General features: G+C 67.2%; 203 protein-coding genes, 2 tRNA genes, 1 pseudogene and 1 riboswitch (2 of these 207 running past the window's edge). Of the genes and pseudogenes, 96 read left to right on the top strand and 110 right to left on the bottom strand.

Annotated features, from left to right (window positions below; translation table 11 throughout):
* Window positions 1-1164 carry the 3' end of a response regulator gene (locus ABNQ40_RS22935; RefSeq protein WP_348982911.1) on the top strand. 2205 nt of this gene lie to the left of the window's left edge, so the window shows 1164 of its 3369 coding nt (coding positions 2206-3369); the start codon falls outside the window, past its left edge; the stop codon is at window positions 1162-1164.
* A gap of 73 nt (window positions 1165-1237) precedes the next feature.
* Window positions 1238-2206, top strand: a complete 969-nt coding sequence (locus ABNQ40_RS22930; protein WP_247880105.1) for a response regulator — start codon at window positions 1238-1240, stop codon at window positions 2204-2206.
* Here the strand turns inward: ABNQ40_RS22930 and ABNQ40_RS22925 are convergent.
* The 4 genes from ABNQ40_RS22925 to cobD form a co-directional block, all read right to left on the bottom strand.
* On the bottom strand, window positions 2169-3365 hold the full coding sequence (locus ABNQ40_RS22925) for a PP2C family protein-serine/threonine phosphatase (RefSeq protein ID WP_109052189.1): 1197 nt from the start codon (window positions 3363-3365) through the stop codon (window positions 2169-2171). The two genes, ABNQ40_RS22930 and ABNQ40_RS22925, sit on opposite strands and share 38 nt — an antisense overlap.
* A 3-nt stretch (window positions 3366-3368) precedes the next feature.
* The gene (locus tag ABNQ40_RS22920; RefSeq protein ID WP_391349014.1) at window positions 3369-3674 is read right to left on the bottom strand and encodes an STAS domain-containing protein; all 306 of its coding nucleotides are present in this window, start codon (window positions 3672-3674) and stop codon (window positions 3369-3371) included.
* 101 nt (window positions 3675-3775) lie between these two features.
* A complete protein-coding gene (locus ABNQ40_RS22915; RefSeq protein ID WP_247880107.1) occupies window positions 3776-5071 on the bottom strand; it encodes a sensor domain-containing diguanylate cyclase in 1296 nt (431 codons plus the stop codon).
* 295 nt (window positions 5072-5366) lie between these two features.
* Window positions 5367-6455: a threonine-phosphate decarboxylase CobD gene (cobD, locus tag ABNQ40_RS22910; RefSeq protein WP_109052192.1), complete on the bottom strand. Its 1089-nt coding sequence runs from the start codon at window positions 6453-6455 to the stop codon at window positions 5367-5369.
* Window positions 6456-6520: 65 nt separating this feature from the next.
* Here cobD and cbiB point away from each other — a divergent pair, with 65 nt between their 5' ends.
* The gene (cbiB, locus tag ABNQ40_RS22905) at window positions 6521-7483 is read left to right on the top strand and encodes an adenosylcobinamide-phosphate synthase CbiB (RefSeq protein WP_109052193.1); all 963 of its coding nucleotides are present in this window, start codon (window positions 6521-6523) and stop codon (window positions 7481-7483) included.
* A gap of 4 nt (window positions 7484-7487) precedes the next feature.
* Here cbiB and ABNQ40_RS22900 read toward each other — a convergent pair whose 3' ends face one another.
* Complete coding sequence (locus ABNQ40_RS22900) at window positions 7488-8069, bottom strand: hypothetical protein (protein WP_109052194.1); 582 nt, start codon at window positions 8067-8069, stop codon at window positions 7488-7490.
* A 199-nt stretch (window positions 8070-8268) separates the two neighbouring features.
* On the opposite strand from ABNQ40_RS22900, the gene ABNQ40_RS22895 reads away from it, so the two are divergent.
* The 3 genes from ABNQ40_RS22895 to ABNQ40_RS22885 all read left to right on the top strand — a co-directional run bounded on the left by ABNQ40_RS22895 (window position 8269) and on the right by ABNQ40_RS22885 (window position 14805).
* On the top strand, window positions 8269-10596 hold the full coding sequence (locus ABNQ40_RS22895) for an MHYT domain-containing protein (RefSeq protein ID WP_391349009.1): 2328 nt from the start codon (window positions 8269-8271) through the stop codon (window positions 10594-10596).
* A 166-nt stretch (window positions 10597-10762) separates the two neighbouring features.
* Complete coding sequence (locus ABNQ40_RS22890) at window positions 10763-13594, top strand: penicillin acylase family protein (RefSeq protein WP_391349007.1); 2832 nt, start codon at window positions 10763-10765, stop codon at window positions 13592-13594.
* Window positions 13591-14805 (top strand): threonine ammonia-lyase, encoded by a 1215-nt coding sequence (locus ABNQ40_RS22885; RefSeq protein ID WP_109052197.1) that lies wholly within the window; start codon window positions 13591-13593, stop codon window positions 14803-14805. The genes ABNQ40_RS22890 and ABNQ40_RS22885 overlap by 4 nt, the downstream gene beginning before the upstream one ends.
* 12 nt (window positions 14806-14817) lie before the next feature.
* Here ABNQ40_RS22885 and ABNQ40_RS22880 read toward each other — a convergent pair whose 3' ends face one another.
* The 8 genes from ABNQ40_RS22880 to ABNQ40_RS22845 all read right to left on the bottom strand — a co-directional run bounded on the left by ABNQ40_RS22880 (window position 14818) and on the right by ABNQ40_RS22845 (window position 21260).
* Window positions 14818-15585: an ABC transporter ATP-binding protein gene (locus ABNQ40_RS22880; RefSeq protein WP_109052198.1), complete on the bottom strand. Its 768-nt coding sequence runs from the start codon at window positions 15583-15585 to the stop codon at window positions 14818-14820.
* A complete protein-coding gene (locus tag ABNQ40_RS22875) occupies window positions 15573-16325 on the bottom strand; it encodes an ABC transporter permease (protein ID WP_109052199.1) in 753 nt (250 codons plus the stop codon). Before ABNQ40_RS22875 ends, ABNQ40_RS22880 begins: the two co-directional genes overlap by 13 nt.
* A gap of 30 nt (window positions 16326-16355) precedes the next feature.
* Window positions 16356-17396 (bottom strand): ABC transporter substrate-binding protein, encoded by a 1041-nt coding sequence (locus tag ABNQ40_RS22870; protein ID WP_391349003.1) that lies wholly within the window; start codon window positions 17394-17396, stop codon window positions 16356-16358.
* A gap of 183 nt (window positions 17397-17579) precedes the next feature.
* Window positions 17580-17708: a hypothetical protein gene (locus ABNQ40_RS22865; RefSeq protein ID WP_282187234.1), complete on the bottom strand. Its 129-nt coding sequence runs from the start codon at window positions 17706-17708 to the stop codon at window positions 17580-17582.
* A 171-nt stretch (window positions 17709-17879) separates the two neighbouring features.
* The gene (locus ABNQ40_RS22860; protein WP_109052201.1) at window positions 17880-18167 is read right to left on the bottom strand and encodes a DUF1330 domain-containing protein; all 288 of its coding nucleotides are present in this window, start codon (window positions 18165-18167) and stop codon (window positions 17880-17882) included.
* A 99-nt stretch (window positions 18168-18266) separates the two neighbouring features.
* On the bottom strand, window positions 18267-19661 hold the full coding sequence (locus ABNQ40_RS22855; protein ID WP_391349001.1) for an NAD(P)(+) transhydrogenase (Re/Si-specific) subunit beta: 1395 nt from the start codon (window positions 19659-19661) through the stop codon (window positions 18267-18269).
* 4 nt (window positions 19662-19665) lie between these two features.
* Entirely contained in the window at window positions 19666-20085 is a 420-nt protein-coding gene (locus ABNQ40_RS22850; protein WP_391348998.1) for an NAD(P) transhydrogenase subunit alpha, read from the bottom strand.
* A 26-nt stretch (window positions 20086-20111) separates the two neighbouring features.
* Entirely contained in the window at window positions 20112-21260 is a 1149-nt protein-coding gene (locus ABNQ40_RS22845; RefSeq protein WP_391348997.1) for a Re/Si-specific NAD(P)(+) transhydrogenase subunit alpha, read from the bottom strand.
* A 385-nt stretch (window positions 21261-21645) separates the two neighbouring features.
* Here ABNQ40_RS22845 and ABNQ40_RS22840 point away from each other — a divergent pair, with 385 nt between their 5' ends.
* On the top strand, window positions 21646-21894 hold the full coding sequence (locus ABNQ40_RS22840; RefSeq protein ID WP_012973951.1) for a DUF2312 domain-containing protein: 249 nt from the start codon (window positions 21646-21648) through the stop codon (window positions 21892-21894).
* 53 nt (window positions 21895-21947) lie between these two features.
* Here the strand turns inward: ABNQ40_RS22840 and ABNQ40_RS22835 are convergent, their stop codons facing one another.
* Together ABNQ40_RS22835 and phoU are read right to left on the bottom strand one after the other, a co-directional pair.
* Complete coding sequence (locus ABNQ40_RS22835; protein WP_109051705.1) at window positions 21948-24200, bottom strand: anthranilate synthase; 2253 nt, start codon at window positions 24198-24200, stop codon at window positions 21948-21950.
* 291 nt (window positions 24201-24491) lie between these two features.
* The gene (gene phoU, locus ABNQ40_RS22830) at window positions 24492-25211 is read right to left on the bottom strand and encodes a phosphate signaling complex protein PhoU (RefSeq protein WP_109491169.1); all 720 of its coding nucleotides are present in this window, start codon (window positions 25209-25211) and stop codon (window positions 24492-24494) included.
* Between the two features lie 188 nt (window positions 25212-25399).
* Here phoU and ABNQ40_RS22825 point away from each other — a divergent pair, with 188 nt between their 5' ends.
* Window positions 25400-26713, top strand: coding sequence for a pentapeptide repeat-containing protein (locus tag ABNQ40_RS22825; RefSeq protein ID WP_109051704.1), 1314 nt, complete (start codon window positions 25400-25402; stop codon window positions 26711-26713).
* Window positions 26714-26812: 99 nt separating this feature from the next.
* Here ABNQ40_RS22825 and ABNQ40_RS22820 read toward each other — a convergent pair whose 3' ends face one another.
* Window positions 26813-27346 (bottom strand): MarR family winged helix-turn-helix transcriptional regulator, encoded by a 534-nt coding sequence (locus ABNQ40_RS22820; RefSeq protein WP_109051703.1) that lies wholly within the window; start codon window positions 27344-27346, stop codon window positions 26813-26815.
* Window positions 27347-27880: 534 nt separating this feature from the next.
* Between ABNQ40_RS22820 and aguB the strand changes: the two genes are divergently transcribed.
* Window positions 27881-28789, top strand: a complete 909-nt coding sequence (gene aguB, locus ABNQ40_RS22815) for an N-carbamoylputrescine amidase (protein WP_109051702.1) — start codon at window positions 27881-27883, stop codon at window positions 28787-28789.
* 51 nt (window positions 28790-28840) lie between these two features.
* Here the strand turns inward: aguB and ABNQ40_RS22810 are convergent, their stop codons facing one another.
* Window positions 28841-29422, bottom strand: a complete 582-nt coding sequence (locus tag ABNQ40_RS22810) for a putative metalloprotease CJM1_0395 family protein (RefSeq protein ID WP_109051701.1) — start codon at window positions 29420-29422, stop codon at window positions 28841-28843.
* A 101-nt stretch (window positions 29423-29523) separates the two neighbouring features.
* Window positions 29524-30558, bottom strand: a complete 1035-nt coding sequence (locus ABNQ40_RS22805; RefSeq protein ID WP_109491168.1) for a histone deacetylase family protein — start codon at window positions 30556-30558, stop codon at window positions 29524-29526.
* Between the two features lie 318 nt (window positions 30559-30876).
* On the opposite strand from ABNQ40_RS22805, the gene ABNQ40_RS22800 reads away from it, so the two are divergent.
* The 3 genes from ABNQ40_RS22800 to ABNQ40_RS22790 all read left to right on the top strand — a co-directional run bounded on the left by ABNQ40_RS22800 (window position 30877) and on the right by ABNQ40_RS22790 (window position 35092).
* Window positions 30877-33699, top strand: a complete 2823-nt coding sequence (locus ABNQ40_RS22800; RefSeq protein ID WP_247880039.1) for an SLBB domain-containing protein — start codon at window positions 30877-30879, stop codon at window positions 33697-33699.
* On the top strand, window positions 33696-34490 hold the full coding sequence (locus ABNQ40_RS22795; protein ID WP_109051700.1) for a glycosyltransferase: 795 nt from the start codon (window positions 33696-33698) through the stop codon (window positions 34488-34490). Before ABNQ40_RS22800 ends, ABNQ40_RS22795 begins: the two co-directional genes overlap by 4 nt.
* 134 nt (window positions 34491-34624) lie before the next feature.
* The gene (locus tag ABNQ40_RS22790; RefSeq protein ID WP_109051699.1) at window positions 34625-35092 is read left to right on the top strand and encodes a helix-turn-helix domain-containing protein; all 468 of its coding nucleotides are present in this window, start codon (window positions 34625-34627) and stop codon (window positions 35090-35092) included.
* On the opposite strand, the gene ABNQ40_RS22785 is transcribed toward ABNQ40_RS22790, so the two are convergent.
* The 5 genes from ABNQ40_RS22785 to ABNQ40_RS22765 are packed head-to-tail and all read right to left on the bottom strand — an operon-like array spanning window position 35002 to window position 40109.
* Window positions 35002-36066, bottom strand: a complete 1065-nt coding sequence (locus ABNQ40_RS22785) for a glycosyltransferase family 2 protein (RefSeq protein WP_391348991.1) — start codon at window positions 36064-36066, stop codon at window positions 35002-35004. The genes ABNQ40_RS22790 and ABNQ40_RS22785 overlap by 91 nt on opposite strands.
* Entirely contained in the window at window positions 36063-37064 is a 1002-nt protein-coding gene (locus ABNQ40_RS22780) for a hypothetical protein (RefSeq protein WP_109051698.1), read from the bottom strand. The genes ABNQ40_RS22785 and ABNQ40_RS22780 overlap by 4 nt, the downstream gene beginning before the upstream one ends.
* The gene (locus ABNQ40_RS22775; RefSeq protein ID WP_391348989.1) at window positions 37057-38313 is read right to left on the bottom strand and encodes a glycosyltransferase family 4 protein; all 1257 of its coding nucleotides are present in this window, start codon (window positions 38311-38313) and stop codon (window positions 37057-37059) included. The genes ABNQ40_RS22780 and ABNQ40_RS22775 overlap by 8 nt, the downstream gene beginning before the upstream one ends.
* A gap of 43 nt (window positions 38314-38356) precedes the next feature.
* Window positions 38357-39574: a hypothetical protein gene (locus tag ABNQ40_RS22770; RefSeq protein ID WP_109051697.1), complete on the bottom strand. Its 1218-nt coding sequence runs from the start codon at window positions 39572-39574 to the stop codon at window positions 38357-38359.
* A gap of 31 nt (window positions 39575-39605) precedes the next feature.
* The gene (locus tag ABNQ40_RS22765) at window positions 39606-40109 is read right to left on the bottom strand and encodes a hypothetical protein (RefSeq protein WP_109051696.1); all 504 of its coding nucleotides are present in this window, start codon (window positions 40107-40109) and stop codon (window positions 39606-39608) included.
* Between the two features lie 380 nt (window positions 40110-40489).
* Between ABNQ40_RS22765 and hutG the strand changes: the two genes are divergently transcribed.
* Window positions 40490-41314 carry an N-formylglutamate deformylase gene (gene hutG / locus ABNQ40_RS22760; RefSeq protein ID WP_109051695.1) on the top strand — a complete coding sequence of 275 codons (825 nt, stop codon included), beginning with the start codon at window positions 40490-40492 and terminating at the stop codon, window positions 41312-41314.
* Window positions 41315-41422: 108 nt separating this feature from the next.
* Here the strand turns inward: hutG and ABNQ40_RS22755 are convergent, their stop codons facing one another.
* From ABNQ40_RS22755 to ABNQ40_RS22725, 7 genes are all read right to left on the bottom strand, one after another.
* Window positions 41423-42955, bottom strand: coding sequence for an ATP-binding protein (locus ABNQ40_RS22755; protein WP_247880034.1), 1533 nt, complete (start codon window positions 42953-42955; stop codon window positions 41423-41425).
* 633 nt (window positions 42956-43588) lie between these two features.
* On the bottom strand, window positions 43589-44077 hold the full coding sequence (locus tag ABNQ40_RS22750; protein WP_109051694.1) for a MarR family winged helix-turn-helix transcriptional regulator: 489 nt from the start codon (window positions 44075-44077) through the stop codon (window positions 43589-43591).
* A gap of 217 nt (window positions 44078-44294) precedes the next feature.
* Window positions 44295-45074, bottom strand: coding sequence for an SDR family oxidoreductase (locus tag ABNQ40_RS22745; protein WP_109051693.1), 780 nt, complete (start codon window positions 45072-45074; stop codon window positions 44295-44297).
* Between the two features lie 23 nt (window positions 45075-45097).
* Window positions 45098-45820, bottom strand: a complete 723-nt coding sequence (locus ABNQ40_RS22740) for a DnaA ATPase domain-containing protein (RefSeq protein WP_109051692.1) — start codon at window positions 45818-45820, stop codon at window positions 45098-45100.
* Between the two features lie 13 nt (window positions 45821-45833).
* Complete coding sequence (locus ABNQ40_RS22735; RefSeq protein ID WP_109051691.1) at window positions 45834-46901, bottom strand: AI-2E family transporter; 1068 nt, start codon at window positions 46899-46901, stop codon at window positions 45834-45836.
* The gene (locus ABNQ40_RS22730) at window positions 46898-47458 is read right to left on the bottom strand and encodes a CDP-alcohol phosphatidyltransferase family protein (protein WP_109051690.1); all 561 of its coding nucleotides are present in this window, start codon (window positions 47456-47458) and stop codon (window positions 46898-46900) included. Before ABNQ40_RS22730 ends, ABNQ40_RS22735 begins: the two co-directional genes overlap by 4 nt.
* The gene (locus ABNQ40_RS22725) at window positions 47455-48837 is read right to left on the bottom strand and encodes a DUF2066 domain-containing protein (protein ID WP_199235425.1); all 1383 of its coding nucleotides are present in this window, start codon (window positions 48835-48837) and stop codon (window positions 47455-47457) included. Before ABNQ40_RS22725 ends, ABNQ40_RS22730 begins: the two co-directional genes overlap by 4 nt.
* A gap of 97 nt (window positions 48838-48934) precedes the next feature.
* Between ABNQ40_RS22725 and purM the strand changes: the two genes are divergently transcribed.
* The 3 genes from purM (at window position 48935) to ABNQ40_RS22710 (ending at window position 50951) form a co-directional block, all read left to right on the top strand.
* Window positions 48935-49996: a phosphoribosylformylglycinamidine cyclo-ligase gene (gene purM / locus ABNQ40_RS22720; protein ID WP_109051688.1), complete on the top strand. Its 1062-nt coding sequence runs from the start codon at window positions 48935-48937 to the stop codon at window positions 49994-49996.
* 21 nt (window positions 49997-50017) lie between these two features.
* On the top strand, window positions 50018-50683 hold the full coding sequence (purN, locus tag ABNQ40_RS22715) for a phosphoribosylglycinamide formyltransferase (protein WP_109051687.1): 666 nt from the start codon (window positions 50018-50020) through the stop codon (window positions 50681-50683).
* 124 nt (window positions 50684-50807) lie between these two features.
* On the top strand, window positions 50808-50951 hold the full coding sequence (locus tag ABNQ40_RS22710) for an aa3-type cytochrome c oxidase subunit IV (RefSeq protein ID WP_109051686.1): 144 nt from the start codon (window positions 50808-50810) through the stop codon (window positions 50949-50951).
* A gap of 47 nt (window positions 50952-50998) precedes the next feature.
* On the opposite strand, the gene ABNQ40_RS22705 is transcribed toward ABNQ40_RS22710, so the two are convergent.
* The 6 genes from ABNQ40_RS22705 to ABNQ40_RS22680 all read right to left on the bottom strand — a co-directional run bounded on the left by ABNQ40_RS22705 (window position 50999) and on the right by ABNQ40_RS22680 (window position 57212).
* Window positions 50999-53647 carry a valine--tRNA ligase gene (locus tag ABNQ40_RS22705; protein ID WP_199235424.1) on the bottom strand — a complete coding sequence of 883 codons (2649 nt, stop codon included), beginning with the start codon at window positions 53645-53647 and terminating at the stop codon, window positions 50999-51001.
* Window positions 53648-53713: 66 nt separating this feature from the next.
* The gene (locus tag ABNQ40_RS22700) at window positions 53714-54406 is read right to left on the bottom strand and encodes a DUF2497 domain-containing protein (protein ID WP_391348983.1); all 693 of its coding nucleotides are present in this window, start codon (window positions 54404-54406) and stop codon (window positions 53714-53716) included.
* Between the two features lie 96 nt (window positions 54407-54502).
* Window positions 54503-55906, bottom strand: a complete 1404-nt coding sequence (locus ABNQ40_RS22695) for a TolC family outer membrane protein (protein WP_109047494.1) — start codon at window positions 55904-55906, stop codon at window positions 54503-54505.
* Between the two features lie 2 nt (window positions 55907-55908).
* Entirely contained in the window at window positions 55909-56235 is a 327-nt protein-coding gene (locus tag ABNQ40_RS22690; protein WP_109047493.1) for a rhodanese-like domain-containing protein, read from the bottom strand.
* 102 nt (window positions 56236-56337) lie between these two features.
* Window positions 56338-56994: a protein-L-isoaspartate O-methyltransferase gene (locus tag ABNQ40_RS22685; RefSeq protein ID WP_109047492.1), complete on the bottom strand. Its 657-nt coding sequence runs from the start codon at window positions 56992-56994 to the stop codon at window positions 56338-56340.
* Window positions 56991-57212, bottom strand: a complete 222-nt coding sequence (locus ABNQ40_RS22680; protein WP_146255390.1) for a hypothetical protein — start codon at window positions 57210-57212, stop codon at window positions 56991-56993. Before ABNQ40_RS22680 ends, ABNQ40_RS22685 begins: the two co-directional genes overlap by 4 nt.
* Window positions 57213-57299: 87 nt before the next feature.
* Here ABNQ40_RS22680 and ABNQ40_RS22675 point away from each other — a divergent pair.
* The 3 genes from ABNQ40_RS22675 (at window position 57300) to ABNQ40_RS22665 (ending at window position 58183) form a co-directional block, all read left to right on the top strand.
* Window positions 57300-57373: transfer RNA gene (locus ABNQ40_RS22675), tRNA-Cys, on the top strand.
* Between the two features lie 219 nt (window positions 57374-57592).
* Window positions 57593-57668 (top strand) — tRNA-Asn (locus tag ABNQ40_RS22670).
* A 263-nt stretch (window positions 57669-57931) separates the two neighbouring features.
* Window positions 57932-58183: a hypothetical protein gene (locus tag ABNQ40_RS22665; RefSeq protein WP_109048992.1), complete on the top strand. Its 252-nt coding sequence runs from the start codon at window positions 57932-57934 to the stop codon at window positions 58181-58183.
* Window positions 58184-58218: 35 nt separating this feature from the next.
* Here the strand turns inward: ABNQ40_RS22665 and ABNQ40_RS22660 are convergent, their stop codons facing one another.
* Both ABNQ40_RS22660 and ABNQ40_RS22655 read right to left on the bottom strand, forming a co-directional pair.
* A complete protein-coding gene (locus tag ABNQ40_RS22660) occupies window positions 58219-58461 on the bottom strand; it encodes a hypothetical protein (protein WP_109048993.1) in 243 nt (80 codons plus the stop codon).
* A gap of 69 nt (window positions 58462-58530) precedes the next feature.
* Window positions 58531-58710: a hypothetical protein gene (locus ABNQ40_RS22655; protein WP_098739756.1), complete on the bottom strand. Its 180-nt coding sequence runs from the start codon at window positions 58708-58710 to the stop codon at window positions 58531-58533.
* Window positions 58711-58937: 227 nt separating this feature from the next.
* Between ABNQ40_RS22655 and ABNQ40_RS22650 the strand changes: the two genes are divergently transcribed.
* From ABNQ40_RS22650 to ABNQ40_RS22615, 8 genes are all read left to right on the top strand, one after another.
* Window positions 58938-59966 carry a S1C family serine protease gene (locus tag ABNQ40_RS22650; RefSeq protein WP_109048994.1) on the top strand — a complete coding sequence of 343 codons (1029 nt, stop codon included), beginning with the start codon at window positions 58938-58940 and terminating at the stop codon, window positions 59964-59966.
* A 98-nt stretch (window positions 59967-60064) separates the two neighbouring features.
* Complete coding sequence (locus tag ABNQ40_RS22645) at window positions 60065-60676, top strand: NUDIX domain-containing protein (protein ID WP_109048995.1); 612 nt, start codon at window positions 60065-60067, stop codon at window positions 60674-60676.
* A gap of 152 nt (window positions 60677-60828) precedes the next feature.
* Window positions 60829-61830: a cysteine synthase A gene (locus ABNQ40_RS22640; protein WP_109048996.1), complete on the top strand. Its 1002-nt coding sequence runs from the start codon at window positions 60829-60831 to the stop codon at window positions 61828-61830.
* Window positions 61831-61847: 17 nt separating this feature from the next.
* Window positions 61848-62555: an alanyl-tRNA editing protein gene (locus tag ABNQ40_RS22635; protein WP_109048997.1), complete on the top strand. Its 708-nt coding sequence runs from the start codon at window positions 61848-61850 to the stop codon at window positions 62553-62555.
* 53 nt (window positions 62556-62608) lie between these two features.
* Entirely contained in the window at window positions 62609-63496 is an 888-nt protein-coding gene (locus ABNQ40_RS22630; protein ID WP_391348974.1) for a sulfurtransferase, read from the top strand.
* Entirely contained in the window at window positions 63493-63927 is a 435-nt protein-coding gene (locus tag ABNQ40_RS22625) for a GNAT family acetyltransferase (RefSeq protein WP_109047541.1), read from the top strand. Before ABNQ40_RS22630 ends, ABNQ40_RS22625 begins: the two co-directional genes overlap by 4 nt.
* Window positions 63903-64520, top strand: coding sequence for a GNAT family N-acetyltransferase (locus ABNQ40_RS22620; protein WP_109047540.1), 618 nt, complete (start codon window positions 63903-63905; stop codon window positions 64518-64520). Before ABNQ40_RS22625 ends, ABNQ40_RS22620 begins: the two co-directional genes overlap by 25 nt.
* 146 nt (window positions 64521-64666) lie before the next feature.
* Window positions 64667-64909, top strand: coding sequence for a hypothetical protein (locus ABNQ40_RS22615; protein WP_246307237.1), 243 nt, complete (start codon window positions 64667-64669; stop codon window positions 64907-64909).
* Window positions 64910-65229: 320 nt separating this feature from the next.
* Here the strand turns inward: ABNQ40_RS22615 and ABNQ40_RS22610 are convergent, their stop codons facing one another.
* The 5 genes from ABNQ40_RS22610 to ABNQ40_RS22590 form a co-directional block, all read right to left on the bottom strand.
* Window positions 65230-66315: a histidinol-phosphate transaminase gene (locus tag ABNQ40_RS22610; protein WP_109047538.1), complete on the bottom strand. Its 1086-nt coding sequence runs from the start codon at window positions 66313-66315 to the stop codon at window positions 65230-65232.
* Window positions 66316-66477: 162 nt separating this feature from the next.
* On the bottom strand, window positions 66478-67251 hold the full coding sequence (locus tag ABNQ40_RS22605) for an amino acid ABC transporter ATP-binding protein (protein ID WP_391349089.1): 774 nt from the start codon (window positions 67249-67251) through the stop codon (window positions 66478-66480).
* A 104-nt stretch (window positions 67252-67355) separates the two neighbouring features.
* Window positions 67356-68462 carry an amino acid ABC transporter permease gene (locus tag ABNQ40_RS22600; RefSeq protein WP_109047536.1) on the bottom strand — a complete coding sequence of 369 codons (1107 nt, stop codon included), beginning with the start codon at window positions 68460-68462 and terminating at the stop codon, window positions 67356-67358.
* 5 nt (window positions 68463-68467) lie between these two features.
* On the bottom strand, window positions 68468-69667 hold the full coding sequence (locus tag ABNQ40_RS22595; RefSeq protein WP_109047535.1) for an amino acid ABC transporter permease: 1200 nt from the start codon (window positions 69665-69667) through the stop codon (window positions 68468-68470).
* A gap of 215 nt (window positions 69668-69882) precedes the next feature.
* A complete protein-coding gene (locus ABNQ40_RS22590) occupies window positions 69883-70902 on the bottom strand; it encodes an amino acid ABC transporter substrate-binding protein (RefSeq protein ID WP_109047534.1) in 1020 nt (339 codons plus the stop codon).
* Window positions 70903-71305: 403 nt separating this feature from the next.
* Between ABNQ40_RS22590 and metC the strand changes: the two genes are divergently transcribed.
* From metC to ABNQ40_RS22570, 4 genes are all read left to right on the top strand, one after another.
* A complete protein-coding gene (gene metC / locus ABNQ40_RS22585) occupies window positions 71306-72484 on the top strand; it encodes a cystathionine beta-lyase (protein ID WP_109047533.1) in 1179 nt (392 codons plus the stop codon).
* A gap of 30 nt (window positions 72485-72514) precedes the next feature.
* Window positions 72515-72949, top strand: a complete 435-nt coding sequence (gene hisI / locus ABNQ40_RS22580) for a phosphoribosyl-AMP cyclohydrolase (RefSeq protein ID WP_109047532.1) — start codon at window positions 72515-72517, stop codon at window positions 72947-72949.
* Between the two features lie 574 nt (window positions 72950-73523).
* Entirely contained in the window at window positions 73524-74207 is a 684-nt protein-coding gene (locus ABNQ40_RS22575; protein ID WP_109047531.1) for a calcium-binding protein, read from the top strand.
* A 138-nt stretch (window positions 74208-74345) separates the two neighbouring features.
* Window positions 74346-74831, top strand: coding sequence for a PRC-barrel domain-containing protein (locus tag ABNQ40_RS22570; RefSeq protein ID WP_247879495.1), 486 nt, complete (start codon window positions 74346-74348; stop codon window positions 74829-74831).
* A gap of 103 nt (window positions 74832-74934) precedes the next feature.
* Here the strand turns inward: ABNQ40_RS22570 and ABNQ40_RS22565 are convergent, their stop codons facing one another.
* Window positions 74935-76446 carry a TRAP transporter large permease subunit gene (locus ABNQ40_RS22565; protein WP_109047530.1) on the bottom strand — a complete coding sequence of 504 codons (1512 nt, stop codon included), beginning with the start codon at window positions 76444-76446 and terminating at the stop codon, window positions 74935-74937.
* A 20-nt stretch (window positions 76447-76466) separates the two neighbouring features.
* The gene (locus ABNQ40_RS22560) at window positions 76467-77006 is read right to left on the bottom strand and encodes a TRAP transporter small permease subunit (protein WP_109047529.1); all 540 of its coding nucleotides are present in this window, start codon (window positions 77004-77006) and stop codon (window positions 76467-76469) included.
* A gap of 268 nt (window positions 77007-77274) precedes the next feature.
* Here ABNQ40_RS22560 and ABNQ40_RS22555 point away from each other — a divergent pair, with 268 nt between their 5' ends.
* On the top strand, window positions 77275-77406 hold the full coding sequence (locus tag ABNQ40_RS22555; RefSeq protein ID WP_282187148.1) for a hypothetical protein: 132 nt from the start codon (window positions 77275-77277) through the stop codon (window positions 77404-77406).
* A gap of 50 nt (window positions 77407-77456) precedes the next feature.
* Here ABNQ40_RS22555 and ABNQ40_RS22550 read toward each other — a convergent pair whose 3' ends face one another.
* The 4 genes from ABNQ40_RS22550 to ABNQ40_RS22535 form a co-directional block, all read right to left on the bottom strand.
* Window positions 77457-78206, bottom strand: coding sequence for an arginyltransferase (locus ABNQ40_RS22550; RefSeq protein ID WP_109047527.1), 750 nt, complete (start codon window positions 78204-78206; stop codon window positions 77457-77459).
* A gap of 70 nt (window positions 78207-78276) precedes the next feature.
* A complete protein-coding gene (locus ABNQ40_RS22545; protein WP_109047526.1) occupies window positions 78277-79254 on the bottom strand; it encodes an alpha-E domain-containing protein in 978 nt (325 codons plus the stop codon).
* Entirely contained in the window at window positions 79251-80714 is a 1464-nt protein-coding gene (locus ABNQ40_RS22540; protein ID WP_391348960.1) for a circularly permuted type 2 ATP-grasp protein, read from the bottom strand. Before ABNQ40_RS22540 ends, ABNQ40_RS22545 begins: the two co-directional genes overlap by 4 nt.
* A 207-nt stretch (window positions 80715-80921) precedes the next feature.
* Window positions 80922-82058 (bottom strand): flagellar motor protein MotB, encoded by a 1137-nt coding sequence (locus ABNQ40_RS22535; RefSeq protein WP_109047524.1) that lies wholly within the window; start codon window positions 82056-82058, stop codon window positions 80922-80924.
* A gap of 332 nt (window positions 82059-82390) precedes the next feature.
* Between ABNQ40_RS22535 and ABNQ40_RS22530 the strand changes: the two genes are divergently transcribed.
* Window positions 82391-82882, top strand: coding sequence for a flavin reductase family protein (locus ABNQ40_RS22530; protein ID WP_109047523.1), 492 nt, complete (start codon window positions 82391-82393; stop codon window positions 82880-82882).
* 24 nt (window positions 82883-82906) lie between these two features.
* Here the strand turns inward: ABNQ40_RS22530 and ABNQ40_RS22525 are convergent, their stop codons facing one another.
* Genes ABNQ40_RS22525 through ABNQ40_RS22515 form a run of 3 tightly spaced genes read right to left on the bottom strand, consistent with a single transcriptional unit; the run spans window position 82907 to window position 84217 of the window.
* A complete protein-coding gene (locus tag ABNQ40_RS22525; protein ID WP_109047522.1) occupies window positions 82907-83191 on the bottom strand; it encodes a DUF1488 domain-containing protein in 285 nt (94 codons plus the stop codon).
* Between the two features lie 21 nt (window positions 83192-83212).
* Window positions 83213-83869, bottom strand: coding sequence for a DUF6134 family protein (locus ABNQ40_RS22520; protein ID WP_109047521.1), 657 nt, complete (start codon window positions 83867-83869; stop codon window positions 83213-83215).
* 45 nt (window positions 83870-83914) lie between these two features.
* On the bottom strand, window positions 83915-84217 hold the full coding sequence (locus tag ABNQ40_RS22515; RefSeq protein ID WP_109047520.1) for an SCP2 sterol-binding domain-containing protein: 303 nt from the start codon (window positions 84215-84217) through the stop codon (window positions 83915-83917).
* 170 nt (window positions 84218-84387) lie between these two features.
* Between ABNQ40_RS22515 and ABNQ40_RS22510 the strand changes: the two genes are divergently transcribed.
* The 7 genes from ABNQ40_RS22510 to ABNQ40_RS22480 all read left to right on the top strand — a co-directional run bounded on the left by ABNQ40_RS22510 (window position 84388) and on the right by ABNQ40_RS22480 (window position 92097).
* Window positions 84388-86133 carry a long-chain fatty acid--CoA ligase gene (locus tag ABNQ40_RS22510; RefSeq protein WP_109047519.1) on the top strand — a complete coding sequence of 582 codons (1746 nt, stop codon included), beginning with the start codon at window positions 84388-84390 and terminating at the stop codon, window positions 86131-86133.
* A gap of 114 nt (window positions 86134-86247) precedes the next feature.
* Window positions 86248-86640 (top strand): MerR family DNA-binding transcriptional regulator, encoded by a 393-nt coding sequence (locus tag ABNQ40_RS22505; RefSeq protein WP_109047518.1) that lies wholly within the window; start codon window positions 86248-86250, stop codon window positions 86638-86640.
* 122 nt (window positions 86641-86762) lie between these two features.
* Complete coding sequence (locus ABNQ40_RS22500) at window positions 86763-87293, top strand: thioesterase family protein (protein WP_109047517.1); 531 nt, start codon at window positions 86763-86765, stop codon at window positions 87291-87293.
* Between the two features lie 40 nt (window positions 87294-87333).
* Window positions 87334-88083, top strand: coding sequence for an electron transfer flavoprotein subunit beta/FixA family protein (locus tag ABNQ40_RS22495; protein ID WP_391348956.1), 750 nt, complete (start codon window positions 87334-87336; stop codon window positions 88081-88083).
* 16 nt (window positions 88084-88099) lie between these two features.
* Window positions 88100-89035, top strand: a complete 936-nt coding sequence (locus ABNQ40_RS22490) for an electron transfer flavoprotein subunit alpha/FixB family protein (RefSeq protein ID WP_391348954.1) — start codon at window positions 88100-88102, stop codon at window positions 89033-89035.
* A 108-nt stretch (window positions 89036-89143) separates the two neighbouring features.
* Window positions 89144-90034 (top strand): VOC family protein, encoded by an 891-nt coding sequence (locus ABNQ40_RS22485; protein ID WP_109048281.1) that lies wholly within the window; start codon window positions 89144-89146, stop codon window positions 90032-90034.
* Window positions 90035-90141: 107 nt separating this feature from the next.
* The gene (locus ABNQ40_RS22480) at window positions 90142-92097 is read left to right on the top strand and encodes a PAS domain-containing protein (RefSeq protein WP_247879597.1); all 1956 of its coding nucleotides are present in this window, start codon (window positions 90142-90144) and stop codon (window positions 92095-92097) included.
* Window positions 92098-92120: 23 nt separating this feature from the next.
* On the opposite strand, the gene ABNQ40_RS22475 is transcribed toward ABNQ40_RS22480, so the two are convergent.
* Entirely contained in the window at window positions 92121-94568 is a 2448-nt protein-coding gene (locus tag ABNQ40_RS22475) for an ATP-binding protein (RefSeq protein WP_247879598.1), read from the bottom strand.
* Window positions 94569-94931: 363 nt separating this feature from the next.
* On the opposite strand from ABNQ40_RS22475, the gene murJ reads away from it, so the two are divergent.
* Window positions 94932-96506, top strand: coding sequence for a murein biosynthesis integral membrane protein MurJ (gene murJ / locus ABNQ40_RS22470; protein ID WP_109048283.1), 1575 nt, complete (start codon window positions 94932-94934; stop codon window positions 96504-96506).
* Window positions 96507-96568: 62 nt separating this feature from the next.
* On the opposite strand, the gene ABNQ40_RS22465 is transcribed toward murJ, so the two are convergent.
* Window positions 96569-97426, bottom strand: a complete 858-nt coding sequence (locus ABNQ40_RS22465) for a GyrI-like domain-containing protein (RefSeq protein WP_109048284.1) — start codon at window positions 97424-97426, stop codon at window positions 96569-96571.
* 173 nt (window positions 97427-97599) lie between these two features.
* Window positions 97600-97679: riboswitch (SAM riboswitch) on the top strand.
* Window positions 97680-97759: 80 nt separating this feature from the next.
* Between ABNQ40_RS22465 and metZ the strand changes: the two genes are divergently transcribed.
* Together metZ and ABNQ40_RS22455 are read left to right on the top strand one after the other, a co-directional pair.
* Window positions 97760-98968: an O-succinylhomoserine sulfhydrylase gene (metZ, locus tag ABNQ40_RS22460; protein WP_109048285.1), complete on the top strand. Its 1209-nt coding sequence runs from the start codon at window positions 97760-97762 to the stop codon at window positions 98966-98968.
* A gap of 85 nt (window positions 98969-99053) precedes the next feature.
* Window positions 99054-99569: a phasin family protein gene (locus ABNQ40_RS22455; protein WP_109048286.1), complete on the top strand. Its 516-nt coding sequence runs from the start codon at window positions 99054-99056 to the stop codon at window positions 99567-99569.
* A 4-nt stretch (window positions 99570-99573) separates the two neighbouring features.
* Here the strand turns inward: ABNQ40_RS22455 and ABNQ40_RS22450 are convergent, their stop codons facing one another.
* Window positions 99574-100554: a cation diffusion facilitator family transporter gene (locus ABNQ40_RS22450; RefSeq protein WP_247879599.1), complete on the bottom strand. Its 981-nt coding sequence runs from the start codon at window positions 100552-100554 to the stop codon at window positions 99574-99576.
* Between the two features lie 177 nt (window positions 100555-100731).
* On the opposite strand from ABNQ40_RS22450, the gene ABNQ40_RS22445 reads away from it, so the two are divergent.
* Together ABNQ40_RS22445 and ABNQ40_RS22440 are read left to right on the top strand one after the other, a co-directional pair.
* Entirely contained in the window at window positions 100732-101151 is a 420-nt protein-coding gene (locus ABNQ40_RS22445; RefSeq protein ID WP_098741061.1) for an OsmC family protein, read from the top strand.
* Window positions 101152-101313: 162 nt separating this feature from the next.
* Window positions 101314-103311 (top strand): YjbH domain-containing protein, encoded by a 1998-nt coding sequence (locus tag ABNQ40_RS22440; RefSeq protein ID WP_247879600.1) that lies wholly within the window; start codon window positions 101314-101316, stop codon window positions 103309-103311.
* 1 nt (window position 103312) lies between these two features.
* Here ABNQ40_RS22440 and ABNQ40_RS22435 read toward each other — a convergent pair whose 3' ends face one another.
* Window positions 103313-103732 (bottom strand): hypothetical protein, encoded by a 420-nt coding sequence (locus ABNQ40_RS22435; protein ID WP_109048288.1) that lies wholly within the window; start codon window positions 103730-103732, stop codon window positions 103313-103315.
* Between the two features lie 344 nt (window positions 103733-104076).
* Between ABNQ40_RS22435 and ABNQ40_RS22430 the strand changes: the two genes are divergently transcribed.
* Window positions 104077-104241, top strand: a complete 165-nt coding sequence (locus ABNQ40_RS22430) for a DUF1328 domain-containing protein (RefSeq protein ID WP_042689062.1) — start codon at window positions 104077-104079, stop codon at window positions 104239-104241.
* 318 nt (window positions 104242-104559) lie between these two features.
* Here ABNQ40_RS22430 and ABNQ40_RS22425 read toward each other — a convergent pair whose 3' ends face one another.
* A complete protein-coding gene (locus ABNQ40_RS22425; protein ID WP_247879601.1) occupies window positions 104560-105375 on the bottom strand; it encodes a sigma-70 family RNA polymerase sigma factor in 816 nt (271 codons plus the stop codon).
* Between the two features lie 666 nt (window positions 105376-106041).
* On the opposite strand from ABNQ40_RS22425, the gene ABNQ40_RS22420 reads away from it, so the two are divergent.
* The 4 genes from ABNQ40_RS22420 to ABNQ40_RS22405 all read left to right on the top strand — a co-directional run bounded on the left by ABNQ40_RS22420 (window position 106042) and on the right by ABNQ40_RS22405 (window position 108839).
* Window positions 106042-106968 carry a lytic transglycosylase domain-containing protein gene (locus ABNQ40_RS22420; RefSeq protein ID WP_246307235.1) on the top strand — a complete coding sequence of 309 codons (927 nt, stop codon included), beginning with the start codon at window positions 106042-106044 and terminating at the stop codon, window positions 106966-106968.
* Between the two features lie 201 nt (window positions 106969-107169).
* Entirely contained in the window at window positions 107170-107505 is a 336-nt protein-coding gene (locus ABNQ40_RS22415; RefSeq protein ID WP_109048289.1) for a hypothetical protein, read from the top strand.
* Window positions 107506-107634: 129 nt separating this feature from the next.
* Complete coding sequence (locus ABNQ40_RS22410) at window positions 107635-107946, top strand: hypothetical protein (protein WP_098739667.1); 312 nt, start codon at window positions 107635-107637, stop codon at window positions 107944-107946.
* Window positions 107947-108017: 71 nt separating this feature from the next.
* Window positions 108018-108839, top strand: coding sequence for a class I SAM-dependent methyltransferase (locus tag ABNQ40_RS22405; RefSeq protein ID WP_109490753.1), 822 nt, complete (start codon window positions 108018-108020; stop codon window positions 108837-108839).
* A 15-nt stretch (window positions 108840-108854) separates the two neighbouring features.
* On the opposite strand, the gene ABNQ40_RS22400 is transcribed toward ABNQ40_RS22405, so the two are convergent.
* Both ABNQ40_RS22400 and ABNQ40_RS22395 read right to left on the bottom strand, forming a co-directional pair.
* Window positions 108855-113183 (bottom strand): translocation/assembly module TamB domain-containing protein, encoded by a 4329-nt coding sequence (locus tag ABNQ40_RS22400; protein ID WP_247879603.1) that lies wholly within the window; start codon window positions 113181-113183, stop codon window positions 108855-108857.
* Between the two features lie 83 nt (window positions 113184-113266).
* Window positions 113267-115318, bottom strand: coding sequence for an autotransporter assembly complex family protein (locus tag ABNQ40_RS22395; protein ID WP_247879604.1), 2052 nt, complete (start codon window positions 115316-115318; stop codon window positions 113267-113269).
* 193 nt (window positions 115319-115511) lie between these two features.
* Between ABNQ40_RS22395 and typA the strand changes: the two genes are divergently transcribed.
* Together typA and ABNQ40_RS22385 are read left to right on the top strand one after the other, a co-directional pair.
* Window positions 115512-117338: a translational GTPase TypA gene (typA, locus tag ABNQ40_RS22390; protein ID WP_109048292.1), complete on the top strand. Its 1827-nt coding sequence runs from the start codon at window positions 115512-115514 to the stop codon at window positions 117336-117338.
* A 112-nt stretch (window positions 117339-117450) separates the two neighbouring features.
* Window positions 117451-119124, top strand: coding sequence for an iron ABC transporter permease (locus ABNQ40_RS22385; RefSeq protein ID WP_109048293.1), 1674 nt, complete (start codon window positions 117451-117453; stop codon window positions 119122-119124).
* 2 nt (window positions 119125-119126) lie between these two features.
* Here ABNQ40_RS22385 and ABNQ40_RS22380 read toward each other — a convergent pair whose 3' ends face one another.
* Complete coding sequence (locus tag ABNQ40_RS22380) at window positions 119127-121016, bottom strand: potassium/proton antiporter (RefSeq protein ID WP_109048294.1); 1890 nt, start codon at window positions 121014-121016, stop codon at window positions 119127-119129.
* A gap of 119 nt (window positions 121017-121135) precedes the next feature.
* The gene (locus ABNQ40_RS22375) at window positions 121136-121642 is read right to left on the bottom strand and encodes an RT0821/Lpp0805 family surface protein (RefSeq protein ID WP_109048295.1); all 507 of its coding nucleotides are present in this window, start codon (window positions 121640-121642) and stop codon (window positions 121136-121138) included.
* 161 nt (window positions 121643-121803) lie between these two features.
* Here ABNQ40_RS22375 and ABNQ40_RS22370 point away from each other — a divergent pair, with 161 nt between their 5' ends.
* Complete coding sequence (locus ABNQ40_RS22370) at window positions 121804-121986, top strand: hypothetical protein (RefSeq protein WP_085089555.1); 183 nt, start codon at window positions 121804-121806, stop codon at window positions 121984-121986.
* Window positions 121987-122107: 121 nt separating this feature from the next.
* Here the strand turns inward: ABNQ40_RS22370 and ABNQ40_RS22365 are convergent, their stop codons facing one another.
* Window positions 122108-123118: a patatin-like phospholipase family protein gene (locus ABNQ40_RS22365; RefSeq protein ID WP_109048296.1), complete on the bottom strand. Its 1011-nt coding sequence runs from the start codon at window positions 123116-123118 to the stop codon at window positions 122108-122110.
* Between the two features lie 178 nt (window positions 123119-123296).
* Between ABNQ40_RS22365 and ABNQ40_RS22360 the strand changes: the two genes are divergently transcribed.
* Complete coding sequence (locus ABNQ40_RS22360; RefSeq protein WP_391348938.1) at window positions 123297-125084, top strand: ABC transporter ATP-binding protein; 1788 nt, start codon at window positions 123297-123299, stop codon at window positions 125082-125084.
* Between the two features lie 20 nt (window positions 125085-125104).
* On the opposite strand, the gene ABNQ40_RS22355 is transcribed toward ABNQ40_RS22360, so the two are convergent.
* The 6 genes from ABNQ40_RS22355 to ABNQ40_RS22330 all read right to left on the bottom strand — a co-directional run bounded on the left by ABNQ40_RS22355 (window position 125105) and on the right by ABNQ40_RS22330 (window position 132096).
* Complete coding sequence (locus ABNQ40_RS22355; protein ID WP_109047919.1) at window positions 125105-126187, bottom strand: ABC transporter ATP-binding protein; 1083 nt, start codon at window positions 126185-126187, stop codon at window positions 125105-125107.
* Between the two features lies 1 nt (window position 126188).
* Window positions 126189-127211, bottom strand: a complete 1023-nt coding sequence (locus tag ABNQ40_RS22350) for a Fe(3+) ABC transporter substrate-binding protein (RefSeq protein WP_109047920.1) — start codon at window positions 127209-127211, stop codon at window positions 126189-126191.
* Window positions 127212-127685: 474 nt separating this feature from the next.
* Window positions 127686-129080 carry a ribosome biogenesis GTPase Der gene (gene der / locus ABNQ40_RS22345; protein ID WP_109047921.1) on the bottom strand — a complete coding sequence of 465 codons (1395 nt, stop codon included), beginning with the start codon at window positions 129078-129080 and terminating at the stop codon, window positions 127686-127688.
* 41 nt (window positions 129081-129121) lie between these two features.
* Entirely contained in the window at window positions 129122-130489 is a 1368-nt protein-coding gene (locus ABNQ40_RS22340) for a PQQ-binding-like beta-propeller repeat protein (RefSeq protein WP_109047922.1), read from the bottom strand.
* An 8-nt stretch (window positions 130490-130497) separates the two neighbouring features.
* Window positions 130498-131142, bottom strand: a complete 645-nt coding sequence (locus tag ABNQ40_RS22335) for a tetratricopeptide repeat protein (protein ID WP_109047923.1) — start codon at window positions 131140-131142, stop codon at window positions 130498-130500.
* A gap of 312 nt (window positions 131143-131454) precedes the next feature.
* Window positions 131455-132096, bottom strand: a complete 642-nt coding sequence (locus tag ABNQ40_RS22330; RefSeq protein WP_098739653.1) for a response regulator transcription factor — start codon at window positions 132094-132096, stop codon at window positions 131455-131457.
* Window positions 132097-133047: 951 nt separating this feature from the next.
* Between ABNQ40_RS22330 and ABNQ40_RS22325 the strand changes: the two genes are divergently transcribed.
* A complete protein-coding gene (locus ABNQ40_RS22325) occupies window positions 133048-133785 on the top strand; it encodes a LuxR C-terminal-related transcriptional regulator (protein WP_247879560.1) in 738 nt (245 codons plus the stop codon).
* 97 nt (window positions 133786-133882) lie between these two features.
* Here ABNQ40_RS22325 and ABNQ40_RS22320 read toward each other — a convergent pair whose 3' ends face one another.
* From ABNQ40_RS22320 to ABNQ40_RS22280, 9 genes are all read right to left on the bottom strand, one after another.
* Window positions 133883-135829 (bottom strand): methyl-accepting chemotaxis protein, encoded by a 1947-nt coding sequence (locus ABNQ40_RS22320; protein WP_391348928.1) that lies wholly within the window; start codon window positions 135827-135829, stop codon window positions 133883-133885.
* Between the two features lie 263 nt (window positions 135830-136092).
* Window positions 136093-136428 (bottom strand): tRNA-binding protein, encoded by a 336-nt coding sequence (locus ABNQ40_RS22315; protein ID WP_109491152.1) that lies wholly within the window; start codon window positions 136426-136428, stop codon window positions 136093-136095.
* A gap of 184 nt (window positions 136429-136612) precedes the next feature.
* Entirely contained in the window at window positions 136613-137047 is a 435-nt protein-coding gene (locus ABNQ40_RS22310) for a phasin family protein (RefSeq protein WP_098739651.1), read from the bottom strand.
* A gap of 173 nt (window positions 137048-137220) precedes the next feature.
* The gene (locus ABNQ40_RS22305) at window positions 137221-137907 is read right to left on the bottom strand and encodes a TetR family transcriptional regulator (protein ID WP_109051577.1); all 687 of its coding nucleotides are present in this window, start codon (window positions 137905-137907) and stop codon (window positions 137221-137223) included.
* 77 nt (window positions 137908-137984) lie between these two features.
* Window positions 137985-138467: a YbaK/EbsC family protein gene (locus ABNQ40_RS22300; protein WP_391348924.1), complete on the bottom strand. Its 483-nt coding sequence runs from the start codon at window positions 138465-138467 to the stop codon at window positions 137985-137987.
* A gap of 11 nt (window positions 138468-138478) precedes the next feature.
* A complete protein-coding gene (gene proC / locus ABNQ40_RS22295; RefSeq protein WP_109048370.1) occupies window positions 138479-139303 on the bottom strand; it encodes a pyrroline-5-carboxylate reductase in 825 nt (274 codons plus the stop codon).
* A 55-nt stretch (window positions 139304-139358) separates the two neighbouring features.
* A complete protein-coding gene (locus ABNQ40_RS22290; RefSeq protein ID WP_109048371.1) occupies window positions 139359-139862 on the bottom strand; it encodes a YbjN domain-containing protein in 504 nt (167 codons plus the stop codon).
* Between the two features lie 223 nt (window positions 139863-140085).
* Entirely contained in the window at window positions 140086-140460 is a 375-nt protein-coding gene (locus ABNQ40_RS22285; RefSeq protein WP_109048372.1) for an accessory factor UbiK family protein, read from the bottom strand.
* Between the two features lie 115 nt (window positions 140461-140575).
* Complete coding sequence (locus ABNQ40_RS22280; protein WP_109048373.1) at window positions 140576-143842, bottom strand: AsmA family protein; 3267 nt, start codon at window positions 143840-143842, stop codon at window positions 140576-140578.
* A gap of 276 nt (window positions 143843-144118) precedes the next feature.
* On the opposite strand from ABNQ40_RS22280, the gene ABNQ40_RS22275 reads away from it, so the two are divergent.
* The gene (locus ABNQ40_RS22275; protein WP_109048374.1) at window positions 144119-144301 is read left to right on the top strand and encodes a DUF4169 family protein; all 183 of its coding nucleotides are present in this window, start codon (window positions 144119-144121) and stop codon (window positions 144299-144301) included.
* A 177-nt stretch (window positions 144302-144478) separates the two neighbouring features.
* Window positions 144479-145291 (top strand): DUF2189 domain-containing protein, encoded by an 813-nt coding sequence (locus ABNQ40_RS22270; RefSeq protein ID WP_109048375.1) that lies wholly within the window; start codon window positions 144479-144481, stop codon window positions 145289-145291.
* Window positions 145292-145354: 63 nt separating this feature from the next.
* Here the strand turns inward: ABNQ40_RS22270 and ABNQ40_RS22265 are convergent, their stop codons facing one another.
* A complete protein-coding gene (locus ABNQ40_RS22265; protein WP_109048376.1) occupies window positions 145355-145552 on the bottom strand; it encodes a DUF1192 domain-containing protein in 198 nt (65 codons plus the stop codon).
* Window positions 145553-145672: 120 nt separating this feature from the next.
* On the opposite strand from ABNQ40_RS22265, the gene ABNQ40_RS22260 reads away from it, so the two are divergent.
* From ABNQ40_RS22260 to ABNQ40_RS22240, 5 genes are all read left to right on the top strand, one after another.
* The gene (locus ABNQ40_RS22260) at window positions 145673-146689 is read left to right on the top strand and encodes an NAD(P)H-quinone oxidoreductase (RefSeq protein WP_109048377.1); all 1017 of its coding nucleotides are present in this window, start codon (window positions 145673-145675) and stop codon (window positions 146687-146689) included.
* A 285-nt stretch (window positions 146690-146974) separates the two neighbouring features.
* Window positions 146975-147589, top strand: coding sequence for a DUF1013 domain-containing protein (locus tag ABNQ40_RS22255; protein WP_109490764.1), 615 nt, complete (start codon window positions 146975-146977; stop codon window positions 147587-147589).
* 64 nt (window positions 147590-147653) lie between these two features.
* Window positions 147654-148238 carry a UbiX family flavin prenyltransferase gene (locus ABNQ40_RS22250; protein WP_109048378.1) on the top strand — a complete coding sequence of 195 codons (585 nt, stop codon included), beginning with the start codon at window positions 147654-147656 and terminating at the stop codon, window positions 148236-148238.
* Between the two features lie 131 nt (window positions 148239-148369).
* Window positions 148370-149050, top strand: coding sequence for a carbonic anhydrase (locus ABNQ40_RS22245; RefSeq protein ID WP_109452532.1), 681 nt, complete (start codon window positions 148370-148372; stop codon window positions 149048-149050).
* A gap of 131 nt (window positions 149051-149181) precedes the next feature.
* Window positions 149182-149442 (top strand): hypothetical protein, encoded by a 261-nt coding sequence (locus ABNQ40_RS22240; protein WP_109048379.1) that lies wholly within the window; start codon window positions 149182-149184, stop codon window positions 149440-149442.
* On the opposite strand, the gene ABNQ40_RS22235 is transcribed toward ABNQ40_RS22240, so the two are convergent.
* Window positions 149418-151193: a tetratricopeptide repeat protein gene (locus ABNQ40_RS22235; RefSeq protein WP_109048380.1), complete on the bottom strand. Its 1776-nt coding sequence runs from the start codon at window positions 151191-151193 to the stop codon at window positions 149418-149420. The two genes, ABNQ40_RS22240 and ABNQ40_RS22235, sit on opposite strands and share 25 nt — an antisense overlap.
* Window positions 151194-151388: 195 nt before the next feature.
* On the opposite strand from ABNQ40_RS22235, the gene ABNQ40_RS22230 reads away from it, so the two are divergent.
* Window positions 151389-151835: a hypothetical protein gene (locus ABNQ40_RS22230; RefSeq protein WP_109490765.1), complete on the top strand. Its 447-nt coding sequence runs from the start codon at window positions 151389-151391 to the stop codon at window positions 151833-151835.
* Between the two features lies 1 nt (window position 151836).
* Here ABNQ40_RS22230 and ABNQ40_RS22225 read toward each other — a convergent pair whose 3' ends face one another.
* Window positions 151837-152295 (bottom strand): TIGR02444 family protein, encoded by a 459-nt coding sequence (locus ABNQ40_RS22225; RefSeq protein ID WP_109048381.1) that lies wholly within the window; start codon window positions 152293-152295, stop codon window positions 151837-151839.
* A gap of 20 nt (window positions 152296-152315) precedes the next feature.
* On the bottom strand, window positions 152316-153410 hold the full coding sequence (locus ABNQ40_RS22220) for an ATP-dependent 6-phosphofructokinase (protein ID WP_109048382.1): 1095 nt from the start codon (window positions 153408-153410) through the stop codon (window positions 152316-152318).
* 273 nt (window positions 153411-153683) lie between these two features.
* On the opposite strand from ABNQ40_RS22220, the gene ABNQ40_RS22215 reads away from it, so the two are divergent.
* Window positions 153684-153884 carry a YdcH family protein gene (locus ABNQ40_RS22215; RefSeq protein ID WP_012974357.1) on the top strand — a complete coding sequence of 67 codons (201 nt, stop codon included), beginning with the start codon at window positions 153684-153686 and terminating at the stop codon, window positions 153882-153884.
* Window positions 153885-153921: 37 nt separating this feature from the next.
* Here ABNQ40_RS22215 and ABNQ40_RS22210 read toward each other — a convergent pair whose 3' ends face one another.
* The gene (locus ABNQ40_RS22210; RefSeq protein ID WP_246307229.1) at window positions 153922-154386 is read right to left on the bottom strand and encodes a group III truncated hemoglobin; all 465 of its coding nucleotides are present in this window, start codon (window positions 154384-154386) and stop codon (window positions 153922-153924) included.
* Window positions 154387-154601: 215 nt separating this feature from the next.
* Between ABNQ40_RS22210 and purE the strand changes: the two genes are divergently transcribed.
* The 4 genes from purE to ABNQ40_RS22190 all read left to right on the top strand — a co-directional run bounded on the left by purE (window position 154602) and on the right by ABNQ40_RS22190 (window position 160113).
* Complete coding sequence (gene purE / locus ABNQ40_RS22205) at window positions 154602-155138, top strand: 5-(carboxyamino)imidazole ribonucleotide mutase (RefSeq protein WP_109048383.1); 537 nt, start codon at window positions 154602-154604, stop codon at window positions 155136-155138.
* 46 nt (window positions 155139-155184) lie between these two features.
* Entirely contained in the window at window positions 155185-156297 is a 1113-nt protein-coding gene (locus ABNQ40_RS22200) for a 5-(carboxyamino)imidazole ribonucleotide synthase (RefSeq protein ID WP_109048384.1), read from the top strand.
* A 554-nt stretch (window positions 156298-156851) separates the two neighbouring features.
* On the top strand, window positions 156852-158027 hold the full coding sequence (locus ABNQ40_RS22195) for an acyltransferase (protein WP_109048385.1): 1176 nt from the start codon (window positions 156852-156854) through the stop codon (window positions 158025-158027).
* Window positions 158028-158361: 334 nt separating this feature from the next.
* Entirely contained in the window at window positions 158362-160113 is a 1752-nt protein-coding gene (locus tag ABNQ40_RS22190; protein ID WP_247880163.1) for an EAL domain-containing protein, read from the top strand.
* 32 nt (window positions 160114-160145) lie between these two features.
* Here the strand turns inward: ABNQ40_RS22190 and ABNQ40_RS22185 are convergent, their stop codons facing one another.
* The 4 genes from ABNQ40_RS22185 to fumC all read right to left on the bottom strand — a co-directional run bounded on the left by ABNQ40_RS22185 (window position 160146) and on the right by fumC (window position 162999).
* On the bottom strand, window positions 160146-160361 hold the full coding sequence (locus tag ABNQ40_RS22185; protein ID WP_146255407.1) for a hypothetical protein: 216 nt from the start codon (window positions 160359-160361) through the stop codon (window positions 160146-160148).
* A 137-nt stretch (window positions 160362-160498) separates the two neighbouring features.
* Window positions 160499-161221 carry a DUF599 domain-containing protein gene (locus tag ABNQ40_RS22180; protein ID WP_098739631.1) on the bottom strand — a complete coding sequence of 241 codons (723 nt, stop codon included), beginning with the start codon at window positions 161219-161221 and terminating at the stop codon, window positions 160499-160501.
* A 91-nt stretch (window positions 161222-161312) separates the two neighbouring features.
* A complete protein-coding gene (locus ABNQ40_RS22175; RefSeq protein ID WP_098739630.1) occupies window positions 161313-161519 on the bottom strand; it encodes a ribbon-helix-helix domain-containing protein in 207 nt (68 codons plus the stop codon).
* An 88-nt stretch (window positions 161520-161607) separates the two neighbouring features.
* A complete protein-coding gene (fumC, locus tag ABNQ40_RS22170) occupies window positions 161608-162999 on the bottom strand; it encodes a class II fumarate hydratase (RefSeq protein ID WP_109048388.1) in 1392 nt (463 codons plus the stop codon).
* 283 nt (window positions 163000-163282) lie between these two features.
* On the opposite strand from fumC, the gene ABNQ40_RS22165 reads away from it, so the two are divergent.
* Together ABNQ40_RS22165 and ABNQ40_RS22160 are read left to right on the top strand one after the other, a co-directional pair.
* Window positions 163283-163531, top strand: a complete 249-nt coding sequence (locus ABNQ40_RS22165) for a hypothetical protein (RefSeq protein ID WP_098739628.1) — start codon at window positions 163283-163285, stop codon at window positions 163529-163531.
* A 364-nt stretch (window positions 163532-163895) separates the two neighbouring features.
* Window positions 163896-164111: a hypothetical protein gene (locus ABNQ40_RS22160; RefSeq protein ID WP_109048389.1), complete on the top strand. Its 216-nt coding sequence runs from the start codon at window positions 163896-163898 to the stop codon at window positions 164109-164111.
* A gap of 10 nt (window positions 164112-164121) precedes the next feature.
* Here the strand turns inward: ABNQ40_RS22160 and ABNQ40_RS22155 are convergent, their stop codons facing one another.
* Together ABNQ40_RS22155 and ABNQ40_RS22150 are read right to left on the bottom strand one after the other, a co-directional pair.
* On the bottom strand, window positions 164122-164619 hold the full coding sequence (locus ABNQ40_RS22155; RefSeq protein WP_109048390.1) for a GNAT family N-acetyltransferase: 498 nt from the start codon (window positions 164617-164619) through the stop codon (window positions 164122-164124).
* 108 nt (window positions 164620-164727) lie between these two features.
* Window positions 164728-165813 (bottom strand): glycosyltransferase, encoded by a 1086-nt coding sequence (locus ABNQ40_RS22150; RefSeq protein ID WP_109048391.1) that lies wholly within the window; start codon window positions 165811-165813, stop codon window positions 164728-164730.
* A 359-nt stretch (window positions 165814-166172) separates the two neighbouring features.
* Here ABNQ40_RS22150 and ABNQ40_RS22145 point away from each other — a divergent pair, with 359 nt between their 5' ends.
* On the top strand, window positions 166173-167447 hold the full coding sequence (locus ABNQ40_RS22145; RefSeq protein WP_109048392.1) for a lytic murein transglycosylase: 1275 nt from the start codon (window positions 166173-166175) through the stop codon (window positions 167445-167447).
* 28 nt (window positions 167448-167475) lie between these two features.
* Here the strand turns inward: ABNQ40_RS22145 and ABNQ40_RS22140 are convergent, their stop codons facing one another.
* Window positions 167476-168039, bottom strand: coding sequence for a hypothetical protein (locus ABNQ40_RS22140; protein WP_247879616.1), 564 nt, complete (start codon window positions 168037-168039; stop codon window positions 167476-167478).
* Between the two features lie 375 nt (window positions 168040-168414).
* Here ABNQ40_RS22140 and ABNQ40_RS22135 point away from each other — a divergent pair, with 375 nt between their 5' ends.
* The 4 genes from ABNQ40_RS22135 (at window position 168415) to ABNQ40_RS22120 (ending at window position 177804) form a co-directional block, all read left to right on the top strand.
* On the top strand, window positions 168415-169467 hold the full coding sequence (locus tag ABNQ40_RS22135; RefSeq protein ID WP_109048394.1) for a response regulator: 1053 nt from the start codon (window positions 168415-168417) through the stop codon (window positions 169465-169467).
* A 259-nt stretch (window positions 169468-169726) separates the two neighbouring features.
* Entirely contained in the window at window positions 169727-173230 is a 3504-nt protein-coding gene (locus tag ABNQ40_RS22130) for an indolepyruvate ferredoxin oxidoreductase family protein (RefSeq protein WP_109048395.1), read from the top strand.
* A 471-nt stretch (window positions 173231-173701) separates the two neighbouring features.
* Complete coding sequence (locus tag ABNQ40_RS22125; protein WP_109048396.1) at window positions 173702-175393, top strand: methyl-accepting chemotaxis protein; 1692 nt, start codon at window positions 173702-173704, stop codon at window positions 175391-175393.
* Between the two features lie 362 nt (window positions 175394-175755).
* The gene (locus ABNQ40_RS22120; RefSeq protein WP_109048397.1) at window positions 175756-177804 is read left to right on the top strand and encodes an ATP-binding protein; all 2049 of its coding nucleotides are present in this window, start codon (window positions 175756-175758) and stop codon (window positions 177802-177804) included.
* A gap of 48 nt (window positions 177805-177852) precedes the next feature.
* Here ABNQ40_RS22120 and ABNQ40_RS22115 read toward each other — a convergent pair whose 3' ends face one another.
* Both ABNQ40_RS22115 and ABNQ40_RS22110 read right to left on the bottom strand, forming a co-directional pair.
* Window positions 177853-179376 (bottom strand): sensor domain-containing diguanylate cyclase, encoded by a 1524-nt coding sequence (locus ABNQ40_RS22115; RefSeq protein WP_158285535.1) that lies wholly within the window; start codon window positions 179374-179376, stop codon window positions 177853-177855.
* A gap of 451 nt (window positions 179377-179827) precedes the next feature.
* Window positions 179828-181738, bottom strand: coding sequence for a PAS-domain containing protein (locus ABNQ40_RS22110; RefSeq protein ID WP_247879617.1), 1911 nt, complete (start codon window positions 181736-181738; stop codon window positions 179828-179830).
* 333 nt (window positions 181739-182071) lie between these two features.
* Between ABNQ40_RS22110 and ABNQ40_RS22105 the strand changes: the two genes are divergently transcribed.
* Window positions 182072-182536, top strand: a complete 465-nt coding sequence (locus ABNQ40_RS22105; RefSeq protein ID WP_247879618.1) for a hypothetical protein — start codon at window positions 182072-182074, stop codon at window positions 182534-182536.
* Between the two features lie 40 nt (window positions 182537-182576).
* A pseudogene (locus ABNQ40_RS22100) lies at window positions 182577-183295 on the top strand (IS5 family transposase); the annotation flags it as partial.
* A gap of 153 nt (window positions 183296-183448) precedes the next feature.
* Here the strand turns inward: ABNQ40_RS22100 and ABNQ40_RS22095 are convergent.
* The 8 genes from ABNQ40_RS22095 to ABNQ40_RS22060 form a co-directional block, all read right to left on the bottom strand.
* Entirely contained in the window at window positions 183449-186568 is a 3120-nt protein-coding gene (locus ABNQ40_RS22095) for an efflux RND transporter permease subunit (protein WP_109048505.1), read from the bottom strand.
* Entirely contained in the window at window positions 186565-187902 is a 1338-nt protein-coding gene (locus tag ABNQ40_RS22090; RefSeq protein ID WP_109048504.1) for an efflux RND transporter periplasmic adaptor subunit, read from the bottom strand. The genes ABNQ40_RS22095 and ABNQ40_RS22090 overlap by 4 nt, the downstream gene beginning before the upstream one ends.
* Before the next feature lie 42 nt (window positions 187903-187944).
* The gene (locus ABNQ40_RS22085; protein WP_098739613.1) at window positions 187945-188553 is read right to left on the bottom strand and encodes a TetR/AcrR family transcriptional regulator; all 609 of its coding nucleotides are present in this window, start codon (window positions 188551-188553) and stop codon (window positions 187945-187947) included.
* A 242-nt stretch (window positions 188554-188795) separates the two neighbouring features.
* On the bottom strand, window positions 188796-190277 hold the full coding sequence (locus ABNQ40_RS22080; protein WP_109048503.1) for a BON domain-containing protein: 1482 nt from the start codon (window positions 190275-190277) through the stop codon (window positions 188796-188798).
* Between the two features lie 266 nt (window positions 190278-190543).
* Complete coding sequence (locus tag ABNQ40_RS22075; protein WP_098739611.1) at window positions 190544-190945, bottom strand: response regulator; 402 nt, start codon at window positions 190943-190945, stop codon at window positions 190544-190546.
* Between the two features lie 71 nt (window positions 190946-191016).
* Complete coding sequence (locus tag ABNQ40_RS22070; RefSeq protein ID WP_109048502.1) at window positions 191017-191355, bottom strand: STAS domain-containing protein; 339 nt, start codon at window positions 191353-191355, stop codon at window positions 191017-191019.
* A 147-nt stretch (window positions 191356-191502) separates the two neighbouring features.
* Window positions 191503-192543, bottom strand: a complete 1041-nt coding sequence (locus ABNQ40_RS22065) for an ABC transporter substrate-binding protein (protein ID WP_247879630.1) — start codon at window positions 192541-192543, stop codon at window positions 191503-191505.
* A gap of 242 nt (window positions 192544-192785) precedes the next feature.
* Window positions 192786-193571 (bottom strand): tetratricopeptide repeat protein, encoded by a 786-nt coding sequence (locus tag ABNQ40_RS22060; RefSeq protein ID WP_247879629.1) that lies wholly within the window; start codon window positions 193569-193571, stop codon window positions 192786-192788.
* A 260-nt stretch (window positions 193572-193831) separates the two neighbouring features.
* Here ABNQ40_RS22060 and ABNQ40_RS22055 point away from each other — a divergent pair, with 260 nt between their 5' ends.
* Complete coding sequence (locus tag ABNQ40_RS22055) at window positions 193832-194263, top strand: ATP-binding protein (RefSeq protein ID WP_158285541.1); 432 nt, start codon at window positions 193832-193834, stop codon at window positions 194261-194263.
* Window positions 194264-194642: 379 nt separating this feature from the next.
* Entirely contained in the window at window positions 194643-194828 is a 186-nt protein-coding gene (locus ABNQ40_RS22050; protein WP_146255415.1) for a hypothetical protein, read from the top strand.
* A gap of 60 nt (window positions 194829-194888) precedes the next feature.
* Here the strand turns inward: ABNQ40_RS22050 and ABNQ40_RS22045 are convergent, their stop codons facing one another.
* Window positions 194889-195071, bottom strand: a complete 183-nt coding sequence (locus ABNQ40_RS22045; RefSeq protein ID WP_109048499.1) for a hypothetical protein — start codon at window positions 195069-195071, stop codon at window positions 194889-194891.
* 183 nt (window positions 195072-195254) lie between these two features.
* Between ABNQ40_RS22045 and ABNQ40_RS22040 the strand changes: the two genes are divergently transcribed.
* Window positions 195255-195662 (top strand): RcnB family protein, encoded by a 408-nt coding sequence (locus ABNQ40_RS22040; RefSeq protein WP_109490776.1) that lies wholly within the window; start codon window positions 195255-195257, stop codon window positions 195660-195662.
* Window positions 195663-195778: 116 nt separating this feature from the next.
* Here ABNQ40_RS22040 and ABNQ40_RS22035 read toward each other — a convergent pair whose 3' ends face one another.
* Both ABNQ40_RS22035 and ABNQ40_RS22030 read right to left on the bottom strand, forming a co-directional pair.
* Window positions 195779-197665: a response regulator gene (locus ABNQ40_RS22035; RefSeq protein ID WP_109048498.1), complete on the bottom strand. Its 1887-nt coding sequence runs from the start codon at window positions 197663-197665 to the stop codon at window positions 195779-195781.
* A gap of 8 nt (window positions 197666-197673) precedes the next feature.
* Entirely contained in the window at window positions 197674-200253 is a 2580-nt protein-coding gene (locus ABNQ40_RS22030; RefSeq protein ID WP_109048497.1) for a response regulator, read from the bottom strand.
* Between the two features lie 283 nt (window positions 200254-200536).
* On the opposite strand from ABNQ40_RS22030, the gene ABNQ40_RS22025 reads away from it, so the two are divergent.
* A complete protein-coding gene (locus tag ABNQ40_RS22025; RefSeq protein WP_199235255.1) occupies window positions 200537-200839 on the top strand; it encodes a cupin domain-containing protein in 303 nt (100 codons plus the stop codon).
* A gap of 9 nt (window positions 200840-200848) precedes the next feature.
* Here the strand turns inward: ABNQ40_RS22025 and ABNQ40_RS22020 are convergent, their stop codons facing one another.
* The 5 genes from ABNQ40_RS22020 to betB form a co-directional block, all read right to left on the bottom strand.
* Window positions 200849-201361: a hypothetical protein gene (locus tag ABNQ40_RS22020; RefSeq protein WP_109048496.1), complete on the bottom strand. Its 513-nt coding sequence runs from the start codon at window positions 201359-201361 to the stop codon at window positions 200849-200851.
* A gap of 156 nt (window positions 201362-201517) precedes the next feature.
* Window positions 201518-201940: a nucleoside-diphosphate kinase gene (gene ndk / locus ABNQ40_RS22015; protein ID WP_012974418.1), complete on the bottom strand. Its 423-nt coding sequence runs from the start codon at window positions 201938-201940 to the stop codon at window positions 201518-201520.
* Window positions 201941-202160: 220 nt separating this feature from the next.
* Window positions 202161-203153 (bottom strand): choline ABC transporter substrate-binding protein, encoded by a 993-nt coding sequence (locus ABNQ40_RS22010; protein ID WP_391348893.1) that lies wholly within the window; start codon window positions 203151-203153, stop codon window positions 202161-202163.
* Window positions 203154-203212: 59 nt separating this feature from the next.
* A complete protein-coding gene (gene betA, locus ABNQ40_RS22005; protein ID WP_109047822.1) occupies window positions 203213-204937 on the bottom strand; it encodes a choline dehydrogenase in 1725 nt (574 codons plus the stop codon).
* 96 nt (window positions 204938-205033) lie between these two features.
* The gene (betB, locus tag ABNQ40_RS22000) at window positions 205034-206503 is read right to left on the bottom strand and encodes a betaine-aldehyde dehydrogenase (protein WP_109047821.1); all 1470 of its coding nucleotides are present in this window, start codon (window positions 206501-206503) and stop codon (window positions 205034-205036) included.
* Window positions 206504-206783: 280 nt separating this feature from the next.
* Between betB and ABNQ40_RS21995 the strand changes: the two genes are divergently transcribed.
* The 12 genes from ABNQ40_RS21995 to ABNQ40_RS21940 all read left to right on the top strand — a co-directional run bounded on the left by ABNQ40_RS21995 (window position 206784) and on the right by ABNQ40_RS21940 (window position 218766).
* Window positions 206784-208679 (top strand): ABC-F family ATP-binding cassette domain-containing protein, encoded by a 1896-nt coding sequence (locus tag ABNQ40_RS21995; protein ID WP_109047820.1) that lies wholly within the window; start codon window positions 206784-206786, stop codon window positions 208677-208679.
* Window positions 208676-209410 (top strand): exopolysaccharide biosynthesis protein, encoded by a 735-nt coding sequence (locus ABNQ40_RS21990; protein ID WP_247879545.1) that lies wholly within the window; start codon window positions 208676-208678, stop codon window positions 209408-209410. The genes ABNQ40_RS21995 and ABNQ40_RS21990 overlap by 4 nt, the downstream gene beginning before the upstream one ends.
* A gap of 53 nt (window positions 209411-209463) precedes the next feature.
* A complete protein-coding gene (locus tag ABNQ40_RS21985; RefSeq protein ID WP_109047819.1) occupies window positions 209464-210051 on the top strand; it encodes a class I SAM-dependent methyltransferase in 588 nt (195 codons plus the stop codon).
* A gap of 41 nt (window positions 210052-210092) precedes the next feature.
* Window positions 210093-210485, top strand: coding sequence for a VOC family protein (locus ABNQ40_RS21980; protein WP_109047818.1), 393 nt, complete (start codon window positions 210093-210095; stop codon window positions 210483-210485).
* A gap of 70 nt (window positions 210486-210555) precedes the next feature.
* A complete protein-coding gene (locus tag ABNQ40_RS21975) occupies window positions 210556-211362 on the top strand; it encodes a YdcF family protein (protein ID WP_247879544.1) in 807 nt (268 codons plus the stop codon).
* 132 nt (window positions 211363-211494) lie between these two features.
* Entirely contained in the window at window positions 211495-212478 is a 984-nt protein-coding gene (locus ABNQ40_RS21970; RefSeq protein WP_109047816.1) for a septal ring lytic transglycosylase RlpA family protein, read from the top strand.
* Window positions 212479-212565: 87 nt separating this feature from the next.
* Window positions 212566-213756 (top strand): D-alanyl-D-alanine carboxypeptidase family protein, encoded by a 1191-nt coding sequence (locus ABNQ40_RS21965; RefSeq protein WP_109047815.1) that lies wholly within the window; start codon window positions 212566-212568, stop codon window positions 213754-213756.
* 11 nt (window positions 213757-213767) lie between these two features.
* Window positions 213768-214439 carry a dTMP kinase gene (gene tmk / locus ABNQ40_RS21960; protein WP_109490698.1) on the top strand — a complete coding sequence of 224 codons (672 nt, stop codon included), beginning with the start codon at window positions 213768-213770 and terminating at the stop codon, window positions 214437-214439.
* Entirely contained in the window at window positions 214436-215554 is a 1119-nt protein-coding gene (locus ABNQ40_RS21955) for a DNA polymerase III subunit delta' (RefSeq protein WP_109047814.1), read from the top strand. The genes tmk and ABNQ40_RS21955 overlap by 4 nt, the downstream gene beginning before the upstream one ends.
* Before the next feature lie 51 nt (window positions 215555-215605).
* Complete coding sequence (gene metG, locus ABNQ40_RS21950; protein WP_109047813.1) at window positions 215606-217156, top strand: methionine--tRNA ligase; 1551 nt, start codon at window positions 215606-215608, stop codon at window positions 217154-217156.
* 9 nt (window positions 217157-217165) lie between these two features.
* Complete coding sequence (locus tag ABNQ40_RS21945; RefSeq protein WP_109047812.1) at window positions 217166-217960, top strand: TatD family hydrolase; 795 nt, start codon at window positions 217166-217168, stop codon at window positions 217958-217960.
* Window positions 217957-218766, top strand: coding sequence for an MBL fold metallo-hydrolase (locus tag ABNQ40_RS21940; RefSeq protein ID WP_109047811.1), 810 nt, complete (start codon window positions 217957-217959; stop codon window positions 218764-218766). The genes ABNQ40_RS21945 and ABNQ40_RS21940 overlap by 4 nt, the downstream gene beginning before the upstream one ends.
* 46 nt (window positions 218767-218812) lie before the next feature.
* Here ABNQ40_RS21940 and ABNQ40_RS21935 read toward each other — a convergent pair whose 3' ends face one another.
* Window positions 218813-219910 carry a TRAP transporter substrate-binding protein gene (locus ABNQ40_RS21935; protein WP_109047810.1) on the bottom strand — a complete coding sequence of 366 codons (1098 nt, stop codon included), beginning with the start codon at window positions 219908-219910 and terminating at the stop codon, window positions 218813-218815.
* 617 nt (window positions 219911-220527) lie between these two features.
* Between ABNQ40_RS21935 and ABNQ40_RS21930 the strand changes: the two genes are divergently transcribed.
* The 3 genes from ABNQ40_RS21930 to ABNQ40_RS21920 are packed head-to-tail and all read left to right on the top strand — an operon-like array spanning window position 220528 to window position 223320.
* Window positions 220528-221700 (top strand): OpgC family protein, encoded by a 1173-nt coding sequence (locus tag ABNQ40_RS21930; RefSeq protein ID WP_109490697.1) that lies wholly within the window; start codon window positions 220528-220530, stop codon window positions 221698-221700.
* A 43-nt stretch (window positions 221701-221743) separates the two neighbouring features.
* Window positions 221744-222526: a hypothetical protein gene (locus tag ABNQ40_RS21925; RefSeq protein WP_109047809.1), complete on the top strand. Its 783-nt coding sequence runs from the start codon at window positions 221744-221746 to the stop codon at window positions 222524-222526.
* Window positions 222523-223320: an SGNH/GDSL hydrolase family protein gene (locus ABNQ40_RS21920; protein WP_247879543.1), complete on the top strand. Its 798-nt coding sequence runs from the start codon at window positions 222523-222525 to the stop codon at window positions 223318-223320. The genes ABNQ40_RS21925 and ABNQ40_RS21920 overlap by 4 nt, the downstream gene beginning before the upstream one ends.
* Before the next feature lie 44 nt (window positions 223321-223364).
* Here the strand turns inward: ABNQ40_RS21920 and ABNQ40_RS21915 are convergent, their stop codons facing one another.
* Together ABNQ40_RS21915 and ABNQ40_RS21910 are read right to left on the bottom strand one after the other, a co-directional pair.
* Window positions 223365-223748 (bottom strand): hypothetical protein, encoded by a 384-nt coding sequence (locus ABNQ40_RS21915; protein ID WP_109047808.1) that lies wholly within the window; start codon window positions 223746-223748, stop codon window positions 223365-223367.
* A 36-nt stretch (window positions 223749-223784) separates the two neighbouring features.
* On the bottom strand, window positions 223785-225413 hold the 3' portion of the coding sequence (locus tag ABNQ40_RS21910) for a GGDEF and EAL domain-containing protein (protein WP_109047807.1). The gene runs 912 nt beyond the window's last position; 1629 of the gene's 2541 nt are visible here — the last part of the coding sequence; its start codon lies off the right edge, out of view; the stop codon is at window positions 223785-223787.

Raw genomic sequence — 225413 nt, 5'->3', positions numbered from 1 at the left:
GATGCCGCGATCCTCGATCACCGCATGCCCGGCCTGACCGGACCGGAGGTGGCACGACGTATCCGCGCTATCCCGGAACTGGCCGGCATCCGGCTGGCGCTCGCCTCCTCGCAAAGGCTGGAGGGGCAGGAGCGGGAGCAGGCGCCGGTGGACACCCACCTGCCCAAGCCGATCCGTTTCAGCACCCTGTGCCAATGCCTCGCCCGCCTGCTGGAACGGCCTGCGCTGTCGCTGGCGGGCGCCCCAACTGCGTCCTGGCCCGATGCTGCGCCGGGGAGCGGCCCGGCCACTGGGAACGTCATTCCGCGTCAGGTCGACAGCCCGGCAGCGGTGCCGCCGACCGCCGCAAAAATCGATCCGGCCCCCAATGGCCAGCCGACGCCGCGCGTCCGCGTTCTGGTGGCGGAAGACAATCCCGTCAACCAGCAGCTGACGCTGGCCCTGCTGCGCCGGGCCGGAGTCAGAGCGGAAGCGGTGTCCAACGGCGAGGAGGCGGTAGAGGCGGTGACCGCCCGGCCCTACGACCTCGTCCTGATGGACGTCCAGATGCCGGTGATGGATGGGCTGGCGGCAACGCGGCGGATTCGCCGGCTGTCCGGAGCGGTGGCCCGGATTCCCGTCGTGGCGCTGACCGCCAATGCCATGCAGGGCGATGCCGCCATCTGTCTGGAGGCCGGCATGGACGACTATCTGTCCAAGCCGATCAATGCCCGCAAGCTGCTGGACACCATCGCCCGCTTCATCCCTCCGGCGGCGGACGACAAGAGCGACGACGCCGGCCAAGCCGCATCGCCACCGAAGGCGGACCCCGGACCCGCCACCGTCAATACCGAGAAGATCGAGGAACTGCGCGATGCGCTGGGCAAGGACGGCTTCGCCCTGCTTCTCGAAACCTTCTTCGGCGACAGCCCGCAGCATCTCGATCTGCTGCGCGCAGCCATTGCACGCGGCGACCGCACCGGAATCGAGCGGGAAGCCCACATCCTGAAGGGCTCGGCCGCAAATGTCGGCTTCGACCGGATGGCGGAGACCGCTCATCATCTGGTCGACGCTGCCCGCCGTGGCGACCTCGACGCCCTGACCGCCACCGCGGGCGAACGCGTCGCCGACGAACTGTCGGCGGCACGGAAAGCAGCTGTTGCGCTTGTGGGGACTGCCGATTGATGTCTACAACTGGCAATGCTGCGACGCAGTGCCGCCGGTGATTGTGCGATTGCGGCGGTTTCGGTAAAATGCCATGGAATTTCCCCAATCGCGCCCCGAACCGCTGGAGTACACGCCGACCATGGCCGATGCCGTCACCGCTCTGGTCGTCGATGACGAGGAAATGACCCGCGCCATCGTCGCCGGCTATCTGTCCCGCATCGGCTATCGAACGCTGGAGGCGGAGACGAAGGCGCAGGCCTGGGAGATCCTGTCGGCCAGCGGATCGACGATCCATGTCGTGCTGCTCGACCGCCGGCTGTCCGACGGCGACGGTTTGGAACTGTACGAGCGGATGAAGCGCGAGCCGCATCTGGCCGACATCCCCGTCATCGTCCAGACCATCTCCGACAGCAGTTCCGAAATCGCCGCGGCGATCCGTGCCGGCGTCTTTTATTACCTGATCAAGCCCTATGACGGCGCCCTGCTGCGCTCCGTCGTCCGTGCGGCGGAGGAGACGACCGGAAGGCTGAAGAGCCTGCAAGGCGACCTGCGGTCACGCTCCGACGCTATCGGCCTGCTGCGCGACGGGCGCTTCCGCTTCCGCACCCCGCAGGAGGCGCAGAATCTTGCCATCACCCTGTCGTCGGTCGCCGCCACCGCTCACAGCCTGACCTTCGGCCTGTCGGAGATACTGGTGAACGCGGTGGAACACGGCAACCTCGGCATCGGCTTCGAGGCAAAGGGGCGGCTGAAGGCCAGCGGCATGCTGGCGCGCGAGATCGAGGCGCGACTGGCCTCGGCCGAACATCACGAAAAATACGCCACCTTGCATGTCGAGCGCACCGACAGCCGCGTCATTTTCACCGTCACCGACATGGGGTCGGGCTTCGATTTCAACCGCTACCTGTCGGTCGATGCCTCGCAGTCGGATGCCACCCACGGCCGCGGCATCGCGCTGGCCCGCATGGTCGGTTTCGACCAGCTCACCTTTGTCGGCAACGGCAACCGCGTGGTCGGCATCGTCAATCTGGACCGGACCGCGGACGGACGCTCCGGCTGATCCACAGCACCGTCAGATCGTCGGCGAGCAGCCGGGGCACGGTCGCGAAATAGCGGTCGAGCATACGGCCCAGCGGCCGCTCCAGCCCATCGTCGCCGAGCCCCTGCACCAGATCGGTCACGCCGCCATAGCCGAACATTTCGCCGTCCCAGCGACGCGCCTCGTACAGCGCGTCGCTGAACAGCAGCAGGGGCGAGCCGGGCGGGAAATCCAGGCAGTGGTTGCGGTATCGCACCTCGCCCACCAAGCCCAAGGGCAAGCCGCAACTCGGCCCCACCTCCAGCCCGCCGTCCCTGTGGCGGACCAGCGGCTTCGGCGCGCCGGCGGTGGCGTAGACCAGCCGGTCGGCACTGACATCGACCACGGCATAGATCATCGCGGCGAACTGCGCCTCCGGCAAAAGCCCGACCAGCAGTCCGTTCAACGTGCGCAGCGTCTCGGCCGGATCGTCGGCCGGCAGGTCGGTGCGGGCCAGCAGCGCGTGCAGCCGGAAGGTGTTCAGCGCGGCCGCCACCCCGTGGCCGGTGAAGTCGCACAGGAACAGGGCGAAGCGCCGGCCATCGAGCGGACGCGCCCCCCACAGATCGCCGCCCAACTCCGAACTCGATTCGAAATGGCTGTCCATCGCGATGCTATAGCGCCCCTCCAACGACCGGCAGGCAGAGGCATCCGGCAGCAGTCCCAATTGCATCTGCCGCGCCAGCGCCATCCGCTGCATGGCGCCGTGATGGTAGCTGTGCAGGCTGCGGATAACCTCCTGAAGGGAGCGGTCGAGGCGGCGCCTCTCCAGATACACCGACAGGCGGGCGGACAGTTCCGCCAGGGTCAACGGACGCGCCAGCAGGTCGGTCACCCCTGCCCGCATCAGCTCCGCCCGGCGGGAGCCGCTGGCAAAGCGGCCAAGGACGAGGATGGGCACGTCGCGCAACTGCGCCATCTCCCGCAATCCCACCAGGAGATCCGGGCCGAAACCGGACAGCCCGGCATGTAGAAGAAGAAGCTGCGGAGGCTCGGCCGCGGCATCGGCAACGGCCTGCGCCAACCCGTCGCCATCCACCACCGTGAGGCGGCGAACCCCCAGCCGGCCCAGAACATCGCGCAGTGGCCCGGCGGCGGATGGGCGAGGATGGCCGATGACGACCGGCGGACCGCCGCTCACCGCTCAGAACTCGCAGGGAATGATGGTGTGGAACTCGGAAATCTCGATCAGGTCGCGGACCTGACCGCGCGGATGCTTCAGGCGGAAGGTGATGCCGGCCTGCCTGGCAGCGATGTTCGCCATCACCAGAAGCCCCAGCCCCGCGGAATCCATGTAATCGACGGCAGACAGGTTGAGGACGCAATCCGCGATGCCTGCCTTCTCCCACCCCGCGAGGATAGCCCGGAAATCGGTGTCGGCTTCGAAGGTGATCTGTCCGCGCATCTCCAGTTCGCGCAGGGTGCCGCTGTCATGCACCGTGTAGTCCATCGCCCCGTCCCACATCGCCAGCCATCAATCCGACGGCCCGGGCATCGGAGCGTCTCCGCGATCAAGGATAGCATAATGCAGAACAGGGACCAGCCTTGAGGCTACATTCCAGGCTCGAACACCGCTACAAGGTTGCGGCCGAGATGCTTGGCGCGATAAAGCGCGAGGTCGGCACGATGGATCGCCCGTTCCAGCGTGTCGGTCGCACCCTCCAGCCCGGCGATGCCGATGCTGACGGTCAGACGGAAGGTGCCGTCCGGCGCCTCGATGGGCATGCGGGCCAGATGGCGGCGCACCCGTTCAGCCACCACGCGGCTTTCATCGGCGGTCGCACCGGGCAGGACCACCACGAACTCCTCCCCACCCAGCCGGCCGAGGATGTCGTATTCCCGCAGGATGGCCTGGCAGCCGGCCGCCACCATGCGCAACGCATCGTCGCCGGTGGCATGGCCGAAGCTGTCGTTGATGCGCTTGAAATGGTCGACGTCGAGCACGAAGACCGACAGCGGCTCGTGGAAGCGATGGGCGCGGGCCAGCTGGGCGCGGGCCATGTCCATGAAGGAACGCCGGTTGAAAATGCCGGTCAACGGATCGCGCGACGCCATGTCGCGCAGCGCCTCTTCCATGCTGCGGCGCTCGGTGTAGTCGTAGATCCAGGCCAGATTGACCGCCGTGCCCTGGATCACCGCCTGATTCACCGTGAACAGGGTCCAGAAGGGCGACCCGTCGGCCCGCCTGAACTGAACCTCCATGTTGGTGACGCCGCCGCCGCCGCGCAGCCGCTCCAGCACACGCAGGCGCTGGTGGCTATCGAGGTAGTAATCTCGGGCGCGGCTGCCGATCAGCTTCTCACGCGGCAGGCCGATCAACTCCGCGAAGCGGGTGTTGACGAAAATGATACAGCCGTCGTCGCGGCGGGACACCGAAACGCCGATAGGGCTCTGTTCGAGGATGGCTTCAAGCCGCCCCTCGTTCGGATGCAGGTCATCCAAATCCCGGGTGACACCGGCAACGCCCACCTCGTCATGGAAAGCACCCTTGGCCGGGAAGCGGGTCGCACCCTTCGCCACAAGAACCGGCGCCTCGTACCGGACATTGCCGCCATAGTCCAGCAGCGTGCCGGCAGCCGGACTCCCGGCCTGCGATGCAGCCTCGTCCGCAAGCATGGCCTGCCGATAAACCGCATCGACGTCCATCACCGTCACCAGCCGCAGGCTTTCCGCCCCTCCTTCGGCCTTCGCACCGGACGGAAGCGAGGTCCAGGATGCCTCAGCCAACGTCACCCGGCAGACGGTGCCGTCGTTCCGCAGCGCCCGGTGCGCCCGCGCCGGATCGGCGGCCGGACCGCCGCCATCGCAGGTGTCCAGCCCGAACTCGCACAGGCTGCGTCCCGGCAAACCACCCGGTTCGCAGGCCAGCAGCGTATGGAGCGCCGGGTTCGCATGATGAATGATCCCAGAAGCCGCGACGACGCAAACCCCGACCGGAAGGCAGTCAAGGATCGACAACGCGGCATCGCGTCCGTCATGCGCATCACGGCCGGAGATCATTGCCATGCAACCCGGAACCGGCATGGCCGAGAGTGTCTCATTGACTTTTGATTCCCCGCAGCGCCGGTGGTTTCCGACAAGGTCGAACTGGAAGGGCCGGACTTCTAAGAACGGTTGAGTGTATAAAATTTTCGGCGATTGTTCAAGATGCGGACATTTTACAAGGTTGCATCGCCCAAACTTGTTTCCGGACAAGCTCGTCATCAAGACGCTGCCATGCCAAATCGTCTTCCGGCAGTCCGAACCGCAGCCAATCCGGCCGTTGCTCGAACCGGCGGACCAGGATTCCGGCTTCGCCCAAGGCACGATAGAGCGCTGGCGCCCGATCGTCCTCGACAAGACGGAACAGGTCCGTCCCGCCAACCACCCGCAATCCGGCTCCCGCCAGCAGCCTGTCCAACTCCGCCGCGGCACCGGTCAGGCGGTTGCGCGTGGCTGCGATCCAACCGCGGTCGCTGAGGGCCGTCGTGGCGATGCTCAGCCCCGGACCGGACACCGCCCAGGGTCCGATGGCCTCGCGCAATGCCGTCGCCAGATCGGCCGGGGCGAGCGCTATGCCCAGGCGCAGCCCCGCCAGCCCGAAGAACTTGCCGAAGGAGCGCAGGATGACCAGCCCCGGACGGCCGGCATGCTCAGCGGCACTGTCGTCCGGCCGCATATCGGCGAAGGCCTCGTCCACCACCAGCCAGCCGCCGCGCGCGGCCTGCGCCGCGGCAAGCTCCAGCAGCCGGGCGACAGGCCAGCGCCGGCCATCGGGGTTGTTGGGGTTGACGACGACCAGCACGTCGGCCTCCGCCACGTCCGCCGCCATCCGCACGTCGTGGCCGGCCAGCGCCCAGCAGCGGGCATGCTCGGCATAGGTCGGCCCCAGCACGGCCACGCTGCCCGGCGCACGCAGCCGCGGCAACAGCTGGATGAGCGCTTGCGACCCGGAGGCCGCGGCAACCAGCTCCGCCGATGGCACGCCATAGCAATCGGCCGCCGCCGCGCGCAGCGCCGCCTCCTCGCCCCGGCCGGGCAGCCGGGTCCAGGCGTCCTGCGGCACCGGCGGCAGCGGATAGGGCCAAGGGTTGATGCCGGTGGACAGATCGACCCACGGCAGCGGCGCACCGGGAAAGGCGGCGCGGGCACCGTCCAGGTCGCCGCCGTGCAAAGGGGCGCCGCCGGTCGCCTCACCCTGCCCCCGCGGGTCCGCCATATGCGGCTTGGTCGCCGGGCTGTCTTCGGCCATGATCGCGCTCCTCATTTCCCCGTCGCGCGGCCAGCGGGCCGCCCCAATCCTGGAACGTCCCTGCCGTGCCGCTGCATCCCTTCCTGCTCGCCACCGCGCTGATCATCGAGGCGGCGGTTGGCTATCCCGATCCACTCTACGCCCGCATCCGTCACCCGGTCGTATGGATCGGAGCGCTTATCGCCCAGTTGGACGGCGCACTCAACCGTGAGACCGACGGTTTCGACCGCCGCAAGGCGTTCGGCGTCCTGGCCGTGCTGGTGCTTCTGCTGACGGTGGGCGGAGTCGCGGTGGCGGTGGCCTGGGCCTGCCGGCTCCTGCCCTTCGGCTGGCTGGTCGAGGCGGCGCTGGCGTCCACCCTGCTGGCCCAGCGCAGCCTGCACGACCATGTGGCGGCGGTCGCCAAGGGCTTCCGCACCGCCGGGCTGGAGGGCGCGCGCAAGGCGGTATCGATGATCGTCGGCCGCAACCCGGCCACGCTGGACGAACCCGCCGTCGCCCGTGCCGCCATCGAGAGCCTTGCCGAGAATTTTTCCGACGGGGTGGTGGCGCCGGCCTTCTGGCTGCTGGTGGGTGGGTTGCCGGGTCTGGCGCTCTACAAGGCGATCAATACGGCGGACAGCATGATCGGCCACCGCACCCCGCGTCACGAAGCCTTCGGCTGGGCAGCGGCACGGCTGGACGATCTGGTCAACCTGCCGGGATCGCGCCTGACCGCCCTTCTGCTGGTGGGTGCCGCCTGGATGACGGGAGGGGCGGATGCGCGGCAGGCCTGGGCGTCGGTCAGGCAGGACGCCCACCGCCACTGTTCCCCCAATGCCGGCTGGCCGGAAGCGGCGATGGCCGGTGCGCTCGACCTGCGGCTGGGCGGGCCGCGGGTCTATGGCGACACCCGAATCGAGGATGTCTGGCTCGGCGCAGGACGCACCGCCGCCACGCCGGACGACATCGGCCGGGCACTGGCACTCTACCGCCGCGCCTGCGTGCTGCTGATCGCCGGGGCGCTGGTGCTGACCGTGCTGGGGTGACTGCTCACCCCCGCCCCGCCCGCCGCACCATCAAGGACAGGCGCCGGCCGACCCGGCGCGCGAACTGACGGACCGCGATCAGCAGCCTGCGTGCGGCGCGGACGGGAGCGGTTTCCTTCAGCCAAGCGAGCCAGGCCGTCACCCGCACATAACCCCAGGCGAACCAGCCGATGGTCAGCAGCTTCGGCTTGGCGATGTGAAACAGCCTCTCCACCAGGGTGATCTTGACCAGTTCCGCCCCGACGATCACAGCGGCACCGGCCATGGGGCGGCCTGTCGCGAACAGCCAGGCGCCGACCGGCTTCGCCGGCTCCAGCAGGGCCAAAGGCACCAGCACGAGGACCAGCGACGGATAAGGTCCAAGCCCCGCCACCCATTGCCCGAATCTCACGAACAGTGGCAGCCGCGCGATCCGGCGGGCGACCGGCCGCACCACCCAATAGGCCAGCGCGTCCAGCAGGAAATACGCGACCGCGAACAGTGTCGCGACCGGGCGTAGCAGGCGGGACAGCAGCCGGCGCGGCGGCGACGGCGGTTCGGGGGAGGCGGGGCGGTTCTGCGCCTCGGGAGGGGGAGTGCTGTTCATTGGAAATATTCCGCCGGAGGTCTTAGGTCCCTTCTACCACGAAGGCGAGCCTTTCGTTCGTGGGAAGGGGCTGGCACCTTCACCCAAATTGTTTCTCTAAACGCACAACCGAGTCCGCTCCCTCCCCGAACGATCCCACACAACAGCCAAATCCACCGTGCCCGGCCATTACGACCCCCTCCTCGTCGCATTATCCTATGTGATCGCCGTGTTCGGCGGTTATGTGGCGCTGGATCTCGCCCATCATTCCCGCGGCGGCACGGCGGACCAATCCCTCGCATCGGACCTTCGGAAAGCGACCGGAAGCGGCCCGAGCGACAAACGGCGGCTTGCCGGTGCGGCGCTGGCACTCGGGGCCGGAATTTGGTCGATGCATTTCATCGGCATGCTCGCCTACCGCAGCGACATGCCCATTGGCTATGATGCCGGGCTGACTGCATTGTCCTTCGTGCTGGCCGTGGGCGTTTCGGGAGCCGGTCTGTTTGCGGTAGCGCGCAACCGCCATACCAACTATTTTAAATTGCTGATCGCAGGAACCCTGACCGGGCTCGGCATTGTCAGCATGCATTATGTGGGAATGGCGGGCATGCGCATGGACATGGACCTGTCATATGACGTGGTTCTGGTCGCCGTTTCGGTGATCGTCGCCATCGTCGCCTCCACCGCGGCCTTGTGGCTGTCCTTCCGCACAAGCCGCCCCCTGCAACGCGCCGCAGGGGCCGTCCTGCTGGGGCTGGGGGTGGTGACGATGCACTACACCGGCATGGCTGCAGCCGGGATGGAGCCGATCACGGAACTGAGCGCCGCGGCCATCGGGGGCGCGGATGCCAGCCGCGCCGCCCTTCCCCACGCGGCGTCCCACTCCGGCCAGGGCATCGCGCTGTCCTCGTCCCTGCTGGCGATCATGACCGGGATGGGGACACTGCTTCTGCTGTCGCTGGCGATGCTGTCGTCGCTGCTCGTCCGCCGGCAGCAGGCGGAACGGTCGGCGGAGCAGGAGGCGCGCTACCGCGCCATCGTCGACACCGCGGTGGACCCCATCGTCCTGATCGACGACCAGGGCATCGTGGAGTCCTTCAACCACGCGGCGGAGAAGACCTTCGGCTACCGGGCCGAGGAGGTGATCGGGCGCAACATCCGCATGCTGATGCCGGAACCCTACCGCAGCGCCCATGACGGATATCTCGACCGTTACCGCCGGACGGGCGAGCGGCGGATCGTCGGGATCGGCCGCGAGGTGGACGGTCTGCGCAAGGACGGTTCCACCTTCCCGCTCGACCTGTCGGTGGGCGAATGGCATGTCGGCAAGCGCCGCATGTACACCGGCATCATGCGCGACATCACCGCCCGCAGGGCGTCGGAGGAAGCGATCCTGCGCGCCCGCGACGAGGCGGAGGCTGCGAAGGTCGAGGCCTTGCAGGCCCGCGACGATGCCCAGCGCGCCGACCGCGCCAAGACCAAGTTCCTGGCCGCCGCCAGCCACGACCTGCGCCAGCCGCTGCAATCGCTGTTCTTCTTCGCCCACGCCCTGTCGGACAAGCTGGAGGATCATCCGGCCGCTCCCCTGCTGGCCAGCATGACCGATTCGCTGAACGGGCTGCGGGTGATGCTGGACAGCCTGCTGGATGTCTCACGCCTGGATGCCGGGGTGGTGAAGCCCAGCGTCACCGATTTCGCGCTCGGCCCCCTGCTGGAGCGGCTGGCGGAGGAATACCGCGTCCGCGCCGCCGAGTCGGGGCTGACGCTGCGCCATGTTCCAACCTCCGCCTGGACCCGCAGCGATCCCGCCCTGCTGGAACGCATCCTGCGCAACCTGATCGAGAACGCCATCCGCTATACCGAACGCGGCGACATCCTGGTCGGCTGCCGGCACCGTGGCGGCGCGTTGCGGCTGGCGGTGCTGGACCAGGGCATCGGCATCCCCGCCGACAAGACCCAGGACATCTTCCAGGAGTTCACCCAGCTCGCCAATCCTGAGCGCGACCGCCGCAAGGGACTTGGGCTGGGGCTTGCCATCGTGCGGCGGCTGGCCGGGCTGCTGGAGCATGAGGTGACGGTGCAATCCGCACCGGGACGCGGCAGCGGCTTCTTCCTCGATATGCCGACAGCGGTTCCGCGCCCCATCCCGAAGCCGGTGCGCGTCCCCGCCGAATTGCCGGACGCCAAGGGGCTGATCGTGGTCGTCGACGACGACACCATCATCCTGCTGAGCATGCGGGCGATGCTGGAGGAATGGGGATACGAGGTGGTCGCCGCGGTCTCCGCCGACGAGGCCATCGCCTCGCTGCTGAATCTCGGCCGGCAGCCGGCGATGATCGTCGCCGACTATCGCCTGCGCGAAGGACGGACGGGGGTGGAGGCGATCCGCGACATCTACGGCGTCTGCGGCGTGCGCGTTCCCGCCGTGGTGCTGACCGGCGACACCGATCCCGCCCGCATCGCCGAGGTCCAGCGCAGCGGCCACCGGCTGATCCACAAGCCCGTCTCCGCCCCGATGCTGCGCGAGATCCTGACCACCGCCGCATAAGGCGGCAGATCTTCCACCCGAATCGGCGGCAGGGACGCGAAAAAGCGCCAGACTCCACCGAAGCAACCCTGGACGGGCCGGCGGCCGGAAGACTAGCATCCGCCGCCCGACCGAGCCTCCCGGCGGCCCCCGCCCGTCGCCGCCCCCTTCTCTTCCACGGACCGTGATGCTGCGCCGTTCCCTGATCCGCGCCGGCGAGACCTGCGCTTTCCAACTCCGCGCCGCCCTGGCGCGTGCGCTGTCCCGCCCGGCCCCGCCCGTTGCCCCGCCTGCCGCTCCGCCCTATGACGGCTATCAGCCGCCGCCCCACCAGACGCAGCAGCCGGTCCAGCATCCGAGTGCGCCGTATCCAGGCGCCCCTTACCCGCAAGCACCGCAACAGCCGGTCTATCCGCCCAACCCTTATCCACCAAATGCGTACCCACCCGGCGCTTATCCGCCGGGTACTTATCCCCCCGCGGCCCATCCCTTGGGTGCGCAGCCGCCCGGCCAGCCCTATCCCCAGCAGCAGCCGGCGCCGCCCTATGGCGTGCGGCCGCAACCGATGCCGCCCCAGCGCCCCCGGCGCCCGCGCCTGCGCCTGCCCCGGGGGCGCTGGGGCAAAGTCGCGGCCGTCGCTGGCGTGCTTGTGCTGCTGCCGCCGGCGGGGCTGCTCGGCACCTATGTGTGGATGCGGGCTCAACAGCCGCAGACCAGCGGCACGGTCGCCATTCCTGGCAACGGCGCTCCGGCCGAGGTCGTGCGGGACAAGCAGGGTGTGGTCCATATCTTCGCCGCGACCGAGCAAGATGCCTACCGGGCGCTGGGCTATGCCCACGCCCAGGACCGCCTGTGGCAGATGGAGACGATGCGCCGGGCCGGGGCCGGCCGGCTGGCCGAACTGATCGGCACCAAATACGGCGACTTCGCGCTCCGCACCGACCGGCTCATGCGCACGCTGGGCGTCCGCCGCGCGGCGGAGGCGATGGCCGCCACCCTGTCGCCCGAAGCCCGCACCGCTTTCGAAGCCTATGCCGAGGGCGTGAACGCCTATCTCGCCACCCGGTCGGAGGGGTTGCCGGTCGAATTCCAGCTTCTGCGTCACACCCCGGAGCCCTGGACCGTCGCCGACAGTCTGGTCTGGGCCAAGCTGATGGCGCTGCAACTGTCCGCCAATTACCGCGACGAGCTGTTCCGCTCCCGCGTGCTGGAACGGCTGTCACCGCAACAGGTCGACGACCTGTTCCCGTCCGACGTTCCGGGCACTCCCACAACGCTGGCCAGCGACCTGCGTGGCATGGATCTGCGGGAAACGGTGCGCCGCACCCTGGCAGCCTTGCCGCAGATGGGTTTCGACACCGCGTCGAACGAATGGGTCCTGACCGGCGCCCGCACCACGACCGGCAAGCCGATCCTCGCCAACGATCCGCATCTGGGGCTGGAAGCGCCGATCCTCTGGTATCTCGCCCGCATCGTCACGCCGGACTTCACCGTCACCGGCGCCACCGTGCCGGGCGTGCCGCTGACCATCCTGGGCCACAACGGCAAGGTCGCCTGGGGCTTCACCACCACCCACAGCGACACCCAGGACCTGTTCGTCGAAAAACCCGACCCGCAGGACCCTGCGCGCTACCTGACCCCCGACGGCAGCCAGCCCTTCGAAACGCGTGCCGAGACCATCGGCATCGCCGGCGAAGCGTCGCAGACGCTGACCGTCCGAACCACGCGGCATGGCCCCATCATCTCCGATCTGGACGCCCCGTCCATCGACGGCAAGGCGCCCGGTCCGGTGCTGGCGCTGTCCTTCCCCGGCCTTGCCGACGACGACACCAGCGCGGAGGCTCTCTATCGCCTGAATCATGCCGGATCGGCGGAGGGCGTGCGCGACGCGCTGCGCCTGCATGTCGCCCCGCAGCAGAACGTCGTCTATGCCGATGTGAGCGGAGAAGTCGGCTTCATCACCCCCGGCCGGGTGCCGATCCGCCGCAAGGGCGATGGCCGCGTGCCGGTTCCCGGATGGACCGGGGAGTATGACTGGACCGGCTTCCTGCCTTATTACGCCCTGCCGCAGTCGGTGAATCCGCCGACCGGGCAGTTCGTCAACGCCAACAACGCGGTGGTCGGGCGCGACTATCCCTATCGCCTCGCCACCGAATGGCCGGATCCCTCGCGCGCCAAGCGCATCGTCGAGATGCTGGGAAGCGGGCGCCATTCGGTCGAGGATGTGGCCCGCCAGCAGATGGACATCGTCTCCCTGCCCGCCCGCGACTTCCTGCCGGAATTGCTGAAATATCCAGTGCCGCCCGGCCTCGCCAGCGACGCGACAGCCCTGCTGCGCGGCTGGGACGGCCGGATCGACCGCAACCGGCCGGAACCGCTGATCTTCGACATGTGGCTGCGGGAACTGGTCCGCGCGGTCTTCGCCGACGAACTGGGCGCCGACTTCGCCTCCTACTGGGATCTGCGGCCGGAGGCGTTGCGCAATGTCCTGAACAATCGGCCGGAATGGTGCGACGACGTCACCACGCCGCAGAAGGAAAGCTGCGCCGACATGATCGGACGCTCTCTGGAAACGGCGGTCAAGGCGCTGGCCGAGCGTCATGGGTCCAGCATGAAGAGCTGGCGCTGGGGCGACGACCACACCGTCGCGCTGGTCCACCGCATGCTGAGCCGCGTGCCGCTGATCGGCGGCAAGGCCGACCTGTCGGTGGAGACCGACGACGATTTCTTCACCGTCAACCGCGGATCGACCACCATCCGTGACCCCGGCAACCCGTTCCGCCATGTCCAGGGCGCCGGGTTCCGCGCGGTCTACGATCTGGCCGACCTCGACAATTCCCGGTTCGTGATCGCCACCGGCCAGTCCGGCAACATCTGGTCCCGCCATTGGGGCGATCTCGTCACCCTGTGGCGCGACGGCGGTTCGTTGCGTATGGCCGGCGACCGTGGCACGCTGGTCTCGGCAGGGGCGGAGGTGCTGACACTCACACCACGCAACACCGGGACAAACACGAAATGACCATAACCTTGGAGGACGTGCGCGCCGCCGCGGCGCGCATCGCGGGGCACCTGTCCCGAACGCCCACGGTTCCGGCTCCCCGCCTGGGGGACATGGCGGATTGCCGGATGCACGTGAAGCTGGAGAACCAGCACGCCACCAGCTCCTTCAAGGAGCGCGGCGCGCTCAACAAGCTGCTGTCGCTGGGCGAGGCGGAGCGCCGCGCCGGCGTCATCGCCATGTCCGCCGGCAACCACGCCCAGGCGGTGGCCTGCCATGCCACGCGGCTGGGCATCCGCTCGACCATCGTCATGCCTGCCTTCACGCCATTCACAAAGGTGGAGCGGACCGAGAATCTGGGCGCCACCGTCGAACTGCATGGCGAGACGCTGAGCGAGGCCGCCGCCTTCGCCCATGAGCTGGCGGCGCGTGACGGGCTGACCTTCGTCCATCCCTATGACGACCCGCTGGTGGCCGCCGGCCAGGGCACCGCGGCGCTGGAACTGCTGGAGGATGTGCCGGACCTCGACGTGCTGGTGGTGCCCATCGGCGGCGGCGGGCTGATCTCCGGCATGGCGACAGCGGCCAAGGCGCTGCGGCCGGATCTGGAGATCGTCGGGGTTCAGTGCAGCCTCTACCCGGCGGTGCGTCAGGCGCTGGCCGGCCAGCCGATCACCTGCGGCGGTGCGACCGTGGCGGAAGGCATCGCGGTCAAGGCGCCCGGCGCCCTGACCCTGCCGATCATCCGCGCCCTGGTCGACGACGTGGTGGAGGTGGGAGAGGCCCGGCTGGAGGAAGCGGTCTACCGCCTCGCCACCGTGCAGAAGCTGGTCGCCGAGGGCGCCGGAGCGGCGGCGCTGGCCGCGGTTCTGGAGGATCCGCAGCGCTACCGCGGCCGCAAGGTCGGGATCGTGCTGTCGGGCGGCAACATCGACTCCCGCATCATGGCGCAGGTGCTGATGCGCGGGCTGGTCTATGAGGGCCGCATCGTCCGCCTGCGCATCGGCATCACCGACGCGCCCGGCGCGCTCGCCCGCGTCACCCGCCTGCTGGGCGAGGCTGGTGCCAACATCGTCGAGGTTCACCACCAGCGCCTGTTCCACAATGTGCCGGTCAAGATGGCGGAAGTGGACGTCGTGCTGGAAACCCGCAACCAGACCCATGTCGATGCGCTGATCGCCAGGATGAAGGACGCCGGCTATCCGACCAGCCTGATGATGGAGGTCGGGTAAGCCCCCACCCCGTCAGATGCTGTAATTGTCCGCGATCTCGGAGCGGAGCTGCTCCACCTGATCGCGGAACACCGCCCCGTCCCGGCCGGCGCTGTTGCGCACGTCGCGCACCACGCGGGCCGGGGTGCCGCCCAGCACGATGATGCGGTCGGCCAGATGCACCGCCTCTTCCAGATCATGGGTAACGAACAGAACGGTCTTGCCGGTCTCCTGATGGATGCGGCGCAGCTCGTCCTGCAAGTTGTGGCGGGTGATGGCGTCGAGCGCGCCGAACGGTTCGTCCATCAGCAGGATGTCCGGGTCGACCGCCATGGCGCGGGCGATGCCGATGCGCTGGCGTTGTCCGCCCGACAGCTCGTAGGGCCAGCGGCGGGCATAGCCGTCGAGCCGCACGAGCTTCAGCGCGGCTTCCGCCCGCTGGCGGCGCTCGTCGCGGCTGACCGGCAGGCCTTCCAGCCCGAATTCCACATTGCGGATCACCCGGCGCCAAGGCAGCAGGCGGGAGTCCTGGAACACCAGACCCACCGGGCGATGGCCGGGACGCTGGTCCTGATGGATGGTGACGCCGCCGCTGCGCGCGGTGTGCAGTCCGGCGACAACGCGCAGCAGGGTCGACTTGCCGACGCCGGACGGACCGACGATAGCCACGAAGCTGCCACGCTCGACCGACAGGTTGACATCGACCAGAACCGGCGGAGCGTCCTTGCCGTAGCCGATGGACACGTCCTCGAGGTCGATGACCGAGGCGGTTGCGGTCTTGGAAAGGGTCACCGCTGCCATGAGAGCACCCGCGACTGGACTTGCATGAACAGGAAATCCGATACGCCGTAGAGCAGCGCGATGGTGACCATGTAGAGCACGACGATGTGGGTCGCCAGCAGGCCCGACGCCTCCATCATCCGCATGCCGAGGCCGGAGATGCCGAAAAGTTCGGCCGCGACAACGGTCATCCAGCCCTGCCCCAGCCCGGCGCGCAGCCCCGACAGGATGCCCGGCAAGGCACCCGGCAGGATGATCTTGAACAGGCGCGGGATCAGCCCGCCCTGGCCGAAGGCGTAGCCAAGCTCGATCAGGTCCTTGTCCACCCCGCGTACCGCGGCATAGCTGGCGTAGTAATTGATCCAGAACACCGTCAACGCGATCAGGAAGGACGCCGCCCCCTCGCTGACGCCGAACCAGATGATGGCGAAGGGGATCCAGGCGATGGCCGGGATCGGGCGCAGCATGCGCACGACCCAGGCCTGGAAGGCGTCCCACTTGCCCCACAGCGCGGCGGCCGTACCGAACGACACGCCGAGGAAAGTGCCCAGCGACAGCCCGACCAGATAGTGCGACAGGCTGGCCAGCACCATCGCCTGCCAAGTGCCGCTGTTGAACTCGGTCAGGAAGGCGGCGGGCACCGCGCTCGGCGACGGCAGCAGCCGGGCCGGCACGACGCCGCTGCGCGCCACCGCTTCCCACGCCAGCAGGAAGACGATGACGCCCAGCGCCGACAGGGCGATCTTGTTGTAGGTCTTCATCGGCTTGTCGATGTCCCTGGCCCGGTCGGTTTACTTGACCGCGGCGTCGTAGAAGCTGAAGTCGAAGGCCTCGGCCACCGGAACCGTCTCGGAAGCCGAGCCGATCTCCTTGGTGTAGGCCATCATCTGCTCGACCGCCGGGACGACCTTGTGCGGATCGGCAACGAACTTCGACCCCGGCCCCTTGAAGGCGGCCTCCAGCGTCGCCGGCTCCATCAGGCCCTTGCCGAGATAGTTGTTCACGATCTTGGCGGAGCCGGCCGGGTCCTTGGCGATCAGATCGACCGCGCGGATGTGTGCCTTGACCAGCGCTTTGATGGCGTCGGGGTTCTTCTTCAGCACCTCGGCACGGGCGGAAACCACGGTGCCGGGCTGGTCCGGGAACATCTGGGCGCCGGTGGCGAGCAGCACGACGTTCGGGTCCATCTGCTGGGTGACGGTCACCGTCGGCTCGCGGATGGTGGCGGCGTCGAGCGCGCCGGCCAGCAGGGCCTGCTGAGTCTTCTCGATGCCCATCGGCACCAGCTCGACATCGGCCGGATCGACCTTCACCACCTTGAACAGCCAGTGCTTCAGCACGGTGTCGGGGACCGAGCCCGGCGGCTGGGTGCCGATCTTCGGCTTGCGGCCGTTGTCGGCAGCAAATTTCTTAAAGGATTCCGCGGTCGGGGTGGTGCCCACCGCCTTGGCGAAGGGACCGCGGGCGGCGACCACCATCTCCTCCACCGCCGAGTTGGCGATAACGGAGACATCGACGCCCTTGGTGCGGGCGACCAGCACGGGGGCGACGCCGGCATAGAGCAGGTCGATCTGGCCGGCAGCCATCGCCTGGATCGCGTGCGGGCCGGATTCGAAACGGGTCAGCTTCAGCGCGATCCCGGCCTCCTTGGCCCAGCCCTGCCCGTCGACGATGAACAGCGGCGATGCCGCCAGAATGGGAATGTAGCCGATTTCCAGCTTCACCGGGTCGGCGGCGTGCGCGGTGCCTGGCATGACGGCAGCGGTCGACGCGGCAGCCGACGCGAGGGCGACCAGGGCGGCAAGGGTGGAGCGACGGGTCAAGCGGAGCATCGGATCGTCCTCGGCTAAGGTTCCGACGCTATTTAGCACGGTTGCCCGAATGGGGAAGAGAGATTTCCACATAACAGGAAAAGGGAATTAGCAATTTAACACGTTAGAATCGTGTTATCCTTGGACCGAAGCCGCCTGGAACCGCGGAAAATGTGGGTTCGGCGCGGCGCTGGCGGTTCGGCTTCAGGTCTCGGTCAGCAGATAAAGCGAGACGCCGCAGAGCGAGACTCCCACCATCAGGATCGCCATGGCGATGCGCGTCCAGAGCGTGATGTGCGAATCGAGCGGGTCGGAGAGATCGTCGTCATCCATGGTCGGGTTTCCGTCACTGTGGGGGAGCCGGCGGCAAGCAGACCGCCGGCTTTCGGTGACGGTAAGCGTTAGCGGTGCCGTGTTGCGGCGATGTGTCCCGCGAACGGTTCTGTGTAACGCTTGGTAACCGTGCCCCCCGGTCGATCCAGGCTGGACGTTACAGGCTGGACGTTACAGGCCCTCCACCACGATCATCTTGAAATCGGCGGCGTCGCGCCGGGCCTCGCGGGCCTTGCGGTATTCCGGGCTGTCGTAAAAGGCCTTGGCGGCCGCAACGTCCGGGAATTCGAGGATGACGATGCGGTTGGGCTGCCAGCCGCCTTCCAGCACCGCCGTCTCGCCGCCACGGCTGAGAAAACGTCCGCCATTCCTGGCAATCGCGTCGGGGGTCAGCGACTTGTAGACCTCATAGGCGACCGGGTCGGTCACGCGCACGTCGGCGATGATGTAGGCGGTCATCGGTTCCACATCCTCATTTATGGTCTTTGAGCCCAAAAGAAACGGGCGCGGGAAGCCTCGCCTCCCGCGCCCGGTCCGGTCAACCGCTTGGTGAACCGATCAGGCTTCCATCGCCTTGACAACCTCTTCGGTGACCTTCTTGGCGTCGCCGAACAGCATCATCGTGTTGGGGCGGAAGAACAGCTCGTTCTCGACACCGGCATAGCCGGCGGCCATGCCGCGCTTGATGAAGAACACGGTCTTGGCCTTCTCCACATCCAGGATCGGCATGCCGTAGATGGGCGAGGTCGGATCGGTCTTGGCCGCCGGGTTGGTCACGTCATTGGCGCCGATGACAAAGGCGACATCCGCTGTGCCGAAGTCGCGGTTGATGTCCTCCAGCTCGAACACCTCGTCGTACGGCACGTTGGCCTCGGCCAGCAGCACGTTCATGTGACCGGGCATGCGGCCCGCCACCGGATGGATGGCGTACTTCACATCCACGCCCTCATGCTTCAGCACATCGGCCATCTCACGCAGGGCGTGCTGGGCCTGGGCCACCGCCATGCCGTAGCCGGGGACGATGATGACCGACTGGGCGTTCTTCATGATGTAGGCGGCATCCTCCGCCGAGCCGGCCTTGACCGAACCCTGCGGACCCTTGGCGGGACCGCCGGCCGCGGCACTCTCGCCGCCAAAGCCGCCGAGGATGACGTTGAAGATCGAGCGGTTCATGCCCTTGCACATGATGTAGGACAGGATCGCGCCCGAGGAGCCCACCAGCGCGCCGGTGATGATCAGCAGGTTGTTCTGCAGTGTGAAGCCGATGCCGCAGGCCGCCCAGCCCGAGTAGCTGTTCAGCATCGAGATAACCACCGGCATGTCGGCGCCGCCGATCGGCAGGATCAGCAGGAAGCCCAGCGCCAGCGCCACGACGACGATCAGCCACATCGCAGCGTCGGCGTTCGACTGCACCAGCCAGATGATCAAAATGACGGTCAGCACGCCGAGCGCCGCGTTCAGCGGATGCTGCATCGGGAAGACCAGCGGCTTGCCGGTGACCAGACCCTGGAGCTTGGCGAAGGCGACGATGGAGCCGGTGAAGGTGATCGCGCCGACCGCGGTGCCCAGCGCCATTTCGATCAGCGAGCCCTTGGCGATGGCGCCGCGGAGGCCGATGCCGTAGGCCTCCGGCGAATAGAAGGCGGCGAGCGCCACGAAGACGGCGGCCAGACCGACCAGCGAGTGGAAGGCGGCGACCAGCTGCGGCAGCGCCGTCATCTCGATCTTCTTGGCCACCACATAGCCGATGGCGCCGCCGATGGCGATGCCGAGCACGATCATCCAGTAGGACTGGACGATGGGCGAGGCCAGCGTGGTCAGGATGGCGATGGTCATGCCGACCATGCCGTAGATGTTGCCCTGGCGCGAGGTCTCCGGGCTGGAGAGCCCGCGCAGCGCCATGATGAAGCAGATGGAAGCAACGAGATAGAGAAGGGCCGACAAGGTTTCCATGGTCTTACTTGCCCTTCTTCTTGAACATGGAGAGCATGCGCTGGGTCACGAGGAAGCCGCCGAAGATATTGACGGATGCCAGGATGACGGCGAGGAAGCCGAGGACCTTGGAGAAGCCGAAACCGGCCGGGCCGGCGGCGACCAGCGCGCCGACGATGATGACCGACGACACGGCGTTGGTGACGGCCATCAGCGGCGAATGCAGGGCCGGGGTGACGCGCCAGACGACGTAATAGCCGACGAAGCAGGCCAGCACGAGCACCGTCAGGCCGGTGACGAAGAAGCTGCCATGACCGCCGGCGACCTCCGCGGCGGGCTGGGCCGCATGCGCGACCTGGGCGGCCAGCTGGTCGGCCTGCTGGCCGAGCGCCGCGAGGTTCGCCTTGAGCTCGGCAATACGGGCGGACAGTTGAGTCTGATCCATTGCGGTAAGTCTCCTCGGGCGCCCGGTCAGCCGGCGAAGGCGGGGTGAACGACGGCGCCGTCGCGGGTCAGCGCGATGGCCTTGACGATCTCGTCGTCCCAGTTGACGGCCACACCGGTGTCCTTGCCGTGCAGCGAGGTCAGCAGCGCCAGCAGGTTCTTGGCGTAGAGCAGCGAGGCGCTCTCGGCGATGCGGCTGGCGTAGTTGGCATGGCCGACGATCTTCACGCCGTTGGCCGTGGTCACCACCTCGCCCAGCTTGGCGCCCTCGACGTTGCCGCCCTGCTCCACCGCCAGATCGATGATCACCGAGCCCGGCTTCATCGACGCCACATGCTCCGCCGTCACCAGGATCGGCGCCTTGCGGCCGGGGATCAGTGCGGTGGTGATGACGAGGTCCTGCTTCTTGATGTGCTCGGCGACCAATGCTGCCTGCTGGCGCTTGTAGTCGTCGGACATCTCCTTGGCATAACCGCCGGCGGTTTCGGCCTGTTTGAACTCGTCGTTCTCGACGGCGACGAAGCTGCCGCCCAGCGACTGCACCTGCTCCTTCACCGCCGGGCGCACGTCGGTGGCCGAGACGATGGCGCCGAGGCGCTTGGCGGTGGCGATGGCCTGGAGGCCGGCGACGCCGACGCCCATGATGAAGGCACGGGCCGGCGGCACGGTGCCGGCGGCGGTCATCATCATCGGGAAGGCGCGGCCATACTCGCTGGCGGCATCGACGACGGCCTTGTAGCCGGCGAGGTTGGCCTGGGAGGACAACACGTCCATGACCTGGGCGCGGGTGATGCGCGGCATGAACTCCATGGCGAAGGCGTTCACGCCGGCATCGGCGTAGGCCTTCACATGGTCGCGGCTGTTGTAGGGATTGAGGATGGCGAACAGCAGCGTGCCCTTGGCCATCAGCGCCAGCTCGTCGACTTCCCCCTCGCCGGAGATCAGCGGACGCTGGACCTTCAGCACGATGTCGGCATCGGCCAGCGCCGAAGCCTGGTCGGCGGCGATGGCGGCCCCCGCCGCCTCATAGGCCGCGTCGGTGATGCTGGAGCCGAGGCCGGCCCCGCTCTCCACCACCACGTCCAGTCCCAACCCCTTCAGTTTCTTCACCGTTTCCGGTGAGGCGGCCACGCGAAGTTCGCCCGCACGTCGCTCCTTTGGAATGGCGACTTTCATTAGATAAAACTCCCCTGCCTCAAATACGCCGATCCCGGCATCCCCCATGGGTTATCGGCACAGACGACGCGCATACATGCCGGATCCATGTGACTTTGTGAAGCCGAACCCACCGATGGTAATACCAGCCTATTGGGTGCGCCGCAACAAAGGGAATGGCTGCGTAGGCCTATCGTACGATTGTTTCATGCAAACAGACAAATCAGCCACGGGCTGTTCAAATTCCGGCGACGCTTTCGCTTGTACGAAGGAGTCGCCGCGACGCGATGACGCAGCCGTGCCCCTGCCGTGCACCGGCGCGGCACATCGCCGGCTTGCCATTCCCCCCGCCCGCCGATATTGTCCCGCCCCGTTCACGAACACCCCCATCGTTTGAGGTTTTGCCATGTCCGACGTCGGCGGCATCGCGGCGGATCGCCTGAAGTCCTTTGTCGAGCGCATCGAGCGTCTCGAAGAGGAAAAGCGCGGTCTGCAGGAAGACATCAAGGAAGTCTACGCCGAGGCGAAGGGCACCGGTTTCGACACCAAGATCATCCGGCAGATCATTCGCCTGCGGAAGATGGACAAGGCCGACCGCCAGGAGCAGGAAGCCATCCTGGAACTCTACAAGGAAGCGCTGGGCATGGTGGAGTGACGGGTTTCCCGCCACTCTCCCAGCTTACAGGATTTGCGGACGCGGCGGCCCCTTCAGGCCGCCGCTTCGCGTTCCGGCACCTCGGCGGCACGCCCGGCCAGCGTCTCCATGACGTTGGCAACGAGCGCCAGCCCAGCCCCTCCATTGGCCCCACCGCCGGCGGCCCCGTCCAGCGTCAGGATCGATTCGGGATGGAACTGCACGGCGGCCAGCGGCAGCGACCGGTGCTCGATCGCCATCACCGTCCCGTCCTCCGTCTCCGCCGTCACCCGCAGGTCCGGCGGCAGGCTGTCGCGCCGCGCCACCAGCGAATGATACCGGCCGGCCCGCATCCCCTGCGGCAGCCCGTCGAAGAGCCCGCTCCCCTGGTGACGCAAGCTTGAAGCCTTGCCATGCATCGGCTCCGGCAGGCGGTCCAGCGCCGCACCGAAATGCTCGACCATGCCTTGCAGTCCCAGGCAAACGCCGAACACCGGCACGCCGAGATCGAGCGCTGCCTGCACGCTGCCGCCGACATCGAAATCGGCCGGCCTCCCCGGTCCCGGCGACAGCACCAGCAGGTCGGGCGGATCGTTGCGCAGAGCGGCACGCGCGTGGGTGTGACGCAGCGTCGTGACGCTGGCGCCGGTCTGCCGGAAATAGTCGGCCAGCGTATGGACGAAGCTGTCGTCATGATCGACCAGCAGCACCCGCTTGCCCTCGCCACTCCCTTGCCCGCTCCGCCGGACACCGCTCTCAACCACCGACAGCCGGGGGCCGGCACCGCGCACCGCGTCGAGGAAGGCCGACACCTTCAGCCTGCACTCGGCGTCCTCGGCATCCGGATCGCTGTCGGACAGCAGGGTGGCGCCGGCGCGGACGAAGGCAACCCCGTCCTTCATGCGGATGGTGCGCAGGGTCAGCCCGGTGTCCATCCCGCCGTCGAAGCCGATGCGTCCGAACGCCCCGCCGTACCAGCGGCGCGGCGAATGTTCGGTATCCTCCAGGAACTGCATGGCCCAGCGCTTGGGCGCGCCGGTCACCGTCACCGCCCAGCTGTGGGTGAGAAAGGCATCCAGCGCGTCGAAGCCATGGCGCAGGCGTCCTTCCACATGATCGACGGTGTGGATCAGTCGGGAGTACAGCTCGATCATCCGCCGGCCGATCACGCGGACGGAGCCGGGTTCGCACACCCGCGCCTTGTCGTTGCGATCGACGTCGGTGCACATGGTCAGTTCCGCCGCATCCTTGGCCGAGTTCAGCAGCGCCAGGATCTGCGTCGCGTCGGTCAGCGCATTGGTTCCGCGCGCCACGGTGCCGGAGATCGGGCAGGTCTCCACCCGCCCCTGGCCGACGCGCACATACATTTCCGGACTGGCGGCGACCAGGAACTCGCCATCGCCAAGATTGATCAGCGCCTCGTACGGAGCGGGGTTGGCGGTGCGCAGACGGCGGAAGATCGTGGCCGGGCTGTCGGCACAAGGCTCGGCGAAGGTCTGGCCGGGGACGACCTCGAACAGATCGCCGCGGTTGAAGGCCTCCTTTGCCGCCCGCACCACCTGCTGGTATTCGCCGGGGGCATGGTCGCACTCCGCGGCGGCGTTGGTATCGGAACGATAGCCGTGGACCCGCCCGCCACCCGCGATGCCCTCGGTCGAGACGCCGTCCACCACGAACTCGTAGGCGAAGCGGCGCGCCACCCCGGCGGCATGGTCGACCACCAGTAGCCGGTCGGGCAGATACAGCACAAGGTCGCGCTGGTCGTCCGGCCGCACCAGCCGGCGGCTGATCGGCTCGAACTGGAAAGCGAGATCGTAGCCGAAGGCGCCATAAAGCCCCAGGAACGGCTCGTCCGGGCAGGCGAACAGTGCCATCAGCGCCCGCAGCACGCTGAAAACGGAAGGCTGGCGGCTGCGCTCCTCCTCGACGAAGCCCCCGACCGGCCGGCGTATCAGGGCGGTGACCCGACCGGCAGTGACCTCCAGCCCGACAAGCGCCTCATGCCCGTCCAACGCCCCGGCCACGGCAGGCAGCAGCAGCCGGCCCCGCGGGTTCAGCGCATCGATGCGCACGGTCCGGCCGCGGGCGGTCACCGACAGCGGCGGATCGACGAAGCCCAGCGCCTGACGCCGGTAGCGGCCGGGCGCCTCCACCCCGCCGGACAGCAGCAGCCCGCGCCGCTCGTCGAGCGCAGTGACCAGCGCATCGATCGCCTCGGCCGGCACAACCGGCTCGGCAGTGCGGTGCAGACCGAGGCCACCGCCGGTCTTGGCCGCGAACGGATCGAGGAAGGCAGGATCGGCAAGGAACAGGTGGGACGGGATCATGACGGCGGTGCTCCGGTTCGGGCGTCTTTTCGGTGACGCCGCCCGGTGCTTCCGCCTGCCTGTCCGTTCTTCCGCTGGGTGACCCGTTGTGACGGATCAGGAAAAAGGCCGCTCCGGATGCACCGGGCGGCCTTTTGTTCTCAATCCACGCTCACGCGCGTCGCCAGGCCGGCCCGTTGGAGACGGGCCACCACCAATGCTGCGACAGGAGGGGCGAGGAGATATTCATGACCGCAACCGCAACACAGGACGGGGCTGCCTGTCAAGTGCTCCCTTCAAGCGTTCCCTGTGTCACGCCCGGTCCTGCGGCGGGGCGACGGCGTAGCTGCTGAGGTCCTCCTTGCGGCGTTCGTCCGACGGCAGACGGCCCTTGACCAGGAAGCTGATGTTCTCCGCCACGTTGGTGGCATGGTCGCCGATGCGCTCGATCGACTTGGCGGCGAACAGCAAGTGGGTGCAGCCGGTGATCTGCGCCGGCGTCTCCATCATGTAGGTCAGGAACTCGCGGAACAGCGCGGTGTAGGCGGCGTCCACCTCCCCGTCGCGGTCACGGACGGAGGTGGCAAGCTCCGGGTTCTGTTCGGTATAAGCGCGGCGCATGTCGCCGATCATCGCCTGCACCATCCGCCCCATGCGGACCAGGGAGGCGACCGGGGGAGCCACCGGCAGGGTCGACAGCGTGACCGCGCGCTTGGCGACCGATCCGGCGAAATCGCCCATGCGCTCCAGATTGGAGGCGATCTTCAACGCCGCGACGATCTCGCGCAGATCCTTCGCCATCGGCTGGCGCAAGGCCAGCAGGCGGACGGTCATCGCCTCCACCTCCGCCTCCAGCCGGTCGATCTCGGCATCGCCCTTCAGAACCTCACCGGCGATGTCGGCATCGGGACCGGCCAGCGAATCGAGCGCCAGCCCGACCTGCCGCTCCACCAGTTCGCTCATGCGGTCGATGGCGCTGCGCAAGGCCGCCAGTTCGGTGTCGAAAGCCGCAAGCGTGTGTCCACCCGACATGATCCCCAACTCCTTGTTCTCACTTGGCTGCGACCGGCGGTTCGACGCCCGGCGCCCCGCAGATGGGGCCTGACGCCGTCCACGCCAAGCCGGCGCGGCACTGGATGCGGCATTAACCTTTGGCATAGATTATTTCGGAACACTGGTCTATCGATGGACCACGCAACCATGCAGACCGGACAGGATCGATGACACCGCACGAGTTGGTTGCCGTGCTGGAAAAGCACGAGCGCTGGCTGAAGAACAAGTCGGGCGGTTCGCGCGCCAACCTGACCATGGCGAACATGGAAGGGTCGAACCTGTCCGGGGTCAATCTGGCCCAGGGCAAGCTGTCCGGCGCCAACCTGTCCCATTGCGACCTTTCGAACGCCAATCTCAGCACCGCCGACCTTTTCGCCGCGCACCTGACGAAGGCCGACCTGTCGGGCTGCAACCTCTATCGCGCCGACCTGCGCGGCGCCCACATGCGTGGCGCCAAGCTGAAGCGCGCGATCCTCAAGGAGGCCGACCTGCGCGGCGGCGCCCTGCTGTATGGCGGGCATGGCGGCAAGAATGGCAAGGGGCTCGATTTCGTCCGCTCCGACCTGTCGGGCACGGATTTCGACGACGCGTCGCTGAACAACGCCAACCTGTCGGGCGCCGACCTGACCGACGTGTCGATGAACGGTGCCGATTGCGAGGGCGCGCTGCTGACCGGCGCCACGCTGATGCGCGCCAGCATGAAAAGCTGCAATCTCGCCCGCGCCGACCTGCGCGGCAGCAACCTGTCCGGCGTGAATTTGCAGGGAGCGGTGCTGCGCGATGCCAACCTGACCGGCGCCATGCTGGCCGGAGCCAACCTGCGCAACGCCGACCTTCAGGGGGCGAAGCTGGAGGGTGCCGATCTGGCCGGGGCCGACACCACCGGCGCCAATCTGGCACGGTCGGCCGACAATTTCTCGGTCCAGATCCAGCAGGCGCTGCACAGCCATTACACCTGGATCAACACCAACGGAACGATGGGCGCCAGGGCCGACCTGACCGCCGCCGACCTCAGCCACATCGACCTGACGGGGGTCAACCTGTCGGGCGCCAATCTGAAACGGGCCAATCTCAGCGGCGCCAAGATGCGCGAGGCGCTGCTGATCATGTGCGACATCTCCGAAGCGGTGCTGGACGGCGCCGATTTCAGCGGGGCGATCCTGGACGGCGCCAATCTGCGCGGCGCCAACATGACCGGGATCCGGCTGGACGGGGCGGGAGTCGGCTGGGTCGATATAAAGGGACCGGACGGTCAGCCGACCGGTCGCCTGTGGGCGGCGAACCTGACCGGCGCAAGGCTGACCGGAAGTTCCTGCGTCCGCACCAACCTGCGCGGCGCCAACCTGTCCGACTGCGATTTCAGCAACGCCAACCTGACAGGTGCGATCCTGAGCGACGCCAACATCCGCGACGCGAAATTCACCGGGGCCAACCTGACCGGCGCCAGCCTGCCGCCGCCGCCGGACCCGGACGACGATTGACCCGAGATGCGGCTGATCGGATTGACGGCCGCTCCAGGCAAATCTTCCAAGATCGACTGAAACGGGACGGCGGGAGAAGCAGACCGAAGCAGCCTTGCGCTACCTCTCGTCCCGCCCGCCGCCGTCTTCGCCGTCGCGGGCCGCCGCGCAGGCGGCGTTGAGGTTGGCGCCGACACGGCGCAGCACCTCCAGCGTCAGGTCCAGATCTTCAGGCGCAATGCCGTCGATGGCGATCTGCGCGATCTCCGACGCGCTGGGCATCATCGTCTGACGCAGGGCCCGGCCCTTGTCGGTCAGAAAGACGTTCATCTTGCGGCGGTCGTGGCTGTTGCGCACGCGCTGGACCAGTCCCTGGCTCTCCATCACGTTGACGGCGGTGACCGTGGTCGGCTCCATCATGCCCACGCGGTGACTCAGCTCCCGCTGGGTCAATCCATCCTCTTCCCACAGGGCACGCAGGAAGAACCATTGCCCCATGCTGACCCCCGACCGCGCGATGCGTGTCTGGAGGGCGCGGGCGAAGGCGCGATTCACGTCCCGGACGACGAACGATAAAGCACCATCGGCCGAACCGGCCGCGTCTTCCGACTCGCCGGGGCGTTCCGGCTCCCACCCCTTGACAGACGCCTCCATACCGACAATCTCTCTGCCGTCGTTCCGTGCCCACAGCCACCCCAGCCCGTTGGCCGCGATGGACGGACAGCCGCCTGTCGAGGCGACGCCGCCGCATTGCATCCACCGGGTCCATGCCTGTCTGGTAACACCACCTTGACACGAGTGGGCATGGCTGCGTCATCCAATCATAACGTGTTGTGTGCAAAGCGCAAATCAATTGCGCAGCCATCGGTCGCCGGCATGCAATGATATGTCGGTTTTGGTCATCCAAATCGCCGGCAGCGTAAGCAGAACACGCCCACAGACTCTTCGCATGGCCGACTTGTGTCACATCCATCTTTTTGGGGACGTCGCCAGACACCATATCCGCATATGATGATCGATATGATGATTGCCGATTGGATCGGTTTTATTTGGCAATTCGTACAGCACTGGAGCATTAAATTAATATTTCGCTAAATTTTTGAGAATTCCTTTTCGACCACTTGCAACCGCCGCGACCTTTGGTCACACAAGCCCCGAACCGCCCTTCACAGGAGCCGCGAACCCGCAATGACCGCTTCGCCGACCGTCCCTTCGTCCCGTACCGTCACCGTCGCCGCCACCCAGATGGCCTGCAGCTGGGACCGTGCCGCCAACGTCGATGGCGTCGAATCGCTGATTCGCGAGTCTGCCGCCAAAGGCGCGCAGATCGTCCTGCCGCAGGAGCTGTTCGAGACCCCCTATTTCTGCAAGGACCAGAAGCAGTCGTTGTTCGAACTGGCTGCGCCGGCCGAAGGTCACCCGGTGATCGGACGGATGCAGGCTCTTGCGCGGGAGCTGTCGGTGGTCATCCCCGTCAGCTTTTTCGAGAAGGCCCGCAACGCCTATTACAACTCGATGGCCATGGTCGATGCGGACGGCAGCCTGCTGGGCGTCTACCGCAAGTCCCACATTCCCGACGGCCCCGGCTATCAGGAGAAATTCTATTTCAGTCCCGGCGACAGCGGCATCCAGGTGTTCAAGACCCGCTACGCCACGGTGGGCTGCGCCATCTGCTGGGACCAATGGTTCCCGGAGACGGCGCGCGTCATGGCTTTGAAAGGGGCGGAGATCCTGCTCTATCCCACCGCCATCGGCTCGGAACCGCAGGATTCCTCCATCGACAGCCAGGGCCACTGGACCAGGGTGATGCAGGGCCACGCCGGCGCCAACCTGATGCCGCTGGTGGCCTCCAACCGCGTCGGGGTTGAGCAGGGGGAAGGTTGCGCGCTGACCTTCTATGGCTCGTCCTTCATCGCCGGCCCGCAGGGGGAGATCGTCGCGCAGGCCGACCGCGAGAGCCGGACGGTCCTGACCGCCAGCTTCGACCTCGACCGCATCGCGGCGCAGCGCGCCTCCTGGGGCGTCTTCCGCGACCGCCGGCCGGAGCTGTATGGCGCCCTGCTGACGCTGGACGGCGAAACCACCCCGCGTCGCTGACCGGTTGAGAGGGGGAACTGACGCTGGCGACCGGCGCTGGCCACCGCGGCGTCAGACCGTCAGCCCCTTCCCCGTTCCGGAATTGCTTCCCGCAGTGCCGAGCGTCTGTGCCGCGCCGTAGGCGGCAGCAGCGCGGGCGGATGCCGTATCGCCACCCTGCCGGCGCTGGTCTGATTGGGCTTGCAGCTTCGCCGCATCGGCCTGTGCGGCGACTCGCAAGTCCTGAGGCGAGGGATCGGCCGGTGCGAGCGCCGCGGCCTTGACCTGCTCCATCTTGGCGACGGTGGCTGCCGGCTCCGATTCGGCGCTGACATCGATCGGTACCTCGCCGGCGGTGGCGTAGTTCTTGCCGTCCGGACCGCGGGTAAAGGTGAAGGAGGCGCCGCCGGCATGGGCACCGCCGGCCGCCTGATGCGCCGCCTCATGCTGGCGGACGCTGGTGTCGGCCTGCTTGAGTTTCTGGACCTGCTGCCGGGCTGCGTCGGACAGGGTGACGCTGTCGGCGGAGCCGCTCTTGCCATCCTGAGCACCGGATGCGTCCTTCCCGTCCCGCCGCAGCGGCAAGCTGCGCGGGGTGGAATAAGTTCCGATCGACGGGCTGGAGATGGAAAGGTCGGCAGCCACCGCCCGCATCCTCACTCAGATGCCGAACTTCCCATCAATTTAGGACGATTCGTCCGCACCGGCAACGGTATGGACATCCCTGCGACCGTCCCTAGGCCCGTCTCTCTGCCTCAGACCTGCTCGAAGCCGGTCAGGACGTTGGCGACATTGACGCCCAGATCGTCGACGGCATAGCCGCCTTCCAGCACGAACAGGGTCGGCAGGCCGAGTCCGGCGATGGCAGCGCCCATGCGCAGGAAATCCTCCGACAACAGGCGGAAGCGGGAAATCGGGTCGCCGCCATAGGTATCGGCGCCCAGAGACAGCACCAGAGCGTCGGCGCCGAACTCGCGGATGCGTGCCGCTGCGACGTCCAGCGCCTGGGCGTAAGCGTTCCAGTCGGTTCCCCAGGGCAGCGTCAGGTTCAGGTTCGCCCCTTCCCCGGCACCCGCTCCGGTCTCATCGGCATGACCGCAGAAATAGGGGAACTCGTCGGCCGGATCGGCATGGATCGACACGAACAGCACGTCGCCACGCTCCCAGAAGATTTCCTGGGTGCCGTTGCCGTGGTGATAATCGACGTCCAGCACCGCCACGCGCGCAGCCCCACCGTCGCGCAGGGATTGCGCCGCGATGGCCGCGTTGTTCAGGAAGCAATAGCCGCCGTAGAAGGCGTGGCCGGCATGGTGGCCCGGCGGACGGCACAGCGCAAAGGCGCTGCGGTCGCCGGCCCGCAGCCGGTCAGCGCCGGTCAGCGCGCTGTCGGCTGCGGATGTCGCAGCCCGCCAGGTGCCGGCGGTGATCGGCGTCCCCGCGTCGAAGGAGTAGAAGCCGAGCCGCCCGTCGATGGACCGGGGCACCCGCCGCCGCGACATCCCGGGAGCCACCCAGTTCAGCGGCAGCGCGTCGATGTCAGCACCATGCTCCGCCACCCAGTCGTCCCAGGCGGTCTGGAGAAAACCGAGGTAGCCGGCATCATGCACCCGTTCCAGCGGGGCGATGCCGTGACGGGTGGGCTCCACGACCGGCCCCATCCCGACCGCCTCGATCCGCGCCCGGACGATGTCGGCACGCGCGGGCTTCTCGTAGCAGGGAACGAGTTGGCCGTCGTTGAGTTCGGACCGGCCGGCCTGCAGCCGGTGCTCTTCACTGTGGATGACGATCACGCCGTTGGCTTCCTTGACTGTTTCGCCGTCCCGGAAAGGTTCGGACCGGCGGAAGGCGACCTCATCATAACGCCGCCCCGTCATCCGCGGATGCCACCCTTTTGCATGGCGCCCCGGACGCAGGCCATTGCCTTTCGGCCTATTGCACGCGATAGTGTTCAGCGCCGATCACTCGCGCTGTGCGGGTGGTTGCTGGGGTTGTTGGACATCATGTTGGCTGCTGCGTGCAGGATATTCGCCCGAATTGCGCCCGGGGCGGCGTTGATTCTGTGGGCGTGCGCCGTGTCGGCCGCCGGGCCCACGCGGGGCGATCCACTATTGCCGCGGCCTCAGCTGGCATCGACGGTCTACCCCCTGGAGGCGGCCTTCTCCACCCGTGCGGGAGAACCGTTGCGCCAGTTCGGCTATGACCTGTTCGCCTCCGCCACCGATGCGGCTTCGGCGACCGAGGCCGCGCCCGGCGCCATCCAGGGCGACTATGTCCTGAACACCGGCGACACCGTTCTGGTCACCCTGCGCGGCCAGAAATCCTTCAGCAAACGCTTCACCGTCGACCGAAACGGCCAGCTGGTGGTGGACGATCTGCGACCGCTGACGGCTGCCGGCCTGACGCTGGACGCCCTGCGACGCGACTTGACCGCCACCGTCGCCGCCACTTGGCCCAGCACCGATGCCTTCGCTTCGCTGGCGGAGGTGCGGCGGATCGGTGTGCTGGTCACCGGCGCTGTCCACCGCCCCGGCCGGCAGGAAATCAGCGCCTTCGCCACCGTGCTCGATGCGCTGTCGGCTGCCGGCGGTGTGGATCGCGGCGGCAGCCTGCGCGCGGTCAGGCTGATGCGGTCCGGCGGTGCGGTCATGGTCGACCTCTATGCCCTGCAAATCGCCGGTGCCACCGGCAACGCGGATATGCCGTTGCGTGACGGTGACCGCCTGTTCGTCCCGCCGCTCGGCGCCACCGTCGCGATTGCCGGACCGGTGAAACGGCCGGGCATTTATGAACTGCCGCCGGATGGTGGCCCCTTGTCGGCATCGGAGATGCGCGACCTCGCCGGTGGCGCGCTGCGGCCCGGCCGCGGCCGGCTTGTGCGATTCGGCATCGGACCGTCGGGCGAGGAAGCGACGGAGGAGATCGCCGATCCCGACGCCAAGCGGTTCGGTGACGGCGACCTGCTGCTGATTGCGCCGGAACGGGAAGACCGCCGCGGCGAGGTTCGGCTCGACGGACATGTGCTTCGTCCCGGCCCGCGCGCGCTGACCCGGGCTAAATCCTTGTCCGGACTGCTTTCCCGTGCGGATCTGCGCCCATCGGCCTATTTTCCCTTCGCCGCCCTGGAAAGCACGGCCCCTGCCACGGCGGCGCGCAGCCTGCGGCCAGTCGACCTGTCGGCCGTTCTGAACGGACGCGACCGCCGGCAGCTTTCGGACGGCGACACGCTCTATGTCCTGGGGACTGCGGATGTCGATTTCCTGACGTCGGAGGCGGTGCTGGCCCTGCTGCGCGGCGAACGCCAGCCGCCGCAGGATGCCTGTCCCGGTCTGGTCGCGCTGGCCCGCATCCTGGCGGCGGAGCCGGCCGGCACCCTCGCCACCGGTCCGCAGGCGCGCGCCGCCGCCACGCTGACCGGTTCCCGCACTCCCTGCCCGCCCCTGTTCGCGACGGTGCCGGACCTGCTGCCGCTTGCCCTGCGCCATTCCGTTCTGCGGCTGACCGGTGCGCCGCGGCCCGGTTTCTATCCCGTGGCCGATGGGCCGGAGAGCGCCGGCGCGCGCGAGACCATCGTCGAATCGGAAGCGCCTCAGTACGAGATGATCGGCCATGTCCGCCGGCCCGGCACCCGCAGGTTGCCGGCAGGGGCCACGCTGCACCAGGCTCTGGCGGAGGGCAAGGCCCTGAAGCGCGACGTGTATCCGTTGCTTGGCATCGTCGAACGCTATGACCGCCGGACCTTGACCCGCGCCTATCTGCCCTTCTCCCCGCAGGAGGTGGCTGCCGGACGTGCCGACCGTGCCCTGAGCGACGGTGACCGCATTCACCTGTTCGCCGCCGACGACATCCGCGGCCTGGTGAAGCCCACCGAATCCAAGACGGACAGCAACGCGGACGACGAGTCCGAACCGCCGATGCTGGCGGCCTTGCTCGATCCGGCCATCGTCGCGGTGATCGGAGAGCGGACTGTCCAGCTGCGTGGCGCCGTGCGCGATCCCGGCGGCTATCCGGTCGCCGACCTCACCCCGCTGGCGGCCCTGGTCGCGGTGGCAGGTGGGCTTTCCACCGACGCCGACCCCACGGTGGCGGAACTGACCGCCGCCAACGGCACTCGCATCGCCATCGACCTGACCCGCGACGGCGCCCGCAGGATCGGTCCAGGCGATGCGCTGCGTATCAACCCGCGACCGCAAGCGCTTGAGGCCCGCGCGGTCGCCATCGAAGGGGCGGTGCGCCGTCCCGGCCGTTACGACATCGGCCGTGGCGAGACGCTGTCCTCCCTGATCGCGCGGGCCGGCGGCCTGATCGACGACGCCTATCCGGCTGGGGCCGTGCTGACCCGCGAGAGCGAACGCCGCCGCGAGAAAGAACAGTTCCAGCTGCAAGCGCGCGAACTGGAGCGCACGCTGGCGCTGGAGGTGGAGAAGGGCGAGCCGGTGAAGGCGGAGAATGTCGCGCTGGCCCGCCAACTCGCCGCCCAACTCCGTGCTGCCGAGCCGCTCGGCCGCATCGTGGTGGAAGCGGACCCGGCTGTCCTGCGCAGCCGCCCGGCTCTCGACCCGCTGCTGGAGCCCGATGACCGGATCGTGATCCCGAAGCGACCGCTGACCGTGGCGGTATCGGGCGAGGTTCTTCACCCGACCGCGGCACAGTTCGTCAGCGGTAAGGATGCCGAGGATTACCTGAACGAGGCGGGCGGTCCGACCCGCGATGCCGACACCGGCCGCAGCTTCCTGGTCCTGCCGGACGGCCGGGCTCGGCCGCTGGCGCTGTCCTCCTGGAACCATCGGGTGGACGTCATCCCGCCCGGGTCGATCCTGGTGGTACCGCGCGACCCCCGTCCCTTCGACGGGCTGGACGCCACCAAGGCCATCGGCAACATCCTGAGCCAACTGGCGATCACTGCCGCCTCGATTTCGGTGATCACGCGATGACGGCGCCCGCCCCGCTCCGACTCGCCATCCTGACCGTGGTCCGCAACGACTGCGCCGGACTGGCCGACACCTATGACAGCCTGCGCGGGCAGCTCTGTCCCAGCATCGTCTGGCTGGTCGCCGACGGCGCCTCCACCGATGGAACGGCGGAGTGGCTGGCGGGACATGCCGATGTCCCGCTGTGGTCGCGCTCAGCCCGCGACTCGGGACTGTACGATGCGATGAACGATGCGCTCGCCGCCGCGGGCCGGCTGGGCTGCAGCCATGTGCTGTTTCTGAATGCCGGCGACCGGCTGGCGGAGCCGGGCAGCGGCATGCGGCTTTTGCAAGCGATTGCCCGGCATCCCGACTGCGCCCTTCTCTATGGCGATGCGCTGGAACGGCTGGGTGACGGACGTATCCTGCTGAAGCGCGCCCGCTCCCACCGCTGGGCATCGCTGGGCATGTTTACCCACCATCAGGCGATGATCTACTCCGTGACCGCGCTGGCAGGGCTGCGCTTCGACTCCGGTTACCGGATCGCGGCCGATTATGACTTAACCTTGTCGGTGCTGAAGCGCGGACGGGCCGAACGGCTGCACTGGCCGGTCTGTCTGTTCGCGGCCGGCGGCCTGTCGCAGCGCGACGCAACCACTGGCCGGCATGAGCAAACAGCGATTCGACAAAGGCATTTCGGCCATAGAACCACACACGCCGCAATGATCGCCATCGCTCAACGAGTCGCACTGGCATTGCGCCACCATCTTCCCGCTCTATACGCGAAATTACGTTTCAGATGCCCTGAAATTTAATGTCTTTCGCTCTCTTCCTCCCCCTTCCACCCAAACGGACCGTTGATACGCACAAATGGTTGCATAGAATTTACTTTCTGAACTAAGCATTCTCGCGGCGCCTTCCCTCTGGCTTTCCTTTCGAGGTACGACTTATGAGCGCGACCAAGACCAAACTCGCCCCCGCCCACACCCTGTCGCGCCGCGGCGAAGGTCCCAACCCCATCGACATCCATGTCGGAGCCCGCCTGCGGCTTCGCCGGACCCTGCTTGGCCTGAGCCAGGAGAAGCTGGGCGAAGCGGTCGGGATCACCTTCCAGCAGCTCCAGAAGTACGAGCGTGGGTCGAACCGCATCAGCGCCAGCCGCCTTTACAACCTCTCCCAGGTTCTCGGTGTGCCGGTCAGCTACTTCTTCGACGACATGCCGTCGCCCGACCAGATTGCCGCCGAAGTCCCGGCCGAGGCGATGAGCGAGACGGACGAGTTCGAATCGATGGCCCGCCGCGAGACGCTGGAACTGGTGCGCGCCTATTACCGGATCGAGGATCCGGGTGTGCGCAAGCGGACCTTCGACCTGCTCAAGGCGCTGGGTGGCGACCGGATCGCGCTGCTCGAAGAGTAAGGGTCGCCGGACGGACGGACAGTCCGGACAGACTCGGAAGCGGCGCGGATGGACGGGAAACGGTCGAACGCTCCCGGTGCCATTGCCGCCGACCGCATCTTGAGCCCGACCTGCCAATAGTAGAACGCGCGCGCCAGCGCGTGGTCTAGCCCGGCTGCGCCATCGAGGACGCCAAGGCGCAGCACATAGGCATGCAGAAACGCCAAGAGCGGCCGGCCCGGCAGGCGCTGGAAAAGCCGCTTCTGCATGCGCCGGCCGATGAGGGCACGAAGGCTGGGAAAGGCGCTGGAGCCGCCATCCGGTTCACCCGTTATCAGCCGCTCCATCCGACCGTCGGCACGAATCGCCGCCTCCCAATCGGAATAGCGGTTATGGCGGTCGAACCAGGCCGAGAGCGGCTTGGCATCCTCATGGTCCATCGGGTGGCGAAGCCGGCCGGTCGTGCCGGCCACCTGCGGCTGGTAATGCCCCTCCACCTCCCACATAGCGGCGATATCCAGGTCGGGCTGATCGGGAAAGCGCGCGCGCCGACGGTCCAACAAAGCAAGCTTGCGATTCCAGCAGCCGAAACGCAGCCGCCGGCCGCGGACGACCGGCCTGCCGTCGATCCAGTAGGCCGCGCAGGCCGGGCCTAACGCCATCAGCCGGGCGATCTCCTCAACCAGCTCCGGCGTCAGCCGCTCGTCGGCATCGACGAACAGAACCCAGTCATGGGCGAATGGCAGACTATCCAGGCACCACTGCTTCTTCTTGGGGTAGCGGCCATTCCAGCGGAAGGGAACCAGGCGGGCGCCATGTGACCATGCGATGTCCGGCGTGCCGTCGTCGCTGCCGCTGTCGACCACGAAGCACTCGGCGAATCGGGCGAGCGGCGGCAGGCACTGCGGCAGGTTCGCCGCCTCGTTGCGCGTCATCACCACCACGGAGACCGGAATTGCCGTCGTGGCGGGCACAGGCATGTTGGACATCCTCATGGCGCCGCCTCCATTCCCGTCGTCCGTTCCCGCAGGGCATGGGACACGGATAGGGCGAATCCGGCTGCGACCAGCCCGACCAGCCCGGCCAGCGGAATCACCACGGCCGGGTTCGGCCAGTCCGGCAGGGTGGCGGCGGCCGGCGGCTGGATCATGTCGGCGGCAAAGGGCAGATCGACGCCGATCATCATCGCGACCCGTTCCTGGTCCAGCAGCAGGTCGCTCAACGCCTGCCGGTGTTCCGCAACGGTGACGGCACCGAGACGAAGCTTGATGTGGGCGATCTGGGCGGCACTGCGCCGGGCCGCTTCCGCCCGCAGATGGGCGTCGGTGGCCGCGGCGATCCGCCCGAGCAGTTCCACTGCAATCGCCCGGTCGGCATGGCGGAAGGTGATCCGCCGCATCGGACCCGACCGCAGCATGTCGACAACCAGCCGATCACGCAGGGCGCGCGCCACGCGGTCGCCGTCCGGCTCAACCCAATCCTCGCGCCCGACCATTGCCAGCAAAGCCCGCTTCACCGTCGGGAACAGTCCGGGCGGCGGACGCCAACGCTCCGCCTCCGCATCCCAGCGTTCGGCAAACAGGGCGCGCAGGATGGCGGGGTCCGCAGCCAGACGGTCGGCCACCGGTCCCGAACCGAACAGTTCAAGATAGCGGGCGAAATCCGACAGCGATTCGTCTCCCGCCCCCGGCTCGGCAACACCGGCGGAATCGCGGCCGTTGAGCGTCGGCACCCGAGCCCCCATCGCAGCGGAGCCGACCCGGGCCGTCGGCCCGATCACCATTGCCGCGGTATAGGCCGGCGTCACCAGCCACAGAGCCGCCACCGCCAGCGCCAGACCGCCCACCCAGCCGCCGACCAACCAGCGCCAGCCGGTCCGCAGGGTGCGAACGACGTTGCGCAGGTCTCCCTCCCCTCCGGCCATCGGCAGAGCCAGCGTCATGGCATGCGGCGGAGGTTGGGTGTGACGCGGGGCGATGACGCCGTCAGGCATGGGGCAACGGCCTCCCCAACAGGGGCCGGACGGCACGGCGTGTCTCGACCAGACGTTCGGCCAACCCGACGAAGGCCGCGGCGGCACGGTCGGCCGTCCAGGCTTCGGTCTTGCGGGCGGCGCGCTCCCCCTCCGCGGCGCAGCGGTCGGGGGCGGCGGCATAGGCGCGCACGGCTTCGGCAATGGCGGCCCCGTCGAACGGGTCGATCACCATGCCGCATCCGTCCACATGCGCCGTCGCCTCGCTTCCGGCCGGTCCCAGGAACAGGCAGGGCCGGCCGGCCGCCTGCACCCCGGCCAGCTTGCTCGGCACCAACATCCCCTCCGCCGCCGGGTCCATCGCCACCAGATGCAGGTCGGCGGCGGACAGGCACTCCGCCAACCGGTCGGCAGGCTGCCAGGGAAGCCGGCGCAGGTTGCGTACGCCCTTGCGGCGTGCGGCCTCTTCCACCGCAGCGAAGCCCCTGCCCTCGCCGACCAGCAGGAAAATCACGGATGGATCGCTGTGCTGCAGCCGGGCCGCCGCCTCCAGCACGCCGTCCATCGGATGGGCAAGCCCCAGCGTGCCGGAATAGGCCACGAGGAAACGGCCGTCGCCCTCCGCCAACCCCAGCGAATGGCGGACGCTGTTGCCGACCTTCTCCAGGGGACGGATCGCCGGATCGGACCAATTGGGCAGCAGGGTCACCCGATCCGCCGCCACGCCGGATGCGACGATGCGTTCGCGCATGCAGCGCCCAATGGCGATCACCCCATCCTGCCGCCGCAATGCCCGCGCCATACCATGCCCGGCCACGCGGAGAAGCAGGTCCGGCATCCGCACGCCCAGCACCGGAAGAAGATCCGGGTAAAGATCCTGGCACCAGTGCAGCGACGCCACACCATGGCGCGCAGCCAAAACCGGGCCGGCCAGCGCCAGCATCGGCGGATCGGTCATCGTCACGACGAGGTCGTGGCGCGGCAGGCGCAGGGCCTGAACCGTGAGTCGGCAAAGCGCCTCGATATAGGCGCGCGTGTCGGGCCGCTCACCCTCCGCCACCCTGCGGCCGGTGCGGATGAGCGTGACCCCGTCCGGAACAGCGCAGTTCGGCGCCTTGTCGCTGTCCGGCTCGCCATCCGCAACCACCGTCACCCGCCAGCCCGCGGCCGCGATTCGCCCGGACAAATCCGACAGGCAACGTCCAGTCGCCCCACGGTCAGGCGGGAACACCCGGTTGACGAAAATGATGGATGGTCGGTCGAGCAACACGGCGCACCGAAGCGTGAATTACACGCGAAAGTATGAAGATCCTCTAAGGCTCAGACAACCCCTTCCTGCATTCGGCCGCCAAAAGCATCAGGGATAGGATGACGCCGGTGTCGAGATACTTGAAACTCGTGTGAAGGCAGAGCGCCATCGCCAGCGGCGGCACCACCGCCAGGGCCAGCGGCGGATCGGCCGCCAGCAGCCCGCACCAGGGCCTGACCAGCGCGCCGAGGTAGGCCGCCAGCGCCACCATGCCGCACAGTCCGGTCTTCAGCAGGCTGTAGCTCGCCAGCGTGTGGGTATAGCTGACCCGCCAGCCGCCCACCGCCGGATTGGCGATCCGCGCGCCCCAACCGTCGCCGAACAGCAATGCCCAGGGAGAGGCGACGGCATGCTCGATCACCGCCGCCGCCTCTTCCCACCGGGCATTGATCCCGGTCAGCCGCGTCTTCTCCGCCGCCTGCTGCCACGCTCCGACCAGCGCATCCCCACCGACGGCAACCGCCAGCCCCAGACCGATCAGCAGAGGCAAGGCCAGCCACGCCTGCCGCCGCGCCCACCACAGGGCGATCAGCGCCAGCGACAGCAGCGCCAGCCCCAGCGCGGTGCGGTGGACCGCTCCGGCGAGCGCGGCGAGGCAGAGAGCCCCGCCGACGGCACAGGGGATCGCGGCGAGCCACCAGCGGAACCGGCCGCCGACACCGATCAGCGACAAGGCCGTCGCCGGCAGGACCACGGCGGCGAACAGCACCGCAGGCGCATTGAGCAGATAGGCGCCACCGTCGGCCATCGCCCGCTGTCCGATGGCGCCGAACCCCCAATCCGCCTGCCGCCACCAGCGCAAGGTCAGCAGCAGGCCGGCAATGCCAAGCCCACCGGCCAACGCGCGCACAGCGGTCCGCCCCGCGGCGCGCAGCGCCGGCACCAGAAGCACGGGAAGGAACAGGTACAGGAGGGGCACGACGTCGCGCAGGATATCGACCGCATCCCACCCCAGCGCCGCCGCGCGCAGCAACGGCACCCACAGCAGCCAGGCGAATGCCGCAACCGCCACTGGCATCCATTCCCTGTCAGGCGACGTCCGCAGCGCATGACCGCTCGCCACTGCCAGAGGCCATTTCCAGCCTATCGACAGCAGGATCAGAAGGCCGATGGACAGTTCCACCCCTCGCAGGGCCGGCGGCGCCGGCACGCTGAGGCCGCCATAGAGAAGCAGGGCTGCCGCCATCGACAGCGCGCCCATCCGTGCGGCGGCCACCGTCATGGCCGCCCCTCGCGGAAATCGGCCGCGTGGCTCAGGCCCAGCGCTGCTCGGCGCGGTCCAGGCGATAGAACAATCCCTCCTGCGGGCGCAGCCGCAAGGTTCCGGTCAGGGTCAGCGGTTCCCGCGTCGCCGGCAGGGCGATGGCGGTGTGGACATGCATCATGGTCGCCGGTCCTGGGCTTTCGCAGGCGGGACAGCCCATCGGATTGGCCGACAGGATGAAGCGGTTGTGGGCGGCGCCGTCGGTCAGCGGCACCATGAAGCCGCGCACGGTGACCGGCCGGCCGTCCAACGCCGACACCTTCACCGGAAATTGCGGATCGCCGGCCAGACCGCCCATCCTCACGGCGCCCAGGTCGCGCCAGATCGCCGTGGACTCGTCCAGCGGCAGATGAAAGGGGCCGGCGGGGTGGCTCGGCGCCTCCGACGTTCCGGCAGCCCAAACGGCCCAGCCGGCGACGGGGGCGAGCGCAAGCGGCAACAAAATCTGGCGCCGGCCGGGCATGGCCGTGCCAAGACGGGTGGCGGTGGTCATGGTCGCTTCTCCCCTGCTGCGTTGCTTCGTCACCGGGGCTGCGAAATCGGGGCGCCGTGTGTTGTCGAAGTCTTTTGTCCGGTCGCCTGGGAATTATCCGAGGAACAGCTGTGTCCGGTGCGGGGCGACGCCTTCTGTTGGGCGGTCGCCGATTGCGCGAAAGTCTCCGGCAAGCGCAGTTCAAGGTCAACCGGCAATTCTGCCGGGCGCAGCAGGAAATGGAACGCGTAAGGATAGGTTTCCACCAACCCGGCATCCCCACTCTTTCAAAAAAACGCAATCTGTTTGACGGGGTGCGGCACCGCCCGTCATAGTCCCACCGCTGCCCCTGCCGCACTGCACACAGTGCGGCGCAAGCCGTTCCGATGACGAGACGAGCCATGGAAACCTTCCGCTTCCAGCCGGGCGAAACCCCGGTCCTGCTCAGCATTCCGCATGTCGGGACCATGATTCCGCCGGACATCGCCGCAGCGATGACGCCGGAGGGACTGGTGCAGCCCGACGTCGACCGCCATCTGGACCGGTTGTACCACTTCGCCCCCGCGCTCGGAATCGGTTTCCTGACGGCGCTGTGCTCGCGTTATGTGGTGGACCTCAACCGCGATCCCGACGGCGTCGTGCCGCAGCCGGGGCAAGACCCCACCGAAATCTGCCCCCTGACGACGTTCGACCGCGCACCGATCTATCGACCGGGACTGGAGCCCGACCGTGCGGAGATCGAGCGGCGGGTCGGCGCCTATTGGCGTCCGTATCATGAGCAGATGCGCAACGAGCTGCGCGCCTTGCGCGACCGCTATGGCGTGGCGATCCTGTTCGACGCCCATTCGGTGCGCAGCACGGTTCCGCGCTTCTTCGACGGCACCCTGCCCGACTTCAACCTGGGCACCGGCGACGGCAGCAGCGCCGCCCAGCCGCTGGTCGTCAGGCTGATGAATGTGCTTTCGGCATCGGAGCGCTATTCAGCCGCGCTGAACGGCCGCCTGCGCGGCGGTTTCATCATCCGCAGCTATGGCCAGCCGGAAGAGAACATCCACGCCATCCAGCTCGAACTGACCCAGTCCACCTATATGGACGAGGACTCCCCTTATCACTTCCGCCCGGCGCTGGCGGCAGAGGTGAAGCCGTCGCTGGAGCGGCTGCTGAGCGTCGTGGTCGAATGGGCATGGCAGAAGGCCAGCGGCCAGCGGCGGGCGGCGTTCCTGTAACGCCTCACCGCCTGCCAAAAGACCCGCTGTGCAAAAGGGTCTACCATGAAAGAGTGGCCCTCCCCCGTCGCCGGGGAAGGGCCGAAGGACGGCCTGATCGGGGATGGATCAGATCTGGCCGCGCTCGCTGGCCTGACGCATCAGGACATATTGGCGCATCATCTGGTTGCGGAAGCGATAGCGCTCCAGTCCCGGCTCGACCACCGGGGCCAGGACCCCGCCATGGTCCTCCCGCGTCAGGCGCTTCAGCAGGTCGAGCGTCGAGGCGCTCGGCAATTCTCCGCTATCACCAGCCAGATCCTTGGGATCGAACACGCCATAGGCATCGGCCGGACACAGCGCCGCAGCCAGCAGAGCGTCCTCCAGCTCGGCCCTACGGTCGGCGGCCAGCGCACGGGCGTAGCTCTCGACAATGCCGCGCTCGGCTTCCTGCAGGCAGCGGGCGACGGCATAGGCCAGATCCGGCCGCTCCACCAGCTTGCTTCCGCGGCTGACGGCGCTGCGCGCCGCATGCAGGCCAAGAAGCTGGGCGTAATACGGCAGGCCACGCACGAACTCCGCGATCCGCCGCACCACGTCGGGGGCGAACTCGATGCCGGCATTCTGCGCGCCGGCCTGGATCAGCCGGCCGATCTCCTGATCGGTCATCAGTGGCAGATGAACCGGAACCAGCGAGCGCTGGATCGACGGATGCTTGCCCAGCAGCTGGTCGAGATTCTCGGCGACGCCGACCACCAGCAGGGTGACCGGGATCGAGCTGTCGGTCAGGTTCTTGAACAGCTCCGCCAGCTTGTTGCGGAAATCCTCGTCCTGGACGCGGTCGTACTCGTCCAGGATCAGCAGCACATGGGTGGCGTGGATGCCCGACAGAACCTCGTTCAGCTCGGTGACGCTGAAGGTGCCGTCCGGCAGCAGCTCGTTCAGGCTGGCGAAGTTGCGCCGCGCCGCGAACGGATTGTCGAGCGCGGAACGGTAATAGGTCGACGGGATTTTCTTCAGGAAGTGCCTGAAGATGTCCTCGAAACTCAGTTCGCCGCTGCAGGTCAGCTTCAGCGACAGATAGCCCGCCTGCCCCGCGATCTTTTCGATCGCATTGGCGACGGAGGTCTTTCCGCGGCCACGGTCGCCGTAGAGGATGACGTGCGCCCGCTCCTCTTCGATGGCCGAGATGATGCGGCGCAGCGTGTCGTTGCGGCCGATGAACAGGCCGTTCAGCTGCTGCTTCGGCCGGGTCGGGGTGAAGGCTTCGCGCAGCAGGCCGTTCAGTTCCGGCGTCAGGCCCTTCAGCATGGCCGGCGCATTGGCGCCCATGCCGCCGCGATAGCCGCCGTTGACGGACATTGTAAAGCGCGGCAGGTCGTGCTCGCCCTCAACATCCTGGCCGCCCGGCTGCGGGAACATGTGGCCGCGGCGGTCGCCGGTGGCCTCGTTGTCGATGATATCGGGCAGCCGCGGCGCGGCCGGACCGCGCATCGCTTCGAATCCGGCACGGCCACCGATGCCGGCGCCGCTGCCACCACCCATGTTGCCGTCCACCGGACGCAGGTGAGCCCCACCGGGCCGGGCGAATCCCGGTCCATTGGAAAAGCCACCGGCCCCGGCATTGCCCATCCCAGGCCCCGCGACGCCGGAACCGCTCATGCCCGGTCCACCCATGCCCGGTCCGCCGGTCAGCGGATTCGAACCAAGGCCGCCACCGGTGATGCCCGGATTACCAAGGCTGCCACCGGCAGCCGGCATGCGCTCGTCGGCCACAGCGGCCGAACGACGCTTTCGAAAGAAATTCCGCATCCGTCCCAATCCCCACGCGTTGTCGGCGTTCGCGGAACCGGCCCCCTTTCGGCTTCTCGAATGGGCCAGGGACGGGTCCGCGTGTTCCCGATGTAAGCGCTGCGCCGGCCGGGGTGGGCTGGGATTTCGGATATAATACCGACGCGGCATTCCCCCTTTGGGGACCTCTTTCGAAGGGATGCGCCCCCGAAACCCTCGGGCGCATCCCGGCCATCCTCAGCCGATCAGAATCGGCCCGACCGTGGCCCAGCCGTAGAGCACCGCCAGGAAAAAGGCGAGGGTCATGCATTCGCGCAGGAAAGCCAGAACCGACATGCCAACCTCCGTTGTTCGCGTCTTGTTCCGATAGAGCTACCAGAACGGACGAGGAACGGCAACCAATCAGTTCCTCCTATGTTCCTGCTTCGGACTCAGGTGTTCCATTCCGGACACAGATCGAACGGACAGGAGGTTGGAAAGTTACGTGTCGAATGCAGGAATCTGTCAGGCCGGGTCGGCGTCGTCGTAGCGGATCAGGTCGGTCCAGGCGCGTTCCAGCCGGCGTAGCGTGCGATAGGTGGTCTCGAAGTCGGCACCGTCGCTGTCGGTCCTCAGCAAGGTGTCGGCGCGCGTCGCTTCCAGCTTCTTCAGCGCCTCGCAGGTGGCAAGCCCCTGGGCGGACAGCTTGAGCCGGGCTGCCCGCCGGTCGCGCTGGGACGGGCTGCGGTCGACATATCCCGCCTCCACCAGATGCTTCAGATTGTAGGAGGCGTTGGAGCCCAGATAATAGCCGCGCTCCAGCAGGTCGCGGACCGACAGTTCCTCGGTGCCTATGTGCAGCAGCATCAGCGCCTGTGTCGGGCTGAGGTCGGTCACGCCGATGCGGGCCAGTTCCATCCGAAGCACGTCAAGGAAGCGCCGGGTGATGCTTTCCATGACGCGGCCAAGGTCGGTGTAGACCGCGGGGGCCGCCACACTCTGCTGCATGCTCATCGTTCCTGTGCCAGTGGCTCGCAAAAGCCGTTGTCCGGTCGCCGCGGCACTGCCGCGTTTTGCCGACCGGCGGACCGGGGAAGCGGCGCCCAAGCCGATGCTGGAGCACCCCTTCCCGTCGCCGTTTCTTAATGGCCTGTGACGATGGGCGGATTTTATTGCGAATTGGAGAGACAAACTTGAGACGCGGCGGCGGCCCGTCTCCCGATACCGCAGGTTACATCGTGCCAGGGAAGGCTCCGCCATCCAAAAGGATGTTCTGCCCAGTCATAAAACCGGAGCTTGCGGCACAAAGAAAGGCACAGGCAGCCCCGAATTCCTCCGGATCGCCGAATCGGCCGGAGGGATTCGACTTGCGGCGCAGTTCCATCTCTTCGTCGATGCTGCGTCCGCCGGCCTTGGCACCGCCTTCCATCGTCTTGCGCAGGCGGTCGGTCTCGAAGGGGCCGGGCAGCAGGTTGTTGATGGTGACGTTGTGCTTCACCGTCTGGCGCGACAGGCCGGCGACGAAGCCGGTCAGACCGGTGCGGGCACCGTTCGACAAACCCAGAATCGGGATCGGTGCCTTCACCGCGGCCGAGGTGATGTTGACGATCCGGCCGAACCCCCGGGACATCATGCCGTCCACCGTCGCCTTAATCAGGAAGATCGGCGTCAGCATGTTGGCGTCCAGCGCGCGGATCCAATCCTCGCGGTCCCAGTCGTGGAAGTCGCCCGGCGGCGGGCCGCCGGCATTGTTGATCAGGATGTCCGGCTCCGGGCAGGCGGCGAGCGCCGCGGCCCGCCCCTCCTCCGTCGAGATGTCTCCGGCGGCGGTGGTGACGGTGACGCCGGTCGCCTTGCGGATCTCGTCGGCGGTCGCCTCCAGCGCATCGGCGTTGCGGGCGGTCAGGGTGACATGCACGCCCTCGCGGGCCAGCGCGAAGGCGCAGGCGCGGCCCAGCCCCTTGCTGGCGGCGCAGACGATGGCGCGGCGGCCGGAGATACCCAAATCCATGGTCGTCTCTTCCCTTGTCGGTATCAGAGGGTCGTTTTGGAACCGGATCGTTGCGGTTCCGTCCGTTGCAGTTCCGAAAGGACTTCCCGGGCCAACGGCACGGTCACACCACGATGGGCGGCCAGCGACGCATGATCCAGCGCCGCCACCAGACGGCGGGCGAAATCGAGCGACCGCTCCATCCGCGCCAGCAGATAGGTGATGACCTCCATCCCCGGCCGCAACTGGCGGTCGGCGAACAGCTTGACCAGAACCGCGGCGAGCAGCGCGTCGTCGGGCGGCCGGACCTCGACCGCCGGCGCGCCCTTGATGCGCGACCGCAGGTCGGGAAGCTTCGTCCGCCAGTGCGACGGCGCCTTGCGCGACAGCAGCAGAAGATGGCCCCGCTGTTCGCGGGCGAGGTTGTAGAGATGGAACAACGCCTGTTCCCGCTCCGGCTTTCCGGCAACCGTGTCGGCATCCTCGACGACCACCGCGTTGGCGGGGGCCAGCAGGGACGGCACCGTTGCCGACTCGAGGGCATCGCCGCGGGTCACCAGGGCATGGCTGCGGGCGCGCCAGACCTGGGACAGGTGGGTCTTGCCGCAGCCGGCGGGACCGTACAGCGTCAGTGCCGGGGCGGGCCAGGAGGGCCAGCGGTCCAGCCACGCCACGGCATCGGCGTTGCTGGGTGCGACGAGGAAATCCTCGCAGCCCATCGCCGTCCGGTGCCCGAGGTCGAGCGGTATCTGCGCCGGCAAGCTCATGCGGACACACCCATCAGCGTTCCGCGTCGGTGCCGCGGTAGTACGGGCTCGAGAGATACTGTCGCAAGGCGAAGCGGGTCAACACGCCGATCACCGCAGCCACCGGAACCGCCAGCAGCACGCCGACGAATCCGAACAGACTGCCGCCCGCCAGCAGGGCGAACATCACCCACACCGCATGCAGCCCGACCTTGTCGCCCACCAGCTTCGGCGTCAGGACATTGCCCTCCACCGCCTGCCCGAACAGGAAGATGCCGATGACGATGGCGACGCGCCAGAACTCGTCGAACTGCAGCAGGGCAAGGCCGGTGCTGGCGACGAAGCCGAACAGAGTGCCGACATAGGGGATGAAGGACAGGAGCCCGACCATCAGGCCGATCACCAGCCCGAAATCCAGCCCCGCCGCCGACAGCGCCAGTGCATAGAAGACGCCCAGCACGACGCAGACCGTCGCCTGCCCGCGCACGAAACCGGACAGGGTGACGTTCACCTCTCGCGCCTGCTCGCGCACCGTCTCGGCATGCTGGCGCGGCAGCCACGAATCGACCTTTCCCACCATCAGGTCCCAGTCGCGCATCATATAGAAGGCGACGACGGGGGTGATGAACATCAGCGTGACGATGTCGAACAGTGCCAGCCCGCCCGACAGGATGCGGGTGACGACACGGCCGACCAGCCCCGCCACTTCACCGGCATAATTGCCGGCGGCAGCGCGCAGCCGCTCGACATCGTCGGCCGGCAAGCGGTGAATGAAGCGGTTCAGCGCCGGGATCAGCCGTTCCTTCGCCAGGGTCGCATAGTTCGGCAGCACCTCCAGCAGGTGGGAGACCTGCCCCTGCACCAGCGGCAGCAGAAGCAGCGCCATCAGCACCATGACCAGCACGAAGCCCAGCAGCACCAGCGTGGTGCCGAGCCAGCGCGGCAGCCCCGCCGCCTCCAGCCTGTCGACCGCGGGGTCGAGCAGATAGGCGATGGCCAGCCCGACCACGAAGGGCAGCAGCATGTCTGCCAGCAGCCACAGCGCCAGAACGAACAGCCCCAAGCCGATCAGCCAGAAGCGGAGCTGCTTGGCCGGCGTCACGGAACGCCGCCGAGCCGGTTGAACAGCAGGGCGCCGCGCCGGGCGTACAGCACACCGGACAGCACCGTCGTCACCGTGCAGACGTACACCAGCACCTCGACCAGCTCCCAGCCATACAGGTGGATGTCCGGCAGCCCCAGTGCCGGCGGAGCCAGCACGGCGGCTGCCAGCGCGATCTGCACCACCGTGTTCACCTTGCTGATGTAGAGCGGCTGCATCGCCAGCGTCTCCTTCAGCGTGAACAGCAGGATGACGCCGCCGATGATCATGATGTCGCGGAACACCACCATCATCGCCAGCCACAAGGGGATGGTGCCGACCCAGGCCAGGGCGATGTACACCCCGACGATCAGCGCCTTGTCGGCCAGCGGATCGAGATAGCCGCCGAGCACCGTACGCGCGCGGAACATGCGGGCGATGGCGCCGTCCAGCGCATCGGACAGGCCGGCAGCGACGAAGAGGGCGAAGGCCCACTCCATCCTGCCGGTGAGGATCATGTACATCGCGGCCGGAACCGCCACGATGCGCAGGAACGTGATGATGTTGGGTACGCTCACGGTGCGCTCTTCGCCGGCAGCGTTCCCAGGTTGCGCGGCGGCGCGCCCATCGTGCCCACGGCACCCGCATCCATCGGCGCCGACGGCGCCAGCGATGTCGGGGAGGCCATCGGCGTGGCGGCGGACGGAACGGCACCGGCCGACGCGGCACCCGACCCGCGCGGCAGCAGCGTCAGCTGCCAGTCAGCCGACGGAGCCGGCAGCGCGGGGTAGCCGGCGGCAACAGGGGCGTCGACGGGCGGCGCGGCATGCGTGAAGCTCAGATCCTGGCGGGCGAGCGCCTGGGCCAGTTGTTCCGGCGCACCGCGATAGGTCAGGGTGATCAGCGCCTCGCTGCGGGTGATCGACATCAGGGTGTTGCGGGTCACAGCATTGACGGCGGACAGCCGCTTGCGCGTTTCCACCCAGTCGTTCACCGCGGTCAACGGCACGCGGACGAGGGTGTTCTGCTCCGGACCGGTGGCGGTGGTATGCTCGCGCTTCCACGAATCGTCGACCTGGGTGCCGACCGAGGCGACGGCACGGTTCAGCAGTTCGTCGGCGGTGCCGCCGCCCTTCACCTGGACCGTCTGGTTCTCGCGCGTGCCGTCGAGCCCGTAACGGGTGACGTCGACCGTCAGGCCGCGGGCCGGATCGGGGCCGTTGGCCGGAAGATCGGTGCGGGCGACGACGACTCCGCCCGCCTTGTAGGCCTGGGCGATGCGGGCGAGCGCGTCGGCGTTGCCGGCGACGGCGTCCTCGCCGCTGATCGCCTGGGCATCGGACAGTTCTCCATCCGGCACCACCAGCGGCACCAGCGAGGCGGCGGGCTGCCGCGCCTCCCAGGCCGCGCGCCAGGGGGTGCGGTCCTGCCACAGGATGGTGCGCCCGTCGGTCAACGTCACCGGCAGGATGACGAAGGGCCGCGACGGCGGCTCCACATACTGGGCGGCACCGCCGCTCTGACCGAGGGCATCGCGCACCGCATTGGGCCGGAACCGCACGGTGATGGCGCCGACATAGCGGCTTGCCGACACCTTCTCCTCGTCGATCTCGAAGCCCTGGACCAGCTTGGCGATCTCGCCATCGGACAGGCGCGGAGGGTTGCCGCCGCCGGGAACGAGCCGGCGGTACAGCTCCGTCCAGGCCTTGGCCTGCGCCTCGCGGATCGCCTGGTCGCGCACGGTGGTCGGATTGCTGCCGTTGATGTCGACCCGGACGCCGGACACCGCGAAGGGGTCTGCAGCGGACGGGGCGGCGGCAGCGGAGGTGGCGGCGGAGGTGGCGGCCGGCGGCGGGGAACCGGTCTGCGCCCCGGCCGGCCCGGTCATCGTAACGACCAGAGCGGTGGACATGGCAGCAAGACCGGCGAGGAGCGGCGCGCGGCGGCGGTGGAGCATTGCAAAGCCTTCCGATTCGAGTATGTTCGGCCCGAGCCCAAGGCCCGGTATATAGCTCAGCCCAAGCGAGGATACCATCAGCACCCAGTCCTATAACATGTCCGACGCCTACAAGCAGGCCGGTGTGGACATCGATGCGGGCAACGCGCTTGTCGAAGCGATCAAGCCGCTTGCCCGCTCCACCGCGCGTTCAGGCTCCGACGCGGGCCTGGGCGGTTTCGGCGCGCTGTTCGATCTGCGCGCCGCCGGCTACCAGGATCCGCTTCTGGTCGCGACGACCGACGGCGTCGGCACCAAGCTGAAGGTGGCGATTCTCGCCAACCGTCACGACACTGTCGGCATCGACCTCGTCGCCATGTGCGTCAACGATCTGGTGGTGCAGGGCGCCGAGCCTCTGCTGTTCCTGGATTACTACGCCACCGGCAAGCTCGACGTGGCCGCCGGCCGCGACATCGTTGCCGGCATCGCCGAAGGCTGCCGTCAGGCCGGCTGCGCGCTGGTCGGCGGCGAGACCGCCGAGATGCCCGGCATGTATTCCGAGGGCGATTACGACCTCGCCGGCTTCTCCGTCGGTGCGGTGGAACGCCAGCACGCCCTGACGGGTTCCGCCGTCCAGGCGGGCGACGTGGTCCTCGGCCTCGCCTCCACCGGCGTGCATTCCAACGGCTATTCGCTGGTGCGCAAGCTGGTCGAGAAGTCGGGCCTCGGCTACGACTCAGCCTGCCCGTGGGATGCCTCGAAGACGCTGGGCGAAGCCCTGCTGACGCCGACCCGCATCTATGTGAAGAGCACGCTGAAGGCGGTGCGCGCCGGCACGGTCCGTGCCATGGCCCACATCACCGGCGGCGGCCTGATCGAGAACATTCCGCGTGTCCTGCCGGACGGGCTGGGTGTCGTTCTCGACGCCTCGGCCTGGACCCTGCCCCCCGTCTTCTCCTGGCTGATGAAGACCGGCGGCATCGCTCCGTACGAGATGGCGCGCACCTTCAACGTCGGCCTCGGCATGGTCGTCGTGGTTCCGGCCGACAAGGCGGCCGAGGCCATCGACATACTGCGCGAAGGCGGCGAGACGGTCTTCACCGTCGGCACCGTCACCGCCCTGAAGGACGGCGACGCCCGCGTGACCGTCACTGGCATGGACGCGGCCTGGACCGCGTAAGGGACGCCTAAGGATTCGTTGATGAGCAAGTTGAAGCTCGGCGTCCTGATCTCGGGGCGCGGCAGCAATCTGCAGGCGTTGATCGACGCCTGCGCCGCGCCGGGTTTCCCGGCCGAGATCGCGCTGGTGCTGTCCAACAAGGCCGATGCCTTCGGCCTTGAACGTGCATCCGGCGCCGGGATCGCCACCGCGGTGGTCGACCACCGCGGCTATCCCGGCGATAAACCGGCCTTCGAGGCGGCGATGGATGCCGCTCTGCGCGAGGCCGGTGTCGAGCTGGTCTGCCTTGCCGGCTTCATGCGCCTGCTGTCGTCCTGGTTCGTCGGGCAATGGCACAATGCGCTCATCAACATCCACCCGTCCCTGCTGCCCTCCTTCAAGGGGTTGGACACCCATGAGCGGGCGCTGGCCGCCGGCGTCCGCTTCCATGGCTGCACCGTCCATTATGTACGTCCGGAAATGGACGAGGGTCCGATCATCGCCCAGGCGGCGGTGCCGATCCTGCCCGGCGACGACGGCCACAGCCTGGCCGACCGCGTCCTTTTGTCGGAACACCGGCTCTACCCGCACGCCGTCTGCCTGATCGCCGAAGGCCGCGCCCGAGTCGATGGCGATCTGGTGCGGATCGAAGGTCCGGCTCCGGACCTTGCCGCCTTGGTGAACCCGCCGTTGAACCCGTCACTCTAGGCTCCTATCCCTTCCGATCGCCACCCTTCCGGCATGGTTGACGGTTCCACTCGGAATCTGTTGCGTTTCTGCGCGCCCGCGTCAAAATTTGCGGGCAAAAGAAACTGTTGGAGGATTGATTGATATGGCGGCCGTGAGTCCGAACCCGGTCAGTGCAGAGACCGTCCGCTCGCATCAGGCGACCTGGATCGCCTTCACCAAATTCATGAAGCTCAGCATCGCCGGGGTCATCGCCGTGCTCGTGCTGCTGGCGATCTTCACGCTGTAGCGGACGGATGGGAAGGGGGCATGTAACCGAGCCCCCTCCCCCACACCTCACCCGGCCAGCATCTCCAGCGCCTTCTGCAGCTTGTCGCGGGCCTGATCGGCGGCCTCGCGGCGGTCGCGTTGCTCCTCGATCACCTCTTCCGGAGCCTTGGCGACGAACTGCTCGTTCGACAGCTTGGCGTCGATCTTCTTGATCTCGCCGGCCAGCTTGTCGATCTCCTTGGACAGGCGCGCCTTCTCCTTGTCGAGATCGACGATGCCTTCCAGCGGCAGAACCAGCGTCGTCTCGTCCAGCACCGCCTGCACGCTGCTCTTCGGCACATCGCCCTGGAGCGGCTCGACGCTGGACAAGCGCGCCATACGCAGGATCAGGTCGCGGTGGGTGTCCAGCCGCTTCAGGCTGACCGCGTTCGGATCCTTCAGCTTCAGCTCGATCTGCGCCGCCGGCGGGACATTCATCTCCGACCGCATGGAGCGGACCGAGCTGATCAGACGCACGACCCAATCCATCTCGTCGCGCGACGCCGGATCGACCATGTCGGCGGCGAACTCCGGCCATTCCGCCGAGATCAGCCGGTTGGCACGGGCCGGCGACAGCTGCTCCCACAGCTCTTCGGTGATGAAGGGCATCAGCGGATGCAGGATGTGCAGGATCTGGTCGAGCACCCAGGCGGTGGTCGCCCGCGTTTCCGCCTTCGCCGCCTCGTCGGTGCCGGCGAGGATCGGCTTGGTGAACTCCATGTACCAGTCGCAGAAGGTGCCCCAGGTGAACTGGTAGGCAGCACCGGCGGCCTCGTTGAACTTGTAGGCGTCGATCGACTCGGCGACCTTCTTCGCCGCATCGGCCAGCGCGCCGACGATCCAGCGGTTGACCGTCTGGGTCAGGCCGACCGGCTTGTAGCCGGCGACCGGATCGCAACCGTTCATCTGGCAGTAGCGGGCGGCGTTCCACAGCTTGGTGGCGAAGTTGCGGTAGCCCTCGACCCGGTTCACCGCCAGCTTGATGTCGCGGCCCTGCGCGGCCATCGCCGACAGGGTGAAGCGCAGCGCATCGGTTCCATACTGGTCGATGATCTCCAGCGGGTCGATGACGTTGCCCTTCGACTTCGACATCTTCTGGCCCTTCTCGTCGCGGACAAGGGCGTGGATGTAGACGGTGCGGAAAGGCACGTCCTTCATGAAATGCAGGCCCATCATCATCATCCGGGCGACCCAAAAGAAGATGATGTCGAAGCCGGTCACCAGCACGTCGGTCGGGTAGTACCGGTCCAGCTCCGGCGTCTGGTCCGGCCAGCCGAGCGTCGAGAAGGGCCACAGCGCCGACGAGAACCACGTGTCGAGCACATCGGCATCGCGCGTCAGCTCGACATCGCTGCCGTAATGGACCTTTGCGGCGGCGTGCGCCTCCTCCTCGGTCTCCTCGACGAAGAAGGTGCCGTCCGGACCGTACCAGGCCGGGATCTGATGGCCCCACCAGATCTGGCGGCTGATGCACCAGGGCTGGATGTTGCGCATCCATTCGAAATAGGTGTTCTCCCACTGCTTGGGCACGAACACCGTCTTGCCGGTCTCCACCGCCTCGATGGCGGGCTTCGCCAGGGTCGCGGCATCGACATACCACTGGTCGGTCAGCCACGGCTCGATGGCGACGCCGGAGCGGTCGCCGTGCGGGACCATGTGGGTGTGCGGCTCGATCTTCTCCAGAAGCTCAAGCGCCTCCAGCTCGGCGACGATTTTCTTACGCGCCTCGTAGCGATCCAGCCCGCGGTAGGCCTCGGGCACATTGTCGTTCAGCCGGGCATCGCGATCCATGATGTTGATCTGCTCGAGCCCGCAGCGCTTCCCGACCTCGAAGTCGTTGAAGTCGTGGGCCGGCGTGATCTTCACCGCACCCGACCCGGTCTCCGGATCGGCATATTCGTCGCCGACGATGGGGATCAGGCGACCGACCAGCGGCAGGCGGACCATCTTGCCGATCAGGTCCTTGTAGCGCTCATCCTCCGGATGCACCGCCACGCCGGTGTCGCCCAGCATGGTTTCCGGACGGGTGGTGGCGACCACGATGAAGCGCCCCTCTTCCCCGTCGATGGGGTAGCGGAAGTGCCAGAGGTTGCCCTTGATCTCCTTCTGCTCGACCTCGAGGTCGGAGATCGCGGTGTGCAGCTTCGGGTCCCAGTTGACCAGCCGCTTGTCCTTGTAGATCAGGCCCTGGCGGTGCAGTTCGACGAACACCTTGCGGACGGCGCGGCTCAGCCCCTCGTCCATGGTGAAGCGTTCGCGCGGCCAGTCGGGCGAGGCGCCCAGGCGGCGCAGCTGGCGGGTGATGGTCCCGCCCGATTCGGCCTTCCACTCCCACACCTTGTCGATGAAGGCGTCGCGGCCGAAATCGTGGCGGGTCTTGCCGTCCTTCGCCAGATTGCGCTCCACCACCATCTGGGTGGCGATGCCGGCATGGTCGGTGCCGGGCTGCCACAGGGCGTCGCGGCCGCGCATGCGGTTGTAGCGGGTCAGCACGTCCTGGATGGTGAAGGTCAGCGCATGGCCCATGTGCAGGCTGCCGGTGACGTTCGGCGGCGGCATCATGATGGTGTAGGGATTGCCGTTCCCCTGCGGCTGGGCGGCAAAGGCGCCCGACTCTTCCCACAGGCGGTAGTGCTTCTCCTCGACCTCGGCGGGCCGGTACGTCTTTTCCAACATCACCACGAACTTTCGCTAGAAACGTCTTAATCGGGGCTCAAACGGGCAGGGATCGAAAAGGCGGGATCAGAATTTCTGCGACCGCCGGATCATGCGGTCGATCTCCTGCTGGACCAGCCGCTCGACCACCGTCGGCAGATTCTCGTCCAGCCATTCCTTCAACAGCGGCTTCAGCAGCTCGCGCACGACCTCTTCCACCGTGCGGATGCCGATGGGCATCGGGCCGATGGACAGGTCGTCGCCCAGCTCGCGCGCCAGATGGGTCAGGTGGTGCGAGGCATCCTCCGCCGTCCGGCGGGAGATCAGCCCGGCATCCGGATCGACCGCGCGGCGGCGCGGACGCGGCGGGGGCGGCGGCTCGTCATCCTCAAAATCGTCGAAGGCCGGCATCGGCCGCCGGGCGGCCGGACGCGGCGGCGGCATCGGTTCGGGTTCCGGCTCGTCCCAGCGCGGCGGGGGCGGAGGGGGAGGCGACGGCTCCGGAAAGGCCGGCTCCTCCGGCCAGGGGTCGGGATCGGGCTGGCCGAAGTCGGGCCGCTCGTCCGGTTCATCCTCCACCATCTGGGTCAGTTCCAGAACGTCGTCGTCCTCCTCCACCATCGGGGGGGGCGGGGGCGGCGGCGGAGGGGGTGGCGGAGGGGGTGGCGGCGAAGGCGCCTGAGTTTCCGATTTGGCAGGCTCGCCGTCCTCGGAAATGATCCGCCGGATGGAGGCGAGGATTTCCTCCATCGAAGGTTCTTGCTGGCCCTTATCGCTCATCTTGGCAACCCGAGACGTCAACCTGCCCCAAACCTAGGGCAGGGCTGACAAAAAAGCCATAATACAAAAACGGCCCGCTTTCGCGGGCCGCTTCGTTCATTCGGTCACCGAAGTTCCGAACCACTTGCCCCGCGTCTTGTCGTAATTCGCGGTCGGGTCGTATTTCTGGACCGGCAGGTTCAGACGGTCCGCCGTCAACTGTCCGCTGGACGCCAGTACATTGAAGGCCGCGACCATTTCGTCGTGCTGGGCACGGACGAGGAAGACGCGGGCGTTCAGCAGTTCCTGTTCCTGGTTCAGCACGTCGAGCACGGTGCGCGAGCCGACCTGCGCCTCCTGACGGACGCCTTCCAGGGCGATCTGGGCCGCCTTGATCTGCGCCGAGTAGGACTCGATGCTGGCCCGGGCCGTCTGCAGGGCCTGCCAGGCGCTGACCGCCGATTCGGTCACCTGACGGCGGGACTCCTCGATCTGCAGGCGGGCCTGGTTGGCTGTCTGCTTGGCCTCGCGGACCAGGGCTTCCGGCTGGCCGGCCTGATAGAGCGGGATGGTCACCTGGGCGGTGACCTGCGCACTGTCGGAGCGGTTCAGGTCGATACCGGACGAACGGCCCGGATCGTAGGTGCGGGTGCCGCTGGCCGAGAGGTTCACCGACGGCAGCAGGCGGCCGTACTGCTGGTCCACCGCCTCGCGCTGCGCCGCCTCGGTGTAGGAGGCGGACAGGACGTTCGGGTTGTTGGCGCGGGCCAGCTCGACCAGTTCGTCCAGGTTCTTCGGCAGGCGGAAGGCTGGCTTCGGCGCCTTCAGCTCGCCGGGAGCGGCACCGACCAGACGTTCGTAGGTGGCGCGGGAGGCGCGTAGCGTGCCTTCGGCCGAAATCTTGGAGGCGATGGCGGCCGACAGGCGCGACTCGGACTGGCTGACGTCGGTGCGGGTGTATTCGCCGACGCGGAAGCGGTCACGGGCGGCGTCCAGCTGGCGGCGCAGCACCTGCTCGTTGTTGGTTTGCAGTTGTAGGATGGCCTGGTTCTGGACGATGTCCAGATAGGCCTGGGCGGCGGCCAGCAGGACCGACTGTTCCGAGGCGATCAGGGTGGCGCGCTGCGCCTCGACCAGCCGCTCGGCGCGGCGGACGGCCGGGGCGACGGTGGCGTCGTAGATCGGCTGGGTGGCGGTGACGCCGACGCTCTTGGCGTTGCTTTCCGAGCCGGTCGAGCCGCCGTCGAACTTGCTCTCGCCCATCGAGCGGGAGATGCCGGCGGTCACGCGGGCGGTCGGACGATAGCCGGACAGCGCCTGGGGCACGCCTTCGTCGACGGCGCGCAGGCGGGCGCGCTGGGCGCCGATCGTCGGGTTGTTGGCATAGGCCTGGGCAAGGGCCTGTTCGAGGGACTGGGCCTGGGCCGTACCACCGCCGGTCACTGCTGTGCCCATCGTAGCGGTCAGGGTCAGGGCCGTCGCCAGCAGCCAGCGGCGCGCAAAACGGCTTCGCACGGTCATGTTCAGTAGACCTTCATGTTCGGGTCGATTCGGCGCGCCCAGGCATCGACACCGCCATCCAGGTTGATGGCGCGGTCGAAGCCCTTGGAACGCAGCCACATGGTGACCTGCGCGCTGCGGCCACCGTGGTGACACACGACGACGACATCGCGGTCCTTCGGCAGCTCATCCACCCGACCGGGAAGCCCGTTCATCGGGATGTGCAGGCTGCCGTCGATGGCGCACAGCGCAAACTCCCACGGTTCGCGCACGTCGAGGACGACCGGTTCGTCGCCGGCCTTGCGGCGACGGTCCAGTTCTTCCACCTCGATCTCAAACGGTGCGGCCATGGTTGCTCACTTTCGTGCAAGGGCGACGGCGACGGTAGCGCAGAACCGCGCAGAGGTAAACTGCACGGTTCAGTTCAAGACCAGTCCAACCGGCGATTCCGGTCAGAACACGAAGGAGGCCTTCTTTTCGAAGCCGGGCAGCGCGTGCGGCTGGGCCTCGAACAGGATGCGGCTGGACACCACGCCGGCGGTGCGCTGGAACAGCCGGACCTCGCCGACGCTGCCCTTGCCCTGGACGATGGCGACCAGACGACCGCCTTCCGCCAGCTGGCCGGTCAGCGAAACCGGCACCTCCGGAACGGTACCTTCGACGACGATCACATCGTAAGGGGCGTTTTGGGCGTACCCCTCCGCCAGCGGACCGGTGACGGTCTTGGCGTTGGCGATCCCCTGCCCGGCCAGCGCCGTGGCCGCGGCGGCGGTCAGCTCTTCGTCGCAATCCAGGCCGACAACCGACGAGGCGAGCCGCCCCAGCACCGCGGTGGAGTAACCGCCGGCGGCCCCGACGTCGAGCACGCGGTCGGTTTCCTGCACGGCAGCTGCCTGCAGCATACGGGCGAAGACCATCGGTTCCAGCAGGAAGCGGCCCTTGCCGATGGGGAGATCGTCGTCGACATAAGCGACGCCGCGCGCCGACGAAGGAACGAAGGCTTCGCGCGGAAGCTCCGACAGGACATCGACGAGACGTTGATCCGTCACCTTGTTGGGGCGGATCTGTCCCTCGACCATGAAATAGCGTGCGGCGGCGAAATCGGTCATGGCGGTCGCTTATTGATGTGTTGTGACGACACCGGCACCAAGCCGAACAGCGAACGGCTTCCTGCCATGGCGGTATATAGCCGCAAAGGCTTGGCGAACACAACGTCACGAGCGATATGCGGGCGGGCTTTGCCGAAGGCCGGGAAAACGGCCGGCGGAGTCGTCGGCAAAGAGCGGCCATGCCGGTTCGATCGACGATGTTCAAAAATCGTCACCATTCGCCTTGACCGCTCCGTTTCAGGCCGCTATACCACCGCTCCACACCGAGGGCGCACCGGAAACGGCGCGCCGGTGCCGGTCAGGATGGCGCGGTGGCAGAGTGGTGATGCAGCGGACTGCAAATCCGTGTACGTGGGTTCGATTCCCGCCCGTGCCTCCATACCTGACAGCAGTATACATGATGGTCAATTAGACTGAACGCAGCCCCGCCCCCAGCGGGGCTTTTCGCGTTTGGGCCTTGTTTTCATTCGCAGAATGCCCTTCGCCCGCCGTCGAAAGAAAATTCATTTTTCTGTCGGAATTGGCTTGGCAGGGCCGAATGGTTCGGCTATACACCCGCCACGCCAACAACGGCGGCGGCCGAAAGGTCAGTCACCGATCCCGGTTAGCTCAGTTGGTAGAGCAGCGGACTGTTAATCCGCTTGTCGCTGGTTCGAGTCCAGCACCGGGAGCCAGATCAAAAAGGCCGGATGCCGAACGCATCCGGCCTTTTTGTCTTTCTGCACTCTTGCAGCTTGACTGTGGCGCTTAAGTAACCGAATTCGGTTTAAAGCAGTTGGGCTAGGACTGACGGTGGCCCAAGACGGTATGAACTAGTCCCAAAAGACGATCCTGCCTTGCCGGAAGCGAAATGACGCGCACGTCTGCGCGGGGTTAGACTTGATAATAATCCGGGCCGAGCCTTGGGCCGGGCGTCTCCAGCCGATGGAGGACCGCCGTGCTTCTGCCATTCCAATCCGAACATTTCCGCACCGCCCCTCCGGTCGGCAGCACCGGCAACCGCTCGCCCGAATCCGACGAGCGCCCCGTCCGGACGGTTGACTGCGTCACGGCAATGCTGCTGTTCCTGGCAGCCGTGCTGGTCGCCCTGCTGGCTTTCAGCGCCGATTGGACCGGACCTGCCGCCGACCGCAATCCGCAGGCCTACGAGAACACCCCGGTTCTGGTGATCCCGCCTAACCCGCGTTGAACGGCCGGGAGCAAGGCACCGGTCGTAGAGGCGCCCTACTCCACCAGATCGTCATAGATGCTGTCGTCGGAGTCCGATGGGTCGCCGCCCACCGCGGCGACCGCCACCCGCTTCCATTCCCCACACCAGTCGGTGGACAGGGTAATCGGAAAGTCGCCTTCCGGGCTTCGCGGGGTCACCACCGGCGGATAGCGCCGGCAGGTTCCCTTCGGCCCGCGCTGGCGGAGCCCCTGCCCCTCCCAGAAGCGGCAGGTATAGCAGGTGTCGAGTCGCTTCATCGCGGACCGCTCTCCTTAATGATGGCCGGCGTTATGTCGGTCGGCCAAGCGGACCCGCTTCCCCCTCCGTCAACCGGTGGAGGGCGGCTTGGCAGGCCGCATCGTGTCTGCGCATCTGGCGTAGTACGACTTGATGTCCGCGTCCAGAACGCTGCGGCGGCGTCCCTCCTCGGAACCTTCCGGTGCGTCGCTCAGGCGCTGGAACTCCTGGACGGCCTGTTCCAGTTCCTGTTCGCTTTCGATGGGCATGCTGTCACCTTTCCCCTTTGATTGCGGGACCCGGACAAGACAACAGCGGCCGACGGCGGTATGTTTCCATCACCATGGTCGCGCTTGTGGTGGACAACCGCGCGATGACGGCTTGATGAGCCGCGACTCGAACGCAATGTCATGCTTGTGTCACCCGAGTCGCGACGGACAGGGCCGCGCGTCGCCGGGGGTGCCCTTGGCCCTGCCTTGCGCGGGAGTGCGGCGTCATGCGGGTCGTCTCAACACCGGTTATGCCGCGTCTGGCGGCGGCCGTCCTTTTCCTGATCGGCCTGCAATTGGCCGTCCCCGGCGTTGTCCCGGCCAAAGCGGCGGAGTCTGCGCAACTCGACCCGGAGCGTGTCGTCCGTTCCGTCGTCGGCATCACCGCTACTGTGCCAGCGGACAGCCAGAGCGCCCGCACCCTGGGCACCGACCGCGAGGGCAGCGGGGTCGTCATCGACGGTTCCGGCCTGATCCTGACCATCGGCTATACGGTGATGGAAGCGTCGCAGATTCAAGTGATTGCCGCCGACGGACGCAGCTATCCCGCCAACATGGTGGCCTACGACCCCGTCAGCGGCTTCGGGCTGCTGCGGGCGGAGATGGGGTTTTCAGCCCCCTGGCTGCGGCTGGCCGGTCCAGGCGCCGTGAAGGAAGGCGATACCCTGCTGGCGCTCAGCGGCGGCGGCAATCGCGGAGCCACCGCCGTGAAGGTGGTCGGCAAGCGGGAGTTCGCCGGCTATTGGGAATATCTGCTGGACGAGGCCCTGTTCACCTTCCCGCCGATCCGCGCCTTCAACGGCGCCGCCCTGGTCAACCGTGAGGGCCGGCTGGTCGGCATCGGATCGCTTCTGGTGGCGGAGGCGGTGGAGGGGCGCAGCCTGCCCGGCAACATGTTCGTCCCCGTTTCGACGCTTGAGCCGATTTTGGCCGACCTTCTGGCTTACGGAAAACGGCAGGAACCGGCCCGTCCCTGGCTGGGCGTCACCCTGCGCGAAGAGATGGGGCGGCTGCTGGTGGAAAAGGTGTCGCCACGCAGCCCAGCCGAGTCGGCCGGCCTGCGCCCCGGCGATTGGATCGTCGGCGTCGGCGGCCAGCGCTTCAATGGACTGGCGGATTTCTACCGCAAGCTCTGGGGGCTGGGACCGGCCGGCATCGTCGTTCCGCTCGAGGTGATGCGCGGTTCCACACTGACCCCGGTTCCGGTGACCTCGGCCGACCGCGTGCGGTTCCTGAGGCTGAACCCGACGCTGTGATGCCTGCACCAACAGCCGGTTACCTGCCCGGGCGCTTGTGAACGGCGTGCCGGCATAGCACCCTGTGCGAAACAGCCATCCATGGACCCACGCCGATCATGAACCATCCCGACATCGAGATTCTCGACAAGAAAACCCCCTACAAAGGCTTTCTGACCATCGACGTCTACCGCCTGCGCCACAAGAAGTTCGACGGCACCTGGACCGACGTGCTGCCGCCGCGCGAGGTGTGCGACCGTGGGGCCGCAGTGGGCGTCCTGCTCTACGATCCCGATCTCGACACCGTGGTGATGATCGAGCAGTTCCGCGTCGGCTCCGCGGCAGCTGGCGGCCCGGCCTGGATGACCGAAATCGTCGCCGGCATGGTCGGCGAAGGCGAGAGCCCGGAGGAGGTTGCGCGCCGCGAATCGATGGAGGAGGCCGGCTGCGTCATCCAGGAAATCGAGCAGATCTGCGATTATTACGTCAGCCCGGGCGCCTTCACCGAGGTCGTCACCGTCTTCTGCGGCCGGGTCGACAGCCGCAACCTCGCCGCGACCGGCGGTCTGGAGGAGGAACATGAGGACATCCGCATCATGGCCCTGCCCGCCGACGAGGCGATCGGCATGATGGACGGGAACCGCCTGCGCAACTCCGTCGCCATCATCGCCATCGGCTGGCTGGCCCGCCACCGCGAGTCCCTGCGCAAGCGCTGGCTGGGTCAGGGGTAAGGTGCGGGGGGGTCTCGGCTCCCAGGCTCCACCGCTTATTTCACCCGCGATTCGTGTTCAATGCAGCATTTCACACTCCCTGCCTTGAAACCGCAGCCCTGCGCCCTGATAGTATCGGCAGCAATCCACATCCGACTTTGGGAGTACCCGCCTTGGACATCCGCAACGGCTTCATCGGCGCCATCGGCAACACGCCGCTGATTCGCCTGGAAGGGCCATCGAAGGCGACGGGCTGCGAGATCCTGGGCAAGGCGGAGTTCCTGAACCCCGGCGGGTCGGTGAAAGACCGTGCCGCTCTCGCCATCGTCCGCGACGCGGAAGAGCGCGGGCTGCTGCGCCCCGGCGGCACCATCGTCGAGGGCACGGCGGGCAACACCGGCATCGGGCTGGCTCTGGTCGGCAATGCGCTCGGCTATCGCACCGTCATCGTGATGCCGGAAACGCAGAGCCAGGAAAAGAAGGACATGCTGCGCCTGATCGGCGCCGACCTGCGGCTGGTCCCCGCAGTCCCCTATTCCAACCCCGACAATTACGTCCGCTATTCCGGTCGCCTTGCCGAGGAGTTGGCGAAGACCGAGCCGAACGGCGTCGTCTGGGCCAACCAGTTCGACAACACCGCCAACCGCGACGGCCACCGCACCACCACCGGGCCGGAAATCTGGGACCAGACCGGCGGCAAGCTCGACGCCTTCACCTGTGCGGTGGGCAGCGGCGGCACGCTGGCCGGCATCGCGCTGGCCCTGAAGGAGCGGAACCCGAACATCCGCATCACGCTGGCCGACCCGATGGGTGCCGCCCTGTTCAGCTACTACACCAGCGGTGAGCTGAAGTCGGAAGGCAGTTCGATCACCGAAGGCATCGGCCAGGGCCGCATCACCGCCAACCTGGAAGACGCGCCGATCGACGACGCCGTGCAGATTCCCGATGAAGAGGCGCTGCCGATCGTCTTCGACCTGATCAAGACCCAGGGTCTGGTGCTGGGCGGCTCGTCGGGCATCAACATCGCCGCCGCCATGCGGGTGGCGCGCGACCTCGGCCCCGGCCACACGGTGGTGACCATCCTGTGCGACGGGGGTCAGCGTTACCAATCGAAGCTCTTCAATCCTGACTTCCTCCGTGAGAAGAATCTTCCTGTGCCAGACTGGCTGGCCTGACTCTCTTCGAGGGGGATATGGACGCGCTTTTCCGTGAGGACGCCTACGCCCGCAACTGCGTCGCCACCGTTACGACGGTGGACGAGCATGGCATCCGGCTCGACCGCACCGTCTTCTATCCGACCGGCGGCGGCCAGCCGGGCGATACAGGCGTCCTGCGCTTCGACGGCTTCGAAGTCCGCATCAAGGACACGGTGAAGGGCGACGGCGGCCCCGACGACGTCATCCATGTGCCGGAAGACGGGCAGGAGCTGCCCAGCCCCGGCACCGCGGTGGAGGCGGAGATCGATTGGGACCGCCGCCATCGCCACATGCGCATGCACACCGCGCTGCATTTGCTGTGCGCGGTGGTGCCGGGGTCGGTCACCGGCGGGCAGATCGGCGCGGACAAGAGCCGGCTGGACTTCAACGTCCCCGCCGAATCGCTGGACAAGGACGCCATCACTGACGCGGTGAACCGGCTGATCGCCGCCGACACTCCCATCGGCACCCGCTGGATCACCGACGATGAGATGGCAGCGCAGCCAGAACTGGTGCGCACCATGTCGGTGAAACCGCCGACCGGCAGTGGCCGGGTGCGTCTGCTGGATGTGGAGGGGATCGATTTGCAGCCCTGCGGCGGCACCCATGTCGCCCGCACCGGCGAGATCGGCGGAATCGAGGTGACGAAGATCGAAAACAAGGGCAAGCAGAACCGGCGCGTCGTCCTCGCGCTGAAGGACTGAGGCCGTTTTGCCGATCTGTTGCCCGACAGCCCCCATTTTCAAGGACGTGCAGCATGAGCGACAGCATTGTTGAAGCGCTGACCGGCCCCGTCGTCTCCACCGACTGGCTGGCCCGCAATCTCGGCCGGCAGGGCCTGAAGGTTCTCGACGGGTCCTGGCACATGCCGGCCCTGAAGCGCGACATCCGGGCGGAGTTCGCAGCGTCCCACATCCCCGGCGCGCGCCTGTGCGACGTCGATGATGTGGCGGCGCCGAACACCGCTCCCCTTCCCCACATGGTCCCGGACGAGGAGACCTTCGCCGCGAAGATCGGCGCGCTGGGCATCGGCGACGGCGACACCGTCGTCGTCTATGACAGCGCCGGCATGGCGACCGCGGCAGCGCGTGTCTGGTGGCTGTTCCGCCTGTTCGGTTTCGACCGGGTGGCGGTTCTGGACGGCGGCCTGCCGAAATGGCTGGCGGAAGGCCGGCCGACCGAATCGGGTGACGCTGCTGCGGTCCAGCCGGCGGTCTTCACGGCGCGCAAGCGGGCGGACCTGATCCGCAGCGCCGATCAGGTGCTCGCCAACATCGACGCGCAGGCCGATCAGGTCACCGACGCTCGTGCCCAACCGCGATTCGAAGGTGCGGTGGCCGAGCCCTGGCCCGGCCGACGCAGCGGCCGCATTCCCGGCAGCTTCAACCTGCCCCACACCGACCTGATCGACGCCGACAGCAAGACCCTGCTGCCGCCGGACATCATCGTGCAGAGGGCGCGTGCGGCGGGGCTGGACCTCGACCGTCCGGTGGTCGCCTCCTGCGGCAGCGGCATCACCGCCTGTGTCATCGCGCTGGGCCTCGCCACCGCCGGGAAGCCGGACGTGGCGATCTATGACGGCTCCTGGGCCGAATGGGGCCTGCGGGAGGATCTGCCGCTGGAGACGGGGCCGCGGCAGCCGTGAGCGAGTCCGTCACTGTCAGGTCCTGCGCAGCGGAGGATGGCGACGCCGTCGTCGCGCTGTGGACCGCCTGCGGGCTGGTGGTGCCATGGAACGACCCGGCGTCCGACTTCGCGCTGGCACTGTCGAAGAGCAGTTCGACGGTGCTGGCTGCCATCGAGGACGGGCGGATCGTCGCCACCGCCATGGTCGGGCAGGACGGGCATCGCGGCTGGATCTATTACGTCGCCGTCGATCCGGCCCTACAAGGCCGGGGACTCGGCCGCCGGATGGTGGCGGAGGCGGAGGGTTGGCTGGCCGCGGCCGGCATGCCCAAGGTCCAGTTGCTCGTCCGTGAGACCAACCAACGGGTGCTGGCCTTCTATGAGAGGTTGGGCTATGCCAGATCGCCCGTTACGATGATGCAGAAATGGCTGACCAACCCTTCTCCCTGACCCGCCCCGCCGTGCCCACCGCCAGCCGGCCGGGCCATCTGCCGGTAATCGTCACCTATCTGGAGATGACGGCGCCGCCCGCCCATGCGCCGGTGCGCCAACCGGCCGGCAACCTCACGCTGTTGCGGTCCAATCCGCCGAGCTGGTCCTTCTACCGCTATCTCTATGACACGGTGGGCGAGCCCTGGCTGTGGCACGAACGCCGCCGCATGCCGCGCAAGGAACTGGAGCGCTCGATCCTCGACCCGCGGGTGGAGGTGTGGGTGCTGTATGTCGACGGCACGCCCGCCGGTTACGGCGAGCTGGACCGGCGGACGCAAGAAACCGACCTCGCCTATTTCGGCCTGATCCCCGACTTCATCGGCCACAAGCTGGGCCCCTGGCTGCTCGACACCATCATCCGCAAGGCTTGGGACGGCGGTGCGTCGAAGCTGGTCGTCAACACCTGCACCTTCGACCACCCCAAGGCCCTGCCGCTTTACCAGAGCATGGGCTTCGTCCCCACCCGCCATGTCGCCCGCGAGGTCCGCGACCCGCGGTTGGACGGTGTGCTGCCGCGCAGCTCGGGGGATCACATTCCGCTGGCGGGGTGAGGCTGGGGAAGCCGGCCCACCTCCCCCCTTGACCACCCCGACCACCGCGCCCCATCTACCGCGGAACGCCGGAACCCTGTTGCGGACCGGCGCGTTCCTTCAGACAGGCGGAAGCTCCGCCATGACGAGCGTGAGGTGGGGCCTTGATGGGTTGGATCATTCGGACGCTGGTGTTGTGCTTCATCGTCGGCTTCGTGCTGTCGTTCCTGCGCATCGATCCGGCCAGCATCCTGACGAACAGCTGGCAGACGGTGCAGGACATCGCGGCACTGGTCATCGAAGCCGGGAGCTGGGCCCTGCCCTACATCCTGATCGGTGCGGTCGTGGTGGTGCCGCTGTCGCTGATCGGGCTGGTCATGCGCTGGAATCGCTCGCGCCCGCCCTCCTGAGTCCGGACAAAAAAACAGGAGGCGCCGGAACCGGAGCCTCCTGTGAAACAGGGAGGGTTAGAGACACTCATAGGTCTACGCCCGATCACCCCTTCCTGCGTTGATGCATGTCAACGGACCGGCACTTTCCCCGACCTTTGCTGAAACTTCAGGCCGGAAAAGAAAAAGCCGGAGCCATCCATGCGGATGCTCCGGCTCAGTGATACAGGGAGGTTTAGAGACGAGACGGACCTTATGTCGAAACGCATAGACCGTTCGTTGATCTGAATCAAAAGCGCAGAAATTTCCTGCAAGCGGCGCGTGTCGTCCCACCGCTGTTCTCAGCCGAGAATCTCCGCCAGCGCCACCACAAGCGCCTTGTTCTCCTCCTCGCGGCCAACGGTGATGCGCAGGCAGTCCGACAGACCATATTCGGTCACCGCCTTCACCAGGATGCCACGGTGGGCGAGATGGTCGATGACCGCCTGGGTGCCCAGGGAGGGATCGGTCGGCACACGCGCCAGCACGAAATTGCAGACGCTGGGATAGACCCGCAGCCCGACCCGTTCCAGTTCGCGCGACAGCCAAGGCAGCCATTGCGCATTGTGGGTGAAGGTCGCCTCCTCATGCCCGGCGTCGCTCAGCGCGGCGGCGGCGGTCAGTTGGGCAGGCAGCGAGACGTTGAAGGTGCCTCGGATGGCGTTCACCGCCTCGATCACCGTCGCCGGACCATAGCCCCAGCCGACCCGCAAGCCGGCCAAGCCATGCATCTTGGAGAAGGTGCGGATCAGCATGACGTTGTCGGAATTCTCGACAATCTCCGTCCCGTCGCTGTAGTCCGGCAGGCGGCAGTAATCGGCATAGGCCGAATCCAGAACCAGCAGCGTGTGCGGCGGCAGCCCGGCGCGCAGCCGCTGCACCGCATCGGCCGGGATGTAGGTGCCGGTCGGGTTGTTGGGGTTGGCGAGGAAGCAGATTTTCGTACGCTCGCTGGCGCGGTCGATCAGCGCCTCGACATCCACCACCATGTCGCGTTCCGCCGCGATGACCGCAGTGGCGCCGGCGGCACGGATCGCCTTGAGGAAGCCGCGATAGCCCCGTTCGTGGCACAGCACCTCGTCACCGGGCCCGGCGAAAGCCTGCGCAACCAGATGGATCAGTTCCTCCGATCCCGCGGTGCAGACGACGTGATCGACGTCGATGGAGTGGCGGCGCGCGATGGCGTGGCGCAGCGGTTCCTGGTCCCAGTCGGGATAGCAGTGGATGCGGGTCGCCGCCTCGCAATAGGCGTCCAGCGCCAGAGGGCTCGGGCCGAGCGGATTGTGGGTCAGCGAGAGGTCGATCCACCGGCGGCCGTCGCGTGGAGGGCGAGCGGGACGGTACGGCTTGATCTGGCCAACGCTGGGACGGGGGCTGAGCAGGTCCATAACCTCGGTCTCCGGTAGCGGATCGGTCGAACAGCACGTCAGGCGACCGATTGAACCGCAAACCGGTGCGCGACGCCACAGGACATTGCGCCGCGCACCCTAAGTCGAGGTGTTTTGTTTCCAGATGGCAGGCCGAACGGAACCGCCGGCCTGCCGACCGTCTCAGTGGTTTAGAATTTGGCTGAGGAAGAGGCGCGTGCGGTCCGACTTCGGATTGGAGAAGAACGCATCCGGCGTGTCCTGCTCGACGATCTCGCCGCGATCCATGAAGATCACGCGGTCGGCGACCGACTTGGCGAAGCCCATCTCGTGCGTCACGCACAGCATGGTCATGCCGTCCTCGGCCAACCCGATCATGACGTCCAGCACCTCCTTGACCATTTCGGGGTCAAGCGCGGAGGTCGGCTCGTCGAACAGCATCACTTTCGGGCTCATGCACAGCGACCGCGCGATGGCAACGCGCTGCTGCTGGCCGCCCGACAACTGGCCGGGATACTTCTTGGCCTGCTCGGCGATGCGCACCCGCTTCAGGTAGCTCATCGCCCGCTCTTCCGCTTCTGCTTTCGGCATCTTGCGGACCCAGATGGGGGCCAGGGTGCAGTTTTCCAGCACGGTCAGGTGCGGGAACAGGTTGAAGTGCTGGAACACCATGCCGACTTCGCGGCGGACCAGCTCGATGTTCTTGAGGTTGTTGGTCAGCTCGATCCCGTCGATGACGATCGTGCCCTTCTGATGCTCCTCAAGCCGGTTCAGGCAGCGGATCATCGTCGATTTGCCCGACCCGGATGGGCCGCAGACAACGATGCGCTCGCCCTTCTGGACGCTGAGGTTGACGTTCTTCAGGACGTGGAACTCGCCGTACCACTTGTTGACGCCCGTGCAGCGGATGATTTCCTCGCCGCTGAGGGCGTGCTTCGGCTTGGCTGCCTGGGACATGGCCTGGGACATGGGTTCTCGTGTCTCCCTTGACGGCGATACTATCTTCACTTCTTACGATCGGACCAACGCTTCAAATCGATTCCGATTTTGCGCGATCCGATCTAGCGGCGGTGGCCGCGATTGAGATCGCGTTCGAGCTTCTGGCTGTACTTCGACATGCTGAAGCAGAAGATCCAGTAGATCACGCCGATGAACAGATAGGCCTCGCGATAGAAACCGCGCCAGGACGGATCGGACAGCGCGGCCTTCGCCGTGCCGAGCAGATCGTACAGGCCGATGATGATGACCAGCGAGGTGTCCTTGAAGAAGCTGATGAAGGTGTTCACCAGCGGAGGGATGGCGACGGCCAGCGCCTGCGGCAGGATGATCTTGCGCATCTTCTGCCAATAGCTGAGCCCCAGCCCGTCCGCCGCCTCATACTGCCCCTTCGGGATCGCCTGCAGGCCGCCGCGGATCGCTTCCGCCATATAGGCGGCGGCGAACATGATGAAGGCGATCTGCGCGCGCAGCAGCTTGTCGATGGACACGCCGTTCGGCAGGAACAGCGGCAGCATCACCGACGCCATGAACAGCAGGCTGATCAGCGGCACGCCACGGATCAGCTCGATGTAGGTGACGCACAGCACCTTGACCGCCGGCATGTTCGACCGGCGGCCCAGCGCCAGCAGGATCGACACCGGGAAGGCCACGGCCAGACCGATCACCGACAGGATGATGGTCAGCGGCAGGCCGCCCCACAGCGTGTTCTCGACATAGGTCAGGCCGAAGACGCCGCCCCACATCAGGACCGCCACCAGCGCCAGCCCGGCGGCCCAGACCAGCCCGAACCACGGCTTCCAGAAGCGGCGGTCGCAGCTGGCGACCAGCAGGGCGATGAAGACGGCGATGGTCACCAGCGGCCGCCACTGCTGTTCCCACGGGAACATGCCGAACATGATGAAGCGCAGCTTCTCGCTGATGAAGCCCCAGCAGGCGCCGCCGGCATCCTGCCGGCAGACGGTTGAGGTCGCGTCGAAGCCGTGGGCGCGGAACAGCAGCCAGTTCATGAAGGGCGGAATCGCCGACGCCAGCAGCCCCAGGACCAGAATGGTCAGGATGGCGTTGTACCAGCTGTTGAACAGGTTGTTGCGCAGCCACGCGATCGGGCCGACGGTGTTGGCCGGCGGACGTTCGTCCGGCAGGCCGACGCTTTGCACGTTGTCGGTCATGGCCGTTACCGCTCCACCAGCGCGATGCGCTTGTTGTACCAGTTCATGAAGATCGAGATGCTGAGGCTGATGACCAGATAGGTGCCCATGATCATCGTCACGCCTTCGATGGCCTGACCGGTCTGGTTCAGCGTCGTGTTGGCGATGGACACCAGATCGGGATAGCCGATGGCCAGCGCCAGCGAGCTGTTCTTCGTCAGGTTGAGATACTGGCTGGTCAGCGGCGGCACGATCACGCGCAGTGCCTGGGGCAGGATCACCAGACGCAGCGTCGGGCTGCCCGGCAGGCCGAGGGCACGGGCCGCCTCGGTCTGGCCCCAGTTGACCGCCTTGATGCCGCTGCGCACCACCTCGGCGATGAAGGCCGCGGTGTAGAGCGTCAGGCCGGTCAGGATGGCGAAGAATTCCGGAGAGATGGAGGCGCCGCCGGTGAAGTTGAAGCCGGCCAGCTTCGGCACGTCCATCGCGAGCGGCGCGCCGCCGGCGAGCCAGGTCAGGATGGGCAGGCCGACGATCAGGCCGAGACCGGCCCAGCCCGCCGGGAACGGCTGCCCGGTGCGCGCCTGCCGTGCCCTGGCCCAGCGCGACACGCCCCAGGCGGCGACGATACCGACCAGCAGGGCGATGCCCATGTTGGTCCAGACCGGATCGGGGGCGGGCACCGGCACGCGCAGGCCGCGTTGCGACAGGAAGACGCCCGGGATCGGGTTCAGCGCCTGTCGCACCGGCGGCAGGCCGTCCGACACCAGCGCGTACCAGAAGAACAGCTGCAGCAGCGGCGGGATGTTGCGGATGATCTCGACATAGGTCGAGGCCAGCTTGGCGATCAGCCAGTTGCTGGACAGGCGGGCGACGCCGATGATCGTGCCGATGATCGTCGCCAGGATGACGCCGATGATCGACACCTTCAGCGTGTTCAGCACGCCGACCAGGAAGGCCCGGCCATAGGTGTCCTTCGGCGAATAGTCGATCAGCGACTCGCCGATGCCGAAGGCCGCTTCACGCTCCAGGAAATGGTACCCGGTCGCGATCGAGCGCCGCGCGAGGTTGTCGAGCGTGTTTGAAATCAGGAACCAGCCGACCAGGACGACCGCGCCGACCACCAGAATCTGGTAGACGATGGCGCGGAACGTCGGGTCGCTGAGGGAAAACGATACGCCACCCGGCGGCGGAGCGCCTTGGGTGGTCCGGGTCTTGGTCGCCACGGACTACTCTCCCCCAACCATCGCGCCCCATACGGTGCCCACGCGGTCCCGGACGTTCTTCCGGGCATTTCCCACACCGTAGGGAATGCGACATGTCTCCCAAATGCGGCCCCCTGCGCAGGCGCTTCGCTGGCGCCCTTCGCGACCGCTCCCAAAAGAACCGGAAGGCCGCCCCCGGCAACGGGCTGCGGGCGGCCTTCAGACGGTGACGTGCCTTACCGGAACGGCTGCGCGTACATCAGGCCGCCCTTGGTCCACAGCGCGTTCAGGCCGCGCTCCAGCTTCAGCGGGGTGCCCGGGCCGACGTTGCGGTCGAAGATCTCGGCATAGTTGCCGACCTTCTTCACGACGTTGTAGGCCCACTTCTCATCCAGGCCCAGGGCCTTGCCCATGCCCGGCGAGGTGCCGAGGAAGCGCTGGATGTCCGGGTTCTTCGAGTTGGTGAACTCGTCGACATTCTTGGAGGTGATGCCGAACTCCTCCGCCTGGATGGTGGCGAAGACGGTCCACTTCACGATGTCGAACCACTGGTCGTCGCCATGGCGCACGGCCGGGGCCAGCGGCTCCTTGGAGATGACTTCCGGCAGGATGACGTGGTCGTCCGGAACCGGGGCGACACCGGCGCGGGTGCCGGCCAGACCGGACACGTCGGTCGTCAGCACGTCGCAGCGGCCGGCGAAGTAGGCGGCGTTCACCTCGTCGTTCGACTCGATGACGACCGGGTTGTAGGTCATGTTGTTGGCGCGGAAATAGTCCGCGAGGTTCAGCTCGGTCGTGGTGCCGGACTGGACGCAGACGGTGGCGCCGTTCAGCTCCTTGGCGCTCTTCACGCCCAGCTTCTTCGGAACCATGAAGCCCTGGCCGTCGTAATAGGTGACGGGGGCGAAGTTCAGGCCGACCGAGGTGTCACGGGTCAGCGTGGCGGTGGTGTTGCGCGACAGCAGGTCGACTTCGCCCGACTGGATGGCGGGGAAACGCTGCTGGGCGGACAGCGGGGTGAACTTTACCTTGTTGGCATCGCCGAAGATGGCGACGGCGACGGCACGGCAGTAATCGACGTCCAGGCCGGTCCAGTTGCCGGCGCTGTCGGGGTTGCCGAAGCCCGGAAGGCCGGCGTTCACGCCGCACTGCACGAAGCCGCGCTGCTTGACGGTGTCCAGCGTGGCAGCACCGGCGACGGCGCTGGCGGAAACGACCACGGCCGCTGCGGCGGCGGCCAGGAACCCTGACTTCATATTATGAACTCCACCCTGTTCTTGCGTTCTTCGCTTTGAGCGGTCTGATGACGCGCTTGGTCACGCCAGCTCCATAATCCAACCGGAACGACCCTGCCGGACCGATCCGCCTGACAATCCGGCGGACCGATCCCCATTGGACCCGTCCTGTGAGGATCGCGACGCAGCCATGCGCGTGGGACAAGAGTGTATCAACTTGATCCGGCTTGTCGAATCCTCTGTGCATTGGTGGTGTTACCAGAACATCCCATCCGCTGACGGCCGTTGCGCGCAATCCGCGATGGCGGCGGGGCGTCCGCGGTGACACAATGTTCGGCCGCGCCCGCACCGCTCGCCCCGGGGTTCTCCCCGCTAAGGTGGACTCGGACGGGACGGATTGCCGCTCCAGCCAAACGGACAGTCGATGAAGGACGTCACCAAGGACACGATTCTCGTGCATGCCGGCCGCGACCCGCGGAACAACCACGGCATCGTCAACCCGCCGGTCTATCATTGCTCGACCGTGCTGTTCCCGACCTTGGACGCGCTGGAGGAAAGCGACCGTAACATGCTGACCAGCGTGAACTACGGTCGCATGGGCACGCCCACCACCTTCGCCTTCGAAGAGGCGGCGGCTGAACTGGAAGGCGGCTACAAGTCGGTGAACACCGGCTCCGGCCTCGCCGCCATCGCCATCGCGCTGTCCGCCTTCACCAAGGCCGGCGACCATGTGCTGATCACCGACAGCGCCTATGGCCCTACCCGCCGCTTCGCCAAGGAGACGCTGATCCCCTATGGCGTGGAGGTGGAGTTCTACGATCCCTGCATCGGCGCCGGCATTTCCGCCCTGCTGCGGCCCAACACCAGCGTGGTGTTCCTCGAATCGCCGGGCTCCCTGACCTTCGAGGTGCAGGACGTTCCGGCCATCGCCGCCGCCGCAAAGACGGTCGGCGCCACGGTGATGATCGACAACACCTGGGCGACCCCGCTGTTCTTCCGCCCCTTCGACCATGGCGTCGATCTGTCGATCCACGCCGCGACCAAATACATGGTCGGCCATGCCGATGCGATGCTGGGCGTCGTCACCTGCCACGACGAGGAAAGCTGGACCGCGGTGAAGAAGACCGCCACCCGTTTCGGCGTCTGCGGCGGGCCGGACGACCTCTATCTCGGCCTGCGCGGCCTGCGCACCCTGTCGGTGCGCATGCGCCAGCACCAGGAGAGCGCACTGGCGCTCGCCGGCTGGCTGGCGGCCCGGCCGGAGGTGACGCGGGTGCTGCATCCCGCCCGTCCCGACTTCCCCGGTCACGAGCTGTGGAAGCGCGATTTCACCGGCTCCAGCGGCCTGTTCTCGGTGATCGTCAATCAGGTGCCGCGCAAGGCGCTGGCGGCGATGCTGGACGGGATGGAGCTGTTCGGCATGGGCTACAGCTGGGGCGGCTTTGAGAGCCTGATCCTGCCGACGCGGCCGGCAGCGGTGCGCTCCGCCACCCGCTGGACCGATCCGGGTCAGGTTCTGCGCCTGCACGCCGGGCTTGAGAGCCCCGACGACCTGATCCGCGATCTTGAGGCCGGCTTCCGGCGGATGGCCGCCGCCCTTTGAGTGCGGTGGACAGTTGAGGAGTGATTTGCCATGACGGAAAAACCGTCGACCGAGTCCGGCTCCTTTGAAGAGGTGCTGGCCGCCATCCGCTTCACCGCCGATGGGTTGGTGCCCGCCATTGCCCAGGCCGAGGGCAGCGGCGAAATCCTGATGATGGCCTGGATGAACCGCGATGCGGTGGTCGAGACCCTGTCCACCGGTCGCGTTTGCTACTGGTCGCGGTCGCGCGGCGGGCTGTGGCGCAAGGGAGAGACCTCCGGACAGGTGCAGCGGCTGAAGGATTTCCGGGTGGATTGCGACGGCGACACCCTGCTGCTGATCGTCGAGCAGGACGGCGTCGCCTGTCACACCGGCCGGCGCAGCTGCTTCTATCGTGCCTGGCGCGATGGAAAGCTGGAGACGATCCAGGCGGTCGAAACCGATCCGTCCATCCTCTATGGCGGCCATTCGCACGGCCACGGCTGAGAGACCCGATTTGGAGAGGGACTGAGAAGGGAGCCGATTCACCACTCGGGTGCATTTGTTGATCCACATCAAAGCGGCACCCCTGCCGAAGGGTATACACACCTTCTTGTCTCTAACCCTCCCTGTATATGACTGCACCGGGCGCTCCTTTGGACGCCCGGTTATTTTTTGCCTTACGGGCTGCATCCGAAACTTCGGACAACGCCCGGCGCGTTTGCGCCATGGAACCTCTTTCGGACGATCCGCTACGGCAGCCCGTTTGGCAGGTGGCCTACCGCCTCGCCTGCCCGCGCATCGCCTTGGTCAGCCGAGCCTGTGCCGTTCCGCAGCTCAAAACCTGCCCATATGGGAGAGAAAGTCCTTATTCAGTCACAGAAAGATCCTGTTTTCGGCCACAAAAACGACGAATGAAGAAACATTTCATTTCTTTAATTCGATCAAGTTTCAATTATCTGTGTCATCTCATCCGACCCCCTTTGTATTGCCCCTTTATCGCTTTTCGACCGCCCGGGCCCCATGGTTAACATCTGGTTAATCGTTAACAGCACGTTAACGGCACTGATGGAGAGACGCCATGCGCCAGTTTTGGGGGACTTCGAACAACGACGCCATGACCGGCACCGCCTTTGATGACCGTCTCGACGGTCTGGATGGCGACGACCGCATCAACGGCGCCGGCGGAAACGACCAGCTGTATGGCGAACGGGGAAATGACTCGCTGATCGGCGGCCTGGGCAACGACCAGCTGCATGGCGGCGACGGCAACGATTGGCTCGGCGACCCCTATGGCGGCAACGAAGCCGGCAACGATTCGATGTGGGGCGATGCCGGCAACGACCAGCTGTTCGGCGGCGACGGCAACGACTGGCTGGACGGCGGCACCGGCGACGACATCCTGAAGGGGATGCGCGGCGACGACACCATGATCGGCGGCGCCGGCAACGACACGCTGTATGACAGCTATCGCGACGGCGGTGCCGACCTGTTCCGGCCGGGCACCGGTGACGACACGATGGTCAGCTACACCGACGGGCAGGTCGACCGCTTCCTGATGGAGCAGGCGACCGGCGGCTTCGGTCATGACACCATCAATTACTTCGAGCGGGGGATCGACCAGATCGAGTTCCATGGCTACACCGGGGGCCAGATGTCGCTGACCTCCAGCGGCTTCCAGTCGACCTTCACATTCGCCGACGGCTCGTCGCTGACCGTCGATCAGGTTGGGCTGACCGCCGGCCACGATTTCATCTTCACCTGACCTGTCCGGCTCCCCCTGTCCGGAAGGAGGTCTTCCGGGGGCGATGGGGTCACCCCGTCGGCGCGGGGGACCTCCGGCCACGCTCGTGCTGTTGTAGGGGCGGACATTTCCGCGCCGTCAGCAAAAAGGCCAAGAACGATGGACCACCGCCGCCTTTCCCTGCGCACGCACTTCCCCGCCCTGCCGGCCCTGGCTCTCCTGCCGGTTCTGGCGTTGGGTGCCTGCGCCAGTTCCGACATGGGCGGCGTCCCGTCGGCAGAGGTCGCGACCCAGCCTCCGGTGGAACTGGTCGGGCTGACCGTGCAGACGCCGGATGGCCGCCGCATCCTCGGCAACGTCACCGACCTGGTGATCGGGCCGACCAACCGGGTGGAGCAGGCGATCATCACCGTCGGCGCCCCCCGTTTCCCGAACGAGCACAAGGTGACGGTCGCCAGCGACAATCTGCGCTATGCCCGCAACCGTCAGGCGGTGATCCTCACCGGCATGACGGCGGAACAGTTCGCAGCACTGCCGCCGGTCGCCGGAAGCGACCGCATGGTGTCGCTCGGCAACGCCGGGGTGGTTCTGCCCGCCGGCACCGCCCCGACCAACTGGACCGGGGCGACGACCCCGACGCGCTGACCCTTTCCCAACCGGAAACGCACCGATAAGAAAGGGGGGCCGGACGAACCGGCCCCCCTTTTGCTGGCCAGATTTTACTGTCTGGCTCCTGTGACGCTTCCGATTACTTGCCCTGAAGCTGCTTCATGATGTCGTCCGCCGGGCTCTGCTCCGATTGGCCTGGAGCACCGAAGGGCGGAGCCACATCCTGATTGTCGAAGGCCGGAATCTCGATCTTCACGTCGTTCAGGTTGATCACCGGTCCCTTGTCGCGGCCGGCATCGACCAGTTGCGGGAAGCCGATGACGAGACCGACCATGATGATCTGGATGATCACGAAGGGCACCGCACCCCAGTAGATCTGGCCGGTGGTGATCTTGCCGATCTTCCTGCCGGTGACCTTGTCGATGTAGTCCATCTTCGGCGCCACCGACCGCAGGAAGAACAGCGCGAAGCCGAAGGGCGGGTGCATGAAGCTGGTCTGCATGTTGACGCCCAGCAGGACACCGAACCAGATCAGGTCGATGCCGAGCTTGTCCGCCACCGGTCCCAGCAGGGGGACGATGATGAAGGCCAGCTCGAAGAAGTCGAGGAAGAAGGCCAGGACGAAGACCAGGATGTTACAGACGATCAGGAAGCCCAGCTCGCCGCCCGGCAGGCCGATCAGCAGATGCTCCACCCAGAGGTCGCCGTTGACGGCGCGGAACACCAGGCCGAACACGGTCGAGCCGATCAGGATGAACACCACGAAGGACGACAGCTTGGCGGTCGCGTCCATCGCCTGACGCATCAGGTCCCAGCCGAGCTGCCGCTTGGCGAGCGCCAGCAGGATGGCACCGGCGGCACCCATGGCGCCGCCCTCCGTCGGGGTGGCGATGCCGAGGAAGATGGTGCCCAGCACCAGGAAGATCAGCACCAGCGGCGGAACCAGCGAGGTGATGACCCGCAGCAGCAGCTTGCCGCCGCGCAGCGTGCGGGCTTCCGGCGGCAGGGCCGGCACCATCTCCGGCTTGATGATGCTGGTCAGCAGGATGTAGCCGGCATAGAGCGCGGTCAGCACCAGACCGGGGATCAGGGCGCCGGCATACATGTCGCCGACCGACCGGCCGAGCTGGTCGGCCAGCACGATCAGCACCAGCGACGGCGGGATGATCTGGGCCAGCGTGCCCGACGCCGCGATGACGCCCGACGCGATCCGGCGGTCATAGCCGTAGCGCAGCATGATCGGCAGCGAGATCAGGCCCATGGAGATGACCGAGGCCGCGACCACGCCGGTGGTCGCCGCCAGCAGCGCGCCGACGAAGATCACCGCATAGGCCAGACCGCCGCGGATCGGACCGAACAGCTGCCCGATGGTGTCGAGCAGATCCTCGGCCATGCCGGATCGCTCCAGAATCAGGCCCATGAAGGTGAAGAAGGGAATCGCCAGCAGCGTGTCGTTGCGCATGATGCCGAACACGCGTTCCGGCAGCGCCTGCAACAGCGCCGGAGTCAGCAGACCCAGCTCGATGCCGACCAGGCCGAACACCAGACCGTTGGCCGCCAGCGCGAAGGCGACCGGAAAGCCCATCAACAGGAAAATCACCAGGGCGCCGAACATGACCGGCGCCAAATTGGCGGATACGAACTCTACCATCTGGGGGGCGCTCCCGGTCCTTAGGAATGGCTGTGCATCTTCTCGCCCGGCTCGTCACGATGGCCGGTGAGGAAGGCGATGCGCTTGATCAGTTCCGACACACCCTGTGCGGTGAGCAGGAAGAAGCCGACCGGGATCAGAATCTTCGCGGGCCAGCGGATCAGGCCGCCCGCGTCGCTCGACATTTCATTGGTGTGGAAGCTGTCCCAGAACATCGGAATCGACAGCTTCAGGATCAGGATCGTCATCGGGAACATGAAGACCAGGATGCCGAAGATGTCGACCCAGGCCTGGACGCGGCGGGAGAAACGCCCCAGCACGATGTCGATGCGGATATGTTCGTTGCGCAGGAAGGTGTAGCCGGCGCACAGCAGGAACACCGCCGCGAACAGGTACCATTGCAGCTCCAGCCAGGCATTGGAGCTGATGTTGAACGCATAGCGGATGACCGCGTTGACCGAGCTGACCACCACGGCGACCAGCACGAGCCAGTAGGCGAGCTTGCCGATGCCTTCGTTCACGGCATCGATCAGCCCGCTTAGTCTGAGCAGACCTGTCAAAGGAGAAACCTCCCTGTTGCGGGGGCGCGGCCTTGGCCGTCCCCTTTTGCTTTTGTTGCAGCCGCATAGGCACGGCAGGTCGCAACCCTCTCTCGTTCGGAGGGTATACCAAAAGATAGGATTTGAAGGGACTATTCCTTTCTCGCCTTCCAGCGGCAAGGGCTACGTTGGAGCTACGTAGAATCCCGTAGATCTCTCACGCGGGTTGCATTGCAATTCGCATTGCGCACGGCAAGGCGCGCAGGAGGTCACAACCAGCATCGTCCAGGTGACGCAGGCAGCGGGAGAAGCCGGCGACGCTGCCGGTCAGGTGCTGAGTGGCGCCGGCGACATGTCCAAGCAAGCGGAATTGATGCGCCGCGATGTCGAAAAGTTCTTGAGCGACATCAAGGCCGCCTGACGGCACCCCTCAAGGAGGTATCGCCGCCGAAACGGACGGTGGCGATGCCACTACTCCACGTCGCTGTCAGGCACGATGTCGGCACGGCGCCAACCGTCCTCACCCAGGCATTCCAGCGGGTGGAACTTCGCCTTGTAGGCCATCTTGCGGCTGCGGGCGATCCAGTAGCCCAGATAGACATAGGGCATGCCAGCCAGCCGCGCCCGCTCGATAAGGCCAAGGATCAGAAAAGTGCCCAGACTGCGGCGATCCTGAGCCGCGTCGTAAAAGCTGTAGACCGCTGAATAGCCGTCCGACAGCCGGTCGGTCAGCATGCAGCCGACCAGTTGTCCACGCTCATCGCGTGCTTCCAGCAGGTTGGTGTCCGCCCTGCCCTCGTCGACCATGGCAGCGAAATCGCCCATCGCCATGCGGGCCATGTCCGAGTCGCCATGGCGGGAATTCTGGTACAGCGAGAACAGCCGATATTGCTCCGACGTGGCGTAGGCCGGTCGTTCGCTCAGCGTCACCCCGTCGTTCAGCTTCAGCACCCGACGCTGCGACCTTGTCGGCACGAAATCCGCGACCGGCACGCGCACCGGAACGCAGGCCTGGCAGTTGGGGCAAACCGGCCGATAGACGATGTCGTGGCTGCGGCGGAAGCCCGCCCGCGACAAGGTGGAGTTCACCTCGGTCGCATAGGGACCGATCAGGCGGGTGAACAGCTTGCGCTCCACACGTCCGGGCAGATAGGGGCAGGGCATAGGCCCCGACCGGAAGAATTGCTGCAATGGACGCTGCGGCGGCTGGATGACCGACATTCTGAGCGACAACCACCACGACAATGACGAGGAGGCGGAGGAGTGCGGACCTCCCCCGCCGGACCCGAGCTTACTGCGACTGGCTCTGAACTGCCAGAGGAGGCTGGGCGCCGAAGAAGGCTTGCGCGATCTCCGTGGTGACGACGCTCAGCTGCAGCTGTATCCAGTCGAGGTACTCGTGCAGCCCGTCGCGCAGCACCGCATCGATCGGACGGGACAGCAGGGCGGCCAGCAACTCGTCCACCCGCTCCATCGCCGCCGACCCGCCACGCAGATCGTAGCGCGAGCGCATCCGCGTCAGCACGCCGTCGATCTGCCGCACGCACATCACCACCGACCGCGGGAAGCCCTCGTTGAACAGCATGAAGCCGGCGACGGTGGCCGGCGACATGCCGCGGGGATAGACCCGGCGGAAGGCGTGATAGCCGGCGGTGCAGCGCAGGACCGTCGTCCACTGGCTGACGTCCAGGGTGGAACCGACCTCCACCGGCGACGGCAGCAGCGTGTGGTACTTGATGTCGAGCAGGCGCGTTGTCTGGTCCGCCCGCTCGATATACTTGCCCATCTGATAGAAGTACCAGCCCTGGTCGCGGTAGAAGGTGCCCTCGGTGATGCCGGTGTGGGTCTGGCACTCTTCCTTGATCCAGGTGCAGACCTTGGACAGGTTCTGCGTCGCCACGTCCTTGACCGACATCTCCAGCAGCTTGTTGTGGAACACGTTGATCTGCGTCCACATCTCCGTCGAGATCCAGGGGCGCAGCGTCCGCGCGTTCTCCCGGGCCATCCGCAGCATCGACAGCAGCGAATTCCGGTTCTGCGGATCGAACATGTAATAGTGGATCACCGCCTCCGCCGTCGGGCGGTCATGGCGGCTGAAGAAGTCCTTCTCGTCTGCGTTCAGCTGGACGATGGAGAACCAGTTGGTGGCCCCGCGGGTGTCGCGCGCGAAGGTCTCGTGCACGTCGAGGATGCGGGCGAGGTTCTCGGCCCGCTCCATGTAGCGGGCCATCCAGAAAATGCACTCGGCGTAACGGGACAGCAGGTTCATGCCGCACCACCTTCCAGAACCCAGGTGTCCTTCGAGCCGCCGCCCTGGGACGAATTGACGATCAGCGTGCCTTTCTTCAGTGCCACGCGCGACAGGCCGCCGGGCAGGACCCAGCTGCTCTTGCCGGTGATGGCGAAGGGACGGAGATCGACGTGGCGCGGTTCGATGGCATCGTCGCAGACGGTCGGGCAGACCGACAGGTCGACGACCGGCTGGCTGATGTAGTTAGACGGATCGGCCAGCAGCTTGGCCCGGCAATCCTCCAGTTCCGCCTTGCTGGCGCGCGGGCCGATGGTGATGCCGTAGCCGCCGGCCTCGCCCACCGGCTTCACCACCAGATCGGCCAGATTGTCGAGCGTGTATTGCAGGGCGTCCGGCTCGCGGCAGATGCGGGTGTCGACGTTGGGGATGATCGGATCCTGGTCCAGGTAATATTTGATCATCCGCGGAACGTAGCAGTAGACCGCCTTGTCGTCGGCGACACCGGTGCCGATGGCGTTCGCCAGCGCCACGTTGCCCTTGCGGTAGGCCTCCAGGATGCCGGGCACGCCCAGCAGGCTGTCGGGATTGAAGGCCTTGGGATCGAGGAAGGCGTCGTCAAGCCGGCGGTAGATCGAATGGACCGGGGCCAGGCCGTTGGTCGTCTTCATGAAGACGCGGTCGTTGTCGACCACGAGGTCGCGGCCCTCGACCAGCGGCACGCCCATCTCGCGCGCCAGGAAGATGTGCTCGAAATAGGCGGAGTTGTAGGTGCCCGGCGACAGCAGGACCACCTGCGGATCGTCGACCGGCGCGATCTCCACCATGGCGTCCAGCAGCTTGTGGCCGTAATTGTCCACCGGCCGGATGCCGATGTCCTGCATCAGGTCGGGGAAGACCCGCTGCATCATGTGGCGGTTCTCCACGACATAGGAGACGCCGGACGGAACACGGCCGTTGTCCTCCAGCACGCGGAACGTGCCGTGGCGGTCGCGCACCAGATCGGTGCCCATGATGTGGATATAAGTGTTGAAGGGAACGTCCAGCCCGATCATCTGCGGGCGGAAATTATGGTTCCCTTCGACCAGATCCCGGGGGATCACCCCGTCCTTCAGGATCTTCTGGTCGTGATAGATATCGTGCAGGAACAGGTTGAGCGCGGTAACCCGCTGCTTGACGCCCGCCTCCAGATGCTTCCATTCCGGTGCGGAGATCACCCGCGGGATGACGTCGAACGGCAGGATGCGGTCGACGGCGTCCTTGTCGGAATAGACGATGAAGGTGATGCCGAGATTGTAAAGCTCCCGCTCCGCATCCTGCGCACGGCGGCGCAGTTCATCGAAATCGAGTGCGGCCAGCCTTTGGCGGATGAGCGCCGTATGTTCGGCCGGCAAATCCATGGCTCCGAACAGCTCGTCGAAGTACAGGCCAGGATTGTAGGATGACAATAGGTCGGACGGTTTGCCCTCGGGTACGCTCACAGACTCCCCCGCGCTTGTATCTGACCGATCATCGCGGGCCGGGCGGCATCGCCCCGGCCATGTCGCATTGTGCAGGAAGTATGACGCATCGCCGCGCGCTTTGAACAGGGCAAACGCGCGCCCCGTTGTGCGACGCAGTGACAAAGCAAGAATTCGGACGCGGGTGCTTCCGGAAATTAGCGCCAAAGTACCGGCGGCGCGGAAGTCTTATCGTGCTTTGGTGGGGGCGCCACCACCGCCGGACTGGCCGCCGGCCGAAGTCGCCGCTTGGGTCTCGCGCAGCAGGACCATGGTGATGCGGCGGTTGCGCGGGCTGTTGGGCTGATCGGCGACAAGCGGGTCGCGGTCGGCCTTGCCGACGACGTCCTGGATTCGCGTCGGGTCGATGCCACCGGCCAGCAGGGCGCGGCGGGTGGCGTTTGCCCGCTCGGTCGACAGATCCCAGTTGTCGCGGCCGGAGCCGGCGGGAAACGGAGAACTGTCGGTGTGGCCGCTGATCGACAGCTTGTTGGGCAGCTTGGACAGCGCCTTCGCCACCTGCTGCACCAGCTGGCGGGTCTGCGGGTACATCTGGCCGGAACCGCCGGGGAACATCGACACGCGGTCCTGATCGACGATCTGAATGCGCAGGCCCTCCGGGGTCTGGTCGATCATCAGGTTCTGCGCCAGAGGCTCCAGTTCGGGCACCGACTGGATGGCCTGCCGGATCTCGGTGGCGGCCTGCTGGAACTGGCGGGCCTCCTTGGCGGCACCCTGGAGGCTGTCCATCGCCTCCTTCACCCGCTCGCCGAAGTCGGACAGCTTCTCGCCGGGCTTCTGGCCGGGGATGCCCAACTGCTTGGCCATCTCCTCCATCCGCTTCTGGAACTCGGCGCGGGTTTCGTTCGGCTTCTGGTCGGCGACGTCGGCGTCGGGTGCCGCGCCGCTGGCCGGCTTTCCGGGACCGGTGCCCCGGCCGGGGCCGGAGGTCGATTCGGTCGGGTCGTCGGCATCCTCGGTCTGCTGCGCCGAATAGCCCGGCGGCCCGGACACCGGCACGTCCGCCGACATGGGCGAACTGGGGGAGACCTGGGCACCTGGCACGGTGATGGTCTTGCCGCCCAGCATGCCGCCGGAGCCGGACTGTTCGCGACTGACCGACACCGGCGAGAAATAGTCGGCGATGCCCTTGCGCTGGTCCGAAGTGGTGACGTTCAGCAGCCACAGCAGCAGGAAGAAGGCCATCATCGCGGTCACGAAGTCGGCATAGGCCACCTTCCACGCGCCACCATGGTGGCCGCCGTGCCCGCCCTTTTTCTTCTTGATGATGATCGGCCGCTCGTCGCCGCCGGAATTCCCGCTCATGCCCTGGCCGTGGCGAATGGTTCACAGCCCGAAGGCCGATTTCCCGTATGCGATTTCTGGGCGCGGCGCCGCGGTGAAAGCGGCGGCCGACCACTGCGGCAGAACCCTGACCGGGTTTCATTAAGATCCGTTTAACGACGTTATTGGGGCTGGGGAGACAGCGGTGATGCAACGGCGATGGGGTGGAGATGCGGCTTGCGCCGGGTGGCGTGCTGGATTAATTCCCGGTATTTCCTACCTTGTGTGTCACCTTCACCGCCACCGGAGGGCGTATGACCCACGCCGGCCCTCCTGCCAACCCTGCCCCATCCAGGCCCACACGACAGGACGTCATGATCACCGACCAGCCGATCGATCCCCTTGCGTTCCGTTCCGCCCTCGGCTGCTTCGCGACCGGGATCGCCGTCATCACGACCATCGCGCCCGACGGGCTGCCGCTGGGGGTCACGGTGAATTCCTTCTCGTCCGTGTCGCTCGACCCGCCACTGGTGCAGTTCTGCCTGGGCCGCGCCGCGATGTCCTTCGAGGCCTTCAAGCTCGCTCCGCATTTCGCGGTGAACATCCTGGCCGCCGATCAGGAGGAACTGTCCAACCGCTTCTCCCGCCGCGACCTGCAGGAGCGCTGGACCGGTCTGGAGACGACCGCCGGCCGCGGCGGCGTCCGCCTGCTGACCGGTTGCCTCGCCACGCTGGAATGCGACCGCGAGCATCTTCTGGACGGCGGCGACCATGTCATCGTGCTGGGCCGCGTCCGCAAGCTGACCTCGCGCGACAGCGGCGACCCGCTGCTGTATTTCCGCGGCCGCTACGCCCGCCTGGGCTGAGCGCGTTTCTCAACCGGCCGCGACCTACCCCGCCGCGCGGTGCAGATCGCGGCCGGTCAGGTGGATGTTGGCATCGGGGTCGAGCGCGCGGGCCATGATGCGCTGCTCGGCCGCCCGTTCGAACAGCGGCCGGTTCATGCAGACCTGCTGAACCGCCTCGTCCGGCTTGGGCGTGTGGCCGACGATGCCCTGCAAGGTGCGGCGGGTGACGAGGACCCGGCCCTGATATTCCCCGACCTGCACCGGGAACTCCACGGCGTCGGCCTCCTCGTTCCAGATGGGATCGTCAGGAAACAGGAAGATGGGCATCGGGTCCTCAATCGCCGTGAATCACTTCAGGACATAGGTGATATCATAGCCGCTGCGTTTGAAGCGCGTCTTCAGCAGTGTGCCGTCCGCCGCATACCAAAGATCGCGTTCCACATCGCCCTCGATGCGGTGATGGGCGGCCTCCAGCACCTTGCCGCCGGCTTCCACCGTCTCCGCCCCGACCTTGCGCGCCGCCACCTTATAGGGCGCCGCATCGATCACCGACAGCAACTCCCTGTGCTTCAGCACGTCCGGCGTCCACAGGGTCAGTGGCAGGGCGCTTGCCGAGGCCTGCTGGACCTTGCCGTCCACCGTCAGGCGGTAGCCGCCGGCATCGCGGGCCATTTCGATCTTGTGCGGCGTGCCGTCGTCGTCGGTGGTGGCGGTCATCGATTCGAGGATCCCGCCTTTCCACATCTCCTCCCGCTTGTGGTCGTAGCGGAAGTTGATGAACAGCACCTTCACCCGCGTGGTGGCGGTGACGGTGACCTTGGTGCGGTCGCCCTGCGGCTCGATCTTCACCTGCTCGCTGCCGATGGGGTCCTCGCCCATCAGGATTTGATAGGTCAGCGTGCGCGCCGCCCCTTGCGCGCAGGCAGAGCCCGGCAGGCCGGTCAGCAGGGTGGCCGCCATCAGGGCAGCCGACAGGGTGACGCAGTTCGTGCGCATCGTGATCATGTGCGTTTCCTCCCGGTTGGTCTGTCTGGCGGCTCTTCCGGCCGCTCAGTCGTCGAGCAGCTGAGCCAGCTTCATCGCGACGCCCATCGAGCCCTCGACCTTCAGCTTGCCCATGGTGAAGGCCAGCATCGGGTTCAGCTTGCCGTTGATGAGCTTTTGCAGGTTCTCCGGCGAGATGCGGATGGTGCAGTCGGCCTCGGCATCCTCGCGGCTGATGTTGATCGGGCTGGCACGGCCATCGACCCGGATCACCTCGCCCTCCTTGCCCAGCAGGAAGCGGACCGAGGCGTTGAGCGAGCGCAGATCGCCGCTGCGGCTGCGCAGTTCCTGCAGAATGTCGTCGACCATGAAAGCGTGCCCTCAGGATTGTTCGTAGGACTGGCCTTGACAGTAGGCGCGCATTACGTTTACGTCAACGTCATAACGAAAGCGTTTCAGACGCCCGCCGCCACGGTTGCCGCCTTTCGGTACAGGCTGCCAAGCGATCCGGAACGCGCCACCGCCAAGGGGAGCGAAACATGCCCGAGCCGCTTGCGCAGAGCGCCAACCCGTCCACCGCCGCCGTAAACGTTGCCGCCGATGATGCCGCCCATCCCTGGCTGACGCACTATCCGAGCGGGATCGCCTGGGACCAGCAGTTCACGCCGATGCCGCTGCACATGCTGTTCGAAGAGGCGGCCGGGCGCTATGCCGACCGTCCCTGCCTGGACTTCATGGGCCGCCGCTACAGCTATGCCGAGGTTCTGGATCTGGTGAACCGCGCCGCCCGCGGCTTCCAGGATCTGGGCGTCGGGCCGGGGGTGCGGGTGGGCTTGTGCCTGCCGAACTGCCCGACCTACGTCATCTCCTATTTCGCGGTGCTGAAGGCCGGCGGGACTGTCGTCAACTACAACCCGCTCTATGTCGAGCGGGAACTGGAGCACCAGATCACCGACTCGCAGACCGAGATCATGGTGACGCTGGACCTGAAGCAGATCTACCCGCGCGTCGCCGCGATGCTGGCGCGCACGCCGATGAAGCGCATCGTCGTCTGCCGCATGGCGACCATCCTGCCGGCGGTGAAGAAGGCGCTGTTCAGCGTGCTGAAGCGCAGCGAGCTTGCCGCCGTGCCGCGCGACGACCGCCATGTCGACTTCGGCAGCCTGCTGGCCAATGACGGCAAACTGCGCCCGGTGCGCATCGACGGGCTGCGCGACGTCGCCGTGCTGCAATACACCGGCGGCACCACCGGCGTGCCGAAGGGCGCGATGCTGACCCACCACAACCTGCTGTCCAACGCCCGGCAGGTGCAGGCCTGGTTCCCCACCGTGGCGCTGGGCCAGGAGCGCATGCTCGCTGTGCTGCCCTTCTTCCATGTCTTCGCCATGACGGTGGTGCTGAACATGGGGCTGGCCTGTGGTGCGGAACTGATCATGCTGCCGCGCTTCGAGACCGAACAGGTCCTGAAGACCATCGCCAAGCGCAAGCCGACGCTCGTCCCAGGCGTGCCCACCATGTACAAGGCGCTGCTGGGCCACCCGCAGGTCGCCCGCTATCCGATGACCTCGATCCGCTACTGCATCTCCGGCGGCGCGCCGCTGCCGATGGAGCTGAAGCGCCAGTTCGAGACGGCGACCGGCTGCGTGCTGATCGAAGGCTACGGCCTGTCGGAAGCCTCGCCCGTCTGCGCCGCCAACCCGCTGAGCGGCGTCAACAAGGAAGGGTCGATCGGCCTGCCGCTGCCAGGCATCTCCATCGAGATCCGCGACCTCGAGGACCCGACCCGCAAGCTCGGCATCGGCGAGAAGGGCCAGGTGGCGATTGCCGGCCCCAACGTGATGGCCGGCTATTGGGGCCGGGCGGAGGAAAGCGACCGCACCGTCATCGACGGCTTCCTGCTGACCGGCGATGTCGGAACGATGGATGAGGACGGCTACGTCTTCCTGCTCGACCGGTTGAAGGACCTGATCATCTGCAGCGGCTACAACGTCTATCCGCGCATGATCGAGGAGGCGATCTACCAGCACCCCGACGTGGTTGCCGCCTGTGTCATCGGCCTGCCCGACGATTACCGCGGGCAGACGCCGAAGGCCTTCGTGCAGTTGAAGCCGGGCGCCAGCATGACGGTGGAGGCGCTGCGCGATTTCCTGCGCGACAAGATCTCCCGCATCGAGATGCCGACGGCCATCGAGTTCCGCGAAGAGCTGCCGAAGACCGCCGTCGGCAAACTGTCGAAGAAGGAACTGATCGCCGAGGCCCGGCAGGCTCTAGCGAACGGGGGATGACCGGAAGCCATCGCCCTCACCCGGACGTAAAGGGAAGCCTTATCACGCGACGGCAGCTGTGCTACCAAACGGAAGGCGCATTGTGCCGAACACGAACAAAAGGTCTTCCCGGGGATGGAACAGCTTTACACGGTCAACCAGCTTGCGGAGGAACTGGGCATCACTCCGCGGGCCCTGCGTTTCTACGAGGTCAAGGGACTGCTGGCGCCCAACCGCGTCGGCAACAACCGGGTCTATACGAAGCGCGACCGCGCCAGGCTGAAGCTGATCCTGCGGGGCAAGCGCCTGGGCTTCTCGCTGGCGGAAATTCGTGAATATCTCGACCTCTACAACGTCAATGGCGGGGTCGAGCAGCAGAGGAACCTGCTGAAGCGCGTGCAGAAGCGGTTGAAGGACCTCGCCCAGCAGCGGGAAGATCTGGAAGCCACCGTGCAGGAACTGCGCGACATCGAAGAGCAGGTCAACAACACCCTGGCGGAGCAGAAGTCCGCCGCGAAGGACAGCTGACCGGTCGGACGCCCCCGGCGCTCCGGTCGGCCCTATGAGGGGGATCGGAGCATGATGGGACAGCAATGGCTGCGGGCAGCCTGCGATGCCCTCGGGGTGAAGGGCGGGAAAGGAGATGGGGCATGAACCTGATCTTCCGCCTGCTGACGGTTGCCGTCGCCGCCATCGTCGCCGCATGGCGCGGCCGCCGCGCCGGGCTGCTGGATCCGTCGGCGCTGCGGTTCCGGGTCTGGCCGACCGACCTCGACATCAACCTGCACATGACCAACGCGCGCTATTTCAGCGTGATGGATCTGGGCCGCACCGACCTGATGATCCGGGTCGGGCTGGGTCCGGCGATCCTGCGCAACCGTTGGCAGCCGGTGCTGGGCGGAGCGACCATCCGCTACCGCCGCTCGCTGCGGCCGTTCCAGCGCTTCACCCTGGTCAGCCGGGTTCTGTGCTGGGACGACAAATACATCTTCATCGAACACCGCATGGAAACACGCGGCGGGCTGGCGGCGTTGGCCGTCGTCCAGGGTGCATTCGTCGGCGCGACGGGCGTGGTCGCCCCGGCCGAGGTGCTGGCAGCACTCGGCACCACGGCTGCCTCCCCGCCGATCCCCGATGCGGTCGCGGCTTTGCGTGGACAGGCCCTGTCCGCAGTTGCCTGAGCCTTAACAAGAAACACCATCCGAGAGGAGACACTCCATCATGAAGGTGCTGGTGCCCGTTAAGCGAGTGGTCGACTACAACGTGAAGATCCGCGTCAAGGCGGATGGCAGCGGCGTCGAGACCGCCAGCGTGAAGATGAGCATGAACCCCTTCGACGAGATCGCCGTCGAAGAAGCCGTGCGCCTCAAGGAAGCCGGCAAGGCGACCGAGATCGTGGTGGTGTCCGTCGGCCCGACCCAGGCCCAGGAGACGCTGCGCACGGCGCTGGCCATGGGCGCCGACCGCGCCATCCTGGTGCAGACCGACGTGACGACCGAACCGCTGGCCGTCGCCAAGGTCCTCAAAGCGCTGGTCGAGAAGGAGGCCCCCGGCCTCGTCATCCTCGGCAAGCAGGCCATCGACGACGACTGCAACCAGACCGGTCAGATGCTGGCGGCGCTGCTCGGCTGGGGCCAGGGCACCTTCGCCTCGAAGATCGCCGCCGGTGACGGCACGGTCGCGGTGACCCGCGAGATCGACGGCGGGCTGGAGACGGTGAATCTCAAGCTGCCGGCGGTGGTCACCGCCGATTTGCGCCTGAACGAGCCGCGCTATGCCTCGCTGCCCAACATCATGAAGGCGAAGAAGAAGCCGCTGGAGACCGTCACGCCGGACAGCCTCGGCGTCGACGTGACGCCGCGGCTGAAGACGGTGAAGGTCGCCGAGCCGCCGAAGCGTCAGGCCGGCATCAAGGTGCCGGACGTCGCCACGCTGGTCGACAAGCTCAAGACCGAAGCCCGCGTGATCTGAGGGGAATGAACTGACCATGGCCAACATTCTCGTCATCGCCGACCACGACGGCGCCTCGCTGAAGCCCGCCACGCTGAACGCCGTCACCGCCGCCGGCAAAATCGGGGGCGATGTCCATATCCTGGTCGCCGGCAAGGGCGCGCAGGCTGCTGCCGATGCCGCCTCGAAGGTGGCCGGCGTCGCCAAGGTGCTGCTGGCCGACGATGCCGCCTACGAGCATCAGCTGCCGGAAGACGTCGCCCCGCTGGTGGTGTCCATCACCAAGGGCGGCTACGGCCATGTCCTGGCCGGTGCCACCTCGGTCGGCAAGAACCTCCTGCCGCGCGTCGCGGCCCTGCTGGACGTCGCCGCCATCTCCGACATCACCGCCGTGGTCTCCGCCGACACGTTCGAGCGGCCGATCTACGCCGGCAACGCGATTGCCACCGTGCAGTCGGCCGATGCGGTGAAGGTGATCACCGTCCGCACCACCGCCTTCGAGACCGCAGCATCCGAAGGCGGTTCGGCCGCCGTCGAGGCCGTGTCGGGCGCCGGTGCCGCCGGGCTGTCGAGCTTCGTCTCGGCCGAGCTGACCAAGTCGGAGCGTCCGGAACTCACATCCGCCCGCGTGGTGGTGTCGGGCGGGCGCGGCATGCAGTCGGGCGAGAACTTCCCGCTGCTGGAGGCCCTGGCCGACAAGCTGGGTGCCGCGGTCGGTGCGTCGCGCGCCGCTGTGGACGCGGGGTTCGTGCCGAACGACTATCAGGTCGGGCAAACCGGCAAGATCGTGGCGCCGGAGCTGTACATCGCCGTCGGCATCTCGGGTGCGATCCAGCATCTGGCCGGCATGAAGGACAGCAAGGTCATCGTCGCGATCAACAAGGATGAGGAAGCGCCCATCTTCCAGGTCGCCGATTACGGCCTCGTCGCGGACCTCTTCAAGGCCGTGCCGGAGCTCCAGCAGGCGCTCTGACCGAAGGGCCGGGCCTTCCGCTCGGGAGGCCCGGCCGCTTCGCGCTTGCCGCGGCGGGCCGGCTGTTCTATCGCTGGCGGCACAGAAACCCGACAGCGGCAGGACGCCATGAGCATCGACGGCATCACCGGACTGGACCATCTGGTCATCGCGACCCGCGATCTGGACGCGGCGCGCGACGCCTACGCCCGGCTTGGCTTCACCGTGACGCCGCGCGGCCACCACACCCAGCTGAAGTCCGCCAACCATACCATCCTGTTCCCGACCGGCACCTATCTTGAGTTGCTCGGCATCGAGGAGCAGCGGCCGGTCAACGCCCATTACTCCGCTTTTCTGCGTCAGCGCGAGGGCATCGCCGCCATCGCGCTGAAGACGCCGGATGCCCGCGCAGCCGTCGGGCCGCTGACCGCCGCCGGCTTCCCGGTTTCGGAGCCCGTCGATTTCGGCCGGCCGGTGGAGTTGCCGGGCGGCAGCCGCGACGCGACTTTCACCATCACCCAGATCGACCCGGCATCCACCCCGGCCGGCCGCGTCTTCCTGTGCCAGCATCACACGCCCGATCTGGTCTGGCGTCCCGACCAACTGGAGCATGCCAACAGCGCCACCGGGCTGGAAGCACTGGTCATCGCCGCCGCCGATCCCGATGCGGTCGCCGCGACCTATGCCACACTGCTGGGCGGCACCGTCACCGACCGCGGCTCCGCCCGCGTGGTGGTGCCGGCCGGGTCCGGTGACGGTCAGGTGCCTGTGCTGGTCGCCACGCCCGACCGCCTGCATTGGGCCTGGACCGCCGATCCCGCCTTCGCCGCGGCCACCCTGCCCTTCTTCGCCGGCTTCGTCGTGCGCGTCGCCGATCCGGTGAAGGCCCAGCAGGCATTGCAGAAAAGCAAGTTCCCGACCGTGGTCGGAGAAGGCGTGATGCGGGTCGGATCGGGCAGCGCCTGCGGCGCCATGATCGCCTTCGCCCAGGACTTCGACCTCGACAGCCTGATACCCTGAAATTCGCGATGATTTGCGCCGAATTGGGCATAGGTCCCGCTGAATTGCTTGTGTAGTGTCCACCGACAGTTGCGCCCGTGGATCGGGCGCGGACTGTGGAGATACACATGATGACAGCGGGTCAGGCGATGGACGTGACGGGGGCTCCGGGGCAGGAGACCGGTTCCGTACCGGCGCCGCCCGCCCCATCCTCCGCATCATCCTCCGTGCCCCCGCTTTTCGATGCGTTGCCCGTCGCCGCCCTGCTCCGCGAGCCCGACGGGCGGCTGCGCGGCAATCGCCGCTTTCTCGACCGCTACGGCAGCGCCGACACCTTCACCGCCGACCTTTCCGATGCCGTCGCCGGTACCGAACGGGAAGTCACCATCCAGTCAGCAACCGGCGAGCCCCGCGACCTGCTGGTCCGCGTCGGCGGTCCGCCCTGGATCGCGACGGTGGAGGATGTCACCGAGCAGCGCCGCACCACCCGCGGGCTGGAGCTGGCGACCGAGAATCTCGAAGAGGCCTATCACACCGCCAAGCTCGGTTACTGGGAATATGGCATCCAATCCGGCGAACTGGTGCTGAGCGACGCCGGGCTGGCGGTGCTGGGTCATGAGCGAGATCGCTTCGCCGGGGGGTTCGATGGCCTGCTGGGCATCCTGCACCCCGATGACCGGCCGCGCTTCGGCAACATGCTGGAAAGCGTGGTCGGCAACCCCCAGCGCGTCTATGTCGAATACCGCGTCCACGACCGTGACAGACGGGTCCGTTATGTCACCGCCTCCTGCGCACCGCGGCTGGATGCGCAGCAGCGGCTGACCCACGTGTTCGGCGTGCTGATGGACAGCACCGAGCGGGCGGAGGCCGCGGCCCAGCTCGAGGCCGCCAAACAGCGGCTGGAGGAGGCTTACCGCACCGGCCATCTCGGCTATTGGGAGTATGGCATCCACAGCGGCACGCTGGTGTGGAACCGCGAGGCCTTCGGCATCTACGGCCAGGATCCGGATCGGTTCGAGCCGACCTTCGACAATCTGCTGGGCCTCCTGCACCCCGATGACCGCATGTCCTTCGGCAACATGCTGGAAAGCGTGATCGGCAACTCCCGCCGCGTCTATGTCGAATACCGGGTGATCGATCCGGCGGGAGAGGTCCGTTACGTTTCCTCCTCCTGCGCGCCGCGCTTCGATCTGGATGGGCGCCTGACCCACCTGTTCGGCGTCATGCTGGACACCACCGAGCGGGCGCGGGCCGCCGATGCCCTGCGTGCGGCCAAGGACCGGGTGGAGCAGGCCTATCGCGAGTTGCAGGCCGCCCAGGACAGTCTGGTCCAGACCGAAAAGATGGCGTCACTCGGCCAGCTCGTCGCCGGCGTGGCGCACGAGGTGAACGGGCCGGTCGGCGTGGCGCTGACCACCGCCTCCCACCTGCTGAGCCGGGCGGAGGACGTGAAGCGCCAGTTCGCCGCCAACGCCCTGACCCGCTCGGCCCTGGCCGGTTTCCTGGAGGTGGCGCAGGAGGCCGGGCAACTGCTGGTCGGCAACACCGAACGCATCGCCGCGCTGGTTCACATGTTCAAGCAGGTGGCGGCCGACCAGACCGGCGACGAGCGCCGCACCTTCTACCTGCGCGAATACACCGAAGATGTGCTGCTGAGCCTGCACACCCAGATCGGCTCCTCAGGCCACCGGGTGGAACTGGCCTGTCCGGAGGCGCTGCAACTGGAAAGCTTCCCCGGCGCCTTCGCCCGCGTGCTGACCCATCTGGTGCGCAATTCACTGACGCATGCCTTCCGGCCGGAGCAGAGCGGCCGGATCACCATCGACATCCATGCCGACGGCGACGACTGGATCGAGGTGGTTCACAACGACGATGGGCAAGGAATCCTGGAGGCCGATCTGCCCCGGATCTTCGACCCCTTCTTCACCACCGCGCGCCATGCCGGCTGCGTCGGGCTGGGTCTGCACATCGCCTACAATCTGGCGACACAGACGCTCGGCGGCCAGTTGAGTGTCCGCAACAACCCCGGCCACGGCGCCGTCTTCACCCTGCGGGTGCCGCGGCAGGCACCGGTTCTCGGTTGATCCCGGCCGCCACCCGCCGCCGGTCAGGCGACGGTCTGGCGTTCGTGCAGCAGCGGTTCCAGCGCCTCGGCCACCGCGCGGCGCAGGTCGGCGGCGATCACCGGCTTGTGCATCACGCGGAAGTTGCCGGCCTCCGCCTCCTGCGCGCGGGCGGGGGCGGTGTCGCCGGTGACGAGGATGCCCGGCAGGATGCGGCCCAAGGCCAGCCGCACCTCACGGATGGCCTCCGTTCCGGTGCGGCCGTCGCGCAGGCGGTAATCGGCGACGATCAGGTCGGGAGCCGGCCCGCGGTTGGCGAGGTCCAGGGCCTCGGCGCAGGATTCGGCGGCCATGACGCCATAGCCCCACTCTGCCAGCATGGCCCGTAGCCCTTCACGGACGATCGTGTCGTCCTCGATCACCAGCACCGTGGTGGCGAAGGCCGGACGGGGAGAACACGGAGCGGGCGCCGGTTTCACCGCCGGGGGATCGGCAACGGGAAGCTCGACCGCAAAGACCGAGCCTTCGCCGGGTGTCGACCGCACCGTCACCTGATGGCCCAGCATGACCGACAGCCGCCGCACCACCGCCAACCCGAGGCCAAGTCCCTGGTCGCGGTTGCGGCTGGCGTTGCCGACCTGGACGAACTCCTGGAAGATGTCCTCCTGCTGGTCGGCGGGAATGCCGATGCCGGTGTCCCACACCTCGATGCGCAGCATGTGGCCGCGGCGACGGCAGCCGATCAGGATGCGCCCCCTGTCGGTATAGCGCAGGGCGTTTTCCACCAGATTCTGCAGGATGCGGCCGAGCAGCATCGGGTCGCTGCGCACATGGGCGCTGCTCGGCACGATGTGCAGGAGCAGTCCCTTCTGGACGGCGACCGGCCGGCTGTTGGCGGCGACGCGGTCCATCACCTCCGCCAGCGCAAAGACCTCGACCTCCGGCACCACCGCACCCGCTTCCAGCCGGGAGACATCCAGCAGCCCGTCGAGCAGCATCTTCAAGGCGCCGAGCGCCCGCTCCATCGTGCCCAGGACATTGCGGGTCATGGGGTCGCTGACACGGCTCGACAGCACCTCCATCAGCAGCATCAGCGACTGTACCGGCTGGCGCAGATCATGGCTGGCGGCGGCCAGGAACTTGGACTTGGCGACATTCGCCCGGTCGGCCTCCCGCCTCGCATCGGTCAGCGCCGCCTGGGCACGCTTGTGTTCGGAGATGTCGCGGACGGTGGCGATCAGACTGACCAGCCGGTTGTCGTGATCGCGGACCGGCGACGCGCTCAGTTCCAGGCAGCGCGACCCTTTCGGGTCCGCCCCCTCCTCATCGGGGTCGGACCGGGTCAGCTCCACGCGCGCATCGCGTCCGACGACGATGGCGTCGCGCAGGGGCTGCAAGGCTGCACGGTCCCTGGTCGCCCGCTCCAGCGCGGTCAGGGCGCCGCTGCCCATCAGGGCGGAAATCGGCGCACCCAGCAGCTGTTCGAGCGCCGGATTGACATAGACGATTGGCATGCCCGGCTGGGTGGCGTCGGCGATCATGATGCCGTCGTTGCTCCAGGCCAGCGCCCTGTTGCGCACCCGCAGCGCCCGGTCGGTGTGCCGGCGCCATTGCAGCTCGACGATGAAGGCGATGACGAACAGCAGGATCACCACCGTGGTGGCGACCGCCCAGCCGATGTAGAGGCGGGCATTGTCGCGCCAGGGACCGAACACCGTCTCCACCGATTCGCCGACGATGGCGACCACCGGATAGTCGGGCGCCGACCGGAAGGCGGTGATCCGCTCCACCCCGTCGACCGGACTGATCATGCGGATGTGGCCGACGGGATGCTGCCTGATCGCCTGCCACAGTTCGTTGTTGGTGGTTCCCCGCCCCGTAACGCTGCTGGCCCCTGCGTTGCGGGCGATGATGACGCCGTCGGTCCGCAGCAGCGTCGCCGCCCCGTCGGCGGGCAAACCGAGCACGCGGTAATAGCGGGCGAAGGATTCGACCGGAATGTCGGCGACCGCGATCCCCGCGAAGGTGCCGTCGGCATTCTCCAGCCGGCGCGAAACCGGGATCAGCAGATCCTGCGTTTCGGACGATGCGTAGGGCATGCCGATCACCAGCCCGCGCGGCGCGGCGTCACGGGCGATGCGGAATTCGTCGCGGTCGGTGACGGCACCCTGGAAGGTGGCCCGCCCCCCGCCCATGGTCAGCAGGCCCAAGGAATCATAGACGCGAACCCCGACCACCAGACCTTCTTCGAAGGCCCGACGGGAATCCAGGCGCATGGAGCGGTTGCGCTCGGTGTTGGCGATCAGGTCCAGCAGCAGGTCGTCGACGCGGCGGAAGGTGGAAACCGCATGCTCCTCCACCAGACGGGCGACGACGGCGGTCTTCTCATGGGCGGTCAGGTCGAGCAGACGCTCTTCCCGATGGAGGCGGTCGAGCAGAATCCACCACAGGGCGGCGATGGCCAGCGCGACCGCCAGGGCGGGCAGGACCAAGCGCCCGCCGAAACCTGAAAAAAGCCAGAGCGCCCGCTTCACGTATACCCCGAACGCAGTGGATCGTCCGCCGGCCGTGTCCATCGCCAGGAAAGCGGACGCCCGCGGCAGGCGGACGCAAGCATGCCGCAACGCAGATGCCGACGCAACGCCGTAACCGGCAAGGTGGCACCGGCGGACAGTTGCTCCACCCATGCAGACCACCGCTCCGGTCCTCTCATCCACAGCGTTCCGAGAGATGCTCCGGCGCACGGGACCGCAGGGTCGCAGGATGGGCCGCGGGCGGGTGGAGGGCGGGCGGCGGCATCGACCGCGCCGAAAAGCCGGCTTTGCCGCGCTGCCGCAGCCGGCTATACCGCCGCGATGAGCTTCGCACGCGCCATCGCCACCGTCGGCGGACTGACCCTGCTGAGCCGGCTCGCCGGCTTCGCACGCGATATTTTGACCGCGGCGGTCCTGGGCGCCGGCCCGGTGGCCGACGCCTTCTTCGTCGCGCTGAAGCTGCCCAACCTGTTCCGCCGGCTGTTCGCGGAGGGCGCCTTCGGCGTCGCCTTCGTCCCGCTGTTCGCCGCCGAGCTTCAGACCCGCGGACGCAGCGCCGCCATCCGTTTCGCGGAGGAGGCGCTGGCGATGCTGCTGGCGATGCTGCTGCCTTTCACGCTGGCAGCCATCGTCGCCATGCCCTGGCTGATGCACGGCCTCGCCCCCGGCTTCGTCGACGAACCGGCCAAGTTCGCCCTGGCGGTGGATATGGCACGGCTGACCTTTCCCTATCTGGCGCTGATCTCGCTGGTGGCGCTGCTGGGCGGCGTGCTGAACGCGCTCGACCGTTTCGGGCCGTTCGCGGCGGCGCCCATCGCCTTCAACCTGACGCTGGTCGCCGCTCTGCTGATCGCCCCGCGGCTGGGGCTGGAACCCGGCACCGCCATGGCGGCGGCGGTGACGCTGTCGGGGGTGGTTCAGGTCGCCTGGATGGCCTGGGCCTGCGCCAAGGCGGGAGTGGTGTTGACGCTGCGACCGCCGCGGATGACGGAGGGGATGCGGCGGCTGTTCCGGCTGATCGGACCGGGTGCCATCGGTGCCGGGGTCATGCAGATCAACCTGTTCCTGAACATCGTGCTTGCGTCGCTGCTGCCGTCGGGCGCGGTGTCCTTCCTCTATTATGCCGACCGGTTGAACCAGATGCCGCTGGGCGTCATCGGCATCGCCATCGGCACCGCCCTTCTGCCGGTGCTGGCCCGCCATGTCGCCGCCGGGGACGAGCGGATGGTCCGCCATTACCTGAGCCGCGCGCTGGAGTTCAGCCTGCTGCTCGGCCTGCCGGCGGCGGTCGCGCTCGGCGTGGCGGGGACGCCCATCGTCGCCGTGCTGTTCCAACGCGGCGCCTTCGGTCCGGAGGAGGCGCACGCCACCGCGATGGCGCTCGCCGCCTACGCCATCGGCATCCCGGCCTATGTGATCGTGAAGTCGCTGAACGCCGCCTTCTTTGCCCGCCACGACACGGTGACCCCGGTGCGCGTCGCCGTCATCGTGACGGTGGCGACCGCCCTGCTGGCGCTGCTGCTGATGCCCTGGCTGGGCCATGTCGGCATCGCGCTGTCCACCGGACTGACGGCCTGGCTGGATGTCGGGTTGCTGATCGCGGCGATGCGCAAGCGCGGCCTGTTCGACCTGGACGACCGGCTGAAGCGCCGCGCTCCCCGGATCGCGACGGCGGCGGCCGGCATGGGGGCCGCACTTCTGGCTGGCGGGCATGTGCTGACGCCCTGGCTGGACGCGCCCTCCACCGCAGTGCGGTTCCTGGCGCTGGGCTTGCTTGTCGCCGGTGGCGCCGCAGTTTTCGGCGCGCTGGCGACGCTGCTGGGCGGGGCAAAATTGGGAGACGTCAAAGGAATGCTGTCGAAGCCGGCGCAATCCGGCAAAGAGCAGATCGGCTGAATCACGACCATCGGAAGCGGCGCCACTTCCGATGCCTGTTGATCGGCTTTGATTTTCTCGGATTACTTCAGGGGCAGATACACATCGGTCAGAAGATCATGTTCCGCTGTCTCCCCGATGAAGTTCAGATAATGGAAATAAACCGGGAAATCGCGAAGCTCCTCGCCGCTTTCCGGCAGCCATCGGCCATACAGAAACCTCACCACCTCGCCGATCTGCTCATGCGAACCCCGGTGCCTGACCACGGCGCAACGACCGCCGGGGATGAGTTTCTTCACAACCCCTTGCGGGTTTTCCGGCACCTCGCCATTGATCTCTCCGCAGATGTCGAACCGGAAGTCGGCCGGCTCGGTGGTTTCCGGGTTGTCGAACGCGACGCCGAAGGTCCGGCACCGGTCGCGCGGCGACAGGCCGCTGGTTTTGCGCCAGTCAATGAAGATGCGAACCGAGTCATTCACGTCTTCGATCGGTCCCCGATGACAGTAGGCCGCCACCTGGACAGGCGCGAAGTCGACGATTGAAACATCCATGGTCCTGATCCTTTTCCTTTTGATATGACGATAACGGTCGTGCCATTGCCGCCATTCCGGAGTTTTCCTGAACGTGGACGGGGTCTGGCCGAACGTCTTCCTGAAAGCGCGGGAGAAAGACTCCGGTGTCTCGAAGCCGGCATCCAGCGCTATGTCGATGACCTTGTCGGCCGGATAGAAGGCCAGCCGGAACGACGCCCGCTTCAACCGCGCAAGCTGGATGTATTTCCCGACGCTGATGTCAAAATGAGCCGAGAAGAGACGGTGAAAGTGGAACTTCGAGAGACAGGCGACATCGCTCAGTCTGTCGAGCGACAGGTCTCCCTCCAGATTCTGGTCGATATAGTCGAACAGCCTGGAAAACCTATCATCGTATTCCTGCCTGCTCATCGTCTGTCCGGCCTGCACGGTTGATGGGAGAGACCATAAGCCGGCGGTTCGGCGGCCGTCCTGGCACATCTTGCTGAATATCGGCTGCGGTTTCGGATCGGCGGGACGCGTGGATTACGGAGAAAAGATTGCGGTGCTACCCCTCTTGACGGCGGTCATAGGCAGTCGTACAAGCGGATCAACGTGGTGATTTGGTCGACCGGCTTGCGGGCCACGTAAAACAACCCGCTAAAAAGGTCCGAGCCGCGTCCGCGCCTCGACCCGATCGGTCGGGGCGTTTTTTGTTTGCGGCCGGCCTTGCCCCACCGGCGATCATCAGGGGAGAGTCGCGGAATGTCGCGCACCGATCATCGCAATCCGAACGTCGCGGGGCTGCGCCCCCGCTCCAAGCTGGTCCATGGCGGCATCCGCCGCTCGCAGTTCGACGAAACCTGCGAGGCGCTGTACCAGACCTCCGGCTTCGTCTACGGCTCGGCGGAAGAGGCGGAGAACGCCTTCGCCAACGACGGCGCGCGCCACGTCTATTCCCGCTTCCGCAACCCGACCTCGGCGATGTTCGAGGACCGGCTGGCCGAATATGAGGGGGCGGAATGGGCCTATGCCACCTCCAGCGGCATGGCCGCGGTGCATGGCGCCCTTATGAGCGGCCTGCGCACCGGCGACCGGGTGGTGGCGCCACGGGCGCTCTTCATCTCCTGCTACTGGATCCTGAAGGAGCTGTGTAGCCGCTACGGCATCGAAACCGTGTTCGTCGACGGCACCAATCTGGCCGAGTGGGGAGAGGCGCTGTCCAAGCCGGCCAAGGCGGTCTTCCTGGAAACCCCGTCCAACCCCGGGCTCGAGGTCGTCGATCTCCAGGCCGTCTGCGATCTCGCCCATAAGGCGGGTGCGGTGGTCGTGGTCGACAATGCCTTCGCCACGCCGGTGCTCCAGCGTCCGTTCGACTTCGGCGCCGACGTCATCATCTATTCGGCGACCAAGCACATCGATGGCCAGGGCCGCTGCCTGGGCGGTGTTATCCTCGCCAAGGACAAGAAATACGCCTCGGAGGTCATCCATCCCTTCCTGCGCAACACCGGACCGACCATCTCCCCCTTCAATTCCTGGCTGCTGCTGAAGGGAATGGAGACGCTGGAGCTGCGCGTACAGGCCCAGTCGGCGGCCGGGCTCCAGGTCGCGGAGTTCCTGGAAAGCCATCCGAAGGTCGCCCAGGTGCTCTACCCGCTGCTGCCCAGCCATCCGCAATACGATCTGGTGCGCAAGCAGATGACCGGTGGCGGCAACATGCTGTCGGTCTTCCTCAAGGGCGGCAAGACCGAGGCGTTCAACACGCTGAACGGCCTGCGCATGGTGATGATCTCCAACAATCTGGGCGATTCGAAGAGCTTGGTCACCCACCCCGCCACCACCACCCATTGCAAGCTGACGGACGAGGAGAAGGCCGCCGCCCGGATCGAACCCGGCCTGCTGCGCCTGTCCGTTGGTCTAGAGGATCCCCAGGACATCATGGAAGATCTCGACCGCGCGCTCGCCGAGGCGTAAAGATCGTGCCGGAACTTATGCTGCAGTGCAGCGTTGACCCTGCAGTCAGGTTCCGGCAACGATTTCTAAGAGAGAGGCGACGCCCATGTCACGAGAGAATGCCGGCAACGGCCACCCCACCGACAGGCTGATGGCGGTGGCAGGCCAGATCACCAAGACCGGCCTTCGCGGTGGTGAAATGGGCGTCGCTGCGGCGCAGACCATCGGCTATCGCACCGCGATGATGACCGCGGCGCTGTCGAACCCCATCGACTTCGCCAATCCGGAATTCATCCGCATGGGTGCGGAGAAGGTGGAAGCGGCGGTGGAGGCCTTCCACGCCGTCGCCACCGGCATCGGCGAGTTCGGGCAGGCCTGGATCACCATGATCACCAAGCAGACCCAGGCAGCCGCCACCACCATCGGCGGGCTCGCCAGCTGCAAGAACCCGGTGGAGATCATTGATGTCCAGCAGCGCCTGCTGGCGGATGTCGTCGATGCCGGCATCCATGCCAACCTGCGCCTGATCGAGGCGACGGCCTCCCTCGCCGCCGCCGGCATGAACCCCGCCTACCGTAAGGTGCGCGCCAACGCCCGCCGCCTTGCCCGCGAACAGGCCTGACCGATCAAACCACGTCCGCGGGAGCAAGGCGGCAGCAGCTGCCGTCATGCTCCACCTGGATGGTGGCGTGGCCGATGCCGAAGCGCTCCTTCAGCACCGTCGATATGTCCAGCAGCAGCGCGTCGTCCTGATCCATACCGGGACGGACGAGATGGGCGGTCAGGGCGGTTTCGGTCGTGCTGATCGGCCATATGTGCAGGTCATGCACGGCGGTGACGCCGGGCAGTCCGGCCAGATAGCGCTCCACCCCCGTCCGGTCGACGCCGTCCGGCACCGCGCCCATCGCCAAGCGTACAGACGCTTGCAGCAATCCCCAGGTGCCGGCGACGATGACCAGGGCGATGAGGATGCTGGTCACCGGATCCAGCCATAGCCAGCCGGTGAAGCGGATTAGCAGCGCCGCCACCACCACGCCCAGCGACACCGCCGCGTCGGCCGCCATGTGCAGATAGGCGCCGCGGAGGTTGATGTCGTGCTTCTGCCCGCCCATGAACAGCCAGGCGGTCCAGCCATTGATGACGATGCCGACCGCCGCAACCACCATCACCGTCGTTTCCCCGACCGGTTCCGGATCGGCGAGGCGGTTGACCGCCTCCAGCAGGATGGCGCCGACGGCGATCAGCAGGATCATGGCATTCAGCAGTGACGCCAGGATCGAGGCATTGCCGAAGCCGTAAGTATAGCGTCCCTGCGGAATTCGCCGCCCGAGCCACACCGCTCCCCAGGCCAGGAGCAGTCCCATCACGTCGCTGAGATTGTGCCCGGCGTCGGCGATCAGGGCGGTGGAGTTGGCGATCAGCCCATAGACCGCTTCCACCACCACGAAGCCGATGTTCAGCAGCGCCCCCAGAGCGAAGGAGCGGTCGTAACGCACCGGCCCGTGATGGTGTTGGTGTCCGGCATGGCCGTGATCGGAATGATCGTGGTCGAGTTGGGTGGAACCGCCGTGGGAATGGCCGTGCGGCATGGTGGTGGGTCTCGCCATCGGATTGTGCGTCGCAGCGCACCGGAGTCTGGGCGCTCATGGGCCCTTGGACAAGCCCGACATTGGAGGGCACGGCCCCCTTGCACGGGATGGCGCAGCGCGCCTCTTGCACCGATCCGTCGCGGCGCCTAGCTTCGCGCGGTCACTCACGATCAACAGTGAACGAAGGAAATGGTCATGAAGGCGCGCGTCACCTGGGTGGACGGCAAGATGTTCGTCGGCGAATCCGGCAGCGGCCATGCCGTGGTGATGGATGGCGCCGTGGAAGCCGGTGGCCGCAACGCCGGCATCCGGCCGATGGAAATGCTGCTGATCGGCATGGGCGGCTGCACCTGCTTCGACGTGGTGATGATCCTGGAGAAGGGTCGCCAGCAGATCACCGATTGCGTCGCCGCCATCGAGGCGGAGCGGGCGGACACCGATCCGAAGGTCTTCACCAAGATCCACGTCCATTTCACCGTGACCGGCCGCAAGCTGGACCCGGCCAAGGTCGAGCGCGCCATCGCCCTGTCGGCGGAAAAATACTGCTCGGCCTCCATCATGCTGGGCCAGACCGCGACCATCACCCACGACTTCGAAGTGGTCGAGGCGCCGTAACGGGGTGGCTCCATAGCTTTTCAGTTGCATCCATACGCATGACTCGCGAAGGATCGGACACCCGCTCCGAACTTTCGCGATCATCGCGTGCGCCTCTTCGTCATTGCTTCCCTTCTCTCGATGCTCACCTCCCCCGCTTTCGCCGGAGAGGCAAGGGTCAGCTTGTCCGACTGGGGCGGGATCGGGCTGTTGCAGATGCCGAACGCCCGGATGGCGCCCGACGGGTCGATGAGCGGCGGGCTGACCGCGCTCGGCGACCTGCACCGCCATTACACGATCTCGGCCCAGCCGCTGCGCTGGCTGGAGGTCACCGGGCGCAACAGCGCCTATCCCGGCTATTACGGGCTCAGCGAACCCGGCTTCGACCTGAAGCTCCGCCTGCGGCGGGAGGACGAGCATGGGCCGGCAATCGTGGTCGGCGGACGCGACGTCACCGGCTCGGGGCTGGATCTGCCGGGCAAGGGCCGCTTCGCCGGCGAATACATCGCCCTGTCACGCCGCTGGTGGGATGTGGACTTGACGCTGGGCATGGGATGGGGAACGCTGGGAGAAGCCGGCCAACTGCGCAATCCGCTGCACTTCCTCGGCGGCCGGTTCCGCCGCGACCGCGATCCCTCCGCTTGGCCGACCACCCGCGGCCCAAAGGCATGGTTCAGCGGCGAGCGGGTGGCGCTGTTCGGCGGTGCGGAGTGGCACCTGCCGGTCGACGGCCTGAGCCTGAAACTGGAATCCTCCGGCGACCGTTTCCGCGCCCAGCGGCAGGATGAGCCGGGCTTCGATCCCGGCAGCCGCTACAGCCTGGGCCTGTCCTGGCGCCCCACCTCCTGGGCCGATCTGGGCGCAGCCTACGAGCAGGGACGCCGGTTGATGCTGCGGCTGTCGGTCCGCTTCGATCCGGCGGTGGATGCCGACAAGCCCGACCGCCCTCCCCCGACCATCGGCCCGCGCCCATCCGCCGGATCGGCCTTGTCCGCCGATGCCATCGCCCTGGTGGCCCGCAGCCGGGGCCTGCCCGTCCGCTCTGCCAGGATCGAGGGGGAATTGGCGACCCTGTGGCTCGACCCCGCCGGGGGCGGGCGGATGCCGGTGGCGCGCGAGGTCGGCGATGCCGCCCGCCTGCTCGCCGACCTCGCTCCGCCCGAAGTCGAGCGGCTCTGCATCGTCACCGGCGCCGCAGGCCTCGACGCGGCGGCCGTGACCCTGCTCCGCCGCGACCTGGAACGGGCCGCAAGCCATCGCGGCAGCGCCGAGGAGATCTGGCAAACCATGCAACTCGCCCCGGCAGCCGAACCGCCGCCCGATTGGCGCCCCTCCCTCGATCTCTCAACCCGGCTCGTCGCCACCTTCGATCTGACGGAGTTGGGAACCCCATTGGCCCAACGCACCCACACGGACGTGATGCTGCGGGCGGAACCGATGCGCGGGCTGGTGCTGGGCGGCGGGCTGCGCATCAACGCGCCGAGCGATCTGGAACTGCTGGATACCAATGCCCTGCCGGCGGCACAGCCCGTGCGCAGCGATCTGCCCCGCTATGCCAACCGTCGGCTGTCCCTCGACCATGCCTATGGGGCATGGCTCACCCGTCCGGCGGATGGGCTGACCACCCGGCTGTCCGCCGGCCATCTGGAGGAGATGTATGGCGGCATCGGTGCCGAGGCGCTGGTACAGCCGCTCGCCGCCCGCTGGGCGCTGGGCCTCGACCTCAACCATGTGTGGAAGCGGCGGCCGGACAGTCTGGTCGGCTTCGACCGCACCGATACCCGCGGCACCGGCCATGCCAGTGTCTATTGGGAATCGCCGGGGGCCGACACCACGACCGCGCTTCGGCTCGGCCGCTATCTCGGCGGCGACTGGGGCGGCACGGTGGAGGTGATGCGCCGCTTCGACGGCGGCATCGGCCTGACCGCCCATGCCACTTGGACCGAAGGGCCGGACGGTGCGCAAAGCCGGTTCGGCGGGAGGATGGACTGGGGACTGGCTCTTGTGGTGCCTATCGCCGCATCGGGCTGGCTGCCGGTCGGCGGCACGGTGGAGACGGCGGTGCGCACGCTCGGCCGCGATGCCGGACAGCGTTTGCAACAACCGCTTCCGCTCTACGATCTCCGTGTGCCGGGAGGCGTCGGCCGCCTCACCGGCACATGGTCGCGGCTGCTCAACTGAATCAATGGACCGGCTTGCTGCCCGGCGTGACGACGGGAGCGGCGGCCGGCGTCGTCGAGGAGTGGTGCGGGTCGAGCACCACCGTCGTCCACTGCCCCTGCGGAGTCATGGCGTTGGCGACATAGCGGTCGCCTTCCTTGCGGAAGTCGCGCACCGAGACATAGCCGGCGGCGCTGAGTTGGTTCAGCAGCATCGTCTGTTGCAGTTCGATCGGCTTCTGCCCCCGGCCGCGGCGCCCGGCAAGATCGGAGGAAGGGCCTCCAGCGGAGCCGGTCATACCGGACAGATCGCTGCCGGTGCTGCCGGAATGGTTCTGGCTCGAATAGGTGGAATAGCCTTGCGAATAGGTCTGCTGCGCCATCGCCGCCGGAACCATCGCGACTGAGGCGGCCATTGCCGCCAGGATCAATCCGGTCTTCATCGGGTCCTCGCTCGTTGTCGTCCCCCATGGCCGGCGGATGCCGGACCTCTCAGGAAACGGAAACGCGCAGACAGCCCCGTTGTTGCATAAATGCCAGTCCGCACCAGCCCTGCGGTGCTCCGATACTGCGGCCGATCACGAACAGGGAACATCACGCCCACGGCGTTGTTCTGATCTTCGAATGCCGCCGCACCGGCTGTGCTTACCGTCACCCCGCCCCGACTTGCTTACCCAAGCAGAGGCCAGGAGATGGAGACGACGGGACGGCGGATGCGGCCACGACTTGTCTCATGCGTGACGCCGGCAGTCCTTGGTGACTATTCGGCCGAGCGAGGGAGGGTATGATGCTCTATTGGGCTCTCGTTTTCTTCGTCATCGCGCTGATCGCCGGCGCGCTCGGGTTTGGTGGAATTGCGTCGGCCAGCTCCGGCATCGCGCAGATCCTGTTCTTCCTGTTCCTGGTCCTGTTCGCCATCAGCCTGATCATGGGCTTGGTCCGGCGACGCTAGGCAGGCTGCCAAACCGGCCGGCCTAAGGTTCCGGCGGGACGGAACCTCCTTCGGGCCGGCCGGTTGATCGGGGTGTCTCCTGAGGCTGCAAGACTCTCTCTCCTCCAGAGATGCCGTCGGTGGCCGGTATGCCCTGACGGCATTTCGATAATCCCCGCCTCCGGCGGCGTCCGTGCGGGCGCCGCCGTTCTTTTTTGTCTGCCGTCTTCCGTCCGCGGCCGGACGCGACGGACGCACATGGAAACGGGGCGCCCGGCCACCGGGCGCCCCGCGGAAATCAGCATTTGCCGGCACTCGGCGAACACGCGCCCGCTACGATCAGGCGTCTGCGTCGTCCGACGGGCTTTCCCCTTCCATCAGCAGGCGGAGGGCGCGGCGGCCGCGCGACAGGCGCGACTTCACCGTACCGATGGAAATGCCCAGGATGTCGGCCGCCTCGTTGTAGGAAATCCCTTCCAGCCCGATCAGCAGAACCACCTCGCGCTGCTCGTTCGGCAGCAGGGCCAGCGCCCGGCGGAGATCGCGCAGTTCCATCCGCACGAACTGCGATCCGGGAGCGGCACCGATGGCGGCCTGCGCCTCGGCGTCGATATCGACGACCGGCTGACGGCGGCGCACACCGTTGATGTGCAGGTTGCGCAGGATGGTGAACAGCCAGGCCCGCAGGTTGGTACCGGGACGCCACAGATGCAGGCGCGACAGGGCGCGTTCAAGGCATTCCTGCACCAGATCGTCGGCCAGGGTGGCGTCACGCACCATTGCGCGGGCGAAGCGGCGCAGGCGTGGGATTTCCTCTTCGATCTGGCGGATCACCGCCGGGTCGGGCGGTGCGTTGGGATCGGGGCGGAAGTCGTCCTCCGCAGCGGCCTGGACAACCGTGTCGGCGGCGTCGGCAAGATCGGCATCGGTATCGACATCGGCCGGGGCTTCGTCGATTTCGGTGCTGGCTTCGGCCATCCTGGCCTCCGCATGGGCAGTCAAATGGGTCTCCATCCCGGCATCGGCGGTGTCTTGGTCAAGATACGTCGGCAGGCGGTCCGAACGGGTCCGGCCAACGGCCTCGGCGCCGAAGGGCACCGGCTCGACCGGGGTGCGCTGTCGGTGGCTCAAGGTGGTCGCGACGTGGTTCGCCATCGGTGAAACGATGCCTCCTTCAATGCCGTTCGCCACGGCGGCTCTCCGCGTCTTGGTGCGGATGGCTTTGCCGGGGCCTCCGGCGCGACGGCCCCGGACAATGGAGAGTCTCCGTCGTCCGGGGCCGTCGAATTCGCAGCCGATTATCTGGCCCGATCCGTACTTAATGAGCGCACAAAGGAGCTGCCAGTTGGGAAAAAGGCTAGTGGGTCATACAATGGAGACAATTAACCCCTAGAGTACCCCTGCTATTCCACACCAATCACCGTTCGGGCATTGGCTTAAAACATGGTCGTTCGTTATTTCTCCAACTCGATTGGAGGACGCATGACCAACGCGAAAAGAAAAAGACCGACCGACACCAGTCGATCGGCCTATGTATTTTTTATTGGCGGCGCCGCATCAACCTCTTACGGTGATGTATTCTCCGGCAGCCGGCCTTCCGTTTCGGCTTATGCCGCCATGCCTGGCACCCGGCCAGTTGGGTGCGGCGGCGTCCTCCCTGAAAACTCTGCTTCCGACCTTTTGATGGTCTCCAAAAGCTCGAAGAAAATCATACAGGGGGGTCCGGTGGAACACCACACGAACCTTTGCGGTACACCGTCCGCGTTTCGCGCCCAATCAACCTCGCAGGGCAATGCCAAGCGGCGAACCCGCGTTGCGCGCATGTCGGCGTTTGCCGCAGCGGCACTCCTGCCCTGCCTGCTGGCATCGGCACCGGCCAGCGCCGGCATTGCAGAGAAAACCGTCGCCGCGCTGGAGGCGTTGGCCAACAAGGGCAGCGCCCGCGCCCAGTATGAACTGGCACAGCATTACGAACGTGCCGACGGGGTGAAGGCCGATCCGCGGCTGGCCTTATCCCTCTATTGTCGGGCTGCCCGCCAGGATTACTCCGACGCCGCGCTGATGGCCGGGCGCATGCACATGGCCGGCCTGGGCGGCGTGTCCAAGGACGCCGACCTCGGCCGTGCCTGGCTGCGCAAGGCCGCAGCTTTGGGCAACGAGCAGGCGGAGCGTCTGGTCGGCAGCGCCGGGGGAACAGTGAAGACGCCGGACCGCTGCGAGCCGCCCAACCTGCGCTGGGGCATCATCCGCAAGCCGCCGGCGGAAATCCGCGCCATGGTTCAGAAGATGGCGCCGACCTACGGCCTCGATCCCGATCTGGTGCTCGCCGTCATCGCGGTGGAATCCGGCTATCGCGTCGATGTCGTCTCGAACAAGAACGCCCAGGGGCTGATGCAGCTGATCCCGGAGACGGCGGAGCGCTTCGGCGTGTCCGACCCCTTCAACGCGGAACAGAATATGCGCGGCGGCATGAAGTACCTGCGCTGGCTGCTGGCCTACTTCAACGGCAACGTCGCCTATGCGCTGGCGGGCTACAACGCCGGCGAAGGCGCCGTGCTGCAATACAAGGGCATCCCGCCCTACCGCGAGACGCAGGATTACGTGACCAAGATCCGCGGAATCTACGCACAGACCTATCATCCGTTCAACCGTGACATCGTGCAGTCGGCCGGCCTCGTCAGCAGCGCGCGAGAGGAAGTGGCCGAACTGTCGCTTTCGACCAAGGCGCGTAGCGGCGGAAAACGATGAGAACGGAAGATTGCGACTCGGAAAAATACGACTCGAGCGACTCGGGCGGCGCTTGGTTAACACTTTGGTTATAAACTGACGATTACCCTCGGGGAACGACGGATTTCGCAAGCGTTGGCGCCTTTCGGGACGCCTTCCCGCGTCACCCGCCAGCGTCTCACCCGCAACGTTTCATCCGAACGTTTCCCGAGGACCTGCCCGATGCCCATGGCCGCCGACGTCGACACCATCGAACGCACCTCCATCGTCGCCTACACGCTGCTGAATGAGCTTCATGAAGTCCTGGCCCTGCCCAAGGCTCCGGACGACGTCACGCTGGGCATCCTGATGGGCATGGCCATGTTCCTCGACGACAAGGTTGGCCCGATGCGCGCCAAGCGCCTCATGGCCGAGGCGCCGACCATCGTGCTGAAGACGGATGCCCACGTCACCACCGACCAGACCCAGCGGATCATGCCGGTCCTGCGCGCCTTCGGCGATCACCTGAAGGAACTGCGCATGAAGGCGGAACGCCCGGTCACCGGCACCGTCGGCTGACCCCGGCAGCCTCCCCGGTTGTTTCTTCGACAGCGTGGACCCGGCGCCCAACTCGGTGCCGGGTCCGTTGCGTTCATGGATTGTCAGGCTGCTTGACCATCGGGTGAAATGGGCGGAAGCTTCGCGCCCATGGACTGGTTCACCGGGATCAGCATCGTCGCCATTGCGGCCGGCGTGACCATCAGCCTTGTCGTGCTGGTGGCCGTCGGATCGATCCGCCGCAGCCAGAACGAGGCGGCGGCCCGCCAGTCCCAGCAAATCCGCAAGCTGACGGAGACGGTGGCGACGCTGTCCCAGCAGCAGCAGGCGGCGCAGACCCGCATCCAACAATTGACCGACGCCAACCGTAAGCTGTCCGACGAGCTGTCGGCCCTGGGCGAGCGGCTGAGCGATGCCGACACGGTCCAGCGCGTGGCCGGCACGGCGAGGCTTCTCCATTGACCGCAACCACCCGTCCCGACACCGCACATGCGGATGCCGCCCCAACCGATGCTGCCCCGCCCGATGGCACCATGCCTGATGCCGATCGCGAGCGCGACCGCTGGGCCGCCAGCGCCGACGCCTGGGACCGCTGGGCCGATCCGATGGCCGATCTGGCCGACAAGCTGAACCGCCCGCTGCTCGATGCGGTGGGACTGGTCGAGGGTCACCGCCTGCTCGACCTTGCATCCGGCGCGGGGGAGCCCGCCTTGAGCGCCGCGCGCCGGGCCGGTGCGGACGGGCTGGTGGTCGGAAGCGATCTGGTCCCCGGCATGATGGCCGGCGCCGTGCGCCGCGCCCGGAGCGTGGAGGGGCCGGCTCCCGCCTTCATCGCCGCCGACATGACCGCCCTGCCCTTCGCCGACGCCGCTTTCGACGGGGTGACCTGTCGCTTCGGCATCATGTTCGTGCCGGCGGTGGAAACCGCCCTGCGCGAGGTGCTGCGTGTCCTGCGTCCCGGCGGCAAGGCCGCCTTCATGGTTTGGGGATCGCGCGCCGGGAATGGCCTGTTCGCGGAGATCGGCGACGCGGTGGCCGACCATCTCGGCGAGGATGGCAGCCTGGATCCGCTGTTCCGCTTCGCTCCACCGGAACTTCTGTCCGACCTGATGCGCGCCGGCGGCTTTACGGAGACATGGGAGACCGACCTGACCCCGGTCCGCAAGGCGCCGGCCGGCCAGCCCTTCTGGCATGCCGCCCTCGACATGAGCTTCGGCCATAGGCTCGGCGGATTGACTGCGGAACAGCGAAAGGCGCTGGAGGCCGACATCGCCCGGCGGTTCGACGCCAAGACGGTGAACGGCATCGTGCCGGTGCCGTCGCATGCGCGGATCGTGGTCGGGGTGGCGGGTTAGCGCTGCCCCACCCCGTCAGTAATCCTTCTCGTACACCACACCGAACTTCGTCTCGGAATTGGCGCCGACGGATGCCGTGCCCTTGAGGTTCTTGGTGATGTCGACCTCGACTTTCGCCCGGCTCTGGTTGGCGCCGATTCCCTGCTCGACGCCGACATAGACACGGTCGCTGACATAGCGGCCGGCCTGCACCGCCCCGCCCTTGCCGTTCTCGCCCTGGGTGAAGTCCAGCCGGTCGACACCCAGGCCGCGGCGCACCGTGTCCAGGATGCCGCCACCTCCTCCGCCAACACCGGCCAGGGCCGCCGCGGACTGGGCAAGCTGCACCGCCTCCGCCGCGCTCAGGTCGCCCACCGACTTGCCGAACAGCACGCCGGCCAGCACCTCGTCCTGCGGCAGTCCCTGGGGCGAGGTCAGCTCGATCTTCGGCTGGCGGGCGGTACCGCTGACCACCACGTCGGCGGTGATGCCGTTGGCGGTCGCCTCGGCCAGCAGGTCGAGCCGCGGGTCGATGGGCTGGGTGCCGTCGAAGTCGAAGATGCCGCGCTTGAATTCGAAATTCTTGGCCAGCAGGTTCAGGCTGCCTTTCAGGATGTTGAAACGGCCCGTCACCTCCGGCGCCGCAGCCGTTCCCTTGACGCGCAAATTGCCGGCAAGCTCCGCATCCAGCCCACGGCCGCGGACGAAGATCTGGTTCGGCGCATTCACCGTCATATCCAGCGCCAGGACGAAGGGTGTCGCGGCCGGCGGGGCGTCGGCCGGTTGGGGCACGCGGCGGGTGCCGCCGGCGGTGGACACCTGGGTCGTCCCGCGGGCGCGACGGCCCTTGCCGACCTCCGTCACCTTCAGATCGACGACGTTTGCCGGCATGCGGTCGGGCACCTGGATCTCGGCGCGGCGGATATCCACCGGCCCGGCCAGCCGGGCGTTGGCGAAGCCGCCGGTCAGGGTCAGGTTCGCTCCGATCTCCGCCGTCACCAGATCGATCTCCACCAGCCGTGCATTGTCGGCCTGGAGGGCGATGTCCAACTGCCGGTCGGCAGGGGCGCCCGGACGGATGACGCCGCTGGCGCTGATCGCGCCGCCGTTGCGCGTCCGGCCGCGGAAGCTCTGGATGGTGAAGACGTCGCCGTCGCCGACCAGCCGCGCCTCGATGTTGGTGATCACCGCACCCGACGCCCGGTTCTCATAGCGCCCGTTCGCCAGCACCACAGACCCGCCGAGCGCCGGCTTGCCCACCGTCCCGCCGGCGCGCACGTCGAGCCGCAGCGATCCACGCGCCCGGTCGCCGGAGGCGGCGAGCAGGTCGTTCGCCAGCGACAGATCCACCGTGCCGTTCACCGCCGCCTCAAGCGCCCCGTTGGGCGGCACGCTGACGGCATAGCTGTCGGGGTTCATTACCAGCGGAAGCGCGGCGCTGGCGGTCAGCGTGCCGGCATTCTTCGGCATGGCGATCCGGCTGTTCAGCGACAGCCGGCGGTCGCGCCATTGCGCGTCCAGCGTCGCGTCGATGCCCGGCAGACCGGCCTGCGTGGTCTGCTGCGCCTTCAACCCGCTGACCCGCAGGGTGGCGTCGGCGCGCGGGTTGCGCAGCGTGCCGCCCAGCGACGCCCGCGCGTTGGCGACGCCGTCCAATGCCAGCGTCGGGCTGGCCAGCTTCGCCAGCGCCAGCGGCAGGCGGTCGATGGTCAGCTCGCCGCTCAGCCGGTCGCCGTTCAGACCGAGGTCGGCGGCCAGCCGGGCATTGCCCGACGACAGCCGCAACTCCTTCACCTCATACCGGCGGTCGGCCAGCAGGATGGTCGCCGGGGCGGTGGTCCGCAGATCCTCCCCGGCATAGCGCGCCTGCAGGCGGTCGAGCCGGATGCGCGTCACCTGCCCTTCCCGCGTCAAATTGCCGGCAAGGTCCAGCGCGACCGGCTGGGCGCCCGCTCCGGCGGCAGTGGCCTGGAAGCCGGCCTTCGCCAGTGACCCATCGACCGAGGCCGTAACGCTGCGCAGTTCGGTGCCGGCAGCGTTGCCGTCGGTCATCTCCACCCGCGCCTTGCCGCTGGGGGTACCGAGCGCATCGGCAACATCGGCCTTGGCCGTCAGACGGCGGGCGGTGAGCAGCGGTCCGCCCTCCCCCTCGATCCGCAGATCGCTGGCATCGGCGGTCAGGTTGGCCGCCTGCTTGCCGCCCTTGCCGTCGAGCGCCAGGGTGAAGCTCGCCCCGCCGCCCAGCGGCATCCCCGCCAACGCCGACAGGCCGTTCAGGTTGGGCAGCTTGCCCTCCAGCCGCCCGGTGGCGAGCAGCGTGTCGAGCGCCACCTGCGCCTGTCCGGTGATGCGGTTGTTCCCGTTGGCGACGGTCAATTCGTCCAGCCGCAGCGTCTGTTCCCGCAGCGCATAGCGCCCGTCGACCGACAGCGGCGTCTTGTCCAGGTTGGTCCGCGCCGAGACCGTGCCGTTCGGCGTCGCCGGCAGGCCGGCGGCGGTCGCCTTCAGCTCCGTGGCGCCCAGCCGGCGGCCCTGCACCACGAGGTCGCGAGCATTCAGCGTCGCCTGCGCCTCGATGGCGTCGAGCGGGCCGCGGGCGGTCGCCTCCAGCGTCGCCGCTCCCTCCATCGGCGTGCCGAGCGCGCCGCCCAGCGGCTCCAGCTTCGCCACGGTCAAGGTGGTGCGGGCATCGACCTTGTTGTCGGCCAGTGCCGCGTTGCCGGTCAGCTTGCCGTTGCGGCCATCGACCGTCAGGTCGGTCAACCGCATGGCGCCGTCCGGCTCCATCCTGGCGGCCAGCTTCAGCGTCGCCTTGTCGCCCAGCACCGCATCGGCAGGCGTGCCGGTGGACAGCCGGTCGAGGCTGCCGGTCAGATCGGCGGTCAGCGTGCCGTCGGCACCGCGCTTCACCGGCCCCGCCAGTGCCACGGCACCGGCCAGCGGCCGGCCGGCGAGGCCCGACAGCGGGGCAAGGTCGTCGGCGTTCGCGCTCAGCGTCAGGTCGACGGTCTGGCCCCAGCCGCCGACGGTGCCCTTCGCCTCGGCCCGTGCCGCGGCGGCGGTCAGCGCCAGCGTCTCCAAACCGATCCGGCCGCTGCCGGTGTCGATTTGCGCCTTGGCGGCGAGAATCGTCTCCGGTCCGGTCAGGTGGGACAGCGCCGGATCGTCGGCAGCGAGGTCGCGCAAGGTGGCGTTCACCGCGACGTTCAGCGCACTCAGCGCCCCTTCGGCGGAGCCTTCCACCACGCCCTCGCGCCAGGACAGCGGCACCAGCGGATGCAGCGTGGAATCCGGCCCGGCCTGCAAGGTCCAGCGCAGGGTCAGGCTCTTGTAATCGGCGGCGACGTCGCCGTTCACCGTCGCGTTCGCCGCGGCGACGGTCAGCGCCAGCGGACGCAGGCTGATGGCCCCAGACGGTGCCCGCAGGACGGCCGCGTTCAGCGTCGGGTTGGGGCCGATCAGCGGCACCACCGTTTCACCGGCCAGACCGGCGATCAGCGGCGCGAAGTTGCCGCCGGCCGCCAGCGTCAGCGCATGCCCCTCCGGCCCCTTCTTGATGGTGGCGTCGGCATTCAGCGTGCCGGTGGGCGATGCCGCCTCGCCGGCCATGGCGGTCAGCTTGCCGGTCCAGTCGTCCAGCGTGCCGTCGCCCTTCAGCGCCAGTTCGACCGGCGGCAGGCCGGGAATCGACAGCCCGCGGGCCATGACGCCGCCCGCGGGTTCGGATGCATCGACCGACAGGTTCAGCGTGTTCTTGCCGGGATCGAAGATGGCGACCAGATCGGCCTTGCCCGGCTTGTCGTCGATGCGCGCCACCGACAGGTTGGCGTTCAGCGCCCCACCGCTATGCTCCAGCGCCAAGGCGCCGGCAATGCGCAGCACAGCCGATTCACCGAGCAGCGCCGGTGCCAGTTCCAGCCGCTCCACCACCAGCTTCTTCAGATCGATGTCGACCGGCAGGCTGGGCAGCAGCGGGGCGTTGGGATCGGACGGTGCGGCCGGCTGGGTGCTGACCGGTGCTCGGGTCACCACGACGGATGCCGCCTCCAGCGCGTCGATCCTGGCGCTTCGCAGGAACAGGGCGGACGGCGACATCACCACATGCAGCCGGTCGATGGTCAGCCAGACGCCCTGGCTGTCGGCCAGCGTGACGGTCGCGATGGTGAAGTCGGTGGGGATGCTGCCTTCGATGGCGCCCAGCTTCAGGTGCATGTCCGGCGACTCGACGGCGCCCTCGATCTTCTCGACCAGCCAGTCGCGGGCGGTATCGCCGGCGAACAGCGAGAAGGCCCGAGCGGGCTGCGGACCGGCCAGCAGGCCGGCAAGGATCGTCAGACCGACCAGAAATAAGCGAACCGCCGTCACACCATACCCTTTCACCAGCACCATCTTTGTCTCAACCGCATTAAACAGTCATCGTCCCAAAGGATTGGGACGAAAATGCGCCATCAGAACGCCTGACCCAGGCTGAGATACAGCTGCCAGCGCGAATCGCCGCTGGCGGGATTGAGCGGAACGCCGACATCGACGCGCAGCGGACCGAAGTCGGTGTAGTAACGCAGCCCCAGCCCGGCACCAACGCGCAACGGCTCGCTGAAGTCGGGATATGCCTTGTCATAGACGGTGCCGGCATCGACGAAGGGCACCACGCCGATGCTCTCCGTTACCTTGATGCGCAGCTCCGCCCCGATCTCGAACAGCGACCGGCCGCCGACCGGATCGTCGTAGCGGTCGCGCGGCCCCGCCTTCTGGAAACCGTAGCCGCGCACCGACCCGCCGCCGCCGGCATAGAAGCGGTGATCCGGCGGAATGTCGCTCAGCGACGTGCCGAGGATGCTGCCCAAACCGATCCGGCCCGCGGCGACATAGCGCCCGTCCTTGCCGAGATCGTAATAGGTGGAGCCGTTCAGCAATATCGAGGTGAAGGGCGATTTGGTGTCGCCGCCCACTGGGAACCAGGGCGTCACCTGCAACGATGCCCGCTGGCCGGAGGTAGGGTTCAGCAGATTGTCGGTGCCGTTCCAGGCCGCCCCCAGCGGCACGCCGATGAAGGAGGTCTGATAGGTGGTGTCCTCCGTCCGCACCCGGCCGCGCTCGCCGGTCACGCCATAGCTGACGGTCAGCTGGTCGGTCAAAGGCCGCTCCAGCTTCACCGTCAGTTCGGACGCGACGCGGCTGTAGGCCGGCGGCTGGTCGTTCACCACGGCGAAATTGACCACCAGCGACTGCTTCACCGCCAGAAAGTCCGGCTTGCGGAAATTGACGCTGAAGCGCAGGTCCGGCAGGTCGTTGCCTTTGCTCGACGTACCGCCGCTTGAGCCGGCAACGCGTCCGACATCGACGCCGACGCGAAGCTGCTCCGCTCCGCCGAACAGGTTGCGGTGGCCCCAATAGGCGTTGGCACCCACCCCGTCCTGGGTCGAATAGGTGACGCCGCCGCCGATGAAGCGACGCTTGCGCTCGCCGACCGACACGATGACAGGGGTCACGCCGTTCGGCCCCGGCTCGTCCGCCATCCTCACGCGGACGGTGTCGAAGACCTGGAGGGCGGCGATGTCCTGACGCGCCCGGTCGGTGGCGCCCGGGTCGTAAACCTGCCCCTCCTTCCAGGCGAGACGCCCGCGCACAAGATCCTCGTCGACCTTCTCCAGCCCTTCGATTCGGGTGGCGCCATAGCGGGTGAGCGGACCGGGATCGACGCTGTAGGTGACATCCATCGTGCGGTCGGAATGATCGACCACCACCTCGCGGTCGGGCACCTTGGCGAAGGCGTAGCCGCGCTTGCTCAGCCGGCCGACCAGTTCCGATTCGGCATCCAGCACCTTCTGGGCGATTGCGGGGGCACCGGCGACAAGGCCGAGATCGTCGGTGGCGACCTCCTTCGGCAGGATGGAGCTGCCAGCGGGACTGGAAATACCGCGCACCGTCACCGTCTTGATGTGATAAAGCGGCCCCGGCGTCACTGCGACCGTCACCTTGACCGGGGGAGCCTGCCCGCCCGCCGGCAGGGTACCGGCCGCCGCCGGATCGTCGATGCGGATGTCCAGCTTCGCGTCGTAATAGCCGGCGGAGCGCAGCGCCGTCTGCAAACGGTCACGGTCGCTGTCGGCCCGCCGCTCCAGCCCGATCAGCGAGGGCGGATGGTCGTCCTTCAGTTCCACCAGGGTGGAAGCGTCGCGCAACGTGCCGCGCAGCCCCTCATCCTCGACGCCGGTGATCTCCACCTCATAGGTGATGCCGGCCGGCCTCACCTCCTCGTCCGGTGGCACGGCGTCCGGCGGAGCACCCTCCGACGGCGCCGCGGGCACGGCGCCGGGGATGCTGTCGGGCGGCGAATCCTGGGCATAGCCGGCGTCGGCCGGTCCCAGCATCAGCAGGGCGGCGACCATCGGTACGGCGATCGGAGCCTTGAGCGGAGCGGCTGCAATCCTCGTTGCAGCGGCCGCGCGGCGGCGGGAAGCGGAAGCGAAGCGGATCATCGTCCCCAATGTAGGGCCCATTGACGCATGGCTCCATCCCGGAAATTCGCCCTAGCCCAAAGGGCACGGCGCTTGCGTTTTTGCCCGGGATCCATATATTGCGCCGCAACAGTTTCCCCGACAGCGCCCACCGATTTCTTTCGGCGGGCCTTTTTGTTGTTTGTGGCATGACGCTGCTGCGTGTCGGGGGTGCCCTTGCGAGACCGAAGGCTCCATGAATCTCCGTAACGTCGCTATCATCGCCCACGTCGACCACGGCAAGACCACGCTGGTCGACCAGCTCCTCAAGCAGGCCGGCTCGTTCCGCGAGAACCAGCAGGTCGCCGAACGCGCCATGGACTCCAACGACCTGGAGCGCGAGCGCGGCATCACCATTCTGGCCAAGTGCACGTCCGTTCTGTGGAACGACCTGCGCATCAACATCGTCGACACCCCGGGCCACGCCGATTTCGGCGGCGAGGTGGAGCGCATCCTTTCCATGGTCGACGGCGTCGTCCTGCTCTGCGACGCGGCCGAAGGCCCGCTGCCGCAAACCAAGTTCGTGCTGGGCAAGGCCCTGAAGCTCGGCCTGCGCCCCATCGTCGTCATCAACAAGGTGGACCGTCCCGACGGCCGTCCGCACGAGGTGCATGACGAGGTGTTCGACCTGTTCGCCTCGCTCGACGCCTCGAACGAGCAGTTGGACTTCCCGACCCTGTTCGCTTCGGGCCGCAACGGCTGGGCGACCACGGACCTGGAAAACGGCGCCCGCGAGACGCTGACCCCGCTGTTCGAGCTGATCCGCGACCATGTCCCGGCCCCGAAGGTCGAGGAAAACCTGCCCTTCAGCATGCTGGCGACCACGCTGGAAGCGAACCCGTATCTGGGCCGCATCCTGACCGGCCGCATCCTGACCGGTTCGGTCAAGGTCAACATGGCCGTCAAGTCGATGAGCCGCGACGGCAAGCTGATCGAGAACGCCCGCATCAGCAAGGTGCTGGCCTTCCGCGGCCTGGAGCGCGTTCCGGTGGACGAGGCGCATGCCGGCGACATCGTTGCGCTGGCCGGCATGACCAACACCACGGTTGCCGACACCATCTGTGCGCCCGAAGTGGCCGAGCCGCTGTCGGCCCAGCCGATCGATCCGCCGACCCTGGCGATGACCTTCTCGGTCAACGACAGCCCGCTGGCCGGCCGCGAGGGTGACAAGGTCACCAGCCGCATGATCCGCGACCGCCTGTTCCGCGAAGCCGAAGGCAACGTGGCGCTGCGCATCTCCGACACCGAGGGCGGCGACGCTTTCGAGGTGGCCGGCCGCGGCGAACTGCAGCTGGGCATCCTGATCGAGACCATGCGCCGCGAGGGTTACGAGCTGGCGATCAGCCGTCCGCGCGTGCTGTTCAAGACCGATCCGCTGAACGGCCAGCGCCTGGAGCCGATCGAGGAAGTCGTCGTCGACGTCGACGAGGAGTTCTCGGGCACCGTCGTTCAGAAGATGTCGGAGCGCAAGGCCGACCTGATCGAGATGCGTCCCTCGGGCGGCAACAAGACCCGCATCGTCTTCCATGCGCCGTCGCGCGGCCTGATCGGCTACCAGGGCGAGTTCCTGACCGACACCCGCGGCACCGGCATCATGAACCGCCTGTTCCACGGTTACGCCCCGTTCAAGGGCGCCATCGCCGCCCGCCGCACCGGCGTCCTGATCTCCAACAGCGACGGCACCGCGGTGGCTTACGCCCTGTGGAACCTGGAGGATCGCGGCCCGATGCTGATCGATCCGGGCGTGCCGGTCTATCAGGGCATGATCATCGGCGAGCACACCCGCGGCAACGACCTTGAGGTCAATGTCATCAAGGGCAAGCAGCTGACCAACATCCGCACCACCAGCAAGGACGAGGCTGTCCGCCTGACCCCGCCGATCCAGATGACCCTGGAAAAGGCGCTGTCCTACATCTCCGACGACGAGCTGGTGGAAGTGACGCCGAAGTCGATCCGCCTGCGCAAGCGCTACCTCGATCCGAACGAGCGCAAGCGTCACTCGCGTGCCGCCGAAGCCAGCTGATAACGGTTCGCATATAGGGTAGAGTACCGGCGGCGCCTGCCCCCTCACCAGGGAGCAGGCGCCGCCTTCTTTTTGCACCCTGATTTTTGAACCGATGCGAGGATGTTTCCGCATGGCGATGGCGACCGACGCGAAGTCCCCCGGCTCCCCGTCCTTCTCTCCCCGCCAGCTCTGGGCACGAATCGGCCCGACCGGGCTGTTCGCCCTGATCCTCGCACTGCTGATCGCCCTGCCGATCCTCGCCGTCTTCGTCCAGTCCGCCGGAGTCTCCACCGATCTGTGGGGGCACATGGCACGGACGGTGCTTCCCGGCTATATCCTCAACACGGTGATCCTGCTGGGCATCGTCGGCGTCGTCACGCTGGTGACCGGCGTCGCCTGCGCCTGGACCGTCACCATGCACGACTTCCGCGGTCGCGGGATCCTGCAATGGCTGCTGCTGCTGCCGCTGGCCATGCCGGCCTATGTGCTGGCCTACACCTACACCGACTTCCTGCAATTTGCCGGACCGTTGCAGTCCTTCCTGCGCGCCACCTTCGGCTGGCGGCGCGGCGACTATTGGTTCCCGGACATCCACACCGCCTGGGGCGCCGGGCTGGTGCTGTCGTCGGTGCTGTACCCCTACGTCTATGTGCTGACCCGCGCCGCCTTCCTCGAACAGTCGGTCTGCGTGCTGGAGGCCAGCCGCACGCTGGGTTGCTCCGCCTTCGGCGCCTTCCGCCGCGTGGCACTGCCGCTCGCCCGGCCGGCGCTGGTGGCCGGCGTCGGCTATGCGCTGATGGAGACGCTGGCCGACTTCGGCGCGGTCCGCTATTTCGGCATCGACACCTTCACCGTCGGCATCTACCGCACCTGGTTCGCGCTGGGCGATCCGGCCGCGGCGGCACAGCTTGCCGCTGTCCTGCTGCTGGTGGTGCTGGCGCTGGTCGGGCTGGAGCGGCTGTCGCGCGGAAAGATGCGCTTCCACCAGACCACCGGCCGCTACCGCGCCCTGCCCGCCCCGCGCCTGTCGGCCCGCGGCACCGTGATTGCCTGGATCGTCTGCCTGACGCCGGTGCTGTTCGGCTTCCTGCTGCCGGGTGCCGTGCTGATCCGCATGATCCTGCGCGGCGGCACCGAGCTGACGCTCGCCCGATTCACCGACCTGACGGTGAACACCTTCATCCTGGGCGCCAGCGGCGCGGTTCTGGTCGTCGCGGTGGCGCTTATGGTGATCCATGGCGTGCGCCATGACCGCAGCGGCTTCGCCACCGGCGCTGCACGCCTTGCCTCGCTCGGCTATGCCACGCCGGGCACGGTGATCGCCGTCGGCATCCTCATCACCGTCGGGCTGACGCGCGACTGGACCGGCTGGCCGATGGGCGCGATCCTCGGCACCACCATCGCCGGCATCCTCTACGGCTATTTGATCCGCTTCTTCGTGGTCGCCTATGGGCCGCTGGAGTCGGGCTTCGCCAAGATCGGCCCGAATCTGGAAGGGGCGGCACGTTCGCTCGGCCACACGCCGTTACAGGTGCTGCGCCGGGTCCATCTGCCGCTGCTGCGCCCCAGCCTGCTCAGCGCCGCCATGCTGGTCTTTGTCGACATCACGAAGGAGCTGCCGGCGACGATGATCCTGCGGCCCTTCAATTTCGACACGCTGGCGATCGAGGCTTTCCGCATGGCCTCCACCGAGCGGCTGGACGACGCCGCCCTGCCCGCCCTGGTGATCGTTCTGGTCGGCCTCGCCCCGGTCATCTATCTCAGCCGCACCATCGCGGCGTCGCGGCCGGGGCACCGCGACTAACGTCAGACTTCAGTGCGGCTTTCCACCCGTTCGTCGTGCCGGGGCTCCGCCGCCGGCACGCCCGTCCGGCACGCCCGCTGCTTTTCGCGTTCCTTCCAGCGGCGGAAGGACTGCTCGTTCCACCAGCCGCCCAGCCGCCCGCCGATGTCGGCAAGCCGCTGATAGAGCGGCCGGCGCCGGCTGGTCACGCGGGCCGGCTCCAGCGCCAAGCCGACGGAAGTGATGATGCTGTCCTCCATATCGCGCACGATCAGCTCGACGCCGCCCATGCGCACCCGGTCGCCCAGCTCGCAGGAGCCACCGAACTCGTTGCGCAGCAGGTCGCTCAGCGTCAGCCGGGCGTTCGACATCGACAGCGGCAACCCATACATCTCGGCGATCTGCTCCACCGTCGCGTCGGGGCTCAGCACCAGATCGCCGTAGAACTCCCGGTCGTTCTGGTCGAGCGCCCGGCTGCCGCCATAGAGCCTGTCGATCAGGGTCAGCCGGTGCTGCGGCGTGAACAGATAGACATGGTCGCCGGGCTGCAACGGCTTCGCCCTGTGCAGCGGCACCACCGCACCCGACCGGATGACCAGCGACGGCCTGGCCCAGCGCGGCATGCGCTGCCCTCTGGCCGCCGGGCTCTTGGCATGGACGGTATAGGCGACCAGTTCCTGGTCGGCATTGCCGGGAAGCTCCAGTTCCACGCGCTCCACCGGGCCGCGGCGCGGCGGCACGATCAGTTCCAGCGCCCGCGCCATCGTGCCGATGGTCCAGCCCTGCACCAGCAGCGACACCACCACGACGATGAAGGCGGTGTTGAAGATCAGCTGTCCATTCTCCAGCCCGCCCAGCACCGGCACCAGCGCAAGCAGGAGCGACACCGCCCCGCGCAAGCCGACCCAGGCGATGAAGCTGGTCTCCCGGACCGAGAAGCGGAAGGGCAGCAGGCACATCCACACCGCGGCAGGGCGGGCGACGGCGATCAGGACGAAGGCCACACCCAGCGCCGGCAGGATTATTCCACCGAATTCCCGCGGCGTGGCGAGCAGCCCCAACATCACGAACATGACGATCTGGCTGAGCCAGGTCAGCCCGGCATGGAAGCGCCGCAGTTCCAGGGCGCCGCGCAGCTTGACGTTGCCGGCATAAAGCCCGGCGGCATAAACGGCGAGATAGCCGCTGCCGCCCATCACGTTGGTGACGGCGAAGATGAACAGGGCGAAGGTCAGCGTCACCACCGGGTTCAGCCCGGCTTCGAAATTCGCCTTGTTGATGAAAGTCACCAGCAGCCAGCCGCCGGCCAGCCCCATCACCCCGCCCAGCGAAAAAGCCAGCACCAACTCGCCGACAATGGCGATTGGAGACGCCAGACCGTGGGTCGCCGCCTCCACCAGCAGGATGGTCACCATGATGGCGACCGGGTCGTTGCTGCCCGATTCGATTTCCAGGGTGGAGCGGACGCGGTCGCGGAGGGTGATGCCGCCGACGCGCAGCAGGAAGAAGACCGCCGCCGCGTCGGTGGAACTGCACGCCGCCCCGACCAGCAGCGCCTCCCCCCAGCCCAGCCCCATCAGGTAATGGGCGGCGATTCCCACCACGCCGGTGGTGACCGCCACCCCGACCGTCGCCAGCGTCATCGCCGGCCAGGCTGCGGACTTGTAGCTGGCGAGCTTGGTGTCGAACCCGCTTTCGAACAGGATCACGGCCAGCGCCATCGATCCGATCAGGAAGGCGGAGCCGGCATCGTTGAAGGAGATGTGGCCGATCCCGTCCTCGCCGGCCAGCAGGCCGATGCCGAGGAAGATCAGCAGCAGCGGCGCACCGACCCGCAAAGCGAGGTAGCTGGTCAGCACGCTGACGATCAGCAGGGTCGATCCGATGAGGATGATGTAGCTGACCGCCTCCATAAGCCCCGCACGCCATTCTTATCGGGCCGCCATCCGGCGGAACTCCTTGATTTTGACGGCAACTCCCCACATCCGCAAGGAGTAGGACCCGGAGGCGGTCATTCGGATAGGCTGTACGCTTACGATACCAGCTTCCAGCTTCCGTCAGCCTGACGGCAGGCGGTGCCGCGCGCCACCTCGGTCCTGCCGTCGATCACGACCGTATGGTTGTAGTCGCGGCAGGTCTGACCGTCGGTGCCCTGATAGGTCCTCACCGGCTGGATGGTGCCGCTGTTGCCGGACTGCGGGTTGTTCCAGGTGATGGTCTGGTTGTTGGCGACCGCGCGCTCCTCCGCGTCCGACGCGCGGTTCTGGTCGGCGGGACTGAAGTGCCGGGCCAGCTGCTGGCCGGCATAGGCGCCGACCAGCGTGCCGATGGCCGTCGTCGCCAGCTTGCCCGCGCCTCCACCGAAGCGCGAGCCGAGCAGGCCGCCGGCGACGGCGCCGCCCAACGTGCCGACGGTCTCCGACGTATTCATCCCGCCGATGCCGCCGCCGCTGCTGTTTCCGGTCTGGCAGGCGCCGAGCGATAGAGCCGCGACCGCGGCGATGGCCGTGACGCGCAACCTGTTGGTCATGGTCCGCATGGTGGTTCCCCCGTATCAACGTTTCACGGTTAAAGTCCGGTCAACGCTTATGGAGAGAAGAAGTTCCTCCAAAGAAGCAGGACCAAAAGATCAGGGGGCGATGGAAGCAAAATGCGTTTTCGCGTGTTTAGAGACCGAACAGTCAACACGTGGAGGGTAGTATGATGTCCCGTTTGCGTCTGATCGGTGCGGTGTTCGCGCTCCTTTCCGTCACCGCCTGCTCGACTGGCGGCGTGGTCGGCGGTGCGGCCGGTGCGGCCGGCGGATACGCCGTGGACGGTACCCGCGGCGCCGTGATCGGCGGTCTGGGCGGTGCGGCGCTGGGCACCGCCATCGATCACTAGAGTGTGATCGCTTCAAGCGGAATCGCTTGAAGCGTGAATCACACGGAAAACCAAAAACTTAGAGTTTGTATGGTGCTTCAATAAGCATCAGACGAACTCTAAGACCGGCCGCCCAAAGGCCTCAGTCACGCACCGGTGCGCGCGTCGATTCGCGCGGACCGGTGGCGAAGACGGCGAGCGCGTCGTGCAGTTCCGGCAGGACGCGCTCCACCGCCAGTTCGCCCTCGCGGATGCAATCGTCGGCCCGGTCGAACTCGGTCAGCCCGATGTGACCCAGCCGCGGCACGATGTGCACGTCCGGCGGATCGCCGGCAAGCCGTGACCGGGTGATGCGGTCGGTGACGATGCTGAGCGACGAGACCATCACGCCGAACAGGCTCGGACCCTCATAGTCGCGGCGGAAGATCCGACGCGTCAGGGCGCCGATGCCGCTCGGCGCGCGATGGCCCGGCGTCTCGTCCTCGACCAGCCGCAACAGGTCGAATCCTGCGGCGGTCGGCACGCTCGACCCGGGCTTGCGCGCCTTGCCCAGGATATCGCCGGCCAGATTGACGGCGATCACCATCTGCGCGCCCAGCGCCCGGCAGGCCGACACCGGCACCGGGTTGACCAGCGCGCCGTCGATCATCCAGCGCCCGTCGATGGACGCCGGTGGGAACACCCCCGGCAGCGAGAAGGACGCCCGCATGGCGTCGACCAGTTCGCCGCGCTGCAGCCACACCTCGTGGCCGGTCACCAAGTCGGTGGTGACGGCGGCATAGGGGCATGGCAGTTCCTCGATCCGCACGTCTCCCAGATGCAGGCGCAGTTCAGCCAGCAGCCGGTCGCCGCTGATCAGTCCACCGCCCTGGCGCAGCCGCAGATCCAGATAGCCGACGATCTTCATCCGGGTCAGCGTGCGCACCCACTCTTCCAGCGTGTCGAGCTTTCCCGCGAGATGGACGCCACCCACGAGCGCCCCGACCGAGGAGCCGCAGACGATGTCGGCCTCGATGCCATAGCGCTTCAGCGCCCGCAGCACCCCGATATGCGCCCAGCCGCGCGCCACGCCGCCGCCCAGCGCAAGACCGATGCGCGGACGCCGCGCGCTCCCGCCGCCATTTCCGCCATTCAGGCTGGTTCCGTTTGGCATTGGCCTGTTCCCCTGTCCCCGGCGGCACCCATGTTCGCCGCCCTAATCGTCAGCAGTCTCGTACGAAATCGGTAAAGGAAGCCTGTAACCAGCACCGGCACCGCCACGTCGACCGGTGGACAAAGCCGAAGCCCATGGGCTAAGCCATCCCCATCGGACAAGATGATCGGATGCGACCGTGACGAACAAGAGCGGCAAGCCCCTGCGCCTGGATGCGGCGACCGAACGGCTGGCGGCCCGGATGTGGCGCGAATGGGTGCGTCCCTATCGCGGCAAGCTGCTGGTGTCCTTCGTGCTGATGGCGGTTGTGGCGGCGACCACCGGCGCCTATCCGCTGCTGATCGACCGGTCCTATGCCATGTTCTCCGCCCAGGACCGCGGCATGCTGCTGGCGATCCCGCTCGCCATCGTCGCGGTGACGATCATCAAGGGCGTGTCGCTCTATTCCCAGACGGTGGTGACCAGCGACATCGTCCAGCGCATCATCGCCGACGTCCGGCTGGCGATGTTCACGCACCTGCAAACCGCCGACATGGCGCAGCTTCACGCCACCCCCACCGGGTCGCTGACCTCGCGCTTCATCAACGACGTCGATCTGATCCGCAACGCGCTGACCCGGACGCTGACCGGGCTGGTGCGCGACATCCTGACGGTGATCGCGCTGGTCGGGTCGATGTTCTATCTCGACTGGCTGCTGTCGCTGATTGTCTTCATCATCTATCCCATCGCCGCCGTTCCCATCGTGCGGATCGGCAAGCGCCTGCGCCGTGTCTCCCGCGACACCCAGGCGCAGATGGGCGACATGACCTCGCTGCTGACCGAAAGCCTGTCGGGCGCGCGCATGGTCAAGACCTACAACCTCGAAGATTATGAGCGCGCCCGCGCAGGCCGCGCCTTCCACGAGAACTACTTGCTGACGATGAAGGCGGTGCGCGCCCGCTCGCGCATCGACCCGATGATGGAGGTGCTGGGCGGCGTCGCGGTTGCCGGCGTGATCGCCTTCGCCGGCTATCGCATGACGATGGGCGAAGGGTCGGTCGGCGCCTTCTCCGGCTTCGTCGGCGCGCTGCTGATGGCGGCCCAGCCGGTGCGCGCCATCGGCACGCTGAACGCAGCCTTGCAGGAGGGGCTTGCCGCCGCCCAGCGCATCTTCGAACTGCTGGACCAGCAGCCGACCATCGTCGAGCAGCCGGGCGCCAAACCGCTCTCCGTCTCGACGGGTGCCGTCGCGCTGCGCGGCGTCCGCTTCTCCTATGAGGCCGGGGCCGACACGCTGAAGGGCATCGACCTCGACGTGCCGGCCGGCAGCACGGTGGCGCTGGTTGGGCGCAGCGGCGCCGGCAAGTCGACGGTCTTCAACCTGATCCCCCGCCTCTACGACGTGACGGGTGGCGAGGTGCTGATCGACGGCCAGGATGTCCGCGGCGCCACCCTGCGCAGCCTGCGCGGTGCCGTGTCCATCGTCAGCCAGGACACCGTGCTGTTCAACGACACCGTGCGGGCGAACATCTGCTTCGGCCGTCTCGATGCCGGGATGGACGACGTGATCGCCGCCGCCAAGGCGGCCGCCGCGCACGATTTCGTGTCGAAGCTGCCGGAGGGCTACGACACGGTGATCGGCGACCGCGGCGTGAAGCTGTCGGGCGGCGAGCGCCAGCGCCTGGCGCTGGCCCGCGCCTTCCTGAAGGATGCGCCGATCCTACTGCTGGACGAGGCGACCAGCGCGCTGGACAGTGAATCGGAACGACTGGTGCAGGCTGCTCTGGAACGGCTGACGGAGGGGCGCACCACACTGGTGATCGCTCATCGTCTGGCGACGGTGCGCAATGCCGACCGGATCGTGGTGATGGAAGGCGGGCGCATCATCGAACAAGGCCCGCACGAGGCGCTTCTGGCCGCCGATGGGGCCTATGCCCGGCTGTGCCGGCTGCAATTCGGCGAGGACGAGGTGCGGGCGGGGGCCTGAGGCCTCCCCCCACCCCTCGCTCACTCTGCCGGGAACACCATCGCGCGTTCGGTCGCCATCGCGGCGGACAGCTCTTCGCCGGCACGCACGTCCACATGGCCGGGCAGGCGCGCATGAACCTCCGACCCGGCCAAATCCAGGCACACCCGCGTTGCAGGCCCGAGGAAGCTGGAGTGGCGCACCCGCACGGGAACGGCATCGGGCCGGGTGCCCGGCGGAAGCAGCTCCAGATCCTCGACCCGGCAGGCGACCTCGACCTTCGTTCCGCCCGGCAGGCCGGGGGCCATGATCCGGCCGAGCGGCGTGACGATCTGCCCGTCGCGCACCGTCGCTTCGAACCGGTTCACCTCGCCGAACAGGCGGGCGACGAAGCTGTTGGCCGGGCGCTGATAGAGGGTCACCGGCGTGTCGGCCTGGACGATGCGCCCGGCCTCCATCACCACGACGCGGTTGCCCATCTCCATCGCCTCTTCCGGGTCGTGGGTGACGACGACGGTGGCGATGCCGCTGGCGCGGATGATCCGCACCACCTCCTCCCGCACCGACCGGCGAAGCTGCTCGTCCAGTGCGGAGAACGGCTCGTCCAGCAGCAGGACCTTGGGGTCGCGCGCCATGGCGCGGGCCAGCGCCACCCGCTGCTGCTGGCCGCCCGACAGGGTGTGCGGGTAGGCGTCGGCATAGCGGGTCAGCGCCATGGTCTCCAGCAATTCGTCCACCCGGCGCCGGCGTTCGGCGCGCGGACGGTCGATCTGGCCGAAGGCGATGTTGCCCGCCACCGTCAGGTGCGGGAACAGCGCGAAGTCCTGGAACATCATGCCGACCGGCCGCTTTTCCGGCGGCAGCGACCGGCCCGCGGTGGCGAGCACCTGCCCGTCCACCGCGATCTCGCCCTTCTGAACCGCCTCAAGTCCGCTGATCAGGCGCAGCAAGGTCGACTTGCCGCAACCGGACGGGCCGACGATGCACACCACCTCGCGCGGGGCGACCGACAGCGAGACGCCGTCGACCGCCGTCACGCCGCTGTCGGCGCGACCGTAGCGGTGGGTGATGCCGGAGAGGACGACCGACGGGGAAAGAGCGGACGGGGAAAGGGCTTCTGTCATCTTACTTCCAGCCGGCACGGTCCATGATGCGCAGCGCCTGCGGCGTGTGGGCGGCGAAGGAGGCGGCGTTCACCTCGGCCGCCTTGAAGCTGCCGAGCTTCACCAGTTCCGGATGCGGCTGGACCGCCGGGTTGACCGGATATTCCATGTTGCCGTCGGCGAACTGGCGCTGCGCCTCCGGGCTCAGCAGATACTCCAGCAGCTTGCGGGCGTTATCCTGGTTCTTGGAGGTCTTCACCACGCCGGCGCCGCTCAGGTTCACATGGGTGCCGCGGTTGCCCTGGTTGGGGAAGATGACGCCGATCTTGGACGCGATCTCACGGTCCTCCTGCTTGGCCGAGGTGATCATCTTGCCGACATAATAGGTGTTGGCAATGGCCAGATCGCCTTCGCCGACCGCGACCGCCTTGATCTGGTCGGTGTCGCCGCCCTGCGGCGGACGGGCGAGGTTGGCGACGAGGCCCTTGACCCACTCCTCCGTCTTCTCCTCGCCCAACGCTTCGATCATCGAGGCGGTCAGGGCAAGGCTGTAGGGATGGGTGCCGCTGCGGGTCAGCACGCGATGCTTCCACTCCGGCTTGGCGAGGTCCTCGTAATCCTTGATCTGCTCCGGCTTCACCCGGTCACGGGCATAGACGACGATGCGGGCGCGGCTGGACAGGCCCCACCAGGCGCCGTTCGGATCGCGCAGGTTTGCCGGAACCTTGACCGCATCGAGCTGCGGCGAGGTGACGGAGGCGAGCAGCCCTTCCTTGGCGGCAGCGGCCAGACGGCCGGCATCGACGGTGATGAACAGATCGGCCGGGCTGCTGGCCCCTTCCGACTTCATGCGCTGGATCAGCTCATCATGGTTGCCTTCAATAATGTTGACCTTGATCCCGGTCGACTTGGTAAAGGTTTCATAGATCGCGCGGTCAGTATTGTAATGTCGGGAATTGTAGACATTGACTTCCTGCGCCTGGACGGAAAAGGCGGTCAAGGCACCGACTGCAAAAGCGACGCCAGCGATCTTAACGATGAACATCCATCACTCCCGGACTGCGAATGGCTCTCAATTTCATGAGAATGGATATCAGTTGCAGGCTTCGCTGTCGAGACGGGATTTATCCTGGGGAGAGTCAATCGCACGGCGCGGTGCGAGCCTGCCCGCGTCACAGAGGGCCGCTCTCAAATCGGTCGCTCCGATGACCTATGGTGAGGCACGGACAATCCCGGGGACCGCAAGGAAGGGTCTGGATCGGACGACTGAGGCGGTGGCGTCCAAATTCCAGGAGCGGACCGACGGACAATCGCCCTTGGGACGCCGGGACTGGGCGGATAACAGCGCCTGCCCAATCAGCGGGCGACGCTTCCCATCGACAACATGTAAAGCCGCCTGGCAGGTGGACGCAGGTCAGCGCAAATTTTTATGTGGAGCGTGATCGTTTCAGATCGCGCTCCACAACATTACCGGTGCTCGTCGTAGCCCTCTTCCCATCGGGGAGAGGGGACATCGGGATCAATCGTCCGCGTACGGATTCTTACCCTTGCGCAGAAGCAGGCGCACCGGCACGCCGGGCATGTCGAAGCTCTCGCGCAGATGCGTCGTCAGGTAACGCTGGTAGCTTTCCGGCAGATCCAGCGGCTTGTTGACGAACAGCGCGAAGGTCGGCGGACGGGTCTTCACCTGGGTGACGTAGCGGATCTTCACCCGGCGGCCCTCCACCAGGGGCGGCGGGTGGTGGTCCAGAACGCCTTCGATCCAGCGGTTCAGCTGGGCGGTCGGGATGCGGCGGTTCCAGACCGTGTAGGTCTCCAGCACGCCGTCCAGCAGCGTGTCGAGCTTGTGGCCCTTCAGCGCCGAGATTGTGACGACCTTGACGCCCTTGATGTAGCCGAGCGCGGCCTGGAGCTTGTCCTCGACCTGACGCAGAGCCATGGCGCGGTCGTCGACCGTGTCCCACTTGTTGACGGCGATCACCAGGGCGCGGCCCTCGGAAATCACCAGCCGGGCGATGGTCAGATCCTGCTTGTCGAGGATGGCGGCGGCATCGACCACCAGCACCACGACATTCGCCATGCGGATGACGCGCAGGCTGTCGGCAACCGCCAGCTTTTCAACCTTCTCGTCGACGCGGGCCCGGCGGCGCATTCCGGCGGTGTCGACCAGCTTGAAGCGGCGGTCGCGCCACTCCCAGTCGACGGCGATGGCATCGCGCGTCATGCCGGCCTCAGGTCCGGTCAGCACGCGCTCCTCGCCGAGCAGGCTGTTCAGCAGGGTCGACTTGCCGACGTTCGGACGGCCGACGATGGCGATCTGAATCGGCTTGCTGCGATCCTCTTCCGGCTCGGGCTGGTCGCCGATGGGGATGGAGGGATCGAAGCCGTCGTCAGCGTCCTCGGTCTCGTCGGAGTCCTCGGGCGGAGCGTAGGGCAGCAGGGCCTCGACCAGATCGGCCATGCCCTCGCCATGCTCGGCGGACAGCGGGATCGGATCGCCCAGGCCGAGTTCGTAGGATTCGAACATGCCGGGCTGGCTGGCCTTGCCCTCGGTCTTGTTGGCGACCAGCAGCACCGGGGTCTTGCCGCGGCGCAGCAGCTTGGCGAAATGGCGATCCAACGGCGTGATGCCGGCACGGGCGTCGATGATGAACAGCGCGACGTCGGCACGGGCCAGGGCCTGCTCGGTCTGGCGGCGCATGCGCGCCTCCAGGCTGTCGTCGGTCACATCCTCCAGACCGGCGGTATCGACCACCGTGAAGGACAGGCCGCCGACATGGGCCGGGGCCGAGCGCCAGTCACGGGTGACGCCCGGCGTATCGTCCACCAGGGCCAGCTTCTTGCCGGCCAGACGGTTGAAGAGGGTCGATTTGCCGACATTCGGCCGACCGACGAGGACCACGGTGAACGACATGGGGCCAAAGGCCTTTCACAACAGACGGAGGAAATCCGCGATCAGCGGAACGCGACGAGCGTTCCGTTGTCGCACAGCACATAGAGAGTGTTGTTGGCAACGACCGGAGACAAGTAGGAACCGGTTGGCAGCGAACGGGTCACCTCGACCTTGCCGTCGGACGGCGACAGGCCGAGCAGCTGGCCGTTGGAGCCGGCGACCCACAGGCGGCTGCCCGCCATCACCGGGCCGGACCAGACGATCGGACCGGACCTGTCCTCCGGATCCTGGAAGCGGGCGAGCGGTGCCACCCAACGGACCTTGCCGTTCTGGCGGGCGACCGCGACCACTTCCTGGTCGTTGGTGACGGTGAACAGGTAATCGCCGGCCAGCCAGGGGGTCTGGACGCCGCCGATCTCCGTTTCCCAGATACGGGCGCCGATGCGCTCGTCGATGGCGACCATGCGGCCGGAATGGCCGATGGCATAGACGGCGCCGCGGTCGACCACCGGCAGGCCGCGGATGTCGGCCAGATTGCTCAGCGCACCGCTGCGGCGGATGTTGGCGAGGCTGTCCTGCCAGGCCACACGGCCGTTTTCCGGACGCAGGCCGAACAGCTCGCCCGAGGAATAAGGGGAGACGACCAGCGTGCCGGTCGCGGCCGGGCTGGCGGCGCCGAGCAGGCCGGCGGTCTCCAGGATGCCCTGCTGCGACCACTGCACCGCACCGTCGTCGGTGGACAGCGCGATGGTCTGGTTGTCCAGCGTGATGACCAGCACACGGCCGCCGGCGACCGTCGGCGCGCCGCGGACCGGGCCGGCGATGCGCTTGCGCCACAACACCTTGCCGCTGCCGGCGTCGAACGCCAGCACCTCGGCGAAGCCGGTGGCGGCGTAGACGCGGCCGTCGGCATAGGCGACGCCGCCGCCGGTGGCGCCGCCGCGCTCGTTCTCCGGACGGGTGTCGAACCGCCACAGCGACTGGCCGCTGCGCTCGTTCAGCGCGGTGACGTGCGAATCGGCATCCATCGCGAAGATACGGCCGTCGGCGATCACCGGCGTGCCGAGCAGCGCCCGCGAGCTGCTGGACCCGGCGCCGATGTCGGCGCGCCAGGCGTCGGACGGGCTAGCCGACAAGGCGAGGTTGCCCAGCATATGGTCCGGCGTGCCGCCCGGCTGCGCCCAGGCCGCGTTGGCGACCGGCGGCGGCACGGTGACGGCGGTGGCGGCGAGCTGGGCGTCCGGCTCCACCTTGCGCTCGCGCTGGAGCACTGCGACCCGTTTGCCCGGCAGGGGCGGATCGGGCGTCTTCCCCATCCAGCTGTCGATGGTGTCGCAGCCGGCGAGCAGGACGGTCAGCAGCGATGCCGACAGCAGCGCGGCGCGGCGGATCGAACCGGCCATTGCGGTCTTCTCGGTCTTGGTCTTCATGGCCCGGCTCAGCCCTTGCCGTAGAGGGAAGCGAGATCGGCGGCGCGGCCGCGCACGCCCGACGGGGCCTGCTGGTCATCCGCCAGTTGCTTGTAGAGCGTGCGCGCCTTCTCGGTGTCGCCGGCACGGGCGGCGAGCATCGCCGTCAGCTCACGCGCCGAGAAGCGCCAGGGGCTGGTGTCGGCGGTCAGCGGCTGCAGCTTCGCGGTCAGCTGCGCCGGGTCGCCGCCGTCGGCACGCTGCATCACCCCCATCAGGGTGGCGAGGTCGCGGTACTGCGCAGGCACGGCGGCGTTGCCGGCGATGCCGTCATAGACGGTCGCGGCGTCGCTGCCCTTGCCCTGGCGGATCATCAGCGCCGCGGCGTTGAACTGGGCGATGGCGGCGAGGCTGGGATCGGCGGAGCCGGCGAACGCTGCAAGCGCGTCGACACCCTTCTCCGGCCCCTGGCCGCTCTGCGAGATGGCGGTGACGAGGGCGGCGGTCTGCTCCTGCTTCTTCTGTGCCTGCCAATGGCGCCAGAAGCTGTAGCCGCCGGTACCGGCGACGACCAGGACGGCCGCGGCGATCATAGCGCCGCCATACTTCTTGAACAGGTGCTCCGCGCGGTCCCGGCGCAGATCCTCGTCGACTTCGCGGAAAATATCGCTCATGGCGCTGCGGTGGCGTCCTTGCGGTGGCGGCTTCGCGCACGGCCCGGATGGCGGCGCGGGTCAGGCGGAACCCAGCCGGCCGGCAATCCGGACGGATGATTCCACAAGATCAAGAGGGGCGGATAGCATCGGGCAGCCCACCCGGTCAAGAGGCAGGCTGATTCGCGGTGGGGGGAAGTGGTGGCAGGCAAAAGAAAATGGGCCGCGGAGGCGATGCCCCGCAGCCCAGTCCCACGACCCGGACTTGCCCCGGATCGGTCGATTCCCATTGGAAAGCTTCGCTGCGGCTTACGCCGACACAATCCAGACGGCTCACGCCGACATGGCGGCGGCGGCGATGACGGCCTGGGTGCGGTTCTTGACGCCCAGCGACTTGAAGATGGCGGTGACGTGGATCTTCACCGTGCCTTCCGACAGGCCCAGCTCATAGGCGATCTGCTTGTTGGACTTGCCGAGACGCAGGCATTCCAGCACTTCGCGCTGGCGCTGGGTCAAGCCGTAGCCGGCGTTGCGGTCGGACATGTCGACGGTCCGGCGGCGCGGGGCGGCGTCCATGCTGGCGGTCAGGGCGCCCGGCGGCAGGTAGATGCCGCCCGAGAACACGAGGTTCAGGGCACCCATCATCACCTTCACGCTGCTCGACTTCGGGATGTAGCCGGTCGCGCCATGGTCGAGCGCGCCGCGGATGTCGCCCAGCGCTTCCGACGCGGAGATCACAACCACCGGGACACCCGGCTGCAGAGCCTGGATCTCGCGCAGGCCGTCGAAGCCCGGCCAGTTCGGCATATGCAGATCCATCAGGATGATGTCGAAGGTGCCGCTGGTGCGGCATTGCTCCAGAACCTCGTCGAAGGTGCCGGCCTCCACGAAGCTGGCATCGCCCTGCAGTTGTTCCAGCAGACGCCGCAGGCCTTCACGGAACAGCAGATGGTCGTCCCCGATCAGAATCTTCATGGTCCCCGTCATCCTCGCTCGCCGGCCCTTGCCGGTGCCGTCCGCTTCGCGGACGACCGCCCGTCAGGGCTTGTTGTCAATCTCGCCCGGTGCGCCCCCGCGGCACCCGGGTCACCGATTTCATGCCGCTTGCACGGCTTGGTGGCCGATTTGTGCTGCGGCCCCGTTCGGGCATCGGCCGGAAGGCTGTCTGCCGTTGTGGGGCTGTTCTTCTCTGTGTTGAGTATCTGATACCACGATCGGAAGGGGCTCTGTATCCCGACAAGGGCCATAGGTCATTCGAAGCCGCCACCCTCCTTCGAGGCACCGTTCGTCATGCGACCGGCAAGAAACGGCCCTGCCTAAGGTCATAGAGTCTATTGCGTCCGCGAATAGAGTTATCGCGCACATCCATTGGATTCATTCGATCCGGACGGGTTCGTTCAAAAAGAGACCTGCTGTCTCCATTAGCGACGGGAATTTTTCTGGAACCTTGCCATCTTTGCGGCGTTCGTGTGGCAGGGATGCGGCTAATCCCGATTCGAGCACGCAATTGAGGAGGGAAAAGCCGTTGCGAAACCGAAAGGATAGCCCTGAAGGATGCCTGTACCAACGCGCATTCCCGTGTGACCCGGCCAGCACACATCATTCCATAGGTGTTACCGTTTCGAAACCTGAGGCGACCAACAAGGAGACGGGAAGCGATCTTGGCTGATCATCCATCGCCTGATTTACGAAGAGCACCAATCATTTCTAAATCACGCGGTGCGAACAGGACTTCCCGAACCCCGACAAGGAGGGTGTCTGCGGTCCGCACGCAAATACTTTCATCTCCGCAATATTCCCCAACGACGTGACCCAATCCATGACGTGCCTGGGCCAACCGGCCGGTTCCTCCTCAACCCTTAGACGCAGGCGGCAATGCCCTGAGCCGGGCCGGCCGTGGATGCCTCCTCCAGACAGAGCTGACCCATGCACACACACCATGAGTACGCCCATGAGAAAGCATCTCACCAGACCCGCAACGCGGTGACTCCCATGCATGTCTGCCTGATCCTCGACAATAACGCGCTGACCGAGAACGTGGTCCAGCAGCTCGACCGGGGCGGCCGCCATCGCGTCACGGTCCTGCACGACATCGGGGAGCTGACCCAGAGCGCACTGACGCCGGATGCGATCCTGATCGGGTTGCAGCAGTTCACCGCATTGCGCGAAAACGAACCGATGGTCTATCTGCGGCTGTCGCGCCGCTCGCGGATCGTCGTCGTGCTGTCTTCCCGCGAGTTGCTGGACGCCGCCCATATCCTGGCCTTCGCCGACGCCTGGGTGTTCGAGGATCTGAACGTCGACCGCATCAACGAGCTGCTCGACCTCGGGCTGGAAGGCCATTGCCTGATGCCCAAGCAGTTCCTGTCGCGCCTGGGCGTGGACGAGATCCGGCTGACGCTGCTGCCGCGCCTGTCCGATCCGGAGTTCGAGACCCTGCGCCTGCTGGGCGAGGGCATGAACAACCGGACCATCGCCAACGCGCTGGACCTGTCGGAAGCGGTCATCAAGTCGATGGTGCGTAGCGTGCTGTCCAAGCTGCATTTCCGCAACCGCACGGAAGCGGGCGTATTCGCCGCCCGCCAGCAGGGCGCCCTCGAGCAGGCGCGGACCGGGATGACCCCGCCGCACGTCCAGGCCGCCGTCCGCCGGGCCGGGGTCTGACGAACCCCGAAACACAAATCGGAACCGCGCCGGAACCGTCAGGGATCCGCGCGGTCCGTCACCGCTCCCCGGCCGGGACCCATCCGGACAGCCGGGATCAGGCCGTCAGGCGACGCCCGGCCATCGCCTCTTCGAATCGGTCGAAGCGGGCGTCGAAGGCCTGCCGGTCAATCTCCGACAGCCGGAAGCGGATGCGCACCACCCCCTCCTCCCGGTTGAAAGCCTCGAAGGGCAAGGCCACGCCCAGGCTGTCGAACAGCAGGGTGCCGCGGGCGCCGACCGCGTCGGCCTCGGCAAGCGCCGCCCCGTGGCGGGAGATGTCCAGCAGCCGGACGGTCAAACGGCCCTCCGGCCCCTCCACGGAGCAGGGCGCCTCGACGCGGTAGCGCGGCAGGCTGCGGCGGTCGACATCGTCGGTCGCCGTGCGCACGGCGCGGACCAGCACATGCATCAGTTCGTCGATGCTGTGAGTCACCTCCGACGCACCGGAGCGCAGCACGTCGGCCCGCTCCTCCGTCACCTTGGCCTCGCGCGACACCTCGTCGATGCGGGTCGACACATCGGTTGCGGCACCGGCGGTCTGGGCGACGTTGCGCGAAATCTCCTGGGTCGCCGACGCCTGCTGCTCCACCGCGGCGGCGACCGTGCCGGAAATGGCGTCGATCTCGCCGATGGTGCGGCTGATGTCGCGCACCTCCTCCACGCTGCGGGCGGTGACCGACTGGATCTCGGCGATCAGGCGCGAAATCTCCTCGGTCGACCGCGATGTCTGGTTGGCGAGGTTCTTCACCTCTCCCGCCACGACGGCGAAGCCCTTGCCCGCCTCCCCTGCCCGCGCCGCCTCGATGGTGGCGTTCAGCGCCAGCAGATTGGTCTGGGCCGCGATGCCCTGGATCAGTTCCGCCACATCGCCGATGCGACCGACGGCCGAAGACAGCGACTCGATGGTGGTCTCGGTCCGGTTGCTGGCGGCAACGGCAGCGCGGGTGACGCCGGCGGCATGGCCGACCTGGGTGCCGATCTCCTCGATGGAAGCGGAAAGCTGCTCGGCGGCCGACGACACCGCCTGGGCGTTGCTGAGCGCCTGCGCCGCCGCAGCGGCGACGTTCTGGGCGTTGGCGCCGACAAGCCCAGCCGACTTCGCCATGGCGCCGGCATTGTGGTCCATCTCCTGCGTCCGGGCGGCGACCCGCTCGACCGCGTGGCGGCTTTCCAACTCCACCGTGTCGGCCATCGATTGCAGGGCCCTGCGCTTCAGCGCCTCCCCCTCGACGCGCTGGCGCTCCTGTTCGGCACGCAGGCGTTCGGCCTCGGCCATGCCGTCACGGAAGACCAGGACGGAGCGCGACATGGCACCGATCTCGTCCAGACGCTCGGCGCCCGCCACCCTGGCGGTCAGGTCGCCCGACGACAGGGCGGTCATCACATGGCTGAGCTGGCCCAGCGGGCGCAGCAGCCGGCGCGACACCAGATAGCCCGGAACCGCCAGCACGACAGCGCACAGCACCACCAGCATGGTGGCGAAGCGCATGCTGTCGTCGAAGGTCTTGAACACCTCCGCCTTCTTGATGCCGACATAGAGGATGCCGACCGGGTTGCCGGATGCATCCTTGATCGGATCATAGGCGGCATAGTAGGGCTCGCCCAGGATCTCGACCATACCGCGGAAGGGCGCGCCCCGGCGCAGCACCGAATCGTAGGCCGGCCCCTGCGCCAGCGTCGTGCCGACGGCACGGCTGCCGTCGGCGGCGGTGACGTTGGTGGCAATCCGGCGGTCGCCCAGGAACAGGGTGGCGGTGCCGCCGGTGATGCGTTTGATCTTGTCGACCACCAGATTGTTGTCGTTCATCACGACACCGTCCAGCAGCAGCTTCCCGTCGGCGACGGAGAATCGGCCGCCGCGCTCCTGCAACGACGACCAGGCGATGTCCATGCTGAGACGCTGCATCTCGATCGCCTGCCGTTCCAGATCGCGGACGATCACCTGTCCGATGGCGAACAGGATCGCAGTGCTGAGGACCAGCATGCCGACAAGATTCAACACGGTGACTTTCGTGGAAATCGAAAGCCGGCCGACAAAGGAGCGCAGGGCGTCCATGGGTGCCATCCACCAGGAAAACATGTTGCAGATGCGAAGTCGTAGTCGCTCCGTACTATGCCATCCTGTTTAGACTGCATTCATTTAAAATACACATTACCCCTGCGGCAACTTGTCGCCTTATGGTGTCCGCACTAATTCAACCCTGAAGCGATATTTTAGAACATGAAGCGTGTTCGAATCTTTTACGACGACTTGCCGGAACGGCCTCAAAACAGCCGGGCACCATCCGGCACCGACTGATCCGGGCCGACCAGCACCACGGCACCCTCGGCATCGGGCAGGCCAAGGCACAGGACCTCGCTGGTGAAAGGGCCGATGCGCTTGGGCGGGAAGTTCACCACCGCCAGCACCTGCCGGCCGACCAGGGCATCGGCTTCATAATGGCTGGTAATCTGGGCCGAGCTGCGTTTGGTGCCGATCTCGCCGCCAAAATCGATGGTCAGCTTGTAGGCCGGCTTGCGCGCCTCGGGGAAGACCTCGACGGCGCGGACGGTGCCGACGCGGATATCGACCTTGGCGAAATCGTCGTAGCTGATGGTCATGACGGGTCCGATGCGGTTCTGGCGATCCGCGCCAGGGTAGCGCGCCAGGGTCGGCATCGGAAAGGGCAAGCGCACGCGGCCTCCATCGAACCAGAGTGGGGGCCGAACGAGACAGACGCCGCAAACGAAAAAGGGGCCGCCGATGGCGACCCCTCTTCGTGGAAATCCGGCTGACCGGAGAGGATCAGGCCTTCGCCTTGGCGATGGCGGCCTTGACCTCGTCCAGGCTGTCCGAGACGCGCTTGGTCAGGATCTCGGCAGCTTCGGTGTTCGACTTGGCGATCATCTCGCTCAGCTCGCGGATGTTCGACAGCGACTTCTCGAAGGCGGTCTTGACCAGATCGGCCTGCTTGGCGGCCTTCTCTTCCGGGGTACCGGCAGCCGTCAGCTCGCCGACGGCGCGGTTCACGTCTTCGGCGACGGTGCGCAGCACTTCGGCCTGACGGCGGACGATGGCCTGGAAGCCTTCGAAGGCAAGCTGGTTGGCGGCGGTAACCGCCTCGATGTTGCGACGCTGGCTGGCGATGATGGACTCGACGTCCACACCCGGAACCTTCAGGTCACCCATCAGCTTGGACGGATCGAATTCGAGGAAGGGGTTACCGCTGATCTTGGCCATGTTTCTCATCCCAGCATCGGTGTTTGCTACCCGCATCTGAATACGGGCATGTTGCGTCGCAACATTACAGAGGCCGACTATGCAGAGTGCCGAAAAGTTAGTCAATCCGCTTTTTTGCGCCGCAGCATAACCTTGACGGGAAAAAATCCCTGCTCCGGCTCGCTGCGCCGTTGCTAAATGCCTGATGCCATGGACTCTGTTCCCGATTGCTTGCCGAGCGGCCTGCACGGCCGGGTCCAGCGGCAGAAGGTCGCGCCCCAGCGTTCCGCCCCGCGCAGGGCGTTGTCCAGTGCCGCCATGGTGCGCGACAGGTCGGCGGTGTCGTCATCGAGGAATACCCGCATGACACGGGCATGGACGGTGCCGAGGCCGGCCACGAGTGCCGCCCCGCCGCGCCGGTCGGGATCGATCCCCGCCGCGCGCAGCATCCAGGCCATGGAGCGGCCGAAGGTGCAGGTGAAGGCAAGTGCCGTCGCCGGATCGGCCGGCAGGTCGCGCACGACGGACCGCAAACCCTCACGGTACGGACGAAGCGCGTCGAAGCGGCGCATCATCACGTCAAACAGGCGGTCGCGGGCCGATTCGGTCGGATCGACGGGAGCGTCGCCGGCCAGAACGGTAGCGTCGGCGACGCGCGATACCGCCGCCAGCACGTCGGCGCGCCCGCGATAGCGATGATGGAAGCGGGACAGCGGGATGCCGGCGGTATGCGCGATCTCCAACAGGCCGACGCGCCGCCAGCCCTTCTCGGCCGCCAGCCCCATCGCCGCCGCGGCGACGGCGCGGTCGAGCGAATCGGAGTCCGTAGGATCGGAGCGGAAGCTGTTGTCTTCAGGCTTGTCGGACGACATGTCGGACATGGACCACCTCCAGGCGACAGGGATTGCCTTATAAGGTGGTGCGTGGACCGGCGAACGTCACCCGCCCAACTGATCAGTCATGCCTTGCGGACAGCTTCCACCCGGCCGCCGGTCATGCTGACCAGATCGGCGGGGGTCAGGCGGAAAACGGCATTGGGCGTGCCGGCCGCTGCCCAGATGGTTTCCAGCCGCAGCAGATCGTCATCGATCACCACCAGCGGCGGCACGGCATGGCCGATGGGCGGAACGCCGCCGATGGCGAAGCCGGTCGACTCGCGGACGAACTCCGGATGGGCACGCTCGATCTTCTCGCCGATCAGCCGGCCGACCGCCTTCTCGTCCACCCGGTTGGCGCCGCTGGCGACGACCAGAACCGGGCGACCGGTCTCCTTCGTGCGGAAGATCAGCGATTTGGCGATCTGCGCCACCGCGCAGCCGACGGCGTTGGCGGCATCCTCCGACGTGCGGGTACTGCCTTCATGCTCGACCACGCGATGGCCGAGGCCGATGCTGTCGAGCTGGGCCTGGACGCGGGCGGCGGACGGGCTGAGCGCCGTCATGGCCGCGCCTCTCAACCTGCCAGTTCGCGCGACCGCCGGGTGGCGGCGGCGATGGCGGAGGTCATCACCGGCTGCAAGCCTTCCGGCGCCATCAGCACCTCGAGCGCGGCCTGTGTGGTGCCGTTCGGGCTGGTCACCGCCTTGCGCAGGTCGGCTGCCTCCTGCTGCGGCGAGGCGTCGAGCAGTGCACCGGCCCCCGACACGGTGGCGCGGGCCAGCCGCACCGCCAGATCGGCCGGCAGCCCGGCGGCCTCGCCGGCCTTCGCCATCGCCTCGACCAGGAAGAAGACATAGGCCGGGCCGCTGCCCGACACGGCGGTGACGGGATCCAGCAGCCCTTCGTCCTCCACCCAGGCGACGTCGCCGACGGCGCGCAGCAGGCGGTCGGACAGGTCGCGCTGGTCAGCGCTGACACGGGAATTGGCGACGGCGACGGTCATGCCCCGGCCGATGGCGGCCGGCGTGTTGGGCATGGAGCGGACCACGACCGTCCCCTCTCCCAGCAGCCGTTCGAAATAGGCGATGGTCTTGCCGGCGGCGATCGACAGGAAGACGGTGTCGGGGCCGACCAGGGCACGGTAGGACGGCAGCGCCTCCTCCATCACCTGCGGCTTCACCGCCAGGACGACCACGTCGGGAACGAAGCCGTCCGGCAGGGCGCCGGCGCCAGACGCCAGGGTGACACGGGAGTCGCCCGCCACCGATTGCGGCAGGCCGGCGCGGTCGACCACCACGACGCGCGACGCCGTCCCGGCGGCAAGCCAGCCGTCCAGCATCGCCCCGCCCATCTTCCCGCATCCGACCAACAGCAGCGACGCACCCGATTCCGCCGTCATGACCCCTGCCCCTCTCCGGTTCGCCGGGGCTTTCCCGCCCAGGCATCTTGTCTTGTTACGCTTCGCCCATGGTGTCGAGAATGGCGGCGGACACCGCCTCGGACGCCGACTTCCCGCCCCAGATCACGAACTGGAAGGCGGGATAGAAGCGCTCGCACTCCGACAGGGCGATCTCCACCAGATCCTCAAGCTGCTCCACCGCGGCGCCACGCGCCCCGCGCAGCAGCATGGTCTGGCGGAACATCGGCGTATGCTCTTCCGAGCAGACGTCGAAATGGCCCAGCCACATGCGGCCGTTGACCTCGGCCAGCAGCTCGGCAACGGCAGTGCGGCGGGCGGCCTGTACCTTCATGTCGAACTGGCAGGAGAACTGCATCGCGGCGACGTCCGGCTGCCAGACGAAATAGAGCCGGTAATCGCACCAGCGCCCGCCGATCTCGACGACCAGCTCGTCCTCGGTGGCGCGGTCGAAGGGCCATTCATTGGCGGTGACGATCTCCTCGACCACGTCGAGCGGATTGTGGGCGGAAGTGGTGGTTTCGACGGCGACTGCCGACATGTCCGCGTCCTCCTGTGAAGGCGCTATGGGCGGTACCGTTCACCAGGACCGAAGAGACGCGCCTGCGACAGCGCGCGGTCCGGGCCAATACCCCAAGATGATGAAGAAACGGGCTGAATCGAGGGCGAGACTGGCGCCAGCGCACACCTATCCGGCCGCCGGAAGCGGCGCGGACAGGGACGACGGGAGGGGGCGTCGGGTGTGTGGGCGGCGGCGCCGGCGCTCAGGCGGCCGGGGTGGCCTTGCCGGGCTTGCCCTCTTCCGGCTTGGCGCCCGCCGGATCGGCCTCGGCCACGGCGGGGACACCGGCGGCCTCGACCGGGACCGGCAGCGGCGCCTTCGCGGCGCTCAGCGATGCGACGGTCGCTTCAAGGGCGGCCAGCCGCTCGGCCATCGCCTCCTGCTCCTCGCGGGCCTTGGCGGCCATGGCGCGGACAGCCTCGTATTCCTCGCGGCTGACCACGTCCATCCGCGACAGAACACGTTCGAGCTGGGCACGAAGCTGGCCTTCGGCCTCTTCGCGCAAGGACGAGAAGGCGCCGAGAGCGCCACCCGCCACACGGGCGAGATCGTCCAAAATCCTGTTGTCCACCTGCATCGCTCTGACTTCCGGTTACCGTTCGTTCATTATGGACGCCGCGCGCGGCGACTTCAACGCCCTTGGCCGTGTGGGCAGGCCGTCAATTTCGCCGGGGCATTATTTGGGCCGGCCGTCATTTCGCGGGGGCCGCGTTGAAGCGGTCGCGCAGCGCCTTCAGGTCCAGGGTCTGGGTCGGGGCGGCCCAGGGGCCGGTCATGCGCAGGGTCAGCGGCGGCAGGTCGCCGTCCGTCTTCACCTTCAGGGTCAAACCCAAATCCACCTCCTCCTCGGCCAGCGAGACGGTGCCGGCCAGCGTGCCGTCGGCCGGCGCGGTGGTCAGACGGGCGTCCTCGGTGCGGATCACCCCGTTGTCGATGGCGAAGCGGGCGTCGAGCCGGTCGAGCTTCGTCTCTCCGCCCTGGAGCGCGCCGGCGACCGCGGTCAGCACCTCCTGCGTGCGCTCCACCCCGGCAAGGCGGCTACGCAATGCCACGAGGTCGACGCCGCGCAGCACGCCGCCCGACGCCACCGCCCGGCCGCGGCCGGTCAGGCTGCGGAGCAGTGCGTCGCCGTGGTCGCTGCCCGACAGGGTCACGTCGAGATCGACTGTGCCGCCGCTGAGGCCGAGCCCGGTGAGGCCGGACAGCGCATTGCCCGTGTCGGCCTTGATGACGGTGAGATCGGCGTCGAGCTTCGGCGCCTGCCCGGCCGCGGTGGCGAGACGGCCGCTGAGGCCGATCTGGCCGCCCTGCCACTCGCCGTCCAGCTGCTCCAGGGTCGCGACGCCCTTGGACAGGGTCGCCCGCAGCGCCGGCTGGGCGATGCGCTGCCCACCCACCGTCAGGGAGGTGGAGGTCAGGCCGAGGCGGCCGTCCAACGACTGCATCCAGGCGAGGTCGGACAGCGGGTCGGCCGGCGTTGCGGCGGGATCGCCGGCGGCGGCGGCAGGACGACCGGCGCCGTCGCCGACCAGCGGGGCGTTGCGCAGCCGGTCGAGGTCGAGGTCGCCGGTCTGGATGTCGGCCTGGAAGGCGGGGCGTTCAGCCTTGCGGTCCAGCACCAGCTTGCCGCGCAGGGGCACGCCGGCGACCAGCCCCTGGAGGTTGTTCAGAGCGGGCGACGCCGCCGAACCCGACAGCTCGCCATAGAGATCGAGCGGGCCATAGGCGCGGGCCAGGCCCGTGTCCGTGAACAGGGCGGCGATCCGCCCCATCTCCGGATGGGTGAGGCGCAGCTTGAGGTCGGCGCTGGGCGTTCGGTCCAGCCCGAGCAGAACGCCGCCGGCCTCCAGCGTGCCGCCGAGCATGCCGGCCGAGGCCTCCACCGCCAGCCGCTCGCCGTCGCCGGCCAGCCGCGCCTTGGCGCTGACGGCACCCAGCCGCTCCGGCACCGGCAGGCCGCGCGGCCAGGACACCGCACTGGGCAGGCCACCCAGCGACTTGGCATCGGCCGTCAGGGCGAGATTCACGCCGCGCAGCGGGATCAGGCTGGCGACCTGACCGTCGATGCGGGCCTGGAGGCCGGCGATATCGTCAACCTTGGCCTCGCGCACCGTCAGCGCACCGGAGGCGACCGTGGCGTCGAGGCGCAGCCCCTGCACCGGCAACCCGCCCACCGTCAGCTGCCCGACCCGCAGATCGAGGTTGGCGTCGGCAATGCCGATCATGCGCTGCGGTGTCTGGCCGGAACCGGTGGAGCCGTTGGCGGTCCCATTGCGCGGGCCGACGGCGCGGTTGGCCGGCTGCGCAGCGGTCTGGGATAGCCCCTGGGATGGCACCTGGGCGGTCGTGGGATCGGCCGGCAGGTAGCCGTCCAGATTGAGGCGGTCGAGCTCCAGCCGGGCGCCGAAGGCGGGACGGCCGCGGTCGACATAGGCGATGGCGCCGCTGAGGCGGCTGCTGTCGAAGCGGAAATCGAGGCCCGACAGCTCGAAGCGGTCGGCATGGCCCTGGAGACGGCCCGACAGCGAGGCGCGGCGCAGCCGGTCGGCCGGGACGCCGTGCAGGTCGAGCTTCGCCCAGTCCAGCAGGGCGCGCAGGTTGTCGGCGTTCGCCTCCATCCGCACGTCCAGCGTCGGCTGGCCGCCCGGCGTCGTCACCTCCCCCGCCGCGACGAAGTCGGAGCCGCCGGGCAGAAGCGCGCTGATCCGGTCGATGTTCAGCCGGCCGCCGGAGAGGCTGGCTTCGATCCGGCCCTGCCGCACCACGCCGCGGTTGTAGGCGATGGCGTCGACGGCGACATCCAGCTTGGCCTCCACCCCGGCAGGCAGCACGATGGACAGGGTCTGCGCCTTGCCGCCGCCGGAAGCGTCCGTGGTGCCGGACGCGGCGGATGGGGCGGACGCGGTGTTGCCGCCGCTGCGCGCGCCCTGCGCCAGCCAGGCATCCAGGTCGAGACGGTTGACGGCGAGGGTCAGCTCGGTGCGCGGCTCCTCGCGCTTGGCGGGATCGCCGGCGCGGAGCGTGGCGTTGCCGGTGGCGCGCGTGTCGCCCAGCTGCGCTTCCAGCCCGGAGAAGGTGGCGAGGCTGGTCCCCGCCTCCACCGTCGAGCGCAGGCTGAAGGGCTGGGCCAGCGCCGCCGGGGCCCAGGAGGATTTCGGGGAGTCGATCAGCTTGGCGAAGTCGCTGCCCTCGGCGCGCAGATCGCCCTGGACCTTCGACCCGTTCCCGCTGTTGCCGCCGCCGGTCAGGATGCCGGCGAAGCGCAGGGTGGCGTCGGTGTGCGGCATCGACAGGGTGGCGCGCACCGGCACCGCTGCCCCTTCGGTGAAGCGGCCGGCGGTCGCTTCGCCATGCAGGGACAGGCCGCGCAGGCGGAAGTCGCCCTGGATCTGGAAGGGGCCGTTCAGGCTGCCGGCGGCGATGCGGGCGCTGAGGCCCGCCACCGTCTCGGTCCGGCCGTTGCGGTCGTCGCGGTAGATGATCGTGCCGTTGTCGATCAGCACCTGATCGAAGCTGACGGCGGAAACCAGCCCCTCGGCCGCCCCCAGCCCGTCGCCGCCGCGGGTACCGGCGGTGGACAGGTCCCAGTTGATGCGGCCGTCCTTCAGCACCTCGACCACGAAGGTGGGTTCGACCAGCGCGATGCTTTCCACCTGGATGCGGCCGCCCAGCAGCGGGCCGAGCGCCACCCGGGCGTCGAGCTTCTTCAGGCGCACCATGTCGGGTTCGGCGGCGCCGGCTGCGTTGGCGAGCCGGGCGTCGCGCACCGTCAGCGCCGGCGACGGCAGCAGGGTGAAGCCGACATCGCCCCGCAACTCCACCTGCCGGCCGGTCGCCTGCGACACCCGCTCGGCGATGATGCCCTTGTAGGCGTTCCAGTCGATGAGGCTCGGCGCCGCCAGCAGCAGACCGGCCGAAACCGCCAGTCCGGCCAGTGCAGCGATCAGGATCTTCTTCACCGGGTTTCCGCCTTCCCTGCGACCGGCCCTGTCGTCGGCCGCGCCCCTTTGCCACGTCTATACAAAGACCAGTTCCCCCACCCATCGCACCGTCCGCTTCCGGTGCGCGCCATCCTTCGGTAAGCTAGCGCCCGCAGAAGAAACAAGCAATTTGGGCAATCCCACGGCCAAGTCGGGATCCGCCCGGATTTTTCGTAAAGTTTTTTCGTCCCGCCGCCCGCCGGAATCGGCCGTGCGGCGCCGAACCCCCTGAAAACAGCCACCGGAGACCGTGCCATGGGCGACGTGGTCAACCTCAACCGTTTCCGCAAGACCCGCGACAAGGCGGAGCGCACCAGGGAAGCGGAGGCGAATCGGGCCCGATTCGGCCGCACCAAGGCGGAGAAGGAGCGCGACCGCAAGGACGCCGAGCGGCGCACTCAGACTTTGGATGGGCATAAGCTGGACGGGGAGGACTGACTGCATAAGCCGAAAGCACGGCAAAGACCAAGCTGCGAAGTGGGAATAACCTCTTCTTATTTGTTACTATTGGGTATACCGATAGTTCCCTATTGCGACTATCGGGGCGGTTGTGTGACAGTGCTGGTCATGGGCGCCGGCCGGCGCTTTCCTAGGCTGATGGGGAGGGCCGTCTTCATGGTCGACATGACGTCTTTTCGCGGTTCGGTGCAGGCGCCTCAGACGCAAACCCCCAACTGGCTTCCGGCAATCCGTTCGGTCGAGATGGACCGGCCCTGGGTCTGGCTGGCATCGGCCTGGCAGGACATGATGGCCGCCCCCGGCATCAGCTTCGCCTACGGCGCGCTGGCGGTGATCTCCAGCCTGGTTCTGGTGGTCGGGCTGGCGACGCTGGACATGGAATATCTGCTGCTGCCGATGGCGGCCGGCTTCATGCTGGTCGGGCCGCTGTTCGCCGTCGGGCTCTATGAGACCAGCCGCCTGCTGGAGCTGGGCGAACGGCCGACGCTGGCCAAGGTGGTCGCAGCCTATCGCCGCAACGGGGTCCAGATCGCCGGGATCGGCATGGTGCTGATGCTGGCGCTGCTGGCCTGGATCCGCGTCGCCTTCCTGATCTTCGCCCTGTTCTTCTCCGGCGAACCGCCGGCGCTGGACCAACTGGTCGACCGCATCTTCTTCTCGGCGGAGACCATCCCCTTCCTGCTGACCGGGACGGTGTTCGGCGGGATCATCGCGACGGCGGTGTTCTCCGTCGCCGTGGTGTCGGTGCCGATGCTGCTGGACCGTGAGACCGACGTCTTCACCGCCATGGCGACCAGCATCGCGGTGGTGCGCGCCAACATCAAGCCGATGATCGCCTGGGGCTTCCTGATCGCCCTGTTCATGAGCGCCGGGATGGTCACCGGCTTCCTCGGGCTGGCCATCGCCCTGCCGGTCGTCGGGCATGCCTCCTGGCATTGCTACCGCGATCTGGTCGGCATCGGGCGATGACGTAGGGCAACACACTCCGCAAGCAGACGAAGCCCCTCTCCCCCGGCGGGAGAGGGGCTTTTTTCACCCCTTTTTGAAGAATGCCTCGGCCGCCGATTTCTGCGCCTGCTTGCCGGCGATGGCGGCGCGGGCGCGGACGATTTCCGCTTCCAGCGTGGCGATGTAGGCCTCGATCTCGGCCACGCCCATCACGGTCAGGTCCTTGGGCGCCGGCTTGGCCTTGCGCGGCTCCAGATCCTCGAAACGCTCGTCGATGGCCATGATTGGGTCCCTCCCCCTCTTGTGTTTTCGGGCCCTGGTCCGGCTTGTCAGACCGGTTGGGCAAATCTACCTTTCGGGCCGGACATTGCCAAACAGACAAAAACGGAAGGGACGACCGCCATGGGTCTAAGCTTGCCCGACAGCATGCGCTGCGTCGAGATCACCCAGCCCGGCGGGCCGGAGGTGCTGCGCCCCGCCCGCCGCCCCGCCCCGGTGCCCGGCCCCGGCGAAATTCTGGTGGAAGTCGCCGCCGCCGGCGTGAACCGTCCCGACACGCTGCAACGCCAGGGCCGCTACGACCCGCCGCCGGGCGCATCCGACCTGCCGGGGCTCGAGCTGTCCGGCACGGTGATCGCCATCGGCGAAGGTGTGGAGAGCTGGGCCAGCGGCGACAGGGTCTGCGCCCTGGTGGCCGGCGGCAGCTATGCCGAATATTGCGTGGTGCCGGCGGTGCAGGCCCTGCCCGTGCCGGGCCCGCTGTCGATGGTCGAGGCGGCGGCGGTGCCGGAAACCTTCTTCACCGTCTGGACCAACGTGTTCGAGCGCGGCGCCCTGAAGCGCGGCGAGACCCTGCTGATCCATGGCGGATCGAGCGGCATCGGCACCACCGCCATCCAGCTGGCCAAGGCCTTCGGCGCGACGGTGTTCACCACCGCCGGCAGCGACGACAAGTGCCGCGCCTGCGAGGAGCTGGGTGCCGACCGCGCCATCAACTACAAGACCGAGGATTTCGTCGCGGTCATCCGCGAGGCGACCGGCGGTCGCGGCGTCGATGTGGTGCTGGACATGGTCGGTGGCGACTACATCGCCCGCGACATCGACATCATGGCGTTGGACGGCCGTCACGTCTCCATCGCCTTCCTGCAAGGGGCGAAGGTGTCGCTGAACATGGCTCCGGTGATGACCAAGCGACTGACCCTGACCGGATCGACGCTGCGCGCCCGCCCGGTGGCGGAGAAGGGCCGCATCGCCGCGGCCTTGCGCGAGCATGTCTGGCCGCTGCTGGAGACCGGCGGCATCAAGCCGCAGATCCACGCCACCTTCCCGCTGGAACAGGCGGACGAGGCGCACCGGCTGATGGAAAGCAGCGCGCATATCGGCAAGATCGTGCTGACGGTGGGGCCGGACGCCGCCTGATTTTGCGCTTTTCTTCGCCGCTGCGGCACCGTCGGGCTTGCCATCCGCTGCCAAGACAGGTTAGCAGAGGCGAGCGGGCGGCCGGGATTTCCCGGTGCGCCTGCGCAAGCATGCTTACGCGGACCGGTATTCGCCCTATATCGTGGTGGCGAGAATGGGGCGGCCGCCCCCGGAATCGCGAAGCCGGGTCGCGAAGCCGCCCCCGCGCCGCATAACCAGTTAGAACGACCGGCCGCACCACCCGCCAGCGGGTGCGGCCGGTAAAGAAGTTTGTCAGGAGGGATGATGGCTCTGCCCTTGATGCCGAAAGCGACAGCCGTCTGGCTGGTCGAGAACACGTCCTTGTCCTTCGAGCAGATCGCCGCCTTCTGCGGCATGCATTCGCTGGAAGTCCAGGCCATCGCCGACGGCGAGGTCGCGGTCGGCATGGTGGGGCTGGACCCCATCGCCAACGGCCAGTTGACCAAGCACGAGATCGAGCGCTGCGAGAAGAATCAGGACCTGCGCCTGAAGCTTCTGGTCGCCGACCTGCCGCAGGTCGCCTCCCGGTCCAAGGGCCCGCGCTACACCCCGATCACCAAGCGCGGCGACAAGCCCGACGCCATCGCCTGGCTGCTGAAGCACCATCCAGAGCTGTCGGACGCCCAGGTCTGCCGCCTGATCGGCACCACCAAGCCGACCATCGCCGCGGTACGCGACCGCACCCACTGGAACGTCGCCAACATCAAGCCGCGCAGCCCGGTGATGCTGGGCCTCTGCTCCCAGCGCGAGCTGGAAGAGGCGCTGGCGCTGGCGATCCGCCGCGGCGGCGTGCCGCGTGCCCCGGAGGACGCCGCCGAGGACTTCTACGGCGAAGGCCGCGAGGACGACCGCTATTCCGAACAGGAAGACGCGCACTGAGGGGGGTGTCCCTCTCCCCGAGCGGGAGGGGGAATACCGCTTGATGAAAGCTTAGAATCCGGCCATGACCGATCCCACCACCCCTCCGCCCCGGCTCGTCGTCGGCATCAGCGGCGCGTCGGGAGTGATCTACGGCATCCGCATGCTGCAGACGCTGCGGCGGATCGGCGTCGAATCGCATCTGGTGGTCAGCCGGTCGGCCGAGGTCACGCTGGCGCATGAAACCGCCATGAAGGTGGCCGAACTGCGGGCGCTGGCCGATGTCAGCTATGCCGCCGCCGACATCGGCGCGGCAGTGTCCAGCGGCAGCTTCCGCACGCTCGGCATGGTGGTCGCCCCCTGCTCCGTCCGGACGATGAGCGAGATCGCCAGCGGCGTCACCTCCACCCTGCTGACGCGAGCGGCGGACGTGGCGCTGAAGGAACGGCGCCGGCTGGTTCTGATGGTGCGGGAGACCCCGTTGCATCTGGGCCACCTGCGCACCATGACCGCGTTGGCCGAAATGGGGGCGGTGATCGCGCCGCCGGTCCCTGCCTTCTACGCCAAACCGCAGGGCATCGACGATCTGGTCGACCATTCCGTTGGCCGGGTGCTGGACCTGTTCGGACTGGACGCCGGAAACCTGCGGCGCTGGGGCGAGCATAGGTGAGACACCTGCCCCGCGACGGTCGCCTAACAGGTGGCTTGGAGCGCGGGCGCAATGCCATTATACCGCTGTCGATGCACCACGACGCGGAACCGGCATCGCCGCCGGCCGGCGCCAAAGGGGAAAAGCCCATCATGCCCTTCAGCAGCAAACCGTCCGAGCCCATCCGCCAGCTTCTGGCCGGCATCAAGGCATTCCGCGCCCGCTATTACGAGCGACGCCCCGACAGCATGCGGCAGCTGGCGACCGAAGGGCAGCACCCGGAGGTTCTGCTGATCGGCTGCTCCGACAGCCGCGTCGACCCGGCGCTGCTGACGATGGCGGAACCCGGCGAGATGTTCGTCGTGCGCAACGTCGCCAACCTCGTCCCGCCCTACCAGCCCGACGGCGCCTATCACGGCACCTCGGCCGCCATCGAATATGCGGTCAAGGCGCTGAAGGTGTCGGAGATCATCGTGCTGGGCCATGCCAAGTGCGGCGGCATCCAGGGCCTGATCCGGCTGCGCGCCGGGCAGAAGGCGGAGGACGATTTCGTCTCCCCCTGGGTGTCCATCGCCGGTTCGGCGCTCGACCCCTATGTCGGGCCGGAAGGCTCCGAACAGGCGCGCGCGGACGCGGAGAAGCTGCAGAACACCCCGGCGGTGATCGAACGCGCCGCGGTCCGCGCGTCGGTCGAGAACCTGATGACCTTCCCCTTCGTGCGCGAAGGGGTGGAGGCCGGCACGCTGAACATCCATGGCTGGTGGTTCGACATCGAGTCGGGCGAGATGTGGGCTATCCATCCCGTCACCCGACTGTTCCAGCCGGTCGAGTGAGCGGCTCGGCGAGCCGTTTCAGACCAGGAAGCGTTAACCCGAGCGCCGGCACGGGATTTGCCGGCCCCCTGCCCTGTTGAGGACGAAGGATGAAATCTCCTTCGCAATCCTCATAAGGGAAAGGGACTGCCATGAAGACCGCGCTCCGCTTCGTGATCGTCGCCGCCGTGCCGTTGGCGCTCGCCGCCTGCAACCAGACCAGCAGCAACAGCGGCGGCGGCGGACTGTTCGGCAACAGCGGCGGTGGGCTGTTCGGGTCGGGAGACTCCGATTCCTACGTCCGCAACGGCCGCTGCGACGACCCGCGCTACAACACCTCCAACGGCGGCCATGCCGAGGCCGGGACCGACGATTACGACTGCTCTCGCTATGGCAACGGCCTGAAGCGCTGAGCCAGCGCCGCCAGTTCCGCGGCCATGCGCCCGGCGACCGCAGGCCAGTCGCCGGGCGCCGGCTGACGGAACAGGCGGGCGGTCGGATACCAGGGGCTGTCGTCACGGCCGGTCAGCCAGCGCCAATCCGCCGAGAAGGGCAGCGCCACCCACAGCGGCACGCCCAGCGCGCCGGCGAGATGGGCCGGCCCGGTGCAGGACGACACAACCAGATCCAGGTTCGCCATGATCGCCGCGGTGTCGGCGAAATCCGAGATGACGGTTCCCAGATCGGTGAAGCTCTCCGGCATGACGCTCTCGGCGAGGCCGGCGCGTCCTGGCCCCATCTGCAATCCATAGAACCGGCAACCCGGCACATCGAACAGGCCACGCAGACCGGCGAGCCTGGGCGAGCGCTCCTCGTCGCCGGGGAAGCGCGGGTTGCCGGCCCAGACGACACCGACGCGCAGCCCGTCCTGCCGCCCCAGCCGCTCCCGCCAGCGGGCGACCCGCACCGGGTCGGGGCGCAGATAGGGGATATCGGCGGGCACGCTGTCGAAGCCGGTGGCGAAGGCGTGCGGCAGGCTCATCAGCGGACATTCGAGATCGAAGGGCGGCAGCGGATCGCCACGGGCGATGACCTGCGCCGCCCCCTCAAGCCCGGCCGTCAGGGGCAGCAGGGGCCGCTGCACCTCCAGCACCACCCGGCCACCGCGGGCCGCCACCAGCGGGACATAACGCAGGAACTGCAGCGTGTCGCCCAGCCCTTGTTCGGCATAGAGCAGGATGGTACGGCCGTTCAGCGGCTCGCCCTGCCATTGCGGTTGAGGGAACGGCCGCCAGGGCGGATCGGCATGGGCGTCACGGCGGCGCCAGTCGAACTCGGGCCAGCCGCGCCGATAATCGCCGGCCATCAACTGGGCGAAGCCGAGATTCCAGTGCAGACCGACATCCTGCGGCCGGTCGGCCAGCGCGCGTTCGAACTCGACGGCAGCCTCCGCCGGGCGGGTCATGGCGATCAGGGCGATGCCCCGCGCCGCATGGACCGACGGGCCGGGTCGCAGGCGCTCCGCCATGGCGAAGGCGTCCAGCGAGTCAGGGAAGCGGGCGAGCTTGGCCAGGACGGCGCCCAGCACCTCCCACGGCTCGGCGGCATTGCGGTCGAGAGCCAGAGACTCACGGGCGGCGGACTCGGCCTCCGCCCAGCGGCGCTGGGCCGCCAGGGCCGCGGCAAGGGTCGCACAGGCAACAGCGGACCGGGCGTTCAGACAGAGCGAGCGGCGGGCGCAGCCCTCGGCCGATCGCGCATCGCCGCAGGACAGCAGGGCGGCGGCCCGGTTCGCCAGCGCGTCGGCATGGTCGGGCGCCAGCGCCAGCGCATGACCTGTCGCCGTCAGCGCGGCCGGCGCCTGCCCCAGGCGGCGCAGCGCGCCGGCGCGGCTGGCATGGGCATCGGCGAGGTCCGGCATCAGGCGCAACGCCCGGCCATAGTGCTGCACGGCGTCGTCGAGGGCGCCGGCGGACTGCTCGACGCCGGCAAGGTTCGACAGCCCGCCGGCCCCGTCGGGACGCAACGCCACGGCAAGGCGCAGGCAGCGTTGCGCCTCCGCCTGCCGGCCGGTCTGGGCGGCCAGCACCCCCAGAAGCTGCATGGCGTCGGCATATTCGGGGTCGGCACCGAGGATTCGGCGATAGATGTCCTCCGCCTCCGCCACACGGCCCGCCTGATGGTGGTCCAGCGCGATCAGCAGAGCCTGCGACAAAGTAACCATCGGCACACATGTGAAGTGATGGAGGGAGTAACGGGCTTGCCGCCGGGAACGGGATCATGCCTCTTCGGAACCCGCCCGGTCCAGCCGGGCCTATGCCTGAAATCGTCGCAAACGGTCACAGAATTGGGATTTTCCCTGGATTGTCATGACGCTGACCCATCGTTATTGTCCGCGCCGTTCTTCGAGGAGCGGATCATGACCACCCGCCCAATCCGGGCACTCTTCTGCCACTCCGGCCTCCGCCGGGTTACTCTCGCCGCCGCCCTGACCGCTTGGTTCGGGACAGTTGGTTTCGGAACAGTTGGTTTCGGGATCGCCGCCGCGCAGGCCAATGAGGGCGCCAAGCCGAACGGCTGCCCATGGGCCCAGGACGTGACGCTGGAGATCAACGGCAAGACGCTGACCCTGAAACAGGACGCTTTCACCACCACCAGCTCCGAACCGCTGGAGATCGAGCAGTTCAAGGTGTTCCCGCTGATCGACCAGTTGAAGCTGCGCATCATCGGCCCGAAGGGGCGGGAGTGGGAGGCGGCGCTGACTCGTCTGGTCAGCGGCAAGCGGTGCAGCGCCTTCTATGCGGGCAAGCCGGTGCTGGTGTCCAACACCGTGCGCGATCCGAACGAGCTGATCCTGAACCGGTAGGTCAGTTCCCCAGCACGCCCGGCAGCACCCCCGCCAGTTCCTCTAAAGCCGGGTCGCCGCCGGGCACCAGCAGCGCCATGTTGGCGACGGCAAGCTCCACGCCGCCGCCCGGCTGCGGGGTAAAGCCCGCCGTGGCGAACAGGCGGTCCTGCTGGACCCGCTCGGCCTCCAGTTCCGCGGCCTTCATGCGGCGATAGAAGGCGTCGTCCTCCGTCTTGACACGGCGGCGCAGAGCGCGCAGCGGACGCACAACCTCCTCCCGCCAGCCGGCGACCGCCCCGTCGATGCGGGCCAGTTCATCGGCCGACAGGCGGATGCCGCATTCCAGGCCGGCCCAGGCGGCGAACAGCAGCACATTCACGTCGACCCCGCGCCGGTCCTGAAGGGACAGGCAGCAGGCCGGCACCCCCGGCCGCCCGTAGACGGCCAGGGAAAAGTCCCAGAAGGGATTCGCCGGCATTCCTCCCATCGCCACCGGGATCAGTCGCCGAAGCTGATGTTCAGGCCGCGGGCCGTCTTCACCAGCGCACCGTCCAGCTCGACGCAGGAGTAATGCTCGATCGCCTCGGTGATCGGCACGTCGATGACACCGCGGTTCGACCAGGCGACCATGCGGTTGAACTTGCCCTCCGCGATCAGGTCGACGGCATGGACGCCGAAGGCCGAGGCGATCAGGCGGTCACGCGGGCTGGGCATGCTGCCGCGCTGGACATGGCCCAGCACGGTGACGCGGGTTTCGGCCCCGGTGGCGTCGGCGATCTTCTCGCCGATATAGTCGCCGATGCCGCCATAGCGCTTCTCGCCGCCCTGGAGGATCTTCTTGACCCCGGTGCCCTCCAGCGTCTTCACCGCCTCCGACACCACGACCAGGGCGAAGTTGCGGCCGGAGTCGCGGACGCTCTGGATTTTGGCGGCGATGCTTTCGATGGAATAGGGGATCTCCGGGATCAGGATCACGTCGGCCCCGCCGGCGATGCCGGCCGCCAGCGCGATGTGGCCGGCGTCGCGGCCCATCACCTCCAGCACCATCACGCGGTGGTGGCTGGCGGCGGTCGGTTGCAGGCGGTCCAGCGCCTCCACCGCCACGGCGACGGCGGTGTCGTAGCCGACCGACACCTCGGTCTTGCCCAGGTCGTTGTCGATGGTCTTGGGCACGCCCACCATCGGGAAGCCGCCCTTCTGCGCCAGCTTGTGCAGGATGGCGAAACTGCCGTCACCGCCGATGCCGATCAGCGCGTCCAGTCCGAGTTCGCGGTAGCCGCCGACGATCTCGTCGGAGCGGTCCTTCAGCGTGCCGTCGGGCATCGGATAGGCGAAGGGGTCGCCGCGGTTGGTCGTGCCCAGGATGGTGCCGCCCTGGCGCATCATGTGGCCGTCGACGGAGCCGAGATCGAGCGTCTGGTACTGCACCGGGCGCTGGAGAAGGCCCTGGGTGCCTTCCTTGATGCCCAGCACCTGCCAGCCATAGCCGGTGGCGCGGTGGACCACCGCACGGATGACCGCGTTCAGCCCGGCGCAATCGCCGCCGCTGGTCAGGATGCCGATGCGCTTGCCGGCTTTATTAGGGGCAGTCATTGAGGGTTTCCCGTCCCGTTCGCCTGTTCGTTGAAATGGACCACCATGTTACCGGAACAGAACTTTCCCGCAATCGTTGCCCGCATCCGCGAAGGGGGCATTGCGCCAGCCGCATTCTCTCCGGCGCGACGCCGGGCATGCCAAAGCGCCGAGCCGGCGGTTTGGCGGTGCCGTATCGCCGGAAATCTGGTATAGTCCGGCCCGCCCAGCCAAGGGTCACCCGCAAGAGCACCCCCGTCCCACCCGGGGCAACGGCCATTCCTAACGGGCGCGATGAACGAGCAAGAGATTTTGAAGGAAAAGCTGGCGAGCTTGCGCAGCGAGCACCGCGACCTGGACGACGTCATCGCCCGGTTGGCCGAACGTGCGCCCTATGACCAGTTGCAGATGCAGCGGCTGAAGAAGCGCAAGCTGATGCTGAAGGACCAGATCATGGTCCTGGAGAGCCGGCTGCTGCCGGACATCATCGCTTAATCATTCCCTCTCCCGCCCCGGGAGAGGGAGAAGCTCGTCACCCCTTCTTCGGCACTGTGAAGAACTGGATGCCCATCTGGAAGCTGCGGGCGATGTTCTCGGCCTTGCCGATCAGGAAGTTGGCGCCTTCGGCCGGCAGGACCTCGTGGGCGGTCTGGCGGAACAGGCCGAGCCAGCGTTCGAAATGCGGCGGCTCCAGCCCCAGCGAGATGTGGACCGGCATCGGACGCCCGTCGTAGCGCTGGGTCAGTAGGGCGATGGACGACCAGAAATCCATCATCTTGCGCAGATGCGGCTCCCAATCGGTGATGGCGCGGCCGAAGATCGGACCAAGCTCCTCGTCCTTCATGATCTTGCCGTAGAAGGTCCGCACAAGCGTCTCGATCGACGCTTCGTCGATGCCGACCGCGGCCATCCGTTCCTCCGCCATGGCGGCGCGGATGTCGCGGTGTTCCTTGCGCTGGGTGTCGCCGAGGTCTTCGCCGGAAACGGAGTCGGTCATGCGATGGGTCCGCCGAGTGAATTGAGCAGGGTCTATCCAGTCCATATAAGGCGGCACCATAAGTGGAACCATGTTCCGCCGGAAGGGCCGGAATGTCGCAGCCGCAGGGTGGGATTCGCGGCACGCAGACGCCAAGGAACGGCGCCGCCTCTGGACAGAAGCCCGACTCTTCCTATAATGCGCCGCTTTCCGGACCTTGAGGAAAGCGCCAGGCCGTGACCGCCGACCACTCCCCCAACAGCACCGCTTCGGCTACCGGCGCCCAGCCGCTGGTCGGCATCATCATGGGCAGCCAGTCCGACTGGACGACGATGAAACACGCTGCCGACACGCTGGCGGCGCTGGGCGTCCCGCACGAGGTCCGCATCGTTTCCGCCCACCGCACCCCGCACAGGCTGGTGGAATACGCCACCACCGCCAAGTCACGCGGGCTGAAGGTGGTGATCGCCGGGGCCGGCGGAGCCGCCCATCTGCCGGGTATGGCCGCGTCGATGACGCCGCTGCCGGTCTTCGGCGTGCCGGTCGAAAGCCACGCGCTGAAAGGCATGGACAGCCTGCTGTCCATCGTGCAGATGCCGGGCGGCGTGCCGGTCGGCACGCTCGCCATCGGCAAGGCCGGTGCCATCAACGCCGCCTTGCTGGCCGGCTCGGTCATCGCCCTGATGGACCCGGCGGTGGCCGACGCGCTGGACGGCTGGCGCGCCCGCCAGACCGCCGCAGTCGCCGAAGCCCCCGTCGACGATCCTGCCTGACAACTGGCCTGATAACTGGCCCGGACAACTTGAAAGCCTCACCGTCATGACCGGCACCCCCCTGCCCCGCCTCGCCCCCGGTTCAACCATTGGCATGCTGGGTGCCGGACAGCTCGGCCGGATGACGGCGCTGGCCGCGGCACGTCTGGGCTACAAGACCCATGTCTATGCCCCGGACGCGGCCGACAGCCCGGCGGCGCAGGTCAGCGCCGCGGCGACCGTCGCCGGTTGGGACGATCTGGAGGCGCTGGAGCGCTTCGCCCGCTCGGTCGATGCGGTGACGCTGGAGTGGGAGAATGTGCCGGTCGCCACGGCCGAGCACCTCCGCCGCTTCACCAACCTGAACCCCGGCCCGAACGTGCTGTCGGTGGCGCAGGATCGCATCGCCGAAAAGAGCTTCGTCAACGCGCTGGGCATCGCCACCGCCCCCTGGCGCGCCGCCAGCAGCGCCGAGGAGGTCGCCCGCGCGGTGGCCGAAGTCGGTCCACGCTGCGTTCTGAAATCGACGCGGCTCGGCTATGACGGCAAGGGACAGGCCCGGTTGGACAGCGGCAGCGATCCGGCGGCGGCCTGGGCCGGCATCGGCGGCGGCAAGCCCGGCGTGGAGGGCATCGTCGAAGGCTTCGTCACCTTCGCCTGCGAAGTGTCGGTGATCGTCGCCCGCGGCGCCGACGGCGCGATGGTCGCCTATCCGGCAGTGGAGAACCGTCACAAGGACGGCATCCTCGACGTCACCGTCGCGCCCGCCGCGCCGGAAAAGGTGTCGGCGGCAACCGCGGCGGAGGCCGACCGCATCGCGCGGCGCATCGCCGAGGCCCTGGATCTGGTCGGCGTGCTGGCGGTGGAGATGTTCGTCACCGCCGACGGCGCCGTGCTGGTCAACGAGATGGCGCCGCGCCCGCACAATTCCGGCCACTGGACGATGGACGCCTGCGCCACCTGCCAGTTCGAACAGCTGGTCCGCGCGGTCTGCGGCCTGCCGCTGGGCTCGGTGGAGCGGGTGGCCGATGCCGAGATGACCAACCTGATCGGCGACGACGTGCTGAGCTGGCCGGAGCTGTTGGCCGACCCCGGCGCCCGCCTGCACCTGTACGGCAAGGCGGAAGCCCGGCCCGGCCGCAAGATGGGCCACGTCAACCGGCTGTTCCCGCGGCGCTGACGCCGTCACCACGGCAAAAGCCGAAGGGCCCCGCGACCGTTACGGTCGGCGGGGCCTTATCCATTTGGATGGGGGGTCGGTCCCGTCGCCACCGAAGTGCAGCCACTGCACGCGCTGCGCCGGTGGATGGACATCACCGGTTTCTCGGCCGCGACGGGACGGCTGGAGAATGGCGGTTGAGCCTGCCCGGCTCAAGGCCGAAGGAGCGCAACCTGATGGCGCAAGCAGCGTACCGCTTTGAAGGCAACCAAACGGTGTTTCGGGCTCCAGCCAGATGTGGCGCCGCTCACAACGGGTATGACACCCCACAGTCGGGCAAATCCGCGGTCCTCAGGAAGCGGACATTCCATCGCCACAACCTTTCGGAGGTAATCACCGGCCGGCGTTCGGAATAAGCCTGATTTCCGCTTTTTGGTTGCGGTTCCGACATTTACGTTCAGCCAACGGTAATCGGGCGCATAGTCCCCATCGCCGAGCAAATATCACCTTTTGCAGCAAAAATATCGGCAGCCGGCGTGAGAAGGCTGACACACCCGCCAATCTGGAGATCCGAAATGCGCTTTCCAGTTCTCGACGGCTGGCGCGGCTTATGCGCTTTGTTCGTCGCACTATTTCACTTCAACGCCTCAGGTCATTTCTATCCCGTTCCATTCGTTCGCGGCAGCTATTTGTTTGTGGATTTCTTTTTTGTTCTCAGCGGTTTCGTCATCACCCACGCCTATATCCACCGCCTGAACTCGACCGCAGACGGCAGGAATTTTCTGGTCAGACGCCTTGGCCGGGTCTGGCCGCTGCATGCCGCCACCCTGATCGCCTTCATTCCGCTGGAGATCGTAAAGGCACTGGCGGTCAGCGGCGAGACGGCGGCCTTCACCGCCCGCTTCGCGCCGTCCTCCATTCTCAGCAACCTGTTCCTTGTGCACTCCCTGGGCATCGAGAACGGGTTGACCTGGAACATTCCGAGCTGGTCGATCAGCGCTGAGTTCCTTGCTTACGTCAGCTTCGCAGCGCTCTGCCTGCTGGCCCGCCGCACATGGCTGGTGACGGTTTCGGCGGTGGCGCTCTCGGCTGCCGGCGCCTTCGTGGTCATGGGATGGTCCGACCAATACATAGACACCAGTTTCGACTTTGGATATTTCCGCTGCCTCTATGGCTTCTTCACCGGCCATGTGGCGTATCGGCTGTTCCAGGCGGCCCGCGGCGCCGGACTGCCCAAGCTGACAATGGGGCTGCCAATAGCCGGTTTACTCGAAGGTCTCAGCCTTGCCGCGGTGGTCGTCTTCGTCGCCACAGCCCGCGGGAATGCTCTGTCCTATGCCTCACCGCTGCTGTTCGGTCTCGTCGTCTGGGTGTTCGCCTTCGAAGCCGGGGTGATTTCACGGCTGCTGGCGATGCGGCCTTTCCAATGGCTGGGTGCCCGCTCCTACTCCGTCTACATGGTGCATGCGCTGGTGATCGCGCTGTACGAGAAGGCGGCGGTTGCGATGCAGAGGCTGTCGGGTCAGCCGATGTTCATCGAGCAAGCGACCGACGGCGCCGAAGACCGGCTGATCTCCTTCGGTGCCACCTGGATGATGGATCTTCTGGCGCTAGCCTATCTGGGAACGGTGGTCGCGGTGGCCAGCCTGACCTACCGCTTCGTGGAGATACCCGGACAATCCAGCTTCAACGCACTGCTGCTGAAGCGGCGGAAGCCCGCGGTCCGGCCGGCGGCGATGGAAGTTACCTGACCTTCTTAACCATCATGCATGGCGAGGCGGCTCCGGTGGAAAAGACCCGATAGGGCCGCCGGCCTATGCCGGACACCATCGACAACGGTCATTCTGATTCCGGAACGATTTCGTCAATTTCCTGCTAACGTTATTAATCGCAGCCATGAGGACCCGGCAAAGTCACGCCCGGTAGTTCACATTTGCGAAATAGATGTCTCAAATTGTCGCGTTCAAGTCGGACGAAGGTCATTTCCCATCAATGCGGCTTTTATCTCGTATCGATATTGGTTACTCTCTGTTGCATTCAGGAAGAAACTCTCTAAACTTTGATGTAATTTGTAGCCGGATGACGATGCCCTTGTCGCAGGAAAGCGCAGGTCGCTCCCCTCCCCCGATCGGACCGGCCGTCACCCCGGCCTCCGGCGCGGCCGGTCATCGCCGCCCACAGTCCAGCCGCGACCGCGACCGCTTCGTCGGCTTTGCCTTCGCCGCCGCCGATCTGCTGATCGAATCGGATCCCCAGGGCAACATCCTGTTTTCCGCCGGCGCGCGCTGCCGGCTGACCAAGGGCGAGGTCGGCGGGCTGGTCGGCAGCAACCTGATGGAGGTGGTGGCCCCCAGCGACCGCAAATACGTCCATGTCCTGTTCGACCGCATCCGCGAAAAGGCGCGGATCAAGCCGTCGCGCGTGATGTTCCAGGCTTTCGACGGTCAGCAGTTCCCGGCACTGCTCGGCGGCTGCCGGCTCGACTCCTGTCCCGGTTCCCTGTTCCTCACCGTGCTGCTGACCGCTCCGGCCCGTGGCAATGGCGGCAGCGGGGCGGTCACGGCGGCCCAGGGTGAACTGCTCGACCAGTGCGGCTTCGCCGGCATCCTGGAGGAGCGCATCCACGCCGCGCGCGAACGGGGACTGGAGCAGGGGCTGACCCTGCTGCTGGTCGAGGGGTTGCAGGCGATGGTGGATTCGATGCCGGAGGGAGCGGCGGCGGAGGTGCGCGAGGGCATCGACGCCTATCTGCGCGGCATCTCCGCCGACGGCGACAGCGCCGGGCAGCTGACCGGCGACCGCTACGGCATCGTGCATGCCGCCGACATCGACGGGCGCGAGGTGCAGGGCCACATCGCCCAAATCATCGAGGCGGCGGGCGGCGCTTTGCCCGGCGGCATCCGGTCCTGGACGCTGGACATGGCCGACGACCGGCTGGACGCCGCGGATGCCGCCCGCGCGCTGGTCTACACCGTGCAGGCCTTCGCCTCCGCGCAAGGCGGCGAGTTCACCATCTCCAGCCTGGAGGATGGCGCGAACCGCCTGATGGCCGGGGCGGTGGAGCGGATCGGGCAGCTGCGCGCCACCATCGACAACCGCGACTTCATCGTGGTTTACCAGCCGATCGTCGACATCGGCACCGGCGCCGTCCACCATCTGGAGGCGCTGACCCGGGTCGAGGGGATGAGCTCGCCGGCCGACTTCATCACCTTCGCCGAGGATGTCGGGCTGATCTACGACTTCGACCTGCTGCTGACCCGCACGGTGCTGGACACGCTGCAGCAATTCCGCAAGGAACCAAAGCTGCCCGACGTGGCGATCAACCTGTCGGCAAAGACGCTGATGAGCCCGATCTTCTTCCAGCAGTTCCAGTCGGTCGTCGCCCCTTACGGCGATCTGGCCTCGAAGCTGCTCATCGAAGTGACGGAAACCGTTGTCGTCACCGACATCGCCAAGCTGAACGAGGTGTTGCAGAAGCTGCGCGAAAGCGGCTTCCGCATCTGCCTGGACGATGTCGGCGCCGGGTCCACCAGCTTCCAGTCGCTGTACGGCATCCAGGCCGACTATGCCAAGATCGACGGCAAGTTCGTCCGCGGCGCCGTGAACAGCCCGCGCGACATGGCGATGCTGCGCAGCATGGTCGATGTCTGCCGTCAGCTGGGGCTGGAACTGATTGGGGAGCAGGTGGAGGAGACGGTGCACGCCGAGCTGCTGAACGGCTTGGGCGTGTCGTTTGCCCAGGGCTTCCTGTTCAGCCGGCCGTCGAGCGACTTCGCCTATTTCGCCAAGGACTGGTCGAAGGTGCGCAGCGGCGGCAAGGTGCTGCTGAAGGGTTGACGCGCCGTGATCGCCGGAATGCCGGTGCCGTCTCAGGCCAGGGCCGGGGACCGGCCGAAGCCCTCGAACACGCCCATTTCCTCGATGCTGTGGACCTGCTCGAGCCGATTGCGGGCCGCGTTCAGAAGTTCCCGGTTGCGGGCCAGCGTGTCACGTCCGGCATAGCCGTCGCGCAGGTGAACGCGGTTCAGCAGAGCCTCCGCCTGATCGAGGGCTTCCATGATGGTTAGTGCAGTGTCGGCGTTCATTTTCGCCCTCTTGTTCTCTGAGCCGCGCCGACAAGCTGTCGTGCGATCCTTGATGAACGGACCTTAGCCGCCGCAACTCGCCATCAGGTAGAGGATATTTGGTCGCATGCGCAAGAAAACGTGTGGGATTTTACTTATTATTTCGCTTTGCTTGAATCGTTTCTCTCCAACCACTGGGTCTGTACGCGGATGACCTTCTCGGTGGCGGAAAACGCCTGACGGCGGGTGAGAACGAAAACGACGCCGCTGGACGCCGCGATCAGCGGAATGGGGCCGATGATCCAGACCAGGGCCGCCAGTGCGAAGTAATAGGCGCGGATGCCTCCGTTCAGCGCGACGATGGCCAGGGTCAGCGCCTCGCTGATGGTCTGGGCGATCTCCCGGCGGTCCTGCGGCGGCACCGGCGGCATCGGCGCAGAGCCGATCAGGGCGCAGCAGTAATTGTACTGACGCAGCGCCCAGGTGAACTTGAAGAAGCCGAAGGTGAAGATCACCACCATCAGCAGCATCTTGATCTCGAACATCTGGTGCGAGGTCGGGACGGCGAAGGACAGGTCCGATATCAGCTGCTGCGCCCGCTCCGCCGCACCGAAGGACCCGATCAGCCCGGCCAGCACCAGCATGTTGGTGGAGGCGAAGAAAGTGCAGCTGTGCATGGTGTGGCCGAACAGCTGCGCGTCCATGATGCGGTTGTCGCGCTCCAGCATCCGCTCGATCCAGTGGCGGCGCACGATCCGCAGATGCCGGTTCACCACGTTGCGCCCGGCCATCAAATGATCCTGGGTGACGGTGAAACCGACCCAGGAACCGATGAACCAGACGAAGGCGATGATGTCGAGCGTGGTGACGTCTGGCGGCATGGCGGCGGTCTTGGCACGGTGATGAGGGGGGCAGGCACCCGTGTACGCCGGCAATGGGCGGGTGTCCACCTGCGGGTATCCGAGAGCCCCCCTACTCCCCGCGCCCCTGCACCGCCTTCAACACGTGGACGCGGATGGCGCTGGACAGGTTGCCGGTTCGGGTCTGGTCGATCTCCTCGATCAGGGCATTGACCGACAGGCCGCGGGACTGCGCCACCGATTTCAGGGCGTCCCAGAACTCTTCCTCGAGGGAGACGCTGGTGGGATGGCCGGCGATCAGGACCGAACGCTTCTTCATGGTCACGCACGCATCGCAGTGGGAGATGGGGGTGGTCAGAGGAAGGCCGGTGCGGCCGGGATAACTCACCCCCACCCTAACCCCAAGCTTAGCCTGGACCAACCATCCGTTCGGGGCGAACCCATTGATCGAATTGCTCATCCGTCAGGAGTCCGAGTTCCCGCCCGGCCTCCTTTAGACTTGTCCCTTCCTTGTGGGCTTTCTTGGCGATCTTCGCCGCATTGTCATAGCCGATGTGGGGGTTCAGCGCCGTCACCAGCATCAGGCTGTCCGACACAAGCTTGGCGATGCGCTCGCGGTTGGCCTCGATTCCCACCACGCAATTGTCGGTGAAGCTGTTCGCGGCGTCGGCCAGCAGGCGGATCGATTGCAGGACGTTGAAAACGATCACCGGCTTGAACACGTTCAGTTCGAAATGGCCGGTGGCGCCAGCGACGGTCACCGTGGTGTGGTTGCCCATCACCTGGGCGCAGACCATCGTCATCGCCTCCGATTGGGTCGGGTTGACCTTGCCCGGCATGATGGAGGATCCCGGCTCGTTCTCCGGCAGCGACAGCTCGCCGATGCCCGAGCGCGGACCGGAGCCGAGCAGACGGATGTCGTTGGCGATCTTCATCAGCGACACCGCCAGCGTGTTCAGGTGGCCGTGCACGTCGACCAGCGAATCATGGGTCGCCAGCGCCTCGAACTTGTTCTCCGCGGTGACGAAGGGAAGGCCGGTGAAGGCCGCCACCTCCTCGGCGAAGGCTTCGGAGAATCCCGGCTTGGCATTCAGTCCGGTGCCGACCGCGGTGCCGCCCTGGGCCAGCCGGTAGAGCTGCGGCAGCGCGCCCTTCACCCGGCCGATCCCGTAGGAGACCTGGGCGGCATAGCCGGAGAATTCCTGCCCCAGCGTCAGTGGCGTGGCATCCTGGAGATGGGTGCGGCCGATCTTGACGATGTCCTGGAAGGCGTCGGCCTTGGCGTCGAGCGCCGTGCGCAGATGCTCCAGCGCCGGGATCAGGCTGTGCACGATCTCGTCGGCCGCCGCGATGTGCATGGCGGTGGGGAAGCTGTCGTTCGACGACTGCCCCATGTTCACATGGTCGTTGGGGTGGATCGGCGTCTTCGACCCCATGGTGCCGCCCAGCCGCTCGATGGCGCGGTTGGCGATCACCTCGTTGGCGTTCATGTTGGTCTGGGTGCCGGAGCCGGTCTGCCAGACCACCAGCGGGAAATGATCGGCCAGCCGGCCGTCGATCACCTCGTCCGCCGCCTCCATGATAGCGGCGCCGAGTTTCGGATCGAGCACGCCCAGCGTCATGTTCGCGGCGGCGGCGGCGCGCTTCTGGATGCCCAGCGCGCGCACCAGCGGCACCGGCATGCGCTCCCCGCCGATGCGGAAATTCTGAAGCGAGCGCTGGGTCTGCGCCCCCCAGTAACGGTCGGCCGGAACGTCTATGGGGCCGAAGCTGTCGGTTTCGGTGCGGACACCGTTCATGGTCGGACCTTTCCTGATCGCCGCTTTTGGTCACGGGTGGGACGGGTTGCAAATTCCCCCGCCCCGCCTGATCTTTGCGGTGAAGCCCGGAACGGCAAGGGCCGGGACTGCGCAGGCCAGGGCCACGCTCCAAGCGGGAGCTTGAGCGACTCGGCGGAAATCCTCGCTATTCACTCGAATTTGTTCTTGTTGCGTTCGCTGTTCTTCCGTACGCTTTCCTCAACGATCCGCCGCAAGGCCGGCGGCTATCGACCGTGATTGGGACAGCGATTGGGGGAACAGGATGGACGATCTGGCATACGACCATGTCCGCGCCTTCATTGCCCGGACGCGCGTAGCTGAGATGAAGAGCCGCGGCTGGCGGGTTCTCGGCCCCGGCGAGGAAGGCTCCCTGCTGATGGAAGGCCCGATGCTTGCCGGCCGGGCCGCAGTTCTGGAAGAGCCCATCGGCGGAGTTTTCGACGATCTGGTCGCCCGCGCCCTGGAGCGTGCCGATGCCCGCGACCGCACCGCCGCCCGCCGCGCCGCCTGATAGACTTTTCGGGAGTCAGCATTTTCAGGGGGTTGTGTTTGCCCAACCGGGTGGGCGGGACTGCACCCTTCGGTGGTCCCTCCCTCCAATTCCCTCGGGCGGTCTGAGCAACCGGACATAGCGGTGCGTGTTGTCATCATGCATGCTACCCGCCGGGGCATCCGACGGGGATCGATTGCAGCAGAACTTCAAAGGTCCTCATAGACGTTTTGAGGTAACTCTTCGGGGCGATCCTATATAACGCGACCATAGATCGGAAGTACCCCCGAAGATACCACCTGCCGCATAGTCCCGTTAGGAAGTCTTTAACTCGCCCGATGGCTTGATAAGGCCATCGGGAACGCTCAGGCCTAGGGAGATTTACATGATCGGCGCCGTCAACTCGAAGAAGATCACCTCCTCCTCCGCGGCCCATATCGCGCTTCTCGACCAATTCATTCGATTGACGCAAGACACCATCGTCGAACAGGACGATGCGTTCGTCCGCGACAGCCTGGTCGATCTTCTGTCGAACCTGCGCAGTGAGCGTGCCGACTACGCCGAGATTATCGGCGCGTCTGCTCTGAACCGCGCCGTCTGATCCCCGCCTTCTACTCTTCCCCGGTACCGACTTCCGCCGCAAGGTCGGAAAGGGCCTCCCCGGTCAGGCGATAGGGAAGCCATTCCTTCATCTGGCGGAAGCCGACCCGGTCGTAGAATCCACGCGCCGGGTTCCAATCCAGAACGCTCAGATCCACCCGGCGGTAACCGCGCTCCACCGCGCGCTTCGCCACCGCGGCCAGGAGCTTGCGGCCGACGCCGTAGCGCCGGGCGTCGGGCGTGACGTAGAGATCCTCGACATAGAGGCCGGGACGCCCCTCCCAGGTGGAGAAGTTGCGGAAGGTCAGCGCGAAGCCGACCGGCGCGCCGTCCAGCTCGGCGATCAGCGCCTCGAACACCGGCTGCGGCCCCCAGCCGTCGCGGCGGAAATCCTCCTCGGTCGCCTTGACCGCATCGGCCTCGCGCTCGAACTCCGCCAGTTCGCGGACGAAGCGCAGGATGGTCGTGCAATCCTCCTCGACGGCAGGGCGGATGGTGACGGTCGGCATCGGCAGCGGGCTCCCTGACAGGTTAAACGGCATTGGGCGCAAAACGAAACGGGGAGCGGACCATAGCCCGCTCCCCGCATTTTCGCATCCCCGTTAAACCGGATGTCGTCAGTCGTCGCCGCCGCTGCCCTTCAGGTCCAGGATGCTGCGCAGTTCCTGCACGCGCCGCTCGGCGCTGTGTTCGGCCAGCACCCGCTTGCGCGCCCGGCGGCCGAGGTCGGTCAGGTGGTTGCGCGGCAGCATCATCGCCGTGGTCACATCGTCGGTCTGGGCGGCGACCAGGATTTCGCGGCCGGGCTCGAAGAAGCTGTCCAGCCCCTCCCACTGATCGGCGACGATGGCGGCCCCGCAGGCGGCGGCCAGGAACAGCCGGGGCGACGGGCACCAGCCGATCCGGCGCTCGTCGTCGCGGGCCAGCGTCAGTGCGAGACTGGCCGAGGCCAGGACATCGGCATGACGTGCCGGGTCGAGGTCGGGGAAGGTCAGGATGTTGGAAGCGCGCGGCACGCCATCGGGCAGATCGGCGCCGACCAGCGCGAAGCGCCGGCGGGTCAGCCGCTGGGCCGGGTCGATGAAGAAGCTGTCCAGCCCCTCGCGGATGCCGTCCGGCCCACCGACGATGCAGCAGAGATCGGCCAGATACTCCCGCTTGAAGTCGCCGGGCTTGTCGGCCTCCGGCACAATCCAGGGATAGAGCGGGGCCACCGACTCAGCCCCCGCCTTGGCACGGTAGCGGTCCAGCGCCGGCCCGCCGCAGGAGGCGAGCACCATGTCGAAGCCGGCCAGCCCATCGGCCGGCAGATGGTCCACCGACTCTCCCGCCTCCAGCGCCGTCAGGCTGACCGGGGCTTCGGGATCGTAGAGCACGCGGCGGGGTGTTTTGGACTGGCGGACGAGGTCGGCGGCAAGGCGGGCGTCCGGCCCCTGCGCCACCACCAGCGCCACGCCGGCATCGTCCGCCTGTGCCGCGGCCGTCGCCGCCACCTCGTCCCAGGCGCCGTAGGACAGCACCTCGCCGCCGGGAATGGTCCAGGGGACAGGGGAGCCGGGGCCGGCCCGCTCGACCGCGACGACGCGATGGCCGCGGATCGCCAGCCCATGGATCAGCGCGCGCCAGCGCATGCTGTGCCCGCCACCCTGGCGGTACCCGTTGGTCAAGCCCCCGTTGGTCAAGCCGAGGATCACGATTTTCATGGCGTCGGCACCCTTGGCGTTCCGCGGCGGGAAGCCGCTTCCCGATGGAAGCGCTCCCAGATCGACGCGATTGGAGAAGGTGGTGTTCCGGCTTCCGGTCCCGTCCCGGCAGCCCTGCCCAAGACGAAGTCAACTTGGACAAATCCGACCGGGTTCAACGTCTGGAGACAGGGCTTTGCCGGACGGGATTTGGGAAAGCGTTGCATTGAAATTTGATATGGACCGGTCCGGCGGCCCTGCAAGCGTATACCCCTCGCAATAGGCGTTTCCCCGATAGGGCTGCCCATTTGACGGTTGAGCCTTGCGGCCGGGGGCCTTAGGGTCACGGCCCGGTTTCCCCTCCGATCACGGTCGAGCGCATGCGACTTCCGTTCCGTCATCCCGCCCGCCTCCTTCTCGCCACCCTGCTGATGGCCGGCTGCCAGAGCACCGGTGCCACCGCTCCGGTCGCAACCGGCGCCTCGGCACCCGGCACTGCGACGGCGGCCGTCCAGCCCGTGGCGCAGCAGCCCGCCTCCTTCCCGGAATGGTTGGCGGCGCTGCGTGCCGAGGCGCTGGGCCAGGGCATCCGTCCGCAGACCTTCGACCGCGCTTTCCAGCGGGTGAAGCTGTCCGACCGCGTCGTCGAACTGGATGGCGCCCAGCCCGAGTTCACCCGGCAAGTGTGGCAGTATTTGGACAGCGCCGTGAATGAAAAGCGCGTCCAGGACGGCCGTCAGAAGTTGCAGGAGCATGCGGCGTTGCTTTCCCGCATCACCCGCCGCACCGGCGTTCCGGGAGAGATCCTGGTCGCCTTCTGGGGGGTGGAATCGGACTTCGGCAAGTCGACCGGCAACTTCTCGGTCATCGACGCGCTGACGACGCTGGCCTTCGAAGGGCGCCGCGCCGCCTATTTCCGGTCGGAGCTGCTGGCAGCCCTGCGCATCCTCGATTCCGGCGACATCGCGCCGGAGCGGATGACCGGCTCCTGGGCCGGCGCCATGGGCCAGACCCAGTTCATGCCGACCGTCTTCCTGCGCAACGCGGTGGACGAGGACGGCGACGGCCATCGCGACATCTGGGGCAGCATGCCCGACGTGCTGGCCTCCACCGCCAAGTTCGTGCTGGCGAATGGCTGGCGGCAGGGAGAGGCCTGGGGACAGGAGGTGCAACTGCCCGACGGCTTCCCCTACGATCAGGCGGAGCTGAGCATCACCAAGCCGCAGTCGGACTGGCGCCGGCTGGGCGTCCGTCCGGTGGATGGCAGCGATCTGGGCGGCGAGGGATCGGCGGCGATCCTGGTGCTGGCCGGGCATCGCGGCCCTGCCTTCCTGGTGCGGGACAATTTCCGCGCGATCATGCGCTACAACCCGTCGACCAGCTATTCGCTGGCCGTCGCCATGCTGGCCGACCGCATGACCGGCAAGCCCGGCGTCCGTGGCCCCTGGCCGCGTGAGGAACAGGCGCTGAGCCGCGACGAGCGCATCGACCTGCAACAGCGTCTGGCGTCGCTGGGGCTGGAGCCGGGCGCCGCCGACGGCATCGTCGGAGCGAACACCCGCAACGCGGTGCGCCGCTTCCAGGCGTCGGTCGGGGAGATCCCGGACGGCTTCGCCACCAAGGCCCTGCTGGAGCGGTTGCGCCAGCGGTCATGAAGACAGGGGGGCTGATGGGGTGGTGGGGCTAGCGCCCAGCCAAACCCTCGCCCCCCTCGCCTCCCATGCCGCCGCGCAGCAGGCCCCAGGCGGCCGGCAGCAGGAACGCTGCGATCCCGGCGCCGACCAGCGCGTCAGGCGCTCCGTCCAGCAGCAGCCAGCTTGCCGCCAGCCCCACGAGGCCGGCGCCGAGCGGCAGGACATCCTTGCGCGAACACAGCCAGATTGCCCGCAGGGTCAGCGCGCCGCGCCGGCCGGCGAACAGCAGGGTCGCGGTCGCCACCGTCACGCCGATGGCCAGCAGCAGGGCCAGACTGGCGAGCGGCACGTCGGGGATCGCCATGCCGGCGATGCTGCGCCCGGCCGTCACCACCAGCGCCACCGCCGCAACAATCAGCGCCGCCCCCTGAATCATCGACAGGCGCGCGTGCCAGTCCGCCCGGCGGCCGAGCCCGACCAAAGTCACCGCATGGCCGGCGGCGTGGTTCAGCATCAGCAGGGCCGCAGCCCACAGGGTGACCGCCTCAGTCGCGTTGGCGCTGGCGAGCAGCAGGGCGCCGAGCAGCCCGTTCACCACCATCGCCATCCGCATGGTGTGCTTCAGATCACCCGATCCGCCGGAAAGACGGGATGATCCACCGCCACGTGAACCGCCGCCACAGGATCCGCCACCGCATCCACCGCTCATCGCACGCCCCATTCGAAACCCGACAGGGAAATCATAGGGGCGGCGGAAGCGTGCGTCCACCACCATCAGAACTTTCTGATATTCCTAGATCTCACCGTTCCGGTATCGAAAGAGGTGTTCGACCGAGCAGGCTACCCATTCGAACGGCGGCGGGGATAACCCGGCCCACCCAACGGTACATGGGCTGTCTCATTGGGCGCTTACCCGTCCCCCTCCATGAAAAGCGGGCCGTCGAGGCGGATATCGGGACAGACACAGCCGCATCATCGGAACCACTCCATGACGAAGCGTCCCGCCTCCCCCATCAAGATCCTCATCGTCGACGACAATCCGCTGTTGCAGCGTGCGTTGAAGGACATGCTGGGGCTGTGGGGCGTCGGCCAGATCACTGCCGTCGGCAACGGGCAGGAGGCCAAGGACGCGCTGCGGCGCGAGGTCTACGACCTGATGGTGACGGACTGGGTGATGGAACCGGTCGGCGGCGCGCAGCTGGTCCAGTGGATCCGCCAGTCGCCGGGCAGCCTGCGGCCCAGCATGCCGATCATCGTGCTGACCGCAAATGCCGACCTCGCCACCGTGCGCAGCGCCTGGGATGCCGGCGCCGATTCCGTGCTGGCAAAGCCGGTGCCGGCCGCCACCCTGGCCCGCCGCATCGACGCGGTGCTGAACCGTCGCGACGGCTCCCCCCGGACGGGAACCGCCGAGCCGAAGCGCGACACCGTGCGCCCGGCCGATCAGGGCAGCCCCGCGACCGCCAGCCTGCCCTCCCCCCGGCCAGTCACGCCGCGCCCGGCGGTGAGCGGCATGGCACATCTGCCCCCTCCCGCAACGCCGCCCACGACACCGACGACCCCGGTGCCGCCAACAGCGGTTCCAGCCGCCGCCATGCCACCCGACCGCGGTGCCGCCGCCATGCGCAGCGACGATCCCAAGCGGATGCGGATGCTGCTGGCGCTCGACAAGCTGGAGGCGGCAATCGAGCGGCCCGACCCGATCGGTAGCCGGCTGCGCCATGCCCTGTCGGATGTGCAGATCGCCACCGCCGGCGATTCCGCCGCGTCCTCGGTCGTCGCGTCGCTGTCCACCTGCATCACCTGGGTGGAGCCGGACATCGAAGGCTATGTCGATGCGCTCCAGGCCCATGCCGCGGCCCTGCGCTGGCTGGCGGGATCGGACGGCGGCGCCCAGTCGATGGCGGTGGCGCTGTGCCTGATCCGCACCCTGCGGGCCAGCGTCCGCACGCTGGCCGCCCGCGGCCAAAGCGATTTCGGCAATTGGCCGGACGGCGGCAGCCCGACCCCTCCGGGCAAGTCCCCCCTGACGGGGCGCTGAGTCCCTCCCCATATCGTCTGAAGACGATCTGGGCGAGAGAGGGACGGAGAGGGAATTTCCGCAAATTAGGGCATTCCATACGCTCCGTTACGGAAGACCGGCAGTTGCCGCGCCGTTCCTTGCTTTTTGCAGGACGGCCGGCCGCAGCCGTTGCGATATAAGACAGCCTTCATTACCTTTTTGCCCAGCGAACAAATCGGCTCCCCAGCACTCCGTCCAGGAGTTTGCCAGGCTGCCGACCGATGGGAGGGAATGAAGAATGGCGCTCGCAACTGTCTCGCTCGAAGACAAGTACGCGCTCGAACAGGGCCGTGTTTACCTGACCGGCACTCAGGCGCTGGTCCGCCTGCCGATGATGCAGCGCCAGCGCGACCTTGCCGCCGGGCTGAACACCGGCTGCTTCATTTCCGGCTATCGCGGCTCGCCGCTGGGCGGGTTCGACCAGAATCTGTGGAACGCTCGCAAATTCCTTGAAAAGAACCACATCCAGTTCCAGCCCGGCGTGAACGAGGAGCTTGGCGCCACCGCGGTCTGGGGCAGCCAGCAAGTCGGCATGTTCAAGGGCGCCAAGTATGACGGCGTCTTCGCCATGTGGTACGGCAAGGGCCCCGGCGTCGACCGGTCGGGCGATGTGTTCAAGCATGCCAACGCCGCCGGCACCTCCCGCCATGGCGGCGTGCTGGTGCTGACCGGCGACGACCACAACTGCAAGTCCTCCACCTTCCCGCACCAGTCCGAACACGCCTACATGCACTCGATGATCCCAGTGCTGAACCCGTCGGGGGTGCAGGAGATCCTGGATTACGGTCTGATCGGCTGGCAGATGAGCCGCTATTCCGGCTGTTGGATCGCGATGAAGACCATCGCCGAAACGGTGGACACCTCGGCGTCGGTCTACATCGATCCGCACCGTGTCTCCCCCATCGTCCCCGCCGACTTCGCGCTGCCGCCGGGCGGCCTGAACATCCGCTGGCCCGATCCGCCGCTGGAGCAGGAATATCGGCTGATGAAGCACAAGCTGTACGCCGCCCTGGCGTTCGCGCGTGCCAACAAGCTGGACAAGGTGGTGATGGAGAGCCCGCGTCCGCGCTTCGGCATCGTCACCACCGGCAAGAGCTATCTCGACGTGCGTCAGGCCTTCGACGAGCTTGGCATCACCGAGGAGATGGCCGCCGACTGGGGCATCACCGTCTACAAGGTCGGCATGCCCTGGCCGCTGGAGCGCGACGGCGTCCGCCACTTCGCCGAGGGTCTGGAAGAGATCGTCGTGGTCGAGGAGAAGCGCGCGGTCATCGAAAACCAGCTGAAGGAACAGCTCTACAACTGGAACCCCGACGTCCGCCCCAAGGTGGTCGGCAAGTTCGACGAGCAGGGCGAGTGGATCCTGCCGAGCGCCGGCGAGCTGACACCGGCCCAGATCGCCGTGGTGATCGGCCGCCGCCTGCAGCGCTTCATCGAGAACGAGAACCTTGTCCGCCGCATCGCCTTCCTCGATGCGCAGGAGAAGCAGAAGGCCCATGTGGCGCGCGTGGTGCGCAAGCCGACCTTCTGCTCGGGCTGCCCGCACAACACCTCCACCGTCGTGCCGGAGGGCAGCCGGGCGCTGGGCGGCATCGGCTGCCATTACATGGCGACGTGGCTCGACCGCTCGACCGACACCTTCACCCAGATGGGCGGCGAAGGCGTGCCGTGGGTCGGTCAGGCCGCCTTCACCGACGAAAAGCACATCTTCGCCAACCTGGGCGACGGCACCTATTTCCATTCCGGCATCCTGGCGATCCGGCAGGCCATCGCCGCCAAGGTGAACATCACCTACAAGATCCTATTCAACGACGCGGTCGCCATGACCGGCGGCCAGCCCTTCGACGGCACGCTGACGGTGCAGTCAATCGCCAACGTCCTGCGGGCGGAAGGCGTGCAGCGCATCACCGTCGTCAGCGACGAGCCGGAGAAGTACGGCATCGGCAACGGCCTGCCGCAATACACCACCGTCGAGCATCGCGACGACCTCGACCGCGTGCAGAAGGAAATGCGCGAGGTTCCCGGCGTCAGCGTCCTGATCTATGACCAGACCTGCGCCACCGAGAAGCGCCGCCGCCGCAAGCGCGGCAAGATGGTCGACCCGGCCAAGCGCGTGGTGATCAACGAACTGGTCTGCGAAGGCTGCGGCGACTGCTCGGCCAAGTCGTCCTGCGTGTCGGTGATCCCGCAGGAGACCGAGTTCGGCCGCAAGCGCCAGATCGACCAGTCCAGCTGCAACAAGGATTATTCCTGCACCAAGGGCTTCTGCCCCAGCTTCGTGACGGTGGAAGGCGGGTCCTTGCGCAAGCCGAAGCCGGCGGCGGCGAAGTCGGCCGACGCCACCGCCCTGCCCGCCCCGGTCGTCCCGGCCTTCGACAAGACCTGGAGCCTGTATGTCACCGGCGTCGGCGGTACCGGCGTCGTCACCATCGGTGCGCTGCTGGGCATGGCCGCCCACATCGAGGGCAAGGGCGTCGGCGTGCTCGACATGACCGGGCTGGCGCAGAAGGGCGGTGCCGTCACCAGCCATATCCGCATCGCCAACACGCCGGAGGACATCCACTCCGTCCGCATCGCCGCCGGCGGGGCCGATGCGGTGCTGGGCTGCGACCTGATCGTCGCGGCGGCGGGCGACGGCCTGTCGAAGATGACCGCCGGCCGCACGCGGGCCGTCATCAACACCCATGACAGCATCACCGCCGACTTCATCAAGAAGCCGGACATGGTGATCCCGGTCCGCGATCTGGTCGGCGACATCCGCAAGGCTTGCGGCGGCGAAGCGAATGTCGACGCCTTCGACGCGACCAAGCTCGCCACCGCGCTGCTGGGCGACAGCCTCTACGCCAACCCGTTCCTGATGGGCTATGCCTGGCAGAAAGGGCTGATCCCGCTGAGCGAGGAGTCGATCCTCAAGGCCATCGAGCTGAACGGCGTATCGGTGAAATTGAACCTCGACGCCTTCCAGTGGGGCCGCCGCGCCGCCGTCGATCTGGCCGCGGTGGAAGCCGCTGCAAAGCCGCAGGAGGTGGCGCAGACTGCGCAGTCGCTGCTGCTCGACCAGCGCCGTCCGTCCGGCAGTCTGGACGAGGTGATCGAGCGCCGCCACCGCTTCCTGGTCGATTATCAGGACGCCGCCTATGCCGCCCGCTATCATGCGCTGATCGACTGGACCCGCCGGACGGAGCAGCAGAAGGTCCCCGGCTCCACCGCGCTGACCGAGGCGGTCGCCCGCGCCCACTTCAAACTGATGGCCTACAAGGACGAGTATGAGGTGGCGCGGCTCTACACCGACAGCGGCTTCGTCGAGAATGTCCAGCGCATGTTCGAAGGCGACTGGAAGCTGACCTTCCACATGGCCCCGCCGGTGATGGGCGACACCGCCGAGGATGGGGCTGAGCCGAAGAAGAAGAGCTTCGGCCCGTGGATGCTGCCGGTCCTGCGCCTGCTGGCCAAGGGCAAGCGCCTGCGCGGCACCCGGCTCGACCCGTTCGGCCGCACCGCCGAGCGCCGCCAGGAACGCCAATTGATCGCCGACTATGAGGCGGTGGTGGGCGAGTTGCTGAACGGCCTGACCCGCGAGAAGTTGGAGCTGGCGGTGGAAATCGCCAGGGTGCCGATGGAGATGCGCGGCTACGGCCCGGTGAAGGTCCGCAACGTCACGGCGGCGAAGGTGAAGGAGGGCAAGCTGCTGGCCGACTTCCGCGCCCCGGTCGCCGCCCCGCAGCCGCTGGCGGCGGAGTGAGGCTGGCCGGGTGACCGGTCGAACTCATCGATAACGGCGCCCTTCCCAAGCGCGGGAAGGGCCCGCCGCCTCTGTCCAAGGCCATGGGAGCCGGTGGGGCTGGTGGATCGCATGCCATCGGTCGGCTTGGAAGCAAGACACAATCAGAGAAACCCACGGCATCGGCCTATCCGAGCAGTCGCTTTTTTCATTGCCCCATGAACAGGCACCAAAGTCTCATAGCGAAGACGACGGATTTTGTTCATGTTAACTTCGCGAGCAGCGCCGCAATCCCATTTCAGAAACGTCACAAACTCCGCATGCAAGTGACGAATTGCGACGCAATCGTTAAATAGTCCCCAAACTTCTGGACGGAATTAGGTGCCGCAAGGCGAATGCAGACTGAATTCGCTGCAACTTGGCTTGACGGGGTCATACGCATACGGCCGTATGATGATGGGAATATCCCCTCTGCCAAAGATGAGCCGGCCCATGGGCATCCTGCTAACCCGCATCAGCATCAGCCGCAAAATCTCCGCCATCGTCATCCTGATGGCGCTGATCGCGTCCGTAATCGGCACCATCGGCTTCCTCGCAATCCAGACCTTGGGCGGCAGGGTCGACGACATCCAGGTCCGCTCGCAGCGGGCGCTGCTTGCCGAACAGGTCAGCAGCCTGATCTACAAGACGGTGATGGACAGCCGCGGCCTCTATGCCGCCAAGTCGAAAGACGACGCACAGCTGTTCAGCAAGGGGATCAGGGAGTCGACGGCGTCGATCGGCAAGCGGATGGCGGAGTGGGAGCGCCTGCTGACGCCCGACCGCAAGGCAGACTTCCAGAAGATGACAGCCACCGCCAACGAGTTCGTCGCCATCCGCAACGAAGTCGCCCGGCTCGGTGTCGAGGTCTCTCCGGAAGCGGCGCAGAAACACGGCGACACACCGGAAAGCCGGGCCGGACGCACCGCGCTGGGCAAGTCCCTGGAGGCGGCGGCACAGCGGAACATCGACAGCATCCAGCAGGCGAACGACGAACTCGACGCCTTCAGCACCCACATGATCACCCTGATGCTGGTGGTCGGCATCGGCGGCATCGGCATGGCGGTCGTGGTCAGCGTCGCCGTGTCGCGCTCCGGCATCGTCAAACCGATCACCGGCATCACCGGAACGATGTCCCGCCTCGCGGATGGCGACCTGTCGGTCGAGGTCGCAGGCAAGGACCGCGGCGACGAGATCGGCGGCATGGCCCGCGCGGTCGAGGTCTTCCGCCAGAACGCGCTGGACCGTGCCCGGATGGCGGCGGCCGAGGAGGCGGAGCGGTTGGACAAGGAGCGGCGCACCGCCGCGGTGGAAAGGCTGGTCGCCGGCTTCGACAGCAGCATGTCTGGCATCCTGCGCACCGTCAGCGCCGCCGCCACCGAACTGGACGCCACCGCGCAGAGCATGTCCCACACCGCCGAACAGACCAACAGCCAAGCCGCCAGCACGGCTGCGGCGGCGGAACAGGCCTCCGTCAACGTGCAGACGGTGGCGTCGGCGACCGACGAGTTGACGGCGTCGATCTCGGAAATCAGCGCGCAAGTCTCGCGCTCCACCACCATCGCCGCCCAGGCGGTCGGCGAGGCGCAGGCCACCAACCGGCAGGTCCAGGGGCTGGTCGAGGCGGCCCAGCGAATCGGCGACGTGGTGAAGCTGATCACCGACATCGCCAGCCAGACCAACCTTCTGGCGCTGAACGCCACCATCGAGGCAGCCCGCGCCGGTGAGGCCGGCAAGGGTTTCGCCGTGGTGGCCAGCGAGGTGAAGAACCTCGCCACCCAGACCGCCAAGGCGACGGAGGAGATCGCCGGCCAGATCCAGGCGATGCAGCAGGCGACCGGCGAAGCCGCGAACGCCATCACCGGGATCGGCGGCACCATCACCGCGATCAACGAGATCGCCACCTCCATCGCGTCGGCCATCGAGGAACAGGGTGCCGCCACCGGCGAGATCGCCCGCAACGTCCAGGAGGCGGCGCGGGGAACCGAAGTCGTGACAGCGAACATCGCCGAGGTCAGCCAGGGCGCCACCCAGACCGGCAGCGCGGCGACCCAGGTGCTGGGAGCCGCAGGGGAACTGTCGCGGCAGTCCGAACAGATGAAGATCGAGGTCGAACGCTTCCTGGCAGGCATCCGCGCGGCGTGAGGACATTGCGGAGGACGGGAGAATAAGCCCGCATCCTCCACCGCCGATGGGCAGGGTTGAGTAAAAACGCTACCCCTTGCCTTGAAAAAAGGGCAGCTTCGGCTGCCCTTCCGCTTCGATAAGTGGAACGGTCGGAGCGGCCGCCCCGTACCTCGGCGGTTGTAAATCCCTGCCTATCTTTTTCCCAGGACTGTGCCATTGCATGGGACGTCTGTCCCAACACATATTTTGCCGGGGGATTATCCTTTTCGCATATTTATTACGTCGAATTGCTCTCGAGCGCCTGCCGGCCGATAGAACAGGGCGCCGGAGCTTGCGGGGCCGGCCGGACGAGGGAGAGTTGGGTGGCGGAACAGCGGTTGATGTCCGATGAGTCGGACCGGAGCGAGGACCGGTATCGCGCTCTGTTTAACACTCTCGACGACGGCTTCTGCATCATCGAGTTCAGCGAGGATGCCGACGGCACCCTTACCGATTACATCCACATCGAGGCCAACGACGGGTACGAGCGCCAGACCGGCATCCGCAACATCGTCGGCATGGCGGTGCGCGATCTGGCGCCGGCCGAGGCGGATGGCTGGATCGAACTGTACGGCAATGTCCTGCGCACCGGCGAACCGATCCGATTCGAGCGCCATTTTGCACTGGTGGAGCGCTATATCGAGGTGTCGGCGGCAAGGCTGGAGCCGGCCAGCCTGCGCCAAGTCTCGGTCCTGTTCCGCGACATCACCGCGCGGCGCCGCGCCGAAGAAGCCTTGCGCGTCAGCGAAAGGTTGGCACGGGAGAATGTGCAGCGCGTCCAGCTGGCCCTGGCGGCCGGCGCCATCATCGGCACCTGGATTTGGGAAATTCCCGGCAACCGCTTCACCGTCGACAAGCCCTTCGCCGAAGCCTTCGGCCTCGATCCGTCGCTGGGCCGTGACGGGCTGAGCCTGGAGCAGGTGATCGTCAACGTCCATCCCGACGACAAGCCGGGGCTGGTCATCGCGGTGGAGGACGCCCTCGCCCGCGGCGGTGCTTATGCCCACCAGTACCGGGTGAAGCGGGCGGACGGGAATTACTATTGGATCGAGGCCAACGGACGGGTCGAGCTTGGGCCGGACGGGAAGGCGCTGAGCTTCCCCGGCGTGCTGATGGATGTCCAGGAACGCCGCGCGGTGGAGGCTGAGCGTGACCGGGCGGCGGCGGCATTGCGCGCGCTGAACGAAACGCTGGAACAGCGCGTCGCCGAGCGCACCGCCGAACTGATGCGCGCCGAGGAGCAGCTGCGCCAGTCGCAGAAGATGGAAGCGGTCGGGCAGCTGACCGGCGGGCTGGCGCATGACTTCAACAACCTTCTGGCCGGCATCTCGGGCGCCCTGGAACGCATCGCCGCCCGCGTCGATCAGGGCCGCGTCAACGAGCTGGACAAGTTCATCATCGCCGCCCAGGGCGCGGTGCGGCGCGCGGCGGCGCTGACCCACCGGCTGCTCGCCTTCTCCCGCCAGCAGACGCTGGCGCCGAAGGCGGTCAACATGAACCGGCTGGTCGGCGGCATGCTTGAGCTGGTCCAGCGCACGGTGGGACCGGGCATCCAGGTGGAGATGGTCGGCATGTCCGGGCTGTGGGCGACGATGGTCGATCCCTCGCAGCTGGAAAACTCGCTGCTGAACCTCTGCATCAACGCGCGCGACGCCATGCCGAAGGGCGGCCGGATCACCATCGAGACCGGCAACCGCTGGATCGACCATGAAGGGGCGCGGCAGCAGGACATGCAGCCCGGCCAGTATGTCTCGCTCTGCGTGTCGGACAACGGCACCGGCATGACGCCGGACGTGATCGAGAAGGCCTTCGACCCCTTCTTCACCACCAAGCCCATCGGCCAGGGTACCGGGCTGGGACTGTCAATGATCTATGGCTTCGCCAAGCAGTCGGGCGGGCATGTGAAGATCTACTCGGAGATCGGCGAAGGCACCATGGTGTGCCTGTATCTGCCCCGCCACCGCGGCGAGGCGGAAGAGGAGGAAATCCGCGACGAGCCGGCCACGACCCAGCCGGCACGGCAAGGCGAGACCGTTCTGGTGGTGGACGACGAGCCGAGCCTGCGCCTGATGGTGATGGACCTGTTGAGCGACCTGGGCTATGCGGGAATCGAGGCGGCGGACGGTGCAGCCGGCCTGCGGGTTCTGCAATCCGACGCGCGCATAGATCTGGTGGTGACCGACGTCGGCCTGCCCGGCGGCATGAACGGCCGCCAGATGATCGATCTCGCCCGCGTCGGTCGTCCGAAGCTGAAGACACTGTTCATCACCGGCTTCGCCGAGAACGCGCTGCTGAACAACGGCCAGCTCGAACCCGGCATGTCGGTGCTGACCAAGCCCTTCGCCATGGATGTGCTGGCCGCAAGGATCAGGGAACTGATCGCAAGCTGAGGAGCGGTTCGGGCGACAGGATTTGGACGGCAGGATTTGGACAGCCGATCAGATTTGCAGGCCGCATTCCTCGCCTTTGACCGTCCGGTTGCGGCCGTTGCCCTTGGCATTGTAGAGCGCCTTGTCGGCCCGGTTCAGAATGTCGCTGACCGACCTGTGGCGTTCGTCCAGGCAGGCGATGCCGATGCTGATCGTCACGGTCACCGAACAGCCGGCATCGAGATCGATCAGGGTGTCCGCAACCGCTTGCCGCAGACTTTCCGCGACCGCGAACGCACCGCTTCCGTTGGTTTCCGGCAGGACGATGGCGAACTCCTCGCCGCCGATGCGGGCAAAGGTATCGGTTTCCCTCAAGCGCTTGCGGATCACACCGGTAACACCGACCAGAACAGCGTCGCCTGCATTGTGACCGTGGATGTCGTTGACCGCCTTGAAATGGTCGATGTCCAGGACGACAATGCTGAAGTCGCGCCGATGGCGGCGGTGGCGCGCAAGTTCAGTCTCCGCAACAGAAATGAAACGTCGGCGGTTCGGAATCCGGCATAATGGATCGGTTTCTGCCAGTACGACCAGTTCCTCCTCCCGCCGCTTCAATGCGCGATGGGCATCCGCCAGTTCCTCATGCGCAGCCTTGAGTTCGGCGTTCATTGTCTTGACGGTCACGTATTCGCGGAAGACCGTCCAGATCGCAACGCGAGTTGCCAGTGCGGCAAGCGTCAGCAGGACCGTTCCGCCCGTGCCGATCAGATACCCCAGCAGCGCCGCGGAGTTGGAACGGGCGAATGCCGTCTCGTGATCCACCATGGCTACGACGAACAGGCCGTACTCCCGCAATTTTTGATAGCCGACAATCCGATGGACGCCGTCGATATAGCTGGTCACCTCGAACACTCCGGAATCGGAGGCATGCGGCTCCATGTAAGGCCGCTGCTCGACAACCTTTCCAAGATATTGCTCGTCGTAGTTTCCGCCGAGAACCCGCGACAGCAATGTCCGATCCTGACGGAGAAGCGCGATCACGTCCTTTCCAGCCAGGGAAACCGACTCTGAAAAGCGCCCGAGATAGTAGGGATCGATCGACAGAACGATCACCCCGTCGAACTCGCCCCGGTCGTTGAAGATCTTGCGGGTGAACTGGATCGACCATTTCTGCGACACGCGGCCAAGCAGAGGCTTGCTGATGAACAGGAAATCGCCTTCCCGTTCCCGATGGACGCGAAAATGCTCCCGATCCGAAAGATCGATATTATCGGTAATTTTTTGTAGATTAGAGTAGGACAGATGACCATCGCGGCTGATAACAGCAACCTGAAAAAGAAGGTCTGGACTGAGCAGCGATAATAATTCCTGGGATATCGCTGTAATACCACCGATTTCTTTCGCATACTCGCTTCGCAATAATTGAGATGCCTGATCGATCTGGCGAATTGTTCTTATAAGATATTCATGATACGCCTTCGCCATCATCTGAGCATTGGTTTCAGCAACCTGCCGATCCAGATCGCGATAGGTGCTGATGTTGTGAAAGATAAAGGTCCAAAGCACCACGGTGGAGACGACGAATGTCGCCATGAGGGCGCCAAGCCAAACATTTCGATGATAACGGCCTCTCTGCACGGCTTTCAAATCCTCAAAATTCACCAGAGAGATTCGGAAAAGACTGATAAACAATAAGACTGTCGATAATCGAGACGAGTCTATGGGTATATGCGGACTCGCCATAGATTAGAGTCGCAATGCTCATATTTTTATACTGCGTAATTTTATCTAAGACTTTTATATAGAAAATTTCATTTTCATATTGCTTAGATTATAACGCAAAGAAGATAAATTTCTATTCTTTGCAATATCGTATCGAAATCTGCTCAGACTGATGGAATGATTGAGGAGAACGCCGTGAAGCCAGTGCGGAGCGGCCGAAAGACTCACAATCAAAGGAAGTTGAAACCTTTCCTCGTCCCCTTCCTTGGCCCCTCCCCGGCGTTACTGTTGCGGCAGCACCGACCGCATCAGACTGCGGCCGTCATCCTTCGAGCCGGACCGGAAAGCGCAGCACGAACCGCGTGCCCTTCTCGCCGTCATCCTCCAGCGCGATGCTGCCGCGCATCGTGCCGGTCATGATGTTGGCGCAGATGCTGAGGCCCAGACCGCTGGCGCCCATGCCGCGCTTGGTGGTGAAGAAGGGTTCGAAAATGCGGGTGCGGATGGAAGCGGGGATGCCCTTGCCGTCGTCGGCATAGTGCATCTCGATCCAGCCGGCCGGCTGCTCGCGGGCGGAAAGCTGGATGCGGCCGGCCTCGCCCTCGTCATAGGCATGGACCAGGGCATTGATGATCAGGTTGGACAGCACCTGCGCGAAGGCTCCGGGGTAGCCGTCGACGATCAGGCCGGCCGGGATTTCGAGATCGACCGTCACCCGGGTGCGGCGCAGGCGGGGGCGCAGGCTCAGCAGCACCTCGTCGACATAAGCGGCGAGGTCGAAGGGGCGGCGCTCGCCGCTCGCCTGATCGGAGGCGACCTGCTTGAAGCTCTGGATCAGGCCGGTGGCGCGCTCGACGTTCGACAGGATCATCCGCGTGGATTCCCAGGCGACGTCCAGGAAATCCTGGAAATCGCTGCGGCGGATGCGGTTCTCCTCGAACAGAGCGCGGATGCGGCCGACCTCCTCGCCCAGATGGGAAATGGCGGTCAGGGTGACGCCAATGGGGGTGTTCACCTCATGCGCGACGCCGGCGACCAGTTGGGCCAGCGAAGACAGCTTCTCCGCCTGGATCAGGCTGGCCTGGGCATCGCGCAGTTCGGCCTCCGCCCGCTTGCGCGCGGTGATGTCCAGCGCCACCGTGACGATATGGGTGACCTCGCCCCCTTCGTCGGTCAGCGGCATCTTGGTGGTCAGCCAATCGCGCATCGCGCCGTCGCCGTCGGGCGCGCGGTCCTCGTGGAAAGGAACACCCTGGCTGCTGTCCACCACCAGCCGGTCGAGCGCCGTGGCCCGGTCGGTCGTGGGCCCCGGCGGCGGGGCGGCGGCGGGACCATAGGTTTCGCGGTAGAAGCGATTGGTCAGTTGCACCGTGCCGTCGCGGTCCTTCACGTCGATCAGCGCTGGGATGGCGTCGATCACCCCGGTCAGGATTTCGCGGCTCTGGCGCAGCGCCTCGTCGGCGATGACACGGTCGGTGATGTCGGTGAAGGTCCGCACCTGCCCGCCGTCCGGCAGCGGTACCACCCGCACCTCGATGAAGCGGCCGTCGCCCTGGGGGCGGGCATAGACGAACTCCCGCTCCGGCCGGCCCAGCCGGTCCATCAGATACCTGGTCTTGGCATCCAGATCGTCACCGAAATCGGGGGCTCCCGCCGGCATGGAGACCAAGCCTGTGGAGATCTGGTGGCGCACGATGTCGGACAGCGCCGGCTTGCTGCACATCACCTCCTCCGACACGCCGAGGATATCCAGCGCATGGCGGTTCCAGGCGATGTAGCGCAGGTCGCGGTCCAGCAGGACGATGCCCTGCCCCATATTCTCCAGCGTCAGGCGCAGCATGTGGCGCTGCGTCGCGAGGTCGTCCTCCGCCCGGCGGCGCTCGGTCACGTCGGAGTAGGTGCGTACGAACCCGCCGGCGGAGGTGCGGCGGGTCCGCACCTCCAGCACGCGGCCGTTGGGGCGGCGGTGCTCATAGAGCGGCGGATCGGCCCGGCGTGTCCGTTCCAGATGACCGGCTGCGAGGACATCGGGGTCGCCCGGACCATACTCGCCACGGCGGGCGAGGTAATGGACCATGCGGGCATAGTCGTCGCCGGGCATATAGCCCATCGGCACGTCGAACATCTCGTAGAGCCGGGGGTTGATCACGCGGACCCTGAGGTCGGCATCGACCAGCATCACGCCCTGGTCCATCTGTTCCAGCGCCAGCACGGCAAGGTCGTCGCCGCTCACGGGCTCCGGTCCGGGAACGTCGGCCGCAGGGGATTGGTTCGTCGGGAGGTCGGGGATCCGGGCTGGCAAGGTCGGCGCGCCATCCTTCGTTACGCGTGTCCACAATCGAACGTCCCACTGTAACAGCCGCGCCCCATCCTGCCGAGCTTTCGTCTGCGCCACGGCGTCGCAACAACGCGACATTTGTGGGACATTTTAAGTATTTCGGAACCTTTGCCGCACTAGCCTGTTTCGGGTGGCGACAGGTTTGTGCAAGATCGTCCGATGAGCGATACTATGCCGTCCTGCATTCCGCTCACCCCGCGTTTCCTGCTCCCGTGAGGTAACCGCCCCTTGTCCGGACTGGCCGCCCTTCCCGCACCGACCAGCACGATGCCCACCTCGGGCCTTGCGAAGCTGCGTCAGATGCTGGCGAGCGATGCCTCGGCGGTCCAGCCGATCCGCCGCGTCCCTGGTGATGAGGAACGCAAGCGCGGCAAGGAAGGCACCGAGGCGACCGGCGACGCCCTGCAGGGCAGCGGCCGCGCCGACGGAGAGTCGACGGCAACACGGACGCGGACGGCTGCCGGTTCGTCCAGTGGATTTACCATCAGCGGTGCGGCAGACGACGCCGGCCCGGTCAATGGCGGCCCGGTTCCGCTGAACGCCCTGCCCAACGCCGGCTATGTCGCCCAGAGCATCCATCAGGAGGCCATGGGCAGCGGCCTGACCATCGAACCCTGGTCCGAAGCCATCGACGCCTACCGCCGCGCCGATGCCGGGGTGAACACGCCGATGGTCACGCAGATCGCGGTTTAAGAACACCTAACAAAACGGCGTTTGGGCTGTTGAGAGGTGTATGGCTTCCCCTGTCGTCTCCGACGCCCTTTGGGCGCTGATTGAACCGTTGCTCCCACCGGAGCCGCCCAAGCCGAAGGGCGGGCGGCCTCGGCTGGACAACCGCGCCGCTCTAACCGGTATCCTGTTCGTGTTGCGCTCGGGCATTCCCTGGGAACTGCTGCCGGTGGAGATGGGGTGTGGTTCGGGCATGACCTGTTGGCGCCGGCTGCACGAATGGCAGCAAGCCGGCGTCTGGGAGCGATTGCACCGCGTGCTGCTCGATCGGCTTGGCTACGCCAACGCCATCAACTGGGATCGCGCGGCGGTGGACAGCGCCAGCGTTCCAGCAAAAAGGGGGGTGAGGAGACCGGGCCGAACCCGACGGACCGCGGCAAACCGGGCTCCAAGCGCCACATCCTCGTCGATGCCAATGGCATCCCCCTCGCCCTGAGAATTTCGCCGGCCAACCGGCATGACAGCAAGCTCCTGGAGACGTTGGTCGATGCCGTGCCGGCAATCCGCCAATGTGCGGGCCGGCCACGGCGCCGACCAGCCAAACTGCACGCCGACAAGGGCTACGACTTCGCCCACTGCCGGCAGGCGCTACGCCGGCGGGGGATCATTCCACGCATCGCCCGGCGTGGCATCGAGAGCAGTGAGCGCCTTGGCCGACACCGATGGGTGGTCGAGCGGACGCTCGCCTGGTTTGCCCGCTTCCGCCGCATCGCCGTCCGCTATGAACGGCGCGCCGATATCTTCACCGCCTTCCACCACATCGCTGCCAGCCTCATCTGCTGGAGATTCGTCCAGAGATGGTTCTGTTAGGCGCTCTAAGGCCGTGGCGTGAAGCCCCCTCTCCCGGCGGGCGGGAGAGGGAAAACTCCTCGGAACTCAATCGTCGCCGCCCGCCGGCATCGGGCCATGGGGGATGTCCGCCTTGCGGCTGCGGAACAGGTTGCTCATGAAGTGGCCGAAATCCTCCATGTAGAGGTAGAGCGACGGCGTGATGTAGAGCGTCAGCACCTGCGACACGCACAGGCCGCCGACCACGGCGAGACCGAGCGGCTGGCGCAGTTCGGCCGCAGCGCCATGGGCGATGGCGATGGGCAGGGTGCCCATGATCGCCGCCATCGTCGTCATGATGATCGGGCGGAAGCGCAGCAGGCAGGCCTGCTCGATGGCGTCGCGCGCCGACATGCCGTTGCGCCGGGCGTCCACCGCGAAGTCGATCATCATGATCGCGTTCTTCTTCACGATGCCGATCAGCATCAGGATGCCGATGATGGCGATGACGCTGAGTTCGACGTCGAACAGCATCAGCGTGGCCAGCGCGCCGATGGCCGCCGACGGCAGGCCGGACAGGATGGTCAGCGGGTGGATGAAGCTCTCGTACAGCACGCCCAGCACGATGTAGATCACCAGCACCGCCGCGGAAAGCAGCAGCGCCTGACCGGCCTGGGCATCCTGGAACACCTGGGCGGTGCCGGCGAAACCGGTGGTGATGGTGGGCGGCAGGCCCATCTCGCGCTCCGACGCGCGGATCAGATCGACCGCCTGCCCCAGCGAGGCGCCGGGCGCCAGGTTGAAGGACAGGGTGACGGCTGGAAGCTGGCCCTGGTGGTTGACCGCCAGCGGGCCGGCGGTGCGCTCCACCCGCGCAAAGGCGTCGAGCGGAACCAGCTTGCCGGTGGTGGTGGAGCGGACATAGATGCGCGACAGCGAACTGTCGTCGCCCTGGTATTTCGGTTCCAGCTCGATCAGCACCTGATAGTCGTTGCTGGGGGTGTAGATGGTCGAGACCTGACGCTGGCCGAAGGCGCTGTAGAGGGTCGAGCGCACCTGATCGACACCAAGGCCCAGCGTGGCCGCCTTCTCGCGGTCGATGTGGACGTAGGCCTGCGGATTGTTCAGCTGAAGGTCGCTGGTCACGTCCTGCAGGATCGGAATGCCGCGCAGCGTCTGCTCCAGCCGGCCGGACCACTGGTACAGCTCGTCGAGGTCGAGGCCCTGGATGGTGTACTGGTAGAGGCTCTTCGACGCACGGCCGCCGATGCGCAGGTTCTGCACCGGCTGCATGTAGACGGCCATACCTGGGATGCCGTTGACCTGCCGGCGAATCTGCTGGATCACCTCGGTCGCCGACGGACGTTCGTCACGCGGCTTCAGGGTGATGAACATGCGGCCCTGGTTGCCGGTGCTGCCGCCGACGCCGACGGAGGAGATGACGTCGACCACCGCCGGATTGGCCTTGATGATGGCGGCGACCTGCTGCTGCCGCTCCGCCATCGACGGGAAGGCGATGTCGGCCCGCGCCTCGGTCGTCACCTGGATCTGGCCGATGTCCTCGGTCGGGAAGAAACCCTTGGGGATCGCCTGATAGAGCAGCGCCGTGCCGATGACGGTGCCGATCATCACCAGCCCCATCAGCGGCCGGTGGCGAAGCGTCCAGCGCAGCGTGCGGGCATAGCCGTTCAACACCGTGGAGAACCCGCCCTCCAGCATGCGGCCGAACCAGCCCTCTTTCTGGTCATGGGCATGGGTGAGGAAGCGCGAGCACATCATAGGCGTCAGCGTCAGCGACACGAAGGCCGACGCGCCGATGGACATGGTGACGACCAGGGCGAATTCGTGGAACAGCCGCCCGACCACGCCGCCCATCAGCAGGATCGGGATGAAGACCGCGACCAGCGACAGGGTGATCGACAGGATGGTGAAGCCGATCTCGCGCGAGCCCTTGATGGCGGCCTCGAACGGCTTCATCCCCTCTTCGACGTAGCGGACGATGTTCTCCATCATGACGATGGCGTCGTCCACCACGAGGCCGACCGCCAGCGTCAGCGCCATCAGCGAGATGTTGTCGACGGAGAAGCCCAGCAGATGCATGCCGCCGGCCGTCGCGATCAGCGAGATCGGCACGGCCAGCGCCGGGATCAGCGTCGCCGACAGCCGGCGCAGGAACAGGAAGATCACCATGACGACCAGCACGATGGTCAGGCCCAGCGTGAACTGCACGTCCTCCACCGCCTGCCGGATCGATTCGGAGCGGTCGTTGACCACCTGGATGGCGGCGGCGGCGGGAAGCTGGGTCTGGAACACCGGCACCAGCTCGCGCACCCGGTCGACCACGTCGACGGTGTTGGCGTCGGGCTGGCGCTGGACCGCCAGCATGATGCTGCGGGTGCCGTTCAGCCAGCTGGCGGTGCGGTCGTTCTCGACGCTGTCCAGCACCTGCGCGACATCGCCCAGGCGGACGGGCGCGCTGTTGCGGTAGGCGACGATCAGCTGGCGGAAGGCGGCGGCGTCGGGAAGCTGCGGGTTGGCGGCGATGACCAGCTGCTGCTGTTGGCCGGTCAGCGTGCCGACCGGCGTGTTGGCGTTGGCGGCGGCCAGCGCCTTCTGCAACTCGTCGATGCCGATGCCGCGCAGCGCCAACGCGTTGGGGTTGACCTGCACCCGAACCGCGTATTTCTGCGAGCCGTAGATCTGCACCTGGGCGACGCCCGGCAGGGTGGCGACCTTGGGCTGGATCAGCGTCTCGGCGATGTCGTTCAACTGCGCCAGTGGCAGGGTCGGCGAGTTCAGCGACAGGAACAGGATCGGCTGGTCGGCGGGGTTGACCTTGCGGTAGCTGGGCGGGGTCGTCATCTCCGCCGGCAGCCGGCGCTGGGTGCGGGCGATGGCCGCCTGCACGTCGGCCGCCGCCGCGTCGATGTCGCGTTCCAGCACGAACTGGATGGTGATGCTGGTGTTGCCGAGCGTGCTGTTCGACGTGATGGTGTCGATGCCGGCGATGGTGGAGAACTCACGCTCCAGCGGGCTGGCGACCGACGCCGCCATCGTCTCCGGCGAGGCGCCCGGCAGGGTGGCGGTGACGCTGACCACCGGGAAATCGACCCGCGGCAACGCCGCGGTGGGCAGTTGGCGGTAGGCCGCCAGACCGCTCAGCACCAGGGCCGCCGTCAGGAGAATGGTCATCACCGGACGGCGGATGCAGAGTTCGGAGAGGTTCACGTGGCACCCCCGGTGCTCTTGCCCTCGGCGGACTGGCCGCTGGCCGCCCCATTGGTTGCCGTGCTGCGGGCAGCGTCCTGGGTGGCGGAGCCCTGCTGGCGCCCACCCTCGGCGGTCTCGCCGCCCCCGGGGGAGCCGGTTGGGGCGGCGGGCTTGCCGCCGGCCTTCTCGGTGATCTTGGCGCCGGGGAACAGGCGCGACTGTCCATCGACCACCACCCGCTCGCCCGCCTTCAGGCCGGAGGCGACGACGCTGAGGCCGCCATGGCTGCGCTCGACGGTGACCGGGCGGACCTCGACCGTCTCGTCGGCCTTGACGACATAGACGAAGCGGCCCTTCTGGCCGGTCTGCACGGCAAGGTCGGCGATGGTCAGCGCGTTCTGCTCGACGCGCAGGGTCAGGACGGTGTCGACGAACTGGCCGGGCCACAGGCGGGTGTCGGCGTTCGGAAACTCGCCCTTGACCAGAATGGTGCCGGTCTGCTGGTCGACTTGGCTGTCGACGAAGGACAGCTTGCCCTCCGCCTTATCGCCCCCTGGATTTTGGCCATGCCCGCCGGCGATGGTGGCGGTCACGGAAAGCGAGCCGCTGGCCATCGCGGCGCGGATCGCCGGCAGATGCTTTTCCGGGACGTTGAAGGAGACGTTGATCGGGCGCAGCTGGGTCAGGGTCACCAGCGGGTTGGTGTCGGCGGCGCGGACCATGGTGCCGACCTTGGCGGCGACGGTGCCGGTGCGTCCGTCCATCGGAGCGGTGATGCGGGTGAAGCTGAGCGAGACCTTCGCCGCCTCGATGGCCGCGAGGTCGGCCTTCACCGTGCCCTCCAGCGCGTCGGCGGTGGCGACAGCGGCGTCATAGGTGGTGCGGGAGATGGCGCTGGTCCGCACCAGCTCGGCATAGCGCTTCACGTCGCCCTTGGCCTTCTCCAGATTGGCGCGGTCGCGCTCCAGATTGGCCTGGGCCTGACGCAGCTGGGCGTCGAGCGACCGGCTGTCGAGGGTGAAGAGCGTGTCGCCGGTCTTCACCTCCTGCCCTTCGGTGAAGTTGACCGTTTCCACCGCGCTGTCGACGCGGGCCTTGATGGCGATGGCGGCGATGGGCTGGACGCTGCCGATGGTGACGATCTGCTCGGGCACGGCCTGTACCGCCACCGTCTGTGTCACCACGGGAACCGTCCGTCCTGCACCGGCCGGCGCTGCCGCCTTGGACTGCGACTTCTGGCCGTCCGCCGCCGCCGTCTTGCCATCCGCCCCGGCATTGTGGGTCGCATACCAATAGTACCCGCCGCCGCCGATCACAGCGGCCAGCAGCAGGACCAGGAAAAACCGTCTCATCCGATTGGACTCCAAACGCCGGAGCCAGGGACCGGCACAGGCTTAGATAAAGGGGGGCAGATTGGTGATGCCGGACATCAGAATGTCGATGACGGAGCGCTCCAGCGCCTCGCGCGGGCGTTCGCCCAGCTGCATGATGCCGCCGCGGACCATGCCGATGATAAGCAGCGGCACGACCTCCAGGTCGATCTTGCGGAACTCGCCGGACGCCATGCCGTCGGCCAGCACCTGCTGCAACGCGGTGGCGGTGCGCTGGCTGCGGCGGCGCAGGATGCGGCGGGTGCGGTCGGCCAGATCGGACTGGTCGCCACCCAGGAGCTTCAGCGTCTGCAACTGCTCGCTCAAGGTGTCGACCAGGGCCGAGACCATGGCGGACAGCCGGACGGATGCCGGCACCTGCTGCGGCGCCAGTTCGGCGTTCAGCTTGTGCTCCAGCCCGCCCAGCGCGCGTTCCAGCGATTCCAGATACAGCTCTTCCTTGGAGGGGAAGTAGCGATAGAGCGTGGCCTTGCCTACGCCGGCCCGTTTCGCCACCTCTTCCACCTGGACCGAGGCGTAATCGCGGCCGGCGAAAAGCTCCGCCGCAGCGTTGAGGATCACCTCGCGCCGCCGAGCGCGCCAGTCGGGTATCTCTTCCGCATCAAGAGGCATGAATGGAACTCACGGGTTTCAAAAACTGACGATAGTCGAGATCCTTAGAGTGTCAAGGAACCTGTTTCCAATAAAAATGAATTCGGCGTCATGTGGGGGAACTGTTTCCTTTCCATGACCGGATCGGGCGGATTTGCGGTCCTTAGAACGTAAAAAGGCGCGAAGCCCGACCTGCCCAGGGGGGGGAATTACCTGGGAGGCCGGGCTCGCGCCCATTCAATCTAAGGCGGTGACGCGGGACGTCAGCTCCGCGTGGTGGTGGAGCGGCCGATGCCGGTCGTGCCGGTCACGCCGGTGGTCGAACCGGCCATCGAACCGGTGCCCGCCGATGCTCCGGCCGGGCCGCCGCTGGTGCCGACGCCGAGGCCGGCGGCAGTGCCTGCGCTGGTGGTGTCGGCCCCCTGGAGGCCGCCTGTTGTCCCGCTCATCGACGAGGAGGTGCCGCCGGGGGTCGAGCCGGTGCCCGCACTCGCCATCGCCGAGGCGCCGGCGCCCGTCGAACTGCCCCAGTTCGAGCCGCCCTGAGTTCCGGTCTGCGCACGGACGCGCAGGTTGTTCTGCACATGCGACACGCCGGAGACGGACTCGGCGACATCCTCGGCCCGGCGCTTGGTGTTGCGGTCGGGAACCATGCCGGTCAGCGTCACCTCGCCGCCGCTGACCGCCACCTCGATGTCGGAAGCGTCGATGTAGGCGTCGTCGGTCAGCCGGTCGCTGACATCCTCACGCACACGCTCGTCGGAACGGCTGTAGCCGCGCGGACCACGGCCGCGATGCTGGGAGGCGCGCGTCTGGTCTTCGTGACGGCGGCGCTCCGCATCGTCGTCGCCGAACCAGGAGGCGATTTCGTCGCCGGCCTGTTCCCAGAAGCCGCGCTGTTCGCCCCGGCCGCGGTTCTCGCCATAGCCACGGCCTTCCTGGCTGCGGTACATGGCCCCGCGGTCCTCGCCCCAGGAGCGGTTGCGGTAATCGTCTCGGCCATAACCTGCACCATGGCCGGTGGAGGAACTGCCGCCGAGATCGCGCCGGCTCCAGTCGCCACGGTTCCAATCGCCACGGTCGCGGCCGGATTCGTAACCGCCGCCATAACCGCTGGATTGGGGACCGTAAGCGCGGGACCCGTAAGCGCGGTTGCGGTCGTCGCTGCTTCCGGGGCTGCGCTCGCCGTAATTCCGCTCGCCATAGGGGCGGACGCCATAATCGCGGTCACGGTAATCGGCGCTGCCGACATCGCGGCTGGTGTAGTTGCCTTCGGTTCCGGCATTGCCGGCCCCGGCATAACCGCCATAGCCGCTGGAACCCGACCGGCCGCCATAGCCGGCACCGTAGCCGCCGCGGCTCATGTCGCGCCCGCCGCCGAAGTTGCGATCATAGACCCGCTCCATCTCGCGGGAATTGTCGCGGCGGTTGTCGTCATGGTGGGAATCGCGGCCGTAACCGCCCGATTCATTGCCGACTTGCCCGCCATAGCCGGCGTCGCGATAGTCTCGGCCCTGCTCGTCCTGATGGCGGTGGGCCTGGGTGCGATACATGCTCTCGTGCTGGCGGCTGTCGTCCCCGCTCTGGGACCGGCTCCAGTCCCCTCCCTGTTCACGGCTCCGGTCCTGGCCGTAGACGCCGGTGCGGCTGGGCCCCTCGCCCCAATCGCGGTGCCGGTTGGGTTCACGGTCCTCGTCGCGCCAGTCGCGGCCCTCGCCTCGCCACCGATTCTCGTACTGCGCCATCGTGGTCGGCTCCCTCTTTTCAGGATTCTTGAATGGGCGGGCGGCACCACGCATGGCGTCGCCACGCCCGTCTGTCCCGATCAACAGGGGCGGTCGAACGGCGTTCCGGAAATTCAGCGGCCGGTGACAGGGAAAACCGAGAGTTCTGGCACGGGGTTTGCGAAGGGCACCGCGGTTGGTTCCACGCATCACTTACGGCTTCGGCGCTTCATGCACCGAAGCCGTTTTCTTTTGCGCCATTTTATTGGGCAGAGACTTCAATCTGCTTAATTTGGCAGCGACTGGTCGAGCAGACGGGCAACCGCAGCGCCCAACTCCTCGTTGAGGAACGGTTTGTAGATGATCTCATCCGCATTGAACATGCGGGTCATCTTCAGCAGATAGCCGGCCGGCATGTTGGGCGCGCCGCCGGACATGGCGAGGATCTTCACATCCGGCTGGGTGCTGCGGGCGGCCTTGATCAGTTCGATCCCGTCCACCTCCGGCATCAGCACGTCGGTGACGATCAGGTCGAAACTGCGGCGGTCGAGGGCGCGGATGGCCGCCCGTCCGTTCTCCGCCTCCGTCACGTCGAAACCGCGCCCCTCGAGATATCCGGCGACGGACAGCCGCACGGCCGGCGAATCCTCGACGACCAGGATGTTGGGGCGATTGGCACTTCCCATCATGCACCCGGCTCCTTTTGGGAACCGCCTTATCGAAAAGCCGGCCGCGGCCGGCGGAAGTCTAAGCGTGCCCCTCACCCACCCATTGCCGCGACGGCCGCAGCCGCGTCGGCATGGATCTGGAACAGGGACGAAAATCCGCTGACATCGAACATCTCGCGGATATTCGGCGCCATCGCGGACAGGACGATCGAACCGCGCTTTGCCCGGGCCGCCTTGGCGGCGACCAGCAGGGACCGAAGCCCGGCCGAACTGATGTAGGCAAGCTGGGCCATATCGACAACGATCCGCGTGCCCTCATCGCCGATGGCGGACATCAGAACGCGTTCGAATTCGCCTGTGCTGCCGCTGTCGATGCGTCCGACCGGGTGCAGCACCGTGACGCCATTCTCTGTTCGCTCGGCAATGTGCATACCCGGCTCCCGCCACATCCTTCCAGACCCCGGTTATAGCATGTCGGCGGAGTGCCGACGATGCCTTCGCAGTGCGGCGGAAATCGCGCTCATCGCGCCGCCCGCTGCCGCCCGCACAGCGCGGCGGGGCTGCGGGAGGCGGGACGCTCATGACTCGATGATTTCGGCGAAGTTCAGCAGGCCGATGGGCGGGTAGTATTCGAGAAGCCGCACGGTGGCCATGTTGATGATGACGGAGAAGCGCTTCAGCGTTTCCACCGGAATGTCCGCCGGATCGGTCCGGTCGATCAGAATCTGCGCCGCCTTGAAGGCGGTGAGGCGGCCGATGCCGTAGGCACTGCTGGCCAGCGCCAGCATCGCCTTGTCGGTGCGCACGATCAGTTCGGTCGCCGAGAAGGTCGGCAACCGCAGGCGCAGCGCCTCCGCCGCGACGATTGAGCGGGTGTGGAAGGCGATGAAGGTGTCGGGACCGATGTACAGCACCTCCGCCCCGCGGGCCGCCACCCGGGCCAGCGCATCGGGAACGGCGGCGGCGACCGGCTGGCCACGGTCTTTCAGCGGCACCGGCTCCTCCACCAGCTCCAGCCCGCGCAACGCCATCTCCGCCCGCAGCCCCTCGATGGTGAGGAGGGAATTGCGTTCCTGAGGGTTGTAGACGATGCCCAGCCGCCTGATCGGGCGATAGGCCTGAATGGTGTTCAATTGCACCGCGATGGGCGCGACGTGGATGGTGCCGGTGACGTTGCGCCCCGGCCGGCCGAGGTCGGGCACGATCTTCGCGTCCACCGGTGCGGCGACGAAGGTGAAGACCACCGGAATATCGGTGACGTGGCGGCGCGGATCGGCATCATCGAAGGGACCGACGATGCCGCGGGTCTGCGGCGTGCCGAAGCTGTAGACCAGATCGGGGCGGGTGTCCTTGATCTCCTCCACGATGGCCGGCAGCCGGGCGGGATCGCCGCCGGTGTCGCGGATGATGTAATCGACCTTCAGTCCGTAGCGGGCCAGATAATCCTTGAAGCCGTGTTCGTTGTCGCTCTCGCCCCGGCCAAGAACCATGGTGATGCGGAAGGTTCTGTCCGGCACCCCCGCCGCAAGGGGAAAGACCGGCAGCATCAGACCGCCGGCGGCAAGGCCCAGGAGAGAGCGGCGGCGGATGACACGAGATTCGTCTCCGAAGCGCATCATGGTCATGCCTCCTGCGGCCGGACCGCGGGCGCGGCTGGGCCGAGCGCGCCGCCCAGCCTCATGGCACGCCGCCGTCATGAAACGCCGATGCATCAATCACGGGCCGCCCAAAGCTCCACCGTCATCCGCCGGGTGTGCCTTCGCAGGGCACCACCCATCAGATGAACCGCGATTCCGCCGGAGCTTGCAAGCGGTTTTCCAGCTTGTACTAATATAACGGGCCAGCGGCCCTCCGGGCGGCCTCAGCCGGGAGGCATTGCGCCGGCATGGGCGCTCTGCATGGGGATTTCCTGCATGCGGCGCTGCTCCGGCCGCCATGGCGCCGCGTCGTCCTCATCCTCCGCGGCGGCCGGCCAGTCCTCGGACAGGTCCGGGCGCAGGTCGGGGATGACAGTTTGCCGCAGTTCGGCCAGCGCCACCAGCGCGTCGCGGTCGCCGGCCGCTGCCGCCGCCTGAAGCCAAAGGGCGGCTTCGGCCGGATCCCGGGCGGCGCCAACTCCCTCGCGCAGGCACAGGCCAAGGCGATATTGCGCGGCAGGGTGCCCCTGTTCGGCAGCGGCACGCAGCCAGCGCACCGCTTCGGTTTCGTCACGGTCGACCCCGCGGCCGTCGAGCAGCAGCAGGGCGAGGTTGACCTGGGCGGGGGCGGAGTGCTGGAGCGCGGCAAGCCGGTACCACAGCGCCGCCTTGGCCGGATCGCAGGCTACGCCGGCGCCATGTTCGTGCATGTAGCCCAGATTGTTCTGCGCACCGACGTCGCCCTTGGCGGCGGCGCGGCGATACCAGGACACCGCCCGGCGCGGGTCGGGCGGCACGCCGATGCCATTGGCGAGCAGGAAGGCCAGCATGGTCTGCGCCGCGACATGGCCCTGGCGGGCGGCGCGGCGGTACCAGGAAACAGAAGCGGCGACATCGGCCGTCCGCACGGCCTCCGCCAGCCGGTATTGCGCGTCGCTGTCGCCCAGTTCGGCCTTCATCCGGGTCCAGAGCGTGGGCGTGGCAAGCATGGGCTTGGCAAGCATGGACATGGCGCCGGCACCTTCGTCGATTGTCCCCCCGGGGTTCCGTTCCACCAACACCGCGCGAACCGGCTTTATTCCGGTCGCCGCAGCGTTGTGGCCGAACCCCTTCACCCGAGTCTGTCCCCCTGCCGCCGCCCATTCAACCTCCCCAGCCGGCGGTCGAGGAATTGTCACGCCGACGCTATCGGTTAAGAATGACCATCCCTTCGCGCCCCCGTGATACCCGGAGGCATAGGGGAAAAAGTGGGACCGGGAGGCGAACGCGGATGGACGGAAAAGCGGCGAACCGCCTGGAGGTGGTCTTGCGCAGCGAGCTGTCGGAGCTCGGCCGGCTGGCCGCCGCGGTCGAGGACTTCATCGCGAGCAACCAGTTGCCCCCGGACCTTGCCTTCCGCTTCACACTCTGCCTCGATGAACTCGTCACCAACATCGTCTCCCATGGCTACGGCGGTGCCGACGGGCATGGCATCCGGGTGCGGCTGGAAACCGATGGGCAGGAGCTGCGGGCGGAGGTGGAGGACGATGCCGACGCCTTCGACCCCTTCGCCGAGGCCTCGTCGCCCGACCTCGGCGGCGATCTGGAGAGCCGGCGGGTTGGCGGGCTGGGCATCTTTCTGGTCGGCAAAATGATGGACCGCGCCAGCCACCGGCGCGAAGGCGGCCGTAACCTGACCCTGCTCGCCAAGCGCATCGGCTGACCGTCGGCGGCGGAGCGCAACTGCGAAGGTCAGCCTCCGAACAATCCCGCTTCAAAAAATCTTCATGGAAGCCTTGTCCGTCTCGAACTCCGATCCATGCGACGTCGTGAACGCCAAGTCCCCAATATTGACAGGGTCATATAGATGGATCGGCGAACCTTACATGCTTTTCATCAAATGCCCGCGAGTTGCCGTCCATGACAATCCGGCAAAGCAGAGCGTTTCGCTCTGCAACAAACCGACACATGACAAGGGGGTCAAATTCTTGCACTATTGTGGATAGCCCCAGGTTGCGGCCGGGATCGGCCGTTCGGGTAAGCCGATGCAGACCGGGGCAGGAGCATGGAAGGCGGACGCTAACGTGTGGAGTCGACGCATCATGACAGGGACGCAGTGCCAAGAGGCACGGCTGCGCCTTGGCTGGTCGACACGGATGCTGGCGAACAAGGCTGGCGTTCCGTGGTACGCCGTGATGAACCTCGATTACGGCACGGGTGAAGTCGACCCGGCCATCGTCGACGCGCTCACCCGCGCCTTCAAGCAGGCGGGGCTGGAACTGCGGTAACGGAAGCCCCCTCTCCCGGGATGGGAGAGGGAGCCGTCTCCGCTCCGCCAACTCATTCCCTCAGCTCGTTTTCCCGGCCTTGCCCTTCTCCGCCGGGCGGTCGATGTGCTTTGCCGATTCGGTGTCGGGGGTGATCGGCTTGCCGGTATCGGACACCTCCCTGGCCGCCTCAAGCGGGTCGGCGATGTCGCGGTCGGGCTCGTTGGACAGGATCTTGCCGCTGTCGGGTTTGTGGTCTGCCATGGAATCGCTCCTTCCGTCGGATGATTCCATCACAACAGGCGGCTGCCGACATTCGTCCCGGATACACTCTGTTACCGAATCCATGACCGCCGGACACAGGCCGGCAACGATAGGCCGCCATCCTGATCGCCATGGACGCCCCCGGCAGGACCGGGGAGCGCCGGACGCGATAGGATGGACAGCATGAAAAAGACCCTGCTCGCCGTGGCCGCCGCTATCCTCGCCGTAACCGCGGCGACCGGAACGCCAGCAATGGCCCAGGGATGGCAGCCGGGCCCGGACGACCGTCCGGCCGGCCACCAGTACCCGCAGCCGCAGCCGCCCCGCGGGTACGAACATGGCCAGCGGTACGAGCACCCTGGCCGTCAGCCGGTCCACCGTCCCGGTCCGCCGAAGGCGTATGGCTGGCGGGCCGGCGAGCGTCTGCCGCAGGAGTGGCGCGCGCCCCGTCACGTGATCGCACACCCCGCTGCCTATCACCTGCACCGCCCGCCGCGGGGCCATCGCTGGGTCCGCGTCAACCATGACGCCGTTCTGGTCGTTTCCACCACCGGCATCATCGTGGAGATCATGCCCGGCCTGTTCCGCTGACCGGAGTTCCCGCCCCTATAGCTCCGTGCGTTAAATATGAAACGCACGGAGCTATAGCTTTATGTTTGACGATCGGATTCACGCTTCAAATCGATTCCGATTTTACGCGATCCGATCTAATCGCCAAAACCCTTCTGCGCCAGGACCAGGAAGATCTTCTCCTCCAACTGGTCGGGTGTGAAGGGCTTGGCGATGTAGCCGCTGACCTGATGGGCCAGCGCCTTCTTCACCGCATCCAGCGTTGCCAGCGCCGTGACCATCAGGAAAGGCAGGTCGCTGCGGGTCTCGCGCACCTGCTTCAGCAGGTCGAGGCCGCTCAGCCGCGGCATCATCCAGTCGCAGACGATCAGGTCATAGGCCACACCGTCGGCCAGGAAGCGCTCCAGCGCCTCCTGGCCGTCGGCGGCGGTGACGATGTGGCCGATGCCCAGTTCCTGGAGGACGGAGGTGACGAAGGCGCGCGGCCCGGCCTCGTCATCCACCACCAGGACGCGGTGGGAGGACAGGTCGATGAAGGGCACGCCGACCATGCCCAGCGCCTGCCGCAGCCAGTTGGCACGCGCCAGCCGTTCCTTCGGCCCCGGCGCGTTCAGCAGCACATGGCGGACGAAGCGCGGCCGGTGGCAGTGGCGGTAGAGCACGCGGGCCACCGCCAGCCGGCTCTTGCCGGTGCAGAAGGCCCCCTCCCCCGCCAGCCGGACGATGTCGAGCACGGTGTCGGCCGGCGGATCGTCCTTGGCCTGGATCAAGGGAGTCAGCACGCGCTGGGTGCGCAGGAAGGCGTTCTGGATGTCGTCGAGCTGGCTGCCGAGATACTCGCGCTCCTCGTCGGGGAAGGCGCTGGACAGCACAAGGCGCTGAACCTCTGCCAACCCCTTCAGCTTCTCGTTCCGGTCCTTCCAGCAGTCCAGCAGCCGACCGGCGAAGTCGCGGCTATCGAAGAAGCTCTTCAGGTAATCGGCCACCGCCTTGGCCGCGGTGGGCGACAGCGGCATCTTCTGGAGCACGAACAGGATGCGCAGCTTCTGCACAAAGTTGCGGCCACGGGTGATCTCCGGGACCGTATCCTCGTTGACCAGCAGGGCGGTGCGGCGTTGCAGAGCCGCTTCCGTCCGCGCACCGCCGACATAGGCGCCCTCGCGGTCGCGCAGGCGGGCGGACAGGTCGCTCAGCGCCAGAATCTCGCGCTGCACCGCCTCGATGCCGAACATGTCGCCGGCACTGGCGATGGTGAAGCAGGCCGGCTTGGCCATCTCGCGGCGGAAGGCGGCGGCCAGCGCGTCCCGCAAACCCGGCATCGGCACCCGGCGCATCAACACGTCCAACCGGCGGAACACCGATGGGGCATCGTCCGCCATCGGCCGGTCGGTGGCGATCAGCGTCACGATCATGTCGATCAGGGTGGTGAAGGGGGCATCCCGCGCGCAGGACGCGGTGCCGGCGTCGCTCAGCAGGATCTCTCCCAGCAGCCGCTCCACCGGCGTCAGCGCGTCGGGATGCTCGGTGGTTTCGGCGAGGTTCAGCAGCGCCTCAGCCTTTTCGGCGAAGCTGCGGCAGACGGCGATGTGCTGGGTGACGGCGGCGTCGAGAAGGAAACGGCCGAGAAAACCGCCGACGGACAACAGCTCCGCCGCCGTGCCGGGATAGTCGGCGGACAGGAAGTCGGGCGGCGGGTGCTCCTTCACCCGCTCACGCGTCAGCCGGGCGATCTCGTTGACCAGCGGCGTCATGCCGCCCTTACGGTCCATCACCCGTTCGGCTTGGGTCAGGATGGCGACGAAGGTGGCGGTGTTGGACAGCCCGGTCTGATGGCGCGGGTGGTGCAGCAGCTCCGTCGCGGTCAGCGCGTTCTCGTCGAGGAAGCGGCGGCAGAAGCGGCCGACCCCGTCCCGGCCGGCCGGGGTGTAGAAGTCGGCAGGCTCGCGACAGGCGGCGGGGGCGGAACCCTCCGCCTCGTCCAGGGTCGGTTCCGCGGCGGGGGCGTCGTGACGGGACTCCTCCATCGCCACCCTCACAGGGCCAGCAGGTCGCGAAGCGCGCTGAGCAGCCGCTCGGGCGCCACCGGCTTCATCACGATCTGCCGCCCCTCCTGCGCCGTCAGCCCGGCCGCCGTCTCGCGCGAGGCATAGCCGGTCAGGAACAGGATGGGCAGAAGCTGGTTGCGGCTCTCCAGTTCGCGGGCCAGTTCCAGCCCGTTCATCCGCGGCATCGACACGTCGCTGACCACCGCGTCGAACAGGCCGCCGGCCTCGTCGTACCGGGTCAGCGCCTCCTGCCCGTCGGACGCCTCCACCACCGTGCAGCCGGCCTCCTCCAGCACGAGGCGGAGGTAACGGCGCACCGAATCCTCGTCATCGACCAACAGGATGACAGCCCCCTCCCCCTCCGCGACCTGCAGGGGGTCGAGTCCAACCGGGGATGCCGGCGGCTCGACGGCGGGCAGATAGAGCGCGAAGGTGGCACCCTGCCCCTCCTCACCCTCCAGTTCCACCGCGCCGCCTGACTGCTGCGCCGTGCCATAGACCATCCACAGGCCGAGCCCGGTGCCCTTCCCCGGCTCCTTGGTGGTGAAGAAGGGCTCCCAGACGCGGTCGCGGATCTCCACCGGCACGCCCGGCCCCCGGTCGCTGACGCGGATCGCGACATAGCGACCAGGCTTCAGGCCGCGGTGACGGGCGAAGAAGGCGTCGTCCGGCGTCTCCACCGCCAGGGCGATGGTCAGGGTGCCGCCATGGGGCATGGCATCGCGCCCGTTCAGCGCGAGGTTCAGCAGAGCCTGGTTCAGCGTCACCGGGTTGACCAGCGCATGCGCGCTTTCGTCATCGGCCAGGATCGCCACATCGATACCGGCGCTGAGCAGGGGTTTCAGGAAGACGCGCAGGTCGCGCACCAGCGGGGCGACGGCGACCACCTCGCGCTCGTCGGTCACCCGGCGGTGTGAGAAGTCCAAGAGCTGGGCGGTCAGCGCCGCTGCCCGTTCGGACGCCTTGGCGATCTCCTGCACGCAGGTCAGCACCCGGTCTGGATCGGCCGGATTGCGCTCCGCCAGCCGGGCGAAGCCGCCGATGGCGGTCAGCATGTTGTTGAATTCATGGGCGATGCCGCCGGCCATGCGGCCCACCGCCTCCATCTTCTGGGCGCGCTGAAGCTCGCCCTCCACCCGGCGGCGGTCGGTGATGTCGTTCAGCACCAGCAGCACTGCCGACCCACCGCCATAGACGGCCTGACTGGCCGCGACCTCCAGCCGGCGGCGCTCGCCGGTCGGGCGCAGGGCGTCGCATTCCAAGCGGCGCTCCTCCCCCTCGGCAGCGGCGGCGAGCGTCGCGGCCAGCGCCTCGCCCTCCGCCAGAAATCCGGCAAGCAGTTGGCCTTCCAGCGCATCGGCGGCGACGCCGAGGATCGTCGCGGCGGCCCCGTTGGCGAAGCGGATGGCGGCGCGATCCCAGATGACGATGCCGTAGGGGGCCAGTTCGACGAGCTGGCGGTAGCGTAACTCGCTTTCCCGCAGGGCGCCGACGGTCTGCTCCAGCCGGGCGGTCTGGCCGGCCAGTTGCTCTTCCCGCGTTTTCAGCTCGGTGATGTCCATCAGGATCTTCACCACGCCGCCGGTGCCGGTGGCATGCTCGCTGATGCGGTACCAGCGCCCGTCGGACAGCCGGCCGTCGACCGGGGTGGAGTGCTGGAGATGGCGGGTCAGCCGCTGCTCCACCCAGGCGCCGATGTCGCCCTCCCCCTCGTACCCGCCGCGCTCGGCGGCGGCGCGCAGGATCTCGGCGAAGCTGCGGCCGGGGGTCAGCATGTCGGCGATGGTGGGATAGGCGCGGCGATACTGCTCGTTGCAGATCAGCAGCCGGCCGTCGGCGCTGAACAGCACGAATCCTTCCGACACGCTGTCGATGGCGTCATGCACCACCGCCTGCATGAAGCGCGCCTCAACCAGCGCCAGCGTCTCGGTGGTGGCATCGGTGCCGCAGCCGCGATAGCCGCGGAACCGCCCGTCGGCGCCGCGCACCGGCACGGCGCTGAGCCGCAGCACGAGGTCGCGCCCGTCCACCCCCTCGAAGCTCAGCTCCAGGTCGCGGAAGGCCCGACCGGCCTCGATGTCGGCACGGTATTCCGCCCAGGTCGCCTCGTCGGCGACCAGCACCCCGAGGTCGAGAAGGGAATCGCCGAACACCGTCCGCGGATCGCAGCCGAGCAGCGTGGTAAGCCCGCCCGACAGCGAGAGATAGCGGTGGTCCGACCCGGTTTCCCAGAACCAGCCGGGCGTCACGGCGGCGAAGTCGCGGGAGCGGTCGCGCAGCCCCTCCAGCTCGTCCATCGCCCGGCGCAGAGCGGCGTCGGAACGGGCCAGAGCAGTGGCGGCGGCCCCGGCGCGCCGGGCGCTCCACAGGGCCAGACCGCCGGCGGCCACCAGCGCGCCGGCGACCGGCCAACCGACCTGCCCGCTTGCAGAGAGCGCCGCCAGGGTGCCGATGCCGGTCAGCCCGGCCAGCAGGCCGGGAAACGAGGCGGAAAGACCCGACGGACCGGACACCGGTCTGGCGGCACCCCCGGTGGGATGCGGTCGGTCGGTGCCTGCAACGTCCACGGGGCCTCCGTCTGTCCGAAAGGGTGCCGGAAGAGTTGTTGTCCGGTGACATCATCACCGGATCGTCCCGTCTTAGGCTGTCAGGCGTTAACAGCAGGTTTAGTTGCTAAGCTTTCGCACAGCCGCGACAGCCAGAAGCGGTAGGGGCGATGGGGAGGAGATCCGGAAGGCCGCGGAACACGTAAAAACCGGTTGCCATTCCAAAGCCGGCCGGTTTCGAAAGGACCATGCCATGCCGCCCATGACTCCTGGGGCCACTCCCGAGGCTCCACCAAAAGCAGACGTGATTACGTGGAGCAATCTGCCGGCTCAGATCGCCGAAGGGGTGGAGCGCCGCAGCCTTCCCGGCACCGGCGCATCGCTGAAGCACATCGTCATCAAGGCCGGCACGTCCGCCCCACGCCACGACCACCCGCACGAACAGTTCGTCATCGTCGTGGAAGGCCGCGCCCTGCTGACCTGCGAAGCGGGGCCGGTGGATCTGCGGCCGGGCATGGTCATCCGTTTCGACCCCGGCGCCTGGCACAGCGCCGATTTCGTCGAGGATACCGTTCTGATCGAGGTGAACTTGAACCCGGCGGGGTGAGAAGTAAGGTCAGACGCCGATATCGATGTCGATCTCGTCGTCGTCTTCCGGAGCGCGGCCCAGCAGCAGGTCGGCAGCGTCGAGGGTCAGCGCCTCGACCTCCTCGTTGCGCTCCTCGTCTGGCAGGCGGAGCGCGTGCATCAGCTGGGTCGCCAGATGGATCAGCATGGCGCGGACGCAGTCGTCTTCCGGATACTCCAGCGCAACCACGTCCTTCAGGAAGGCGCCGAGCTGGTCCGGCGAATTCCAGGGGTGGGTGATGACGGTCTCGAAGCCGCTGGTGCCGAGGAAGACGGAATTCAGCGCGATGGCCTGACGGTTGATGCCGTCGACCGCCTCGTCCTGGTCGAGATTGCCCTGGAGAACCTGATTGAAGGCGTCCAGGCTGAGGTCGATGAACTGGCGGACCAGCAGCCGCACCACGGATTCGTCGGACAGGTCGTTGCGGGCCTGCGGCTGGGTCAGCACCGGCAGCGGTTGCAGCAGCGCCGCGATGATCGGCTTTGCGGATTGGGATTCCATCGCGGGCAACTCCTGTCGGGATCGACCCCGGCATCTGCGGGGCAAAAGGTTCACGGCTCCCGATACTGCCAGAGCCTGACGCAAAACGCAAAAAAGGCCGCCCCCTTATCGGGAGCGGCCTCTCGCCAGGCCTGACTGGAGGTCAGACCTGAAAGATCAGCCCACCAGCTCGATGCCGGCGAAGAAGAAGGCGATCTCCTGGGCGGCGGTCTCCGGGGCGTCCGAACCGTGGACCGAGTTGGCCTCGATCGACTCGGCGAACTCCTTGCGGATGGTGCCTTCGGCGGCGTTGGCCGGGTTGGTGGCGCCCATGATCTCGCGGTTGCGGGCAATGGCGTTCTCGCCTTCCAGAACCTGCAGGACCACCGGGCCGGAGATCATGAAGGAGACCAGATCGCCGAAGAACGGACGCTCGCGGTGCACGCCGTAGAACTGCTCGGCCTGGGCCTTCGACAGCTGGACGCGCTTCTGGGCAACGATGCGCAGGCCGCCGTCTTCGAACTTGGCGTTGATCTTGCCGGTCAGGTTGCGGCGGGTGGCATCGGGCTTGATGATCGAGAGGGTCCGTTCGACGGCCATGGTGGTGACTCCTGCGGGAATGGGGCTTTTCGCCGATTGAAAAACTCGCAGGCGCCGCCGGATGACCGGGGCGCCGGATGGGCGGCTTTATAGAGGCGCTTTCACGGCGCGGCAAGGCGTTCGTTTGGGGCCGGGTTCCCCGCCCTCCGCAAAAAATACGGCCGCGGTGGCATCCCAGCGCGGCCGGAGTCGAGGAGGCTTTGGGGAAGCAGGCGTCAGGTCAGGATTTGGCGGCGCCCAGCTTGGCCTGGGCGGCGGCCAGACCGTCCTTGCCGTCCAGCGTGGTGACGCCGGACAGCCAGGTCTTCAGGACGGCGGGATTCTTCTTCAGCCAGTCGGCCGCCACCGCTTCGGGCTTGCGGCCGCCATTCATGATGCCGTCCATCACCGAGTTTTCCATGTCCACGGTGAAGACCAGATTGGACAGGAACTTGCCGATGTTCGGACATTCGGCGGCATAGCCCTTGCGCACGTTGGTGCTGACGGTGGCGCCGCCGAAATTCGGGCCGAACCAGTCGTCGCCGTCGGACAGATAGGTGATGTCCATCGTCTTGTTCATCGGATGCGGCGCCCAACCGAGGAAGGCGATCCATTTCTTGGCCCGCACCGCGCGCTTCACCTCGGCCAGCATGCCGGCCTCGCTGGACTCCACCATCTTGAAGTCCTCCAACCCGAAGGCGTCGGCCTTCAGCATCTTGTCGATGATCAGGTTGCCGTCGTTGCCGGCCTCGATGCCATAGATCTTGCCGTCCAGCTTGTCCTTGTATTTCGCCAGATCCTTGAAGCTCTTCAGCCCGGCCTCGGCGGCATAGGTGGGGACGGCCAGCGTGTATTTGGCGCCTTCCAGGTTGACGCGCGTCACTTCGACCGAGCCATCCTCCAGCACCGGCTTGATGAAGGTCTCCATGGTGGGCATCCAGTTGCCCAGGAACACGTCCAGCGACTTGGTCTTCAGCCCGAGATAGACGACCGGAACCGACGAGACGCTGGTGGTCGGCTTGTAGCCGAGCGCATCCAGCGTGACGGAGGCGAGCGCCGTCGTCGCCGCGATGTCGGTCCACCCCACGTCGCCGAACCGCACCGCCTTGCAGGAGGCCGGATCGGCAGCCTTCGCCGTCCCCGCTGTCAGGGCGGCGGATCCGGCCGCCAGCATCAGGCCGACGGCCAGGGTGGAGAATTTGGCGGCGGAGAATTTACCGAATGTCTTGGCCATGTCCCTGTTCTCCTTGCTTGTGGTTTTCGTTGTCGTCTCTGTCGTTGTGGCTGCGGGTCTCAGGCCCGCCGCCGCTGGTCCTTCACTGGCTCCTTCTGTCTGATGGCGGCATCCGCGACGTAATAGGGCACGTCGGCGCGCGGCAGCGGCGGACGGCCGCGCACCGCGTCGGCCAGCTTTTCGGCCATCATGATGGTGGGCGCGTTCAGGTTGCCGGTGACGATGCGCGGCATGATCGAGGCGTCGATGACGCGTAGCCCCTCCAGCCCATGCACCCGGCCCTGGCCGTCCACCACCGCGCCATCGTCGGTCCCCATCCGGCAGGTGCCGCAGGGGTGGTAGGCGGTCTCGGCGTGATGACGGACGAAGGCGTCGAGGTCGGCGTCGGTGACGCAATCGGCGCCGGGGCTGATCTCCTCGCCGCGATAGGGCGCCAGGGCGCGCTGGCGCATGATGTCGCGGGTGATGCGGATGCCGGCGCGGAACTCCCGCCAGTCCTGCGGATCGGCCATGTAGTTGAACAGGATGCTGGGCGCCTGCCCCGGATCGCGCGAGCGGGCGTGGACGCGCCCCTTGCTGGGCGAGCGCATCGAGCCGACATGGGCCTGGAAGCCGTGCGCCTCCACCGCGTTGGTGCCGTTGTAGCTGATGGCAACGGGGAGAAAATGGTACTGGATGTTGGGCCAGGGCACGTCGTCGCCGGTGCGGATGAAGCCGCCGGCCTCGAACTGGTTGCTGGCGCCGATGCCGGTGCCCAGGAACAGCCATTCGGCGCCGATGGCCGGCTGGTTCCACCATTTCAGCGCGGGATAGAGCGACACCGGCTGACGGCAGTGATACTGGATATACATCTCCAGATGGTCCTGGAGATCGCCGCCGACGCCCGGCAGGTCGATCACCGTCTCCACCCCCAACTCGCGCAGCAGCGGCGACGGCCCCACCCCCGACCGTTGCAGGATCGCCGGCGAGGCGATGGCCCCGGCGCACAGCAGCACCTCCCGCCGCGCCCGCGCCGTCACCGGCGTGCCGTTGCGCAGATAGGCGACGCCGACGGCACGCCGTCCGTCGAACAGGATGCGGTCGGTCAGCGCATGAGTGACGATGGTCAGCCCCGGCCGCTCCCGCGCCCGGTCGAGATAGCCGCGGGCCGTGCTGCACCGCCGCCCCTGCGCCGTCACCGTGCGGTCCATCGGACCGAAGCCCTCCTGGCGGTAGCCGTTCAGGTCGGCGGTGCGGCCGTAGCCGGCCTGCGCCCCCGCCTCCACCATCGCCTCGTAGAGCGGGTTGACGCCGGGCTTGGCGGTGGTGACGAACAGCGGGCCGTCACCGCCGTGATAGGCGTCGGGGCCGATGTCCCGCGTCTCCGCCTTGCGGAAATAGGGCAGGCAGTCGAGATAGCTCCAGTCATCCAGACCCGGCAGCCCGGCCCAGCCGTCATAGTCCAGCGCGTTGCCGCGGATGTAGCACATGCCGTTGATCAGCGACGACCCGCCCAGCCCCTTGCCGCGCCCGCACTCCATCCGACGGTTGTCCATGTGCGGCTCGGGTTCGGTCTCGTAAGCCCAGTTGTAGCGGCGGCCCTGGAGCGGGAAGGCCAGCGCCGCCGGCATCTGGGTGCGGTAGTCCAGCCGGTGGTCGGGTCCGCCGGCCTCCAGCAGCAGGACGCTGACGCCGGCGTCCTCGGTCAGGCGGCAGGCGAGGACGTTGCCCGCCGACCCGGCGCCGACGACGATGTAGTCATACTCGCGCACCGCGGGGGCGAAGGAGGATGTGGCGGCGGGCATAGCGGCGCCGTTCTCCGGCGCAGCGGCCCCGGAGGTCGGTTGGTTCGACATCGAACACCCCTTCTTTAAAAAAGCGGGCTTCCCTGAAAGACGGTCTCAGAACACCGACGAGTAGGATCCCAACTCGACCTGGACCGATTTGATGTGGGTGTAATGGTCGAGCGTCTCGGCGCCGTTCTCGCGGCCGATGCCCGACTGCTTATAGCCGCCGACCGGCATCTCCGGCGGCGATTCGCCCCAGGCGTTGATCCAGCAGATTCCGGCCTCCAGCCGGTGGATCACCCGGTGGGCGCGGGCCAGATCGCTGGTGACCAGCCCGGCGGCGAGGCCGTAGCTGGTGGCGTTGGCGCGCGCGACGACCTCTTCCTCCTCGTCGAAGATCAGGATCGACAGGACCGGACCGAAAATCTCCTCGCGCACGATGGTCATGCCGTCGTGGCAGTCGGTGAAGACGGTGGGCGCCACATAGGCGCCGCGCGCGAAGGCGGCGCCTTCCGGAACCCCGCCCCCGGCCAGCAGCCGCGCGCCCTCCGCCTTGCCGGCCTCGATGTAGCGCAGCACCTTGTCGCGGTGGGGGAAGCTGGCGAGCGGGCCGAAATTGGTGTCGGGATCCAGCGGATCGCCCATGCGGATGCGGCGCACCCGGACCATCAGCCGCTCCTCGAACGCCGCCGCGACGCTGCGCTGGACGAACACGCGGGTGCCGTTGGTGCAGACCTGACCGGAGCTGTAGAAGTTCGCCATCATGGCGATGTCGGCGGCGCGGTCGAGGTCGGCGTCGGCGAAGACGATCAGCGGCGATTTGCCGCCAAGCTCCATCGTCACCTCCTTCAGGGTCGATCCGCCGGCCGCGGCCATCACCCGCTTGCCGGTCTCCACCCCGCCGGTGAAGGACAGCTTCTCGATGCCGGGATGGGCGGCCAGCAGGGCGCCGACCCGGCCATCGCCCTGGACGACGTTGAACACGCCGTCGGGCAGCCCGGCCTCGCTGTAGATCGCCGCCAGATGCAGGGCGGTCAGCGGCGTCACCTCGCTCGGCTTGAAGATCATGGCGTTGCCGGCGGCCAGCGCCGGGGCCGATTTCCACAGCGCGATCTGGATCGGGTAGTTCCAGGCGCCGATCCCGGCGACCACGCCCAGCGGCTCGCGCCGGGTGTAGACGAAGGAGGTCGGGCGCAACGGGATCTGCCGCCCTTCCAGCGCCGGGGCGAGGCCGGCGTAATATTCCAGCACGTCTGCGCCGGTGACGATGTCGACCGCGCGCGTCTCGCTCAGCGGCTTGCCGGTGTCGAGCGTTTCGATTTCCGCCAGCGCGTCGTTGCGCTCGCGCAGCAGGGATACCGCCCGGCGCAGCACCCGTGCGCGCTCCATCGCCGTCATCGCCCCCCACACCGCCTGTCCGGCGCTGGCGCTGTCGACGGCGCGGTCGACCTCCGCGGATGTCGCTTGCGCAACCTCGGCCAACACCTCCCCGGTCGCCGGATCGACGGTGGCGAAACGCTCCGCCCCCTCGTCTTCGACGGGACGGCCGTGGATGTAATGGGCCAGACGTCCGAACCGCGTCATGTCGCGTCTCCCTGATCCGAGGTCCAGAGGGTCCAGTGAATCGCAGCAATTCGATTGCCGGAGTCAGCGTGGTTTTTATTGATTGAACGTTCAATTAAAAAAGAACGGGTGGCGATTCCGTTCCTTGAATTGGTCGTGTTCAAACAAACCCGATGACCGGCACCAAGCCGAAGCAAGGCGGAACCGGCTGCCCTGCGCGGGACAAAGCCGTGCCATTCGCGCGCCATCGGCCCTGCCCCGCTTCAAATCGGCGGCCCCTCGTGCTACATCCTCGCGCGCTATGCTGCACATCAATGACCTGACCTTCCGCTTCGGCGGCCGAGTGTTGTTCGACCATGCGACGGCGGTGGTGCCCAAGGGGCATCGCGTGGCGCTGGTCGGACGCAACGGCACCGGGAAATCGACCCTGCTGAAGCTGATCTCGGGCCAGCTGCAAACGGATGCCGGCGCCATCACCCTGCCGGCCGGCATGCGGATGGGCATGGTGGCGCAGGAGGCCCCCAGCGGCCCGACCACGCTGATCGACGCCGTGCTGGCCGCCGACACCGAACGCACCGCCCTGCTGGCGGAAGCCGAGACGGTGACCGACCCGATGCGCATCGGCGAGGTCCACGCAAGGCTCGCCGACATCGAGGCGCATTCCGCCCCGTCGCGCGCGGCGCAGGTGCTGTCCGGCCTGGGCTTCGACGCCGAAGCGCAGCAACGGCCCTGCTCCGACTTCTCCGGCGGCTGGCGGATGCGCGTGGCGCTGGCCGGCGTGCTGTTCTCCCGCCCCGACCTGCTGCTGCTGGACGAGCCGACCAACCACCTCGACCTCGAAGCCACCATCTGGCTCGAGGGCTATCTGAAGAACTACCCGCACACCATCCTGCTGGTCAGCCACGACCGCGAGCTGCTGAACGCGGTGCCGACCACGACGATCCACATCGACCAGGGCAAGCTCGTCACCTACAGCGGCAATTACGACCAGTTTCTGGCGCAGCGCCGCGCCAACCAGGAACGGCTGGCCTCGATGGCGGCCAAGCAGGACGCGCGGCGCAAGCACATGATGGCCTATGTCGACCGCTTCCGCTTCAAGGCCAGCAAGGCCCGTCAGGCGCAGAGCCGCCTGAAGCTGCTGGAGAAGATGGAGTCGATCACGCTGATGGAGGACGATCCCGAGGTCGTCTTCAACTTCCCCGCCCCGGACGAGCTGGCGCCGCCGCTGATCGCGCTGGAAGGGGTCAGCATCGGCTATGGCGACAAGGTGATCCTGCGGCGGGTCAACCTGCGCATCGACATGGAGGACCGCATCGGCCTCCTGGGCGCCAACGGCAACGGCAAGTCGACGCTGGTCAAGCTGCTGGCCAACCGGCTGCAACCGATGGCCGGCGAGATGCGGCGCCCGTCCAAGCTGCGCATCGGCTATTTCGCCCAGCATCAGGCCGAGGAGCTGGACCTGTCGCTGACGCCGATCCAGCAGACCCAGCGCATCATGCCGCTGGCGCTGGAGGAGAAGGTGCGCGCCCATCTCGGCCGCTTCGGCTTCCCGCAGGTGAAGGCGGAGACCAAGATCTCCAGCCTGTCCGGCGGCGAGAAGGCGCGGCTTCTGCTGGCGCTGATGAGTCGGGAAGTCCCGCACATCCTGATGCTGGACGAACCGACCAACCATCTGGACATCGACAGCCGCGAAGCCCTGATCGAGGCGATCAACGATTTCCCCGGCGCCGTCATCGTCATCAGCCACGATCCCCATCTGATCGAGATGACGGTGGACCGGCTGCTGCTGGTCGCCGACGGCACGGTGCAGGCCTATGATGGCGATCTGGACGACTACCGCCGCTATCTGCTCGACCGCGCCAAGGCGGAACGGGCAGTGGCGAAGGGTGGAGCCGAACGCGACGCCGGCCCCAACAAGAAGGACCAGCGCCGCGCCGCCGCCGAGGCGCGTACCGCGCTTGCCCCGCTGAAGCGCAAGGCCACCGACGCCGAGGCGTTGGTGACCAAGCTGAGCGAGGAGAAACGCAAGATCGAGGCGAAGATGTCCGACCCCGCGCTCTACACCGGCCCGTCCGACAAGCTGACCAAGCTGCAGATCGAACTGGGCACGGTGGAGAAGAAGCTGGCGACCGCCGAGGAGACCTGGCTGGAGGCGCTCGAACTCTACGAGAGCGCCGCGGCGGAGGCCGGCGTTTGAACGCCCGCAGGCACATCGACGGCTCCGGCGCCCACGGTCAGGCAGAGATGGGCCCAGCGGAGATGGATCGGGCGAAAATGGAGCATGACGGCACCATCGCCCTGCCCGCCGCCTGCGATGCGGTGGAGGAGGAGCGGACCTCCGACGTGCTGGCCCGCTTCCGCGCCAACCTGCCGAAGGGGCGGGTCACGCTGGGCGACCTGATCCAGGCGCTAGGTGACCGCTCGCTCGGCACCATCCTGCTGGCACTGGCGCTGCCGACCATCGCCCCGGTGCCGCTCGGTGTGTCCTGCCTGTTCGACCTGCCCATCGTGCTCTACACCGCGCAGATGGCCTTCGGCCGGCGCGGGGCCGGGCTGCCGGACTGGCTGCTGCGCCGCTCCATCGGCACCCGCCTGGCGGCGCGGACGCTCGACGCCGCCATGCCGCGGCTGGTGTGGATCGAGCGGATGCTGAAGCCGCGGCTGCACCGCCTCGCCCGCATCGACGAGGAGCGCTGGTTCGGGCTGCTGCTGTTCATCCTGACGCTGACCTGCATCGTGCCGCTGCCGCTGACCGGCTGGCTGCCGGGATTCGCGCTGGTGCTGATCTCGCTGGGATTGATCGAGCGCGACGGCGGCGCCATCGGCATCGGGCTGGGGCTGACCGCAGCGGCGCTGGTGTTTTTGACGCTGGTGGCGAGCAGCCTGTCATACGCAGGTCACCAACTTCTGGCAGCAACTCTGCATTAGGACGGCTGCATCGGAACCATGGGTGCAGGTCGTCCCGATCCAGGGAGGCCCACATGACCGAAACGGCATCCGCGACGCTTTCCGAATCCTGGCTGTTCTTCCGCCGCTGGCTGGCCGATCCCTGGGCGATGGGGTCGGTCGCCCCCTCCTCCCAGGCGCTGCGCCGGCGGATCACCCGAGAGATCCGGCGGGAGCCGGACGAGGCGGTGGTGGAGTTCGGCGGCGGCACCGGCCCGATCACCTCGGCGATGCTGGAGGCCGGGATTCCGGCCGACCGGCTCTACAGCTTCGAGATCGACCCCGACCTCGCCCGCCATCTGCGCGCCCGCTGCCCGGCCGTCACCGTCATCGCCGACGACTGCCGCAAGGCGCCGGAACTGCTGGGCGAGGCACTGTGCGGCAAGGTCGGCACCGTGGTGATCGGCATCCCGATGATCACCTTCCCGCTGGAGTTCCAGCGCGAGGTGCTGGACACCACCTTCCGTATCCTGCGGCCGGGCGGGCGCTTTCTGCTCTACAGCTTCATGCCGCATTCGCCGCTGAACCGCGAGGCGCTGGGGCTGACCGGAAAGCGGCTGAGCTTCACCCTGCAAAATCTGCCGCCGGCGTCGGTATGGGGATACCGCCGCACCGCGGAGTGATACGGTCCTCCGTCCGGAACCCATAACCAGCGAGAGCCTCCATGAAGTTCGGCTATACGATCCTCTATGTTCCCGACGTCGCGGCGTCGCTGGCCTTCTTCGAGAAGGCGTTCGGGCTGAGCCGGCGCTTCCTCGCTGAAACGGGCGACTATGGCGAGTTGGACACCGGCTCCACCACCCTGTCCTTCGCCAGCCAGGAGCTGGCGCTGTCGCACCACCCCGCCGGCTATGTCTTCGCCAGCGCCAGCGAGAAGCCGCTGGGCGTCGAAATCGCGCTGGTCACCGGCGACGTGGAGGCGGCGCACGCCACGGCGCTGGCCGCCGGCGCCAGCGAACTGGCGCCGCCGAAAGCCATGCCGTGGGGGCAGACCGTGTCCTTCATCCGCTGCCCCGACGGCACGCTGGTGGAGCTGTGCACGCCGGTCGGCGGCTGACGGCAGCGGGGCCGGCGCGGTTGCCCTGCCCCGACCGCCGCGCTTATCGTCCGCCCACCCGTCCACCATCGTGAGCCTGCCGGCAATGTCCTTCATCCTGTCGAAGCTGCTGTGGGGCGTCTTTGCGCCCGGCAATGCCCTGGTGCTGGCGGTGGCGCTGGGTGCACTGCTGCTGCGGACGCGGCGCTGGCAGCGCGCCGGACGGCGGCTGGTCACGCTGGCGGCGGTGCTGCTTCTGCTGGTGATGTACACGGGTCTCGGTGCGCTGGTCGCCCTGCCGCTGGAGAACCGCTTCCCGCGATTGGTGCCCGAGGGGCGGATCGACGGCATCATCATGCTGGGCGGCGCCCTCAACCCGCCGATCACCGCCGACCGCGGCGATCCGTCGCTGAACGACGCAGCGGAGCGGATCCTGGGCTTCGCCGACCTCGTCCGCCGCCATCCGGAGGCCAAGGCCGTCTTCACCGGCGGATCGGGCCGGCTGCTGGCGCCGGACCTGAAGGAGGACGTGACCGCCCGCGCCGCCCTGCTCCAGGCCGGCATCCCCGCCGACCGTGTGCTCTATGAGGCTGAGTCCCGCAACACCTGGGAGAATGCGGTCTTCAGCAAGGAGATGGTCAAGCCGGCACCGGGGGAACGCTGGGTCCTGGTCACTTCGGCCATGCACATGCCGCGGTCGGTCGGCATCTTCCGCACCGTCGGGTGGGAGGTGACCCCCTATCCCGTCGACTACCGCACCAAGCATGACGCTACGCCCTGGCTGCGCTTCGAGTTCGGGCAGAATCTGGTGATCCTGGACGACGCGGTGCGCGAGTGGATCGGGCTGACCGCCTATTGGCTGATGGGGCGCACCGACAGCCTGTTCCCCGGCCCCTGACGGCCCTGCCCCCCTGCGGGCTGTGTCATCGTACCGCCGCCGCGTTCGAGCCATTGGCGCGGCGGTGCCACTCCGCTAGAGTGCCGCCGCCCTGGCGGTCGGGCCGGGTCGAGGAAAGAAGGAAATTGGCGGATGCGTCGCTGGCGCGGGGTGAGCAGGGTCGTCGTGCTGGTCGGCGTGGCAGCGCTCGCCGCCTGCGCGCAGAAACCCGCCGGCACCGGCCCGGGCCTTCCCACCAGTGGCGTCTACAAGGTGGGAAAGCCCTATCAGATCAACGGCGTCTGGTATTATCCCAAGGAAGATTTCAGCTACGACGAGACCGGCATCGCCTCATGGTACGGCCCCGGCTTCCATGAGAAAAACACCGCCAACGGCGAGATCTACGACCAGAACGAGCTGACCGCCGCGCACAAGACGCTGCCGATGCCGAGCCTGGTGCGCGTCACCAACCTCGACAACGGCCGGTCCATCGTCGTGCGGGTCAACGACCGCGGCCCCTACGCCAACGGCCGCATCATCGACATGTCGCGGCGCGGTGCCCAGCTGCTGGGCTTCGACGGTCCCGGCACCGCCAAGGTGCGCGTACAGATCCTGGCGGAGGAAAGCCGCGCCATCGCCGCCGCCGCGCGCCAGGGTACGCCCGCCCCGCTGCTGGCCGAGGTCGACGGCCCGCCGCCGAAGGCAGCCCCGCGCGGCCGGATCGAGGTGAGCGGCCCATCCGGACCGGCGACGACGCTTGCAGCCTCCCTGTCTCCCTCCGCCGGCACTCCCCGTGCGCCGGTGGTCGGCGCCCCGGTCCCACCGCCGGCCACTGTCGCCGGCAGCATGGCGGAGGGCCGCTTCGTGCCGGCCCCGGTGGTGGCGCAGCTACCGGTGAGGGCGCATGAGGCGATCTATGTGCAGGTCGGCGCCTTCGGCAGCGAGGAGAATGTGGCGAAGGCCCGCGCCCGCCTGTCGTCCATCGGCCAACGCGCCAGCGTCAGCCAGACACGGACCGCCGGCCTGACCCTGCACCGCGTCCGCGTCGGACCGCTGGACAGCGTCGACAGGGCGGATACCCTGTTGACCCAGATCATCCAGGCCGGCCTTACGGAGGCCAAAATCGTGGTGGATTGATCCGGCCACCCGACACCACCCCCGGCCGCTCCTTATGAGCGCCAGCGACCCTATGCCTGTACCGAGTGCCCTTGGAGGATTGTTGCCATGAACGCTGATGTCGTCCGCCTGTGTGCCGTTTTCGGCCGTTCCGTTGCTGTCGCGGCCGGAATAGCGATGGCCGGGGCCACGATTGGCGCCAGCTTCACCGCGGTCTCGGTCCAGGCCGCGACCCTCGACACCATCGCCAAGCAGGCGATCCTTGTCGATCTGACCTCTGACACCGTGCTGTTCGAGAAGAACGCCGACGAGCGCATGGCGCCCTCGTCGATGAGCAAGATCATGACCGCCTACATGGTGTTCGAGGCGATCAAGGGCGGTCGCCTGACGCTGGAGAGCACCCTGCCGGTTAGCGAGCGGGCTTGGCGGATGCAGGGCTCGAAGATGTTCGTCGAGCTTCACAACAACATCAAGGTCGACGACCTGCTGAAGGGCATGATCGTCCAGTCCGGCAACGATGCCTGCATCGTGCTGGCCGAGGGGCTGGCCGGGTCGGAGCAGGCCTTCGCCGAACAGGCGACCAAGCGCGCGCGGGAACTGGGGCTGAAGAGCAGCAATTTCGTCAACTCCACCGGCTGGCCCGACCCCAACCACTACATGACCGCCCGCGATCTGGCGCTTCTGGCCGAACGCCTGATCAAGGATTTCCCTGAATTCTACCGCTACGATTCGATCCGTGAGTTCAAGTATCACGGCATCACCCAGGGCAACCGCAACCCGTTGCTCTACCGCAACATGAACGTCGACGGCCTGAAGACCGGCCACACCGACGCCGGCGGATACGGCCTGACCGCATCGGGCGAGCGCGACGGGCGCCGGCTGTTGCTGGTGGTCAACGGCCTGCCCAACATGCAGGCGCGCGCCGACGAATCGGCCCGTCTGATCGAATGGGGCTTCCGCGAATTCGCCTCCTACACCCTCTATAAGGGCGGCGAGACCATCGAGCAGGTTCCGGTCTGGCTGGGCGAGCAGGACATGGTCCCGGTCACCGTGCCGCAGAACCTGAGCGTCACCATGGCCCGCGCCGACCGACCCGGCATGAAGGTGTCGCTGGTCAGCAATGCCCCGGTCGCCGCCCCGATCAAGAAGGGCGACACGGTCGGCAAGCTGGTGATCTCCGCCCCCGGCTTCCCGGGCAAGGAGGTGCCGGTGGTGGCCGCCCAGGACGTGCCGAAAGCCGGCATGTTCGGCCGCGCCTTCGCCGCCGCCAAGTATCTCGTCTTCGGCAACAGCCTGTGACCGTGACGACGATGCCGACCTCTCCCGCACGCGGCCGCTTCATCACGCTGGAAGGCGGCGAAGGGGCCGGCAAGTCGACCCAGCTGCGCCGTCTGGCCGACAGCTTGCGCGTCTCCCTGCGCGCCCGCGGCGTCGAGCTTGTGACGACGCGGGAGCCGGGCGGATCGCCCGGCGCGGAGGAGATCCGCGGCCTGCTGGTGACCGGCGAGACCGGCCGCTGGAGCGCGACCACCGAGGCCCTGCTGCACACCGCCGCCCGCCGCGACCATCTGGAGCGCACGGTTTGGCCGGCGCTGGAGACCGGAACCTGGGTGCTGTGCGACCGCTTCTTCGACAGCACCATGGCCTATCAGGGCTATGGGCTGGGGCTGGGGCGCGATCTGATCGAGACCTTGCAGACGGCGGCGCTCGGCGGCTTCCGTCCCGACCTGACGCTGATCCTCGACATCGATGTGGAGACCGGCCTGCGCCGCGCCGTGGCGCGCCATGGCGGCGAGGACCGCTATGAGCGGATGGACATCGGTTTCCATCAGCGGCTGCGCGACGGCTTCCTCGACATCGCCCGGCGGGAGCCGGAGCGCTGCGCCGTGGTCGATGCCGACGCCGACCTCGATACCGTGCAGGCGCGCATCCGGGACGCGGTGTCGGGCCGGTTGGGATTGACCCTGGGGCTGGCGTCGTGAGCAAGGCGCGCACATCGGCCACCGCCGTCCCGGCCGCGGAGGAGGCGCTCGCCCCGCGGCGCAACCCGGACCTCGTCGGGCATGACGAGGCGGAACGGCTGCTGCTGGAGGCCTGGAACTCCGGCCGGCTGCCACATGCGTGGCTGATCGGCGGCACGCCGGGCATCGGCAAGGCGACGCTGGCCTTCCGCTTCGCCCGGTTCGTCCTGGCCCAGGAGCCGCCCAGCGACAGCCTGTTCGGCAGCGCAGCGCCGGTCACCTCGCTGCACATCGGCCCCGACCATCCGGTGTTCCGCCGGGTGGCGTCGGGCGGCCATGCCGACATGCTGACCATCGAACGCCAGCGCGACGAAAAGAAGGGCCGGCTGAAGCGCGACATCGCCGTCGACGACGTGCGCAAGATCGGCCCCTTCCTGCGCCGCACCTCGGCGGAAGGCGGCTGGCGCGTCGCGGTGATCGACGGCGCCGACCGCATGAATCTCAGTGGTCTGAACGCCATCCTGAAGATCCTGGAGGAGCCGCCGCCCGGCGCCCTGCTGCTGCTGGTCAGCGACAATCCCGGCGGCATGCTGCCGACCATCCGCTCGCGCTGCCGCAAGCTGACGCTGAAGCCGCTGGACGAAGACACGGTGATCGACCTGCTGGGCCAGCACCGGCCCGACATCGCCGCCGACGACCGCCCGGCGCTGGCCCGCCTGTCGGAGGGCAGCGTCGGCCGCGCCATCGATCTTGCCGACGCGGGTGGGCTGGCGCTCTACCGCGAGATGATCGGGCTGCTGTCCGACCTGCCGCGTATCGACATCGTCGCGGCGCACGCCTTCGGCGACAAGCTGACCCGCCGCCAAGATGACGGGATGTTCGAGACGGCGACCGAGCTGCTGGTCTGGTGGCTCGCCCGCTTCGCCCGCTCGCTCGCCCGTGGCTCCTGGCCGGCGGAGGTGGTGCCGGGCGAGGCCGCCCTGATGACCCGATTGGCGAACGCCCACGGTCTTGAACGTTGGGTGGAGGTGTGGGAAAAGGTTCAGCGTCTTTTCGCGCGCGCGGAATCCGCAAACCTGGACCGCAAGCAGGTGGTCCTGAACGCCCTGTCGGCGCTGGAAACGGCAGCCGCCTAGGGTTATTTCAGAACCTGCCGGTTGAACCTGACTTGAAAGAAAGTGCCGCAAATGGCCGGGCCGAAGACCTTTTACCTGACGACGCCGATCTATTACGTGAACGACGTGCCGCACATCGGCCACGCCTACACGACGCTTGCCTGCGACGTCCTCGCCCGGTTCATGCGCCTCGACGGCTATGACGTGAAGTTCCTGACCGGCACCGACGAGCACGGCCAGAAGGTGGAGAAGTCGGCGGAGAAGGCCGGCATCGCGCCGCAGGAATTCACCGACCGGGTGTCGCAGAACTTCCGCGATCTCGTGTCGCTGATGAATTATTCCAACGACGACTTCATCCGCACGACCGAGCCGCGGCACGTCAAGTCGGTGCAGGCGCTGTGGACGGTTCTGAAGGATCGCGGCGAGATCTATCTCGGCTCCTACGCCGGCTGGTATTCGGTCCGCGACGAGGCCTTCTATGGCGAAGACGAGCTGACCACCAATGCCGAGGGCAAGAAGATCGCCCCCACCGGCGCCGAGTGCGAATGGGTCGAGGAGCCGTCCTATTTCTTCAAGCTCTCGGCCTGGCAGGACCGGCTGATCGAGTTCTACGAGCAGAACCCCGATTTCATCGCGCCGGCCGGCAAGCGCAACGAGGTGATGTCCTTCGTCAAGTCGGGCCTGAAGGATTTGTCGGTCAGCCGCACCACCTTCAAGTGGGGCATCCCGGTGCCGGGCGACGACGCCCACATCATGTATGTCTGGCTTGACGCGCTGGCGAACTACATCACCGCCGTCGGCTATCCCGACACCACCGGCGACTATGGCAAATACTGGCCGGCCGACCTGCACATGGTCGGCAAGGACATCCTGCGCTTCCACGCCGTCTACTGGCCGGCCTTCCTGATGGCCGCCGGCCTGCAGCCGCCCCGCCGCGTGTTCGCCCATGGCTGGTGGACCATCGAAGGCCAGAAGATGTCGAAGTCGCTGGGCAATGTCATTGCCCCGGACTCGCTGGTCAACACCTACGGCCTCGACCAGACCCGCTATTTCCTGCTGCGCGAAGTGCCGTTCGGCAATGACGGCGACTTCTCGCACAAGCAGATGGTCAACCGGATCAATGGCAACCTCGCCAACGATTACGGCAACCTCGTGCAGCGCGTGCTGTCGATGATCGGCAAGAACTGCGGTGCCGCCGTGCCGACGCCGGGTGCGTTCACCGAGGCGGACAACGCCCTGCTCGGCTCGGCCTACGGCATGCTGGACATCGTGCGCGCGGAGATCAGGGCGCAGGCCTTCCACAAGGCGCTCGACGCCATCTGGGCCGTGGTCGGCGACGCGAACCGCTATGTCGACGAACAGGCGCCGTGGGCGCTGAAGAAGACCGACCCGGCGCGCATGGCGACCGTGCTCTATGTGCTGGCCGAGACGATCCGCCATCTGGCGATCCTGACCCAGCCGGTGATGCCCGACGCCTCCGCCAAGATCCTCGACCTGCTGGCACTGGGTCCGGACGCGCGCGGCTTCGGCACGCTGGGTCCGTCGGGGGCGCTGGCCGCCGGCACGCCGCTGCCGACGCCGCAGGGCGTCTTCCCGCGTTACGTCGAAGAACCGAAGGCCTGAGTTCCGCTGATGCTCGTCGACAGCCATTGCCACCTCGACTTTCCCGATTTCGCCGAAGAACTGGACGCGGTCGTCGACCGCGCCCGGCAGGCCGGCATCGGGCGGATGGTCACCATCTGCACCTACATCAGCCGCTTCGACCGCATCCTGGCGGTGGCGGAACGCTACGACGACATCCTCTGCACGGTGGGGGTCCATCCCCATCAGGCGGCAGAGGAGTTCGCTATCACCACCGTCGACACGCTGGTTGAGCTGTCGCGCCATCCCAAGGTGATCGGGCTGGGCGAAACCGGGCTCGACTATTTCTACGACAAGAGCCCGCGCGACCAGCAGCAGGAGTGTTTCCGCCGGCACATCCGCGCCAGCCTGGAAACCGGCCTGCCGCTGATCATCCACACCCGCGATGCCGACGACGACACCATGCGCATCGTCAAGGAGGAAGCGGCCGGCCAGCCGGTGAAAGGGCTGCTGCACTGCTTCAGCTCCGGCCGGGCGCTGGCGGAGGAGGCGGTGGAGTACGGATTCACCCTGTCGCTGTCGGGGATCGTCACCTTCAAGAAGTCGGAGGAGTTGCGTGCCATCGTGAAGGACGTGCCGCTCGACCGCATCCTGGTGGAGACGGACGCGCCCTATCTGGCGCCGATCCCCTTCCGCGGCAAGCGCAACGAGCCGGCCTATGTCGCCCACACAGCGGCCTGCGTGGCAGAGGTGAAGGGCGTGTCGGCGGAGGAACTGGCCCGCGTCACCACCGACAACTTCTTCCGCCTGTTCGACAAGGCCGCCCAGCACAAGGCCGCTGCATGAGTGAAGCCGGCGCATCACCCGGTGCTGCGCGCGTAACCGTCCTTGGCTGCGGCGGATCGCGCGGCGTGCCGGTGATCGCCGGTGTGCCCGGTGGCCAATGGGGCCGCTGCGATCCTACCAATCCGAAGAACCGGCGCATGCGCCCGTCGGTTCTGGTCGAGCGGGACGGCGTTTCGGTGCTGGTCGATACCTCCCCCGACCTGCGGCAACAGCTGCTCGACAGCGGCTGCGCGCGGCTGGACGCGGTGTTGTGGACGCATCAGCATGCCGACCATTGCCACGGCATCGACGAACTGCGCGAGATCTGCCGCCACATGCATGCGCCGATCGACGCCTATGGCTGGGACGAGCATCTGCGCGACATCGAGCTGCGCTTCCCCTACTGCTTCGATCCGCTGCCGGAGGGCTATCCCTTCTACCGGCCAGTGCTGAACACCCACCGCATCGACGGACCGTTCAGCGTGAAGGGGATGGAGATCGCGCCGTTCGAGCAGGACCACGGCTATATGCGGACGGTCGGCTACCGGTTCGGCAGCTTCGCCTATTCGACCGACGTGGTGCGGTTGGACGACCGGGCATTCGAAGCGCTGGCCGGCGTGGACACCTGGGTGGTCGATTGCGGCCGGCTGGAGCCGCCGCATCCCGTGCATGCGCATCTGGCGTTAACGCTGGAATGGATCGAGCGGGTGCAGCCGCGGCGGGCCTATCTGACCCACATGGACAACAGCATGGACTACGACAGCCTGCGGCGGATTCTGCCGGAGGGGGTCGAGCCGGCATACGATGGACTGGTGATCGAGGTCTAGGTCTCGCACGGGAGGAGGTGGAAATCCACCTCCTCCCAGCAGTTGCTTACTTCTTCTTCTCAAGCGGCGGTGCCGCATAGACGAAGCGGTCGAAGCTGTATTCGGCGACGCGGAACCACAGATACTCTTCCTCGCGGAACTTCTTCCACGCGTCGTAGATCTTGCGGAACTTCTCGTTCTTCGCCGCTTCGTCCTCGTAGACCTCGATGGCAGCCTGATAGCAGGCCTGCATCACCTCGTTCGGGAAGGGACGCAGCTGGGTGCCGCTGGCGACGAGGCGCTTCAGCGCGGTCATGTTCTGGACATCGTACTTGCCCAGCATGTCCAGCGTCGCGTCGGCGCAGGCCGCTTGCAGTGCCGCCTTGTAGGTGGGCGGCAGCGATTCGAACTTCTCCTTGCCGAACAGCATGGAGACCTGCGGGCCGCCTTCCCACCAGCCGGGATAGTAGTAGTATTTGGCGACCTTCTGGAAGCCGAGCTTCTCGTCGTCATAGGGGCCGACGAACTCGGCGCCGTCGATGGTGCCCTTTTCCAGCGCCGGATAGATGTCGCCGCCGCCGATCTGCTGCGGCACGACGCCGAGCTTGGCCATGATGGTGCCGGCGTAGCCGCCGATGCGGAACTTCAGGCCCTTCAGGTCCTCGACGGTCTTGATTTCCTTGCGGAACCAGCCGCCCATCTGGGTGCCGGTGTTGCCGGCGCCGATGGAGACGAGGTTATGGCCGGCGAAGAACTCCGCCATCAGCTCCTTGCCGCCGCCATGGGTCATCCAGGCGTTCTGCTGTCGGGCGTTCAGGCCGAAGGGCATCGCCGCATCGAAGGCGAAGGTCGGATCCTTGCCGACGTAATAGTAGGAGACGGTGTGGCCGCACTCGATGGTGTTGTCCTTCACCGCATCCAGCACTTGGAGCGCCGGCACGATCTCGCCAGCCGCGAAGACGCGGATCTGGAACTTGCCGTCCGTCAGCTCGGCCACGCGCTTCGCCACGAACTCCGCACCACCATAGATGGTGTCGAGGCTCTTGGGGAAGCTGGAGGCGCAGCGCCACTTGATCTCGGGCGCGGACTGGGCGATGGCAGGGGCGGCAAGCGTGCTGGCGGCGACGCCCACACCGGCGGAGGTCAGAAATGCACGACGTTTCATCCAGAAGCTCCCTTGTCCATTCTCGTTATGAGTTATGAGTTCTTGTCGCCGGACCGGCGGAGACCCCGCGTTGGGGGCGGCCGGGCCGCACCCGTCAAGGCCCGGTCCTTCACAGGACAGGACGAAACCGGGTGAGCGGGGAAAGCGGGAATGAGTGGGATGCACGCTCGACCAGCCCGGACGTCGCACCGCGGGGAACCGCGGGACCGGTGGGCGCCGGCGCAAGGCGCCCCCGTCCTGTCCCGCGGTTCTCCGTCGTTGGTGTGCGTTTCCTCCCGTCCATCCGGGATTGCCGCCGGCCTTCCGGCCGATCCGCCCCAGCTTTCTTTTGCTGGCCGGATTATGCAGGAAGCAAACGGTCCGGATCAAGTGCGAACGGGAATTGAGGACTGTATTTCAGAGGTTTAAGGCTGCGGCGCGAAGCCGCGGGTTCCATTCAACCATTGGCCCCGACAACGGCCCAACCCCATTCCCGGCCCATTCGGCGCTTAATGTCTCGACTCCGGCGGCCGCACCCCCATCTTTTGCAAGGCGTACCCCGGGAACCGGGCCCGGCTGAATTGTTGATGAGGGCGGAGCAGACACTTGCAGGTGGAACGGCCATGAAAGGCGCGGCCATGAGGGAAGGAACTGCGGCGGAGAGCGGGAACGAGACGGCGGCACGCGACCTGCGGCTGGACTTCTTCCGCGGTCTGGCCCTGTGGTTCATCTTCGTGAACCACATTCCGGCCAACCAGATCTCGTGGGCCACGCCGCGGAATTTCGGGCTGAGCGACGCCACCGAGATCTTCGTCTTCATCTCCGGCTACACCGCAGCCCTGGTCTATGGCCGGACGCTGGACCGGCAGGGAATGCCGATGGCGGCAGCCCAGGTGCTGCACCGCTGCTGGACGCTGTACGCCACCTACATCATCCTGTTCTTCGCCTACACAGCACAGATCGCCTACACCGCCCGCGCCTTCGACAGTCCGCTGTTCGCGGAGGAGATGGGCATCGCCGGCTATTTCCAGGATCCGGTCACCGCCCTGACCCAGGCCATCCTGCTGAAATTCCGGCCGGCCAACCTGGATGTCCTGCCGCTCTACATCTTGCTTCTGCTGGCGATGGCGCTTCTCCTGCCGGCCCTGCGCCGCCGGCCACTGGGGGCGCTGGCAGGATCGGCGGCGCTCTATCTGGCGGCGCGGCAGTGGGGATGGAACCTGCCGACCTATCCGGACGGCGGCGTCTGGTACTTCAACCCCTTCACCTGGCAGTTCCTGTTCGTGCTGGGCGCGTCGCTGCAATTCCAGCCGGATCTTCGGACGGCACTGACCCGCTTCCGCCGGCCGGTGGCTGTCGCCGCCGGGGCGGTCCTGCTGGCCAGCCTGTTCCTGACGCTGTCCTGGAAATTCGCCCCGCTGCATGCGCTGATCCCGGTGTGGCTGACCGAGATCCTATATCCCATCAGCAAGACCGACCTCGACCCGCTGCGCCTGCTGCATTTCTTCGCGCTGGCCTATCTGGTGCTGTGGCTGGTGCCGGCGGGGGCGTCCTGGCTGCGCGGACCGCTGGCCGCCCCAGTGCTCGCCTGCGGGAAGCAGTCGCTGCACGTGTTCTGCCTGGGCGTGCTGCTGTCCTTCGCGGGGCAAACGGTGCTGGTCCATGTCAGCGGCTCGCTTTCCGCACAGTTCCTTGTTACGGTGCTGGGCATCGCCGCGATGGTGCTGATGGCGCGCTTCCTGAACTGGTACCAGTCGGCGGAGCGGGCGCGGCGCCACCGGGTTGCGGCCACTACGAAGATGGGCACATGAGGGGTGCATGGCGCGAAGGCAGGGTCAAGGGCGGGGACGGCGATTGCTGACCGTCACGGCGATCCTGCTGGCGGCCGCGCTGTTCGCTTCGCCGGATCGCCTCCTGGCCGGCCAGCCCGTTGTCCCGTCCGTCGATCCCGCCTGTGCCGTGCCAGAGTCCGTCCTCGCTCCCGGCGGCGTGCTGCCGCGGGTGTCTGCACAGCTGGCCGCAGGCCTGCCCTTGTCGGTGCTGGTCGTCCATTCCGCGAAATCCCCGCCCAAGCCCGGCATCGACGGCTATCCCGCCCGGCTTGAAAGCGAATTGAAGCGCCGCCTGCCCGGCCGCGAGGTCAGCACCGCCGTGCTGAGCCTTCCCGGCGAAGCGGCCCCGGCGATGGTCGCCCCGCTGACCCAGGCGGTGGAGGACCGGCGGCCGGCGCTGGTGGTCTGGCAGACCGGCACGGTCGACGCCATGCGCAGCCTGGATTTGGAGAGCTTCGGCACGGCGCTGCAATCCGGGATCGCCGAGGTCCAGCGCCGCGGCGCCGACATCGTCATCATGGACATGCAATACAGCATGCACACCGCGCAGCTGATCGACTTCGCTCCCTACGTGTCCTACATGTCCTGGTTGTCCCAGAGTTCCGACGTTTTCCACTTCCCCCGCTACGACATCATGCGGCATTGGGTGGAGGACGGCCGGGTCGATTTCGCCGACGAATCGGACGAGGCGAAACGGCGTTCTTATGAATTCGTTCACCAATGCATCGGACAATTGCTGGCACAAAGCGTCGCGACGATGATCGACCCTCTGTCGATCGGCCGGCGCACCGGAGCGAGCAATTGAGGTCTGTCCTGCCGTCCGCCGTCCGCATCCTGTCGCTGATCGCCACTCTGACCATCGCCAACCTGGCCGTTTCCGTTCCGGCCCAGGCAGCAGAGTCTGCGGCGCCCGCCAACTGCCAGCTTCCGCGGAGCGAGTCCGCCCTGTCGATCCCGCTGACGCAACTGTCACAGCGCATCGCGACGGGCGTGCCGATCCGCATCGTCGCCATCGGCTCCTCCTCCACCGCCGGGGCGGGGGCGAGTGCGCCGGACAAGGCCTATCCGGCCCGGCTCGACCATTATCTGAGCGAGCGGTTCCGCAACGCGGACATCGCGGTCCTCAACCGCGGGATCAACGGCGAGACCGACGACCAGACCGAAAAGCGGATCGAGGCCGACGCGCTGGCCGCCAAGCCCGATCTGGTGATCTGGCAGGTCGGCGCCAACACGGTGCTGCGCGACGGCGACCAGTCCTTGAGCGAGCGGTCGGTTCGCCAAGGCGTGGCGCGGCTGCGCGCCGCCGGGGTCGACGTGGTGCTGATGGACCTGCAATACGCCCCGAAGATGCTGGAAAAGACCGGCCTCGCCCCGATGCTGACCCGCATCGCCGGGATCGCCGCCGACAACCGTATCGGGCTCTTCCACCGCTATGACGTGATGCGGTCGCTGGTGGAGACCCGTGGGATGACCATGGCCGACCTGATCGGGCCGGACGGCATCCATGGGAACGATGCCGGATACGACTGCGTCGCCCGCATGCTGGCGGTCGGCATCGAGGACGCGGTGAACGTCCACAACAGCAAGCTTCAGCGGTAACAGAAGCGGGGGGCGGACCTCCGCCCGGCAACGCCCCTGGCCCCTCAGCGCTGCATCATCGCGCTTTCCTTGCCGCAGAGGAAAAACACCTTCGAGTAGACCTTCAGCAGCGCATCGGTCAGCGCCTGCACCTCGGGGCTGCCCATGGCGCGCGGCTTGGCGGGGTCGACATGCAGGACGCAGCTGTCCTTCACGTCGTTGAAGGCGGCCAGCGCGTGGATGCGGTCGGGGCGGAACTCGTCGGGGAAGGTTTCATCCATCAGCCAGAAGCACTGGAAGTTCCTGCAGGATTGCGGCCGCTCCTCGTAGATCGAGCAGCCTTTGCCCTGGTCGCAGGAGACGCACCACTTGGCGGAGGGCTTCTTCAGCTCAGGCACGCCCATCAGCTTGCAGCACAGGGTGCATTCACCGCAGGTGCGGTCGGACATCACGGAAACTCCAAATAACAACGGCTCGCAACGGCTCTACGCCGATGCTGGCAGGGCGATGTGCTCGTCCTCGGCGGCCAGCAGCCGCTCCACCGCTTCTGGCAGGGCGGGACGGGCGAAGTGGTAGCCTTGGGCGTATTGGCACAGACCGCGCAGATACACCGCTTCGTCCGCCGTTTCCACCCCTTCCGCCACGCAATCCAGCCGCAAAATGGTGGCAAGCCCGGCGATGACCTGGACGATGGCGGCATTGCCCTCCCCCGTCGACACCGCGCGGACGAAGCTGCGGTCGATCTTCAGCACATCCACCGGCAGCTTGTGCAGATAGGCCAGCGACGAATAGCCGGTGCCGAAATCGTCGATCGACAGCCGCACGTCCATGTCGCGCAGGCTCTGCATCAGCATCCGGCATTCGTCCGGATCCTGGACCAGCAGGCTTTCGGTCAGTTCCAGCTTCAGGCTGGACGGCGGGATCGGCACCGCGTCCAGCAGGTCGCGCACGGCGCCGACGATGTCGTCGTCACGGAACTGGCGGGTGGAGACGTTGACGCTCATGAACAGCGGCACGGACCGGGGAAAACGCGTCTGCCACGCCGCCAGCTGCCGCACCGCCTGTCCCAGCGCCCAGCGGCCCATCGGCGCGATCAGCCCGGTCTCCTCGGCCAACGGGATGAACTCCAGCGGAGACACCAGACCGCGATCTGGGTGGTTCCACCGCATCAGCGCCTCGAAGCCGGCGATGGCACCGGTCTCCAGCAGGACGATGGGCTGGTAATGCAGGCAGAGCTGCCCCTGCTCCAGCGCGGCGCGCAGGTCGGCCTCCATGCGCATCGCGGCCATCGCCTGCCGGCGCAGATTGGCGTCGAACACGTCGATGCGCGCCCGCCCGCCGCTCTTGGCGCGGTACATGGCGAGGCTGGCGTCGCGCAGCATGTCCTCCGCCCGCTCGTAGCCGGTCTGGCTCAAGGCCACGCCGATGGAGGCGGTCAGCACCACGTCGTGCCCCTCGGCCAGCGTCACCGGGCGGGAGATGGCGCGGGCCATCCGCTCCGCCGCCTCCAGCGCGTCGCCGGCATCGTCCATCTCATCCACCAGCACGGCGAACTCGTCGGCGGACAGGCGGGCCAGCGTATCGCCGACCCGGCGGCTGACGTCCAGGCGCTCTGCGACGATGCGCAGCATGCGGTCGCCGGCGCTGGTGCCGAGCGCGTCGTTGATCGCCTTGAAGCGGTCGAGGTCGATGATGATGGTGGCGAAGGGACGGGAGCCGGCACGGCGGTTGCGGTCGAGCGCCTGCCCGATGCGGTCCAGCAGAAGCGTGCGGTTCGGCAGGCCGGTCATGCTGTCGTGGACGGCGTTGAACAGGATCTGCTGTTCGGCCTTCTTGCGCGCGGTGATGTCGGTCATCGAGCCGGCCATGCGGACCGCAAAGCCCTTGTCGTTGCGGACGGCCAGCCCGCGCACGAGCATCCACATCTCCTGTCCGCCCTTGCCGCGGATGCGGAACTCCTGCTGCAGGTGCGGACGCTCGCCGACCAGGTGCAGGCCGATCGCGGTGCGCAGCCCGTCGAGATCGCCCGGAAGGACCCGGTTGAACCATTCGTCGACGGAGCCGGCGATCTCCGCCTCCTCGAAGCCGAGCATCGCCTTCCAGCGCGGCGAGTA

Source organism: Azospirillum sp. A23, from assembly GCF_042938965.1.
GTDB classification, from domain to species: Bacteria; Pseudomonadota; Alphaproteobacteria; order Azospirillales; family Azospirillaceae; genus Azospirillum; species Azospirillum melinis.
Note: the sequence above shows the minus strand (reverse complement) of the source record. Positions and strands in the feature narration are given on the sequence as shown.

What these genes read in the sequence shown, in the direction of transcription:
- ABNQ40_RS22420 (WP_246307235.1), top strand. Translation starts at nt 106,042, where the DNA reads ATGTCGGCGTTTGCCGCAGCGGCACTCCTGCCCTGCCTGCTGGCATCG.
- ABNQ40_RS22660 (WP_109048993.1), bottom strand. Translation starts at nt 58,461, where the DNA reads ATGAAGCGACTCGACACCTGCTATACCTGCCGCTTCTGGGAGGGGCAG.
- ABNQ40_RS22635 (WP_109048997.1), top strand. Translation starts at nt 61,848, where the DNA reads ATGGACGCGCTTTTCCGTGAGGACGCCTACGCCCGCAACTGCGTCGCC.
- ABNQ40_RS22035 (WP_109048498.1), bottom strand. Translation starts at nt 197,665, where the DNA reads ATGGAGGAGTCCCGTCACGACGCCCCCGCCGCGGAACCGACCCTGGAC.
- ABNQ40_RS22505 (WP_109047518.1), top strand. Translation starts at nt 86,248, where the DNA reads ATGGAACAGCTTTACACGGTCAACCAGCTTGCGGAGGAACTGGGCATC.
- ABNQ40_RS22150 (WP_109048391.1), bottom strand. Translation starts at nt 165,813, where the DNA reads ATGAAAATCGTGATCCTCGGCTTGACCAACGGGGGCTTGACCAACGGG.
- ABNQ40_RS22705 (WP_199235424.1), bottom strand. Translation starts at nt 53,647, where the DNA reads ATGTTGGAAAAGACGTACCGGCCCGCCGAGGTCGAGGAGAAGCACTAC.
- ABNQ40_RS22225 (WP_109048381.1), bottom strand. Translation starts at nt 152,295, where the DNA reads ATGCCGGCGAATCCCTTCTGGGACTTTTCCCTGGCCGTCTACGGGCGG.
- purN (WP_109051687.1), top strand. Translation starts at nt 50,018, where the DNA reads ATGAGCAAGTTGAAGCTCGGCGTCCTGATCTCGGGGCGCGGCAGCAAT.
- ABNQ40_RS22685 (WP_109047492.1), bottom strand. Translation starts at nt 56,994, where the DNA reads ATGACCGATTTCGCCGCCGCACGCTATTTCATGGTCGAGGGACAGATC.
- ABNQ40_RS22155 (WP_109048390.1), bottom strand. Translation starts at nt 164,619, where the DNA reads ATGCCGACCGTCACCATCCGCCCTGCCGTCGAGGAGGATTGCACGACC.
- ABNQ40_RS22235 (WP_109048380.1), bottom strand. Translation starts at nt 151,193, where the DNA reads ATGGTTACTTTGTCGCAGGCTCTGCTGATCGCGCTGGACCACCATCAG.
- ABNQ40_RS22610 (WP_109047538.1), bottom strand. Translation starts at nt 66,315, where the DNA reads ATGGACCTGCTCAGCCCCCGTCCCAGCGTTGGCCAGATCAAGCCGTAC.
- ABNQ40_RS22160 (WP_109048389.1), top strand. Translation starts at nt 163,896, where the DNA reads ATGATCGGCGCCGTCAACTCGAAGAAGATCACCTCCTCCTCCGCGGCC.
- ABNQ40_RS22240 (WP_109048379.1), top strand. Translation starts at nt 149,182, where the DNA reads ATGAAGACCGCGCTCCGCTTCGTGATCGTCGCCGCCGTGCCGTTGGCG.
- ABNQ40_RS22125 (WP_109048396.1), top strand. Translation starts at nt 173,702, where the DNA reads ATGGGCATCCTGCTAACCCGCATCAGCATCAGCCGCAAAATCTCCGCC.
- ABNQ40_RS22210 (WP_246307229.1), bottom strand. Translation starts at nt 154,386, where the DNA reads ATGACCGACTCCGTTTCCGGCGAAGACCTCGGCGACACCCAGCGCAAG.
- ABNQ40_RS21965 (WP_109047815.1), top strand. Translation starts at nt 212,566, where the DNA reads ATGAACGCTGATGTCGTCCGCCTGTGTGCCGTTTTCGGCCGTTCCGTT.
- ABNQ40_RS22810 (WP_109051701.1), bottom strand. Translation starts at nt 29,422, where the DNA reads ATGCGGGCGGTGGCTGCCGACCTTTCCATCTCCAGCCCGTCGATCGGA.
- ABNQ40_RS22765 (WP_109051696.1), bottom strand. Translation starts at nt 40,109, where the DNA reads ATGACCACCGCCACCCGTCTTGGCACGGCCATGCCCGGCCGGCGCCAG.
- ABNQ40_RS22310 (WP_098739651.1), bottom strand. Translation starts at nt 137,047, where the DNA reads ATGGCCAAGATCAGCGGTAACCCCTTCCTCGAATTCGATCCGTCCAAG.
- ABNQ40_RS22375 (WP_109048295.1), bottom strand. Translation starts at nt 121,642, where the DNA reads ATGCGGACCATGACCAACAGGTTGCGCGTCACGGCCATCGCCGCGGTC.
- ABNQ40_RS22020 (WP_109048496.1), bottom strand. Translation starts at nt 201,361, where the DNA reads ATGGAATCCCAATCCGCAAAGCCGATCATCGCGGCGCTGCTGCAACCG.
- ABNQ40_RS22545 (WP_109047526.1), bottom strand. Translation starts at nt 79,254, where the DNA reads ATGAACCTGCTGTCCCGTTACGCCGAGTGCATTTTCTGGATGGCCCGC.
- ABNQ40_RS22355 (WP_109047919.1), bottom strand. Translation starts at nt 126,187, where the DNA reads ATGACAGAAGCCCTTTCCCCGTCCGCTCTTTCCCCGTCGGTCGTCCTC.
- ABNQ40_RS22605 (WP_391349089.1), bottom strand. Translation starts at nt 67,251, where the DNA reads ATGTCCCAGGCAGCCAAGCCGAAGCACGCCCTCAGCGGCGAGGAAATC.
- ABNQ40_RS22530 (WP_109047523.1), top strand. Translation starts at nt 82,391, where the DNA reads ATGATCACCGACCAGCCGATCGATCCCCTTGCGTTCCGTTCCGCCCTC.
- ABNQ40_RS22840 (WP_012973951.1), top strand. Translation starts at nt 21,646, where the DNA reads ATGTCCGACGTCGGCGGCATCGCGGCGGATCGCCTGAAGTCCTTTGTC.
- ABNQ40_RS22245 (WP_109452532.1), top strand. Translation starts at nt 148,370, where the DNA reads ATGCCCTTCAGCAGCAAACCGTCCGAGCCCATCCGCCAGCTTCTGGCC.
- ABNQ40_RS22200 (WP_109048384.1), top strand. Translation starts at nt 155,185, where the DNA reads ATGACCGGCACCCCCCTGCCCCGCCTCGCCCCCGGTTCAACCATTGGC.
- ABNQ40_RS22405 (WP_109490753.1), top strand. Translation starts at nt 108,018, where the DNA reads ATGCCTGATGCCGATCGCGAGCGCGACCGCTGGGCCGCCAGCGCCGAC.
- aguB (WP_109051702.1), top strand. Translation starts at nt 27,881, where the DNA reads ATGACCGCTTCGCCGACCGTCCCTTCGTCCCGTACCGTCACCGTCGCC.
- ABNQ40_RS22325 (WP_247879560.1), top strand. Translation starts at nt 133,048, where the DNA reads ATGCACACACACCATGAGTACGCCCATGAGAAAGCATCTCACCAGACC.
- ABNQ40_RS22465 (WP_109048284.1), bottom strand. Translation starts at nt 97,426, where the DNA reads ATGAGCAGGCAGGAATACGATGATAGGTTTTCCAGGCTGTTCGACTAT.
- ABNQ40_RS22305 (WP_109051577.1), bottom strand. Translation starts at nt 137,907, where the DNA reads ATGTCCGACATGTCGTCCGACAAGCCTGAAGACAACAGCTTCCGCTCC.
- ABNQ40_RS22855 (WP_391349001.1), bottom strand. Translation starts at nt 19,661, where the DNA reads ATGGAAACCTTGTCGGCCCTTCTCTATCTCGTTGCTTCCATCTGCTTC.
- proC (WP_109048370.1), bottom strand. Translation starts at nt 139,303, where the DNA reads ATGACGGCGGAATCGGGTGCGTCGCTGCTGTTGGTCGGATGCGGGAAG.
- ABNQ40_RS21970 (WP_109047816.1), top strand. Translation starts at nt 211,495, where the DNA reads ATGCGTCGCTGGCGCGGGGTGAGCAGGGTCGTCGTGCTGGTCGGCGTG.
- ABNQ40_RS22430 (WP_042689062.1), top strand. Translation starts at nt 104,077, where the DNA reads ATGCTCTATTGGGCTCTCGTTTTCTTCGTCATCGCGCTGATCGCCGGC.
- ABNQ40_RS22820 (WP_109051703.1), bottom strand. Translation starts at nt 27,346, where the DNA reads ATGGAGGCGTCTGTCAAGGGGTGGGAGCCGGAACGCCCCGGCGAGTCG.
- ABNQ40_RS22255 (WP_109490764.1), top strand. Translation starts at nt 146,975, where the DNA reads ATGGCTCTGCCCTTGATGCCGAAAGCGACAGCCGTCTGGCTGGTCGAG.
- ABNQ40_RS22060 (WP_247879629.1), bottom strand. Translation starts at nt 193,571, where the DNA reads ATGTCCATGCTTGCCAAGCCCATGCTTGCCACGCCCACGCTCTGGACC.
- ABNQ40_RS22315 (WP_109491152.1), bottom strand. Translation starts at nt 136,428, where the DNA reads ATGACCATCAGCTACGACGATTTCGCCAAGGTCGATATCCGCGTCGGC.
- ABNQ40_RS22270 (WP_109048375.1), top strand. Translation starts at nt 144,479, where the DNA reads ATGGTCGACATGACGTCTTTTCGCGGTTCGGTGCAGGCGCCTCAGACG.
- betB (WP_109047821.1), bottom strand. Translation starts at nt 206,503, where the DNA reads ATGACGCGGTTCGGACGTCTGGCCCATTACATCCACGGCCGTCCCGTC.
- ABNQ40_RS22780 (WP_109051698.1), bottom strand. Translation starts at nt 37,064, where the DNA reads ATGCCTGACGGCGTCATCGCCCCGCGTCACACCCAACCTCCGCCGCAT.
- ABNQ40_RS22050 (WP_146255415.1), top strand. Translation starts at nt 194,643, where the DNA reads ATGACAGGGACGCAGTGCCAAGAGGCACGGCTGCGCCTTGGCTGGTCG.
- ABNQ40_RS22485 (WP_109048281.1), top strand. Translation starts at nt 89,144, where the DNA reads ATGAGCATCGACGGCATCACCGGACTGGACCATCTGGTCATCGCGACC.
- ABNQ40_RS22835 (WP_109051705.1), bottom strand. Translation starts at nt 24,200, where the DNA reads ATGATCCCGTCCCACCTGTTCCTTGCCGATCCTGCCTTCCTCGATCCG.
- ABNQ40_RS22885 (WP_109052197.1), top strand. Translation starts at nt 13,591, where the DNA reads ATGACCATAACCTTGGAGGACGTGCGCGCCGCCGCGGCGCGCATCGCG.
- ABNQ40_RS22650 (WP_109048994.1), top strand. Translation starts at nt 58,938, where the DNA reads ATGCGGGTCGTCTCAACACCGGTTATGCCGCGTCTGGCGGCGGCCGTC.
- ABNQ40_RS21985 (WP_109047819.1), top strand. Translation starts at nt 209,464, where the DNA reads ATGACCGAAACGGCATCCGCGACGCTTTCCGAATCCTGGCTGTTCTTC.
- ABNQ40_RS22740 (WP_109051692.1), bottom strand. Translation starts at nt 45,820, where the DNA reads ATGAGCTTGCCGGCGCAGATACCGCTCGACCTCGGGCACCGGACGGCG.
- ABNQ40_RS22190 (WP_247880163.1), top strand. Translation starts at nt 158,362, where the DNA reads ATGCCCTTGTCGCAGGAAAGCGCAGGTCGCTCCCCTCCCCCGATCGGA.
- ABNQ40_RS22130 (WP_109048395.1), top strand. Translation starts at nt 169,727, where the DNA reads ATGGCGCTCGCAACTGTCTCGCTCGAAGACAAGTACGCGCTCGAACAG.
- ABNQ40_RS22195 (WP_109048385.1), top strand. Translation starts at nt 156,852, where the DNA reads ATGCGCTTTCCAGTTCTCGACGGCTGGCGCGGCTTATGCGCTTTGTTC.
- ABNQ40_RS22920 (WP_391349014.1), bottom strand. Translation starts at nt 3,674, where the DNA reads ATGGACTACACGGTGCATGACAGCGGCACCCTGCGCGAACTGGAGATG.
- ABNQ40_RS22330 (WP_098739653.1), bottom strand. Translation starts at nt 132,096, where the DNA reads ATGAAGATTCTGATCGGGGACGACCATCTGCTGTTCCGTGAAGGCCTG.
- phoU (WP_109491169.1), bottom strand. Translation starts at nt 25,211, where the DNA reads ATGTCGGGTGGACACACGCTTGCGGCTTTCGACACCGAACTGGCGGCC.
- ABNQ40_RS22275 (WP_109048374.1), top strand. Translation starts at nt 144,119, where the DNA reads ATGGGCGACGTGGTCAACCTCAACCGTTTCCGCAAGACCCGCGACAAG.
- ABNQ40_RS22525 (WP_109047522.1), bottom strand. Translation starts at nt 83,191, where the DNA reads ATGCCCATCTTCCTGTTTCCTGACGATCCCATCTGGAACGAGGAGGCC.
- ABNQ40_RS22875 (WP_109052199.1), bottom strand. Translation starts at nt 16,325, where the DNA reads ATGAAGACCTACAACAAGATCGCCCTGTCGGCGCTGGGCGTCATCGTC.
- ABNQ40_RS21930 (WP_109490697.1), top strand. Translation starts at nt 220,528, where the DNA reads ATGAGGGAAGGAACTGCGGCGGAGAGCGGGAACGAGACGGCGGCACGC.
- ABNQ40_RS22070 (WP_109048502.1), bottom strand. Translation starts at nt 191,355, where the DNA reads ATGCACATTGCCGAGCGAACAGAGAATGGCGTCACGGTGCTGCACCCG.
- ABNQ40_RS22865 (WP_282187234.1), bottom strand. Translation starts at nt 17,708, where the DNA reads ATGGATGACGACGATCTCTCCGACCCGCTCGATTCGCACATCACGCTC.
- ABNQ40_RS22565 (WP_109047530.1), bottom strand. Translation starts at nt 76,446, where the DNA reads ATGGTAGAGTTCGTATCCGCCAATTTGGCGCCGGTCATGTTCGGCGCC.
- ABNQ40_RS22655 (WP_098739756.1), bottom strand. Translation starts at nt 58,710, where the DNA reads ATGCCCATCGAAAGCGAACAGGAACTGGAACAGGCCGTCCAGGAGTTC.
- hisI (WP_109047532.1), top strand. Translation starts at nt 72,515, where the DNA reads ATGACGGAAAAACCGTCGACCGAGTCCGGCTCCTTTGAAGAGGTGCTG.
- ABNQ40_RS22335 (WP_109047923.1), bottom strand. Translation starts at nt 131,142, where the DNA reads ATGAGCGATATTTTCCGCGAAGTCGACGAGGATCTGCGCCGGGACCGC.
- ABNQ40_RS22185 (WP_146255407.1), bottom strand. Translation starts at nt 160,361, where the DNA reads ATGAACGCCGACACTGCACTAACCATCATGGAAGCCCTCGATCAGGCG.
- ABNQ40_RS22145 (WP_109048392.1), top strand. Translation starts at nt 166,173, where the DNA reads ATGCGACTTCCGTTCCGTCATCCCGCCCGCCTCCTTCTCGCCACCCTG.
- ABNQ40_RS22900 (WP_109052194.1), bottom strand. Translation starts at nt 8,069, where the DNA reads ATGAACAGCACTCCCCCTCCCGAGGCGCAGAACCGCCCCGCCTCCCCC.
- ABNQ40_RS22385 (WP_109048293.1), top strand. Translation starts at nt 117,451, where the DNA reads ATGGCGATGGCGACCGACGCGAAGTCCCCCGGCTCCCCGTCCTTCTCT.
- ABNQ40_RS22135 (WP_109048394.1), top strand. Translation starts at nt 168,415, where the DNA reads ATGACGAAGCGTCCCGCCTCCCCCATCAAGATCCTCATCGTCGACGAC.
- ABNQ40_RS22880 (WP_109052198.1), bottom strand. Translation starts at nt 15,585, where the DNA reads ATGGCAGCGGTGACCCTTTCCAAGACCGCAACCGCCTCGGTCATCGAC.
- cobD (WP_109052192.1), bottom strand. Translation starts at nt 6,455, where the DNA reads ATGGCCGAAGACAGCCCGGCGACCAAGCCGCATATGGCGGACCCGCGG.
- ABNQ40_RS21915 (WP_109047808.1), bottom strand. Translation starts at nt 223,748, where the DNA reads ATGTCCGACCGCACCTGCGGTGAATGCACCCTGTGCTGCAAGCTGATG.
- ABNQ40_RS22065 (WP_247879630.1), bottom strand. Translation starts at nt 192,543, where the DNA reads ATGATGCGCTTCGGAGACGAATCTCGTGTCATCCGCCGCCGCTCTCTC.
- ABNQ40_RS22790 (WP_109051699.1), top strand. Translation starts at nt 34,625, where the DNA reads ATGAGCGCGACCAAGACCAAACTCGCCCCCGCCCACACCCTGTCGCGC.
- ABNQ40_RS22850 (WP_391348998.1), bottom strand. Translation starts at nt 20,085, where the DNA reads ATGGATCAGACTCAACTGTCCGCCCGTATTGCCGAGCTCAAGGCGAAC.
- ABNQ40_RS22435 (WP_109048288.1), bottom strand. Translation starts at nt 103,732, where the DNA reads ATGAAGACCGGATTGATCCTGGCGGCAATGGCCGCCTCAGTCGCGATG.
- ABNQ40_RS22845 (WP_391348997.1), bottom strand. Translation starts at nt 21,260, where the DNA reads ATGAAAGTCGCCATTCCAAAGGAGCGACGTGCGGGCGAACTTCGCGTG.
- ABNQ40_RS22260 (WP_109048377.1), top strand. Translation starts at nt 145,673, where the DNA reads ATGGGTCTAAGCTTGCCCGACAGCATGCGCTGCGTCGAGATCACCCAG.
- ABNQ40_RS21995 (WP_109047820.1), top strand. Translation starts at nt 206,784, where the DNA reads ATGCTGCACATCAATGACCTGACCTTCCGCTTCGGCGGCCGAGTGTTG.
- betA (WP_109047822.1), bottom strand. Translation starts at nt 204,937, where the DNA reads ATGCCCGCCGCCACATCCTCCTTCGCCCCCGCGGTGCGCGAGTATGAC.
- ABNQ40_RS22725 (WP_199235425.1), bottom strand. Translation starts at nt 48,837, where the DNA reads ATGCTCCACCGCCGCCGCGCGCCGCTCCTCGCCGGTCTTGCTGCCATG.
- ABNQ40_RS22415 (WP_109048289.1), top strand. Translation starts at nt 107,170, where the DNA reads ATGCCCATGGCCGCCGACGTCGACACCATCGAACGCACCTCCATCGTC.
- ABNQ40_RS22600 (WP_109047536.1), bottom strand. Translation starts at nt 68,462, where the DNA reads ATGACCGACAACGTGCAAAGCGTCGGCCTGCCGGACGAACGTCCGCCG.
- ABNQ40_RS22575 (WP_109047531.1), top strand. Translation starts at nt 73,524, where the DNA reads ATGCGCCAGTTTTGGGGGACTTCGAACAACGACGCCATGACCGGCACC.
- ABNQ40_RS22090 (WP_109048504.1), bottom strand. Translation starts at nt 187,902, where the DNA reads ATGAGACGGTTTTTCCTGGTCCTGCTGCTGGCCGCTGTGATCGGCGGC.
- ABNQ40_RS22745 (WP_109051693.1), bottom strand. Translation starts at nt 45,074, where the DNA reads ATGGATTTGGGTATCTCCGGCCGCCGCGCCATCGTCTGCGCCGCCAGC.
- ABNQ40_RS22825 (WP_109051704.1), top strand. Translation starts at nt 25,400, where the DNA reads ATGACACCGCACGAGTTGGTTGCCGTGCTGGAAAAGCACGAGCGCTGG.
- typA (WP_109048292.1), top strand. Translation starts at nt 115,512, where the DNA reads ATGAATCTCCGTAACGTCGCTATCATCGCCCACGTCGACCACGGCAAG.
- ABNQ40_RS22370 (WP_085089555.1), top strand. Translation starts at nt 121,804, where the DNA reads ATGATGTCCCGTTTGCGTCTGATCGGTGCGGTGTTCGCGCTCCTTTCC.
- ABNQ40_RS22515 (WP_109047520.1), bottom strand. Translation starts at nt 84,217, where the DNA reads ATGGTCGACGACATTCTGCAGGAACTGCGCAGCCGCAGCGGCGATCTG.
- purM (WP_109051688.1), top strand. Translation starts at nt 48,935, where the DNA reads ATGTCCGACGCCTACAAGCAGGCCGGTGTGGACATCGATGCGGGCAAC.
- ABNQ40_RS22490 (WP_391348954.1), top strand. Translation starts at nt 88,100, where the DNA reads ATGGCCAACATTCTCGTCATCGCCGACCACGACGGCGCCTCGCTGAAG.
- ABNQ40_RS22615 (WP_246307237.1), top strand. Translation starts at nt 64,667, where the DNA reads ATGGGTTGGATCATTCGGACGCTGGTGTTGTGCTTCATCGTCGGCTTC.
- ABNQ40_RS22230 (WP_109490765.1), top strand. Translation starts at nt 151,389, where the DNA reads ATGACCACCCGCCCAATCCGGGCACTCTTCTGCCACTCCGGCCTCCGC.
- ABNQ40_RS22495 (WP_391348956.1), top strand. Translation starts at nt 87,334, where the DNA reads ATGAAGGTGCTGGTGCCCGTTAAGCGAGTGGTCGACTACAACGTGAAG.
- ABNQ40_RS22085 (WP_098739613.1), bottom strand. Translation starts at nt 188,553, where the DNA reads ATGCCTCTTGATGCGGAAGAGATACCCGACTGGCGCGCTCGGCGGCGC.
- metG (WP_109047813.1), top strand. Translation starts at nt 215,606, where the DNA reads ATGGCCGGGCCGAAGACCTTTTACCTGACGACGCCGATCTATTACGTG.
- ABNQ40_RS22480 (WP_247879597.1), top strand. Translation starts at nt 90,142, where the DNA reads ATGATGACAGCGGGTCAGGCGATGGACGTGACGGGGGCTCCGGGGCAG.
- ABNQ40_RS22180 (WP_098739631.1), bottom strand. Translation starts at nt 161,221, where the DNA reads ATGCCGCCAGACGTCACCACGCTCGACATCATCGCCTTCGTCTGGTTC.
- ABNQ40_RS22120 (WP_109048397.1), top strand. Translation starts at nt 175,756, where the DNA reads ATGTCCGATGAGTCGGACCGGAGCGAGGACCGGTATCGCGCTCTGTTT.
- ABNQ40_RS22795 (WP_109051700.1), top strand. Translation starts at nt 33,696, where the DNA reads ATGACGGCGCCCGCCCCGCTCCGACTCGCCATCCTGACCGTGGTCCGC.
- ABNQ40_RS22115 (WP_158285535.1), bottom strand. Translation starts at nt 179,376, where the DNA reads ATGGCGACATTCGTCGTCTCCACCGTGGTGCTTTGGACCTTTATCTTT.
- ABNQ40_RS22410 (WP_098739667.1), top strand. Translation starts at nt 107,635, where the DNA reads ATGGACTGGTTCACCGGGATCAGCATCGTCGCCATTGCGGCCGGCGTG.
- tmk (WP_109490698.1), top strand. Translation starts at nt 213,768, where the DNA reads ATGCCGACCTCTCCCGCACGCGGCCGCTTCATCACGCTGGAAGGCGGC.
- ABNQ40_RS22140 (WP_247879616.1), bottom strand. Translation starts at nt 168,039, where the DNA reads ATGCGGATGGCGATGGTGGTGAACGGGCTGCTCGGCGCCCTGCTGCTC.
- ABNQ40_RS22365 (WP_109048296.1), bottom strand. Translation starts at nt 123,118, where the DNA reads ATGCCAAACGGAACCAGCCTGAATGGCGGAAATGGCGGCGGGAGCGCG.
- ABNQ40_RS21935 (WP_109047810.1), bottom strand. Translation starts at nt 219,910, where the DNA reads ATGAAACGTCGTGCATTTCTGACCTCCGCCGGTGTGGGCGTCGCCGCC.
- ABNQ40_RS22395 (WP_247879604.1), bottom strand. Translation starts at nt 115,318, where the DNA reads ATGGGCCCTACATTGGGGACGATGATCCGCTTCGCTTCCGCTTCCCGC.
- ABNQ40_RS22075 (WP_098739611.1), bottom strand. Translation starts at nt 190,945, where the DNA reads ATGATGGGAAGTGCCAATCGCCCCAACATCCTGGTCGTCGAGGATTCG.
- ABNQ40_RS22425 (WP_247879601.1), bottom strand. Translation starts at nt 105,375, where the DNA reads ATGGCGAACCACGTCGCGACCACCTTGAGCCACCGACAGCGCACCCCG.
- ABNQ40_RS22010 (WP_391348893.1), bottom strand. Translation starts at nt 203,153, where the DNA reads ATGGCCAAGACATTCGGTAAATTCTCCGCCGCCAAATTCTCCACCCTG.
- ABNQ40_RS22645 (WP_109048995.1), top strand. Translation starts at nt 60,065, where the DNA reads ATGAACCATCCCGACATCGAGATTCTCGACAAGAAAACCCCCTACAAA.
- ABNQ40_RS22215 (WP_012974357.1), top strand. Translation starts at nt 153,684, where the DNA reads ATGAACGAGCAAGAGATTTTGAAGGAAAAGCTGGCGAGCTTGCGCAGC.
- ABNQ40_RS22890 (WP_391349007.1), top strand. Translation starts at nt 10,763, where the DNA reads ATGCTGCGCCGTTCCCTGATCCGCGCCGGCGAGACCTGCGCTTTCCAA.
- ABNQ40_RS22680 (WP_146255390.1), bottom strand. Translation starts at nt 57,212, where the DNA reads ATGGTGACGATTTTTGAACATCGTCGATCGAACCGGCATGGCCGCTCT.
- ABNQ40_RS22750 (WP_109051694.1), bottom strand. Translation starts at nt 44,077, where the DNA reads ATGAGCATGCAGCAGAGTGTGGCGGCCCCCGCGGTCTACACCGACCTT.
- ABNQ40_RS22930 (WP_247880105.1), top strand. Translation starts at nt 1,238, where the DNA reads ATGGAATTTCCCCAATCGCGCCCCGAACCGCTGGAGTACACGCCGACC.
- ABNQ40_RS22570 (WP_247879495.1), top strand. Translation starts at nt 74,346, where the DNA reads ATGGACCACCGCCGCCTTTCCCTGCGCACGCACTTCCCCGCCCTGCCG.
- ABNQ40_RS22785 (WP_391348991.1), bottom strand. Translation starts at nt 36,066, where the DNA reads ATGAGGATGTCCAACATGCCTGTGCCCGCCACGACGGCAATTCCGGTC.
- ABNQ40_RS22550 (WP_109047527.1), bottom strand. Translation starts at nt 78,206, where the DNA reads ATGTCGGTCATCCAGCCGCCGCAGCGTCCATTGCAGCAATTCTTCCGG.
- ABNQ40_RS22290 (WP_109048371.1), bottom strand. Translation starts at nt 139,862, where the DNA reads ATGTCGGCAGTCGCCGTCGAAACCACCACTTCCGCCCACAATCCGCTC.
- ABNQ40_RS22620 (WP_109047540.1), top strand. Translation starts at nt 63,903, where the DNA reads ATGGCTGACCAACCCTTCTCCCTGACCCGCCCCGCCGTGCCCACCGCC.
- ABNQ40_RS22045 (WP_109048499.1), bottom strand. Translation starts at nt 195,071, where the DNA reads ATGGCAGACCACAAACCCGACAGCGGCAAGATCCTGTCCAACGAGCCC.
- der (WP_109047921.1), bottom strand. Translation starts at nt 129,080, where the DNA reads ATGTCGTTCACCGTGGTCCTCGTCGGTCGGCCGAATGTCGGCAAATCG.
- ABNQ40_RS22710 (WP_109051686.1), top strand. Translation starts at nt 50,808, where the DNA reads ATGGCGGCCGTGAGTCCGAACCCGGTCAGTGCAGAGACCGTCCGCTCG.
- metC (WP_109047533.1), top strand. Translation starts at nt 71,306, where the DNA reads ATGAAGGACGTCACCAAGGACACGATTCTCGTGCATGCCGGCCGCGAC.
- ABNQ40_RS22350 (WP_109047920.1), bottom strand. Translation starts at nt 127,211, where the DNA reads ATGTTCATCGTTAAGATCGCTGGCGTCGCTTTTGCAGTCGGTGCCTTG.
- ABNQ40_RS22520 (WP_109047521.1), bottom strand. Translation starts at nt 83,869, where the DNA reads ATGATCACGATGCGCACGAACTGCGTCACCCTGTCGGCTGCCCTGATG.
- ABNQ40_RS22340 (WP_109047922.1), bottom strand. Translation starts at nt 130,489, where the DNA reads ATGAAGACCAAGACCGAGAAGACCGCAATGGCCGGTTCGATCCGCCGC.
- ABNQ40_RS21945 (WP_109047812.1), top strand. Translation starts at nt 217,166, where the DNA reads ATGCTCGTCGACAGCCATTGCCACCTCGACTTTCCCGATTTCGCCGAA.
- ABNQ40_RS22080 (WP_109048503.1), bottom strand. Translation starts at nt 190,277, where the DNA reads ATGGCGCAGTACGAGAATCGGTGGCGAGGCGAGGGCCGCGACTGGCGC.
- ABNQ40_RS21940 (WP_109047811.1), top strand. Translation starts at nt 217,957, where the DNA reads ATGAGTGAAGCCGGCGCATCACCCGGTGCTGCGCGCGTAACCGTCCTT.
- ABNQ40_RS22690 (WP_109047493.1), bottom strand. Translation starts at nt 56,235, where the DNA reads ATGGCCGCACCGTTTGAGATCGAGGTGGAAGAACTGGACCGTCGCCGC.
- ABNQ40_RS21980 (WP_109047818.1), top strand. Translation starts at nt 210,093, where the DNA reads ATGAAGTTCGGCTATACGATCCTCTATGTTCCCGACGTCGCGGCGTCG.
- ABNQ40_RS22590 (WP_109047534.1), bottom strand. Translation starts at nt 70,902, where the DNA reads ATGAAGTCAGGGTTCCTGGCCGCCGCCGCAGCGGCCGTGGTCGTTTCC.
- ABNQ40_RS22700 (WP_391348983.1), bottom strand. Translation starts at nt 54,406, where the DNA reads ATGAGCGATAAGGGCCAGCAAGAACCTTCGATGGAGGAAATCCTCGCC.
- ABNQ40_RS22455 (WP_109048286.1), top strand. Translation starts at nt 99,054, where the DNA reads ATGTCACGAGAGAATGCCGGCAACGGCCACCCCACCGACAGGCTGATG.
- ABNQ40_RS22040 (WP_109490776.1), top strand. Translation starts at nt 195,255, where the DNA reads ATGAAAAAGACCCTGCTCGCCGTGGCCGCCGCTATCCTCGCCGTAACC.
- ABNQ40_RS22630 (WP_391348974.1), top strand. Translation starts at nt 62,609, where the DNA reads ATGAGCGACAGCATTGTTGAAGCGCTGACCGGCCCCGTCGTCTCCACC.
- ABNQ40_RS22770 (WP_109051697.1), bottom strand. Translation starts at nt 39,574, where the DNA reads ATGACGGTGGCCGCCGCACGGATGGGCGCGCTGTCGATGGCGGCAGCC.
- fumC (WP_109048388.1), bottom strand. Translation starts at nt 162,999, where the DNA reads ATGAACGGTGTCCGCACCGAAACCGACAGCTTCGGCCCCATAGACGTT.
- ABNQ40_RS22695 (WP_109047494.1), bottom strand. Translation starts at nt 55,906, where the DNA reads ATGACCGTGCGAAGCCGTTTTGCGCGCCGCTGGCTGCTGGCGACGGCC.
- ABNQ40_RS22510 (WP_109047519.1), top strand. Translation starts at nt 84,388, where the DNA reads ATGCCCGAGCCGCTTGCGCAGAGCGCCAACCCGTCCACCGCCGCCGTA.
- ABNQ40_RS22535 (WP_109047524.1), bottom strand. Translation starts at nt 82,058, where the DNA reads ATGAGCGGGAATTCCGGCGGCGACGAGCGGCCGATCATCATCAAGAAG.
- ABNQ40_RS22265 (WP_109048376.1), bottom strand. Translation starts at nt 145,552, where the DNA reads ATGGCCATCGACGAGCGTTTCGAGGATCTGGAGCCGCGCAAGGCCAAG.
- ndk (WP_012974418.1), bottom strand. Translation starts at nt 201,940, where the DNA reads ATGGCCGTCGAACGGACCCTCTCGATCATCAAGCCCGATGCCACCCGC.
- ABNQ40_RS22380 (WP_109048294.1), bottom strand. Translation starts at nt 121,016, where the DNA reads ATGGAGGCGGTCAGCTACATCATCCTCATCGGATCGACCCTGCTGATC.
- murJ (WP_109048283.1), top strand. Translation starts at nt 94,932, where the DNA reads ATGAGCTTCGCACGCGCCATCGCCACCGTCGGCGGACTGACCCTGCTG.
- ABNQ40_RS22445 (WP_098741061.1), top strand. Translation starts at nt 100,732, where the DNA reads ATGAAGGCGCGCGTCACCTGGGTGGACGGCAAGATGTTCGTCGGCGAA.
- ABNQ40_RS22165 (WP_098739628.1), top strand. Translation starts at nt 163,283, where the DNA reads ATGGACGATCTGGCATACGACCATGTCCGCGCCTTCATTGCCCGGACG.
- ABNQ40_RS22055 (WP_158285541.1), top strand. Translation starts at nt 193,832, where the DNA reads ATGGACGGAAAAGCGGCGAACCGCCTGGAGGTGGTCTTGCGCAGCGAG.
- hutG (WP_109051695.1), top strand. Translation starts at nt 40,490, where the DNA reads ATGGAAACCTTCCGCTTCCAGCCGGGCGAAACCCCGGTCCTGCTCAGC.
- ABNQ40_RS22500 (WP_109047517.1), top strand. Translation starts at nt 86,763, where the DNA reads ATGAACCTGATCTTCCGCCTGCTGACGGTTGCCGTCGCCGCCATCGTC.
- ABNQ40_RS22860 (WP_109052201.1), bottom strand. Translation starts at nt 18,167, where the DNA reads ATGACCGCCTACATCATCGCCGACGTGCGCGTGACCGACCCGGTCGCC.
- ABNQ40_RS22870 (WP_391349003.1), bottom strand. Translation starts at nt 17,396, where the DNA reads ATGCTCCGCTTGACCCGTCGCTCCACCCTTGCCGCCCTGGTCGCCCTC.
- ABNQ40_RS22250 (WP_109048378.1), top strand. Translation starts at nt 147,654, where the DNA reads ATGACCGATCCCACCACCCCTCCGCCCCGGCTCGTCGTCGGCATCAGC.
- ABNQ40_RS22755 (WP_247880034.1), bottom strand. Translation starts at nt 42,955, where the DNA reads ATGAGCGGTTCCGGCGTCGCGGGGCCTGGGATGGGCAATGCCGGGGCC.
- metZ (WP_109048285.1), top strand. Translation starts at nt 97,760, where the DNA reads ATGTCGCGCACCGATCATCGCAATCCGAACGTCGCGGGGCTGCGCCCC.
- ABNQ40_RS22300 (WP_391348924.1), bottom strand. Translation starts at nt 138,467, where the DNA reads ATGACGGCGCTCAGCCCGTCCGCCGCCCGCGTCCAGGCCCAGCTCGAC.
- ABNQ40_RS22450 (WP_247879599.1), bottom strand. Translation starts at nt 100,554, where the DNA reads ATGGCGAGACCCACCACCATGCCGCACGGCCATTCCCACGGCGGTTCC.
- ABNQ40_RS22285 (WP_109048372.1), bottom strand. Translation starts at nt 140,460, where the DNA reads ATGCAGGTGGACAACAGGATTTTGGACGATCTCGCCCGTGTGGCGGGT.
- ABNQ40_RS22220 (WP_109048382.1), bottom strand. Translation starts at nt 153,410, where the DNA reads ATGACTGCCCCTAATAAAGCCGGCAAGCGCATCGGCATCCTGACCAGC.
- ABNQ40_RS22175 (WP_098739630.1), bottom strand. Translation starts at nt 161,519, where the DNA reads ATGAAGAAGCGTTCGGTCCTGATCGCCGGCCATCCCACCAGCGTCTCC.